217 protein-coding genes, 4 tRNA genes, 1 pseudogene and 1 other annotated feature (2 of these 223 cut by a window edge) are annotated in these 224,901 nt (G+C 62.2%); of the genes and pseudogenes, 123 read left to right on the forward strand and 99 right to left on the reverse strand.

The features are described from left to right. From fabF to gmk, 4 genes are all read left to right on the forward strand, one after another. On the forward strand, positions 1–197 hold the end of the coding sequence (gene fabF, locus C5J22_RS03975; protein ID WP_105437289.1) for a beta-ketoacyl-ACP synthase II. The gene continues 1,066 nt to the left of window position 1, outside the view; the window shows 197 of its 1,263 coding nt (coding positions 1,067–1,263); its start codon lies off the left edge, out of view; it ends in the stop codon at positions 195–197. Positions 198–370: 173 nt separating this feature from the next. Next, positions 371–1,564 carry an endolytic transglycosylase MltG gene (gene mltG / locus C5J22_RS03980; RefSeq protein ID WP_105437290.1) on the forward strand — a complete coding sequence of 398 codons (1,194 nt, stop codon included), beginning with the start codon at positions 371–373 and terminating at the stop codon, positions 1,562–1,564. Positions 1,565–1,596: 32 nt separating this feature from the next. After that, positions 1,597–2,484: a YicC/YloC family endoribonuclease gene (locus tag C5J22_RS03985; protein ID WP_105437291.1), complete on the forward strand. Its 888-nt coding sequence runs from the start codon at positions 1,597–1,599 to the stop codon at positions 2,482–2,484. Between the two features lie 3 nt (positions 2,485–2,487). Next, positions 2,488–3,168, forward strand: a complete 681-nt coding sequence (gene gmk, locus C5J22_RS03990; RefSeq protein ID WP_046636472.1) for a guanylate kinase — start codon at positions 2,488–2,490, stop codon at positions 3,166–3,168. A 149-nt stretch (positions 3,169–3,317) separates the two neighbouring features. Here gmk and C5J22_RS03995 read toward each other — a convergent pair whose 3' ends face one another. From C5J22_RS03995 to C5J22_RS04030, 8 genes are all read right to left on the reverse strand, one after another. Continuing rightward, a complete protein-coding gene (locus C5J22_RS03995; protein WP_105437292.1) occupies positions 3,318–3,554 on the reverse strand; it encodes a hypothetical protein in 237 nt (78 codons plus the stop codon). Positions 3,555–4,163: 609 nt separating this feature from the next. Then, on the reverse strand, positions 4,164–4,997 hold the full coding sequence (gene rsmA, locus C5J22_RS04000) for a 16S rRNA (adenine(1518)-N(6)/adenine(1519)-N(6))-dimethyltransferase RsmA (RefSeq protein WP_105437293.1): 834 nt from the start codon (positions 4,995–4,997) through the stop codon (positions 4,164–4,166). Continuing rightward, the gene (pdxA, locus tag C5J22_RS04005; RefSeq protein WP_105437294.1) at positions 4,997–6,013 is read right to left on the reverse strand and encodes a 4-hydroxythreonine-4-phosphate dehydrogenase PdxA; all 1,017 of its coding nucleotides are present in this window, start codon (positions 6,011–6,013) and stop codon (positions 4,997–4,999) included. Before pdxA ends, rsmA begins: the two co-directional genes overlap by 1 nt. Before the next feature lie 43 nt (positions 6,014–6,056). Next, a complete protein-coding gene (locus C5J22_RS04010) occupies positions 6,057–7,001 on the reverse strand; it encodes a molecular chaperone SurA (RefSeq protein WP_105437295.1) in 945 nt (314 codons plus the stop codon). 133 nt (positions 7,002–7,134) lie between these two features. Further along, positions 7,135–9,462 carry an LPS-assembly protein LptD gene (locus C5J22_RS04015; protein WP_105437296.1) on the reverse strand — a complete coding sequence of 776 codons (2,328 nt, stop codon included), beginning with the start codon at positions 9,460–9,462 and terminating at the stop codon, positions 7,135–7,137. After that, the gene (gene lptG / locus C5J22_RS04020) at positions 9,462–10,550 is read right to left on the reverse strand and encodes an LPS export ABC transporter permease LptG (protein ID WP_105437297.1); all 1,089 of its coding nucleotides are present in this window, start codon (positions 10,548–10,550) and stop codon (positions 9,462–9,464) included. The genes C5J22_RS04015 and lptG overlap by 1 nt, the downstream gene beginning before the upstream one ends. Then, positions 10,547–11,722: an LPS export ABC transporter permease LptF gene (lptF, locus tag C5J22_RS04025; protein ID WP_105402923.1), complete on the reverse strand. Its 1,176-nt coding sequence runs from the start codon at positions 11,720–11,722 to the stop codon at positions 10,547–10,549. Before lptF ends, lptG begins: the two co-directional genes overlap by 4 nt. Before the next feature lie 114 nt (positions 11,723–11,836). Beyond that, positions 11,837–12,628, reverse strand: a complete 792-nt coding sequence (locus C5J22_RS04030) for a phosphatase PAP2 family protein (RefSeq protein ID WP_105437298.1) — start codon at positions 12,626–12,628, stop codon at positions 11,837–11,839. Positions 12,629–12,859: 231 nt separating this feature from the next. On the opposite strand from C5J22_RS04030, the gene C5J22_RS04035 reads away from it, so the two are divergent. Together C5J22_RS04035 and C5J22_RS04040 are read left to right on the forward strand one after the other, a co-directional pair. Continuing rightward, entirely contained in the window at positions 12,860–14,350 is a 1,491-nt protein-coding gene (locus tag C5J22_RS04035; protein ID WP_105437299.1) for a leucyl aminopeptidase, read from the forward strand. Next, positions 14,350–14,799, forward strand: a complete 450-nt coding sequence (locus tag C5J22_RS04040) for a DNA polymerase III subunit chi (protein ID WP_105437300.1) — start codon at positions 14,350–14,352, stop codon at positions 14,797–14,799. The genes C5J22_RS04035 and C5J22_RS04040 overlap by 1 nt, the downstream gene beginning before the upstream one ends. An 18-nt stretch (positions 14,800–14,817) precedes the next feature. Here C5J22_RS04040 and C5J22_RS04045 read toward each other — a convergent pair whose 3' ends face one another. From C5J22_RS04045 to C5J22_RS04065, 5 genes are all read right to left on the reverse strand, one after another. Then, the gene (locus C5J22_RS04045) at positions 14,818–15,669 is read right to left on the reverse strand and encodes a polysaccharide deacetylase family protein (RefSeq protein ID WP_105437301.1); all 852 of its coding nucleotides are present in this window, start codon (positions 15,667–15,669) and stop codon (positions 14,818–14,820) included. Positions 15,670–15,742: 73 nt separating this feature from the next. After that, complete coding sequence (locus C5J22_RS04050; protein ID WP_105421328.1) at positions 15,743–16,042, reverse strand: type II toxin-antitoxin system RelE/ParE family toxin; 300 nt, start codon at positions 16,040–16,042, stop codon at positions 15,743–15,745. Positions 16,043–16,047: 5 nt separating this feature from the next. After that, positions 16,048–16,341 (reverse strand): CopG family ribbon-helix-helix protein, encoded by a 294-nt coding sequence (locus C5J22_RS04055; RefSeq protein WP_105437302.1) that lies wholly within the window; start codon positions 16,339–16,341, stop codon positions 16,048–16,050. A gap of 284 nt (positions 16,342–16,625) precedes the next feature. Next, positions 16,626–17,021 carry a hypothetical protein gene (locus C5J22_RS04060; protein WP_105437303.1) on the reverse strand — a complete coding sequence of 132 codons (396 nt, stop codon included), beginning with the start codon at positions 17,019–17,021 and terminating at the stop codon, positions 16,626–16,628. A 60-nt stretch (positions 17,022–17,081) separates the two neighbouring features. Then, the gene (locus C5J22_RS04065; protein WP_105437304.1) at positions 17,082–18,965 is read right to left on the reverse strand and encodes an ATP-binding cassette domain-containing protein; all 1,884 of its coding nucleotides are present in this window, start codon (positions 18,963–18,965) and stop codon (positions 17,082–17,084) included. A 168-nt stretch (positions 18,966–19,133) separates the two neighbouring features. Between C5J22_RS04065 and C5J22_RS04070 the strand changes: the two genes are divergently transcribed. After that, positions 19,134–20,018 carry a hypothetical protein gene (locus tag C5J22_RS04070; RefSeq protein ID WP_172746521.1) on the forward strand — a complete coding sequence of 295 codons (885 nt, stop codon included), beginning with the start codon at positions 19,134–19,136 and terminating at the stop codon, positions 20,016–20,018. 63 nt (positions 20,019–20,081) lie between these two features. Here the strand turns inward: C5J22_RS04070 and C5J22_RS04075 are convergent, their stop codons facing one another. Further along, entirely contained in the window at positions 20,082–20,795 is a 714-nt protein-coding gene (locus C5J22_RS04075) for a Crp/Fnr family transcriptional regulator (RefSeq protein WP_105437306.1), read from the reverse strand. 219 nt (positions 20,796–21,014) lie between these two features. Between C5J22_RS04075 and C5J22_RS04080 the strand changes: the two genes are divergently transcribed. After that, a complete protein-coding gene (locus C5J22_RS04080; protein ID WP_105437307.1) occupies positions 21,015–21,734 on the forward strand; it encodes a hypothetical protein in 720 nt (239 codons plus the stop codon). Between the two features lie 128 nt (positions 21,735–21,862). Here the strand turns inward: C5J22_RS04080 and C5J22_RS04085 are convergent, their stop codons facing one another. Next, a complete protein-coding gene (locus tag C5J22_RS04085; protein WP_172746522.1) occupies positions 21,863–22,897 on the reverse strand; it encodes a diguanylate cyclase in 1,035 nt (344 codons plus the stop codon). A gap of 206 nt (positions 22,898–23,103) precedes the next feature. Here C5J22_RS04085 and C5J22_RS04090 point away from each other — a divergent pair, with 206 nt between their 5' ends. Both C5J22_RS04090 and ndk read left to right on the forward strand, forming a co-directional pair. Further along, entirely contained in the window at positions 23,104–23,793 is a 690-nt protein-coding gene (locus C5J22_RS04090) for a glutathione S-transferase family protein (protein WP_105437309.1), read from the forward strand. Between the two features lie 96 nt (positions 23,794–23,889). Next, positions 23,890–24,312, forward strand: coding sequence for a nucleoside-diphosphate kinase (gene ndk / locus C5J22_RS04095; protein WP_007769585.1), 423 nt, complete (start codon positions 23,890–23,892; stop codon positions 24,310–24,312). 87 nt (positions 24,313–24,399) lie between these two features. Here the strand turns inward: ndk and C5J22_RS04100 are convergent, their stop codons facing one another. After that, the gene (locus tag C5J22_RS04100; RefSeq protein WP_371412560.1) at positions 24,400–24,903 is read right to left on the reverse strand and encodes a hypothetical protein; all 504 of its coding nucleotides are present in this window, start codon (positions 24,901–24,903) and stop codon (positions 24,400–24,402) included. Beyond that, on the reverse strand, positions 24,897–25,445 hold the full coding sequence (locus C5J22_RS04105) for a CGNR zinc finger domain-containing protein (RefSeq protein WP_105437311.1): 549 nt from the start codon (positions 25,443–25,445) through the stop codon (positions 24,897–24,899). Before C5J22_RS04105 ends, C5J22_RS04100 begins: the two co-directional genes overlap by 7 nt. Positions 25,446–25,508: 63 nt before the next feature. Between C5J22_RS04105 and C5J22_RS04110 the strand changes: the two genes are divergently transcribed. Beyond that, positions 25,509–26,405: a branched-chain amino acid ABC transporter permease gene (locus tag C5J22_RS04110; protein WP_105437312.1), complete on the forward strand. Its 897-nt coding sequence runs from the start codon at positions 25,509–25,511 to the stop codon at positions 26,403–26,405. Here C5J22_RS04110 and C5J22_RS04115 read toward each other — a convergent pair whose 3' ends face one another. The 4 genes from C5J22_RS04115 to uvrC all read right to left on the reverse strand — a co-directional run bounded on the left by C5J22_RS04115 (position 26,406) and on the right by uvrC (position 29,913). Then, positions 26,406–26,864 (reverse strand): molybdenum cofactor biosynthesis protein MoaE, encoded by a 459-nt coding sequence (locus C5J22_RS04115; protein WP_105437313.1) that lies wholly within the window; start codon positions 26,862–26,864, stop codon positions 26,406–26,408. It abuts the gene before it with no gap. A 70-nt stretch (positions 26,865–26,934) separates the two neighbouring features. Next, positions 26,935–27,192: a molybdopterin converting factor subunit 1 gene (gene moaD, locus C5J22_RS04120; RefSeq protein ID WP_105421356.1), complete on the reverse strand. Its 258-nt coding sequence runs from the start codon at positions 27,190–27,192 to the stop codon at positions 26,935–26,937. Then, complete coding sequence (gene pgsA, locus C5J22_RS04125) at positions 27,189–27,776, reverse strand: CDP-diacylglycerol--glycerol-3-phosphate 3-phosphatidyltransferase (RefSeq protein WP_046605600.1); 588 nt, start codon at positions 27,774–27,776, stop codon at positions 27,189–27,191. Before pgsA ends, moaD begins: the two co-directional genes overlap by 4 nt. Positions 27,777–27,873: 97 nt before the next feature. Then, positions 27,874–29,913 carry an excinuclease ABC subunit UvrC gene (gene uvrC / locus C5J22_RS04130; protein WP_172746523.1) on the reverse strand — a complete coding sequence of 680 codons (2,040 nt, stop codon included), beginning with the start codon at positions 29,911–29,913 and terminating at the stop codon, positions 27,874–27,876. Positions 29,914–30,595: 682 nt separating this feature from the next. On the opposite strand from uvrC, the gene C5J22_RS04135 reads away from it, so the two are divergent. Then, positions 30,596–31,231: an outer membrane protein gene (locus tag C5J22_RS04135; RefSeq protein ID WP_046667843.1), complete on the forward strand. Its 636-nt coding sequence runs from the start codon at positions 30,596–30,598 to the stop codon at positions 31,229–31,231. A 58-nt stretch (positions 31,232–31,289) separates the two neighbouring features. Here the strand turns inward: C5J22_RS04135 and C5J22_RS04140 are convergent, their stop codons facing one another. From C5J22_RS04140 to C5J22_RS04150, 3 genes are read right to left on the reverse strand one after another with little or no spacing between them, the layout of a single operon-like run. Beyond that, positions 31,290–31,886 (reverse strand): glutathione S-transferase, encoded by a 597-nt coding sequence (locus tag C5J22_RS04140; RefSeq protein ID WP_105437637.1) that lies wholly within the window; start codon positions 31,884–31,886, stop codon positions 31,290–31,292. A 23-nt stretch (positions 31,887–31,909) separates the two neighbouring features. Further along, positions 31,910–32,575 carry a ribonuclease gene (locus tag C5J22_RS04145; protein WP_105437638.1) on the reverse strand — a complete coding sequence of 222 codons (666 nt, stop codon included), beginning with the start codon at positions 32,573–32,575 and terminating at the stop codon, positions 31,910–31,912. A gap of 50 nt (positions 32,576–32,625) precedes the next feature. Beyond that, positions 32,626–33,504, reverse strand: coding sequence for a 23S rRNA (adenine(2030)-N(6))-methyltransferase RlmJ (locus C5J22_RS04150; RefSeq protein WP_105437314.1), 879 nt, complete (start codon positions 33,502–33,504; stop codon positions 32,626–32,628). Positions 33,505–33,587: 83 nt separating this feature from the next. Between C5J22_RS04150 and C5J22_RS04155 the strand changes: the two genes are divergently transcribed. From C5J22_RS04155 to C5J22_RS04165, 3 genes are all read left to right on the forward strand, one after another. After that, positions 33,588–35,741 carry a molybdopterin-dependent oxidoreductase gene (locus C5J22_RS04155; protein ID WP_105437315.1) on the forward strand — a complete coding sequence of 718 codons (2,154 nt, stop codon included), beginning with the start codon at positions 33,588–33,590 and terminating at the stop codon, positions 35,739–35,741. Then, on the forward strand, positions 35,738–36,331 hold the full coding sequence (locus C5J22_RS04160) for an NUDIX domain-containing protein (protein ID WP_105437316.1): 594 nt from the start codon (positions 35,738–35,740) through the stop codon (positions 36,329–36,331). Before C5J22_RS04155 ends, C5J22_RS04160 begins: the two co-directional genes overlap by 4 nt. A gap of 174 nt (positions 36,332–36,505) precedes the next feature. Next, positions 36,506–37,675, forward strand: a complete 1,170-nt coding sequence (locus C5J22_RS04165; protein WP_105437317.1) for an alpha-D-ribose 1-methylphosphonate 5-triphosphate diphosphatase — start codon at positions 36,506–36,508, stop codon at positions 37,673–37,675. Positions 37,676–37,677: 2 nt separating this feature from the next. Here the strand turns inward: C5J22_RS04165 and C5J22_RS04170 are convergent, their stop codons facing one another. Genes C5J22_RS04170 through purM form a run of 4 tightly spaced genes read right to left on the reverse strand, consistent with a single transcriptional unit; the run spans position 37,678 to position 40,127 of the window. Then, positions 37,678–38,082 (reverse strand): type II toxin-antitoxin system VapC family toxin, encoded by a 405-nt coding sequence (locus tag C5J22_RS04170; protein WP_172746524.1) that lies wholly within the window; start codon positions 38,080–38,082, stop codon positions 37,678–37,680. Beyond that, a complete protein-coding gene (locus C5J22_RS04175) occupies positions 38,082–38,321 on the reverse strand; it encodes a type II toxin-antitoxin system Phd/YefM family antitoxin (RefSeq protein ID WP_105437319.1) in 240 nt (79 codons plus the stop codon). Before C5J22_RS04175 ends, C5J22_RS04170 begins: the two co-directional genes overlap by 1 nt. 55 nt (positions 38,322–38,376) lie before the next feature. Further along, positions 38,377–39,057 carry a phosphoribosylglycinamide formyltransferase gene (gene purN / locus C5J22_RS04180; protein WP_105437320.1) on the reverse strand — a complete coding sequence of 227 codons (681 nt, stop codon included), beginning with the start codon at positions 39,055–39,057 and terminating at the stop codon, positions 38,377–38,379. After that, positions 39,054–40,127, reverse strand: a complete 1,074-nt coding sequence (gene purM, locus C5J22_RS04185) for a phosphoribosylformylglycinamidine cyclo-ligase (RefSeq protein ID WP_105437321.1) — start codon at positions 40,125–40,127, stop codon at positions 39,054–39,056. Before purM ends, purN begins: the two co-directional genes overlap by 4 nt. 178 nt (positions 40,128–40,305) lie before the next feature. Here purM and C5J22_RS04190 point away from each other — a divergent pair, with 178 nt between their 5' ends. The 6 genes from C5J22_RS04190 (at position 40,306) to C5J22_RS04215 (ending at position 47,908) form a co-directional block, all read left to right on the forward strand. Continuing rightward, positions 40,306–41,502 carry an AI-2E family transporter gene (locus C5J22_RS04190; RefSeq protein WP_105437322.1) on the forward strand — a complete coding sequence of 399 codons (1,197 nt, stop codon included), beginning with the start codon at positions 40,306–40,308 and terminating at the stop codon, positions 41,500–41,502. A gap of 7 nt (positions 41,503–41,509) precedes the next feature. Continuing rightward, positions 41,510–42,229 (forward strand): DnaA regulatory inactivator HdaA, encoded by a 720-nt coding sequence (hdaA, locus tag C5J22_RS04195; protein WP_105437323.1) that lies wholly within the window; start codon positions 41,510–41,512, stop codon positions 42,227–42,229. A gap of 68 nt (positions 42,230–42,297) precedes the next feature. Beyond that, complete coding sequence (locus C5J22_RS04200; RefSeq protein WP_371412542.1) at positions 42,298–44,499, forward strand: RNA degradosome polyphosphate kinase; 2,202 nt, start codon at positions 42,298–42,300, stop codon at positions 44,497–44,499. Between the two features lie 5 nt (positions 44,500–44,504). Next, the gene (gene ppx / locus C5J22_RS04205) at positions 44,505–46,025 is read left to right on the forward strand and encodes an exopolyphosphatase (RefSeq protein ID WP_105437325.1); all 1,521 of its coding nucleotides are present in this window, start codon (positions 44,505–44,507) and stop codon (positions 46,023–46,025) included. 136 nt (positions 46,026–46,161) lie between these two features. Then, on the forward strand, positions 46,162–46,869 hold the full coding sequence (locus C5J22_RS04210; protein WP_105437326.1) for a DJ-1/PfpI family protein: 708 nt from the start codon (positions 46,162–46,164) through the stop codon (positions 46,867–46,869). A gap of 118 nt (positions 46,870–46,987) precedes the next feature. Next, complete coding sequence (locus C5J22_RS04215) at positions 46,988–47,908, forward strand: LysR family transcriptional regulator (protein ID WP_105437327.1); 921 nt, start codon at positions 46,988–46,990, stop codon at positions 47,906–47,908. Between the two features lies 1 nt (position 47,909). Here C5J22_RS04215 and C5J22_RS04220 read toward each other — a convergent pair whose 3' ends face one another. The 3 genes from C5J22_RS04220 to C5J22_RS04230 all read right to left on the reverse strand — a co-directional run bounded on the left by C5J22_RS04220 (position 47,910) and on the right by C5J22_RS04230 (position 51,570). Beyond that, positions 47,910–48,863, reverse strand: coding sequence for an NmrA/HSCARG family protein (locus C5J22_RS04220; RefSeq protein WP_105437328.1), 954 nt, complete (start codon positions 48,861–48,863; stop codon positions 47,910–47,912). Between the two features lie 264 nt (positions 48,864–49,127). Next, positions 49,128–50,498, reverse strand: coding sequence for an esterase-like activity of phytase family protein (locus C5J22_RS04225; protein ID WP_105437329.1), 1,371 nt, complete (start codon positions 50,496–50,498; stop codon positions 49,128–49,130). A 127-nt stretch (positions 50,499–50,625) separates the two neighbouring features. After that, entirely contained in the window at positions 50,626–51,570 is a 945-nt protein-coding gene (locus C5J22_RS04230; protein ID WP_105437330.1) for an AraC family transcriptional regulator, read from the reverse strand. Here C5J22_RS04230 and C5J22_RS04235 point away from each other — a divergent pair. Then, positions 51,569–51,976 (forward strand): DUF2000 family protein, encoded by a 408-nt coding sequence (locus C5J22_RS04235; protein ID WP_105437331.1) that lies wholly within the window; start codon positions 51,569–51,571, stop codon positions 51,974–51,976. The two genes, C5J22_RS04230 and C5J22_RS04235, sit on opposite strands and share 2 nt — an antisense overlap. Here the strand turns inward: C5J22_RS04235 and C5J22_RS04240 are convergent. Next, positions 51,948–52,265, reverse strand: a complete 318-nt coding sequence (locus C5J22_RS04240; RefSeq protein WP_105437332.1) for a hypothetical protein — start codon at positions 52,263–52,265, stop codon at positions 51,948–51,950. The genes C5J22_RS04235 and C5J22_RS04240 overlap by 29 nt on opposite strands. 105 nt (positions 52,266–52,370) lie before the next feature. Between C5J22_RS04240 and C5J22_RS04245 the strand changes: the two genes are divergently transcribed. Both C5J22_RS04245 and C5J22_RS04250 read left to right on the forward strand, forming a co-directional pair. Beyond that, on the forward strand, positions 52,371–52,634 hold the full coding sequence (locus C5J22_RS04245) for a plasmid stability protein (protein ID WP_105437333.1): 264 nt from the start codon (positions 52,371–52,373) through the stop codon (positions 52,632–52,634). Then, positions 52,631–53,050 (forward strand): type II toxin-antitoxin system VapC family toxin, encoded by a 420-nt coding sequence (locus tag C5J22_RS04250; protein ID WP_105437334.1) that lies wholly within the window; start codon positions 52,631–52,633, stop codon positions 53,048–53,050. The genes C5J22_RS04245 and C5J22_RS04250 overlap by 4 nt, the downstream gene beginning before the upstream one ends. Here the strand turns inward: C5J22_RS04250 and rnd are convergent. Further along, complete coding sequence (gene rnd / locus C5J22_RS04255) at positions 53,047–54,192, reverse strand: ribonuclease D (protein WP_105437335.1); 1,146 nt, start codon at positions 54,190–54,192, stop codon at positions 53,047–53,049. The genes C5J22_RS04250 and rnd overlap by 4 nt on opposite strands. A gap of 77 nt (positions 54,193–54,269) precedes the next feature. Further along, positions 54,270–55,517 (reverse strand): MFS transporter, encoded by a 1,248-nt coding sequence (locus C5J22_RS04260; protein ID WP_105437336.1) that lies wholly within the window; start codon positions 55,515–55,517, stop codon positions 54,270–54,272. A 336-nt stretch (positions 55,518–55,853) separates the two neighbouring features. Here C5J22_RS04260 and aspS point away from each other — a divergent pair, with 336 nt between their 5' ends. Beyond that, complete coding sequence (aspS, locus tag C5J22_RS04265) at positions 55,854–57,644, forward strand: aspartate--tRNA ligase (protein WP_105437337.1); 1,791 nt, start codon at positions 55,854–55,856, stop codon at positions 57,642–57,644. A 67-nt stretch (positions 57,645–57,711) separates the two neighbouring features. Here the strand turns inward: aspS and C5J22_RS04270 are convergent, their stop codons facing one another. Further along, the gene (locus C5J22_RS04270) at positions 57,712–58,866 is read right to left on the reverse strand and encodes a serine hydrolase (protein WP_105437338.1); all 1,155 of its coding nucleotides are present in this window, start codon (positions 58,864–58,866) and stop codon (positions 57,712–57,714) included. Positions 58,867–59,109: 243 nt separating this feature from the next. Between C5J22_RS04270 and C5J22_RS04275 the strand changes: the two genes are divergently transcribed. Both C5J22_RS04275 and C5J22_RS04280 read left to right on the forward strand, forming a co-directional pair. After that, entirely contained in the window at positions 59,110–59,430 is a 321-nt protein-coding gene (locus tag C5J22_RS04275) for a DUF1236 domain-containing protein (RefSeq protein ID WP_105437339.1), read from the forward strand. 105 nt (positions 59,431–59,535) lie between these two features. Beyond that, positions 59,536–59,593: a sequence feature (sul1 is cis-regulatory element that is thought to sense ions involved in sulfur or methionine metabolism; They are found in Alphaproteobacteria), on the forward strand. Between the two features lie 80 nt (positions 59,594–59,673). After that, the gene (locus C5J22_RS04280; protein ID WP_105437639.1) at positions 59,674–61,161 is read left to right on the forward strand and encodes a SulP family inorganic anion transporter; all 1,488 of its coding nucleotides are present in this window, start codon (positions 59,674–59,676) and stop codon (positions 61,159–61,161) included. A 54-nt stretch (positions 61,162–61,215) separates the two neighbouring features. On the opposite strand, the gene C5J22_RS04285 is transcribed toward C5J22_RS04280, so the two are convergent. Then, the gene (locus C5J22_RS04285) at positions 61,216–62,406 is read right to left on the reverse strand and encodes a hypothetical protein (protein WP_105437340.1); all 1,191 of its coding nucleotides are present in this window, start codon (positions 62,404–62,406) and stop codon (positions 61,216–61,218) included. Between the two features lie 257 nt (positions 62,407–62,663). Between C5J22_RS04285 and parC the strand changes: the two genes are divergently transcribed. Beyond that, positions 62,664–64,946, forward strand: a complete 2,283-nt coding sequence (gene parC, locus C5J22_RS04290; protein WP_105437341.1) for a DNA topoisomerase IV subunit A — start codon at positions 62,664–62,666, stop codon at positions 64,944–64,946. Here parC and C5J22_RS04295 read toward each other — a convergent pair whose 3' ends face one another. From C5J22_RS04295 to C5J22_RS04315, 5 genes are all read right to left on the reverse strand, one after another. Further along, positions 64,947–65,852, reverse strand: coding sequence for a DMT family transporter (locus tag C5J22_RS04295; protein WP_105437342.1), 906 nt, complete (start codon positions 65,850–65,852; stop codon positions 64,947–64,949). Between the two features lie 9 nt (positions 65,853–65,861). Further along, complete coding sequence (locus C5J22_RS04300) at positions 65,862–66,623, reverse strand: arginyltransferase (RefSeq protein ID WP_046630036.1); 762 nt, start codon at positions 66,621–66,623, stop codon at positions 65,862–65,864. 127 nt (positions 66,624–66,750) lie between these two features. Continuing rightward, entirely contained in the window at positions 66,751–67,209 is a 459-nt protein-coding gene (locus C5J22_RS04305) for an RDD family protein (protein ID WP_037080674.1), read from the reverse strand. Between the two features lie 61 nt (positions 67,210–67,270). Beyond that, entirely contained in the window at positions 67,271–68,284 is a 1,014-nt protein-coding gene (gene hemB / locus C5J22_RS04310; RefSeq protein ID WP_105437343.1) for a porphobilinogen synthase, read from the reverse strand. A 92-nt stretch (positions 68,285–68,376) separates the two neighbouring features. Next, a complete protein-coding gene (locus tag C5J22_RS04315) occupies positions 68,377–68,757 on the reverse strand; it encodes a cupin domain-containing protein (protein WP_105437344.1) in 381 nt (126 codons plus the stop codon). A gap of 117 nt (positions 68,758–68,874) precedes the next feature. On the opposite strand from C5J22_RS04315, the gene C5J22_RS04320 reads away from it, so the two are divergent. Together C5J22_RS04320 and ldtR are read left to right on the forward strand one after the other, a co-directional pair. Then, positions 68,875–69,312 (forward strand): DUF6163 family protein, encoded by a 438-nt coding sequence (locus C5J22_RS04320; protein WP_046636524.1) that lies wholly within the window; start codon positions 68,875–68,877, stop codon positions 69,310–69,312. Positions 69,313–69,545: 233 nt separating this feature from the next. Further along, a complete protein-coding gene (gene ldtR / locus C5J22_RS04325) occupies positions 69,546–70,061 on the forward strand; it encodes a transcriptional regulator LdtR (protein ID WP_037081118.1) in 516 nt (171 codons plus the stop codon). Between the two features lie 132 nt (positions 70,062–70,193). Here ldtR and C5J22_RS04330 read toward each other — a convergent pair whose 3' ends face one another. Both C5J22_RS04330 and C5J22_RS04335 read right to left on the reverse strand, forming a co-directional pair. Beyond that, positions 70,194–70,430 (reverse strand): hypothetical protein, encoded by a 237-nt coding sequence (locus tag C5J22_RS04330; RefSeq protein WP_038541845.1) that lies wholly within the window; start codon positions 70,428–70,430, stop codon positions 70,194–70,196. Between the two features lie 122 nt (positions 70,431–70,552). Next, positions 70,553–70,774, reverse strand: coding sequence for a hypothetical protein (locus C5J22_RS04335; protein WP_105437345.1), 222 nt, complete (start codon positions 70,772–70,774; stop codon positions 70,553–70,555). Between the two features lie 422 nt (positions 70,775–71,196). On the opposite strand from C5J22_RS04335, the gene C5J22_RS04340 reads away from it, so the two are divergent. The 5 genes from C5J22_RS04340 to C5J22_RS04360 all read left to right on the forward strand — a co-directional run bounded on the left by C5J22_RS04340 (position 71,197) and on the right by C5J22_RS04360 (position 76,457). After that, positions 71,197–72,528: a murein L,D-transpeptidase gene (locus tag C5J22_RS04340; protein ID WP_105402968.1), complete on the forward strand. Its 1,332-nt coding sequence runs from the start codon at positions 71,197–71,199 to the stop codon at positions 72,526–72,528. Positions 72,529–72,706: 178 nt separating this feature from the next. Then, positions 72,707–73,996 carry a serine hydroxymethyltransferase gene (gene glyA / locus C5J22_RS04345; RefSeq protein WP_105426664.1) on the forward strand — a complete coding sequence of 430 codons (1,290 nt, stop codon included), beginning with the start codon at positions 72,707–72,709 and terminating at the stop codon, positions 73,994–73,996. Positions 73,997–74,047: 51 nt separating this feature from the next. Beyond that, complete coding sequence (gene nrdR / locus C5J22_RS04350; protein ID WP_007771094.1) at positions 74,048–74,527, forward strand: transcriptional regulator NrdR; 480 nt, start codon at positions 74,048–74,050, stop codon at positions 74,525–74,527. 2 nt (positions 74,528–74,529) lie between these two features. Further along, positions 74,530–75,843, forward strand: coding sequence for a bifunctional diaminohydroxyphosphoribosylaminopyrimidine deaminase/5-amino-6-(5-phosphoribosylamino)uracil reductase RibD (gene ribD, locus C5J22_RS04355; protein WP_105437346.1), 1,314 nt, complete (start codon positions 74,530–74,532; stop codon positions 75,841–75,843). Continuing rightward, positions 75,843–76,457: a riboflavin synthase gene (locus tag C5J22_RS04360; protein ID WP_046667814.1), complete on the forward strand. Its 615-nt coding sequence runs from the start codon at positions 75,843–75,845 to the stop codon at positions 76,455–76,457. The genes ribD and C5J22_RS04360 overlap by 1 nt, the downstream gene beginning before the upstream one ends. Before the next feature lie 15 nt (positions 76,458–76,472). Here the strand turns inward: C5J22_RS04360 and C5J22_RS04365 are convergent, their stop codons facing one another. Further along, the gene (locus C5J22_RS04365) at positions 76,473–76,994 is read right to left on the reverse strand and encodes a GNAT family N-acetyltransferase (protein WP_105437347.1); all 522 of its coding nucleotides are present in this window, start codon (positions 76,992–76,994) and stop codon (positions 76,473–76,475) included. Between the two features lie 206 nt (positions 76,995–77,200). On the opposite strand from C5J22_RS04365, the gene ribH reads away from it, so the two are divergent. From ribH to C5J22_RS04385, 4 genes are all read left to right on the forward strand, one after another. Beyond that, on the forward strand, positions 77,201–77,659 hold the full coding sequence (gene ribH, locus C5J22_RS04370) for a 6,7-dimethyl-8-ribityllumazine synthase (RefSeq protein ID WP_046636529.1): 459 nt from the start codon (positions 77,201–77,203) through the stop codon (positions 77,657–77,659). A 3-nt stretch (positions 77,660–77,662) separates the two neighbouring features. Further along, positions 77,663–78,142: a transcription antitermination factor NusB gene (gene nusB, locus C5J22_RS04375; protein WP_038549009.1), complete on the forward strand. Its 480-nt coding sequence runs from the start codon at positions 77,663–77,665 to the stop codon at positions 78,140–78,142. 30 nt (positions 78,143–78,172) lie between these two features. After that, the gene (locus C5J22_RS04380; RefSeq protein WP_105437348.1) at positions 78,173–79,396 is read left to right on the forward strand and encodes an MFS transporter; all 1,224 of its coding nucleotides are present in this window, start codon (positions 78,173–78,175) and stop codon (positions 79,394–79,396) included. Positions 79,397–79,615: 219 nt separating this feature from the next. Next, complete coding sequence (locus C5J22_RS04385) at positions 79,616–81,757, forward strand: sodium-translocating pyrophosphatase (protein WP_105402973.1); 2,142 nt, start codon at positions 79,616–79,618, stop codon at positions 81,755–81,757. Between the two features lie 73 nt (positions 81,758–81,830). Here C5J22_RS04385 and C5J22_RS04390 read toward each other — a convergent pair whose 3' ends face one another. Beyond that, positions 81,831–82,346 carry an outer membrane protein assembly factor BamE gene (locus C5J22_RS04390; protein WP_105426660.1) on the reverse strand — a complete coding sequence of 172 codons (516 nt, stop codon included), beginning with the start codon at positions 82,344–82,346 and terminating at the stop codon, positions 81,831–81,833. A gap of 223 nt (positions 82,347–82,569) precedes the next feature. On the opposite strand from C5J22_RS04390, the gene C5J22_RS04395 reads away from it, so the two are divergent. From C5J22_RS04395 to C5J22_RS04425, 7 genes are all read left to right on the forward strand, one after another. Continuing rightward, entirely contained in the window at positions 82,570–83,121 is a 552-nt protein-coding gene (locus C5J22_RS04395; protein ID WP_105437349.1) for a ubiquinol-cytochrome C chaperone family protein, read from the forward strand. 6 nt (positions 83,122–83,127) lie between these two features. Continuing rightward, entirely contained in the window at positions 83,128–83,694 is a 567-nt protein-coding gene (locus C5J22_RS04400) for a DUF177 domain-containing protein (protein ID WP_105402975.1), read from the forward strand. Between the two features lie 153 nt (positions 83,695–83,847). Further along, positions 83,848–84,894 carry a phosphate acyltransferase PlsX gene (gene plsX / locus C5J22_RS04405; RefSeq protein WP_105437350.1) on the forward strand — a complete coding sequence of 349 codons (1,047 nt, stop codon included), beginning with the start codon at positions 83,848–83,850 and terminating at the stop codon, positions 84,892–84,894. A gap of 20 nt (positions 84,895–84,914) precedes the next feature. Further along, on the forward strand, positions 84,915–85,886 hold the full coding sequence (locus C5J22_RS04410) for a beta-ketoacyl-ACP synthase III (RefSeq protein WP_037080647.1): 972 nt from the start codon (positions 84,915–84,917) through the stop codon (positions 85,884–85,886). Between the two features lie 121 nt (positions 85,887–86,007). Continuing rightward, entirely contained in the window at positions 86,008–86,346 is a 339-nt protein-coding gene (locus tag C5J22_RS04415; protein ID WP_007770264.1) for an integration host factor subunit alpha, read from the forward strand. 154 nt (positions 86,347–86,500) lie between these two features. Then, complete coding sequence (locus tag C5J22_RS04420) at positions 86,501–87,034, forward strand: MerR family transcriptional regulator (protein ID WP_046624314.1); 534 nt, start codon at positions 86,501–86,503, stop codon at positions 87,032–87,034. 99 nt (positions 87,035–87,133) lie between these two features. Next, the gene (locus C5J22_RS04425; RefSeq protein ID WP_105437351.1) at positions 87,134–87,607 is read left to right on the forward strand and encodes a BA14K family protein; all 474 of its coding nucleotides are present in this window, start codon (positions 87,134–87,136) and stop codon (positions 87,605–87,607) included. Between the two features lie 130 nt (positions 87,608–87,737). Here C5J22_RS04425 and C5J22_RS04430 read toward each other — a convergent pair. Further along, positions 87,738–87,814, reverse strand: a tRNA-Pro gene (locus tag C5J22_RS04430). A gap of 9 nt (positions 87,815–87,823) precedes the next feature. Here C5J22_RS04430 and C5J22_RS31020 point away from each other — a divergent pair. Continuing rightward, positions 87,824–88,162, forward strand: coding sequence for a hypothetical protein (locus tag C5J22_RS31020; protein ID WP_172746525.1), 339 nt, complete (start codon positions 87,824–87,826; stop codon positions 88,160–88,162). A 154-nt stretch (positions 88,163–88,316) separates the two neighbouring features. Here C5J22_RS31020 and C5J22_RS04440 read toward each other — a convergent pair whose 3' ends face one another. The 7 genes from C5J22_RS04440 to C5J22_RS04465 form a co-directional block, all read right to left on the reverse strand. Further along, a complete protein-coding gene (locus tag C5J22_RS04440) occupies positions 88,317–88,505 on the reverse strand; it encodes a hypothetical protein (RefSeq protein ID WP_105437353.1) in 189 nt (62 codons plus the stop codon). A gap of 104 nt (positions 88,506–88,609) precedes the next feature. Further along, entirely contained in the window at positions 88,610–88,759 is a 150-nt protein-coding gene (locus C5J22_RS31025; RefSeq protein ID WP_172746526.1) for a hypothetical protein, read from the reverse strand. A gap of 74 nt (positions 88,760–88,833) precedes the next feature. After that, a complete protein-coding gene (locus C5J22_RS04445; RefSeq protein WP_205837155.1) occupies positions 88,834–89,091 on the reverse strand; it encodes a DNA-binding protein in 258 nt (85 codons plus the stop codon). Positions 89,092–89,158: 67 nt separating this feature from the next. After that, positions 89,159–90,424 carry an O-antigen ligase gene (locus tag C5J22_RS04450; RefSeq protein ID WP_105437355.1) on the reverse strand — a complete coding sequence of 422 codons (1,266 nt, stop codon included), beginning with the start codon at positions 90,422–90,424 and terminating at the stop codon, positions 89,159–89,161. Then, positions 90,421–91,974 (reverse strand): undecaprenyl-phosphate glucose phosphotransferase, encoded by a 1,554-nt coding sequence (locus tag C5J22_RS04455; protein WP_105437356.1) that lies wholly within the window; start codon positions 91,972–91,974, stop codon positions 90,421–90,423. The genes C5J22_RS04450 and C5J22_RS04455 overlap by 4 nt, the downstream gene beginning before the upstream one ends. 99 nt (positions 91,975–92,073) lie before the next feature. Further along, the gene (locus C5J22_RS04460) at positions 92,074–93,234 is read right to left on the reverse strand and encodes a glycosyltransferase family 4 protein (RefSeq protein ID WP_105437357.1); all 1,161 of its coding nucleotides are present in this window, start codon (positions 93,232–93,234) and stop codon (positions 92,074–92,076) included. 7 nt (positions 93,235–93,241) lie between these two features. Then, positions 93,242–93,799, reverse strand: coding sequence for a polysaccharide biosynthesis/export family protein (locus C5J22_RS04465; RefSeq protein ID WP_172717254.1), 558 nt, complete (start codon positions 93,797–93,799; stop codon positions 93,242–93,244). A gap of 213 nt (positions 93,800–94,012) precedes the next feature. Here C5J22_RS04465 and C5J22_RS04470 point away from each other — a divergent pair, with 213 nt between their 5' ends. Continuing rightward, positions 94,013–96,244, forward strand: a complete 2,232-nt coding sequence (locus C5J22_RS04470; RefSeq protein ID WP_105437358.1) for an exopolysaccharide transport family protein — start codon at positions 94,013–94,015, stop codon at positions 96,242–96,244. On the opposite strand, the gene C5J22_RS04475 is transcribed toward C5J22_RS04470, so the two are convergent. Both C5J22_RS04475 and C5J22_RS04480 read right to left on the reverse strand, forming a co-directional pair. Beyond that, positions 96,245–97,504: a GNAT family N-acetyltransferase gene (locus C5J22_RS04475; protein ID WP_105437359.1), complete on the reverse strand. Its 1,260-nt coding sequence runs from the start codon at positions 97,502–97,504 to the stop codon at positions 96,245–96,247. It lies immediately after the preceding gene. A 119-nt stretch (positions 97,505–97,623) separates the two neighbouring features. Then, positions 97,624–97,836, reverse strand: a complete 213-nt coding sequence (locus tag C5J22_RS04480) for a DUF2842 domain-containing protein (protein WP_046605545.1) — start codon at positions 97,834–97,836, stop codon at positions 97,624–97,626. A gap of 144 nt (positions 97,837–97,980) precedes the next feature. On the opposite strand from C5J22_RS04480, the gene C5J22_RS04485 reads away from it, so the two are divergent. Continuing rightward, complete coding sequence (locus tag C5J22_RS04485; RefSeq protein WP_105437360.1) at positions 97,981–99,081, forward strand: COX15/CtaA family protein; 1,101 nt, start codon at positions 97,981–97,983, stop codon at positions 99,079–99,081. A 159-nt stretch (positions 99,082–99,240) separates the two neighbouring features. Then, positions 99,241–99,647, forward strand: a pseudogene (locus C5J22_RS04490) (DoxX family protein). Here the strand turns inward: C5J22_RS04490 and C5J22_RS04495 are convergent. The 4 genes from C5J22_RS04495 to C5J22_RS04510 form a co-directional block, all read right to left on the reverse strand. Further along, complete coding sequence (locus C5J22_RS04495) at positions 99,644–100,495, reverse strand: aminoglycoside phosphotransferase family protein (RefSeq protein WP_105437361.1); 852 nt, start codon at positions 100,493–100,495, stop codon at positions 99,644–99,646. The pseudogene C5J22_RS04490 and the gene C5J22_RS04495 overlap by 4 nt on opposite strands. Continuing rightward, a complete protein-coding gene (argC, locus tag C5J22_RS04500; protein ID WP_105437362.1) occupies positions 100,495–101,427 on the reverse strand; it encodes an N-acetyl-gamma-glutamyl-phosphate reductase in 933 nt (310 codons plus the stop codon). The genes C5J22_RS04495 and argC overlap by 1 nt, the downstream gene beginning before the upstream one ends. Before the next feature lie 64 nt (positions 101,428–101,491). After that, complete coding sequence (speB, locus tag C5J22_RS04505; RefSeq protein WP_105437363.1) at positions 101,492–102,451, reverse strand: agmatinase; 960 nt, start codon at positions 102,449–102,451, stop codon at positions 101,492–101,494. An 83-nt stretch (positions 102,452–102,534) separates the two neighbouring features. After that, positions 102,535–103,326, reverse strand: a complete 792-nt coding sequence (locus tag C5J22_RS04510; RefSeq protein ID WP_105437364.1) for a phenylalanine 4-monooxygenase — start codon at positions 103,324–103,326, stop codon at positions 102,535–102,537. Positions 103,327–103,475: 149 nt separating this feature from the next. Between C5J22_RS04510 and C5J22_RS04515 the strand changes: the two genes are divergently transcribed. Further along, on the forward strand, positions 103,476–103,937 hold the full coding sequence (locus C5J22_RS04515) for an Lrp/AsnC family transcriptional regulator (RefSeq protein ID WP_038541909.1): 462 nt from the start codon (positions 103,476–103,478) through the stop codon (positions 103,935–103,937). Between the two features lie 63 nt (positions 103,938–104,000). On the opposite strand, the gene rpsI is transcribed toward C5J22_RS04515, so the two are convergent. From rpsI to C5J22_RS04530, 3 genes are all read right to left on the reverse strand, one after another. After that, positions 104,001–104,468 (reverse strand): 30S ribosomal protein S9, encoded by a 468-nt coding sequence (gene rpsI, locus C5J22_RS04520; RefSeq protein ID WP_007759340.1) that lies wholly within the window; start codon positions 104,466–104,468, stop codon positions 104,001–104,003. Between the two features lie 2 nt (positions 104,469–104,470). Then, the gene (rplM, locus tag C5J22_RS04525; protein WP_037080613.1) at positions 104,471–104,935 is read right to left on the reverse strand and encodes a 50S ribosomal protein L13; all 465 of its coding nucleotides are present in this window, start codon (positions 104,933–104,935) and stop codon (positions 104,471–104,473) included. 802 nt (positions 104,936–105,737) lie between these two features. Then, the gene (locus tag C5J22_RS04530) at positions 105,738–106,088 is read right to left on the reverse strand and encodes a hypothetical protein (protein WP_105437365.1); all 351 of its coding nucleotides are present in this window, start codon (positions 106,086–106,088) and stop codon (positions 105,738–105,740) included. An 87-nt stretch (positions 106,089–106,175) separates the two neighbouring features. On the opposite strand from C5J22_RS04530, the gene C5J22_RS04535 reads away from it, so the two are divergent. Then, a complete protein-coding gene (locus tag C5J22_RS04535; protein ID WP_105437366.1) occupies positions 106,176–106,604 on the forward strand; it encodes a CoA-binding protein in 429 nt (142 codons plus the stop codon). A gap of 18 nt (positions 106,605–106,622) precedes the next feature. Here the strand turns inward: C5J22_RS04535 and C5J22_RS04540 are convergent, their stop codons facing one another. Continuing rightward, positions 106,623–107,060 (reverse strand): DUF6455 family protein, encoded by a 438-nt coding sequence (locus C5J22_RS04540; protein WP_105437367.1) that lies wholly within the window; start codon positions 107,058–107,060, stop codon positions 106,623–106,625. 123 nt (positions 107,061–107,183) lie between these two features. On the opposite strand from C5J22_RS04540, the gene C5J22_RS04545 reads away from it, so the two are divergent. Further along, positions 107,184–108,467, forward strand: a complete 1,284-nt coding sequence (locus C5J22_RS04545) for an O-acetylhomoserine aminocarboxypropyltransferase (RefSeq protein WP_105437368.1) — start codon at positions 107,184–107,186, stop codon at positions 108,465–108,467. An 85-nt stretch (positions 108,468–108,552) separates the two neighbouring features. Further along, a complete protein-coding gene (locus C5J22_RS04550) occupies positions 108,553–108,897 on the forward strand; it encodes a cupin domain-containing protein (protein ID WP_105437369.1) in 345 nt (114 codons plus the stop codon). A gap of 3 nt (positions 108,898–108,900) precedes the next feature. On the opposite strand, the gene C5J22_RS04555 is transcribed toward C5J22_RS04550, so the two are convergent. After that, the gene (locus tag C5J22_RS04555; protein WP_105437370.1) at positions 108,901–109,389 is read right to left on the reverse strand and encodes a MarR family winged helix-turn-helix transcriptional regulator; all 489 of its coding nucleotides are present in this window, start codon (positions 109,387–109,389) and stop codon (positions 108,901–108,903) included. 204 nt (positions 109,390–109,593) lie between these two features. Between C5J22_RS04555 and C5J22_RS04560 the strand changes: the two genes are divergently transcribed. Next, positions 109,594–110,403: an SDR family oxidoreductase gene (locus C5J22_RS04560; protein ID WP_105437371.1), complete on the forward strand. Its 810-nt coding sequence runs from the start codon at positions 109,594–109,596 to the stop codon at positions 110,401–110,403. Between the two features lie 51 nt (positions 110,404–110,454). On the opposite strand, the gene C5J22_RS04565 is transcribed toward C5J22_RS04560, so the two are convergent. Then, the gene (locus tag C5J22_RS04565; RefSeq protein WP_105437372.1) at positions 110,455–111,726 is read right to left on the reverse strand and encodes a cytochrome P450; all 1,272 of its coding nucleotides are present in this window, start codon (positions 111,724–111,726) and stop codon (positions 110,455–110,457) included. A 112-nt stretch (positions 111,727–111,838) separates the two neighbouring features. Here C5J22_RS04565 and C5J22_RS04570 point away from each other — a divergent pair, with 112 nt between their 5' ends. Beyond that, the gene (locus C5J22_RS04570; RefSeq protein ID WP_105437373.1) at positions 111,839–112,669 is read left to right on the forward strand and encodes a hypothetical protein; all 831 of its coding nucleotides are present in this window, start codon (positions 111,839–111,841) and stop codon (positions 112,667–112,669) included. On the opposite strand, the gene ggt is transcribed toward C5J22_RS04570, so the two are convergent. Further along, positions 112,670–114,457, reverse strand: coding sequence for a gamma-glutamyltransferase (ggt, locus tag C5J22_RS04575; protein ID WP_105437374.1), 1,788 nt, complete (start codon positions 114,455–114,457; stop codon positions 112,670–112,672). Positions 114,458–114,524: 67 nt separating this feature from the next. After that, entirely contained in the window at positions 114,525–115,775 is a 1,251-nt protein-coding gene (locus tag C5J22_RS04580; RefSeq protein ID WP_172724021.1) for a GGDEF domain-containing protein, read from the reverse strand. Positions 115,776–116,149: 374 nt separating this feature from the next. Here C5J22_RS04580 and clpP point away from each other — a divergent pair, with 374 nt between their 5' ends. The 5 genes from clpP (at position 116,150) to C5J22_RS04605 (ending at position 124,016) form a co-directional block, all read left to right on the forward strand. Continuing rightward, a complete protein-coding gene (clpP, locus tag C5J22_RS04585; RefSeq protein ID WP_105437375.1) occupies positions 116,150–116,782 on the forward strand; it encodes an ATP-dependent Clp endopeptidase proteolytic subunit ClpP in 633 nt (210 codons plus the stop codon). Between the two features lie 285 nt (positions 116,783–117,067). Then, positions 117,068–118,345, forward strand: coding sequence for an ATP-dependent Clp protease ATP-binding subunit ClpX (clpX, locus tag C5J22_RS04590; protein ID WP_046635404.1), 1,278 nt, complete (start codon positions 117,068–117,070; stop codon positions 118,343–118,345). A 406-nt stretch (positions 118,346–118,751) separates the two neighbouring features. Then, on the forward strand, positions 118,752–121,169 hold the full coding sequence (lon, locus tag C5J22_RS04595; protein ID WP_105401002.1) for an endopeptidase La: 2,418 nt from the start codon (positions 118,752–118,754) through the stop codon (positions 121,167–121,169). Between the two features lie 200 nt (positions 121,170–121,369). After that, on the forward strand, positions 121,370–121,645 hold the full coding sequence (hupB, locus tag C5J22_RS04600; RefSeq protein ID WP_007753405.1) for a DNA-binding protein HupB: 276 nt from the start codon (positions 121,370–121,372) through the stop codon (positions 121,643–121,645). A 181-nt stretch (positions 121,646–121,826) separates the two neighbouring features. After that, positions 121,827–124,016 (forward strand): esterase-like activity of phytase family protein, encoded by a 2,190-nt coding sequence (locus C5J22_RS04605; protein ID WP_105437376.1) that lies wholly within the window; start codon positions 121,827–121,829, stop codon positions 124,014–124,016. Between the two features lie 121 nt (positions 124,017–124,137). On the opposite strand, the gene C5J22_RS04610 is transcribed toward C5J22_RS04605, so the two are convergent. Then, positions 124,138–125,124 carry an aldo/keto reductase gene (locus C5J22_RS04610; protein ID WP_105437377.1) on the reverse strand — a complete coding sequence of 329 codons (987 nt, stop codon included), beginning with the start codon at positions 125,122–125,124 and terminating at the stop codon, positions 124,138–124,140. Positions 125,125–125,239: 115 nt separating this feature from the next. Here C5J22_RS04610 and C5J22_RS04615 point away from each other — a divergent pair, with 115 nt between their 5' ends. Next, on the forward strand, positions 125,240–126,475 hold the full coding sequence (locus C5J22_RS04615; protein WP_105437378.1) for a DNA repair exonuclease: 1,236 nt from the start codon (positions 125,240–125,242) through the stop codon (positions 126,473–126,475). 3 nt (positions 126,476–126,478) lie between these two features. Beyond that, positions 126,479–129,931: a YhaN family protein gene (locus tag C5J22_RS04620; protein ID WP_105437379.1), complete on the forward strand. Its 3,453-nt coding sequence runs from the start codon at positions 126,479–126,481 to the stop codon at positions 129,929–129,931. Here C5J22_RS04620 and C5J22_RS04625 read toward each other — a convergent pair. Together C5J22_RS04625 and C5J22_RS04630 are read right to left on the reverse strand one after the other, a co-directional pair. After that, positions 129,928–130,776, reverse strand: coding sequence for a DUF6030 family protein (locus C5J22_RS04625; RefSeq protein WP_105437380.1), 849 nt, complete (start codon positions 130,774–130,776; stop codon positions 129,928–129,930). The genes C5J22_RS04620 and C5J22_RS04625 overlap by 4 nt on opposite strands. Positions 130,777–130,907: 131 nt before the next feature. Beyond that, a complete protein-coding gene (locus C5J22_RS04630; protein WP_105437381.1) occupies positions 130,908–131,693 on the reverse strand; it encodes a metallophosphoesterase in 786 nt (261 codons plus the stop codon). 448 nt (positions 131,694–132,141) lie between these two features. Between C5J22_RS04630 and C5J22_RS04635 the strand changes: the two genes are divergently transcribed. The 13 genes from C5J22_RS04635 to C5J22_RS04695 all read left to right on the forward strand — a co-directional run bounded on the left by C5J22_RS04635 (position 132,142) and on the right by C5J22_RS04695 (position 148,073). After that, entirely contained in the window at positions 132,142–133,212 is a 1,071-nt protein-coding gene (locus C5J22_RS04635; RefSeq protein WP_245440292.1) for a polysaccharide biosynthesis/export family protein, read from the forward strand. Positions 133,213–133,350: 138 nt separating this feature from the next. Further along, positions 133,351–135,624 carry a polysaccharide biosynthesis tyrosine autokinase gene (locus C5J22_RS04640; RefSeq protein WP_245440311.1) on the forward strand — a complete coding sequence of 758 codons (2,274 nt, stop codon included), beginning with the start codon at positions 133,351–133,353 and terminating at the stop codon, positions 135,622–135,624. Between the two features lie 184 nt (positions 135,625–135,808). Continuing rightward, complete coding sequence (gene gmd / locus C5J22_RS04645) at positions 135,809–136,915, forward strand: GDP-mannose 4,6-dehydratase (protein WP_371412543.1); 1,107 nt, start codon at positions 135,809–135,811, stop codon at positions 136,913–136,915. Continuing rightward, complete coding sequence (locus C5J22_RS04650; RefSeq protein ID WP_105437383.1) at positions 136,908–137,879, forward strand: GDP-L-fucose synthase; 972 nt, start codon at positions 136,908–136,910, stop codon at positions 137,877–137,879. Before gmd ends, C5J22_RS04650 begins: the two co-directional genes overlap by 8 nt. Further along, positions 137,879–139,186, forward strand: coding sequence for a WcaI family glycosyltransferase (locus C5J22_RS04655; protein ID WP_105437384.1), 1,308 nt, complete (start codon positions 137,879–137,881; stop codon positions 139,184–139,186). The genes C5J22_RS04650 and C5J22_RS04655 overlap by 1 nt, the downstream gene beginning before the upstream one ends. Then, positions 139,183–140,085 carry a hypothetical protein gene (locus C5J22_RS04660; RefSeq protein ID WP_105437385.1) on the forward strand — a complete coding sequence of 301 codons (903 nt, stop codon included), beginning with the start codon at positions 139,183–139,185 and terminating at the stop codon, positions 140,083–140,085. The genes C5J22_RS04655 and C5J22_RS04660 overlap by 4 nt, the downstream gene beginning before the upstream one ends. An 18-nt stretch (positions 140,086–140,103) precedes the next feature. Continuing rightward, a complete protein-coding gene (locus C5J22_RS04665) occupies positions 140,104–141,639 on the forward strand; it encodes a lipopolysaccharide biosynthesis protein (protein WP_172746527.1) in 1,536 nt (511 codons plus the stop codon). Next, on the forward strand, positions 141,636–143,252 hold the full coding sequence (locus tag C5J22_RS04670) for a hypothetical protein (protein ID WP_172746528.1): 1,617 nt from the start codon (positions 141,636–141,638) through the stop codon (positions 143,250–143,252). Before C5J22_RS04665 ends, C5J22_RS04670 begins: the two co-directional genes overlap by 4 nt. Then, on the forward strand, positions 143,249–144,283 hold the full coding sequence (locus C5J22_RS04675) for a glycosyltransferase (RefSeq protein WP_105437388.1): 1,035 nt from the start codon (positions 143,249–143,251) through the stop codon (positions 144,281–144,283). Before C5J22_RS04670 ends, C5J22_RS04675 begins: the two co-directional genes overlap by 4 nt. Further along, a complete protein-coding gene (locus tag C5J22_RS04680) occupies positions 144,283–145,389 on the forward strand; it encodes a glycosyltransferase family 4 protein (RefSeq protein WP_105437389.1) in 1,107 nt (368 codons plus the stop codon). Before C5J22_RS04675 ends, C5J22_RS04680 begins: the two co-directional genes overlap by 1 nt. Next, entirely contained in the window at positions 145,386–146,561 is a 1,176-nt protein-coding gene (locus C5J22_RS04685) for a glycosyltransferase (protein ID WP_105437390.1), read from the forward strand. Before C5J22_RS04680 ends, C5J22_RS04685 begins: the two co-directional genes overlap by 4 nt. Continuing rightward, positions 146,548–147,144, forward strand: coding sequence for a putative colanic acid biosynthesis acetyltransferase (locus tag C5J22_RS04690; protein ID WP_105437391.1), 597 nt, complete (start codon positions 146,548–146,550; stop codon positions 147,142–147,144). The genes C5J22_RS04685 and C5J22_RS04690 overlap by 14 nt, the downstream gene beginning before the upstream one ends. A 17-nt stretch (positions 147,145–147,161) precedes the next feature. Next, positions 147,162–148,073, forward strand: a complete 912-nt coding sequence (locus tag C5J22_RS04695) for a glycosyltransferase family 2 protein (protein WP_105437392.1) — start codon at positions 147,162–147,164, stop codon at positions 148,071–148,073. Between the two features lie 26 nt (positions 148,074–148,099). On the opposite strand, the gene C5J22_RS04700 is transcribed toward C5J22_RS04695, so the two are convergent. From C5J22_RS04700 to C5J22_RS04710, 3 genes are all read right to left on the reverse strand, one after another. After that, a complete protein-coding gene (locus C5J22_RS04700) occupies positions 148,100–149,821 on the reverse strand; it encodes a hypothetical protein (RefSeq protein ID WP_105437393.1) in 1,722 nt (573 codons plus the stop codon). Between the two features lie 4 nt (positions 149,822–149,825). After that, positions 149,826–150,053: a hypothetical protein gene (locus C5J22_RS04705; protein WP_105437394.1), complete on the reverse strand. Its 228-nt coding sequence runs from the start codon at positions 150,051–150,053 to the stop codon at positions 149,826–149,828. 411 nt (positions 150,054–150,464) lie between these two features. After that, positions 150,465–150,540, reverse strand: a tRNA-Val gene (locus tag C5J22_RS04710). A 276-nt stretch (positions 150,541–150,816) separates the two neighbouring features. On the opposite strand from C5J22_RS04710, the gene C5J22_RS04715 reads away from it, so the two are divergent. From C5J22_RS04715 to dnaE, 26 genes are all read left to right on the forward strand, one after another. Then, positions 150,817–150,893, forward strand: a tRNA-Asp gene (locus C5J22_RS04715). Positions 150,894–150,964: 71 nt separating this feature from the next. Continuing rightward, positions 150,965–151,041 (forward strand) — tRNA-Asp (locus C5J22_RS04720). 264 nt (positions 151,042–151,305) lie between these two features. After that, complete coding sequence (locus tag C5J22_RS04725) at positions 151,306–151,671, forward strand: NADH-quinone oxidoreductase subunit A (protein WP_037080537.1); 366 nt, start codon at positions 151,306–151,308, stop codon at positions 151,669–151,671. Then, positions 151,662–152,243 carry an NADH-quinone oxidoreductase subunit B family protein gene (locus C5J22_RS04730; protein WP_037080534.1) on the forward strand — a complete coding sequence of 194 codons (582 nt, stop codon included), beginning with the start codon at positions 151,662–151,664 and terminating at the stop codon, positions 152,241–152,243. Before C5J22_RS04725 ends, C5J22_RS04730 begins: the two co-directional genes overlap by 10 nt. A gap of 31 nt (positions 152,244–152,274) precedes the next feature. Continuing rightward, a complete protein-coding gene (locus tag C5J22_RS04735) occupies positions 152,275–152,877 on the forward strand; it encodes an NADH-quinone oxidoreductase subunit C (protein WP_046636651.1) in 603 nt (200 codons plus the stop codon). 77 nt (positions 152,878–152,954) lie between these two features. Next, positions 152,955–154,145 carry an NADH-quinone oxidoreductase subunit D gene (locus tag C5J22_RS04740; RefSeq protein WP_105424859.1) on the forward strand — a complete coding sequence of 397 codons (1,191 nt, stop codon included), beginning with the start codon at positions 152,955–152,957 and terminating at the stop codon, positions 154,143–154,145. Continuing rightward, on the forward strand, positions 154,142–154,402 hold the full coding sequence (locus tag C5J22_RS31575) for a hypothetical protein (protein WP_371411959.1): 261 nt from the start codon (positions 154,142–154,144) through the stop codon (positions 154,400–154,402). The genes C5J22_RS04740 and C5J22_RS31575 overlap by 4 nt, the downstream gene beginning before the upstream one ends. A 16-nt stretch (positions 154,403–154,418) precedes the next feature. Continuing rightward, positions 154,419–155,360, forward strand: coding sequence for an NADH-quinone oxidoreductase subunit NuoE (gene nuoE / locus C5J22_RS04750; protein ID WP_245440293.1), 942 nt, complete (start codon positions 154,419–154,421; stop codon positions 155,358–155,360). Positions 155,361–155,449: 89 nt separating this feature from the next. After that, positions 155,450–156,754 carry an NADH-quinone oxidoreductase subunit NuoF gene (gene nuoF / locus C5J22_RS04755; RefSeq protein WP_105437395.1) on the forward strand — a complete coding sequence of 435 codons (1,305 nt, stop codon included), beginning with the start codon at positions 155,450–155,452 and terminating at the stop codon, positions 156,752–156,754. A gap of 4 nt (positions 156,755–156,758) precedes the next feature. Next, the gene (locus C5J22_RS31975) at positions 156,759–157,472 is read left to right on the forward strand and encodes a 5' DNA nuclease (RefSeq protein ID WP_305778775.1); all 714 of its coding nucleotides are present in this window, start codon (positions 156,759–156,761) and stop codon (positions 157,470–157,472) included. 70 nt (positions 157,473–157,542) lie between these two features. Next, positions 157,543–159,624, forward strand: a complete 2,082-nt coding sequence (gene nuoG, locus C5J22_RS04765) for an NADH-quinone oxidoreductase subunit NuoG (RefSeq protein ID WP_105437397.1) — start codon at positions 157,543–157,545, stop codon at positions 159,622–159,624. Between the two features lie 8 nt (positions 159,625–159,632). Next, complete coding sequence (nuoH, locus tag C5J22_RS04770; RefSeq protein ID WP_038593139.1) at positions 159,633–160,676, forward strand: NADH-quinone oxidoreductase subunit NuoH; 1,044 nt, start codon at positions 159,633–159,635, stop codon at positions 160,674–160,676. Positions 160,677–160,715: 39 nt separating this feature from the next. Further along, positions 160,716–161,207 (forward strand): NADH-quinone oxidoreductase subunit NuoI, encoded by a 492-nt coding sequence (gene nuoI / locus C5J22_RS04775; protein WP_037080524.1) that lies wholly within the window; start codon positions 160,716–160,718, stop codon positions 161,205–161,207. A 146-nt stretch (positions 161,208–161,353) separates the two neighbouring features. Next, entirely contained in the window at positions 161,354–161,968 is a 615-nt protein-coding gene (locus C5J22_RS04780; protein ID WP_046635483.1) for an NADH-quinone oxidoreductase subunit J, read from the forward strand. A gap of 22 nt (positions 161,969–161,990) precedes the next feature. After that, complete coding sequence (gene nuoK, locus C5J22_RS04785; protein ID WP_007772674.1) at positions 161,991–162,299, forward strand: NADH-quinone oxidoreductase subunit NuoK; 309 nt, start codon at positions 161,991–161,993, stop codon at positions 162,297–162,299. A gap of 7 nt (positions 162,300–162,306) precedes the next feature. Beyond that, positions 162,307–164,307: an NADH-quinone oxidoreductase subunit L gene (gene nuoL, locus C5J22_RS04790; RefSeq protein WP_105437398.1), complete on the forward strand. Its 2,001-nt coding sequence runs from the start codon at positions 162,307–162,309 to the stop codon at positions 164,305–164,307. Continuing rightward, a complete protein-coding gene (locus C5J22_RS04795; RefSeq protein ID WP_105437399.1) occupies positions 164,307–165,818 on the forward strand; it encodes an NADH-quinone oxidoreductase subunit M in 1,512 nt (503 codons plus the stop codon). The genes nuoL and C5J22_RS04795 overlap by 1 nt, the downstream gene beginning before the upstream one ends. Positions 165,819–165,836: 18 nt before the next feature. Beyond that, a complete protein-coding gene (gene nuoN, locus C5J22_RS04800; protein WP_105401029.1) occupies positions 165,837–167,279 on the forward strand; it encodes an NADH-quinone oxidoreductase subunit NuoN in 1,443 nt (480 codons plus the stop codon). A 2-nt stretch (positions 167,280–167,281) separates the two neighbouring features. Further along, entirely contained in the window at positions 167,282–168,052 is a 771-nt protein-coding gene (locus tag C5J22_RS04805; RefSeq protein ID WP_105437400.1) for a biotin--[acetyl-CoA-carboxylase] ligase, read from the forward strand. A gap of 9 nt (positions 168,053–168,061) precedes the next feature. Continuing rightward, the gene (locus C5J22_RS04810; protein ID WP_105401031.1) at positions 168,062–169,729 is read left to right on the forward strand and encodes a ribonuclease J; all 1,668 of its coding nucleotides are present in this window, start codon (positions 168,062–168,064) and stop codon (positions 169,727–169,729) included. Positions 169,730–169,960: 231 nt separating this feature from the next. Beyond that, on the forward strand, positions 169,961–170,365 hold the full coding sequence (mce, locus tag C5J22_RS04815; protein ID WP_105437401.1) for a methylmalonyl-CoA epimerase: 405 nt from the start codon (positions 169,961–169,963) through the stop codon (positions 170,363–170,365). Between the two features lie 101 nt (positions 170,366–170,466). Further along, positions 170,467–170,736, forward strand: a complete 270-nt coding sequence (locus C5J22_RS04820) for a DUF1467 family protein (protein ID WP_046605493.1) — start codon at positions 170,467–170,469, stop codon at positions 170,734–170,736. A gap of 542 nt (positions 170,737–171,278) precedes the next feature. After that, positions 171,279–172,604 carry a proline--tRNA ligase gene (gene proS / locus C5J22_RS04825; protein WP_105401033.1) on the forward strand — a complete coding sequence of 442 codons (1,326 nt, stop codon included), beginning with the start codon at positions 171,279–171,281 and terminating at the stop codon, positions 172,602–172,604. A gap of 55 nt (positions 172,605–172,659) precedes the next feature. Next, positions 172,660–173,967, forward strand: a complete 1,308-nt coding sequence (locus C5J22_RS04830) for a lipoprotein-releasing ABC transporter permease subunit (RefSeq protein WP_105437402.1) — start codon at positions 172,660–172,662, stop codon at positions 173,965–173,967. A gap of 14 nt (positions 173,968–173,981) precedes the next feature. After that, a complete protein-coding gene (locus C5J22_RS04835) occupies positions 173,982–174,665 on the forward strand; it encodes an ABC transporter ATP-binding protein (protein WP_046636587.1) in 684 nt (227 codons plus the stop codon). 735 nt (positions 174,666–175,400) lie between these two features. Then, complete coding sequence (gene dnaE, locus C5J22_RS04840; protein ID WP_172746547.1) at positions 175,401–178,886, forward strand: DNA polymerase III subunit alpha; 3,486 nt, start codon at positions 175,401–175,403, stop codon at positions 178,884–178,886. A gap of 6 nt (positions 178,887–178,892) precedes the next feature. Here the strand turns inward: dnaE and C5J22_RS04845 are convergent, their stop codons facing one another. Further along, positions 178,893–180,263, reverse strand: a complete 1,371-nt coding sequence (locus tag C5J22_RS04845) for a L,D-transpeptidase (RefSeq protein ID WP_105437641.1) — start codon at positions 180,261–180,263, stop codon at positions 178,893–178,895. 108 nt (positions 180,264–180,371) lie between these two features. Further along, on the reverse strand, positions 180,372–181,664 hold the full coding sequence (locus C5J22_RS04850) for a DNA polymerase IV (RefSeq protein WP_046667901.1): 1,293 nt from the start codon (positions 181,662–181,664) through the stop codon (positions 180,372–180,374). Positions 181,665–181,741: 77 nt separating this feature from the next. On the opposite strand from C5J22_RS04850, the gene C5J22_RS04855 reads away from it, so the two are divergent. Beyond that, positions 181,742–182,323: a GNAT family N-acetyltransferase gene (locus C5J22_RS04855; protein ID WP_105437404.1), complete on the forward strand. Its 582-nt coding sequence runs from the start codon at positions 181,742–181,744 to the stop codon at positions 182,321–182,323. A 3-nt stretch (positions 182,324–182,326) separates the two neighbouring features. Here C5J22_RS04855 and C5J22_RS04860 read toward each other — a convergent pair whose 3' ends face one another. Together C5J22_RS04860 and C5J22_RS04865 are read right to left on the reverse strand one after the other, a co-directional pair. Then, a complete protein-coding gene (locus tag C5J22_RS04860) occupies positions 182,327–182,977 on the reverse strand; it encodes a hypothetical protein (protein ID WP_105437405.1) in 651 nt (216 codons plus the stop codon). Position 182,978: 1 nt separating this feature from the next. Then, positions 182,979–183,287: a DUF3572 domain-containing protein gene (locus C5J22_RS04865; protein ID WP_105437406.1), complete on the reverse strand. Its 309-nt coding sequence runs from the start codon at positions 183,285–183,287 to the stop codon at positions 182,979–182,981. Between the two features lie 132 nt (positions 183,288–183,419). Here C5J22_RS04865 and C5J22_RS04870 point away from each other — a divergent pair, with 132 nt between their 5' ends. Beyond that, positions 183,420–183,791 carry a response regulator gene (locus C5J22_RS04870; protein WP_007765577.1) on the forward strand — a complete coding sequence of 124 codons (372 nt, stop codon included), beginning with the start codon at positions 183,420–183,422 and terminating at the stop codon, positions 183,789–183,791. 16 nt (positions 183,792–183,807) lie between these two features. Then, positions 183,808–185,178, forward strand: a complete 1,371-nt coding sequence (locus C5J22_RS04875) for a PleD family two-component system response regulator (protein ID WP_105437407.1) — start codon at positions 183,808–183,810, stop codon at positions 185,176–185,178. A gap of 834 nt (positions 185,179–186,012) precedes the next feature. Here C5J22_RS04875 and rpmG read toward each other — a convergent pair. The 6 genes from rpmG to topA form a co-directional block, all read right to left on the reverse strand. Beyond that, a complete protein-coding gene (gene rpmG / locus C5J22_RS04880; protein WP_003547442.1) occupies positions 186,013–186,180 on the reverse strand; it encodes a 50S ribosomal protein L33 in 168 nt (55 codons plus the stop codon). A 91-nt stretch (positions 186,181–186,271) separates the two neighbouring features. Beyond that, positions 186,272–187,456, reverse strand: coding sequence for an MFS transporter (locus C5J22_RS04885; RefSeq protein ID WP_105437408.1), 1,185 nt, complete (start codon positions 187,454–187,456; stop codon positions 186,272–186,274). Between the two features lie 10 nt (positions 187,457–187,466). Beyond that, positions 187,467–188,153, reverse strand: coding sequence for an NUDIX hydrolase (locus C5J22_RS04890; protein ID WP_105437409.1), 687 nt, complete (start codon positions 188,151–188,153; stop codon positions 187,467–187,469). Next, the gene (locus tag C5J22_RS04895) at positions 188,150–188,602 is read right to left on the reverse strand and encodes a DUF983 domain-containing protein (protein ID WP_105401042.1); all 453 of its coding nucleotides are present in this window, start codon (positions 188,600–188,602) and stop codon (positions 188,150–188,152) included. The genes C5J22_RS04890 and C5J22_RS04895 overlap by 4 nt, the downstream gene beginning before the upstream one ends. A gap of 1 nt (position 188,603) precedes the next feature. Further along, positions 188,604–190,958 carry a ribonuclease R gene (rnr, locus tag C5J22_RS04900; RefSeq protein WP_105437410.1) on the reverse strand — a complete coding sequence of 785 codons (2,355 nt, stop codon included), beginning with the start codon at positions 190,956–190,958 and terminating at the stop codon, positions 188,604–188,606. Further along, complete coding sequence (gene topA / locus C5J22_RS04905; protein WP_105437411.1) at positions 190,955–193,630, reverse strand: type I DNA topoisomerase; 2,676 nt, start codon at positions 193,628–193,630, stop codon at positions 190,955–190,957. The genes rnr and topA overlap by 4 nt, the downstream gene beginning before the upstream one ends. Positions 193,631–193,875: 245 nt before the next feature. On the opposite strand from topA, the gene C5J22_RS31585 reads away from it, so the two are divergent. Next, positions 193,876–194,082, forward strand: coding sequence for a hypothetical protein (locus C5J22_RS31585; RefSeq protein ID WP_105401045.1), 207 nt, complete (start codon positions 193,876–193,878; stop codon positions 194,080–194,082). On the opposite strand, the gene dprA is transcribed toward C5J22_RS31585, so the two are convergent. From dprA to C5J22_RS04940, 6 genes are all read right to left on the reverse strand, one after another. Continuing rightward, entirely contained in the window at positions 194,062–195,204 is a 1,143-nt protein-coding gene (dprA, locus tag C5J22_RS04915; RefSeq protein ID WP_105437412.1) for a DNA-processing protein DprA, read from the reverse strand. The genes C5J22_RS31585 and dprA overlap by 21 nt on opposite strands. Before the next feature lie 13 nt (positions 195,205–195,217). Continuing rightward, positions 195,218–195,835 carry a glycerol-3-phosphate 1-O-acyltransferase PlsY gene (gene plsY, locus C5J22_RS04920; protein WP_105437413.1) on the reverse strand — a complete coding sequence of 206 codons (618 nt, stop codon included), beginning with the start codon at positions 195,833–195,835 and terminating at the stop codon, positions 195,218–195,220. Between the two features lie 12 nt (positions 195,836–195,847). After that, positions 195,848–197,134 (reverse strand): dihydroorotase, encoded by a 1,287-nt coding sequence (locus tag C5J22_RS04925; RefSeq protein ID WP_105437414.1) that lies wholly within the window; start codon positions 197,132–197,134, stop codon positions 195,848–195,850. Then, positions 197,131–198,072 (reverse strand): aspartate carbamoyltransferase catalytic subunit, encoded by a 942-nt coding sequence (locus C5J22_RS04930; protein WP_105437415.1) that lies wholly within the window; start codon positions 198,070–198,072, stop codon positions 197,131–197,133. The genes C5J22_RS04925 and C5J22_RS04930 overlap by 4 nt, the downstream gene beginning before the upstream one ends. Before the next feature lie 74 nt (positions 198,073–198,146). Then, positions 198,147–198,461: a type II toxin-antitoxin system RelE/ParE family toxin gene (locus C5J22_RS04935; RefSeq protein ID WP_105437416.1), complete on the reverse strand. Its 315-nt coding sequence runs from the start codon at positions 198,459–198,461 to the stop codon at positions 198,147–198,149. A gap of 5 nt (positions 198,462–198,466) precedes the next feature. Next, complete coding sequence (locus C5J22_RS04940; protein ID WP_105419493.1) at positions 198,467–198,733, reverse strand: type II toxin-antitoxin system ParD family antitoxin; 267 nt, start codon at positions 198,731–198,733, stop codon at positions 198,467–198,469. Positions 198,734–198,893: 160 nt separating this feature from the next. On the opposite strand from C5J22_RS04940, the gene C5J22_RS04945 reads away from it, so the two are divergent. Next, on the forward strand, positions 198,894–200,546 hold the full coding sequence (locus tag C5J22_RS04945) for an acyl-CoA dehydrogenase family protein (protein ID WP_105424873.1): 1,653 nt from the start codon (positions 198,894–198,896) through the stop codon (positions 200,544–200,546). On the opposite strand, the gene C5J22_RS04950 is transcribed toward C5J22_RS04945, so the two are convergent. After that, positions 200,528–201,463 (reverse strand): AEC family transporter, encoded by a 936-nt coding sequence (locus tag C5J22_RS04950; protein WP_105437642.1) that lies wholly within the window; start codon positions 201,461–201,463, stop codon positions 200,528–200,530. The genes C5J22_RS04945 and C5J22_RS04950 overlap by 19 nt on opposite strands. A 182-nt stretch (positions 201,464–201,645) precedes the next feature. Between C5J22_RS04950 and C5J22_RS04955 the strand changes: the two genes are divergently transcribed. The 3 genes from C5J22_RS04955 to C5J22_RS04965 all read left to right on the forward strand — a co-directional run bounded on the left by C5J22_RS04955 (position 201,646) and on the right by C5J22_RS04965 (position 203,462). Then, on the forward strand, positions 201,646–202,290 hold the full coding sequence (locus C5J22_RS04955) for a TetR/AcrR family transcriptional regulator (protein WP_105437417.1): 645 nt from the start codon (positions 201,646–201,648) through the stop codon (positions 202,288–202,290). A gap of 65 nt (positions 202,291–202,355) precedes the next feature. Further along, positions 202,356–202,841, forward strand: a complete 486-nt coding sequence (locus C5J22_RS04960; RefSeq protein ID WP_105437418.1) for a group II truncated hemoglobin — start codon at positions 202,356–202,358, stop codon at positions 202,839–202,841. A gap of 294 nt (positions 202,842–203,135) precedes the next feature. Then, positions 203,136–203,462 carry a DUF6105 family protein gene (locus C5J22_RS04965; RefSeq protein WP_105437419.1) on the forward strand — a complete coding sequence of 109 codons (327 nt, stop codon included), beginning with the start codon at positions 203,136–203,138 and terminating at the stop codon, positions 203,460–203,462. Here the strand turns inward: C5J22_RS04965 and ruvX are convergent. Continuing rightward, complete coding sequence (ruvX, locus tag C5J22_RS04970; protein WP_046667735.1) at positions 203,405–203,893, reverse strand: Holliday junction resolvase RuvX; 489 nt, start codon at positions 203,891–203,893, stop codon at positions 203,405–203,407. The genes C5J22_RS04965 and ruvX overlap by 58 nt on opposite strands. A gap of 130 nt (positions 203,894–204,023) precedes the next feature. Here ruvX and C5J22_RS04975 point away from each other — a divergent pair, with 130 nt between their 5' ends. From C5J22_RS04975 to C5J22_RS04990, 4 genes are all read left to right on the forward strand, one after another. Beyond that, the gene (locus C5J22_RS04975) at positions 204,024–204,725 is read left to right on the forward strand and encodes a metal-dependent hydrolase (RefSeq protein WP_105437420.1); all 702 of its coding nucleotides are present in this window, start codon (positions 204,024–204,026) and stop codon (positions 204,723–204,725) included. Between the two features lie 109 nt (positions 204,726–204,834). Beyond that, entirely contained in the window at positions 204,835–205,122 is a 288-nt protein-coding gene (gene gatC / locus C5J22_RS04980) for an Asp-tRNA(Asn)/Glu-tRNA(Gln) amidotransferase subunit GatC (RefSeq protein WP_105437421.1), read from the forward strand. A gap of 57 nt (positions 205,123–205,179) precedes the next feature. After that, positions 205,180–206,661: an Asp-tRNA(Asn)/Glu-tRNA(Gln) amidotransferase subunit GatA gene (gene gatA, locus C5J22_RS04985; protein ID WP_105437422.1), complete on the forward strand. Its 1,482-nt coding sequence runs from the start codon at positions 205,180–205,182 to the stop codon at positions 206,659–206,661. 63 nt (positions 206,662–206,724) lie between these two features. Beyond that, positions 206,725–206,991, forward strand: a complete 267-nt coding sequence (locus tag C5J22_RS04990; protein WP_105437423.1) for a hypothetical protein — start codon at positions 206,725–206,727, stop codon at positions 206,989–206,991. A gap of 236 nt (positions 206,992–207,227) precedes the next feature. Here C5J22_RS04990 and C5J22_RS05000 read toward each other — a convergent pair whose 3' ends face one another. After that, complete coding sequence (locus C5J22_RS05000) at positions 207,228–208,088, reverse strand: NmrA family NAD(P)-binding protein (protein WP_105437424.1); 861 nt, start codon at positions 208,086–208,088, stop codon at positions 207,228–207,230. Between the two features lie 173 nt (positions 208,089–208,261). After that, positions 208,262–208,519, reverse strand: a complete 258-nt coding sequence (locus C5J22_RS05005) for a YjhX family toxin (protein WP_105425089.1) — start codon at positions 208,517–208,519, stop codon at positions 208,262–208,264. 283 nt (positions 208,520–208,802) lie between these two features. Between C5J22_RS05005 and C5J22_RS05010 the strand changes: the two genes are divergently transcribed. The 6 genes from C5J22_RS05010 (at position 208,803) to C5J22_RS05035 (ending at position 212,913) form a co-directional block, all read left to right on the forward strand. After that, positions 208,803–209,312, forward strand: a complete 510-nt coding sequence (locus C5J22_RS05010) for a GNAT family N-acetyltransferase (RefSeq protein WP_105437425.1) — start codon at positions 208,803–208,805, stop codon at positions 209,310–209,312. A 100-nt stretch (positions 209,313–209,412) separates the two neighbouring features. After that, entirely contained in the window at positions 209,413–210,918 is a 1,506-nt protein-coding gene (gene gatB / locus C5J22_RS05015; RefSeq protein ID WP_105419475.1) for an Asp-tRNA(Asn)/Glu-tRNA(Gln) amidotransferase subunit GatB, read from the forward strand. Between the two features lie 5 nt (positions 210,919–210,923). Further along, the gene (locus tag C5J22_RS05020) at positions 210,924–211,430 is read left to right on the forward strand and encodes a GNAT family N-acetyltransferase (protein ID WP_038542070.1); all 507 of its coding nucleotides are present in this window, start codon (positions 210,924–210,926) and stop codon (positions 211,428–211,430) included. A 23-nt stretch (positions 211,431–211,453) separates the two neighbouring features. Beyond that, positions 211,454–211,915 (forward strand): GNAT family N-acetyltransferase, encoded by a 462-nt coding sequence (locus C5J22_RS05025; protein ID WP_105437426.1) that lies wholly within the window; start codon positions 211,454–211,456, stop codon positions 211,913–211,915. Positions 211,916–212,018: 103 nt separating this feature from the next. Beyond that, complete coding sequence (locus C5J22_RS05030; protein ID WP_046636622.1) at positions 212,019–212,417, forward strand: NADH:ubiquinone oxidoreductase subunit NDUFA12; 399 nt, start codon at positions 212,019–212,021, stop codon at positions 212,415–212,417. Positions 212,418–212,493: 76 nt separating this feature from the next. Then, positions 212,494–212,913 carry a DUF2155 domain-containing protein gene (locus tag C5J22_RS05035; protein ID WP_105437643.1) on the forward strand — a complete coding sequence of 140 codons (420 nt, stop codon included), beginning with the start codon at positions 212,494–212,496 and terminating at the stop codon, positions 212,911–212,913. A gap of 7 nt (positions 212,914–212,920) precedes the next feature. Here the strand turns inward: C5J22_RS05035 and aat are convergent, their stop codons facing one another. From aat to C5J22_RS05065, 6 genes are all read right to left on the reverse strand, one after another. After that, positions 212,921–213,538, reverse strand: a complete 618-nt coding sequence (gene aat / locus C5J22_RS05040) for a leucyl/phenylalanyl-tRNA--protein transferase (RefSeq protein ID WP_105437427.1) — start codon at positions 213,536–213,538, stop codon at positions 212,921–212,923. An 8-nt stretch (positions 213,539–213,546) separates the two neighbouring features. Beyond that, positions 213,547–214,893, reverse strand: a complete 1,347-nt coding sequence (gene accC, locus C5J22_RS05045) for an acetyl-CoA carboxylase biotin carboxylase subunit (RefSeq protein WP_046636624.1) — start codon at positions 214,891–214,893, stop codon at positions 213,547–213,549. A gap of 9 nt (positions 214,894–214,902) precedes the next feature. Continuing rightward, positions 214,903–215,358, reverse strand: a complete 456-nt coding sequence (gene accB / locus C5J22_RS05050; RefSeq protein WP_046667723.1) for an acetyl-CoA carboxylase biotin carboxyl carrier protein — start codon at positions 215,356–215,358, stop codon at positions 214,903–214,905. A gap of 28 nt (positions 215,359–215,386) precedes the next feature. Then, positions 215,387–215,824: a type II 3-dehydroquinate dehydratase gene (gene aroQ, locus C5J22_RS05055; RefSeq protein WP_046605457.1), complete on the reverse strand. Its 438-nt coding sequence runs from the start codon at positions 215,822–215,824 to the stop codon at positions 215,387–215,389. A gap of 134 nt (positions 215,825–215,958) precedes the next feature. After that, positions 215,959–216,735, reverse strand: a complete 777-nt coding sequence (locus C5J22_RS05060; protein ID WP_105401416.1) for a DsbA family protein — start codon at positions 216,733–216,735, stop codon at positions 215,959–215,961. Positions 216,736–217,039: 304 nt separating this feature from the next. After that, entirely contained in the window at positions 217,040–220,009 is a 2,970-nt protein-coding gene (locus tag C5J22_RS05065) for a ribonuclease E/G (RefSeq protein ID WP_105437428.1), read from the reverse strand. 664 nt (positions 220,010–220,673) lie between these two features. Between C5J22_RS05065 and C5J22_RS05075 the strand changes: the two genes are divergently transcribed. From C5J22_RS05075 to prfB, 3 genes are all read left to right on the forward strand, one after another. Then, positions 220,674–221,885, forward strand: a complete 1,212-nt coding sequence (locus C5J22_RS05075) for an N-acetylmuramoyl-L-alanine amidase (RefSeq protein ID WP_371412561.1) — start codon at positions 220,674–220,676, stop codon at positions 221,883–221,885. A gap of 256 nt (positions 221,886–222,141) precedes the next feature. Further along, positions 222,142–224,598 (forward strand): penicillin-binding protein 1A, encoded by a 2,457-nt coding sequence (locus C5J22_RS05080; RefSeq protein WP_105437430.1) that lies wholly within the window; start codon positions 222,142–222,144, stop codon positions 224,596–224,598. A 112-nt stretch (positions 224,599–224,710) separates the two neighbouring features. After that, a protein-coding gene (gene prfB, locus C5J22_RS05085; protein ID WP_105401067.1) for a peptide chain release factor 2 occupies positions 224,711–224,901 on the forward strand; the annotation gives its coding sequence in 2 pieces (ribosomal slippage) (positions 224,711–224,779 and positions 224,781–224,901; 1,131 coding nt in all); it runs 941 nt beyond the window's last position.

Here is a 224,901-nt window from a genome sequence, read left to right on the forward strand (position 1 = left end):
AGGCGATCTTCTCGGCGCTCGCCATTCGCGACAACATCGCGCCGCCGACGCTCAACCTCGACAATCCCGATGTCGAGACGGCGATCGACCTCGTGCCTCACAAGGCGCGCAAGCGCGAGATCAACGTCGCGCTGTCGAACTCCTTTGGTTTCGGCGGCACCAACGCATCTCTCGTGCTGCGCCGCTACGACGCCTGATCTTTAGGGCTTGATATTTCGGGGGGACTGTTTCGAACCCTGAAACATATGCCGGCTGGACTCGCGGCTCGGCTCGTATCATCTTCTGGACCTGTTTTTCGCCGTATTGGTTGGCCAAAAGCAGGTCTAAAGTCTTTGAGTCTGTAGGGGGGCGTTAACCCCGGGGGGCGCGGTTGAACGATACGAATCATGTCAGTGAATTGCCGCCCGGCAATGGCAGAGGGCCGATTATTCCGAAATCGCCGAACGAGGCCTTGAAGCCTGAACGCGTTCCGGAACCGCCCCGTCGTTCCAAGAAGGCACGCAGCCAGGTCGTCATCTTCCTGAATTTCCTGATGACCATGGTCGTCGTTCTCTGCGTGATCGGTGTTGCCGGCTTCTACTACATGATCTCGGCCTTCCAGCAGCCGGGCCCGCTCGAAGCCAACACCCATTTCATGGTCCGCCCCGGCAACGGGCTTGCGGAAATCGCCACCAATCTCGAACGCAACGGCATCATCTCCGACGCACGCATCTTCCGCTACGTGACGGCGACCTACCTGCGCAAGGGCGAGACACTGAAGGCGGGCGAATACGAAATCAAGGCGCGGGCCTCCATGAAGGACATCATGGGCATCCTGGAATCGGGCAAGTCGATCCTCTATTCGGTCGTCATGCCGGAGGGCCTGACGGTGCGCCAGATGATGCTGCGCCTCGCCGAGGATGCGGTGCTCGAAGGCGACCTGCCGTCAGAACTGCCGACCGAGGGAAGCTTGAGGCCCGATACCTACAAGTTCTCGCGCGGCAGCAAGCGCGCCGACATCATCCAGCAGATGCGGGTTGCGCAGCAGAAGATGGTCGACCAAATCTGGGAGCGTCGCGACCCGGACCTGCCGATCAAGACCAAGGAAGAGTTCGTCGTGCTCGCCTCGATCGTCGAGAAGGAGACCGGCAAGGAAGACGAGCGCGCCCATGTGGCCTCCGTCTTCATCAACCGGCTGCAGCGCGGCATGCGCCTGCAATCGGACCCGACGATCGTCTACGGCATCTTCGGCGGCGAGGGAAAACCCTCAGACCGGCCGATCTTCAAGTCGGACCTCGCCAAGCAGACGCCCTATAACACCTACCAGATCAAGGGTCTGCCGCCGACGCCGATCTCCAACCCCGGCCGGGCCGCCCTCGAAGCCGTAGCCAATCCCTGGCGGACCAAGGACCTCTATTTCGTGGCCGACGGCACCGGCGGGCATGTGTTCGCCGCGACGCTCGAGGAACACAATGCCAACGTCCGTCGTTGGCGTAGAATGGAGTCCGAGCGCGCCGCCAACCCGGAAGTGGTGGATGGCCAGCCGGACGGCGACGAAGCGGAAAAGCCGCCGAAGAGCAACTGACCGCTTCCCGAAAGCATGATCTGGAGACACCGATGACATTGCAGTCCATGACCGGTTTTGCCCGCAGCGAAGGCACGAGCGGGCGCAACCGTTATGCATGGGAACTGCGCTCGGTGAACGGCAAGGGCCTCGATATAAGGCTGCGCCTGCCGCCGGGTCTCGAACGGCTGGAGCCGGACGTCCGCCGGCTGATCACGGAAAAATTTTCGCGCGGCAATCTGCAGGCGACCCTCACCCTCACCGTTGCCGAGACCAAGGTGGAAGCGGTGCTGAACCGCGATGCGCTGGCAGCCGTGATGGCGTTGCGCGCCGAACTCGGCGATCTCGTCGATCCGTCGCCGCTGAAGCTCGATACGCTGATGGGCATTCGTGGCCTGGTCGACATCCGCGAGGCGGAAGAGGACGAGGAGACGGTCGCAGCCCGCGATACTGCGATCCTCGCGAGCCTCGACGAGGCGATCGGCCGTCTGCAGCGGATGCGCGAGGGTGAGGGCACGGCGCTTGCAGCCGTCCTCAAAGGCCAGGTCGCCCGTATCGCCGAACTTGCCCAGGTCGTCGAAACCGACCCTTCCCGCACACCGGAAGAGATCGCCCGCAAGCTGTCCTTCCAGCTCGCAGCGCTCCTCCAGGAGGCGCCGACGCTCGACCGCGACCGGCTGCATGCGGAAGCGGCCCTGCTTGCCACCAAGGCCGATCTGCGCGAAGAGATCGACCGGCTGAAGGCGCATGTGGCGGCCGCGGGCGAGCTTATCGACAAGGGCGGCCCGGTGGGTCGCCGGCTCGATTTCCTTGCACAGGAATTTAACCGGGAATCGAATACTATCTGTTCGAAGTCCAATTCGGCCGCGGTCACCTCCGCCGGCATCGATTTGAAAGTCGTCATCGACCAGTTCCGCGAACAGGTCCAGAATCTGGAGTAAGACATGAGCCCGGCCCCATCGTCTCAGGGCAAAGCGTCCCCGGCCGTGAAGATCGCCCGGCGCGGACTGATGCTGGTTCTTTCCTCGCCGTCGGGGGCCGGCAAGTCGACGATCGCCCGCAATCTCCTGGATGCCGATCGCAGCCTCGAAATCTCGATCAGCGTCACAACCCGGGCCAAGCGGCCGAGCGAGATCGCCGACAAGCATTATCATTTCATCACCGTGCCGCAGTTCGAGAAGATGCGCGACGCCGGCGACCTGCTCGAATGGGCCGAAGTGCACGGCAATTTCTACGGCACCCCGCGCGAGCCGGTGGAACTGGCGATGAGCGAAGGCCGCGACATGCTGTTCGACATCGACTGGCAGGGCGCCCGCCAGCTGCAGGAAAAGATGGCCGCCGACGTCGTCTCGATCTTCGTGCTGCCGCCGACCATGACCGAACTGCAGTCGCGCCTGCACCGCCGCGCCGAGGACAGCGAAGAGGTGATCCGCACCAGGCTCCTGAACTCGCGCGCCGAAATCGAGCACTGGCGGGAATACGACTACGTCATCGTCAACGACGATCTCGACGAGGCTTTCGGGCATGTCAGCTGCATCGTCAACGCCGAACGCATCCGCCGCGACCGCCGCCATGGCCTGTTCGATTTCGTGAGCGAGTTGCTGACGGAAGAGCCGGAGCTTTAGGGGGGCGACCTCCGGCCGGTGATTGCCCGCGGCTGCGAATTTCATCGGTTCATTGCCGGAATTAACGGTCTTGCGCCGCCCACGTGAGCAATGACGGCGGTCACCTTGCGCCATCACCAGCCCCACCACCCCAGTCACAACCGGGCGGACTATTCGAGCTGAACTGCGGATCGGAACAGCACCTCCCGAAGCACAGTCCCGTCCTCGGCGGTGATTTCGAAACGGGTCACGTCAATAACGTCGTTGGCCAGACCCACCTCCGCAATTACCTCCCGCGCGGCCTTGACGGCATAATCGTAGGCGTCGTCGAGGTTGGCAAACTTAGTTCCCTTAGGATCTTTCCCGAGGACACCGCCCTCTCGGACATGGAAGTAGTACCTAGGCATTCGGCCTCCATAGAGCCAATGGACCATAACTCCAATATTCGATCCGGGTTCTCGCCATCGCCCCCACCAAATGTGGGGCTGGAAGGTGAAGCTTACTTAAGCGGTCACAAAGAGGACGGAGGTTTTGCAAGGGGTGCAGCGTCAGCCGTAATTCGCTCGAGGTATGCCGCTAGCTTGCGCGCCTCACTCAATTCAATCGGAACCCATACCGTGGCATCTCCACCCTTGGATTTGATCACCACGTACGTTTCCGACGAGGACTTGCGTCGCCTCAACTGGCACCAGCAAAGTCCTTTCCCTACTAATGACTCGATCTCGATTTCTGAAACTATCTCGTCAACCATCAACCCTTTTACGGCGTTGAATTGCGCGCTCAACCAAGAGATCACTGTTGCCCTATATCTTGCATTGGTGGTGGACGGCAATTTTGAGACTCAGATCTCGTCCTTTTACGAACATGAAGTCAAGCGGTCTTCCTATCAACACTACAGTTCAGGGGGCAGGACAGCGACAACCGCTCTGAGCCTAGGCCGCACACCAGCGCCCCAGATGAAGGTGATGGGGAGTCGACGACTGTCTCCTTCGGGCCAAAGGAGTTACTGCCGCCGCTCACAAACAGTTCGCCAGTCGCACAAACTCTTCCACCGACAGTGTCTCCGCCCGCCTCGCCGGGTCGATGCCGGCTTTCACCAATAGCGCTTCGCCGCCGAGCGATTTGACGCTCTGGCGCAGCATCTTGCGGCGCTGGCCGAAGGCGGCGTGGGTGACGCGCTCGAGTTTGGCGACGTCGCAGGGCAGGGGATTTGTCCGGGGCGTCAGGTGCACGACCGTCGAGGTGACCTTTGGCGGCGGCGAGAACGCCTGCGGCGGCACGTCGAAGACCATGTGCGCATCGGTGCGCCAGCCGGCGAGCACGCCGAGGCGACCGTAATGGTCGTCGTCCTCGTCGGCGACGATCCTTTGGCCGACTTCCTTCTGGAACATCAGCGTCAGGCTCTCCCAGAAGGGCGGCCATCGGTCCGGCGCGGGCAGCAGCCAGTTGATGAGAAGCTGGGTGCCGACATTATAGGGCAGGTTGGCGATGATCTTTACCGGGCCTTCAGGCGCGAGTGCCGCGAAGTCGGTCTTCAGCGCGTCGCCTTCGATCACCTCCAGCCGGCCGGGGTAATGCTCGCCGATTTCGGCGAGTGCCGGCAGGCAGCGGCTGTCCCGCTCGACGGCGATCACCTTCTTGGCGCCGAGCGACAGGATGGCTCGGGTCAGGCCGCCGGGTCCGGGGCCGACCTCGAAGACGGTCGCATCCTGAAGGGGCCCGGCGCTGCGGGCGATCTTCTGGGTGAGATTGAGGTCGAGAAGAAAGTTCTGGCCGAGCGCCTTCTTGGCGTCGAGCCCGTGACGCTGGATCACGTCCCGCAGCGGCGGCAAGCCGTCCAGAGTGGCCATCAGGCGGCTTTCGAAGTGAGAGCGAGATTGCCGGCCAGCTTGATCGCCTCGACGAGGCTGGTTTCGCGGGCCACACCCTGGCCTGCGATACCGAATGCCGTGCCATGGTCCGGCGAGGTGCGGATGAAGGGCAGGCCGAGCGTGACGTTGACGGAGGTGTCGAAACCGAGCGCCTTGGCAGGGATCAGCGCCTGATCGTGATACATGCAGATCGCCACATCATAACGGGCACGCGCCTCGTCATGGAACATCGTGTCGGCCGGCAGCGGCCCGAAGACGTGCAGGCCCTCGGCGCGCAGCTTGAAGATCGCCGGATGGATGATGTCCTGGTCCTCGCGGCCGATCGCGCCGTCCTCGCCCGCATGCGGATTGAGGCCGGCAACCGCAAGCCGGGGTTTATCGATGCCGAAGCGGGTCTTGAGATCGTGATGGGCGATGCGGCAGGTCTCGGCTATCAGGTCCGCATTGAGGGCTGCCGGAACGTCCTTGATCGGGATATGGATGGTGACCGGGATGGCCCGGAGTTTCGGCCCCGCCAGCATCATCACCGGCAGGACTTTCTTTCCAGTGGCGCGCTCGGCGAGGGAGGCCAGGAACTCCGTGTGACCGGGAAAACCGAAGCCGGCCTGGTAGAGAATGGATTTGGCGATCGGATTGGTGACCGTGCCGGCGGCCTTGCCTTCAAGCGAGAGCGAAACGGCGGTCTCGATCGCCTGGATGGTCCCCTTGGCGGTCGCCACATGCGGCTCGCCGGCGGCGATTTCCGCGCCGGCCGGGATCGGCAGCACGGGCAGGGCGTCCCCAAAGATCGACATCGCGCTTTCGCTATCCGCTTCGCGGATCGGCACGTCGAGGCCGAGCATCACGGCGCGGGCCCTGAGCACGGCCGGATCGCCGAGGAAGAGGAAAGGCGGCAGGTCGTATGCCTGGCGCGAGGCCCAGGCGACAAGCGTGATATCGGGGCCGATGCCGGCAGGATCGCCCTGGGTCAACGCAAGCGGACGGTCGAGAGGCATTACGGCTCCGAAAATGACTTAAGTGTCGAGATCAGCGATGTTCTTAGCGATACTCGATCTGGGCCTTGCTGCGCAGGTCATCGAGATATTTCTTGTCGTTGGGGTCGACGCCTTCCTTCTTCGCCTTGCCGAGATCCTCGGCCCGGAAGACGACTTCCGCCGCGAGGTCGTCCGACACCTGGCGCTGTTTGCAGATGGCCAGGAATTCGACGCCGCGTTCGGTGACACGGGTGCCGGTCGTGCCGCCATCGCTAGTCTTCTCGATCAGCGGCTTCCAATCGGCCGGCAGCTCGGGGGCGAGGACGCGGCCGAGGTCTCGGATCGACACGTCCAGCATGGTCGCGGCGAAATCCTTCGATTGCTCGCAGCCCGGGAATTTGGAGCGCGCGGCGTTGGCTTCCTTCTGGCGCTTGGCGAGAATGGCGTTACGCTTGGCCGGCGGCACGACAAAAATCACCTGCTGCAGGAAATATTCGGTCGTGACCGGCTTTTCCTTGTTCTCCATCATGCGCGTGACGAGTTCCTGGCTCGACATGCGGCCGCGCGAACCGCCGTAGCGGGCGTTGACCAGTCGCGGCCAGCTCATCTGCACGGCGATGTAGCTCTTGAAATGCTCGACTCCGACGCCGGCTTTGTCGAGGATCTGGCTCATCTGCGCCGCGCTCAGCTTGTTGCCGGCGGCAAACCGCTCGAAGGCCTTGTCGACGTCCTCGGTGCTGACCGACATCTTCACGCGGGAAATTTCCTGGCGCTTCAGCGCCTCATCCACCAGCGCCTCACGCGCCGCCTTGGCATCTGCCTTCTGGCGCTGAAGGCGAAGGAAGGCGACGCGTCGGCCGACGTCGGTGCTGGTGATCGCCGTCCTGTTGACGACGGCCGAAACTTCGCTGGCGGCCTGCGCCTGCTGGGCGGCGGGCTGAATGACGACCGAGGCGGCCAAAGCGGCCGCGGCCAGCACCAGCTTGCGCGTTGCGGTCATTGCGAACATGATACCAATCCCTTTTCCCGCCCCGGTGGGCACTTGAGCCCGACCGGCCTCGCATTTCATACTCTATTTGCGACCGCTTGCACAATTCTTGCGGCGAAACGATGACGTTCAGCCGATCGGACGAGCCGCTACGTCAGTAGCGGTAGTCCTGATCGAAACCTTCGGTCGAGCCGACGCTGATATCGCCGAGCGTGCGGAAGCTCAGGCGGGCGCTGACGGTCCAGTCGTTGGCGGCCGTGTCCGACGGCTTGTCGGAATAGGCAACCGTAAAGATCGTGCACTCGTCCGCATAGCTGATGCCGATGCCGCGCCGGACCAGTTCCTTGTCCGCGAGATCCCAGGTGGCCGTGCCGGCAAGCGCCCAGTTTTCGTTGATCCGGAAGCTCATCGAATGCTTCAGCACGTCTTGCGCGTCATCCGAACCGTATTCCGGCTGAGCATCGACCTGCGTGTAGACCAGCGAGCCGCTCACCCGCGGCGTCGTGTAGGAAAGCGAGGCATCGGTGCGCTTGATCGCGAATGTCTTCTCGTCGAAGCGGGCGTTTGCCCCGACCGTGAGGCCCAGCGGCAGATCGACGGCCGCCATCGCGACATAGTCGGACCGGCGCGTTTCGAGCCCGGAATTGGCGCCCGCCTGAACCAGGTCCTCGGTCGCGAACGAGTTCTGGCCGGCAATCTGGTAGGACTGGCCGACAATGCTGCGCACGCCGATGCCGTTGGCGAACGTGCCGGTATAACGGAGGCCGACATTGGCGCGCGTGCCGCCTTCGACACGGTCGAAGCCCGAGAACTTGTCGCGTTCGAAAAGGCTGGTGGCGTCGAAGACGAAGCTCTGGGCATCCTCGTTCGGCAATCCGCCGGCCATCTGCTCGTCGGGACGCGCGAAGATCTGCGCGATAGGCTCGATGATATGGCTGCTGTTTTCGGTGGTCAGCAGGATCGGATAACGCGCCTCGAGACCGGCAGTCAGCATGTAACGGCCGTTGGCGCCTTCAGACTCCATATCGCCGAAATAGGGACCCGGCGTGCCGGAACCGGTATGGCGGATTCCGTCGCCGCGGGCGGCGAGGATCGGCGTCAGCAGCAGGCCGTCGAGTGTGTTGAAGGTACGCTTCCATTCGGCTTCCACGGTCAGGCGGCTGTAGCTGCCTTCAAGACCCGGGAAACGATTGGTCGTGCCTTCCCTGTACCAGTCGTCTTCGCGACGGGACAGGTTGGTAATGTTGGAGGTAACCGAAAGCTCGCCGCCGAGAATCGGTTCCGGCGCGTAGTAGGTATAGTCGAGCGAGGGGTAGACGATCGCCTGTTCCTGCTCGGCCGTGTTGCTATAGGTGTCGTCCTGGATGTTGAAATAATAGTTGTGCAGGTCGAAATAGTTCCGCGTCCCCAACCCGGTGAGATAGATGTCATTGGTGAACGTGCCACCACCGACGCCGGTCAGCTTGTAGGTCCGCGAAAAATTGTTGTCGCTCTGGGTCATGACGTTCCAGCCGAACGTCCAGCGCGGATTGATCTTGAACTCGCCCTTGGAGGCGGCCATGAGGCGGTTATCCGCAGCCCGGTCGCTGGTATTCGGATCGAAGGCTTCCGGATCGTTCTGATGGATCCCGGCGAAGCGGAACGTATGTTCGCCTGTCTCGAACTTGTTGCGGATTTCGCCCTGAAGCAGCAGCCCCTGATTGGAATAATAGGTGGGGCTGAGCGTCGCATCCATGCTCGGCGAGAACACGTGATAGTAGGGTACCGTCACGCCGAAGCCGAGATTGTCGCTTGCGCTGTACTGCGGGAACAGAAGGCCCGACTTGCGCTCGACCGTTTCGTCCGGCACCTCGATTGCAAAAGGCAGGCGACCGATCGGCAAGCCGAACAGTTCGAACTGGGCGTTTTCAAGCCGAATCGTATGGGTCTGGCCATTGCGGACCACCCGTTGCGCCTTGACCTGCCAGAGTGGAGCCTTGCCCGGCGTCTGGGCGCAGGGAAGGCAGGCGGTGTAGACGGTATTGTTGAGCACCATCAGGTCGCCAGGCTGGCGCTCGGCGCTCTCGGCGGCAAGGCGGGTATTGTCGGTGGTCTCGACGCGGAGCGCGTTGATGAAACCCTCGCCGAAGCTGTCGGTGACGTCCATCTGCTCGGCATAGACACGGCTACCGCCCGGCTCGATCAGCTCGATATTGCCGGTCGCCATGACGCGGCCGCTCTTCTGATCGTACTGAACGCGCTGCGCCACCATCTTGTAGCGGTTGTAATAGATCTGCACGCCACCGGTCGCGGTGACCACCTCGGCGTCCTGATTGTAGACGAGCTCATTGGCGCGCAACAGCATCTTGGCGCCGTCCGCTGCCTGAGGCACCAGACCCTGAGCCTGCACAACCGTTGCGGATACGCCAAATACGCATACAGACACACCTGTCAGCAGGGCGGCGGCGAGCCGTCTTATATGTTTGCGGTTACTTACCGCCACTAGCCATCCTCCTGATGAAGCAGAATTGTCGTCCCCAGTGCCGTCGCGACGATCACTGGAATCCAGACCGCCACGAAAGGAGGAATTGCCCCGCTGCTTCCGAATGCCTTCACAAGCACCGTGACGACATAAAGCACGAAGCCAGAAACTATTCCACCCAGAATCACGGAGCGGGACTGGGCGAACCGACTGAATTTTAATGAGACTGTTGCAGCAATGAGAGTCATTGCCACGAGCAGGATCGGCAGGGAGAGCAGCGAGTGATACTGCGTCTCGAGCGCCTTTGTGGGAATGCCGAAAGATTTGCTGACCTCGATTTTTCTGGAAAGATCAAAAAACGCAACAGTATCAGGCTGCGCCAGGCTCTCTTGGATATATTCCTGCTTCAACTTGGTGCGAACCTGTGCTGTCTCGTGACGCACCGGAATTTCGCCCGGACGGTTTTCCAAAACGTCATTAAGCAGCCAGTAACCATCTTCCAATTTTGCGGTCTTGGCGTCCTGCCGCATGATCACGCGGCCGTCCTTGTCGAACTGGAAAGCCACCACGTCGATAAGCCGCGTTCCCTTCTCCTGATAGCTCTTGGCGCCTATGACCGTATCGTCGTCGCCGCTGATCTGGCGGATCCAGGGAATGAAGGTGGATGCCCGGGAGCGGTTGCTCGCTTCACGCCAGCTGGCCTCCATGGAAGCGGATTCGCGCTGGCCCCAGGCGGCGAGCGGATTGATCACAAGCAAGGTTGCGAGCCCGATCAGAAACGCTCCGATGACGAAGGGCGAGATGAACTGCCAGACGGAAATGCCGGCGGCACGCGTCACCACCAGTTCATAGCGGCGGTTGAGTGCGATCAGCACCGTCATGCCGATAAACAGGCTGAGCGTCGGGATGGTCTGCTGCAGGATGAGCGGCACGCGCATGGCAGTCATCGCCAGCCCGGTCGAGACAGTGTAGCCGCTGAAGCCCGACATGCGACGGCTGGTCTCGCTGAAGTCGGCGAGGAAGATGATGGCACCCACGCCGAGCAGGAACCAGAGTGCTGTTATGATATAACGACGGAAGAAATATCGGCCGAGCGTCGTGAAGATCATGCCGTACCTCCGCCCGAAGTCCGCGAGGCGGGTATGCGCCGCTGCACGCTGCCGGCCAGGCGCGACATGCCGCGAGCGATGAAGCGCGGCGCCGAGAACTGCCGGTTGGTGGCAAGCATGAAGATCGCAATCAGCGAGAAGACGATAGGCACGGCGTAGGGGAGCGGGGTGTAGAGCGGATGGCGTTCGACCATGTTGGTGGCCGAGAACCCGAGCCAGCGCACGCCGAAAGCAAGGAAAAGCGCAAACACCATCGGATGGACCCGGGTCTGCCGGTGCGAGCGGGTGCTGCCGGCGATAACCAGCGAGATCAGCGCGAAGGTGATCGGGAAAAGCCAGTCGGACAAGCGCCTGTGCAGTTCCGACCGATAGGCGTCCGGCGATTTCTGGTAGACCGGATCGTTCGGATCCGGGTTCAGAAGGAAGGCGAGGCTGCGGTCGGTCGAATATTGCGGCAGACCGCCTTCCGCCTTCGTCATCGCCGACAGATCGAAGGCGTAGGAGACGAACTTGATGATCGAGATGCGTCCGTCGGCGGATTTGCGGTGGACTTCGCCGTCACGCATGGTGAGCGACGTACCGCTTTCGTCGATCGATCCCTCGCGGGCGTAATAGATGAGGTCGAAATTCGGGTCGCGATAATCGACGACGAAGAGGCCCTTGAGCACCCGGCCGGAATGGCGCTCCGAGATCTGCACGTAGAGTCCCGGCTCGATGCTGCGGAAGGTCTTTTCCTCGATGACCGAGGAGAGCAGGTCGGCGTAAGCGGCGGCGACCATCTGGCGGGCCGCGACGCGAGACGGTGGCTCCACGAAATTCGTCACCAGGAACGAGAAGAGACTAAGCGCGAGCCCGAGCATCAGCACCGGCCGGTAAATGATACTGCGCGACGCGCCGGCCGCGTCGATGACCGGCAGTTCCGAATCGTTGTTCATCGCCGTCAGCGTCTGGGTGATACCGATGACGAGCGCGAAGGGCAGCACGACGGGGATGATGGTCGGCAGGATGAAGGTCGCAAGAGTCGCGAACGAGCCCATCGACTGGCCGGTATCGGTGACCAGGTTGATGCGTCCCAGCACCTGGATGGTCCAGATGATGGTGAGCACCGGCAGGAGCGTCACCAGGAACATCTGAAAAATCCGGCGCAATATGTAGACTTCGAGAAGCTTCATTCCGGCCTAGATACCTTGCACAACGTCACCCGGGGAATGGTGACAGCTGGTTACCCCGAGATGACGGTCGCGCCTATCTAAGCGATTGAGATCAGCTTTGCGACAGGGGCTGCGTCACAAATTTGTTTGCGAATTCCGTTTTCTTCTTCGCTGTGACATTTCGAAACAGGCAGCCACCGCTGCATAGACCACCAGCGACGACAACCAGCCGAGCGTCACGTCCGAAAAGTAATGGCCGCCGAAGGAGGTCCTGAGCGCCGGCGAGATCAGCGAGATGGCGATCAGCGGCGGCCCGAGCACCGGACGCAGCGGTTTCGGCAGCAAAACGATGAGGCAGGCCAGCCACCCGGCCCCTGCCGCCTCCCCGGAAATGAAGGAACAGTTGCCGACGCAGGCGCCGCCGAAATCGCCGGCCGGCGTGAACACGTCCTTGCCGCCGAAAAAGTCGGTCTCGTAGGGGCGGGGCCGGTTGGAGACCTGCTTCAGGATCAGATTGACCAGCACATACGGGCCGATCAGGAAGGAAACCAGGGCGATGGAATAATCCCGCGTCTTGCGCGGGCTGTAGGTCTCGCCGTGGTGCTGCAGGTTGGCGATCAGCCGGTAGAGGAGATAGATCGCGACCAGCGCCGGCAGGTAGAAGAGAACGCGCCGGATCAGGACGAACAGGGCTTCGGTACCATAGGGAAAACTGCCGCAGACCCGGCCTCGTTCGATAGCCTCGCCACAGGCGGCCTGGGCGAAGAAGGCGCGCGCCACGGCAAGGTCGATCTCGGGTACCAGGTAGAAGACCGCCAGCAGCACCCACCAGAGCGCCATCAGCGCGATAAACCAGCCCTTCGGCCTGGCAAAGAATCGTCGCATGGCGGCAAGCCATTCGGGGGCGGTTGGGGAAGGCGATGTCATGCGAAATGATCCGTTGGTCGTCGGGCGGCGCGACCCTAGAGCAAGACGCGTCGGATTTGAACAGGGGCCGGCTGCCGATAGAAGGGAATGTCCGCTCCCGAAATCAGGCTTTTTGACGCGTCGGAGAGGGGGCCCGCAACCGGGTTGACGCGGTTGTGACATCTCGCCCTTGCGCTCGCGGCCGAAACGGCGATGATCGCCGCGTTCTTTCGAAAGCCCCCTGGAGTCGCAATGTCCGTGAAATTCGATATCTCCTTCGCCAAGTCCGTCAAGATCGACGGCGGCCTTGCCATCCAGCTCAAGCTTGCCGGCAACGGGCCGGCAGCGGGAGCTGCTGATGCCGATCCGGCCGGCATCGTGAACCGGGCGGCGGAGATCGCGAAGTTTTCCGGCAAGTCGATGTCGACGCTGGACATTATCGCGCCTCAGGGCTCTCCCGCCGACCGGCTGGTCGTGCTCGGCCTCGGCAAGGCCGAGTCGCTGACCGCCTACGACTGGCTGAAGGCGGGTGGCATTGCCGCTTCCACGGTCAAGTCGATGACCAGGGTGGCGATCTTTACGGATGTCCCCGGCCTTGCGGTCGGCGCTGCCGAATTGGCCGGCTTCGCGCTCGGCATGCTGCTGCGGGCCTACAGTTTCGACACCTACAAGACGAAGAAGGGCGATGACGAGGAAAAGGCGCCGAAGACGGTGAAGGTAACGATCGTCACCGCCGAGCCTGCGGCCGCCAAGAAGGCTTTTGCCGAATCCGAGGCGATCGCTGGCGGCGTGCTTTTGGCCCGCGAACTGGTCAACCTGCCGCCGAACGTGCTCGGGCCGGTCGAATTCGCCGACAAGGCTAAGGAACTGGAGAAGCTCGGCGTCGAGGTGGAAATCCTCACCGAGAAGGAGATGAAGAAGCTTGGCATGGGTGCGCTGCTCGGTGTGGCGCAAGGTTCGGTCCGCCCGCCGCGGCTCGCCGTCATGCAATGGAAGGGCGGCAAACCGAAGGATGCTCCGGTCGCCTTCATCGGCAAGGGCGTCGTTTTCGATACCGGCGGCATTTCGATCAAGCCGGGTGCCGGCATGGAAGACATGAAGGGCGACATGGGCGGCGCCGCTGCCGTGATCGGCCTGATGCATACGCTTGGCGCCCGCAAGGCCAAGGTCAACGCGATCGGCATTCTCGGCCTCGTCGAGAACATGCCCGACGGCAACGCCCAGCGGCCGGGCGACATCGTCACCACAATGTCGGGCCAGACGATCGAGATCATCAACACCGATGCGGAAGGCCGGCTGGTGCTTGCCGACGCGCTTCACTATTGCAACGATCGCTTCAAACCGCGTTTCATGATCAATCTCGCCACCCTGACCGGCGCGATCCTGGTGGCGCTCGGCAATCTGCAGGCGGGCCTGTTTTCCAACGACGACACGCTGGCCGGCCAGTTGGCCGGCGTCGGGGAGGTCACCGGCGAGCGCCTGTGGCGCATGCCGCTCGGCAAGGAATACGACAAGCTGATCGATTCGAAATTCGCAGACATGAAGAATACCGGCGGCCGCAACGCCGGGTCGATCACCGCAGCGCAACTGCTGAAGCGCTTCGTCGGCGAAACGCCCTGGGCGCATCTCGACATCGCCGGCACCGCGATGAATTCCCCGTCGAGCGAGATCAACCAGTCCTGGGGATCTGGCTACGGCGTCCGGCTGCTGGACGAACTCGTGCGGGCGCATTACGAGAGCTAATGACTGAAGTCCTGTTCTACCACCTGACCGAATCGAAGCTTGAGGAGGCGCTGCCAGCGCTGCTCGAAAAGAGCGTCGAGCGCGGCTGGAAGGTGGCGGTGCAGATGAGCAGCGATGTGCGTCGGGATTTTCTCGACGCGCATCTCTGGACCTTCCGCGAGGACAGTTTTCTGCCGCATGGCACCGACGCCTCGCCGATGGCCGAAGCGCAACCGGTGCTGCTGACCTCCGCTGCCGAAAACGGCAACGGTGCGACGGTTCGTTTTCTGGTGGATGGTGCCGAGCCGCCGCCGATCGCCGACTATGACCGGATCGTCTTCATGTTCGACGGCTACGATACCGTCCAGCTCGACAATGCCCGTACGCAGTGGAAGAAGTTGAAGGGCGAGGGGCATGCGCTGACCTACTGGCAGCAGTCGGAAGAGGGGCGCTGGGTCAAGAAGGCCTGACCCCCGCGCATTCTTCCCTCAGTTCAGCCAGGCCATCATCATCGACGAATTGCTGTGGCGCAGGCGAACGACCTTGTAGCCTTCGGCGCTCAGCTGGGTAAGCAGCGCCGGCAGCATGGCGGCGGTGCGGGCATGGATGTCGTGCAGCAGGATGATGCCCTTGCCGTGGGCGCGTAGCGAATTCATCGTGCGGGTTGCGACGGCGGCCGGCGAGACGCCGAAATAATCCTTGGAATCGACCTGGACGTCCAGCACCACCATGCTGTTTGAGGCGACCCACTGGCGCAGGCGCCTGGTGTCGGCGAGATAGGGGAAGCGGAAGAAGCCGGCATCCTCATGGGTGACGCTGGTCACCGCATCGCGCCCCTTTTCGATTTCGGCCACGGCCGCATCGAAGGAAAGGTTCTGCAGGTCGGCATGGCGATAGGTATGGCTGCCGATCGTGTGGCCGGCATTGACCACCTTGCGGGCGATCTCCGGATGGGCCTTGGCCATCTGCCCGACCATCAGGAAGGTGGCCTTGACGTCGTATTCGTCGAGGATGGAGAGGATCTTCTCCGTTTTCTTCGGCATCGGGCCGTCATCGAAGGTCAGCACGACCTCCTTGTCGGCGAGCTTCAGGTCGGAAAGCGACGAGGCGGTGAGGGTGCGGCCGGAAAGGCTGCCCGGATTGTTGAAACGCCCCCAGGCGACTGGCGTCAGCGCCACCGGCGAATCCGCCTCCGCCTTTTTTAGCGATTTGGACGGTGAGAGCCCCTTGGCGGGTGCAAATGAAGTGGCAAGCGAGCCGCTCTCGGTCTGGCTGCGACCGGCGCAGGAGGAAAGAAGGCATGCGACGGCGGCGGCGACACAAAGGACGCGGACAAACATGGGAGCGACTCGGCTAAAAAGTGACTAAGGAGTTGAAGCGACGTCACATTCGCCGATTATGGTTAATGGCTGGTTATGATGGATCGCTGGCCGGGCTCAATTGGCGAAACGAGCGTCCGTCCCAGATACGGAGGATCTCGATCCTATCCGCCTGGATGCGGTAGAGAATGATGAAAGGGGTCCTCGCGATCACGAGTTCCCGTGTGCCCGACAGTGCCCCAGGGCGTCCCGCTTGCGGATTGTCTTTGAGAAGCTGCTCGGCGTTTTGAAACCGCAGCCGCGCATACCGAGCACCGTCTGGAAATACGTGCGTATAATACTCTTTCATCCATCGAAGATCGGCGCGCGTTCGCGGCAGATAGACGATCTTCATCAGGATCAGGCGCGTCTGGAAGGTTTTGTAAATATATCCGGTTCCGGTTCCGGGAGTTCGTTCTCCGAACCCCAGGAGGCAATCCAGTCTGCCATTTTTTCGCTGGAAACAAAGGTGCCTTCGTCGGCGGACGCAATCGCCTGCTCAAGCTGAAGGCGTTTTGCCGCCTGGCTTTCCAGGTAGGTCTCGATAGCCGTCACCGCGATTTCGGCCATCTTCTGTTCGCTGGCTTCAGCTTCTGCTTGAAGGCGCGCCTGGACGTCTGGCTTAAGGCGAAGTGACAGCGGATGGCTTTGCATTGGCAACCTGATGAGCTGTGTGTTGGCCGCGCAATAATAACCTGAAACTCCGGTTATCCCAAAGCAGAACTTCGTTCTGGGAGCGCGACTTCATATCTGCCGGGAGGATGAGGCGAATGGCAAACAGGCGAGGTCGGTGAAGGCGAAATTCTCGTTGGCGTAGAACCATGCGGCGCCGGCGGTCTTACTGTCAACGCCACCGAATCCGTCGCCGCAATCGGGGTTTGCGGATGCGATTCCTTTGCCGCGGCAGCTTTCGCGAGGACAACCTCTGTTGGACGGCTCTACTTCTTGGTGATTTTGTCGCCGACCCGCGGCCGGGAGATCGCCTTGCCGACGAAGCTGTACTCACCCGAGCCGGTGACTGCGGAAAACAGAGAGGTGAAAGGCGTCGCCATTGCATAATTCACCTGCACGACGACGAGCTGCACATTGCTTTCGATCAGGTCGGCGGGGATTTCGAAGGCGGGCGGATCCCCGGATGCCTGCGCGTTCGCTTGAAAGGCGGACGACCAATTGACCTTCGCGTTGCCGGCGGCGTCGAAGTCTACGAGGGCGACCTGGATTGCGAGTGCGCTGCTGTCGAAGTGTCGATGAGGTCTAGAACTTCTCGCGCGGCGTCCACCGAGACACCGCCCGCAGAGGTAGCGGGTTCCAAGCGATTTCCCGGCTAGGGCCACCGTGTCGAGGATTTCGCGGGTCTGGTCGGCAAGGGGGTAATCTTCACCGCTGGAGCAAACTCACCCCGCCATCGCCTCCTCGTACTCCGACGACAGCATCAGCCATTCCTCTTCGGCAGACGAGAGCTTTGCGGCCGCTTCTCCGCGTTCCTTGGCCTTCTGGGCTGCCTTGGCGGGAGTTTTTTCGTAGAGGGCGGGGTCGCCGAGTTCTTTGTCAAGAGCCTTGATCAGTTTCTCCAGCCTGGCGGTTACAGCCTCGATTTCGTTGATCTTTTTCTTGAGCGGTGCGAGCGATGCGCGCTTTTCCGCATTCGCCTTGCGCTGGTCCGCCTTCGAGGACAAATCTTCGGTCAGCTCAATTTTTTCGTCTTTTTTTTTGCCGGAGCTGACAATCAGGTTGCGGTATTCCTCCATGTCGCCTTCGAAGTTCGACACCGTGCCGTTGTTGACCAGCCACAGGCGGTCGACGGTGGCCTCGATCAGGTGACGATCGTGGCTGATCAGGATGACGGCCCCTTCGTAGTCGTTGAGCGCTTCGATGAGCGCGCGTCGGCTGTCGATGTCGAGATGGTTGGTCGGTTCGTCGAGGATCAGGAGGTTTGGCGCGTGGAAGGCGGCAAGGCCCATCAGCAGGCGCGCCTTTTCGCCGCCCGACAGGTCTTTTGCGGCCGTCGCCATCTTTTCCGTCGCAAGCCCCATCTGCGCCACGCGGGCGCGAACCTTGGCCTCGGGCGCATCCGGCATCAGCCGGCGCACATGGGCAACGGGCGAATCCGCCGGCACGAGATCGTCGAGCTGGTGCTGGGCGAAGAAGCCGATCTTCAGGCTCGGCGCCAGGCGGATATCGCCGCTTTCCGCCTTGAGGCGACTTGCGATGAACTTGGCGAAGGTCGACTTGCCGTTGCCGTTCGAGCCGAGCAGGGCGATGCGGTCGTCGTTGTCGATGCGCAGCGTGATGTTCTTGAGGATCGGCTTGCCCGGCTCATAACCGACGGCGGCGTTCTGGATCGCAACGATCGGCGATGCGGGCTGCTTTTCCGGCTCGGGAAAGGTAATCGGCTGCACGTGGTCCTCGATCACCGCGGCGACTGTGCCCATGCGCTCCAGCGCCTTGACGCGGCTCTGCGCCTGACGGGCTTTGGTGGCCTTGGCCTTGAAGCGGTCGATGAAGCTCTGCAGGTGCTTGCGGGCCGCCTCGTTCTTGGCCTTCGCCTTGGTCTGCAATTCGTCGGCCTCGGCCTTCTGCCGCTCGAACTGGTCGTAGCCGCCGCGGTAGAAGGTCAGCTTCTTCTGGTCGAGATGCACGATGGCGTTGACCGCGTTGTTGAGGAGGTCGCGATCATGGCTGATGATGATGACAGTGTGCGGATAACGCCGGATATAGTCTTCCAGCCATAACGTGCCTTCGAGATCGAGATAGTTGGTCGGTTCGTCGAGCAGCAGCAGGTCGGGCTCGGCAAACAGGACGGAGGCGAGCGCCACGCGCATCCGCCAGCCGCCGGAAAACGACGAGGCAGGGCGGGACTGGGCTTCCTGGGAGAAACCGAGACCGGCGAGAATGCTGGCCGCGCGCGCCTCTGCCGAATGCGCATCGATATCGACGAGCCGCATCTGGATGTCGGCGATGCGATGCGGATCGCTGGCGGTTTCCGCCTCCGCCAGAAGTGCGGCGCGCTCCTTGTCGGCGGAAAGCACGATTTCGATCAGCGAATCCTCCGTGCCCGGCGCTTCCTGCGCCACTTGGCCAAGCCGGGCGCTCTTTGGATAGGAGACCGAACCGGTCTCCGACCCCAGTTCACCGGTGATGACCTTGAACAGCGTGGATTTGCCGGCGCCGTTGCGGCCGACGAGCCCCGCCTTGGTGCCCGCGGGTAGCGTCACGCTGGCATTGTCGAGGAGGAGACGCCCAGCGATGCGGGCGGAAAGTTCGGTAATCGTGATCATGGCGGCGGTTTTGGCCGAAACACCGTTTGTTGGCAAGGGCGCCGATGGGCCGGTATTCCGCTGTGCCGGGGGAAACAGAAGGAAATTACACGCTCTGGTAGATCATTGAGGCGGCGCCGCCGCGGGTCGCGATGGTGCGATCGAACTTCGATCGGGAGAGCAAATGTCATGAGAGTAACGAGATTGACGTGGTCGATGCTGCTGTCGGCATCCGCACTGATGACGCCGCTCAGCGCCGGGGCGGTGGACTTTACCTGCTGGAGCCCCGGCGGTGCCCTGTTGGCGGGCGCCGCCGGCGGCTACTGGACTGCGGAACGGATCGCCAATGCGATTCCGTTTGGGGAGACGATCGGCCGGGGCGAGGGTGGTCTCTCCGAACAACGGCGCGGCCTCAAGGATACCGAGGCGGAGCGAGCGCCGATCAATGAAGCGCCCTATAAGTTCGGAGGCAAGCTGCTGTTTACGCTCGGCGGCATCGATTACGAGGCCAGCGCTCAGTTTGTCGCGGACGACCGGATCGTCATGGGTGCCGCCCATTCCGCCTGGGGCAACGGCAACCAGGCCACCAATATCCGCTTTTATCAAGGTTATGCGGGCGGTGGCGGAACTCTCTACCAAATCGACCGGGTGGCAGTGCTGTTGCGCTGGACCGAGGTGTCGGGCAACCCGCCGAGCATGGCGCGGTCGCAGTTCGACTATTCGGTGATGCGCACCACCCAGGCGTCCGCCGTTGGTAAGTATGAACTCGGCATCGCCGGGGCTGGGGCCGGCGACGATGTCACGATTACGGGTTATCCTGGAAGGCTCGATGGCGGCGAATACATGTATCGGGAAACGGCCCGCATCACCGTGCAGGCCGGCACCGCCTACGAAGCCGGCCCGCATCCCATGTATGGAGGTGGCGCAAGCGGCGGGGCGTGGTTCGTGACCGCCAACAACGTCCATAAGGCCGTCAGCGTTGTCTCCAGCGGAGCGCCCGATGGTGTCTATGGTCCGAGTTTCACCCAGGATACCGCCGACCTGATCGCAATCGTCAAGAACGGTTGCCCATGAACCGCAGCATACGGGCCGACGGCATTGCTGCATCGGCCTGGCGCTCGCAAGCATCCGCGTCATTCAGGCCGCAGGGTCTGAATGACGCGAGATGATCTGCAGCGATCGCTTGTTGAAAATGATGATGCGGTGCTGCCGCACGCCGATCAGCCGTTCGCTTTTCCAGGCTTGGAGTTGGGCGTTGATGCGCGGCCGACTGGCATTGATGAGCTGGCCCATGCGGCTCTGGGATATCGGTTTTTCGATGAGGATGCCGTCGCTGGTCGACCGCCCGTGCGAGGCGCCGAGATTGAGCAGCAGACGAGCAAGGCGGGTCTCCAGCGGGTAAAGCGCCATTCCCTCTGCGAACATGATGGTGCGGTGGAGCTTTCGGGCGATCGTCCGCATCAGGTATGAAGACACCTGCGGGATTGCCGAGAGTTCATTGAAGGTTTTCCGGTCGATTTCGAGCAGCCGCGTCGCCCCGCATATCACTGCGTTCGAGGAATGCCGGTAGTTGAGGGTGAACTCGATCTCGCCGACTGCGTCCCCCGGTTGAAGTTCGGAAAAAATTACTTCATTGCCTTCCTCGGATATAAAATAAAGATAAATGCCACCAGACAGTATAATATAAAGTGTATCGCAAATATCTCCACTAAGAAATAGTGTTTGCTGATCTATATATGAGTTTATATTTATTTTATTTGCGAAAGCCGAAATGACATCGTCATCAGCAGTGCTGAATAGCTCTGTTTTTCTTATCTCGTCCGATATCTTCATGTTTTTCATTGTTTTCATCTGCTCGCATCCACCCTGAGATCGGAAACATGGCTGCCGTCTGTAGGGTTGATAATTAGCAAAAATGCAAACCAGGGTTGTTACCTGTGTGACATATTTTCAGATTTAAATATCCTAGGTTGTGTTCGTGCAAATGATGCTCCGCGGAAGCCGGTGCCGTGAGCACAGATGCCGCCACCGCATGGTGTCGTGGCGGCAACCCAAATGAGGAGATGTATTATGACCATTTACATGGGGCAGAACGCGATCAAAGCCTTCAGCGCACAGGCAGGGGGCCAGCCCTACAGCCTCACGGTTCTCAACGAAAACGCGAAATGGCAGCAGTTTGCCCTGTTCCAGACGATCCCGAAGATTATCGGGCCGTCGGTCGACCCCCTGTCGCTGGCCTGGATGGTCGGCGGAGCCGCTGCGGGTACCCCCGACCAGCCGAGCACGTCGTCCTTCAACTGGACGATCGACTATTCCGTGACTGTTGGCTACGTTCAGCAACAGGGCACGCCCGGCTCGCCGCGTTCCTTCCAGACGGCGAGCTCGGTCGGCGTCATGATCAACAATCAGAATCAGGTGCCGGTGACCTATCAGGGGCCGTTCCCCTATGGCGCCCCCGGTTTTCCGGAGGGGCCATCCGACGCGACGAAAGGCCTTATCCTCGCCAAGGCGGACGACACCATTCCGACCGTGCCGGTGCAGGCCAGCAAGAGCGTCTACCTGAATGTCGGCATCGCCATGGCCGGCAAGCCGACGATCGCGGTCCAGCTCGAGCCCGGCCTCTTGTATCAGTTCACGCCGAAGCCGAAATATTACATTCTCGCCGGCTCTTTCGTCCAGGGACAGGTGATCGACACCTCCACGTCTTCGGCGGCCTACGAGGTGAGCTTCGCCGGTGTCACGGATGTCTCCGTTCGGTTCACGCAGAAGAACCAGTTCGTGCCGGCATAATTCCGCTGGCCTGCTGGTAGGACAAGAGGGCGGCCGCCGGACGTATCGCTATCGGCCGCCGATCTTCGCTCGCAGAACAGAGGCCGTGGGAAACCGCGGCCTCTTGTGTTTTGGAAATCCCGGCCGTCTCAGGATAACCGTTTCGGTGCCTCGCCGTGAAGCGCGACGATCATTCGCGGATTGGCCTTGGCCGTTTCAAGCGCCGTGCCGGCCTGGAGGCGGAGTTCCTGTGGTGAGAAGGCGTTGGCGGCGAGTGCTGCGCCGACCGACAGGCCGATGCCGCTCGTGCCATCGGAAGCGGCAAAGACGAGATTGTCGGTGATCGAGGCGATCAGCCGCTCGGCGATCGTCTGCACGCTGTCGCGGCCGACGTCGCGGAAGACGAAGGCGAAATCACCCTTGCCGATGCGCGCCAGGAAATCGTTCTTCTTGATCGCCTTGCGGAAGATCGAGGCGGCCTTCTTGACGATCCGGTTGACGGCGGGATCGCCATAGGTGCGGGCGAAATGCGGCAGATCGGTAACCGTCACCAGGAACAGCGCGGTATCGCGGTTGTCGGCATCGATGCCGTAAAGCGCCTCCAGCCGTTCGGCGAGCGCCGCATGGTTCGGCAGCGAGGTCAGCCGGTCGCGCAGCGTCACCGAGCGGGCAGCCGACGCTTCGCGTTCGGCCTTGACGAGACGATCGGCACCGGCGCGAAGAATGGCTTCCAGTTCGGTTTCGGCGACCACGGCATCGGACAGCGAGACGCTCAGATATTCGATCTCGGCCAGAATATCCTCAGGCCCCGCCGTGCTGTCCTGGCGCAGGCTGCGGGCGACGGTTTCCAGAACCCGGCTGAAACCCTTCTTTTGGGTGACGCCGCTTGCCATCTTGTCCCGGAGTTCCAGCAGCAGCTTTATTTCCTGATCGCGACCCCTGGCGGGCATGAGTGCCACGAAAGCCGAGAGTTGATGGCGCAGCCCCATCTCGTCGAGCACCGTCTGGGAAGGACCGGCGGGAAGTGCCAGGACTTCGCGCGAAAGGGCAGGGTCGCCGCCCAGCAGCGCCTCGTGGAAGAGCTCGTAATTGCGCGGCAGGCCGCTCACGTCCAGCTTCGCCATGAGCTGGACGACAGCCTGCAGGCCGCGATCCTGTCCCGTTCTGCTCGCTTCGCCCGCCATCTCTCGTCCCCACAGTTGCTCGATAGTGAAACAAGCCATGCGGGACCGGCTTTAACATTTGCTGAAACGGGCCGGATTGCCGGTAGTTACGGTTAAGGGACCATCGAAATGGTCGATCGAATGCGATTCATGAAATTTCCTGATTGGATTCAAAAGGCAATTTGCTTTCAATATCGCCAGCCGAATGTCCAGATCAGGAGCCTGCCGTGACCCGTATTCTCTACTCGCTCTGCGGCGCCGACGAGAGCCGCCCGTTTTCGCCCCATTGCTGGAAGGTCGTGCAGGCGCTCGCCCACAAGGGCCTCGACTTCATCGAGAAGCCGACGCCGTTTACCGAGATCCCCAGCCTCGAAGGCGGGTTTTCGAAGACGGTGCCGATCCTGAGGGACGGCAACGAACTGATCCGCGACAGTTTCGAGATCGCGCTTTATCTGGAGGAGGCCTATCCGGATCGGCCGACGCTGTTCGGCGGCCCGGCCGGCAAGGCGCTCGCCCGTTTCGTCGAGGGTTTTTCCCAGATGGTGGTGCATACCGCGATCACCAAGATCGCGGTCAAGAACATTCACGACATGCTCGGAGAGACGGACCAGGTCTATTTCCGCACCAGCCGCGAGGCCCGGCTCGGCAGGACGCTCGAAGAAATGGAAGCGAACCGCCAGGCGGAGATCGACGGTTTCGCGCCGAAGCTGGAGCCGATCCGCCACGCTCTGAAATATCATGACTTCATCGGCGGCGACGGCCCGCTTTTCGTCGACTACATCCTGTTCGGCGCGCTGCAGTGGATGCGCATCACCGCAGGCACCAAGGTGTTTTCCGATGACGACCCGGTCGGGTTGTGGTTCGAGCGCTGCCTCGACCTGCATAATGGCGTCGGACGCAGTGTGACAGCGGCGTGAAATTGCCCGAACCCCCTTGTTTCCAGCGAAAGGGGCGGGTAAAGACCGCCCACTTTCCCCCTAGTCACGGGGCCACAGGAAACGAAGGATAGAACAATGGCGATTGAACGCACGTTTTCGATGATCAAGCCGGATGCCACCAAGCGCAACCTCACGGGCGCCATCACCAAGGTGTTTGAAGACAATGGCCTGCGCGTCATCGCTTCCAAGCGCGTCTGGATGAGCAAGCGCGAGGCAGAAGGCTTCTACGCCGTTCACAAGGAACGTCCGTTCTTCGGCGAACTGGTTGAAGGCATGACCTCCGGCCCGACCATCGTTCAGGTTCTGGAAGGCGAAAACGCCATCCTGAAGAACCGCGAGATCATGGGCGCCACCAATCCGGCAAACGCCGACGAAGGTACCATCCGCAAGACCTTCGCGCTGTCGATCGGCGAGAACTCGGTTCACGGTTCCGACGCTCCGGAAACCGCCGCCCAGGAAATCGCCTACTGGTTCTCCGAAACCGAGATCGTCGGCTGATTTAAGCCCCGTCTCGACGGAAGACTTTGATGAAACCGGGGTTTTGGCCCCGGTTTTTTCGTTCTGGGATATTCGGCTGGCGTCGCTTCAGGCCGGGCAGTCGTCGTCCCGCCCGTAGTCTGCCGTCCCGTCCGGCTTGAAGACATCCGGGTTCCGCTCATAGCCGGCTCCGAGCACCAGCGGTTTGCTGGGAAGCACCGACTGGTCGACGTCGGAGACGAGCTGGGTCTTCAATTCCTGCAGCGTCCGGCCGCCCGCATCCACCAGCCGGATATCCACGGAATAGGGCTTGTCCTTGCGCACGCAGCGGACATTGGGGCTCTGCAGGGTGATCTTGTTCCAGGCGGGGAAGATTTTCTCACTGATGACGATCGGATCGCCGCCGGCGGGGTCGTCGAATTTGGCGATCGCCACGGTTCCCTCGGGTATCGGCCCGGTCTTGTTAAGCGTCACGAGGTAGGTGGCGCTGGCGACCCGGTAGTTGAACACGAAGATATGCCCGCTCACCTCGACCAGCTTTTCGGTTTCCCGCTGGCATGCGGCAAGGGCGAGGGCTGCAAGGCTGAGAACCATAAACCGGTGCGTCATGATGCGGCCTCCTTTTTCCTCCGATGATAATGGCGGCTGGCTTTGACCCGGTTGCCGCACACCGCCATGTCGCACCAGGTACGGCTTCGGTTGCGGCTTCGGTCGAGGAACAGCCAGCCGCAACTGCCGCAGATCTTCATCCGCAAAATCTCTTCGTCGGCAAGCAGCCTGAGTGCCGAATGGGCGGTCGCCGCCTCCAGCGAATTCCTCTCGGCACGGCGCAGGATGGCTGCCGTCGCTTCGAGGAAATCGGCAAGCAATGTCTGCGCGTCGTCGCCTCGAACACGGGCGCGAAAATAGCGGTCTATCGCTTCGCGCAGCGCGATGAACGGCGTGTGGTTCTCGGCCTGGACAGGTGCGAGATCCCCGAACAGCGCCCGCTCGGCCGAGAACTTTTCGGCTGCTTTCGGAAAGGCATGCATCTGCTGCGGCTCGGCGAACCGGTCGATCCTGCGCTCGGGATCGAAGCGCAGGATGACGCTGTTGGCGACATCCAGCGCCAGCGCGCCACCGGCAAAACGATGCGGAGTCCAGGAAAAGCTCATGCGATATTATAACTGGTAAAATGCGGTTGACCAGTTATATTCATCGCCGCTACCGGAGTGTCCATGGCCTATCTTTTGCAGCAACTGGCGAACGCGGTTCCGCTGGCGGCGCTCTACGCGACGCTCGCCTTCGGATATGCGATCGCCTTCGCCGTGACGCGAAGGGCCGACATCACCTATGGTGCGATCTTCGCCTTTTCCGGACACCTCTACCTGCTCTCCGCCCATTTCGGCTGGAACCGGCTCTGGCTGATCCTGCCGGCCGCATTGGGACTGGGCGCCGCGGCCGGGATCGCCGGCGGCATAGGGGTGGGGGTAACGATCGGGCAGGTGGTCATGCGCCCGCTTGCAAAGATCTCGCCGAATGCAGTGATAGTCGCCTCGCTCGGCGCGCTGATGGTGCTGATGGAAGGCGCCCGGATCGCCGCCGATACCCGCGAACTCTGGCTGCCGCCGTTCCTCAATGACGCGGTCGTCTTCTGGCACGCAGACGGCTTTCCGGTGACCCTGACGCTGATCCAACTTGCCAACGTTGCCGTCATGCTGGGGATCATCGGGGCGGGTTATCTGGTGCTGGCGCGCACCCATTGGGGCCGCGTGTGGCGGGCGGTCTCGGACGATCCGCTGGCGGCTGAGCTCTCCGGCACCAATTCCGCGCGGGTTTTCGTCACGGCCTACGCGGCGGCGGCATTCTACGCCGCCATCTGCGGCGTGCTCGCGACCTCCCACTACGGCACGATGGATTTTGGCGCCGGCCTGCTGTTCGGCCTGAAGGTTGTGCTGATCGCCGCGGCCGGCGGTCATTCCAATCCCCTGCGTGCCGCCGCGGGCGCGGCCGTCATCGGCTTTGCCGAAACGCTCTGGAGCGGCTACGGCCCGATCGTCTGGCGCGACCTGGTGATCGTCGCCTTGCTGGTCATGGTCTTGGTGATGAGCCGGCGGGAACGGGTGGTGCCGTAATCACCGCCACTTGTCGCGGGCAGTGTCGTCCGCGTCCTTGGCAGCGATCCAGTCGCCTTGGGCGCCGTCGGCGGCATGTTCCTTCTTCCAGAAGGGCGCTGAGGTCTTCAAAAAGTCCATAACGAAATTGGCGCCGTCGAAGGCCGCCTGCCGGTGGGGGGCGGTGGCGATGACCAGCACGATGTTCTCGCCGGGCATGATCTTGCCGAAGCGGTGGACGGCGGTGAGGCCGAGCAGCGAAAAACGCTCGATCGCCAGTTCGCCGATGCGAAACATTTCAGCCTCCGCCATGCCCGGATAGTGTTCGAGCTCCAGCGCTGACAATGCACCCTGTTCGTCGCGGCAGAGGCCGGTGAAGGTGACGACGGCGCCGATATTCTTGCGGCCGGCGGTGAGGGCGGCAATTTCGGCCTGCAGGTCGAAGTCGGCGGATTGGACGCGGATGGTGGGAGCGGTCATGGGCAACCTCTCCCTCTCCCCGCCGGGGAGGAATGGGTTGTTCCGCAACTGGCGCCGGCCCCAGCCATTATCACCCTCCGGTCATCGGCGGAAAGATGCCGATCTCGCGCGCGCCGGCGATCGGTTCGTCGTGTTCGGCATGTTCCTGGTTGATGGCGACGCGGATGACGTCGGGGAACTGCAGCGCGTTCTCGTATTCCTCGCCGAGCGTCGTCAGATGCGCGAGCAGATCGTTGACTGTGACGACGTCTGCCGGCAGGTCGAGATCCTCCTCGGATTTGCCGATCCGTTCGCGCACCCAGGCGAAATAGACGAGTTTGACGGTCATTCTTCGTCCACCAGATGTTTGACCCCGGCCTTGAAGTAATCATAGCCCGAGTAGAAGGTCAGGATCGCGGCGAGCCAGAGAAGCACGATGCCCATCTGGGTCGTATAGGGCAAGATTTTGTCGCCGGCAGGCCCGGCAAGCAGGAAGGCGATCGACACCATCTGGATCGTCGTCTTCCATTTGGCAATGCGCGTAACCGGCACGGAGACCTTCAGCGCAGCCAGATATTCGCGCAGGCCCGACACCAGGATTTCGCGGCAGAGGATGGTGATTGCCGCCCAGAGCGACCAGCCGGCGATCGTCTGGTCGGCGGCGAGCAACAGCAGCACGGCGGCGACCAGCAGCTTGTCGGCGATCGGATCGAGCATCCGGCCGATATTCGACGTCTGGTTCCAGATGCGGGCGAGATACCCGTCGAGATAGTCGGTGATCGACGCGACGGCGAAAAGCACCAGCGCTGTCCAGCGCGCGACATCCGAGCTTTCAAGCTGCCCCTCGATGAAGAAGCAGCCGACGATGATCGGCACCGCCACGATGCGCGCATAGGTCAAAAGATTGGGAATATTGTATGCGCGCGACGCCATGGAGAGCCTTCCGGATGTTTGCTCCTAGTTGATGCCTCAGGAGGAAGGCGTCAACATGTTCCCGCGGCTTTTTTACAGCCGATTGCGTCGGGCCGATTTAACCTGCCCGGTTCTCGTGAAAGTGATTGTAAATCTGCTTGGCGACGGCCTCCGAAATTCCCTCGACCGCCATGAGGTCGGTGAGGCCGGCGCGCGACACCGCCTTCGCCGTGCCGAAATGCTGCAGGAGCTTACGCTTGCGGCCAGGCCCGATCCCGGAAATCTCGTCGAGCGGGTTCTTGACCATCTCCTTCTTGCGCCGCGCCCGGTGGGAGCCGATCGCGAAACGATGGGCCTCGTCGCGCATGCGCTGGATGAAATAGAGGACCGGATCGCGCGGCGGCAGCGAAAAATCTGACCGCCCGTCGGCGAAGAACCGCTCGCGGCCGGCGTCGCGGTCGACGCCCTTGGCGACACCGATCGCGGTCACCAAGTCGCGGATGCCGAGTTCGTCGAGAATGGCGCGTACCGCGCTCATCTGCCCCTGGCCGCCGTCGATCAGGATCACGTCCGGCCAGGCCGGAAAGGCGGCATCTGCCGCATCCTCGGCGCTGGCAGCCGTCGCGGCGGTGCGGTCGGGAATGCCCTCTTCCTTGAGCAGGCGCGAGAAGCGGCGGGTCATCACCTCGCGCATCATGCCAAAGTCGTCGCCGGGGGTGATGTCGGTCGATTTGATGTTGAACTTGCGGTACTGGCTCTTCACGAAACCTTCCGGCCCGGCGACGACCATGCCGCCGACCGCATTGGTGCCCATGATGTGCGAGTTGTCGTAGATCTCGATCCGGCGCGGCACGAAGGAGAGCCCGAAAGTCTCCGCGAGCCCCTGCAACAGGCGCGCCTGCGACGAGGTTTCGGCAAGCCGGCGGCCATGCGCCTCGCGGGCATTGGCCAGAACGTGGTCGGTCAGGTCCTTTTTTTCGCCCCGCTGCGGCACGGAGATCGTCACCTTGTGGCCGGCTTTTTCGCAGAAGGCCTGGGCGAGCAGATCCTGCTCCTCGACGGTCTCGGACAGCAGGATCTGCTTCGGCACCGGCTTGTCGTCATAGAACTGCGCCAGGAAGGCGTTGAGCACTTCCGGGCCTGAAAGCTGCGGATCGGCCTTCGGGAAATAGGCGCGGTTGCCCCAGTTCTGGCCGGTTCTGAAGAAGAACACCTGGATGCAGGAGAGGCCACCCTCGTTGTAGATGGCGAAGACATCCGCCTCCTCGACGCCGGCCGGGTTGATGCCCTGATGGCTCTGGACGTGGCTGAGCGCTGCCAGGCGGTCGCGATAGACGGCGGCGCGCTCGAAATCCAGGTCCTCGGAAGCTTCCGCCATCTGGCGGGCGATCGCCGACTTGACGTTCTGGCTCTTGCCGGAGAGAAAATCCTTGGCTTCGCCGACCAGCGCCGCATAACCCTCGTCGCTGATCTCGTGGGTACAGGGCCCCGAACAGCGCTTGATCTGAAAGAGCAGACAGGGGCGGGTGCGGGTCTCGAACACGCTGTCGGTGCAGGTGCGCAGAAGGAAGGCGCGCTGCAGCGAGTTGATGGTGCGGCCGACGGCAGCAGCCGAGGCGAAAGGTCCGAAATAATCGCCTTTGCGCGCCCGCGCGCCGCGATGTTTGAAGATCGCCGGAGCCCGATGGTCGCCGGTGATCATGATATAGGGAAACGACTTGTCGTCGCGCAGAAGAACGTTGAAACGCGGCCGCAGGCGCTTGATGAGGTTGGCTTCAAGCAGCAGCGCCTCGGTCTCCGTCCGCGTCGTGACGAATTCCATATGCGTGGTTTCGCGCACCATCTTGGCGATGCGGTTGGAATGGACGCGGCCTTGCGCATAATTGCCGACGCGCTTCTTGAGGCTGCGCGCCTTGCCGACGTAAAGCACATCCTGCGCGTCGTTGAACATCCGGTAGACGCCCGGCGCATTCGGCAGGTGCTTGACGAATTCGGCGATCAGGTCGGCGCCCTTCAGCGCCGTCTCGTTCTTCCAGCCCTCGTTCCAGTCGATCGACGCGGCGGGGCCCTGGCTCGGTTCTGCCACGAGCACATCGTCGTCGTCTTCTTCCGTCTCGTCGTAGAGAACGCCGCCGTCGGGCAGCTTCGTTCCGTTCATTCCATAGTCTCCGCCGGATATCGACATCCGGCCATCACCGATTCGAACCGTGCGCCCATGACATGTGCCGGAGACCGGCAGCTTGTCAAAATATTGCGCTGAAGCGGCCCGATTCCCTGCACGAAGGCCGCTGCCGGAGAAATAGTGTGTCGAGGCAGATTTTGAAAGCGCTGGCAAGAATTCCGCCCCTTGCTCTTGACTAAGGCCCAAATGGGCGTTCCGGCGGTGGAATATTTAAGGCAGAAATCCGGCGGCAGGCGCCACCGGCTCCGGCGGCCCGCCTGCGGAGAGGGGAAATACGTGCGTGTTTCAGCTCAGATTTTTGTTTCTACAAGCGCCCGATCCGGTTTTGCTGCGAATACAAGTCGAACTTGGCGAGTGGCGCCCCCGCCGGTTCGCGCCGGCAGGTGTATTGACTGAGTTGTGCTTTGGATTTAAGAAGTAATTTATAAATGTAAAAATATTTATATTCAAAGTAAGCATTGCTTAAGGTTAATCAAACGTGTGTTGCGATACAGCAACATCAAATTTTGGCCTTCTGTGTGCCACAATCAATTCACATTTCGGCTCTTTCTATTCCTCAATTGACCTCCACATTCCGTTTCAGCGGGCAGGGAACAAATGTGTCGCCAACCATGTTGTCGCGGCGAATTCCCGGCGCAGCAGTAAAAGGAGAAAATGTATGCGTACTCTCATCGCAACTCTGATGGCCTCGGCAGTCAGCTTCATCGCCATCTCTGCGGCCAATGCCGCTGATGCCGTCGAACAAATTCCGCAGGCCCCGGTTGCAACCGAAGAGCCGGCCCCGGCTGCCAGCTGGCAGGGTTTCTATCTCGGTGGTTATGGTCAGTATGACTGGGGTCGCTTCGGTAGCGGCGACCGTGACGGCCAGTTCGGCGGCGGTGCTTATACCGGCTACAACTTCCAGAGCGGTTCGATCGTCTACGGTGTCGAAGCAGACGTCGGTTATAACGGCACGAAGAGCACCACGGATGACGGCTTTGAAGGCAAGGCTGGCTGGAACGGCTCGGTTCGCGGCCGCGTCGGTTACGACCTCAACCCCTTCCTGATCTACGGTACGGCCGGTGTCGCCCTGCAGGACAACGAACTGAGCGACGCGACTTCGTCCGAAAACAAGACCGCCGTCGGTTACACGGTCGGTGCCGGTGCCGAAGCCTTCGTCACCAACAACATCACCGCGCGTGTCGAATACCGTTACACGGATTTCGGTTCGGACAGCTACTCGCTCGATTCCGGTTCGGTTTCGAAGGGCTTCGACGATCACAGCGTCAAGGTCGGTATCGGCGTGAAGTTCTAAGTTCGATAGCCTTAACAGGCTGGGGAAAGCCCGGGCTTCGGCCCGGGCTTTTTTTGTTTCAGGCCGCCGATTTCATGGCGGTATAGGAGGCGAAGCGCTTGGTGAAGACGTCCGGCCAGGAGGCGAGCTCAGGCCGGCCTTCGGCCCATTGCCCGTTGAAGCGCAGATCGAGGTAACCGATCAACGCGGCCAGCGCGAAATGGCCGCCATGCAGCTTCTTGCCGGTTTTCGGCAGGTTGTTCTCCAGGTGATCGAGGCCGCGCACCACCTTGGCCCATTGTTTGTCGATCCACGGCTGGTGGACCTTGTCCTCGTCGCGCGAGCGACGCTCGTAGACGATCGCCAGCAAGCAATCCATCATGCCGTCGCAAAGCGCTTCCAGCACTTCCGCCTCGGTGCGCTTCGCGTCCTTCTTCGGATAGAGCTTGCCGCCCGACTGGCGATCGAGCCAGTGCATGATCGCGATGCTGTCGTAGATCGGCGGCTCGCCGTCACGGATCAGGACCGGGATCTTGCCGAGCGGGTTGTTGCTGACGAGTTCCGGCGGGGCCGCGTTGGTGTCGGTCTTCACTTCAGTGATCCCGATGCCGAGATGGCGCGCCGCCATGCGCACCTTGGCCGAATAGGGCGAGGCCGGGGAATACAGCAGCTTCATGGTCTTGTCCTTCTCAATAAATGTCATCTTGCCGGCGGCAGGGTGATCTGGCTGATCCGGCAGCCGTCACGATCGACTTCAGCGCAATCGCGGAATTGCAGGTCCTTGCTGAGGCAGATGCGCACTTCCTCCAGCTGCCGGCCCTCGCAACTCGTCGAAATGCCGCGCCGGCTCATGCCCGGATTGGCAGCGAGGAACTTCTCTTCGATCTGGTCGGCCGAGAGCGTCACGGCCGAGTCGCCGCGGGACAGGTCGGCGGGCAGTTTGATCCGCGAAAAGGCCTCACGCAGCTTGCCTAAATAATCACGCTGACTGAGCCCCGTGCAGCTTCCGTGCTTGCGCCACTGATGGCCGATCAGCCCCATCGACGGCATGATGTCGAAGAGTGGTTGGCCGAGCGACTGCGGCACGCGGCCCGGTTCCTTCGTTTCGCAGAAATCCGGATAGCCCTTTTCGTATTGCGGCCACAGCCCGTGGACGATGAAACGGAAATCCTTGTCCGTGCTGCATTGCTGGTCGTTCTTGCCGCCGCTCTGCGAAGCGCAGAAGGTCGGCGACCAGGAAAGCGACAGGACGTAGAAATCGAACTGCCCCGCATGATCCTGCCGATTGTCCGATCGGCGCTCCTGGGCGGAGGCAGTGGACGCGAAAAGCGCGAGAAAAAGGAAAGCGATAAATCGGTTGGTCATCGGCCGGCCCCCTGCAATGCGCGGCACCATGGGCGGGAAGCCCCGCCCGGTCAAGACTCCGAATCGACGTCGCTGTCGACGGTCTCGCCGGTCAGCCAGAAGGCGCGCTGCGAGGCGAACCGGTCCTGCGCCAGGATGGTTTTCAAGGTCGGCAGCAGCGCGTGCAGCTCCTCCTTCAGCGTGAAGGGCGGGTTGACGATGATGAGGCCGGAGCCGGACAGCCCGGTCGTCTCGCGGTCGCTTTGAACGGTCAATTCGGCGCAGAGCATCTTCGGGATTTCCAGCGCCTTCAATTCGTCGTGGAAGGCCCTGAGGGGCGCGCCCTTCTTGATCGGATACCAGAGGCAGAAGGTGCCGCCCTGAAACCGGCGCCAGCCGGTCGACAGGCCTTTCACCAGCCGCCTGTATTCGCCTTCCTCCTCGAAAGGCGGATCGACGAGCACGATTCCGCGCTTTTCCTTCGGCGGCAGATGGGCGCCGAGCGCCAGCCAGCCGTCGAGTTCGGTGGCGCGCACCTGGAAATCGCCTTCGAACAGATTGTGCAGGCGATTGAAGTCTTCCGGATGCAGCTCCATCGCCGACAGCCGGTCCTGCGGACGGAACAGCATGCGGGCAAGCTTCGGCGAGCCGGGATAGAGTTTCAGCGCACCGGTCGGGTTCAGTTCCCTGACCGCCGCCAGATAGGGCTCCAGCAGGTCAGCGACCTTTGCCGGCAGTTCCGCTTCCATCAGCCGGCCGATGCCGTCGCGCCATTCGCCGGTCTTCTGCGCCTCGTCCGAGGAAAGGTCGTAAAGCCCGATGCCGGCATGGGTATCCAGCATGCGAAACGCCTTGTCCTTGTTCTGGGCATAGCGGATCAGCCGCGCAAGGATTGCGTGTTTGAGAACATCGGCAAAATTGCCCGCGTGATAGATGTGCCGGTAGTTCATCGTTGCTGGTGTCTCGCTTGAATTAAATTGATGCGCTGCAAATCACGCTTTTTGCGGACGTCAGCTTGCAATATAGAAAAGCCATGAACGTTGCGACCCCGATTACCGCGAAAACCCCAATCGCCCCCGAAAAGTCCGGCCACAATTCCGTCGGACACACCGTCTGTCCGCACGACTGTCCGTCGGCCTGCGCACTGGACATAGATCTCACCGCCGACGGCAGGATCGGCCGCGTGCGCGGTGCTGCCGACAACAGCTATACGGCCGGCGTCATCTGCGCCAAGGTCGCACGATACTCCGAGCGGCTCTACCATCCCGGCCGGCTGATGCACCCGAAGCGCCGCATGGGCGCCAAGGGCGAGGGGAACTGGCAGGAGGTTTCCTGGGAGGCCGCACTCGACGAAATCGCCGACGCTTTCGTCAAGGCCGAGGCGAAACACGGGTCGGAGGCGATCTGGCCCTATTTCTATGCCGGCACGATGGGCCAGGTGCAGCGCGATTCGATCGAGCGCCTGCGCCATGCCAAAAAATACTCCGGCTTCTTCGGCACGATCTGCACCAACATGGCCTGGACAGGTTACGTGATGGGAACCGGCGCTCTGCGCGGTCCCGATCCGCGCGAGATGGCGAAGTCCGATTGCGTGGTGATCTGGGGCACCAACGCCGTCTCCACCCAGGTCAACGTCATGACCCACGCAGTGAAAGCCCGCAAGGAACGCGGCGCCAAGATCGTCGTCATCGACATCTACGACAACCCGACGATGAAACAGGCCGATATGGCGCTGACCGTGCGCCCCGGCACCGATGCGGCGCTTGCCTGCGCCGTCATGCATATCGCCTTTCGCGACGGATATGCCGACCGCGCCTACATGGCGCAATATGCCGACGACCCGGCCGGCCTCGAAGCGCATCTGAAGGCGAAGACGCCGGAATGGGCCTCCGCCATCACCGGCCTGTCGGTCGAAGAGATCGAGACCTTCGCCCGCCTCGTCGGCACGACCCAGAAAACCTTCTTCCGGCTGGGCTACGGTTTTGCCCGCCAGAGGAACGGCACGGTCGCCATGCACGCGGCGCTGTCGATCGCGACCGTGCTCGGCTGCTGGCAATACGAGGGCGGCGGCGCCTTCCACAACAACGGCGAGATCTTTAGGCTCAACAAGTCCGAGCTGATGGGCACGGCCTATGCCGATCCCGATATCCGTCAGCTCGATCAGTCGCAGATCGGCCGGGTGCTGACCGGCGATGCGGAGGCTCTGCGGAACGGCGGGCCGGTGACTGCGCTCTTGATTCAGAACACCAACCCGATGAACGTTGCGCCGGAACAGCGCCTCGTCCGTCAGGGCTTCTTGCGCGACGACCTGTTCGTCGCGGTGCACGAGCAGTTCATGACCGATACGGCCGAAGTCGCCGATATCGTGTTGCCGGCAACGATGTTCGTCGAGCATGACGACCTCTACCGCGCCGGCGGGCAGCAGCATATCCTGCTCGGGCCGAAGCTGGTCGAGCCGCCATCCACGGTGCGCACCAACCTCTTCGTCATCGAGGAACTGGCCAAGCGCCTCGGCGTCGATCATTTTCCCGGTTTCGGCCTCGACGAACGCCAGCATATCGACCGCATCCTGAAGGCCAGCCACTGGGGCACCTACGAGGATCTGGCGCGCGACAAATGGATCGACGCGCAGCCGGACTTCGAAACCGCCCATTACATCAAGGGGTTCGGTTATCCGGACGGCAAATTCCGCTTCAGGCCGGACTGGGCGAACGGCCCGTCGCCGGACAAGCCGCCGAAAAATGTCGGGCCGCTGGGACCGATCGCCGAACTGCCGGTCTTCCCCGACCAGGTCGACGTCATCGAGGTGGCGGACGAGGCGCATCCCTTCCGGCTGGCGACTTCGCCGGCCCGCAGCTTCCTCAACTCCTCCTTCTCCGAGACGAAAAGCTCCTACGAGCGGGAAGGGCGCCCCGAAGTGATGATCGAACCGACCGATGCGGAGCGCCTCGGCATCGTCGACGGCGATATCGTCCGGCTCGGCAACACCCGCGGCGAAATCCGCCTGCATGCAAGGCTCGTGGCCGGTGCAAGGCCGGGCGTGCTGATCGCCGAAGGTCTGTGGCCGAACCGCAAACATCTCGACGGCGAGGGCATCAACGTGCTGACCGGCGCCGATGCCGTGGCGCCCTATGGCGGGGCGGCTTTCCACGACAACAAGGTATGGCTCCGCAAGGACGCAGCATGACCGGGCGGAATGATCGGGTGAAGCTCGTCAGCGAGAAGACGTTGTCGGACGGCTGGACGCGGCTGTCGACCTACGAGCTCGACTACGTCGATCGCAACGGCGAGACGCACCGCCTGCATCGCGAAATCTACCATAAGTCCGAGGCCGCCTGCATCCTTCTCTACGACGCGAAGCGCGACATGGTCGTGCTGGTGAGGCAGTTCCGATTGCCCGCCTACCTCACCGGCAAGCCGGCATGGATGGTTGAAGTGCCGGCCGGGCTGCTCGACGAGGACCACCCGGAAGAGGCGATCCGGCGTGAAGCGATGGAGGAAACCGGCTACCGCCTGCGGGATGTGCGGTTTGTCTTCAAGGCATTCATGTCGCCCGGCGCGATCACCGAACTCGTGCATTTCTTCCACGCGCCAGTCGACCTCTCCGACCGGGTGAACGGTGGCGGCGGTCTTGCCGAGGAGCACGAGGATATCGAGGTTCTCGAACTGCCGCTCGACGAGGCGGTCGCGATGATCGGCAATGGCGAAATCATCGATGCGAAGACGATCATGATGCTGCAATGGGCGGTGATAAACCGGGCGTCATTCACCGTCTGATGTCCGGGCGATGCCGCCGCGCAGGCTTGAACGCCGATCAGCGCATTCGCCTGTTGTTTCAGACGCCGTATGATTGTGACTTGACCTTGTGCCGCGCCGATTTCACATGAATGTCACGAATGGCGGCTAAGCGCTGCCTCTTGATAATCATCCTTATATGGTCAGGAGAAAGCCATGTGGCTCGGCAATTTCACCCTCGTTCTGCCGAACGAGGTGGTGAACTCAGGTTCTGTGCGGGTTGAAGATGGCGTGATCGCCGAGATTCGCCCTGAACCGGTCGCCGGCGCCGTGATCGACGGCGGCGGGCGACTGCTGATGCCGGGCTTTGTCGATCTGCATGGCGACATGATCGAGCGCGAGATCGCGCCGCGGCCGAACGCCCAGATGCCGATCGACTTCGGCATCCATGAACTGGACAAGAAGCTCGCCGCCGCCGGCGTCACCACGGCTTATGCGGCCGTTTCCTTCGCCACCGAAAGCGTCTATGGCCATGTCCGCTCGCTGGAAACGACCTCGGCCGTCATCGAGGGTATCAACCGCCTGCGCGACAACCTGCTGATCGACCACCGCGTTCACGCGCGTTACGAGATCACCAATGTCGGCGCCGCGCCGGCGCTCGAACGGCTGCTGAAAGCCGACGAGATCGACATGGTATCGCTCACCGACCACACGCCGGGCCAGGGCCAGTACAACAACATCGTAGCCTATGTCGCCAGCATCTCCGAACGCCGGGCGATTTCCGAGGAAATGGCAGCCGAGATTGTCCGGAAGCGCATCGCCATGCGCAACAATCCGCAGATCGAGGTGAAGCTGAAGGAGATCGTCTCCCTCGCCCTCGAGCATCGCCTGTCGCTCGCTTCCCACGACGACGACAGCATCGAGAAGGTGGCCGAGATGTACGAGCTCGGCGTCACGATCAGCGAGTTCCCGGTGACGCTGCCGGCCGCCGAAGAGGCGCGCCGACGCGGGCTCTGGACGCTGATGGGCGCGCCGAACGCGCTGCGTGGCAAGTCCATGTCCGGCAATCTGAGTGCTCTCGATGCCGCCAAGGCCGGTCTGCTGACGGTGATTGCCGCCGACTACCATCCGGCCGCTTTCGTGCCGGGCGTCTTCAAGCTGGCGGACGTGGCGCAAGGTGGCCTGCCGGCGGCCGTTGCGATGGCGACCGGCAACGCCGCCCGCTCCGCTGGCCTGACGGATCGCGGCGAGATCGTCATCGGCCAGCGCGCCGATCTGGTGGTGGTGGAAAAGGGCGACGTGCACCGCATCCGAGCCACCTTCCGCGCCGGCCGCTTCGTCTACAGCGACGGCACGCTGCACCCGCTCCGGGCGCTGGCGGCGTAAGACTAGGCCAGCAACGGTACGCCTTCTTCTGCCGCTGCGTCGATCAACTGGCGGTCGAGCGTCGCCAGCGGCAATTTCATCTCGACAGCAAGCGCGAAATAGGCCGCATCGTAAGCGGTTAGCTTGTGGCGTTCTGCAAGGTCGAGGATGAGATCGTCGTCCGGCGACGGGCGTGTCACGATGTTGAGCTGACGCAACAGGCCGATGCCCTCGCGGACTGCCGCGAAATCGATGCGCTTGCGTCTTCGCGCCATCATGAGGACGTTGCGCACCTCGTGCCAGAGAATATCGGGAGCGATGGCGTTCGCGGTTTGCAGCTTCTCGAAGGCCGACGAGACGACTGGCGAATTTTCATCAGGCAGAACCCAGCCGCATACGACTGACGCATCGACGACAAAATCAGCCATCAGCGTCTGCCGATTGCCTTCCATTCGGCGATTTCTTCTTGGGTGATCTTCGGCATCCTCGCCCGAAAGGCGAGAATTTCCTCGATCGCCTTCTTGCGCCGCTCGGCATCACCGGCAGTGACCGGGGCAATTCTTGCCACCGGAACGTCGCCGCGTGCAAGGATGATCTCTTCGCCGGCTTCCACCTTTGCCAGCAGTTCGGCAAGATTGGCGTCGTTGATATTCACCGTGATCGTCATGTCCGGGCTCCCGTAGACCGACGGCAATGATGACCGCAGTTGCGGTTGCGGTCAATTACGGCAGATCGGGCGAGATCAGCCTTGCTTCGTCACCCGCCGAAAGGCCCTCGAAGACCGCTTTTCCGCCCTCCATCCGCACCTTGCCTTCCGCCAGCAGCTTCAGCGCCAGTGGGTAAAGCTTGTGTTCGACGGTCAGCACGCGGCCGGCCAGGGTCTCGGGGGTGTCGTCGGCAAGCACCGGAACGGCGCCCTGGGCGACGATCGGGCCTTCGTCCATGCCTTCGGTGACGAAATGCACGGTGCAGCCGGCGATCTTCACGCCGGCCTCGATGGCGCGTTCATGGGTGTGAAGGCCTGGGAAGAGCGGCAGAAGGGCAGGGTGGATGTTGAGGATGCTGCCTTCGTAGCGGCTGATGAACTCGGCCGAGAAGAGCCGCATGTAGCCGGCGAGGCAGAGGATGTCCGGCTGGACCTCGTCGAGGGACGCAAGGATCGCCGCCTCGTGTTCGGCCTTGCCGGCAAAACCCTTGCGTTCGAAGACGAAGGTTTTGATGCCGCGCGCCTGCGCCTTCTCGATGCCGCCCGCCGAGGGTTTGTCGGAGAAGACTGCGACAATTTCGGCAGGGAAATCCGGCGTGGCGCAGGCATCGGCAAGCGCCAGCATGTTGGAGCCGCCGCCGGAGATGAATACGGCGACGCGCTTTCTGCGCGCCGTTTCAGCCGCGGGTGCGCTCATAGGCCGAGCGTGCCCTGGTAGATCACGCCGGGGCCGCCTTCGGCGCGTTCGGCCATGCGGCCGAGCGGCACGACGATCTCGCCCTCACCGGTCAGGATATCGGCGACCGCCTGGGCGTTCTCGGGCGCGACCACGATGATCATGCCGATACCGCAGTTGAAGGTGCGCAGCATTTCCTTCGGTTCGACGCCGCCGGTTTTGGCGAGCCACGAGAAGACCGGCGGAACGGGAATGGAGTCGAGATCGATTTCGGCCGCAAGGTTTTTCGGCAGCACGCGCGGGATGTTTTCCGGGAAGCCGCCGCCGGTGATGTGGGCGAGCGCCTTCAGGGCGCCGGTCTCGCGGATCGCCTTCAGGAGTGGCTTCACGTAGATGCGGGTCGGCGTCAGAAGCGCCTCACCCAGAGTCATGCCCTCACGGAAGGGAGAGGCTGCGTCCCAGGCGAGGCCCGAAAGCGTCACGATCTTGCGGACCAGCGAAAAGCCGTTCGAATGAACGCCGGAGGAGGTGAGGCCAAGGATGACGTCGCCGGAAGCGATATCGCCGACCGGCAGCAGCTGGCCGCGCTCCGCGGCACCGACTGCAAAACCCGCCAGGTCGTAATCGCCGTCGGAATACATGCCGGGCATTTCGGCGGTCTCGCCGCCGATCAGCGCGCAGCCTGCCTCGCGGCAGCCGGCGGCAATGCCGGAGACGATTGCCGCACCCTGGTCCGGGTCGAGCTTGCCGGTGGCGAAATAGTCGAGGAAGAGCAGCGGCTCGGCGCCCTGGACCACCAGATCGTTGACGCACATGGCGACGAGGTCGATGCCGACCGTATCGTGGAAATCGGCGTCGATGGCAATCTTCAGCTTGGTGCCGACGCCGTCATTGGCGGCGACGAGGATCGGATCGGTAAAGCCCGCGGCCTTCAGATCGAAGAGGCCGCCGAAGCCGCCGATTTCGCCGTCTGCGCCGGGCCGGCGGGTCGAGCGCACTGCCGGCTTGATCTTCTCGACCATGAGGTTGCCCGCGTCGATATCGACGCCGGCATCGCTATAGGTGAGACCGTTCTTGCCCGCCTCGCTCATCGTTCATCTCCAATGATCGTTGTAGCGGCCCGCAATTGCACGACATCGCGCCGGATGCAAGCGTTGGACGCTGTTTTGAAGGCTTTTCACAGGTCTTGCTGCACTGCTTCCAAACCCTTGACCTGGGTTGCGGGCTTCCCTATCCCTTTTTTGCCCGGGCAATTCAGAGGAAGCGGCGATGGCATATCATATCAGCGGCGCGAGCCTGAAGCGCTACATCTTCTTCTGGGTCGGCGTTCTCATCGTCTTCGTGGTGTTTTTGTGGTTCTTCCGTTCGATCCTGCTGCCTTTCGTGGCCGGCATGGCGCTCGCCTACTTCCTCGATCCGGTGGCCGACTGGCTGGAAAGACGGGGCTTGAGCCGGCTGATGGCGACGGTGGTGATCCTCGTCTGTTTCGTGCTGGTCTTCGCGCTGTCGCTGATGCTGGTGATCCCGATCATCATCAACCAGTTCACCGAGTTCGCCGCCGCCCTGCCGGGCTATATTTCCCAGTTGCAGCAGATCATATCGAGTCCGGAAAGCTCGTTCCTGCCACATTGGATCAGCGCCCAGATCGAGACGGTCAAGCAGAATTTCTCCGAAGTGCTGAGCCAGGGTGCCGGTTTCGTCGGCTCGCTGCTCGCCCAGATCTGGAATTCCGGCAAGGCGATCATCGACGTCGTGTCGCTCTTGATCGTCACGCCCGTCGTCGCTTTCTATATCCTGCTCGACTGGGACCGGATGGTCGCCAAGGTGGATAGCTGGGTGCCGCGCGACCAGGTGGCGACGGTGCGCGAGATCGCCCGGGAGATGGATGAATCGGTCGCCGGTTTCATTCGCGGCCAGGGCTCGCTCTGCCTCATCCTCGGCATCTTCTACGCGGTCGGCCTGTCGGTTGTCGGGCTCAATTTCGGGCTTCTGATTGGCTTCGTCGCCGGCATGATCAGCTTCATTCCCTATATAGGTTCGCTGATCGGCCTGGTTCTCTCGGTCGGCGTGGCGCTGGTGCAGTTCTGGCCGGACTATCCGTGGATCCTCGCCGTCGCCGGCGTTTTCTTCGTCGGCCAGTTCATCGAGGGCAACATCCTGCAGCCGAAGCTGGTCGGCGAAAGCGTCGGCCTGCATCCGGTCTGGCTGATGTTCGCCCTGTTTGCCTTCGGCGCCATATTCGGCTTCGTCGGCTTGCTGATCGCGGTGCCGGCCGCCGCGGTGGTCGGCGTGCTTGTCCGTTTCGTGCTGTCGCGGTATCTTGACAGCGACATCTATTTCGGGCGAGCGGCGGAACTCCCCTGGGAAGAGGCCGAGCGGTCGCATGTGCTGGAACATGCCGAAAACGGCGCAGAGATAACCGCCCCGAATGACCCTCACACGAATGACTCTCAGAAGAGCATTTGAAAGATCAATGACCGAGACGAGCGAGCGCGAGCGGCGCAGACAAGAGCAGTTGCCGCTGCAATTCACCCATGATGCGGCGAGAACCCGGGACGACCTCCTGGTGTCCGAACGCCTGGCTGCGGCCGTGGCGATCGTCGACGAATGGCCGGCCTGGCCGTCGCCGGTCGTCGTGCTGGCAGGCCCGGTGGGGTCGGGAAAATCGCACCTGGCGCATATCTGGCGGGAAAAGGCGGGGGCGGCCGAGATCCATCCCGTCGCCGGCTCGAATGCCGCGGCGATCGCCGCAGCGGGTCCGGTCCTGTTCGAGGATGCCGAACGCCGTGGTTTCGACGAAACCGAACTTTTCCACGTCATCAACAGCGTGCGCGAGAACGGCCATAGCCTGCTGATGACCTCGCGCCTGTGGCCGGTCTCCTGGGGCGTTACCCTGCCGGACCTCAAATCCCGGCTGAAGGCGGCGACCGTGGTGGAAATCGGCGAACCGGATGAGGACCTGCTGGCCCAGGTGATCGTCAAGCTCTTCGCCGACCGCCAGCTTTATATCGACGACAAACTGGTGGGCTACATCGTCAACCGGATGGAACGGTCGCTCGGTGCGGCCCAGACGATCGTCGAGCGGCTGGACCGCCTGGCGCTGGCGCGCGGCACGCGGATAACCCGCCCGCTGGCCGCGGAAGTGCTGAACGATTTTGGGAATTCCGGAACCGGAGCGGGCGCCGACGATTGACTGTGACAATTCCCTCGTCAAACTGTAGTCGGCCCTGATGGTTGGCATGACCAAGGGTTAGCATTGGGATGGATGAGATGGATTCGATCACGACTGAAACGCGCGAACCCGGCCTGGAGGCGGCCAATACCGACTTCGACCTGATGACCAGTCCGGACCGGTTCATCAATCGTGAATTCTCCTGGCTGCAGTTCAACCGCCGCGTCCTCGAGGAAACGCTGAATACCGCCCACCCGCTTCTGGAGCGGGTCCGCTTCCTGTCGATCTCGGCGGCCAATCTCGATGAATTCTTCATGGTGCGCGTCGCCGGCCTCGAAGGGCAGGTGCGGCAGGGCATCGTCATCCGCAGCCCGGATGGCAAGACGCCGGCCGAACAACTCGACAATATCCTGCAGGAAATCGACAATCTGCAGATGGAGCAGCAGGCCTCGCTTGCCGTGCTGCAGCAGTATCTCGCCAAGGAAGACATCCTGATCGTCAGGCCCGCGGCACTGTCCGCCGAGGATCGCAACTGGCTGGCGAACTCCTTCGACGACGAACTTTTCCCGGTCCTGACGCCGCTGTCGATCGACCCGGCCCATCCGTTCCCGTTCATCCCCAACCTCGGCTTCTCGATGGGCCTGCAGCTGCACAGCAAGCACGGCAAGGAGCCGATGACCGGGCTCTTGCGTCTGCCGACCACGCTCGACCGCTTCATCCGCCTGCCGGACCTCAACAACGCGATCCGCTATATCACGCTGGAGGATGTGGTCGGCATGTTCACCGACCGGCTCTTCCCCGGTTACGAGGTGAAGGGCGCCGGTACGTTCCGCATCATCCGCGACAGTGATATCGAAGTCGAGGAAGAGGCCGAAGACCTGGTGCGCTTCTTCGAGACGGCGCTGAAGCGCCGCCGCCGAGGCAAGGTTATCCGCATCGAGACCGATTCGGAAATGCCGGCGTCGCTGCGCCAGTTCGTGGTGCAGGAACTGGGCGTGCCGGAAAATCGCGTCGCGGTCCTGCCGGGCCTCCTGGCGCTCAATACCATGTCGGAGATCACCAAGGCGCCGCGCGACGACCTGCGCTTCGAGACCCACAATGCCCGATTTCCCGAGCGGGTCCGCGAACACGCCGGCGACTGCCTCGCAGCCATCCGCGAAAAGGACATGGTGGTCCATCATCCGTACGAGTCCTTTGACGTGGTTGTGCAGTTTCTTCTGCAGGCGGCGCGCGACCCGGACGTGCTCGCCATCAAGCAGACGCTCTACCGCACCTCGAACGACAGCCCGATCGTCCGGGCGCTGATCGACGCGGCCGAAATGGGCAAATCGGTGACGGCCCTGGTCGAGCTCAAGGCCCGGTTCGACGAAGAGGCAAACATCCGCTGGGCGCGCGACCTGGAGCGCGCCGGCGTTCAGGTGGTCTTCGGTTTCATCGAATTGAAGACCCATGCCAAGATGTCGATGGTGGTGCGCCGCGAGGATGGCAAGCTCAGGACCTATTGCCATCTCGGCACCGGCAACTACCACCCGATCACCGCCAAGATCTATACGGACCTGTCCTTCTTCACCTGCAACCCGAAGATCGCCCACGACATGGCGAACATCTTCAACTTCATCACCGGCTACGGCGAGCCGGCCGAGAGCATGAAGCTGGCGGTCTCGCCCTATACGCTCCGGCCGCGCATCCTGCGCCATATCGAGGAGGAAATCTGCCACGCCCAGGAAGGCAAGCCGGCGGCAATCTGGATGAAGATGAACTCGCTGGTCGACCCGGAGATCATCGACGCGCTCTATCGCGCCAGCCGTGCCGGTGTCGAGATCGATCTCGTCGTGCGCGGCATCTGCTGCCTGCGCCCGCGGGTGGCCGGCCTCTCCGACAATATCCGCGTCAAGTCGATCGTCGGCCGCTTCCTGGAGCACAGCCGCATCTTCTGCTTCGGCAACGGTTTCGGCCTGCCGTCGGACAAGGCGCTCGTCTATATCGGCTCCGCCGACATGATGCCGCGCAACCTCGACCGCCGGGTCGAGACGCTGGTGCCGCTGCTCAATCCGACTGTGCACGAGCAGGTCTTATCCCAGATCATGCTCGGCAACCTGATTGACAACCAGCAGAGCTACGAGATATTGGCCGACGGCACGTCGCGGCGCATGGAAGTGCGCAAGGGCGAGGAACCTTTTAACGCGCAGCACTATTTCATGACCAATCCGAGCCTCTCGGGGCGCGGTGAAGCCCTGAAGTCGAGTGCTCCGAAACTTATCGCCGGCCTTGTGTCGGGACGCAAGAAATAGGCAATATGGTACGATCAGAAGCCCAGGGGCGCCTTCCGGGGATCGCTCCTGTCTCCGTCATCGACATCGGCTCGAACTCCGTCCGCGTCGTTATCTACGAAGGCCTGTCCCGCGCGCCGACCGTCCTCTTCAACGAGAAGGTGCTGTGCGGCCTCGGCAAGGGATTGGGCTCGAACGGCCGCATGGACGACGAGGGCGTCGCGCGCGCCCTGTTGTCGCTGAAGCGGTTTCGCGCGCTTTCCACCCAGGCCCGCGCCACCGAAGTCTATGTTCTGGCGACCGCTGCCGCCCGCGAAGCGTCCAACGGGCCGGATTTCATCCGCCAGGCGGAGGAGATCCTCGGCCAGCAGGTCCAGCTTCTGTCCGGCGAGGAGGAGGCGCGCTATTCGGCACTCGGCGTCATCAGCGGCTTCCATGATCCCGACGGCATTGCAGGCGACCTCGGCGGCGGCTCGCTGGAACTGATCGACATCAAGGGCACGGAGTCCGGCAAGGGCATCACCCTGCCGCTGGGGGGCCTGCGGTTGTCGGAATCCTCCGGCAATTCACTTTCCAAGGCGCGCACCTTCGCCCGCAAGCAGGTGAACACCGCGCGGTTCCTGGAAAACGGCGCGGGCCGCACCTTCTATGCCGTCGGCGGCACCTGGCGCAACATCGCCAAGCTGCACATGGAAATGAGCAAGTATCCGTTGCACATGATGCAGGGCTACGAGCTGTCTCTCGAGGACATGCAGAAATTCCTCGATGAGGTGATTGCGGCCAAGGACAGCAAAGACCCTGCCTGGCAGGCCGTCTCGAAGAGTCGCCGTTCGCTGCTGCCCTTCGGTGCCATCGCCATGCAGGAAGTCCTGGCGGTGATGAAGCCCGCCAGGGTGAGCTTTTCGGCGCAGGGCGTTCGCGAAGGTTATCTCTATTCGCTGCTTTCCGACGAAGAGAAGGCAGGCGATCCGCTGCTGGTTGCCGCCGACCAGCTCGCGATCCTGCGCGCCCGGTCGCCCGAACACGCCCGCGAGCTTGCCGGCTGGACCGGTCGCATGGTGCCGGCCTTCGGGATCGTCGAGACGGAAGAGGAAAGCCGCTATCGCCAGGCCGCCTGCCTGCTCGCCGATATCAGCTGGCGTGCCCATCCGGATTATCGCGGCCTGCAGGCGCTGAACCTGATCGCCCACTCGTCCTTCGTCGGCATCACCCATGCCGGCCGCGCTTATCTGGCGCTTGCCAACTACTACCGTTTCGAAGGCCTGCACGACGACGGCGAAACCGGCCCGCTTGCGACGATCGCGACGCCACGCCTGCTCGATCTCGCAAAGCTGCTCGGCGGACTGCTCCGGGTCGTCTATCTCTTCTCGGCCTCGATGCCGGGCCTCGTCCACCACCTGACCTTCCGCCCGTCCTCGGAACCGGATCTCGACCTCGAATTCGTCGTCCCCTCCGCCTACCGCGATTTCGCCGGCGAGCGCCTGGACGGCCGTCTGCAACAGCTGGCGAGGCTGACGGGCAAACGGCTGGCGTTCCGGTTCGAGTAGGGCGGGCTCGCGGGGAGGGCCGGAGAGCGGCTGGTTTGCGGCAGGGCAATGGAAATTGTCAGGTTGCGTCCAACAACATTTTCTCGTGTATGCTCGCGAACTGACATTACCTCTTTAATCGGCTGAGCAAGATTCGATGTCTCTGAACGCGCCTCCTCGTGAGATCGGCTTTGTCCTGTTTGGCGAGCTGACGCAGCTCGATTTGACGGGGCCTTGGGAAGTTCTGACGCGGCTGCCCAATACCCGTTGCCATCTGCTGGCCGAGGGACACGCTCCCGTTCGAAGTGCGAGCGGACTGAGCATTGTCCCAAACATGCTGCTTGAAGAATGCGGTCAGCTCGACATCGTGGTTGTTCCGGGCGGGCCCGGCCATCTGGATGCGATGCAGGACGAACGCCTTCTCTCGTTTCTACGGCGCCAGGAGCCCGGCTGCCAATTCCTGATGGCCGCCTGCACAGGCACGCTGGTGCTTGCTGCCGCCGGTCTGCTTCAGGGCTACGAGTGCACCACTCACTGGACGGCGCTGCATCGGCTCTCAGCTTTCGGAGCAATTCCCGTAAACCGGCGGGTCGTATTTGACCGGACGCGAGCCACCGGTGGCGGCGTGACGGCAGGTATCGACCTTGGCTTGATCATGGCCGCCAAGCTGGCAGGTGAAGAGGTTGCGCGGAAAATCCAGTTGATGATGGAATATGCGCCTGAACCTCCATTCGCAGGATCGCCCATGACCGCCGACCCTGCGACAGTTAGGGCGCTGGAACCGCCAGCCGATGTCGCGGATCAGATTAGAGCCATTGATGCCGGCGCGATATCCAGACTTCGGCGAGGCGCTCGGCCTGCCTAGCGATGAATGGAAGAGCTGGGAACGGGCTGTGTTCGAAAAGGCCGAGTTTTGCGCTTCGAACTAGGCACAGGCAAGATTATTCCCTATTGGGGCGGAATGAGGATTGCTGTGCTGAAAAATGGATAACGCGGGATTGTCTCTTGACCGAATGCGCACCTTTGTTCGCGTCGCCGAACGCGGCAACCTGTCGCAAGTCGCAAGAGAACTCGGTGTCGGTCAATCGACCGTGACACGGCACCTTAATGAACTTGAGGACGCAGTCGGCGTATCTCTGCTCAGCCGAACCACACGTCGCGTGACCCTTACGGACGAGGGTAGCCGCTATTATACGAATTGCCGTCAGATATTGCGCCTGGTCGAGCAGGCTGCCGAAGAAGTGAGAAATGCCCGTCAGGCCTCGGCGGGTACAGTTCGGCTTTCCTGTACTGCAGCACTCGGCGTGATGCACATCACCCGCCTTATCTTCGAATTCCAGGACAAGCATCCGGACATCAGGGTCGATCTCAACCTGACCGACGAGCGCATCGACCTGGTTCGCGAAGGCGTTGACATTGCGCTCCGTCTTGGGCCTCTCACTGACAGCTCGATGAAGCTTCATGCGCTCGGAGAAAGCCATCGGCTGCTGGTGGGTGCTCCGAATTATTTGTCCGTTCACGGACGGCCTGAGCACCCAGCCGATCTGTCACGGCTCGAAACGGTCGTGACGTCGAATGTTGCGGGGAGCGATCAGATCATTCTTTTCTCTCTCGACGGCACAAGCCTGATGATACCAGCCGGTGGGAAATTGCGCGTCGATCACGGGCTGGCGGCGCGCCAAGCCTTTGCCGCCGGACGCGGCATTGGTCCTGCACATCTCTGGCTGGTCCACGATCTTCTGGACGACGGTCAGCTCGAGATCGTGCTTGGAGACTATCGTCCTCCACCGGTCCCGGTAAGCTTGCTGATCGTTCCAGAGCGCGCAGCCATTGCACGCGTCCGGCTTCTCGCCGACTTTCTTGTCGCCAAGGTTTCTGAATTACCGGGAATCCGGCCATCGTGAATCAGGGGCCGAAAGATCGTCTATGGCCACGCCACCCTGTCGTCCGCAGATACTGCTCCCAGTTGAGCATGTCGGGGTTCAGACGACGGCTCCATTCGAGATCATGCTCTTTGCCGAAATAACCATATTCGACAGCATACTCGACCATCCCTAGAAGCTCTCGCACGAGAAGTTCGTTAGCGGCAAGCTCCGGAAAATATTGCAGAAGGCCATCCCTGGTGAACGCGTTTCGATACTCAGCTTTAAGGCCGGTCACGCGCTGAAAAGTTTCGATCATCTCGCGCGGAGAAATGATATCGCCGACGATCGGCAGAGTTTTCCCGTTGTAACGCTCGGGATTTGAAAAAATCTCGAGGACAACCGGCCCGGTCGCCGTGAGCGGATCGACAAAAGGCGCTCGGAAATCCTCAGGAAGATAAATCGGCAAGAGGAGAGTATCCCCCTCCATGCGCGGCACATAATACTCGAGAAGGTTCGTGTAAAAGAATGCCAGCATTATGAAGGAATGAGAGATCGGCAGGCCGCGAATGTAGTCTGCAACGCACGCTTTGTCGGTAAAGTGCGGGGCATACTTCGTCCCGCCCGAGATCTTGTCGACATTCTCGAGAGTGCTGAAAACAATATGCCCGACGCCTGCCTCAACTGCGGCATCCGCCAGTTCACGGCCGAGAGGAGCCTCGGTTGTCTGCGGCGGTGCGATGGGTGGCGTCATCAGAAATGCGCCATCCGCGCCCTTGAATGCAGCAATGAGATCCTTCCGAAAACCAGGTTCAAGTGGGACTGTCACGATTTCCGCACCGAGTTTTTCCAGGCTTAAAGCCTCGGTTGAATCCTTTTTCCGGGTTAAAGCACGGACACGGAAACGCTCGCTACGAAGAAGTGCCGCGGCTACGCTTCGCCCCTGTTTGCTGGTTGCCCCGACAATCGCGATAAGTGGCTTTTCTTTTTTGGACATCTTTGGGTTTAGACCTTTCCAGTCATTGGCTGCCGGCTAACCAGGCAAGCTCACGTTGCGGCAAGAGCTATCGGCCCATGCCGCCACCTCAATGATGGACACCCTAACTCAACACATTTTATTGCTGTAGATGTGCGAAATACATAACATAGTGCCATTTTATGGATGAATGGTCGCCGATGAGCCATTGCTCTATCCCCGTCTCCCAACGAAAAGAGCGCCCGGCTTTCACCGGACGCTCTTCGCTTTTGGGGCGTCTGCTGCTTACTTGGCAGCCAGGAATTCACCGACTTCGAGCACGCTGAACTCGTTGTTGTCGGCCTTGTCGACGGCACGGCCGGCGGAGAAGGGCAGGTTGTTGTCGTTGCCGATGATGATGTGGGTGGCGTCGATGACGTCGACATTCTCGATCGTCACGAACGGCATGTCGTAGACGCCGGCGACGCTGCCGGCCTTCTTCTTGTTGTCCGGGTCCTGGATGTTCATCAGGTCGATATAACCGATCTTGCGGACGGCCTTGCCGACATTGGCGTCGGTCATTTCGATCTTGTAGACGCGCTTGTGTTTGGCCGGCGCGTTGAAGCAGGTCGGCTCGGGCTTTGCCGGATCAGCGCAGGGCTTGTCGGCGGTGCCGGCACCGTTGTCGCGCTCGATGACGAGAGCGGTGGTCGCGTCGACCATGTTGAAATCGCCGATCGCCTCGCCGCCCTTGGAGAGCGGGTAGAGCCACGAGCGGCCGGTCCATTTCTTGGAGGCGACGTCGAACTCGATGACGCGCAGCGCCGTCAGCCCCTCTGCGTCTTCGACCTTGCCGTCTTCCTTGTAGCGCGGTCCTTCGAGCAGGCCGTAGAGCTTGCCGCCGTCCTTGGACATCGCAAGGCCTTCATAACCGCCGGAGCGCTTCACGTTGAAGGCCGGTGCCTTGGCGACCGGGTTCGCCTGCAGCTGGACGAGCGGGCTGTCGGGAGATGTGACCGGCTTGCCGTCGACCGTGGTGGCGATGACGTCCGTCAGGCGGCCCTGCATGTCGACCTTGATCAGGTAGGGGCCGAACTCCTCGCCGAGCCAGAAGCCGTCTGCGACCGGCTGGATCGATTCGATGTCGAAATCGGCGCCGGTGAGGTAACGGGTCTCCGAAGCTTCCGTGACGATCGGGAACGGCGCGATCTTGTTCGGGTCGGAGAGGAAGATGTTCTTGACGACTTCGGCCTTGTTGGCGGCCCAGTCGAATTTCATCTGGTGCAGGAACAGCATCGCGTCGGAGGAATTGCTCTTGCCGCCGAAACCGTTGTCGGACAGCGTCCAGAACGTGCCGTCGGCCATGGCCTTGATGCCGGAGAAACCCTGGATCGGCTGGCCGTCGAGCGGCAGCTTGACGTCCGTCACGCGAGCGCCGTCCTTGCCCGGCAGGGTGCCGAGGGCTTCGGTGCGCTTGCGGTCGGCGGTGGTGAACTTGCCGGAGGTCTTGAGGAACGCCGGTGCATCGGCCGGAGCCGGAACGACCGTGTTGGCGGCAAGGATCGCCTGGCCAGTGAGCTTGGCCGGGAATACCTTGTCGTCGGCAGAAGCGGAGCCGCCGATCAGCGCTGCGAGCGCGCCAATCACCACGGGGGTAGCAAGCAGAAATTTGGTCATGAGATCACCTGTTGGTTGGCGTGTCAAAGACGCCAATCGGTTAAGGTGGGTGCATGACGGTGAGGTGATGGAAGATTGACGCTTCGATGAAGCTTTGATGACTGTTATTTTACAAGGACGGACCGCCTCAGGCGCTCCTGCTGAGCGCCACCCAGCGCCCGGGCGTCATGCCGAATGTCTTCTTGAAATGACGGGTGAAATGCGCCTGATCGGCAAAGCCCGTACCGACTGCGACATCCGCCAGGCTGCCGCCTTCCGACAGCATGATCTTTGCCCGATCGAGCCGGCGCATGACGAGGTAGCGGTGCGGGCTCGTTCCCAGAAATTTCCGGAACTGCCTTGCGGTCGTGTAGCGGTCGAAGCCGCTCACCTCCTCGAGTTCCTCGGAAGAAACCGTGCGGTCCGAATTCGCCTGCAGGTAATCGCGGCAGCGCAGAACCGCCTGCTGCGCCCGCAGGGTGCCCGGCGCACCACCCTTGCCGTCCGCATGGCGCCAGAGGCTTGTTGCCATGCGGCCGATCAGATCGTCGAGCAGCAGGTCGTGCGGTTCGGCCGCGAGATTGTCCAGGGCTTCGACAAGACACTGCCGGAATTCCGCATCCGCTATGATGGGATCAGGCACGAAAGGCAGGCCGCGCGACCCGCCGGCCGCCTCGATCAACCGCTCCGGCGGCAGGTAGAGCATGCGGTAGCGCAGCCCGGCGTCGGTGCCGGCCGCCCCGTCATGCACCTCGTCCGGATGCAGCACGATGACATTGCCGGGCAGGCTGGCGCGGGCGGCACCGCGATACTGGAAGGTCTGCACGCCGGAAAGCGTCATCCCGATCGCGTAGGTGTCGTGGCGATGCGGCTCGAAACCAAGCCCGTGGAACCGTGCCTCGATCCGCTCGATGCCGCGCGAGGAGGGCGCCTGGACGATGCCATCAGGCGCGCCCCTTGCGCTGCCGTCCGGCGCGCCTCTTGCGCTGCCGCCGGATGTGCTTGCGGCGCTGCACGAACGTTCAAGACCCGCGGCATCGGCTGCCGCTATCTCGTCAGTTCTCGCATAACCTTCGACGGAGTTGTTTTTCATGTTCGATACCAAGATCGCGATCGTGCTTCGCGATGACCTCGCCCCCTGGCAGGAGCTCAACGTGACCGCGTTTCTGACGAGCGGCATCATCGCGCAAAATCCCGCGATCATTGGTGAAGCATATCGGGACGCGGCGGGTCATGTCTACAATCCGATGAGCATCCAGCCGATCGTGGTGCTGGCCGCCGACCAGGAGACGCTGCGGACCATCCACCGGCGCTCGCTGGAGCGGGAGGTGACGACATCGGCCTATATCGAGGAAATGTTCTCGACCGGGCATGACGTGGCCAACCGCGAAGTATTTGCGCAATTTGCGCCGGAGGATGCGAAACTGGTCGGCATCGCGCTCAGGGCCGAGAAGAAGATCGTCGACAAGATTACCAAAGGCTCGAAAATGCATAACTGACTGCGAAGAAAATAGTCTTCGGAATGACCCAGAGCGCGGCGATCGGCGTGGTCGAGGCCACGACATAGGCGGTGATGCTCAGCAGCAGGTAATTGATCCAGGCAATTGACCGCGAGGTTCCGAGACCAGCGAGGGCGACGAGCAGGTTGGCGGCGCAGATCACCCGGGTGATCGGGCGGATCCAGAGCGGCGAAAAGGCTCCAAGGCCCGCCGCTTCCATGAGTAGGACGAGCAACAGCGAGAGCGGGACGACGACGGCGATCAGGACATTCGGTGTCGGATAGCGCATTGGTCGCTCCGGACTTGGGGCATGGGCATGGTGGGCTCGCGTTGAAAAGCGTCTGCCAAATGGATATCATAGGAAAACAAGCAATATCTGATCGGAGGTGAGCTGATGAATGCAATCACCATACGAAACCTGTCCGACGAAGCCAGCCGTGCATTGGAAGCTCGCGCGGTTAGAAATGGAACGACTGCGGAAGCCGAAATCGAGCAGATTCTGGAGGAAGTGCTGGTGCCGGCAGAAGAGCTGGTTGACAAGGGGTCCCTGCCGCTGAAGCTCGGGACGGCGTTGTGGGAACTCGGCCAGGAATTCGGCGGGCTGGATTTGGACATTACCCGCGATCCTGCTCCGATCAGGCCGGCCTCCTTCGAATGATCGTTCTCGATACGAATGTGATTTCCGAGCCGGCAAAGCCGATTCCCAATCAATCCGTCGTCGCGTGGCTGAACGCCCAACCCACCAAAGCGCTTTATTTGACGGCAACAAGCTTGGCTGAACTGTTTGTCGGAATCGAAATATTGTCGGATGGCAAGAGGAAGGCGCAGGTCCATCAGAGAATGTCAGATTTGGTCGGATTGTTCTTCGGTCCGCGAATACTGTCCTTCGACAGAGATTCGGCCGCAGCCTATGCCTTGATTATGGCGCAGGCGACTCGGAAAGGTCGCGCGATTTCATTTGCAGACGGTCAGATCGCCGCGATAGCCCAAGTCCACAACTTCACCGTCGCCACTCGAGATACCGCACCGTTCGAAGCGGCAGGCATTCCCGTCATCAATCCCTGGAAGCTCTAAAGCTCCACGGCCTCGACCTTCTTGTTGACGAAGCGCAGGGCCACGCCGCCGCTGATCAGTTTCAAGGCGGTTTCGCCGAAGAGGTCGCGACGCCAGCCGGAAAGGGCGCCGACATTGGCTGCCTCGCCCTCGGCGGCGATCCTTTCGAGATCGTCGGTATTGGCGATGATCTTGGCAGCGACGCCCTGCTTGTCGGAGATCAGCTTCAGGAGGACCTTGAGCAGCTCGACGGCGGCCGCGGTGCCTTCCGGGACATGCACATGTTTCGGCGCATGCGGCATCTCGGTCTTCGGCAGGGCAAGTGCTGCATTGACCGCCTCGATAATGGCGGCGCCGGAGGCGGAGCGCTCCCAGCCTTTCGGAATGGTGCGAAGCCGCGACATGGCTTCCACATCCTTCGGCTGCTGCTGGGCGATCTCGTAGATCGCGTCATCCTTCAGCACGCGGGAACGCGGCACATTGCGGCTGCGCGCTTCGCGCTCGCGCCAGGCGGCGACGAATTTCAGGACGGCGAGCTCGGTCGGCTTGCGCAGGCGCGATTTGAGGCGGGCCCAGGCGTCGTCCGGATGCAGGTCATAGGTGCCGGGCGATTCCAGCACGGCCATTTCCTCGGTCAGCCACAGCGCCCGGCCTTCCCGTTCGAGCTGGGCCTTGAGGAACAGATAGACGTCGCGCAGATGGGTGACGTCGGCGAGCGCATATTCGAGCTGCTTGTCGGAAAGCGGCCGGCGGCTCCAGTCGGTGAAGCGCGACGACTTGTCGAGATTCTCGCCCTTGATGCGATTGACGAGCTGGTCATAGGAGACCGAGTCCCCGAAGCCGCAGACCATGGCGGCGACCTGGGTGTCGAAGATCGGATGCGGCACCAGATTGCCGAGATGGTGGATGATTTCGATATCCTGGCGGGCGGCGTGAAACACCTTGGTGACGGCGGGATTGGCCATCAGCTCGAAGAAGGGTTTCAGGCTCAGCCCCTTGGCGAGCGGATCGACGAGAACTTCCACGGTCGGGCTCGCCATCTGGATGAGGCACAGCTCGGGCCAGAAGGTCGTTTCCCTGAGGAACTCGGTGTCGATAGTGATGAAGTCCGATTGGGCCAGCTGGATGCAGGCTTCTTCGAGTGCGGCGGTCGTTAGGATCATCGTTTCATTCACGTGAGGGTGATCAACCTTCCTTCTCCTTCCGGCCGCATATGTCAATACGGAACGGTGCTTAACCTTTACTCCCGCTCGTCTTTATCGGGTCTGTCGGGCGGGCCGGCGAGCCGGTTGAAATAAGCCGACGTCCGGAGCAATGCCCGGAAGCGCCAGGAACGCTCCGCCGGGGGCACTGAAGGACGCGCCCGCATCCGCCTCAACGTGAAGATCATGAAGCCCAGGAAGATGAAAGAGGTGTAGGCGAAAAAGGCGCGTGGCCCGCAATACTGCAGCAGGACCGAGGCGAGCAGCGGCCCGATCGTCGCTCCGATCGACCAGTAGAACAGCAGGCCGGCCGAAACCAGCGCATGCTCGCCGGGCTTGGCGTAATCGTTGCCATGCGCCGAGCACAGCGAATAGAGCGGCATCGAGAAGGCGCCGAACAGGAAGACGCTGACGATATTGGCGGTCTCGCTGGTGCCGGCACCGAAGGAGAGGTAGGCGCCGGTGATGATCGAGCCGATCGTCGTCCACAGGATGACGCGGCGCCGGTCGAGCCTGTCGGAATAGATGCCGAGCGGATATTGCAGCACCACGCCGCCGACGATGCCGGCGCTCATGAAGGTGGCGATCGAGGTGATGCTCATGCCGATCTCTGCCGCATAGATCGGCCCGATATTGCGGAAGGCGGCCATCGACAGGCCGACCGAAATGACGCCCACGACGGCGAGCGGCGAGATACGCCAGACAGCCTTGAGATCGAAGGCGATCGTCTCCGGCGGCGCCGGGCTGGATTTGTCCGCGATCGAGATCGGCACCAGCGACAGGATCAGCGCGATGGTGATGATGTTGAAGATGATCGGGCCTTCGATGCCGACGGTCGGGATGATGTATTGCGCCACCGTCACCGAGCCGAGATCGACGAAACGGTAGACGGAGAGCGTGCGCGCCCGATTGGCATTGGTGACCTTGGCGTTGATCCAGCTCTCGACCGTCGCAAACAGGCTGGCGACCGCGATGCCGGTCACGAAGCGCATCGCGAACCAGAAAGTCGGGTCGACGATCATCGACATGCCGATCGAAGCGGACGCCGTCACTGCGGCCATCGCCGAGAAGGTGCGGATATGGCCGATCTGGCGCAAAAGCCGCGTCACGTACATGCAGCCGAAGGCGAAGCCGATACTGTAGCCCGCGCCGATCATTCCGATGGTCGAGGGCGAAAAGCCCTCAGCCGTGCCGCGCAGTGCGATATAGGTGCCCTGCAACCCGTTGCCGCCGATGAGGATGCCTGCGGTAACGAGGAGGGGGACCAGCGGACGGATATGGCTCATCGGGGAGGGCTTTGCAGGGGAATCGCGAGAGGTTTTGGACGGTTCTACCCGTTCTATATCCCGAACCATCGGCAAGGCCAGCGATAAGCGACACGCTTGGTCTTTCTGATGTGAGCGGTTCACGGAGAGAGCGATGAGCGGCCTGTTCGCGCCTGGCTCGACACGCTGACGGCCACAGGATATCCCGTCATTCCCGGCAGGCGTTTGGGCGGAACATCGGTTCTGCCTTGACAAAGCATGTCCATCATGCGCTTTTCCCGCCGATTTTCCATAAAGCCGGCAGGCCGTGCATCGCACGCCAAAAGACCGCAAAACCTACCAGTCCAGGATACTGAAATGCACCGTTACCGCAGCCATACCTGTGCCGCCCTCAAGAAGTCCGACGTCGGATCGACCGTCCGCCTGTCCGGCTGGGTGCATCGCGTGCGAGATCACGGCGGCGTGCTGTTCATCGACCTTCGCGACCATTACGGCATGACCCAGGTCGTCGCCGATCCGGACAGCCCCGCCTTCAAGACCGCCGAGATCGTCCGCGGCGAATGGGTCATCCGCATCGACGGCCTCGTCAAGGCGCGCTCGGAAGACACCGTCAACAAGGGCATGGCGACCGGCGAGATCGAACTCTACGCCCAGGAGATCGAAGTGCTCTCCGCCGCCAAGGAATTGCCGCTGCCGGTGTTCGGCGAGCCGGATTATCCGGAAGACGTGCGCCTCAAGTACCGCTTCCTCGACCTGCGCCGCGAAACCCTGCACCGGAACATCGTCAAGCGCACCCAGATCATTTCCGACATGCGCCGCCGCATGGGCGAGATCGGTTTCGCCGAATATTCGACGCCGATCCTGACCGCCTCCTCGCCGGAAGGCGCGCGCGACTTCCTGGTGCCGAGCCGCATCCATGAAGGTAAGTTCTTCGCGCTGCCGCAGGCGCCGCAGCAGTACAAGCAGCTCTTGATGGTCGCCGGCTTCGACCGTTATTTCCAGATCGCGCCCTGCTTCCGCGACGAGGACCCGCGCGCCGACCGGCTGCCGGGCGAGTTCTACCAGCTCGACCTGGAAATGAGCTTCGTCACCCAGGAAGACGTCTGGAACACGATGGGTCCGGTCATGACCGGCGTGTTCGAACAGTTCGCTGAAGGCAAGCCGGTCACCAAGGAATGGCCGCGCATTCCCTACGACGTGGCGATCCGCAAGTACGGCTCCGACAAGCCGGACCTGCGTAACCCGATCGAGATGCAGGCCGTTACCGAACATTTCGCCGGCTCCGGCTTCAAGGTGTTCGCGGGCATGATTGCCGCCAACCCCAAGGTCGAAGTCTGGGCCATCCCGGCCAAGACTGGCGGTAGCCGCGCATTCTGCGACCGCATGAACGCCTGGGCGCAGTCGACCGGCCAGCCGGGCCTCGGCTACATCTTCTGGCGCAAGGAAGGCGACAAGCTCGAAGGCGCCGGCCCGCTCGCCAAGAACATCGGCGAGGAGCGCACCGAAGCGATCCGCACCCAGCTCGGCCTGGATGACGGCGACGCCTGCTTCTTCGTCGCCGGCGACCCGGCCAAGTTCTACAAGTTCGCAGGCGAAGCCCGCACCCGCGCCGGCGAGGAACTGAACCTTGTCGACCGCGACCGTTTCGACATGTGCTGGATCGTCGACTTCCCGTTCTACGAATGGAGCGAGGAAGACAAGAAGCTCGATTTCGCCCATAACCCCTTCTCGATGCCGCAGGGCGGCATCGATGCGCTGGAAAACCAGGATCCGCTGACGATCAAGGCATTCCAATATGACGCGGTATGCAACGGCTTCGAAATCGCTTCGGGTTCGATCCGTAACCAGTCGCCGGAGCTGATGGTCAAGGCCTTTGAAAAGGTCGGTCTCAGCCAGGCGGATGTCGAGGATCGGTTCGGCGGCATGTACCGCGCGTTCCAGTACGGCGCGCCTCCGCATGGCGGTGCCGCCTTCGGCATCGACCGTATCGTCATGCTGCTCGTCGGCGCCAAGAACCTGCGCGAAGTGACGCTGTTCCCGATGAACCAGCAGGCCCAGGACCTGCTGATGGGCGCCCCGTCGCCGGCCACCCCACAGCAGCTGCGCGAACTCGCCATCCGCGTCATGCCGACGCCGAAGAAGGACTGAGTTTTCAAGCGAACAAAAAGCCCGGCCAAGCGCCGGGCTTTCTGATTCAATCTGCGAGGATGACTGGCTAAAGGTCGGCGGCGACGGCTTTTTTAAGGTTCAGCGTAAACTGGCCCCACATGCCTTCGAGCGTCGTGTTGGTCAGCCCCACCAGCGTGATTTTCTTCGCCAGGTCCATGAACCAGTGGTGGCCGTAGACGCCGCCCCATTGCAGCGAACCGGGCGAAACCGGCAGTCCTGCCTTTGCCGGATCGAGCACGATCGCCCAGCCAAAACCGAATCCGAAGCCCGGCCGCGTCGGCTCCAGCAGGTCGCCGATCTGGTTTGTCGTCATCTGCCGGACCGTCTTTTCCGAGAGCAGCGGCGCGCCGCCCTTGGCGATGGTTTCGAGCACGGTCAGCACCTCGGAGGCGGTCCCGGCCATGCCGCCGCCGCCGGAATGGAAGGAGGCGGGGTTGAAGATCCGGTCCGGCGCGAATGTCACCGATCCGTCGAGCGCACGGACCTTCTCCGTCTCGCCCATGCGCTTCGGCTCGGGTGAACCATCGACGTAAGGTGCCGCGAGCCGGCTGCGGTCGGTGACGGTGAAGCCGGTATCGGAAAGTCCGAGCGGCCGCATCACCAGCCCGGCGACGGCCTCGCCGAGGCGTTTGCCGGTCTCCTTTTCGATGATGCCGCCGAGCACGTCCATCGACACCGAATATCGCCAGCCGGTGCCGGGGGCGAAGAGCAGCGGCACCGAGGCGATGCGGTGGAGGTTCTCTTCCAGCGAGAGGCCCGGCTGATCGACGCCGTCAGAAACACCGGCTTGGACATAAGGTCCTTCTTCCAGGTGGAAACAATAGCTGAGGCCGGACGTGTGGGTGAGGAGATGCCGGATCAGGATCGCCGGTTCGGACCCGTCTTCGAGCCGCGGTCGGAAATCCGGCAGCCATTTCGTCACCGGATCGTCGAGGCCGATGCGGCCCTGTTCGATCAGCCGCATGGCGGTGATGGTGACGACCGGCTTGGTGATCGAGGCCAGGCGAAAGATCGTGTCCTCGCTGGTCTTCAGGCCCGCTTCCCGGTCCGCCAATCCGGCGGCGCGGCGGTAGACGATCTCGCCGTCCCTGGCGACCATCACCACGGTGCCGACGAGCCGTTTGGCGGCGAGGGCATCATCGATCGCCGCGTCGATGCTCGGGCAGAATATCCGGGTCGATGGTTGGACTGGCAAATTCATGGGGCAAAACCTCCGCTAAAGACCCCGTTATCTAGGGTCGCCTCGGGAGAGGGACGAACCTGCGAGCGATAAAAACATCTGCCTATGCCCCGGTTGCCGGTCCCTGCTCGTCACCGCAATGGTGCCGCTCGAGCCTGCCTGGGGTCAGGATGCCGTCCTGGCGTCCCGTGCGTCAAGCGAATACGGGAACCATATCCGCGCCCTTTTGTTGTTAGAACAGCAGAAGCACAGGGAGAAAAAGACATGCGCAAGACCCTACTGGCCGCGTCGGCGGTCCTGATCGCCCTCTCGGGCGCGGCTTACGCCCAGACGACGATCGTTACCCAGGATCCGGTCACGACTAATTCGACGGTCGTCCTGCCCGGCGAAGTCCGCACCTATGTCATGGAGCAGAGCGTTCCATCAATCTCCTACGAGGGAGAGATCGCTGTCGGCGCCGCGCTGCCGGAGACGGTAGAAGTGCGCAGGGTCGAGGGTTACGACGATTATGCCTACACGGTCGTCAACGATCGCCGCGTTATCGTCAATCCGCAGACCCGGACCGTCATCCAGGTTCTGGAATAATTTCCATCGGGCTCTCTTTCGAGCACAAGAACCCGGCGAGCGATCGCCGGGTTTTCTGTTCGTGACATTGCGCCGCAGCATCCGACCCTCTATGGTTCGCCATCACAAGGACTCGGGTGTGACTCCCGGGTGGCTCTTCCGGCCGCCGATCCGCCGGACAACGCAAAGCATCAGCCCCATTTACGTCGGGTCACACCTGGATAATCCTCCCGGCGGATGCGACTTTTTTGCGAACTTTTCCTCATGAACAGAATTTCAGCTTACCGCCGCGAATGGTTTTCCAATATTCGCGGCGACGTCCTCTCCGGCATCGTCGTGGCGCTGGCGCTCATTCCGGAAGCCGTCGGTTTTTCGGTCATCGCCGGCGTCGATCCCAAGGTTGGCCTGTTTGCCTCGGTGGCGATCGCCTGCGTCACCGCGCTGACCGGCGGCCGCCCGGCGATGATTTCGGCGGCGACCGCAGCGACTGCCGTGCTGATGGGGCCGCTGGTTCGCGACTACGGCATCCAGTATCTGTTTGCAGCGACAATCCTGATGGGACTGCTGCAGATCCTCGCCGGCTTCCTGAAGCTCGGACGGCTGATGCGTTTCGTGTCGCGCTCGGTGATGACCGGTTTCGTCAATTCGCTGGCGATCCTGATCTTCGTCGCTCAGATCCCGCAGCTCATCAACGTTCCGAACGTGACCTATGTGCTGATCGCCATGGCGCTTGCTGTCATCTACCTGTTCCCTTACGTGACGAAGGTGGTCCCGTCTCCGCTGGTCGCAATCGTCGTGGTGACGGTCGTGGCACTCGTCTTCGGCATTGACGTCCACACCGTCGCAGATCTCGGGGAAATGCCGACCGCGCTGCCTGCCTTCGGCTGGCCGCAGGTGCCGCTGACCTTCGAAACCCTGCGGATCATCTTTCCCTATTCGGTCGCGCTTGCCGCCGTCGGCCTCCTGGAATCCCTGCTGACGGCCCAGATCGTCGATGACATGACGGATACGACAAGCAGCAAGAGCCAGGAGTGTTTCGGCCAGGGCTCCGGCAATATCGTTGCGGCGCTGTTCGGCGGCATGGGCGGCTGCGCGATGATCGGCCAGTCTGTGATCAACGTTACGTCGGGCGGGCGAGGGCGGCTGTCGACCTTCGTCGCCGGCGCTTTCCTGCTGGTGCTATTGCTCGTGCTCGACGACGTGTTGAGGGTGGTGCCGGTGGCGGCACTCGTGGCGGTAATGATCATGGTCTCGATCGGCACTTTCTCGTGGAAGTCCGTGGTCGATCTCAAGCGCCATCCGGGAACCTCGTCGATCGTCATGCTCGCGACCGTCGCGACCGTTCTCGCCACACAGGACCTGTCGAAAGGCGTTCTGGTCGGCGTCCTGCTCTCCGGCATCTTCTTCGCCGGCAAGGTGGCACGGCTCTTCCGCGTCCGCTCGGAGCTCTCTTCGGACGGTCGTGTCCGGACCTATCGTGTGGAGGGCCAGATCTTCTTCGCCTCCGCCGAAAGCCTGCTGAAGTCCTTCGATTTCGAGGAGCCGGTGGCGACCGTGCTGATCGACGTCGGCGACGCGCACCTCTGGGATATTTCCGCGGTCGGCGCGCTGGACGACGTCGTCCTCAAATACCGTCGTCGAGGTGTGGACGTGACCGTGCGGGGGGCCAACGAGGCGAGCGCCGGCATGATCGACCGCTTCGCACTCCATGACAAGGACCATGCCTCGATGTCGAGTTCCCAGGCCCATTAAAGGAAAAGCCCCAGCGATTTCTCGCCGGGGCTTTTCGAATCAGTGTCGCCGGCCTCAGTCGTTGGCGGTGACCTTGACGCCGAGGACCTTCGGCAGCGTGTTCGGTGCGCCCATCGCGGCACCCATGATCATCGGGAAGGGGACGGCACTGGCTGGTTCCGCGGTGATCGTCAAGCTGCCAGGCTTGTCGAGATAGGTGTTGACCGCAGCGCTGACCATGTTCTGCAGTTCCGGCACGTTGTATTGCGCCAGCATCAGCGGCGTCATGCCCTTCAGCATCTGCGCCATGGCTTCGCCCGTCGTGCCTTGGCTCTTGCCGGCATAGTCGAGCGCCTTCTTGGTGATGCCGGCATCCTCGAAGCGGATTTCGGCGCTGTTGAAGGTGAGGCGCTGCATCAGGCCGAGCATGGCGAGGCCCGCGGCCTGCTGGGCTTCTTCCTTGTTCGGATTGGCTTCCATCGCCTTGGCGGTTTCGTTCGCCGACTTGATGAAGTCGAGCGTGTAGCCGGACATGCTGAAGGCGAGGTTGAGGCGGCCGACCTTGGCGAAATCGAGCGCGTATTCATCGATGTCGAGCGTGCCGTCCTTGAGGGTCCAGGCGCCGGACATGGCGACCTTGCCGTCAAGCGAGGTGATGCCGAGCTGCTGCAGCGTGTCCTTGGCCTGCGCGTCATCGACGAGGCTGAGGTCGCTCTTGATGCCGTTGGCCTGGAGGTCGAAGCCGATCGAGGAATTGTCGTCGGCGACCTCCGTGGTGACGTTCATCTCGTCGACCGAGAAGGCCGGCTTGCCGTCGACGGTGGCGGTCATCTTGCCGACATGGGCTTGATCATAGAGCAGGATCGCATCGAGGCTGTCGCCGCCCGGATTGCCCGGAACGGTGAGGCCGCTGATCGAGATGTCCGAGGCAGTGAAGACGGTCTTGTCCTGGGTGGCGTTGACGTTGTCGAACGTGACCGTCTCGACCGTGTAGCCGCCATTATCCTCTTCGACGCCCTCGAACTTGACGGTGCCGAGCGGCAGGCTCTGCTTGCCGGCCTGGATCAGGATTTTGGCATTGGTGAGCGTGACGTCCGAACCGCTGACGGTGGCCTTCTCCGCCGAGAAGCCGGCGCCGCCCTGGACCGAGAGCGCACTGTTGATCTTGGCGACGAGATCGTTGCCGTCGAGCGCAAACGCCGGGCCGGCGAAAGTCGAAAGCGCTGCGCCGGCGAGCAGAAGCCGGGCCTTGGTGGAGTATTGCATCGGATTTCCTCCTGGCGGGCAATGATCCGGCCCGCGTTTCGTTTTGGGTTTGTTGGTAGTTCGGCTACTGGTTCGCGGCACCTTATAGGCACGCCGGGTAAAAGGTTTATGGTTTTGTTCCACATTCCTTTCGTCAAAATTGCGGCTGGCGATTCAGGGTAAACCAAACGCTGATTTCGGCTTCGGAAAAGCCTTCATCCACAGGCTGTCGCCCGGTCTTTCTTGCCGAGAATCAGGCTTTCCGCTAGTCAAGGCCCATGGGAAAAAACCTGACACCACCCGGCGGCGACGGCGGCGACAATATCCTGCCGGTCGACCTGAAAGCAGCGCTCGAAGAGCGTTACCTCGCCTATGCGCTTTCCACAATCATGCATCGTGCATTGCCGGACGTGCGCGACGGCCTGAAACCCGTCCACCGCCGCATCGTCTATGCGATGAGCGAGATGGGCCTGCGTCCCAATGCAGCCTTCCGCAAATGCGCCAAGATCGTCGGCGAGGTGATGGGTAACTTCCATCCGCACGGCGACCAGTCGATCTACGATGCGCTGGCGCGCCTTGCACAGGATTTCTCCCAGCGCTATCCGCTCGTCAACGGCCAGGGCAATTTCGGCAATATCGACGGCGATAGCCCTGCCGCGATGCGTTACACCGAGAGTAAGATGACCGCGGTCTCCGAGCTGCTGCTCGAAGGCATCGACCAGGACGCGGTGGATTTCCGCGATACCTACGACGAATCGAATTCGGAACCGGTCGTATTGCCCGGCGCCTTCCCGAACCTGCTGGCCAACGGCACGTCGGGCATTGCGGTCGGCATGGCAACGTCGATACCGCCGCACAATGTCCACGAACTCTGCGATGCCGCGCTGCACCTGATCAAGAACCCGGCCGCGACCATCGAGGACCTGATGGCGGATCCGGCCGAGCCCGCCAAGGGCGGCATCGAAGGCCCCGATCTGCCGACCGGCGGCATCATCATCGACAGCCGACAGTCGATCGTCGAGGCCTACAAGACTGGTCGCGGCGGTTTTCGCGTCCGCGCCCGCTGGGTCATCGAGGATCTCGGCCGTGGCGGCTACCAGATAGTGGTCACCGAAATTCCGTTCCAGGTGCAGAAATCGCGCCTGATCGAAAAGATCGCCGAACTGCTGCTCGCCCGCAAGCTGCCGCTGCTTGAGGACGTGCGCGACGAATCGGCCGAAGACGTGCGCGTCGTTCTCGTGCCGAAGAGCCGCACGGTGGATGCGACCCTACTGATGGAATCGCTGTTCAAGCTTTCCGAGCTGGAAACCCGCCTGCCGCTCAACATGAACGTGCTCTCCATGGGCCGGGTGCCCAAGGTGATGGCGCTCAACGAAGTGCTGCTGGAATGGCTGGCGCATCGCCGCGACGTGCTGGTCCGCCGCTCTCGTTTCCGGCTGGCGGCGATCGACCGGCGCCTGGAAATCCTCGGCGGCCTCTTGATCGCCTACCTCAATATCGACGAGGTGATCCGCATCATCCGCGAGGAGGACGAACCGAAGCCCGTCATGATGGAGCGCTGGTCGCTCTCCGACATCCAGGTCGAGGCGATCCTCAACATGCGGCTGCGCGCCTTGCGCAAGCTCGAAGAATTCGAGATCCGCACCGAGCACGAGAACCTCACCAAGGAGAAGGCGGATATCGAATCGCTGCTGGCTTCCGAGGAGAAGCAGTGGCGGGTGATCGAGCACGAGATCCAGGACGTCCGCAAGAATTTCGCCAAGGGCCGCGGCAAGCCGTACGCGCGACTGACGACCTTCGCCGATGCGCCGGATGCCGATATCGAGGCGATCAACCAGTCGATGATCGAGAAGGAGCCGATCACCGTCGTCGTCTCGCAGAAGGGCTGGATCCGCGCCCTGAAGGGACACATGTCGGATACCTCGACGCTGACCTTCAAGGAAGGCGACGGGCCGAAGATCGCGTTTACGGCGCAGACGACCGACAAGCTGCTGCTCGTTACGACGGGCGGCAAGGTCTATACGCTCGGCGCCGACAAATTGCCGGGCGGCCGCGGCCATGGCGAGCCGATCCGCATCATCGTCGACATGGAGAACGATCAGGACATCCTGACCGCCTTCGTCCACGATCCACAGCGCAAGCTCATCGTCGCCTCGACCGCGGGCAACGGTTTTGTCGTGGCCGAAAGCGAGATGATCGCCAATACCCGCAAGGGCAAGCAGATCATGAACGTCGCCATGCCTGACGAGACGAAGCTGGTCGTGCCGGTGTCGGGCGATCATGTCGCGGTCGTCGGCGAAAACCGCAAGCTGCTGGTCTTCCCCTTGTCGCAGCTACCGGAAATGACCCGCGGCAAGGGCGTGCGCCTGCAGCGCTACAAGGACGGCGGCATTTCCGACATCCGCTGCTTTACCATGGCCGACGGCCTTTCCTGGGAAGACAGCGCCGGCCGCTCCTTCACCCGCAACAAGGACGAGCTGCTGGAATGGATCGCCGACCGCGCCACCGCCGGCCGAGCCGTTCCGAAGGGCTTTCCGCGAAGCGGGAAATTCGCGGGGTGATCAGGAGCTGATTGGGCGCGTTGCGAGATAATCGCGATGCGCCACCCGCCGCATCTGCCAGGCCGAATATCCGATCAGCGCCAGCACCAGGATCGAGCCGCCCAAGAGCGTGCGGCTTGATGGGATTTCGGCGAAGATCAACCAGACCCAAATCGGCGCGAGGATCGTTTCGAGCAGGTAGAACATGCCGACCTCGGGGCCGGAGAGATATTTCGGGCCGGTCGCAAGGCACCAGAAGGCGAGTGGCATCATGATCGCGCCGTCGAACAGCACCCAGACGGGGTCTGCGACTGAAAAGCCGCCCGTGCCGGCAAGGGAAGATGCAGCGACGAGGGAAAGCCCGATCGTTGCCGGAATGATGGTCGCGACCAGCGGCACGAAACCCATGTCGATACGCGCCACCCGGCTGAGCGTGATCGCCAAGGCCAGCAGGAACGAGGCTGTTGCCGCCAGGATGTCGCCGAGGAGATGGCCGCCCGTAAGGCCGCCCGAAACGATCAGGCCGACGCCGAAAAACATCACCAGCATGGTGACGAGCGTCGAAGGCGAGGGACGTTCCTTGAGGACCAGCCAGCCGAGAATGGCGGCATACATCGGTGTGAAGGCGACGATGAAGACGACGTTGGCGGTGGCCGTGTTGAAGACGGCGCCGAGGAAGGCGATCGTCGAAATGCCGTAGCAGAACCCGGCGGCAAGCCCCGCCTTGCCGGGGATCAGCACCGGGCGGGTCGCACCGAAGCGTCGGACGAGCAGCCACAGGATGATGGCGGCGGCGAAGGTCGCCGTGCTGCGCAGCGCAACCGTCGACCACATCTCGCCATGCCCGAGCCGCACGAGCGGCACGTCGAAGGAGAGCGCAAGGCCGCCGATTGCGGTGAGCACGAGGCCCTTTTTATGATCGTTCATGGGATGATTTCAGATGTCCGTGGCGGGATCGAAGATTTCCCAGCCGCGCGGGGTCAGGTGTTCCTGGGGCTGGAAGCGGGTCTTGTAACCCATCTTCGCCGAACCCTTCACCCAATAACCGAGATAGACATGCGGCAGGCCGAGCGTCCTGGTGCGGGCGATGTGGTCGAGGATCATGAACGTGCCGAGCGAGCGCTTTTCATACTCGGGATTGAAGAAGGAATAGACCATCGACAGGCCGTCGCTCATCATGTCGGTCAGTGCTACAGCGAGCAGCTCGCCCTTCGGTTCGGCGCTGATGCCCGAGCCAGGCTCGCGGCGGCGGTACTCGATGATGCGGGTATTGACATGCGTGTCCTCGACCATGATCGCATAGTCGAGCGCCGACATGTCCGACATGCCGCCCCGCTGATGACGGTCGTCGAGATAGCGGCGGAAGAGCGAGAACTGTTCCGTGGAGGGCTGCGCGGGATAGACCGTCGCGATCACGTCGCGATTGGTGGCGAGAACCCGTTTCATCGAGCGCACGGGCTCGAATTCGTGAGCGAGGATGCGCACGGAAATGCACGCGCGGCATGATTCGCAGGCCGGCCGGTAGGCGATGTTCTGCGAACGGCGAAAACCGCCCTGGGTCAGTAGGTCGTTCATCTCGGCCGCGCGCGGGCCAACCAGGTGAGTGAAGACCTTTCGCTCCATTTCACCCGGGAGATAGGGACAAACTGCCGGGGCCGTCAGGTAGAACTGCGGTGAGGGCGTTGCCTGGGTGTTCATTGCGTCGTGGCAGTCCGGTCTTTAGGATCGTAAATGTCATACCATGGCGCATAAAAGCGAAACGTCAACCATATGCTGCGACAGGCAGCCGGCTAGTGCCATAAACTTTCGGTCAGTAGCGTAATCGTTACGACGTACGCACCACGACGGTGCCGAGCAGCAGGTCGTGCACGAGGCGCGAACGCTCGATGAACAGGCCGGCGAGCAGAATCAGCGGCGTCAGCACCGAGTTGATGATCCAGAAGATCACCGTGTGGGCCATGGCGGTCAGGAAATCCATCCGCCGGCCGTCGAGCCGCACCATTGCGAGCCCCATGGCGCGCATGCCGGGCGAAGCTTGAGCCGAGCCGCCGAGCGTCATCCCGAAATAAAGAAGGGCGACGATCACGAACAGGGCCGGGTAGAGCATGAAGCCGAGACCGAGCGTGATGATGCCGAGGAAGAACACCACGACCGCGGCCGGGATGCACAAAAGCAGCACGATCACGTAGTCGATAATGAAGGCGAACACCCGCCGCGAAAGAACGCCACTATAGGCGCGCCAGTCGTCCGGTGCGGCATAGGTCGGGTTCGGGTCGAGGCTCATCGTTTCAACATCTCCTGTTTCTCGAACATTGATATGGGATGAAACCGCCTCGGCAACAAGGTCACCCGTTCTTCGCCAGTTTCTTCGCCACGTCCATCGCGAAATAGGAAAGAATGCCGTCACAGCCGGCGCGCTTGAAACAGAGCAGCGTCTCCATCATGACCCGTTCGCCGTCGATCCAGCCGTTCATCGCGGCGGCCTTGATCTGCGTGTATTCGCCGGAGACCTGGTAGGCGAAGACGGGAAGGCCGAACGCTTCCTTGATACGCCAGCAGATGTCGAGATAGGCGATGCCGGGTTTGACCATCAGCATGTCGGCGCCTTCCTCGACGTCGAGAGCCGCATCCCGCACCGCTTCGGTGCCGTTGGCCGGCGAGATGTAATAGCTGTTCTTGTCGCCCTTCAGGAGGCCGCTGGTATTGATCGCCTCGCGATAGGGACCGTAAAAACCGGACGAGAATTTCGTCGCGTAGGACATGATGCCGACATCCTGGTGGCCCGCGGCGTCCAGCCCGCGGCGAATGGCGCCGATGCGGCCGTCCATCATTTCCGACGGCGCGATGATGTCGGCGCCGGCATCCGCCTGCATGACGGCGGCGCGGACGATCTGGTCGACTGTCTCGTCGTTGACGATCACTCCGTCCCGGAGGATCCCGTCATGGCCGTGGCTGGTGAACGGATCGAGCGCCACGTCGGTGATGATACCGATATTCGGCACGGCTTTCTTGAAAGCGGCGGTCGCCTGGTTGATCAGGTTGTTGGCGACCAGACTGTTGGAGCCGGTCTCGTCGCGCAACGCCATCTCGATATCGGGGAAGGTGGCGATCGCCGGAATGCCGAGATCGGCCGCTTCCCTGACTGCCTCGACCGCCTTGTCGACGCTCATGCGGTTGACGCCGGGCATGGCGGCGATCGGATCGACGATGCCGGTGCCGGGAACGATGAAGATCGGCCAGATCAGGTCGTCCACCGTCAGACGGTTCTCCTGCACCAGCCTGCGCGTCCAGTCGGCCTTGCGGTTGCGCCGCATGCGGCGGTGGCCGGTGATCTCATCGACCAGATGCGTCTTGTCCATGGCAAAGTCTCCAACTTCTCTTCCCGTGCGCGCGTCATTATCATGCAGCACGCCGTTTGCGAATGGGAACGATCGCCGCAGTCGAGACCCGGCTAGATCCAGAGATCGTTTTGAGCCGTCCGTTCGCCGCCCTCGTTGCCGGTGTTCAGAACGCCGCGCGGCTCGATAACCATCATCTTCACCTCCTTTTCGGCGAACGGCTTGTGCTGCACGCCCTTCGGCACGACGAACATTTCGCCCGGCCCGATGTCAACGCTGCCGTCGCGGAAGTCGATCCGCAAATGGCCTTCGATAACCATGAAGGTTTCATCCGTCTCGGGGTGATCGTGCCATATGAAATCGCCTTCGATGCGGACGAGCTTGAACTGGTAGTCGTTCATTTCGGCGACGACGCGCTGCTGCCAGAGGTCGGGTATCCGTGCCAGCTTCTCGGCGAGGTTTATCGGCGTATGTGAAAAGGTCCGCTCGGTCATGTCTTCTCCTTTGATCGGCGGCAAACCCTATCAGGACAAGGCGCGGGGCTCTTGAACGATCGTGCAGGCGAGAGGCTGGTACTGGCGGTCGGCGACCGCGGCGGCTAGTGTAGTCCGATGGAACCCGATTCACTCACAGTGCCGAAGCGCACGCTGACCGAAATTCTCTACGTCGTCTTCCTCAGGCTGGTCGCGGTCGCCTGTTTCTGGTTCGGCCTGCAATATTGGGCGATGCTGGTCGGCTATTCGCTTAAGGGTATGGCCCGCTTCGATCTGCTGACGCTTCCCTGGAAGGTGGCGGCGTCTTCGCTTGCCGTGCTTTTTCCGGTTGCTTCGCTCGGCCTCTGGCTCACCGTGTCCTGGGGCCCCGTGCTCTGGGCGATTGCCGCAATCTCGCAGGTGTCGATGTATATCGTCTGGCCGGAGATCTTTGGACACAACCGTCTCGTCCCCCTCATGCACGGCCTCGTCGCCGCGCTTTACGTCGTATTTCGGCTCTCTTTATGGGTCGAGGCGCGCCGCAAGGCGGAGCGGGTAAGGATTGATTCACCTTGAAATTAAAGCTTTGACGGCCGGATTTGACAGGAAATTCGCCGCTAAGTGATTGATTTGTCTTAAATCTGAATGGCCCCATCCTGGGCTGGCGAGGGTGGGCCGGAATTCGAAGAAGCGCGTTAAGCACCTGTTAAGGCTATGTTTTAAGTCGAATTTTATGCGTATTGAATAGTGTCTGTCTCAAGGCGGGAAGAAACAAACACCGCCAAACAAAACAGGATGAGGCAGTCATGATGAACACGAAACTGAAGCCGCAGGCGGCACCGGCAGTAGCAGATCCGCATGAAGATACCATTCGCGCCCTGTACATGGAGTCGCTGCATCTGGTCGAGCGCCTGCATCGCCGCCTTCTCGATGTGATCAAGGACGAGTTCGACCGCCAGGGTCGCGACGACGTCAACGCCGTCCAGGCTCTCCTGCTGTTCAACATCGGCAATTCGGAACTGACGGCCGGCGAACTGCGCTCCCGCGGTTACTATCTCGGCTCGAACGTCTCCTACAACGTCAAGAAGCTGGTCGACCTCGGCTTCATCAACCACCAGCGCTCGCGCATCGACCGTCGCTCGGTCCGCATCAGCCTGACGCCGGAAGGCCAGGAGATCGCCGAGGCCGTCGGCAAGCTCTACGAGCGCCATATCGGCTCGATCGAAAAGGTCGGCGGCATCGGCGAGGGCGAGTTCTCTCAGATGAACAAGCTGCTCCAGCGCCTCGACCGCTTCTGGAACGACCAGATCCTTTACCGCCTTTAATCCACCGGGGGCTTGCGAAACACTCCATTACCTCCAGTCATGCGGTGCTACGCAAAAGCGTAACGGGGTGTCGGAAGACGCGCCGTTACGCTTGTTTGCGTGCAAGCTAGGCCGCCTTCTGTCAGATACAGCCTATCGCTGGGCCAGCAGGGCGCGGCCGGCGTTTCGGATGGTGAGGGCCGAGTCCGCCATCTGGGCAATCAAGCCGGCAGTCATCGCTGAGGCGAGGGTCTCCGTATAGTCTTCGCCCTGGAGACCGTGCTTTTTACAGTAGTTCTGTACGGCTCCGCGTGTGGAGGTCGGCGAGACGCCAAACTTGTTGTTCTGGAAAGCATTGACAATAATTTGGTATTTTTCGTCCAGGGTCACGGTAGCTCTCCAATGGGTGATGTTTGGGGTGCCTACCAGTATGGGAGCCGGGTTGATAGACGAATTCGGCTATGGGCGTCGGAAATACGTTCCGATAAGTCCGTTTGCGCCGGAATGCTCGCCTACATTGTAGCCGCGGCGGCCCGGCGAATCTCGGTCGTCATGCCCGCAAACATCGAGGAGAGGTCGAGCCAGCCGTCTGGTCTGCGGCCCGTCACCTTTTCCGGCCACCCGCAGACGCCGTCCTGTTCGACATAACCGACGCATTGCGGGGCGGTCTCATCGCGAAAATGCAGGATGACCAGCTTTCCAGGCTCAAGGGCTTCGATCGGGTACCAGTTCAATTCTCGTATTCCTCACTTTGACGGTCGACTTTTAGCCAATCCGCTTGTCCCAGGCTTACGGCTTTTACGTTTCCAAACGAGGGCTTGCTGTCCAGAATGCCGGGCCGGTTCCGTAAAGGAAGCAGGTCCCGGATCGACGATCCCGCAGCCCGTTCCGAGATCGCTTGCGTTCGCAGGGTGTGGCGCATTTGCCGCCTGAAAAAATCACGTGCCAACACGGCTTTGTGACGCGCAAGTACCTGACACGAATTGGCCATATTGCTATGGGACCGGCTGGATGCAACGGGCCGGCGGGAATTCGCGCTTTCACGACATTGCGATGACGACGAAGCCCCCGTGCGGCTGCGCTAACTTTTTGCGCGTTCTTAACCATATCCCTGTAGGCGTCCTTGATGCTGCTCGGGACCAGATGGGTATTATTGATGTCGAAGAAGATCGGATCTGAAGCTCTTTCCCGCCGTGCCCTGCTTCGCACGGCCTTCTCTGCCGGTGCCGCCGCACTCGCAGCGCCCGCATTCGCCCAGACGGCGATGGACGATCTGATCAATGCGCCTCGCCGAGGCACCTGGGACGACCAGTTCGACGCCAAGGCCGCATCCAGAACCGCCGTCAACGTCGTCTCCAACAATCCGGTGCTCGGCGCCGGCGGACCGGCGAACATCCAGCAGGCGATCATTGACTATCAGCAGATCGTTGCGAACGGCGGCTGGCCCGAGGTCAATCCCGGCCAGCAGCGCCTGCGCCTCGGCGTCGTCGATCCGTCCGTGCAGCAGTTGCGCCAGCGCCTGATGATTTCAGGCGACCTGCCGCGCGAGGCGGGCATGTCTTCCTCGTTCGACAGCTATGTCGACGGTGCTGTGAAGCGTTTTCAGGCCCGCCACGGCCTGCCTGCCGACGGCGTGATGGGCGAGTTTACCGTCAAGGCGATGAACATATCGGCCGACGTGCGCATGCGCCAGCTGGGCACCAATCTGGTGCGCCTGCAGTCCATGTCCGGTGATCTCGGCCCCCGCTACGTCATGGTCAATATTCCGGCAGCCTATATCGAGGCTGTGGAAAACGACCGCGTGGCGCTGCGCACCAATGCCGTCGTCGGGCGCATCGACCGTCCGACCCACGCCATCAACTCGAAGATCTACGAGGTCATCCTCAACCCCTATTGGACTGCGCCGCGCTCGATCGTCGAGAAGGACATCGTGCCGCTGATGCGCAAGGATCCGACCTATCTCACCCGCAATAACATCCGCCTGATCGATGGCAAGGGTAATGAAGTGGCGCCGGAAACGGTCGACTGGTTTGCGCCGAAGGCTCCGAACCTGATGTTCCGGCAGGATCCGGGCAAGATCAACGCCATGGCCTCGACGAAGATCAACTTCCACAACCCGAACAACGAATACATGCACGACACGCCCCAGCAGGGCCTGTTCAACAAGCTGATGCGCTTCGAATCCTCGGGCTGCATGCGCGTTCAGAACGTCCGCGACCTCATCAGCTGGCTGCTGCGCGACACCACGGGCTGGTCGCGCCAGGAGATCGAGCGGGTCATCTCGACGCGCCAGAACACCCCGATCAAGCTCACGACCGAAGTTCCGGTCTATATCGTCTACATCACCGCCTGGTCGGCGAAGGACCGCGTCGTGCAGTTCCGCGACGACATCTACGAGCGTGACGGCAACCAGGAACTGGCACTGCAGACGACCACCGGCATCGAAAAGCCGGCCGGCGCCGCCGACGACGATCTGCTGCCGCAATAAGATCTGCTTCTTTTTTTCCTCTACGGGAGGCCGCATCCGCCAAGGGTGCGGCTTTTTTGTTTTCCAGGAGCATCTCCGCGTCTTCGGGCGAGCAAATGTCGTTCCCCGTATTGCTCTGCGCAAGGCGTAAGGCTAAGACGCGACATTGCAATGCCCACCCCTTTGAGGAGCCTCGCACATGTCGAACACCGACGTCTTCTTCTCCCGCCCGCTTGCAGAATCCGATCCGGAAATCTTTGGCGCGATTGAGAAGGAACTGGGTCGCCAGCGCCACGAAATCGAGCTGATCGCTTCGGAGAACATCGTTTCCCGCGCTGTGCTTGAGGCGCAGGGTTCGATCATGACCAACAAGTATGCGGAAGGTTATCCGGGCAAGCGTTATTACGGCGGCTGCCAGTTCGTCGATATCGCCGAGGAACTCGCCATCGAGCGCGCCAAGAAGCTGTTCGGCGTCAATTTCGTCAACGTCCAGCCGAATTCCGGTAGCCAGATGAACCAGGCCGTGTTCCTGGCGCTGCTGCAGCCCGGCGATACCTTCATGGGCCTCGACCTCAACTCGGGCGGCCACCTGACGCACGGTTCGCCGGTCAACATGTCCGGCAAATGGTTCAACGTCGTCTCCTACGGCGTGCGCGAAGGCGACAACCTGCTCGACATGGACGAGGTGCAGCGCAAGGCCGAAGAAACCAAGCCGAAGCTGATCATCGCCGGCGGCACCGCCTATTCCCGCATCTGGGACTGGAAGCGTTTCCGCGAGATCGCCGATTCGGTCGGCGCCTATCTGATGGTCGACATGGCCCATATCGCCGGCCTGGTTGCCGGCGGCCAGCACCCGTCGCCGTTCCCGCATTGCCACGTCGCCACCACCACCACCCACAAGTCGCTGCGCGGCCCGCGCGGCGGCGTCATCCTCACCAATGACGAAGAACTGGCCAAGAAGTTCAATTCGGCCGTCTTCCCGGGCCTCCAGGGCGGTCCGCTGATGCACATCATCGCCGCCAAGGCGGTTGCCTTCGGCGAGGCGCTGCAGCCGGACTTCAAGGACTACGCCGCCCAAATCGTCAAGAATGCCAAGGCGCTGTCCGAAACCCTGATGGCTGGCGGCCTCGATATCGTTTCGGGCGGCACCGACAACCATCTGATGCTGGTCGACCTGCGCAAGAAGAACGCCACTGGCAAGCGCGCCGAGGCGGCCCTCGGCCGCGGCTATATCACCACCAACAAGAACGGCATTCCCTTCGACCCCGAAAAGCCCTTCGTCACCTCCGGTATCCGCCTCGGGACGCCGGCCGGCACGACGCGCGGCTTCAAGGAAGCGGAATTCAAGGAGATCGGCAATCTCATCATCGAGGTTCTCGACGGCCTGAAGATCGCCAATTCCGACGAAGGCAATGCGAGCGTCGAAGCCGCCGTGCGCGACAAGGTCGTGGCGCTCACCGGCCGCTTCCCCATGTACCCGTATATGTGATCCCAACGGGGACCGCATCCGCGGTCCCTCTTGCCCATCCAAGGAGAGCCGATGCGCTGCCCCTATTGCGGTTCGGAAGACACGCAGGTCAAGGATAGTCGTCCGGCGGAGGATTACACCTCCATCCGCCGGCGGCGTATCTGCCCGGATTGCGGCGGCCGCTTCACGACTTTCGAGCGCGTGCAGCTTCGCGAACTGATGGTCACCAAGAAGACCGGCCGCAAGGTGCCGTTCGACCGCAACAAGCTGGTACGGTCGTTCCAGATCGCGCTGCGCAAGCGCCCGGTCGACAATGACCGCATCGAGCGGGCGGTTTCCGGTATCGTGCGCCGGCTCGAAAGCTCGGGCGAGAACGAGATTTCGTCGGAAGAGATCGGCCTGCAGGTGCTCGAGGCCTTGAAGAGCCTCGATGACGTCGCCTTCGTGCGTTACGCCTCCGTCTATCGCGATTTCTCCCATGCGGAGGATTTCGAAAAGGTGATCCAGGAGATCAACGCCAAGATCGCCCGCGATCCCGGCATAGAGCCGTAGCCATGACGAGCGCTGCCGAAGATCGGTGGTTCATGGCGTCGGCGCTGCGTCTGTCGCGCCTTCATACCGGTCAGACGGGCACCAATCCTTCGGTCGGCTGCGTGGTCGTCAAGGACGGCGAAGTCGTCGGCTCCGCCGTCACCGCACCCGGCGGTCGACCGCATGCGGAAACCCAGGCGCTCGAGATCGCCGGCGAAAAGGCGAGGGGGGCGACCGTCTATGTCACGCTCGAACCCTGCTCGCATTACGGCCGCACGCCGCCTTGCGCCAACGCGCTCGTCGAGGCAGGCGTCGCCCGCGTCGTCATCTCATTGACCGATCCCGATCCGCGTGTCTCGGGGCGGGGGATTGCGATCCTGCGCGAGGCCGGCATTGTCGTAGAGACGGGCCTGATGGAGGAAGAGGGACGCCGGGCGCTCGCCGCCTACCTCACCCGCCAGACGAAGGGCCGCCCGCATGTGACTCTGAAGCTTGCCGTTTCCGCCGACGGCATGCTCGGCCGCCGCGGCGAGGAAGTGTCGATCACCGGACCCGAGGCGCGGGCGCAGGTGCACCGGCTGCGGGCCGAAGCCGACGCGATCCTGGTCGGCATCGGCACGGTGCTGTCGGATGATCCGGAGTTGACGGTGCGCATTTCGGGGCTGGAGAAACGGTCTCCGATCCGCATCGTGCTGGATCGTCGGCTTGAACTGCCGCTGGATTCCAAGCTGGTGAAGAGCGCGTCAGACGTGCCGGCGATCGTCGTGGCGGCGCCGGGTTCTGCTTTGTCGGTTGAGAGTGGGGCGACACCCCCCTCTGCCCTGCCGGGCATCTCCCCCTCAAGGGGGGAGATCGACCAGCAGCAGGCTCATCCGTCCCATTCAAGCTCCGATATAGGTGCGGCAGACGAGTCGGCTGGAGTTGCGCAGGGTGCAGGCTCCTTGCCGATCTCCCCCCTTGAGGGGGAGATGCCCGGCAGGGCAGAGGGGGGTGCCGCTCCGCGCTCCACCGCCAAAGGTGATCTGGCCCTGAAGGCCACCGCTCTCCAAGCCGCCGGCGTCGAGATCATGGACAGTACCGAACTTGACATCCTCCTGGCGATCCTCGCGGTTCGCGGCATGTCTTCGCTTCTGGTCGAAGGCGGCGCGACCATCGCGAAGGCCTTCCTCGACGCAGATCTCGTCGACCGCGTCCTCCTGTTCCAGGGCACCGGCATTGTCGGCGAGGGCGGGCTTGAATCGCCGCTGACGCCATCCGATATGCCGGCAGGGTTCAAGTTTGTCCGCGAGGAAAGCTTCGGGCCGGACCGCTGTTTCGAATACGAAAGAGGTTTCTGATGTTCACCGGAATTGTCACCGATGTCGGCACGGTCGCGGCAACGACGCCGATGGACGAAGGCGTCAAGCTCAGGATCGCCACCAATTACGACCCGAAAACCATCGACATGGGCGCCTCGATTTCCCATGGCGGCGTCTGCCTGACGGTGACAAACCTGCCGGACGAAGGCAGCAACGAGCGCTGGTTCGAGGTCGAGGCCTGGGAAGAGGCGCTGCGGCTGACGACGATTGCCGCCTGGACCGAGGGCACACGGGTCAATCTGGAGCGGGCACTGAAGATCGGCGACGAACTCGGCGGCCATATCGTCTCCGGCCATGTGGACGGCACGGCGGAAATTCTAGGCATCGAACATGAAGGCGAGGCGGTGCGCATCCGTCTTCGCGCACCCGAGGCGCTTGCCCGATTTGTGGCTCCGAAGGGCTCGGTCGCGCTGGACGGCACGTCGCTGACGGTCAACGCAGTCGAGGGCACCGATTTCGACGTGCTGCTGATCCGCCACACGCTCGCCGTCACCACCTGGGGCGATAGAAGGGCGGGCGATCTCGTCAATTTCGAAGTCGACACGATGGCGCGTTACGCGGCACGGCTTGCGGAATTTCCGGCGAAAAGCTGACGGCTTGTCGCGCAATCAGTTTTCGCGCGCCAGCACCACGATCGGGCCATGGTAGTCGGCACGGGCGAACTCGCGGAAGCCGAGTTTGGATGCGAGCCTGAGCGAGGCGGCATTTTCGGGGCTGATGATGCAGGTCATCCGGCGATCGGGGAAATGGGCTTCGCCCCAGGAGATCATTGCGCCCACCGCCTCGGTCGCATAACCGCGGCCGTGGACGGACGGGATGAGCGCCCAGCCGGTCTCGAGCGTCCCCTCGATGGAGGGTTGAAATTCCCGGCGCATGTCCTGGAAACCGGCTTCCCCGAGAAAGCGTCCCGTTTCCTTTTCCTCGATTGCCAAGAAGCCGAAACCCATGAGCTGCCACATGCCGTTGACGCGCAGCATGCGGCTCCAGCTGGTTTCGCGGGACGAGGGGATACCGGATATGTAGCGGACCACGTCCGGGTCGGCCCAGAATTCCGCATAGGTCTCGAACTCCTCCAGCCGGTGAGGGCGCAGGATCAGCCGTTCGGTTTCGAGGGTTGGAATGGTGGTCATGGAGGGCTCCATGGTCCGGTGTTGGCACTGATCTTATCGTCGCTCGCTTAGCTATTCCCGATTCGCATCGCTGCGTTCAGCGAAAATTGCTTGCCATTCCCCTCAGAGCATGTTTTGACCGCCACCTGCTCGAGACCCATATGACTATCGGCCCGCCTTGAGGCGATATCGATCTCATGCTGGGCCGATTTGAACAAAGGTGAATCATGTCACGCGAAACCGCTCCACACCTCCTCGTCGTCGAGGCGCGTTTCTACGACGATATGTCCGATGCACTGCTCGAAGGTGCGACCCATGCGCTGAAGGAGGCCGGGGCGACCTATGACGTGGTCACCGTTCCCGGTGCGCTTGAAGTCCCGCCGGCGATCGCCATGGCGCTCGATGCGTCGGAAGAGGGCGGCACCGATTACGACGGCTTCGTCGCGCTCGGTATGGTCATCCGTGGCGAAACCTATCATTTTGATATCGTCTCGAATGAATCCTCCCGTGCTCTGATGGACCTCGCCGTGTCGGAATCGCTTGCGATCGGCAACGGCATCCTCACCTGCGAGAACGACGAACAGGCTTGGGCACGCGCCCGCCGTTCGGACAAGGACAAGGGCGGCTTTGCCGCCCGTGCGGCGCTGACCATGATCGCGCTGCGTGACAAGCTGAACGGTGGTTGATTGATGGCCAAGGAAGGCGAACACCCGGTGAAGCCGGCAAACCAGCGCGGTGCTGCCCGCCTGGCGGCCGTGCAGGCGCTCTACCAGATGGATGTCGGCGGGACCGGCGTGCTGGAGGTCGTGGCCGAATATGAGGCCCATCGCCTCGGACAGGAACTTGACGGCGACACCTATCTGAAGGCTGACGCCTCATGGTTCCGCTCGATCGTTGCCGGCGTCGTGCGCGATCAGGTGAAGATCGACCCGCTGATCCGCGCCTCGCTGCAGGAAGATTGGCCGCTGTCGCGTCTCGATTCGACGCTGCGGGCCATCCTGCGCGCCGGTACGTTCGAAATCCTTGAGCGCAAGGACGTGCCGGTAGCCGTTATCGTCACCGAATATGTCGAGATCGCTCACGCCTTCTTCGGAGAGGAAGAGCCGCGCATCGTCAACGCTGTCCTCGATCGCATTGCCAAGCAGGTACGCGGCGAAGCCAAGAAATAAAAACTAAACGGCAAGACAGGGTGGGGCAGCATGGACGGCGCGGTAGACGGTCTTCAGACACAGATGAGCACCGCCCGGCGCAGTGTCGCTCTGCTTGCCGGCGCCCAGGCCGTCCTCGGTTCGGCGCCGCCTCTGGTGTTTGCGCTCGGCGGTCTCGTCGGCTATCAGCTGTTGGGCGATGACAAGTCGCTGGCGACCGCTCCGCTGACCGGCTTCAATATCGGCATGGCGGCCGGCGCTGTCGCCGTTGCCATCGCCTCCCGGTTCCTCGGCCGCAAGGCGAGCTTCATGCTCGGCTCGGTTCTCGGGGCGCTCGGCGCCGCCGTTGCCGCGATCGCGCTTTTCCATTCGAACTTCTGGCTTTTTGCGGTCGGCCTGCTGCTGATCGGCCTCTGCAACGGTTTCAGCCAGAAGATCCGTTTCGCCGCAGCCGATGCGTCGCCCTCGTTCTACAAGCCGAAGGCGATCTCCTGGATCCTCGCGGCCGGCATAGTTTCGGCGGTCCTCGGGCCACAGCTTGCGATCTGGACCAAGGACCTGCTGTCGCCCGTGCTGTTCGCCGGCGCCTTCGTGGCCGTCATTCCGCTCTACCTGATTGCGCTGGTGATGCTGGCGCCGCTGAAACTGCCGCAGATGAGCGGCAGTCACGCGGCTTCGGGGCCGGCGCGCCCGCTCGGCGAGATCGTCGTCACCCAGCGGTTCCTGACCGGCATGATCTGCGGCATCTCCTCCTACGCGCTGATGACCTTCATGATGACCGGCGCGCCGCTTGCCATGGTGATCGGCTGCGGTTTTCCGTCGGAAATGGCCACACTCGGCATCCAGTGGCACGTGCTCGCCATGTTCGCGCCGAGCTTTTTCACCGGCATGCTGATTTCACGCTTCGGCGTCGAGAAGATCGTCGCCGCCGGGCTGCTGATCCTGATGGGCTGCGCCGTGATCGCCCATATGGGCATCGAGCTCTGGAATTTCTGGGGCGCGCTGGTGCTGCTCGGCATCGGCTGGAACTTCGCTTTCATCGGCTCGACCGCCATCGTCGCCTCCAGTTATCGTCCGCACGAGGCCGACAAGGTGCAGGGTTTTCACGACATCATCCTGTTCACCACGGTGGCGCTGTCCTCCTTCTCCTCGGGCAAGGTGTTCACCGCCTACGGTTGGTCCTTCATGAACCTGATCATCTGGCCGGTGACGATCGTCTGCCTCGGCCTGGTGCTGGCGCTGATGTTCAAGCGCTCTTCCGCGAAATCCGCTTAGAGTCTTGTCCCTTCGGGGCTTGACGCCAATTCATCTCCACCGCAATCTCCCGTCCGCGTAGGCGATCCCGGATTCCTTGGGAGGGGAGCGGTCGTCTGCGCGGGAATGCGCACTATGGAGTATTGCGGCGGTCTTTGCTCATCTCGTGGATGTGCACCGCGGCAGGGGTGCACGGCCGGAGGGTATGGACCACCCGGCGCTAAGGGAGAGGAAAAGCGAATGACTGTAATTATGGGTGTGATCGTGTGCGGGTTGCTATCGATCATTTATGCCGTCTGGGCGACGCGTTCCGTGCTGGCTGCCGATCAGGGCAGTATCCGCATGCAGGAGATCGCCGGATATATCCGTGAAGGCGCACAGGCCTATCTGGCGCGCCAATACATGACCATTGCGATCGTCGGCGTCGTCGTAACCATTCTGGCCTGGGTGCTGCTGTCCGGTACCGCTGCGGTCGGATTCGTCATCGGTGCCGTACTTTCGGGTGCCGCCGGGTTCATCGGCATGCACGTCTCGGTCCGCGCCAACGTGCGCACCGCCCAGGCTTCTTCCCAAAGCCTTGCGGCCGGTCTCGACATTGCTTTCAAATCCGGCGCCATCACCGGCATGCTGGTGGCAGGCCTCGCTCTCCTCGGCGTCTCGATTTATTACTGGATTCTGACGGCCGGTCTCGGCCATCCGAGCGGCTCGCGTGAAGTCATCGACGCGCTCGTCTCGCTCGGCTTCGGCGCTTCGCTGATCTCGATCTTCGCCCGTCTCGGCGGCGGCATCTTCACCAAGGGTGCGGACGTCGGCGGCGACCTCGTCGGCAAGGTGGAGGCTGGCATTCCGGAAGACGATCCGCGCAACCCCGCGACGATCGCCGATAACGTCGGCGACAATGTCGGCGACTGCGCCGGCATGGCAGCCGACCTTTTCGAAACCTATGCGGTCTCCGTCGTCGCCACGATGGTGCTTGCGGCGATCTTCTTCGCCGGTGCGCCGATCCTCGCAACCGTCATGGTTTATCCGCTGGCGATCTGCGGCGCCTGCATCATCACCTCGATCATCGGCACCTTCTTCGTCAAGCTCGGCTCCAACGGCTCGATCATGGGCGCTCTCTACAAGGGCCTGATCGTCACCGGCCTGCTGTCGATCGTCGGTCTCGCCATTGCCACCTCCCTGACCATCGGCTGGGGCACGATCGGCACCGTTGCTGGCAAGCCGATCACCGGCGCGAACCTCTTCATCTGCGGGCTGCTCGGCCTCGTGGTGACGGCGCTGATCGTCGTCATCACCGAATACTACACCGGCACCAACAAGCGCCCGGTAAACTCGATTGCCCAGGCCTCGGTGACTGGCCACGGCACCAACGTCATCCAGGGCCTCGCAGTCTCGCTCGAATCGACCGCGCTTCCGGCGATCGTCATCGTCGGCGGCATCATCGCCACCTACCAGTTCGCCGGCCTGTTCGGCACCGGCATCGCCGTCACCACCATGCTCGGCCTGGCCGGCATGATCGTGGCACTCGATGCTTTCGGACCGGTCACCGACAATGCCGGCGGCATCGCCGAAATGGCCCACCTGCCGCCGGAAGTGCGCAAGTCGACAGATGCGCTCGACGCGGTCGGCAACACCACCAAGGCAGTCACCAAGGGTTATGCGATCGGTTCTGCCGGCCTCGGCGCGCTGGTTCTGTTCGCCGCCTATTCCAACGATCTCAAATATTTCGTGGCAAACAGTGCCCAGTATCCGTATTTCAACGGCGTCGGCGAAATCGATTTCGACCTCTCCAACCCTTACGTCGTCGCCGGCCTGATCTTCGGCGGCCTCATCCCTTACCTGTTCGGCGGCATCGCGATGACCGCCGTCGGCCGCGCTGCGGGCTCGATCGTCGAGGAAGTGCGCAAGCAGTTCCGCGAAAAGCCGGGCATCATGGCGGGAACCGAAAAGCCTGACTATGGCCGCGCCGTCGACATCCTGACCCGGGCTGCGATCCGCGAGATGATCATTCCGTCGCTTCTGCCGGTTCTCGCCCCCATCGTCGTCTATTTCGGTGTGCTTCTGATCTCCGGCGGCGACAAGGCTTCTGCCTTTGCAGCCCTTGGCGCATCGCTGCTCGGCGTCATCGTCAACGGCCTGTTCGTGGCGATCTCCATGACCTCGGGCGGCGGCGCCTGGGACAATGCCAAGAAGAGCTTCGAGGACGGTTTTGTCGACAAGGACGGCACCCGCCACATGAAGGGTTCCGAAGCCCACAAGGCATCGGTCACCGGCGATACCGTCGGCGATCCCTACAAGGATACGGCAGGCCCTGCCGTCAACCCGGCGATCAAGATCACCAATATCGTGGCGCTTCTACTGCTGGCGGTTCTTGCCGGCTGATATCCGGCCAAACGTGAAATTAAAAAGCCCGCGGGGAGCGATCCCCGCGGGCTTTTTGTTTCGTTCGAGGTGCTTACCTGCCGAAGTTCGACAGGATGCTGCGGGCTGCTGCCCCACCGGCACCGGAACCGCCGGAAAGCAGCTGCTGCAGGAAGGTGAGGTCGCGGCCGCCGGTCGGCGTCGTGCGCGAAATCGTGTCGAACACCTTGCCATCCTGCATCGCATAGTTGGCGCGGCGTGCGACGACGCCGTCCTTGTCGAAATAGATGGCGAGCACCGTCTGATCGACGATCTTCGGCTTCATGAAAGCCGCAGCGCGCGTGCGTTTCTGCGAGATGTAATAGAACACCTCGGTATCGAAGGTCGCCGTGGTCGAGGGCGTGCCCATCGTCAGCAGTACCTGCTCGCGGCTCGACCCGACCGGAATAAGCTCCAGCGACTTCTGGTCGACCACGTAGCCGTTATACATGGTGTCGCCGATCTGCATGGACGTGCAACCCGAGACAGCGATGGATGCGACGACCATTGCCATCGCGGTTTTACTCAAGAATGTCATCTCGTATCCGAAAACCCGCTTGTTCAACGGCATCCCCCAAACTCAACCTGCCCCTGCTGACCCTACCATTGTGGCTATTCAGGGACATAAGATCGATCCCGACCTGATGTTAAGGCCGCGAAGATCCCACCCCGTTCGCTGATCCGGCGGAACGGCATTGCAATTCGTGCATGCTTCGGTAAACCAGCTTTCGTTTCCATGCAACATGGCCGGTGGCAGGCTAGGGCGTTCCTGGAGGCAAATAACGGGAATTCAGATGATCTTCGGCCTTTTCAAGAAGAAAAACCAGAACCAGGCGATCGTTGACCGCCAGTATTCGACCTTGACGTCGTTGGCGCGCGTTCCGTTCTTCTATAGCGATCTTGACGTACCGGACACGGTCATGGGCCGTTTCGAGATGCTTTCGATCGTGATGATCCTGTTCTTCAGGCGGACGGCGAAATCCGATTCGAGCGGTCAGGAGCTGGCTCAGGAGATCGTTGACGCGTTTTTTCAGGATATCGACCATTCGATCCGCGAACTCGGCATTGGCGACCAGAGCGTGCCGAAACGCATGAAAAAACTGGCCGGCATGTTCTATGGCCGGGTGGAGACCTATGCTGCCGCTCTCGAAGACAAGGACAGCGAGGCGCTTGCCGCAGCCCTTAGCCGGAATATCTATCCGAAGACGGAGGATGGGCCTGGGATGCGAGGGCTGGCGGACTGGATGATTGTTGCGGAGACGGCGCTCGCCGGCATCCCCGAAGATGAGATTTCGCGCGGCCACGCGGTCCTGCCCCTGCCGGGCCCGCTGCCGCGAGAAGAGTGAGGTTTGATGAAGAACGATAGTGGCGCAGGCGAAAAGCCTCCCTTTTCCTATCCCGTCAAGGTCGGGAATATTTCCGCGAACGCGGTGACGGTGAAACTCGAAGCCGATGCGCGCGAACTCGAGGGCCTGGCAAAGCTGTGGCAGGTCGTTTCGGTCGGTTCGCTGAAAGCGGAACTGCAGATCGCCCGGTGGAAGAAGGACGGCGTGCGTCTCAAGGGGCGCGTGAAGGCCGATATCGTCCAGTCCTCGGTCGTCACGCTCGAACCTGTCGCATCGAAGATAGACGAAGAGTTCGAGCAGATCTTCGTGCCTGAAGGATCGAAGCTCGCGCGGATCGTCACCAGCGATACGGCGGAGATGGTGATCGATCCCGATGGGCCCGATCTTCCCGAAATGTTCATCGGCGACACGATCGATGTCGGCGAAGTGGTGGCCGAGTTCGCGGCACTCGCGATCGATGCCTATCCGCGCGAACCGGGCGCCGAGTTTGCCGATCACCTGGAAACCGATGCGGATGAAAAGTCCGGGCGTCCCAATCCCTTCGCCGTCCTCAAGGACTGGAAAAAGGATTGAGGACGGGTTGTAAGCGACAGCAAAAACTATATTTTGGCCACGAATTCGCCGGCACGGCCCCGCATGAGGAGCGAAGGGCCGTTGGAGACGTTAGGACTGGCGCATGGTCCCCCCACAGGGTATGCGTTCGGCGAAGATAAGGATCAGGGACGAGTGATCAGAATTTCTATCGATGCCATGGGCGGCGATTTTGGTCCCGAGGTCGTCATTGCCGGTGCTGCCAAGGCACTGGAACGCCACCCGGATGTGACCTTCCTCATCTATGGCCTAAAGGCTGAATGCGAGCCGGTTCTCGCGAAATATCCGAAGCTACGGGACAAATCCGTCTTCCACGAATGCGAACTTGCCGTCAGCATGGAGGAGAAGCCGAGTGCAGCGCTTCGCCGCGGCCGTTACATCTCCACCATGTGGCGTTCGATCGAGGCGGTAAAGCTCGGCGAGGCCGAGGTCGTGGTTTCCGCCGGCAATACCGGCGCCCTGATGGCGATGGCGAAATTCTGTCTGCGCACCATGGCCAACATCGAACGCCCGGCGATCGCCGGCATCTGGCCGACCCTCAAGGGCGAAAGCATCGTCCTCGATATCGGCGCGACGATCGGTGCCGACGCTCAGCAGCTCCTCGATTTCGGGATCATGGGCGGCGCCATGGCGCGCTCGCTTTTCGAGGTGGACCGGCCGACCGTCGGGCTTCTGAATGTCGGCGTCGAAGAGGTGAAGGGCCAGGAAGAGGTCAAGGAGGCCGGGCGGCTGATCCGCGAGGCAAACCTGCCGACGATCGCCTATCACGGTTTCGTCGAGGGCGACGACATCGGCAAGGGCACCGTCGATGTGGTGGTGACTGAAGGCTTTACCGGCAATATCGCGCTGAAGGCGGCGGAGGGCACGGCCCGGCAGATCGCCACGCTGCTGCGCGAATCGATGTCGCGCACGCTGCTGGCCAGGATCGGTTATCTTCTTGCCAAGCCCGCCTTCGACAGGCTGCGTGAGAAGATGGACCCGAACAAGGTCAATGGCGGCGTGTTCTTGGGCTTGAACGGCATCGTCATCAAGAGCCATGGCAGTGCCAATGCCGACGGTTTTGCTGCCGCGATCGATGTCGGTTATGACATGGCACGCAACGATCTCAACGCGAAGATCCGGCAGGATCTCGCAATTTACCATGCGCGTCGCCAGCCGCCGGCTGGCCCCGAAGCGGCATGACGACAGGATGTGAGTTAAGAATGATCCGTTCAGTGGTTCGCGGTTACGGGGCAGCGCTCCCGAAGCGGGTAGTGACCAATCGCGAGTTGGAAGACATCGTCGAGACTTCCGACGAATGGATCGTGCAGCGCACGGGCATTCGTCAGCGTTATCTCGCCGGCGAGGGCGAGACGACCGCGTCGCTCGGCGAGCAGGCGGCGCGTGCGGCGCTCGAAAACGCCGGACTGACGCCGGATGACATCGATCTCGTGCTGGTCGCGACCTCGACGCCCGACAACACCTTTCCCGCGACCGCCGTCAATATCCAGAACCGGCTGGGCATGACCCATGGCTACGCCTTCGACCTGCAGGCGGTCTGCACCGGCTTCGTTTATGCAATGGCGACCGCTGATCTGCACATTCGCGGCGGCATGGCCAAGCGTGTCCTGGTGATCGGCGCCGAGACCTTTTCCCGCATTCTCGACTGGAAGGACCGCACCACCTGCGTGCTTTTCGGCGACGGCGCAGGCGCGCTGGTGCTCGAAGCGGCGGAAGGCGAGGGGACGATCGCCGATCGCGGCGTGCTGACCGCGCATCTGCGTTCCGACGGTTCCCACAAGGACAAGCTCTACGTGGATGGCGGCCCGTCGAGCACGGGCACGGTCGGGCACCTGCGCATGGAGGGCCGCGAGGTCTTCAAACATGCAGTCGGCATGATCACCGACGTGATCGACAGCGCGTTCGCGGCGACCGGTACGACGGCGGACGATCTCGACTGGCTGGTGCCGCACCAGGCCAATCGCCGCATCATCGACGGATCGGCGAAGAAACTCGGCATTCCTTTGGAAAAGGTCGTCGTGACGGTCGACCTGCATGGTAATACCTCGGCTGCATCGATTCCTTTGGCACTTTCGGTTGCCGCCTCCGACGGGCGCATCAAGAAGGGTGATCTGGTGATGCTCGAAGCCATGGGCGGCGGATTTACGTGGGGCGCATTGCTGGTCCGCTGGTAGGGCGGCAATGATCGGCCGAAACGTAAATAAGCGATTGAGCACAGGTGCTTGACCCTCGCGCTCAAGCAAAATACTCTCTATCGGCTTTGATAAGATCAATTTCGAAAATTGGGCGGGGATCATGGCCGGCAAGACAGTAACACGCGCGGATCTGGCGGAATCGGTTTTCCGCAAGGTCGGACTTTCGCGGACGGAATCGGCCGAGCTCGTTGAGACGGTCATTGACGAAATATGCAATGCGATCGTCCGGGGCGAGGTGGTCAAGCTTTCCTCCTTCGCGACCTTCCAGGTGCGCTCCAAGAACGAGCGTATCGGCCGCAATCCGAAAACCGGCGAGGAAGTGCCGATCTCTCCGCGCCGGGTGATGACGTTCAAGGCCTCCAACGTGCTGAAGAGCCGTATCCTCAAGGCGCACACGGCGCGCAAGGCGAAACTGAAGCCGGCAAGCCCGGTGGCGTGAAGTCCGCGACCTTTTCCGCAATCCTGTGAACATGCTTGAATCTCTCGGCTTAAACCGTTGAGATATGTCCGATTCGGCGCATAATTCGCCCATGTATCGGAGGCTATGAGTCTGCCCTTGGGGCATGGGCAGCCTGCCGTTTGGAGTATGAACTTTGGAGAAGAGCCCGGACGCCTTTCGTACGATCAGCGAGGTCGCCGACGACCTCGACCTGCCGCAGCATGTGCTGCGCTTCTGGGAAACGCGTTTCCCGCAGATCCGGCCGATGAAGCGCGGCGGCGGGCGGCGTTATTATAGGCCCGAAGACGTCGATCTCCTGAAGGGCATCCGCCACCTGCTCTACGATCACGGCTACACCATTAAGGGCGTGCAGAAGCTTCTGAAGACGAACGGCAACAAGTTCGTCTCTGCGATTGCCTCAGGCGACCTCGCCACGATGGAAGCGATCATGGCGGCAAACAGCGAAAAACAGGCCGAGCCGAAGATCAGCACGGCCGAAGAGGATCAGATCGTCGGACGCCCCAAGGTGAAGCCGAGCGGGCGCTTTTTCGGGTTCGGCACCTCCCACGAGGACGACATGGAAGTGTCGATCGGCAAGTCCAGCATAGGCAAGGAAGACCGTGCCTTGCTGCAGGAAGCGCTCTTCGACCTCTTGGAATGCAAGCGCCTCTTGGATCAGGTTCGCTAACTCAACACACGCCAACGTTAAGCAAAATTTACCATTCACCTCTGGTTCAGGAGAAATGGAGGATCATTTCTTCATAAGGAAAATCAGAGGAGGTGAATTATGAAAAAAAAGCTCGCCGTCGCCGTTCTGGCGCTGATTACGGCTTTTAGCGGCGTCGCCCCCGCCCAGGCGTTTCCGTCGATCGGTGCCCCGCGCATCGAAAGATCCCAGGACATCCAGCAGGTGCAATATTACTGGCGCGACCGTGACCGCTGGGAAGGGCGTCGTTATTACCGCGACCGCTATTATGGCGACCGCTATTATGGCGACCGGCGTTACCGCCGCCACCGCCGTGGCCCGGATGCCGGTGCGATCATCGGGGGGCTTGCACTTGGCGCGATCATCGGCGGAGCGCTGGCCCAGCCGCGCTACACACCGAGATACGCACCGCGCTACTACCCGCCTCGGCGTTATATCCGCGGCGGTAATTCGCACGTGAACTGGTGCTACGCCCGCTACCGGTCCTACAGGGCCTATGACAACACGTTCCAGCCCTATTACGGCCCGCGCCAGCAGTGCTATTCGCCCTACTGATATCCGTCGTGGAACCCGATGAAAACCTCAAGCCCGCCCTGCCAATCCGGTGGGGTGGGTAGATCGCGTGGGGAAGTCCCGGTTTTCGGAAAAGGCTTTTGATCTGACTGAGATTTCAAGGGGATTTAATTGGTCGGGGCGGCCGGATTTGAACCGACGACCCCTTGACCCCCAGTCAAGTGCGCTACCGGGCTGCGCTACGCCCCGACCTGCTCAATGAGCATGTTTTCCCTAGTCGCTCCGCTATCGCGGCGCAAGCTCAAAATCCTTCGATCGGAAGAAAAAGAGGATGGCTGGCACAAGAATGCGCCGGTGAACATAAAAGCCGTGTCCCGAATCCGAACGCGGCTTCTTGTGGTGCCTGAGGCGATCAGCCTCGCCAATAGGTCAGATTTCCAGACAGCCGGGGCGGTCTGCAAAGGTGATGCGATCCGGTTCGTTGCGCGTGAAGCCCTCGACGGCGACGCTGCGGCTCGTCACGCGGACGACCTGGGCGTCGCGAAAGCCTTCGTCGCGGGCAGCGGCGAGCCTCGCAGGGGTTGCAGCAGCGGCTAACCGCTCGCCCGGCAATTGGTTCCTGGAGGCCAACTATAAGGGGATTGCAGGAGTTCCTGCGGAAGATAATTTAGGTGTAGAACGAAGTTACGCATGCTGGAAACTTCGGCTTGAAGGCGGGCTAAAAGCTTAGCTGCGGTATCTATGCGAATGCTTAGCGAAAACGCGGCGCGCGGCTTGCATTCATCAACAGTTCCTGCCGGGACGCAAAGGGTCCGAGAAGTTTCAGGAGGCGGGTTTCTTCCTGGTGATCAATACGATAGCGCTTTGCGAACTCGGCAACGCTCCAGACTTTCTTCAAGCTTTTACTGTCGATATCCTCGAGATTCATATGCGTAGACATAAGTATCCCCTTTTCTTGTTTGTCTGAACCTAAATCCGCCGAGCAAATTTTGTTCCGGACAACTCTGAGCTTCTATCGTTAATAATGTATCCTCTAACGAACCCTCACTTCTCTTGGGCTTTAATACCATTCTGGCCGATGCCGAGCTTGATGCTTTTCGGCTTGGTCTCCTCGCGATAGACGTAAAAACCGACGCCGACGAAGGCGACAGGTAAAGTGCCGTTAATGAGATAGAGATTGTTGGCGCGTGTCATGCCTGCCCCCTGCATATCGTCTGGTGGCGGAGAGACGCATGAGATCTCAAAGAGTTCCCGCGTCGCGGCAAATATCAGTCGTCGTTTGCGGCATTGAGGTTCTGGGGGCGGATTCCCTCGTCCTGGAACTGCTGGCGTAGCCTGAGACCCGGCCCGGCGCCGGCATCGTCCTGTCCGGCACCGAGGAACAACACACCCTTCGACTCGAAGATTGAACGGAGCCGATCGGTGACACCAGCGTTAGCGAAGACCTGGGAGGCTTCGGCCTCTTCGATGGCGGATTTGGAAAGCCCGGATGCGGCGGCGAGTTCCTCCACCGTCATTCCTGTCATCGCGCGTGCAGCGCGGAGTTGAGAGACCGTCAGCATTCTAGAAAATCTGGAGCGCCAGGCGGCAAAGTCAAGCGGTCCTGGGCGCGGGTGATCGCCGCTGCGACCGGATGAAGCGGTGTTCCAGCGCCATGCAGCCCCAGACGATGCCGAGCAGGAGGTAGAAATGCCGCCAGTGGTCGGTGTCGATGACGTTGCCGATGATTGCATGGCCCAATATCATCACCCAGGCGACCATCAGATAGGCCTGCCACGGGCGTTCGCGCAGCATGTAGCGGAAGCCGAACCACAGCGTCGACCAGATCATGATCTGATAGGTGATCGCGCCGAGCCAGCCATAGGTGGTCAGCGTCTTCAGCCAGATATTGTGCTCGTCCTCGCCAAAGATCTTGCCGAAGGCCATCGGGCCTAGCCCGAGCGGCCGTTCCATGGCCATCAGGAAGCCGATCTTGTGGCGCTCGAAGCGGCCAAGCCGGGCTCCGTCATAGTCCTGCACCAGCTTGGCGCGGTTCGTGAACAGGTCGGAGACTTGCGGGAACTGCAGCGCGATCGCCAGGGCAAGGACGAGGAAGATCGCGGCTCCGCCGGCGATCGCCAGGATCTTGAACCGGAAGGCGGTCGTGCGTTCCTTGAGGAGCATGACGATCACCAAAGCGATGCCGGCAAATATGAGAAGGCCCCAGGCGGCACGCGAGAAGGAGAGGAATATGCCGAGCGCCAGGACGAGGATGCCGGCGATCAGCAGCGGCGCCTTCATCAGCGGCCCGGTGAGCAACCGGTAGAGGAGGTAGAGGAGGGGGGCGACGAGATAGGGACCGAAGACGTTCGGATCCTGGAAGGCGCCCATGGCGCGATTGTAGCGGGTGAACACATGCGAGCCCGGAAAGGCGTTGAAATAGCCGAGAACGCCGAGCAGCGAGGTAATGATCGCGGCAATCACCCAGGCCTTGAAGATCAGGTTGAGGCGCCGGTGGTCGTTCTCGATGATCGCCGCGTAAAAGACCGAACTCAGGGCCAGGAAGGTGGAGACGGCGAAATACATCGGCGCCTCGCTCATGTCCTTCATGACGAACATGGAGAACAGGCCGCTCATGTTGAACGTCAGCAGCATCACGAGAAGCGGCGCGACCGTGCGCGATATCTTCAGGCCGAGCAGGAACCAGATGCCGATCTGGATCACCATGATCAGTTCGTAAGGCGCAGGCTCGGAAATGACGAAGCCGGACAGGAAGACGCCAAAGGCGATCAGGCCGGAGCCTGCCAGCTTCATAGCGGCAAGGCGGCTGTCGAAACCCGCTGGGTGGCTGCCTGGCCGGCTATAGTCGAGCGTGCTCAATAGGCGTTGTCCGTATTGAGCAGCCGGATCGGCGTCAGGAACAGGATCTTGAGATCGAAGAGCAGCGACCAGTTCTCGATATAGTCGAGGTCGTAGGCCGTGCGGGCACGGATCTTCTCGTCGCTGTCGAGTTCGCCGCGCAAGCCATTGATCTGCGCCCAGCCGGTGACGCCCGGCTTGACGCGGTGGCGGGCGAAGTAGCTCTCGACCACGTCGACATATTTGCGCGTTCCCGTCTGGGCGAGCACCGCATGCGGGCGGGGGCCAACGAGCGAAAGCTGGCCGCGCAGCACGTTGAACAGCTGCGGCAGTTCGTCGATCGAGGATTTGCGCAGGAAGCGGCCGACCGGGGTGACGCGCGGGTCACCCTTGGTGACGGCCTTGACCGCCGTCTGGTCACTGAGGTCGGTGTACATCGAACGGAACTTCAGGACGTCGATGATCTCGTTGTTGAAGCCGTGGCGCTTCTGGCGAAACAGGATCGGCCCCTTCGAGGTCGCCTTCACGGCAATTGCCGCGGCCAGCATGATCGGCCAGGTGAGAAGGAGGCCCACCACCGAGAAGACGATGTCGAAGACGCGCTTGGCGACCGAGTCCCAGTCGCGGATCGGCTTGTCGAAAATGTCGAACATCGGCACCGCGCCCACATGCGAATATGAGCGGGGGCGGAAACGAAGGCGGTTCGCATGGGCAGCAAGGCGGATGTCGACCGGCAGCACCCACAGCTTGCGAAGCAGCTGCAGGATGCGGGCCTCGGCGGTCGCCGGCAACGCGATGATCAGCATGTCGATGCGGGCGAGGCGGGCGAATTCGATGAGTTCAGCAAAGGTCCCGAGCTTCGGATAGCCGGCAACGACGGTCGGCGAACGTTCGCTGTTGCGGTCGTCGAAAATGCCGCAGATACGGATGTCGTTGTCGGGTTGCTGTTCGAGCTGGCGGACGAGCTGCTTGGCCGGTTCACCGCCGCCGACGATGATGGCGCGGCGTTCCATCACGCCATTGCGACCCCAGTGACGGATGGCGAAGGCCGTGAGCTGCCGTTCGAGGAAAAGGAAAGAGGCGCCGGTGACCAACCAGGCGAAAAGGCCGGCAAGCGGATAGGGCTTGGGTTCGACCAGATAGAGGGTCGATGCGGTCAGCAGGAAACCGATCGTCCAGCCGACGAAGACCCGCTTGGCGGTGCGCGAGGCGCCGCGCAGCGACGGGATCTGATAGGTATCGGCCACCTGCAGAAGCAGGACCGTGAGTGTCGAGCCCCAGGCGACAAGCGCGAAACGGGCGAGAAAGGCGGTAAGATCGATCGGCGCGAAAAGCGCCCCGACACCAAGTCCGATCGCGAGCATAGCAAGGAGCTCGAACAGCCGGAACAGGCCGATCAGCATCGTCGGCGAATAGCTGTCGTTGCGGAACTGCTCGGCGATCTGGCGGGCAAACGGATTGAGCACCGTGGCGTTCGCCGGATCGTGCTTTTCGTCGGCTGCGCGGAGTTCCGAAACCTTCTTGCGAAGGCTTTCGACATCGAACTGCTCGGACTTGTTCGGCTGGTTCATGGACCGATCCCTTTGGTCTTCCGGGCCCGGCGGCGTTGGAAGCCCCGGCGACACTGGAAGCAATGGGAAACGCTTACCAAAAAGAGGTGAAGGAAGCCTTTAGCCGCGCCCCGAATCCGGCCTCGAACCTGTCAGATCGTGATACAGGCCGAGCATCTCGCGGGCCATGACCGAGGCGGAAAACACCGCCTTGAAGGCTTCCGGTTTCGGCATCACCGCATCCTGCCAGCCAGGCGTCGTGACCGCTTGCGTCATGACGCGGGCGAGATCCGCGGCGTCACCGGGAATGGCAAGTGCTGCACTGGTGTCGCCGAGCACTTCGGGGATGCCGCCGACCCTCGAGGCGATGACCGGCTTGCCGGCCGCCAGCGCCTCGAGCACGATATAGGGCATCGCCTCGGCACGGGAGGGGACGACGACGATCTTCGCCATGGCGAACGCGTCGCGCGCCGGCATGGCCGGCTTCATCTGGATGCGCCGGCCAAGCCCACGCTCGGCCATCATCGCCTCGTAGCGGTCGCGATCCGGGCCATCGCCGACCATCAGGGCCGAAAGCGGATGACCGACCGCCCTTTCGGTGCGGGCGAAGGCGTCGATGAAGACGTCCGGTCCCTTGAGGTCGCGCAGCATGCCAATATAGAGGAAATGCGGTGCTGCCGGGTCGGTGGTGATAGGCTCGAACTCGGCATCCTTGATGCCGTTATAGATTACCCGCGACACCTTGCGCGGCTTGCCGACCTTGGCCTCGTAGGTGTGCCGCTCGTAGTCGCAGACGAAGACGAGAGCGTCGCCGAAATGCTCCTGGAAACGTTCCAGCCGCAGCACGGCCTGGCCGGAAAGGCTCGACCGGCTGAAATGCAGGCTGCCGCCATGCGGCGAATAGAGGCGGGCTACGCGATACCTGTTGACCCGCAGGGCTGAGCCGATCAGCCGGGCAATGGCGCCACCCTTGGCGCCGTGCCCGTGCAAAATGTCCGGCTGCAAGCTCTTGATATGTTTGTAACTCCTGTAGATAGCCGCGAAATCGGAAGGGGCGATCGCGCGGCGCATCGGAATGCGGGTGAGGCCGAGCGAAAGCAGCGGCCTTATGCTGTCGAACAGCCGGTCCTCATGCGCTCCACCGGTCGAACTGTCGCACAGGATGCCGACCTCGTGGCCGGCGGCCCGATGCTCCTCGACCAGATCGCGCACATGGCGGAAGATCCCGCCGACGGGCGACCTGAAGCAGTGGAGTATCCGCAAGGGAGGGCTCTCCGCCATGGACCGGTCAGAACAGCCGCTCGCGGACGTAGATCGTGTCGCCGGCAAGCACCGTGGAAGAGATGACGGTGCGGCCGGTGATCACCTGGCCGTTGATCTTGCGGGTGACGTCGACATCGCGCTGGTTGCCGCGGGAAGTGAAGCCGCCGGCGATCGCGATCGCGTTCTGGGCGGTCATCCCCGGCACGTAGGAATATTGCCCGGGCCGGCCGACTTCGCCCATGACGAAGACGGGACGATAGCGGTCGATCTCGGCGGTAACGTCCGGATCGCGCAGGTAACCCTGCTTCAGACGCGAGGCGATCGAGCCTTCCAGCGCCGGCAACGTCTGGCCGCGGGCGGCCACCTGGCCGATCAGCGGGAAGGCGATGTAACCGGCCTGGTCGACCGTATAGGTATTGGTGAGGCCGGGCTGCTCGAAGACGCTGACGCGCAGCCGGTCGCCGCTATCCAGCCTGTACGGCTGCATGGCTGCCTGCTGGAAGCTTTTCGGGGCGGGCGCGTAGCTCGTGCAGCCGGCAAGCGCCGTCGCAGCGAGGGCTAACGCCAGCACCTGTTTGGCCATCACGCGTTTGAAGGGGGCGAAGGACATTTCCGCGGTCGAGGCTCCGGCTGTTCATACCATCTGTCCCCGTTATCGATCCGTTAGGGTTAATGCCCGGTAAAGAGGCCGGGAATTTGGGGATTTTCTTGGGGTGCCACCGCTGTACTTGGCCATTAACCCTCGCGTTACCATGATCCTTTACTCTTCGCCGAAACCGATCAGTTGGAGCGTATCATGTCAGGCGTAAACGGTGGCAATCAGGACGTGGACATCGACCTCGGGCGGGTCATATCGGCGGTCTGGGAACGCAAGGGCAGGATATTGGGCGCGACGATCGTCGCGGCGGCGCTCGCCCTTGTCGGCACCACCCTTATGAAGCCAAGTTACAAGGGCGAGACGCGGCTCCTGATCGAATCCCGCTCCCCGAACCTGTCGGGAGGGGACGCGGCCGCACAGGCCAACGACCCGCTGCTGGACTCGCTCAACATCACCAGCCAGGCGCAGCTGCTGCAATCGTCCGATCTCATCAAGCGCGTTGCCCGCGACCTCAACCTCGCCAGGCTCAAGGAATTCGATCCGGCGGCGCAGTCCTTCCTGCCCGATCCGCTGGTCCTGATCGGCCTGAAGCAGGATCCGATGTCGCTCGACCCGGAAGACCGGGTGATCCAGGAGTTCCGCGAGAAGCTGGATGTCTATGCGGTCGAGAATTCGCGCGTCATCGCCATCGAGTTCTCCTCGCGCGATCCGAAGCTTGCCGCCGACATCCCGAACAGGATGGCGGAAGTCTATCTCCAGCTCCAGAGCGGCGCCAAGCTAGACACTCATTCCGAGACCGCCAAATGGCTGGAACCGGAAATCGCAAACCTGACCAGCAAGGTCAAGGAGGCCGAAAAGAAGGTGGCGGATTACCGCTCCTCCAACGGCCTGTTCCAGACCACCGAGACCAACAGTTTCTCGACCCAGCAGCTCAACGACATCTCGACCGAACTTGCCCGTATCCGCGGCGAGCGCGCGAATGCCGAAGCCCGCGCCGAAAACGTCCGCACCGCCCTGAAGGCCGGTCGCGCTTCCGACACGCTGAGCGATGTCGTCGGCTCGCAGGTCATCCAGCGGCTGAAGGAGGCAGAGGCCAACCTGCAGGCACAGATCTCCGACTCCTCGACCTCGCTGCTCGAAGGCCATCCGCGGCTGAAAGGCCTGCGCGGCCAGCTTTCCGGCATCCGCCAGCAGATCGAGAGCGAAACCAAGAAAATCCTCGCGAGCCTTCAGAACGAAGCCGAGATGTCGCGCATCCGCGAGCGCCAGTTGATGGGCCAGCTCAACGGCTTGAAGGCGGACTCCGCCAAGGCGGGCGAAGAGGAAGTGGGCCTGCGCGCGCTGGAACGCGAGGCCGCCGCCCAGCGCCAGCTGTTGGAAACCTATCTCGCCCGTTACCGCGAGGCGACCTCCCGCCTCGAGGGCAATTCGAGCCCGGCCGACGCGCGCGTCGTCTCGAAAGCCGTCGAACCGTCGGAACCCTATTTCCCGAAGATCATCCCGATCGTCATTGTCGTATCGCTCGCCACCTTCATTTTCGGCTGCCTGATCGTTATCGTCAGCGAGCTCTTCTCGGGTCGTGCCCTGCGCCCGTCCAGCGTTCGAGAGGCCGATGACGAGATTGTGCCGGCAGCTGGCGCATCCGCGCCCGCCGCTGCGGCCGCCCCCCTGCCGGTCCACCAGATGCAGGCCGAGGCCGCCCGTTTCGACCGCCCGGAACCGGCCCGCGAGAGCGCGAAGAACGCGGCAGCGCTCGCCTATGCCAAGATCGCCGAACAATCGCTGGCCGAAAAGGAGAGCGAAGCGGAGGAAGCCGTAGCGGAGGTCGATGATAGCGGCTTCACCATCGGCTCGGTCGCGCATTACCTGCAGCGCCACGATGTGCCTGTCGCGATCGCCATTTCACCGGGTGGTGACGAAGGTTCGACAGCGACCGTCTTGCTCGCCCGCGAGATTGCCGAGAGCGGCCGCACCGTCGTGCTGGTCGACATGACCGGTTCTGCCGCTCCGACGCAGATGATGGTGGAAAATCCGAAACTGCCCGGCATTACCGACCTTCTCTGCGGCGAAACCGCCTTCGGCGACGCGATCCATCCGGATCGGCTTTCCGATGCGCATATCATTCCGCACGGCGCTTCCGATCCGGCGCGTGCCATGCGCGGCGTGGACCGCCTGTCGATGGTCATCGACGCGCTGGCGGATGCCTATGACCTGGTGCTGATCGAATGCGGCCCGGCCGAGATCGCCGGCATTTCGCGCCTGACCCGCAACGCCATGGCGGAGATCGTCCTGTCGGTGCCGGGCTTCAAGGATGAGGAAGTCGCCGAACTGGTGACGGATTTCGAAGCGGCCGGTTACAGCAACCTGCTGGTCATGGCGCAGACCGCCGACCGGCATTCGCCACGTCCCGGCAAACGCCGCGCGGCCTGACTATTCGGCTGACGGTTCTGCGTCGGAGGCGGGGGCTTCCGACGTTTTCGGGCATCGGCGGGACCGCCAGCGTTGCACCATCGCGTAGAGATGCGGGCTGCGCTTGACTGCCGCCTTCGCCTTGGTCACTCCGATCAGGAACGGCCGCATCACCGAACCCTTCCAGGTCAGCGGCAACAACATATCGTGCTGCACCGTTTCCTGGGTGCACCAGTTGCGCTTGTAGGGCTGGTCGCCGACGCCGAAATCGAACACCGACGCGCCTTCCCGGCAGGACTGCTCGATCATCAGCCAGAACAGCAACTCGCCGGGGCTCGCCTCCGGGCAGATCGTCTCGTCGATCGAGCTGAACTGGCAGATGACATGATCGCCCTTGCGTGACAGGCCGGCAATCGCCGCGATATGCCCCTCGTGCTCGCCGCGCAGCCGGATGGCATGCAGCATCAGCGGTGTGTCTGTTCCCCTGGCCGGGACATCCATGAGGCGGTGGAAGAAGTCCTGGATGCCGGGCAGCTGGAAGACGTCCGGCAGACCGAACAGTCTCAGACGCTCGCCTTTCTGGCGGAAGAAGATATCGAGCAGGGCGTGTTTTTCGGCGGGGTCGGTCGGGATGAAGTGGTCATAACCGCCGATCGCCTCGATCTTGCGGCTCTGCGAGCGGAACTTCTTGCGGCGGCTTTTCGCGTTGAGCTGCGCCAGCGTCGCCTCGAAATTCTGAAAGAGCGGCAACTGGAAGGAATGGTTCTGGTTTTCGATCGAAGCAAACGCGGACAACGGATGCCGCATGCCCCGCCAGACGAGCGGGATATTGTCGAGAACGACCAGATCCGCCTTGTCGGATAGGGCGAGCCTCAGGCCATAGGCGAAGTTCTGCAATTCTTCCGCATCGGGTGCGGCGAGTTCGGCATCGAAGAGGCCGGTATTGACGTTGTTGAACCGGTGGCCGAGCAGGCGGGCGATCCGGGCGCGGCGTTCCGACACGATTTCGAGCGGCAGGATGAAAAGCGTGCGGCCATCGACAACGCCCTGAATGATCGCGAGTTCGCTGCGATGCGCATGAACCCAGGCGAGACACCAGTCGAAACCCTGATGCAGGGAGTTTTTGCCAAGCCCTTCGAGCCGCCGCCACTCGGCTTCCACGGAATGGAGATCGTCGGTCGAAACGAGCGATAGCTCGGCGAGCCGGACGGTTTTCTGACCCTTCGGCGCGTCGAGCATGTCCTCGACCTGATCCACGTGGTTGATCTTCCGCTGCTGCATGGCTTTGCCCGCTGATGCCGTTTGGCCGGCAACATAGGGGGAGGGCACCAAAATTCGGTTTACCGGCGGCCTCACGCCCCGCGAAACCGTTGCCGCTGGTTAACCGATGGTAAAGCCGGTTATCCCTTGGGCTTCGGTCCTGCCATCCATTTGATGATCAGCATGGCCGGCAGGATCCAGAGGAGGCCGCTGATCAGGAAGTAGAGGAAATGCACCCACCATGGCGAAGTGGCAAGCAGCAGCGTCGCGAAGGTCGTCGCGGCAAGCGCATAGAAGATCACCAGAATGATGATCAGGATGGTGCCGATGAAACTTCTCAAACGCGGGACCAAAACGTCTTCTCCTATCCGCGACCGCATGCCGCAAAGCGCCGGGGCTTGTTTTGCATGGGTTGATGGGGCAAAGCAACGCGAAATGCTTGATGGATGCTTGGCCGTGCGCCGCGTCCTTTTGGCTTGAGCGACAGGAGCATACCCATGTCGGCAACCGATGCTGTGATCATCGATGTCCTGAACCATACCAAGCGCCGCGAGCGCGACCGCAAGGCCGTGCGTATCTGGCTCGGCGTCGTGGTTTCCACGCTGCTCTGTCTGGTCCTGGTCGGCGGCGCGACGCGGCTTACCGACTCCGGCCTATCGATCACCGAATGGAAGCCGATCCACGGCGTCATCCCGCCGCTGTCGGCCGAAGAGTGGGACGAGGAATTCCGTCTCTACCAGCGCATTCCGCAATATCAGGAAATCAACAAGGACATGACGGTCGACCAGTTCAAGTCGATCTTCTGGTGGGAATGGGCGCACCGGTTCCTCGCCCGCTCGATCGGCCTGGTCTTTGCCCTGCCGCTGATGTTCTTCTGGCTCACCGGTCGCATCGAAAAGCGCCTGCGGGGTCCGCTGGTCGGTCTTCTCGCACTCGGCGGTTTCCAGGGGTTCATCGGCTGGTGGATGGTATCTTCCGGCTTGACCAAACTGGTCAGCGTCTCGCAATACCGGCTCGCGACACACCTCGTCATCGCCTGTCTGATCTTCGCCGCCTGCATCTGGATCATGCGCGGGCTGGCGCCGCATAGCCGCGACCTTCCGCCGACGGCAAGGTCCAAATGGGCAGCCGGCGGGATCGCCTTCCTGGTCCTCTTCCAGATCTATCTCGGTGCGCTGGTGGCGGGGCTCGATGCCGGCCTCTCCTACAATACCTGGCCACTGATGGATGGTGCGCTGATCCCGAGCGATCTTTTTGTCCAACAGCCCTGGTGGATCAATCTGTTCGAAAACCCGAAGACGGTACAGTTCATGCACCGCTGCGGCGCCTATGTTCTGTGGGCCGCCACTCTCGTGCACATGATCGTCTCTCTCCGGCTGGCCCCCGGCTCGACCCATGCCCGCCGCTCCGTCCTGCTGTTCGGGCTGGTGACGCTACAGGCCGTCATCGGCATCTCGACGCTTGTCATGCAGGTGCCGCTCGATCTGGCGCTGACGCATCAGGCCGTCGCTCTGATCGCACTCGGCTTTGCCGTCGCCCATTGGCGCGGTTTCGTCGGCGAATATCCGCCGGAGACGGCGATCGTCACGCGGAGCTGATCTGCCCGTACATTGACAAATATCCGCGAGAGGCGGGCGGATTGAATTCCGTCCGCCTTTTTACTGCGAAAAATCTGCAGTCCGATGTCGGCCACAGTGTCCGTCGCCCGTCCTTGGGACATAGGTCAATCGGCTTCGGCCACAGGAGAGGGTAGGGTTATGGCAAGGACAATCGCAATTCTCGTCGCAAGGCTGATTTTCGGCGGCCTGTTCGTCATGGCGACGACGTTCAAGTTTCTCGACATGCAGGCGACGGCCGTCTTCATCTCCGGCGCCGGATTTCCGTTTCCGCTGTTTCTCGCCTGAACGCGGCGATCTTCGAGGTGGGGCTGGCCCTCGCATTCCTGACCGGCGCCTTCTTCTCCGAAGCGGCGCTGCTTGCCGGCGTCTATGTCATCTTCCTAGCCTTCGCTTTCCATGGCCCCGGCTTGTGGCAAGCCAACCAGGCGGAGTTCGGCTTTTTCGTTGACCACTTCACCTTCCTGGCCGGGCTGCTGTTCGCCGCCGTGCACGGTCCGGGCGAGAAGCTCGCCGTCAATCTGGGTTTGAAGCGGACGCTCGCTTAAGCCTGTTGCAGCACACTGCGGACCGTGGCGGCGACGGCAAGCTCGTCATCGCGGTCTTTCGCATTGCCGTCCTCTTCATGCCAGGCGGCCGAGAGACAGCCATAGGCGAAGGCGTATTGCAGGATGGGGCGGACGTCGCGGCCAAGCGTTTCGGCGAAGATGGCGGCCATGGAGGCAATGCGTTCTTCATCGCGGGTGAGGTCGAAGCGGTCGAGCGGATTGGAAAACATGTTGGCGACGTCCAGCGCCGCATCGCCGATCAATCCGGCCGGATCGATGATCAGCCAGCCGCGCGGGCCGAGCATGATGTTCTCGTGGTGCAGGTCGCCATGCAGTGGCTTGATGTCCCGCTGATCGGCGATCAGCCTTTCCGCCAATTCCGCCGCCGCGATGAACGGGCTGGCAACACCGTCGCGGCGGTCTGCCTTGGCCTTCTTGAACAGGCTTTTGAAATAGCGGGAAAGCGGCATCAGGCTTGCCGGCGGAGCCATGTCGGACGGCCGGTGGTATTCCGCGAGGACTTGGGCGGCGATCCGGGTTGCGTTCAGGTCACCATGGGTTTCCATATGATCGCGCAGCGTCACCTTGCCTGCGTGTTCCATCAGCAGGAGATCGTCCGAACGCGCGATCAGCCGAATGCAGCCGACGCCATCCCGCCAGGCCATGAAATCGGCCCCGCGAAGACTGTCTTCCAATGCCTTCGGTTTCAGGATCTTGACGATATCGATCTCGCCGCCGGCACGCGTCACTTCAAGGACGATGCCGACGACGGTATCGGCGATCTGTCTGGCGGTTTCGATCCGCCATTCGTCAGGAAAGGAAAAAGGAAGGGGAATGCCTTCGGTCATCAGGCCGAAAGCATCAGGTCCATGTTCTGGACGGCCGCACCCGAGGCACCCTTGCCGAGGTTGTCGAGCAAGGCCACCAGGTTGACATAGGCGCCGCCCGGCGTGCCGAATACGAAGAGCTTCATCGTGTCGGTATTGACCAGCTCTTCCGCATCGACGCGGGCAAGTGCCTTGCTCTCTTCGAGCGGCACGACGGTGACGATGTCCTGGCCTGCATAATGCTCGACCAGCACCTTGTGGATGCTCTCCATCGTCGCGCCGTCCTTGAGGTCTTCGAGGAAGAGCGGCACCTGCACGATCATGCCTTGCGCGAAGCGGCCGACCGACGGCGAGAAGATCGGCGCACGGTCGAGCTGGCCGTGGATCTTCATCTCCGGCACGTGCTTGTGCTTGAGGTTCAGGCCGTAGAGAAAGTTGTTGGCCGAAATGGCGTCTTCCCTGGCCTGGTCTTCCATCTGCGCGATCATCTGCTTGCCGCCGCCGGTATAACCGGAGACCGCATTGACCGTGACTGGATAACCGTCGGGCAGGATGCCGGCCGCGCGCAGCGGCCGGATGAGGGCAATCGCGCCGGTCGGGTAGCAGCCCGGATTGGCGACATGCCGGGCGGCCTTGATCTTGTCTGCCTGCGCCTTGTCCATTTCCGCAAAGCCATAGGCCCAGGAGGGATCGACGCGGAAGGCGGTCGAGGTGTCGATCACCCGCACCTTGTTGTTGCCGGCAAGCATGGTCACGGCTTCCCGCGAGGCATCGTCCGGCAGGCAGAGGATGGCGACGTCGGCGCTGTTCAGGAGATCCTCGCGCATGGCGGCGTTGCGCCGCTCCGCTTCCGGGATCGACAGCAACTCGACGTCGCGGCGGCCGGCCATGCGGGTGCGGATCTGCAGTCCCGTGGTGCCGTGTTCGCCATCGATGAAGATTTTCGCTGTCATGGTCTTATCCTGCTAGATCAGTGCCTTGGATTGGATGCCGGATTCAGTTTACCAGCAAGTTGATTCAGAAATTTAACGCGCCCGCGCGGCGTTCCGCGCGAAGCCCGAGCATATACATCGCAACCGTCGCCCCCGCAATGGCAGTGATATCCGCATGGTCATAGGCCGGCGCCACCTCGACGACATCGGCGCCGCGGATATCGAGGCCCCCAAGCTGGCGCAGCACCGAGAGAATCTTGGCGCTCGAAGGCCCGCCGGCGACCGGCGTGCCGGTGCCCGGCGCGAAAGCCGGATCGAGGCAGTCGATGTCGAAGGTGAGGTAGGTCGGTGTTTCCCCGACGTGATTGACGATAACCCTGGCGATCTCGGCTGCCGTCATCTCCTCGACCTCCTGGCCATAGAGGAGGCGGATCCCGAAATCTTCCGGCGCGTGGGTGCGGATGCCGACCTGAATCGATCGGGCAGGATCGATGAGGCCGGCCCGCACCGCCCGCGCCACGAAGGAGCCGTGGTCGATGCGTCCCTCGTCGTCGAGCCACGTGTCCTGATGCGCGTCGAACTGCACCAGCGCCATCGGTCCGTGTTTGGCGGCATGCGCCTTGAGCAGCGGCCAGGTGACATAATGATCGCCGCCGAGCGTCAGCAAAAACGCGCCGCTGTCGAGGATGACGTTCGCCTGGGCCTCGATCGCAGCCGGCGTCTTCTGATGGTTGCCGTAGTCGAGCAGGCAGTCGCCGTAATCGACGACGGCCATGTCAGCGAAAAGGTCGCGCTGGAACGGATATTGCGGATCGTTGTCGAAGATCGCCGATGCCCGCCGGATCGCCTGCGGCCCGAACCGGGCGCCCGGCCGGTTGGAGGTCGCGGCATCAAAGGGGATGCCCCAGACGACCGTATCGACACCCGCCAGATCCTTGGTGAAGCGGCGGCGCATGAACGACAGCGCGCCGGCAAACGTCGGGTCCGACGCGGCCGAGGTCAGGCTTGTTGCAGTGAAGGCATGGTCGATCGACTTTTCTGCCACGGCGTCCCTCCATCGTTAAGGTGGCGGGACGTTGGACAATAAGGGCCGACAAGGCAAGCCTGAAGGAAACAAATGCCTCCCGTTCAGGAAGCCTTGGCTTCGAACACCGGCGGAAAGTCTCCCAGCGCCTTGGCCTCGCTGATGCGCGCCCCGATATCCTCCTCGATGATCGATTCCAGCTGCGCAAAGCTGTCGATGACATAGTAGATCGGCTGGACGATATCGATGCGGTAGGGGGTCCTGAGCACCGTCATCAGATCGAAGGGCCGGAATTCGGCCTCACGGCCTTCCATGGCGGCCCGCGTTTCGTTGGGAGAGGAGACGATGCCGGCGCCGAAGCAGCGGCGCCCCTGCGGCGTGTGGATCAGGCCGAACTCGACGGTGAACCAGAATATCCGGAACAGGTGCCAGGAATATTCCCGGCCGAGCCCGACGGCTTTTTCGCCGAAGCGGCGAACGAAATTGGCATAACTCTGGTTGGTGAGGAGCGGGCAGTGGCCGAAGACCTCATGGAAGATATCCGGTTCCTCGATATAGTCGATGTGCTCGCGGCGGCGGATGAAGGTCGCCAGCGGAAACTTGCCCTGCGACAGCAACTCGTAGAAGCGCGACGGCGGAATGAGGGCGGGCACGCCCTCCACGCCGAAGCCGGTGGTCTCGTTGAGGCGCCGGTCGACATCGCCAAGCTGCGGAACCTTGTCTGCCTTCAATCCGAGTGCCTGGACGCCGTCCAGATATTCCCGGCAGGCCTTGTCGGCCAGGAGCCGCATTTGGCGTTCGTAGAGCTCGCTCCAGATCCCGTGTTCTTCGCGTGTGTAGTGATAGATCCCGTCTGCGTCCGGCAGGTTTGCCGTGTAGGTGCTTTGTTTGGTCATCAGCGCCTCCCGTTGCGTGATGGAATGGCCGGGTGCTCCAGCCACCGGCCGTCAGATCACCATTATATCTCCGAAAATGCGGGTAATCATTTCAGCTTTGCCGAATTGAGCGTAAATAATGGGAGGATATTTCGGGAGGAGAGGCCATCATGAAAGAAAACCTGCAGGCGGCCCGCAAGCTTCTGCAACTCGTGCAGACGGGCGATGGTTCGTCGCTTGCCGAACTGGCGGAAAAGGCCGGCATGTCGCAAAGCACCGCCTGGCGCAAGATCCAGGAACTGGAGGCCGAGGGCGTCATCCGAAAGCGGGTAGCACTTCTCGATCCGGCAAAGCTCGACCTCAAGCTCTGCATCGTCGCCCATGTGACGCTGGAGGACCACCACGAGGAGGCGATCGAAGCCTTTGCCACGGTCGTGCGCGACCGGCCGGAGATCATGGAGTGTTATGCGCTGTCTGGAACCTTCGACTACATGCTGAAGATCCGGGCGCGCGACGTCGAAGCCTACGAGGCTTTCATGACCCGCCACCTGATGCGCAATCCGCATGTGCGCAACGTGGTCTCCAGCTTTGTCCTGCGCGAACTGAAATCGACCACCGAACTGCCGATCTGAGAGTATCAAATGAAAAAGGCGGAGCCGAAGCCCCGCCTTTTGAAAGTCCAAGTCCAGGAGCGATTAACGCTTGGAGAACTGGAAGGAGCGGCGGGCCTTGGCCTTACCGTACTTCTTACGCTCGACCACGCGGCTGTCGCGGGTCAGGAAGCCACCCTTCTTGAGCACGCCGCGAAGGCCGGGCTCGAAGTAGGTGAGTGCCTTGGAGACGCCGTGACGAACGGCGCCGGCCTGGCCGGAGAGACCGCCACCGGCGACGGTCGCGACGATGTCGAACTGGCCGGTGCGGGCAGCGGCGATAACCGGCTGCTGCAGGATCATCTGCAGGACGGGACGGGCGAAGTAGGTCGAGAAGTCACGGCCGTTGACCGTGATCTTGCCGGTGCCAGCCTTGACCCAGACGCGGGCGACGGCGTTCTTGCGCTTGCCGGTCGCGTAGGAGCGGCCGAGGCTGTCGACCTTGCGGACATAGACCGGAGCGGCAGCTTCGGAAGCCGGCGCGAGGTCCTTCAGGGAGGAAAGATCGGCCATTATCAGGCGCTCCTTACGTTCTTGCTGTTCAGCGATGCCACGTCGAGGGCGACCGGCTGCTGTGCTTCATGGGGATGGTTGGAACCGGCGTAGACGCGCAGGTTCTTCATCTGGCGACGGCCGAGCGGACCACGGGGAACCATGCGCTCGACAGCTTTCTCGATGACGCGCTCCGGAAAGCGGCCTTCGATGATCTGGCGCGCGGTGCGCTCCTTGATGCCACCCGGGTAACCGGTGTGCCAGTAATAGGTCTTGTCGGAATATTTCTTGCCGGTGAGGACGCACTTTTCCGCATTGATGATGATGACGTTGTCGCCATCATCGACGTGCGGAGTGAAGGTGGCCTTGTGCTTGCCGCGGAGACGGTTGGCGACGATGGTGGCGAGGCGACCGACAACGAGGCCTTCGGCATCGATGATCACCCACTTCTTCACCACCTCTGCAGGCTTCTGAACGAAGGTTGACATGTTTTTAACTCTTTCTTCTAGGACCCATGACATCCGAAACCTTCGAATGCAGGGCGTTTCTTGTTGCTTGGATTGCCTTGGCCGAGGCCGGCAAAAAGAAAGCGGGCCGAGACGGTCCGCGTTCTGGGGCGGCTTATAGCGAGGGAGGCCGAAAGCGTCAAGGTGACGGTTTTCTCGGGTCGAAAAATAGATGCAGCAAAATCAATGGTTTATCTATGTGGTTTCATGATACCACAATTTTCCGGGCAAAATACGAAGCCGTCAGCGCCAAATCGTTGGCTCGTCCCCGCCGCGGTTGCCAAACCCAGCCGTTCGGCCGCTGTCCGCTTGGCTCTCATGATGGGAAAGAAAACCCATCCTATGTCCGTGAGCCGGGATCCCGCCGCGCGGCAAACCGGGCTTGGCAACGGCTGTCGGAAGCGTGAAAAACCTGTTGGGATGGCAGAGTGGGTTGCGCCACCCATCGTGCTTATCGCTCGTTCGAGCTAAATCCAGAGTTGTGCAAACGGAAGGACGGCGGGTTGGGGCCGAATTGACAAAATCCATCCTTTTTTGAAGCTTTGAGGTCGATTCCGCCGCGGCGATAGCTGTCACCTGCTCACATTTCAATGGGATGCACGAAGGAAAAGAAAACCTGACAAATGTTCAGAGAACCAAGTTTGCCTCGGCAAAATCTAGTAGCAGTTTCTAATTCAACCATAAGATGGTGCTAATATGTGCAGGTACAAAGGAGGAATGTAGTCCGAACGTTCAGGGAACCTCGGCGTTCGGGCATTCTCGATTTTCTCACTCAAGAAGCTGCCTAAAATCTCAGGCATCCGGCCTGGAGAGGAAAACAATCTTCGGGATCGGGTCTTCTTTTGCACGCCCGAACCGGGCAACTCGGTGTGTCGGCCGTCGGCACGGTCACCCGGTCGGCGAACTCATGGCCGTCGCAGTAACCGCTGTCGATGACATAGCGGTCGTAGAGCGTCATCCGCGCCTTGTTGCGCGACGGGTAACGCAGGATCACCGCGCCCTCCCGGCCGATCGCCCGCTGTACAGCGGCACAGGACATGCCGGTTGAATTGTAACGCGATATCGCGGCCGCCGGCTCGCCCGAGAGGAGGGTGCCGCAGGCAGTGATCGCAAGGCAGCCGAGAAATTTTTTCATGATCCTTATCCCTTTTGACGAGACGCGGACTTACATAGCGCAGACGCACTGCGCCGCCAGAGGCGCACTATTGCAGGAGCCGCCGTCATGAATCATGACCATTACGACAACGCCTATATCGCCGATATCCTGAAGAGCACCAGGACGATTGCGCTCCTCGGCGCATCCCCCAATCCCGACAGGCCGAGCAACCGGGTCATGGGGTTTCTGCTTTCCAAGGGCTATACGGTATTTCCGGTCAATCCCGGCCAGGCCGGCAAGCAGATCCTCGGCCAGACGGTCTACAGGACACTTTCGGACGTGCCGCAGCCGGTCGATATGGTCGACGTTTTCAGGTCCGCCGAATATCTGGACGGCGTGGTCGACGAGGCGATCGGGCTCGAAACCAGGCCGACGGTGATCTGGGGTCAGCTGAGCGTGCGCGACGACAAGGCCGCCGAAAAGGCGGAAGCGGCCGGCATCAAGATCGTCATGGATCGCTGCCCGGCGATCGAATATCCCCGCCTCGTTGCCTGAGACGATCGGCTAAGCGAGCTACTTGGCGAGCAGTTCCGGCCGGTTGCGCATGTCGTCGAGCAGTTCGGCGTTGCCGCAATAGCTTGCGAAGTCGGCGGCGGCGCTGCCGTCGGTGAGTTCGCGCCGACAGCGGGTCTTCTCGCCGCAGTGGACGCAGGTGATGTGCATTTCCCGGAACTCGGCCGGCTCCTCCAGCCTGGCTTCTTCCGGATCGATGTTGAGCAGCTTCATCAGCGCCAACATTTCGTCGGCCGCATGCGGGCCTTTGGCGATCAGTTCACGCAGTTCCTGCTCCGACAAGGCGTTGTCCTGCGCCAGCAGCTTGACGGTTTCGTCGTCGAGGCTGGCGAGAAGCTTGGCTTCGTTGATCGCCGCCCATGTGACGGAACACCAGCGCTTCAGCCTGCCGGTGAGATTTTCCGGGGTGGGGTCAAGGGTGGGAATTGTGTTGTCCATTGCAAACTCCTCTCTATTTCTCCGGAGGATAGGTTCCGGAGAACGATATACCTTGATCGTGATCAACCGCCGGGGTCTGTTGGAGCGCTAATAACCGGGCGCCATTTAAGGGGAGGGACTAACATGCCGACACTCAATCCGGGGTTTTCGACGCTGGCCGTGCATGCGGGCGCGCAACCCGACCCGACGACCGGGGCGCGGGTGACGCCGATCTACCAGACGACCGCTTTCGTCTTCAACGATGCGGACCACGCCGCCGCCCTGTTCGGCCTGCAGCAGTTCGGCAATATCTACACCCGCATCATGAACCCGACCCAGGCGGTGCTGGAGGAGCGGGTGGCGGCACTCGAGGGCGGCACCGCGGCGCTCGCGGTCGCCTCCGGCCATGCGGCGCAGATGCTGACCTTCCACACGATCATGCAACCGGGCGACAATTTCATCGCGGCGCGAAAACTCTACGGCGGCTCCATCAACCAGTTCGGCAATGCGTTCAAGAGTTTCGACTGGCAGGTGCGCTGGGCCGATACCGACGATCCGGCAAGCTTCGAGGCCGGCATCGACGAGCGTACTCGCGCGATCTTCATCGAGAGCCTTGCCAATCCCGCCGGCACGTTCGTGGATATCGCGGCGATCGCCGAGGTGGCGCATCGGCGGGGCATTCCGCTGATCGTCGACAACACCATGGCGACCCCCTACCTCGTCCGGCCGCTGGAGCACGGCGCCGATATCGTCATCCACTCGCTGACCAAGTTCATGGGCGGCCACGGCAATTCCATGGGCGGCGTAATCGTCGACGGGGGCACCTTCAACTGGTCGAAATCGGGCAATTACCCGATGCTCTCGGAACCGCGCAGCGAATACGGCGGCATCGTCCTGTACCAGGCTTTCGGCAATATCGGCTTTGCCATCGCCTGCCGCGTGCTGGGCCTGCGCGACATGGGGCCGGCAATTTCACCCTTCAACGCGTTCATGATCCTGACAGGCATCGAGACGCTTCCGCTGAGGATGCAGAAACACTGCGACAACGCAGCGGCCGTCGCCAAATGGCTGAAGGCGCATCCGAAGGTCGCCTGGGTCAGCTATTCCGGCCTGGAGGACGACCCCAACCATGCCCTGCAGAGGCGGTATTCGCCGAAGGGCGCCGGCTCGGTGTTCACCTTCGGCGTTACCGGCGGCTACGAGGCGGGCAAGACGCTGGTGGAAGGCCTGCAGCTGTTCTCCCACCTTGCCAATATCGGCGACACCCGTTCGCTGGTCATCCATCCGGCCTCGACGACCCACCGGCAGCTGAGCGAAGAACAGCAGATCGCCGCCGGCGCCGGGCCTGACGTGGTGCGCCTGTCGATCGGCATCGAGGATGCCGCCGACATCATCGCCGACCTCGACCAGGCTTTGTCGAAGATCTGATGACCGGCGCCCGATCAGGCGTCTGCGGGCGATCGTCGCGATCGCGTCAAGCAGCTCGAAAACATGCACCCGAGAGGACCAAATAGTGAGCGCCTGGATAAAATATGACCTCTCGTCCATCGAACCGGAAGAGGGCGCGCCGGCACCGGACCGGCTGCTCTCCGGCACCCCGACTTTCCGCACCTGGAACTTCGAGGAAGCGGAGGGCGGCCTTTATGCCGGCATCTGGCAGGCGACCCCCGGCAAGTGGCGGATTGTTTATGACGAGTGGGAATATTTCCACATCCTCTCCGGCCACTCGATCGTCACAGAGGAGGGCGGCGAAGCGGTCCAGTTAAAGCCAGGCGACAGCATGATCCTCAGACCCGGGTTCAAGGGAACCTGGGAAGTGGTTGAAACGACTCGCAAGGATTACGTGATCAGGGTTTGAGGGTCAGGCTTCTTCATCCCGCCTGAAGGCCTTGGCGAATTCGCCCGACGAGATGAACGCCAGCGTCCGCCGCAATTCCTCCGACTTCCCCTTGCCGAATGCCTTGTCGAAACGGTCCTGGGCGACCTGCCAGCGGGTGGTGAGGTCGCGCTGGGTGGCCGCGCCTGTCTCCGTCAGGCGGACGCGCTTGGCGCGGCGGTCTTGGGCATCGGGCACCAGTTCCACCAGTCCGTCGCGGATCAGCGGCTTCAGCGTGTGGCCGAGCGCCGAGAGGTCCATGACCATCGCCTCCGCGAGGTTTTTCAACGTCGGCTGGTTGGATCCGGCGATCTGGGACATCAGGGAGAACTGCGTTCCCTTGAGGCCTGTATCGCCCATCGCATCCTCGTAGAGCTGGCCGAGATGCCGTGAGGCGCGGCGCACCGCGCTGTTGCTGCAGTGAAGCCAGATGCCGTCCTCGGTCTGCCCTTGCTTGTCCTGTTTGTCAGTCATGTCTCGTTCCGATCTTGCCGCGGGACAATGCCCGCTTTTGGCTGGCCCTTCCACTCCGATGAAAAATTTGCGGCCGCCCCTTGCAGGTCTCAATCTTCCTTTTCATATATAGTGGCATATACCAGTAAATTCCAGATGCCAAACCGCTGGCCGCGACACCACCCGAAAAACCTCTGCCCGAAAAACCTTTGAAGGAAATCGACCATGACCAACAATTCAAAACTCGGAACCGCACTCGTGACCGGCGCATCGTCGGGCATCGGCGCGACCTATGCGGAAAAGCTCGCCAAGCGCGGCTATGATCTCGTCCTCGTCGCCCGCGACGCGGATCGCCTGAAGGCGCTTGCCGGCCGGTTGACGAGCGAACATGGCATCAAGGCGGACGTACTGCGCGCCGACCTCAGCCAGCGTGCCGATGTGCTCGCTGTCGACAAGCGCCTGCGCGAAGACGGCTCGATCACCCTCTTCGTCAACAATGCCGGCATCGGCCCGAACGGTCCGCTGCTGAAAGCCGATCCGGATTACCTCGACCAGATGGTCGATCTCAACGTCACCGCCGCCAACCGTCTCGCAATCGCAGCCGCGCAGGCTTTCGTTGCCCGGGGTGAGGGCGCCATCGTCAACATCGCCTCCGCCGTGGCGCTCGCCGCGGAGTTCTTCAGCGGCACTTATGCCGCCAGCAAGGCCTTCGTTCTGGCCCTGACGGAAGCCCTCGCTGCAGAGCTGAAGGATACCGGCGTCAGGATCCAGGCAGTCCTGCCCGGTTATACCCGCACCGAAATCTTCGATCGCGTCGGCGGCTCGATGGACAGTCTCGACCCGAATTCGGTCATGGAAGTCGGCGACCTTGTCGATGCGGCGCTTGTGGGTCTCGACCGCGGCGAACTGGTCACCATGCCGTCGCTTGCCGATACGCAGCTTTATGAGACCTACACGACCGCCCGCGGCGGGCTGCGTCCCTATCTGTCGCTCAACAAGCCGGCAATCCGCTACGGCGTTGCCGCCGGCGCCTGATTGCGAAGAGCAACTGCGGCATAGTCCGCAGTTGCACACCGATTTCGGGAACTATTCAGGGAGCCGGCTTGCCTGTTCCCAAGCCAGGTCCAGCCGCTCAAGCCCATAGAAATGGTAGACGTCCTTCACCACTGGCGGCGTGGCGATACGCATGCCGGGCAGCCGCCGGAAGAGGATGGGCAGCACGGTATTGAGTTCCAGCCTTGCAAGCGGTGCGCCGATGCAGAAATGGATGCCGGCTCCGAAGGAGAGGTTTGCGGCTTCCTGCCGGTCGGGCTTGAAGGCGAGCGGATCGGAAAATTTCTTGGGGTCGAGATTGGCGGCGGCGAGGATGAGGCTCACCTTGTCGCCGCGCTTGAAGGAAAGCCCGTCGATCTCGACGTCCTCGAGCGCCCAGCGCTGGAAGATATGCACGGGCGCACAGATGCGCAGCGTTTCCTCGACCGTTCGCCCGGTCGCCGCCTCGTCGCGGAAAAGGTCTGCCGGGGACAGGCCGCTCTCCAGGATTACCCGCACCGAATTTCCGATCTGATGCACCGTCGCCTCGTGGCCGGCATTGAGCAGCACGATGGTGGTCGAGACCAGTTCGTCGTCGGTGAGATACTGGCCCTTGTGTTCCGTGTGGATCATGTGGGTGAGGAGGTCTTCGCGCGGCTCTCGGCGGCGCTCGGCGATCAGGCCTTTGACATAGTCGGAAAATTCTCTTGCTGCCCGGTCGGCGGCATGTTCGTCCTGCTGCGTCCGCTTGAACATGTACATGCCGACATAGGCATGTGACCATTTGAGAAGCTGCGGCCCTATCTCGTCCGGAATGCCGATCATCCGGGCGATCATCGTTACCGGAATGATGTCGGCGAAGGCGGAGAGCAGTTCCGTCTCGCCTTGGTCTTCGAACCCGTCGATCAGCCTTTCGGCAAGTTCTGCGATCTCCGGCCGGAGCCTTTCGATATGCCGCGACACGAAGGCGCGGTTGACGAGCGTGCGAAGCCGCGTGTGGTCAGGCGGCTCAAGCTCCAGCAGCGAATACCGCTCGGCGAGATCGAAATTTTCGAGATGAGCCAAGGGGTCGGGCAGGCCGAGTTCCTCCCGGCTGGCGATATGCAGGATCTGCCGGCCGAACCGCCGGTCACGCAACAGCCCGTTCACATGGTCGTAGCCGGTGAAGAACCATTGCCGCTGCTCTTCCCAGTAGAAGGTCGGACAATGTTCGTGGAGGAGGGCATAGACGCGGTTCGGGTCGCTGTAGAAAGCCGGGTTGCGGCCGTCGAGCGAGACGCGGCGGGTGTCGGGATCGATGCGGAGGAAATCGGGCAGAATGGTCATGCGAAAGACCTAGCGGATTTCGCGAGCGCGGAAAAGATTGAGTGATTGACGCAATTCAGGATTGCGATCATGTTTGGATGCAAGGGCGGCTGTCGAGCGGGGAGGGAAGCCTGTGTGCCTGTCATCGCGCGAATACAAGGTCATGCTGCATGCGAAGGAGTTCGCCGGTGACGAGGCTGCCCGCGGTAGAGCGGTGGCGCGCTTCTGGGAGCGTCTGCGTGCGGAACTGCAGGGCGTCGACATCGATACGCACGGCAGGCTTGATGTGCTAAAGGACAGCAAGCAGCGTGACCTCTTCTTTCTGGATACCGAGAAACGAGATCTCTACCTCCGTTCCGACATGGTTTTCCGCATGCGCCGCAAACTGGGTTCCAGCAAGGACTGGAAGGCGACGCTGAAGTTCCGGCATGGCGACCGCCTGCTTGCCGAAGCGCAGGATTTCGAACTGCGGAAGAAGGGCGACGAAGAGCCCAAGTTCGAGGAGGACGTGAAGGCGATGCCGCCTGCCGACACCCCCCGTTTCTGGGCACTGTTCAGCCGTTCGGTGGAAGCGGAATTCAATCCGAAGCACATGCCCCTAACCGTCGGCGAGTGCCTTGCGCCTTACACGGATGTTCGCAAGGCCTCGCTGCCAGACCCCGAGACCCCGGTGCAGACCGTCGCCGGCCTGCGTGTCGTCGAACATGTCTACGAGGAAGGGTGGATCAGGCTTTCGAATGAGATCGAGGCGGAATGCGCCACGATCCTCTGGTGGAGGGAGGAAAAGCTTCGTACGCCGATCGCCGCCGAATTCAGCTTCCGCTTTCCTCTCGAAAAAGGCGGAGCGGATATCAAGGTGGTGCGCAAGGCCTGGACGGTGATGAAGACGCTTCTCAAGTCGCCGCTGGTCGATCCGAAGGGGCCGACCAAGACGGCTCTGGCCTATGGCGACGCCGAAGTCTGATCATTCTCCAACAGCCACGCCCTCGCGACGCGGGTCCGCGCTGCCCACGAGACCGTTCGCGGTGATCTCGATCGCATGCAGTCCGGAATTCATCTCGCCCGGCTTCACCTCGTAACCCAGCGCCTTCAACGGTTCGGCAAGCTTTTCGGCCTCGGTACCGGCCTCGATCTCGTAAGTCCCGAACCGGTTGATGAAATGCGGCTGGGCGACGATCTGCTCCACCGGCATGCCCCAGTCGATATAGGCGATCAGGGCCTGAGCCACGTAGCCGATGATCTGGCTGCCGCCGGGTGAGCCGATCGCGAGCAGCGGCTTGCCGTCCTTCATCACGATCGTCGGCGCCATCGAGGACCGCGGCCGCTTGCCCGGCTCGACGCGGTTGGCGACGGGCAGGCTGCCGTCATGGGTCTTGAAGGAGAAGTCGGTGAGCTCGTTGTTGAGCAGGAAGCCGTTCGTCATCAGCCGCGAGCCGAAACCGCTTTCGATCGTCGTGGTCATCGAGACGACGTTGCCCTCTCTGTCGACGATGACGAAATGGCTGGTGGAGGGCATCTCGATCGCCGCGTCGCGGCCAAACAGCAGCGCATGGTCCCATTCCGGCTCGCCGGCCTTCACCTGGTCGGCGCTAAGAGCCTTGGTGCCGTCGAGCGGGGCGGCGCGCTTGCCGAGATAGTCCTTCTTCAACAGGCCCTTGATCGGCAAGGGCTGGAAATCCGGGTCGGCCAGGTAGCGCTCGCGGTCGGCAAAGGCGAGGCGCTGCGCGTCGCCGATGATCCGCCAGCTCTCGGCGTTCCGTGGGCCGAGGGCCTTGACGTCGAAATTCTCGATCACACCGAGCATCTGGGCGACCGCGACCGCGCCGGAGGAGGGCGGTCCCATGCCGCAGATGTCGAGCGCCCGGTAGGCGGCGCAGACCGGCTCGCGTTCCTTGACGCGGTAATTGGCGAGATCGGCGAGCGACAGGACGCCGGGATTGCCCGACGCCTCGCGCACGGTCTTGACGATCGCCTCGGCGATCGGCCCTTTGTAGAAGCCATCCGCGCCGCCGGTCGCAATCGCTTTCAGCGTCTCGGCATAGGCAGGGTTCTTGAGCACCGTGCCGGCCTTCAGCGGCGCGCCGGATGCGTCGTAGAAGTAACCCCTCGGACCATCGTGTTTCTTCAGCCGGTCGCCGTCGGCGGCGATCAGCGAAGCCAGGCGGGGCGAGACCTGGAAACCGTCGGCGGCGAGCTTCTCCGCCCGTTCGAACAGGCTCGCCCAATCGGCCTTGCCGTAACGCTTGTGGACGTCGGAGAGGAGGCGCACGGTACCTGGCGTGCCGACCGAACGGCCGCCGATAACCGCGTCCATGAATTTCAGCGGCTGGCCCTGCGCATCGAGGAAAAGTTTTGGCGTTGCCTCCATCGGCGCAGTCTCGCGGCCATCGAACGTGACGAGCTTGCTGGTGGCCGCATCGTAGTAGACGAGGAACGAGCCGCCGCCGAGGCCGGAGCTCTGCGGCTCGACGAGGCCGAGCACGGTTTGGACCGCGATCAATGCGTCGATCGCATTGCCGCCCCTGGCGATGACGTCGCGCCCGGCTTCGGCCGCCAGCGGATTGGCGGCGGCGACCATGAAGTTTTTCGTCTCGACGCGCTTGGCGGACGTGAACCCCGTTGCCCGTTCCGGCGCAACGGTATCGGACGCCTGCTGGGCAAACGTCGTACCGGCCGAAAACACCGAGACGGAAAGCACTGATGAAAGAAAAATGCCCGCGAAAAATCTGATCCCCGAAAATCCTGCCCGCATGACCCACTCTCCGCGTTTTATCCCTGCGGACGAATGTGGGTTTCAGGATGAAGAGGACAAGGGGATGTCAGCGCTTGCCAAGCGACGCCATGCGTTTGAGAGCTGCGACCTGGTGGCTGGCGCGTACGTCGGTTGGCGCCTCGTCCTCACCCTGCCGGTCGACGGCCGGGACGACCGAGGCGTCGGTGCCGGTATCGATCGCGGTACGATCGCGGCCGCTGTCCTTTGCGGTATAGAGCGCCCGGTCCGCGGCGCTGAGCAGAAGATCGAGGTCAGCGCTTTCGGCTGCCGCGATCGCGATGCCGGCGCTGACGGTGACCGTGATGTTGTGCTCGCCAGTGACGATGGTCTGGCGCTTGAGCGTCAGGCGGATCGCCTCGGCGATGCTCGCGGCCTCGATCATGTCGCCGACGCGCAGGATGGAGGCGAATTCCTCGCCGCCCATGCGGCCGAAGAAGCCGCGGCCGCGCATCGAGGTCTGGCCGACCTGCGAAAAGGCGACCAGCACCGAATCGCCCGCCTGGTGGCCGCAGCGGTCGTTGATCTGCTTGAAGTTGTCGAGGTCGAAATGCAGGAAAGCGATCAGCGGCTTTTCATCGTTCTCGATTTTTCTCAGGGCATGGAACTGGTCGATCAGGCCGCGTCGGTTGAGAACCCCGGTCAAAGGGTCGGTGACGGCAAGCGTCTTGAGTTTCTCCTCGGAGCGCTCAGTCAGCAGTTTGGCGCCGGTCATGACGATGGCGATGAGGCAGACTGCCGCCGGGAAGAGCAACCAGGCGGAGTGCGGCGACGCGCCGATGGTTTTCGCCTCGCCGACGACCACCAGAACTGCGACGACGCCGTTTGCGCAGAGTTGTACGGCGATGAAGGCCGCAAGCACCCGTCGCGTTATCTTCGACGCGCCCTGGTTCCTGAGGAGGATGGCGATCATGATCGCATGGCCAACCATGGTCGCGACGTTATGGAGAGCCACCCGGTTGGCGAAGTTCTCGCGCACCGGATAGAGGAACATGCCCGCCACCCAGAGAAGTGCCGGGATGGCGACGTAGGCTTCCACGGGCTTTCGGTCGAACTGCAGGAGACCGGCGATCCACAGGCCGACACCGGCGAGCACCAGCGTGTTGGCGATCTGGATGGAGACGAAATCGGGAATGTCGCCGCGCAACGCGACCAGGATGACGCCGATCCCGTGCAGCGCAAACCCGCCGCCCCAGCTCAGGTAGAAGCGGTCCCGCTCGTAATACCAGCGTGAGCACAGGAGGACGGCAAGCGTCAGCGCCTCCGCCGCCCAGATCATCAGGCCCGTTAAAATATCCACCCGAAACTCCCATACTCGATGTCGAGCGCGGCCAGAATGCCATGCAGTCTTTAAGACGACGTTGCACGGATCACGGAAAATCCGGGGCTCGGACCGGCGGTGGAGGGATTTTCGAGACAATGTTCACGCCTGCTTTACCCTGATTGGGCAAAAACCTGTGCTTGTCAGCGAAACCGGGCATCTGTCGGCTGTGGCCGGGCACGAATCGTAATAGCGGTCAGCCTCGCGCATCCCCGGGCAGTTAAGGATATCGGATGCTCCGTCTTGAAGTACCGGGCGTTGACACTCTATGTAGGGATGACCCATTCCATTTGATTCCGGAGCGCCTTTCTGCCTTCGGCCAGGGATCAAGAGAAGCTTGACAAAGGACGGACATGAAAAATCCAGTTGATACCGCAATGGCCTTGGTGCCAATGGTCGTCGAGCAGACCAATCGCGGTGAGCGCTCATACGACATCTATTCGCGTCTTCTGAAAGAGCGCATCATCTTCCTGACGGGCCCCGTCGAAGACTATATGGCGTCGCTGATCTGCGCCCAGCTTCTCTTCCTCGAAGCGGAAAACCCGAAGAAGGAAATCGCCCTCTACATCAATTCGCCCGGCGGCGTCGTCACCGCCGGCATGGCGATCTACGATACGATGCAGTTCATCAAGCCGGCGGTTTCGACGCTCTGCATCGGCCAGGCCGCCTCCATGGGCTCGCTGCTCCTGTGCGCCGGCGAGAAGGGCATGCGCTTTGCAACCCCGAACTCGCGCATCATGGTGCACCAGCCCTCCGGCGGCTTCCAGGGCCAGGCGTCCGATATCGAGCGCCATGCCCGTGACATATTGAAGATGAAAAGACGTCTGAACGAGGTCTATGTGAAGCATACGGGCCGCACGTTGGAGGAAGTCGAAAAGACCCTCGACCGCGACCATTTCATGACGGCCGACGAAGCCCAGGATTGGGGCGTCATCGACAAGATCCTGACATCGCGTCAGGAAATGGAAGGTGGCTCCGGAGACTGAGTCTGATGGCGCGACCCGTGCACCTCACCCCGAAGTGAGCAAAAAGGGGTTTCAAGTCGCACGGAAAGCGCTATTAGTACTTATTAATGCTGTGTTGAACTTTTATGACATAGCATTCGTTTCTTAGGGGTTTCGTTGCCGCTGATCCCGCATGATGTGCGCAGGATCGGTAGAGTACCCTTAAGGCAAGGCAGGCGCGCAAGGCCCGTCGGGCGCGCGCCGGCAAGCGGTAGAGTGGACCGCGCCCGTTTTGACGTGAGTGCGGAGTGCTGGAAGGAAAGTGATATGAGCAAAGTCAGCGGCAGCAACGGCGGCGACTCCAAGAATACCCTGTATTGCTCTTTCTGCGGAAAGAGCCAGCACGAAGTCCGGAAGCTGATCGCCGGACCGACCGTATTCATCTGCGATGAATGCGTCGAGTTGTGCATGGACATCATCCGCGAAGAGAACAAGACCTCGATGGTCAAGTCCCGCGACGGCGTGCCCACGCCTCAGGACATCATCAAGGTCCTCGACGAATACGTCATCGGCCAGAAGCAGGCCAAGCGCATCCTGTCGGTCGCGGTGCATAACCATTACAAGCGCCTGGCGCACGCCTCCAAGGGCGGCGACGTCGAGCTTGCGAAGTCGAACATCATGCTGGTCGGTCCGACCGGCTGCGGCAAGACCTATCTTGCCCAGACGCTCGCCCGCATCATCGACGTTCCCTTCACGATGGCCGATGCCACGACGCTGACCGAAGCCGGCTATGTCGGCGAGGACGTCGAAAACATCATCCTGAAGCTTCTGCAGTCTGCGGATTACAATGTCGAACGCGCCCAGCGCGGCATCGTCTATATCGACGAAGTCGACAAGATCTCCCGCAAATCCGACAACCCGTCCATCACCCGCGACGTGTCGGGCGAGGGCGTGCAGCAGGCGCTTCTGAAGATCATGGAAGGCACGGTTGCCTCGGTCCCGCCGCAGGGCGGCCGCAAGCATCCGCAGCAGGAATTCCTGCAGGTCGACACGACGAACATCCTGTTCATCTGCGGCGGCGCCTTTGCAGGCCTCGACAAGATCATCTCGGCTCGCGGCGAAAAGACTTCGATCGGCTTCGGCGCCTCCGTGAAGTCTGCGGAAGACCGTCGCGTCGGCGAAGTGCTGCGCGAACTGGAGCCGGAAGATCTGGTGAAGTTCGGTCTCATTCCGGAATTCATCGGCCGTCTGCCGGTTCTGGCGACCCTCGAAGACCTCGACGAGGACGCGCTGATCCAGATCCTGTCCGAGCCGAAGAATGCGCTGATCAAGCAGTACCAGCGCCTGTTCGAGATGGAAGACGTCGATCTGACCTTCCACGAGGATGCGCTGCGCGAGATCGCCAAGCGGGCGATCACCCGCAAGACCGGCGCCCGCGGCCTGCGCTCGATCATGGAGAAGATCCTTCTCGACACCATGTTCGAACTGCCGACGCTCGAAGGCGTGCGCGAAGTGGTCATCTCGGACGACGTCGTGCGTGGAAACGCCCGGCCGCTCTACATCTATGCCGACCGGCAGGATGAAAAGGCGAACGTTTCGGCCTGATCCGCCCGTTCCGAACCGCACAATGCAAGAGGCCCTGTCGGGGCCTCTTTTTTATGTTGGTGGACAGCCTTGCTTATTTTGATTTTTCCACCATTTTTGCCTCGCGAAGAATTGCACCATATTCGTCTTGCATTAGAGACGGTGCGGGAAGATCATCGATGTCCGGGCTGCTTCGCCTGCATGTGATCGCAGGTTGGCAGTTCCGGTGAGTCGCGTCCCGTGTCCTTAGGCGTTCCGCGCGGCGTAATGTGCGCACGCTTTGTAATACCCCTGTCACAATCCCAGCGGCGGCGGCCTTGCAAGGCTTGAAATCAAATTTCGAAAACTCCACTTTGGGCGAGAGTGAAGTGCCCGGGTGATTTGCCCGGGACGTATCCCGGAAACGGGACGATGGAAAGGAAATGAAATGACGAATTCAACGTCTGCGACTGGTAGCGAAACCTATCCGGTGCTGCCGCTGCGCGACATTGTGGTCTTTCCGCATATGATCGTGCCTTTGTTCGTCGGACGGGAGAAGTCTATTCGCGCGCTCGAAGAGGTGATGGGTTCCGACAAGCAGATCATGCTGGTCACCCAGATCAACGCCGGCGACGACGATCCCGAACCCTCGGCAATCTACAAGGTCGGCACCGTCGCCAACGTGCTGCAGCTCCTGAAGCTGCCCGACGGCACCGTCAAGGTTCTGGTCGAAGGCCGCTCGCGCGCCAAGATCGACGGCTATACCGACCGTGAAGAATTCTACGAGGCGACGGCGAGCGTTCTTGCCGAACCCGACGAGGATGCGGTCGAGGTCGAAGCCCTGTCGCGCTCCGTGGTTTCCGAGTTCGAAAACTACGTCAAGCTCAACAAGAAGATCTCGCCGGAAGTAGTGGGCGCCGCAAGCCAGATCGAGGATTATTCGAAGCTGGCCGATACGGTCGCTTCGCATCTGTCGATCAAGATCACCGAAAAGCAGGAAATGCTGGAAACGGTTTCCGTCAAGCTGCGCCTCGAAAAGGCGCTGGGCTTCATGGAAGGCGAGATTTCAGTCCTGCAGGTGGAAAAGCGTATCCGCTCGCGTGTAAAACGCCAGATGGAGAAGACCCAGCGCGAGTACTACCTCAACGAACAGATGAAGGCGATCCAGAAGGAGCTCGGCGACGGCGAGGAAGGCCGCGACGAGATGGCCGAACTGGAAGAGCGCATCGCCAAGACCAAGCTGTCCAAGGAAGCCAAGGAAAAGGCCGATGCCGAGCTGAAGAAGCTCAAGCAGATGAGCCCGATGTCGGCGGAAGCCACCGTCGTGCGCAACTATCTCGACTGGCTGCTTGGCATTCCGTGGGCCAAGAAGTCGAAGGTCAAGGCCGACCTCAACAATGCCGAGAAGATCCTTGAAGCGGATCACTTCGGCCTCGACAAGGTCAAGGAACGCATCGTCGAATATCTCGCCGTGCAGGCCCGTGCGACCAAGCTCAAGGGTCCGATCCTGTGCCTCGTCGGCCCTCCGGGCGTCGGCAAGACCTCGCTCGCCCAGTCGATCGCCAAGGCGACCGGCCGCGAATACGTGCGCATGGCTCTCGGTGGCGTCCGTGACGAAGCCGAAATCCGCGGTCACCGCCGCACCTATATCGGCTCGATGCCCGGCAAGGTCATTCAGTCGATGAAGAAGGCCAAGAAGTCCAACCCGCTCTTCCTGCTCGACGAGATCGACAAGATGGGCATGGATTTCCGCGGCGACCCGTCTTCGGCCCTGCTCGAAGTGCTGGATCCGGCGCAGAACTCGACCTTCATGGACCATTACCTGGAAGTCGAATACGACCTGTCCGACGTGATGTTCATCACCACGGCGAACACGCTGAACATCCCGGCACCGCTGATGGACCGTATGGAAATCATCCGCATCGCCGGTTACACCGAGGATGAGAAGCGCGAAATCGCCAAGCGTCACCTTCTGCCGAAGGCGATCAAGGAACATGCCCTGCAGCCGAACGAATTCTCGGTCACCGACGATGCCCTGATGGCGATCAGCCAGCAGTACACGCGGGAAGCCGGCGTTCGTAGCTACGAGCGCGAGCTGATGAAGCTCGCCCGCAAGGCGGTCACCGAGATCATCAAGGGCAAGACCAAGTCGGTTGCGATCACCGCGGCCAACATCTCCGACTACCTCGGCGTTCCGCGCTTCCGCCATGGCGAAGCCGAGGGCGAGGATCAGGTCGGCGTGGTCACGGGTCTCGCATGGACGGAAGTCGGCGGCGAGCTGCTGACGATCGAAGGCGTGATGATGCCGGGCAAGGGCCGCATGACGGTCACCGGCAACCTCAAGGAAGTCATGAAGGAATCCATCTCGGCGGCGGCATCCTATGTCCGCAGCAGGGCCGTGGATTTCGGCATCGAACCGCCGCGCTTCGACAAGTCGGACATCCACGTCCACGTTCCGGAAGGTGCCACCCCGAAGGACGGCCCGTCCGCCGGTGTCGGCATGGCAACCGCCATCGTCTCGATCATGACCGGCATTCCCGTTCGCAAGGACGTGGCGATGACGGGCGAGATCACCCTTCGCGGCCGCGTGCTGCCAATCGGCGGCCTCAAGGAAAAGCTGCTTGCCGCCCTTCGCGGCAACATCAAGACCGTTCTGATCCCGGAAGAAAACGCCAAGGATTTGGCCGAGATTCCGGACAACGTGAAGAACAACATGGAGATCATTCCGGTCTCCCGCATGGGCGAGGTGATCCGTCACGCGCTCGTCCGTCAGCCGGAAGCGATCGAATGGGATGGTACGGTGGAAACGCCGCTGATCACCACGGTCGAAGGCGTGGACGACGCAGGCGTTGCCGTCGCACACTGATCGATAGCCTTTTGGTTATGCCAAATTGGCACCAGCAATGAAAAAAGCCGGCAAAACGCCGGCTTTTTTTGTGAAAAATAACGCGGACCCCTTGTTTTTCAGGCGATTGCGGAGCTTTTGGGTTGCCACGGGCGGGCGCCTGACTATTGTCTGCCCCGATTACATGAGTCGTTCCAAAACCGTTTGAAAGGGGTGGAAACATGAATAAGAATGAGTTGGTATCCGCAGTGGCCGAGAAGGCCGGCCTCTCTAAGGCTGATGCCGCATCCGCTGTAGACGCCGTTTTTGAGACCGTACAGGCTGAACTGAAGAAGGGCGGCGATATCCGTCTTGCCGGTTTCGGCAGCTTCTCCGTTTCCCGTCGCGAAGCGTCCAAGGGTCGTAATCCTTCGACCGGCGCCGAAGTCGACATCCCGGCACGTAATGTGCCGAAGTTCTCGGCCGGCAAGGGCCTGAAGGACGCAGTCAACAGCTAACGCGCTGCCTTTAAGGCATCCTGTTACAGTCTCGCATTTGAAAAGGCCCGGGTTTTCCCGGGCCTTTTTTACGAATTGCTAATCTCCACCGGCCAGGACGCCGGATGCGAAAACTGTCATCTGCCTGTCACGACCGTGGCTCACAAGCCAGCTGTGTGTTTCATGGACAGGAGGGCTTCCCATGACGTTTTCACTTCGTGCCGCGTTGACCGCAGCACTTCTTGCTTCGGTCGCCGTGCCGGCGAGCGCCGAGCAGGTTTTCAACCGCATCGCATCTTTCCCCGTCGCCGCCAATCTTCCCGCCGACAAGGACAAGCTGAGCGTCAGCTCGGCCGAGATCGTCACCGCCAGCGAAGACGGCATGACGCTCATCTATACCGATAGCCCGCTCGGCGCGATCGGCTTCGTCGACATCACCGATCCGAAGGCCCCGAAGGCGCTCGGCGCGCTCACCTTCAAGGGCGAGCCGACCTCGGTTGCGTCGGTCGGCAAGAAGGTTCTCGCCGCCGTGAACACCGGCGAAAGCAAGCAGAAGCCGACCGGCTTCCTTGCCGTCGTCGACATTGCGACGAAGAAGGTCGACCTGACCTGCGATCTCGGCGGCCAGCCGGACTCGATCGCCGTCTCCAAGGACAAGACCTTTGCCGCGATCGCCATCGAGAACGAGCGCGACGAGGACGTCAACGAAGGCGCCCTCCCGCAGATGCCGGCCGGCGACCTGGTGATCGTCTCCCTGAAGGACGGCACCGCCGACTGCGCCTCGATCAAGCACGTGGCGCTGACCGGCCTTGCCGGTGTCGCGCCGGAAGATCCGGAGCCGGAATTCGTCGCCATCAACGACAATGGCGAAATTGCCCTGACAATGCAGGAGAACAACGAGATCGTCATCATCGACGGCAAGACCGGCCAGGTCACCGGCCACTTCTCCGCCGGCAAGGCCGATCTCGAAGGCATCGACAACAAGACCGACGGCCAGCTGTCCTTTACGGCCAAGGCTTCGGCGTTGCGCGAGCCTGACGCCGTCAAGTGGCTCGACAACAACCGCCTCGTGGTCGCCAACGAAGGCGACTGGAAAGGCGGCTCTCGCGGCTTCACCATCTTCGATCGCACCGGCAAGGTTCTCTACGAATCAGGCGCCTCGCTGGAGCGCGCGGTTGCCCGCCTCGGCCATTTCCCGGAAAAGCGCGCGCGCTCGAAGGGCATCGAGGTCGAAGGCATGGAAGCCGCGACCTTCAACGGCCAGAAGTATCTCTTCCTGCTCGCCGAACGCGCCTCTGTCGTCGCCGTCTACAAGGACACCGGCGCCGAGCCGCAGCTCATGCAGATCCTGCCCTCGGGCATCTCGCCGGAAGGCGCCGTCGCCATTCCGGGCCGCAACCTGTTTGCGACCGCCAATGAAGTCGATCTCGGCAAGGACGGCGGCGCCCGTTCGCATGTGATGATCTACGCTCTGGAAGAAGGCGTGGCCAACTATCCGAAGCTCGTCTCCAAGGACGTCGACGGCAACGTGCTCGGCTGGGGCGCGCTCTCGGGTCTCGTAGGCGACACCCAGAAGGACGGCATCCTCTATGCCGTCAGCGACTCGGTCTACACCATGCAGCCGTCGATCTTCACCATCGACACCACCAGGAAGCCCGCCGAAATCACCGGCGTCCTGCGCATCACCCGCGGCGGCCAGCCGGCCCAGAAACTCGACATCGAAGGCATCGCGCTCGACGGCAAGGGCGGTTTCTGGCTGGCGTCGGAAGGCGACTCCGCCAAGCTAACCGGCCATGGCCTCTACAACGTCGATGCCAAGGGCGAGATCAAGGCCGAGATCGGCCTGCCCGCTGACCTGCTCGCCGGCGAGACCCGCTTCGGTTTCGAAGGGGTGACGACGGTCGGGTCAGGCGACGACATGGTCCTGTGGATGGCGATGCAGCGCGAGTGGAAGGATGACCCGAAGGGCACCGTCAAGCTCGTCTCCTACAAGCCGAAGTCCAAGGAATGGGGCGCCGTGCGCTATCCGCTCGACAAGGCCGGGGCAGGTTGGGTCGGCCTTTCGGAAATCACTGCCCATGGCGACTATGTCTACATCATCGAGCGCGACAACCAGATCGGCGACGCCGCCAAGCTGAAGAAGCTCTATCGGGTAGCGATCGCCGACCTGAAGCCGGCCAAGATCGGCACCGAACTGCCGGTGGTGAAGAAGGAAGAAGCCCACGATTTCATCCCGGATCTGAAGGCTTCAAACGGCTACGTGGTCGACAAGCTCGAAGGCTTCACCTTCGACAAGTCCGGCAAGGCCTTCGCCGTCACCGACAACGACGGCGTCGATGACAGTTCTGGCGAGACCCTGTTCTTCCCGGTCGATCTCAAGGGCACTCACTGAGCCTCTCTATGGCGGAAACGAGAAAGGCCGGGTTTTGCCCGGCCTTTCTGTGTTTCTGGGGGGCGTAACCAGTAGCCCTCAGTGCTCGAGCTGCCATTTTTAAGGGGCAGGCTCGGCGTTCCTACCAGCGCTGATGCACATGCGGGGCAACCAGCCGGGCATAGATTTCCTTGGTCGCCGTCATCACGTCGGCCGAAAGTGCGGCAAGCTCTGCCGCCGCCGCATTGCCTCTGGCCTGCGCCTCGTTGCGGGCGCCGGGAATGACGACGGTGACCGCTTCGTTCATAAGGATCCATTTCAGCGCGAAAGCCGCCATCGACCCTCCCTGCGGCACCAGCTTGCGGACTTCCTCGACCGCCTGGAGGCCGACTTCGAACGGCACGCCGGCAAAGGTCTCGCCGACATCGAAGGCATCGCCATGACGGTTGAAGTTGCGATGGTCGTCCTTGGCAAACGCCGTATCGCGGGTGATCTTGCCGGACAGCAGCCCGCTTGCGAGCGGCACGCGGACGATGACTGCGACGTTCTTCCGCCTGGCCTCGTTGAAGAACAGGTCGGCCGGGCGCTGGCGAAAGATGTTGTAGATGATCTGGATACTGGTGACGTCGGGATATTCGATCGCCTTCAGCGCTTCCTCGACCTTCTCGACGCTGACCCCGTAATTCTTGATCTTGCCGGCGCGACGCAGATCGTCGAGCGCGCCAAAGACTTCCGGGCGGTAGAGGACTTCGGTCGGTGGGCAGTGGAGCTGCACGAGGTCGAGGCTGTCGATTTCGAGGTTCTTGAGGCTGCGGTCGATGAAGCCTTCGAGATTGGCCCTTGTATAGCCGTCGGCGACATGCGGGCTGAGGCGCCGGCCCGCCTTGGTCGCGACCATCGGGCGATCGCCGCCGCGCGACTTCAGGACGCCGGCAATGATCTTTTCCGAGCGGCCGTCGCCATAGACGTCGGCGGTGTCGATGAAGGTGACGCCCGCACCGAGCGCCGCTTCCAGCGCCTTGGCCCCGTCCGCTTCGGCGACGTCGCCCCAGGAGCCGCCGATCTGCCAGGCGCCGAAACCGATCTCGCTGACGGTGAAGGATGTGCGTCCGAACGCGTGGTTTCTCATGATGTCCTCCGAATAAGATTGGGCTATCCACAGGCTGCGGAACCCTGAGCTTCCTTCGTGCCCGGCATTTGCCTAAAACACCTGATCAGCTCCGGCAACCGAAACAAGCGATTCGATGACCTCCTTCCGATTCATTCACGCCGCCGACCTGCACCTCGGCAGTCCCTTCCAGGGGCTGGCGCTGAAGGATGCCACGATCGCCGAATTGTTCATCGAGGCGAGCCGCACGGCGTTTTCAGGCCTGGTCGACCAGGCGGTCGAACGCAAGGTGGACTTCTTCATCGTTGCCGGCGACGTCTATGACGGTGACTGGAAGGACAACAAGATTGGCCTGTTCTTCAACCGCGAAGTGGCGCGGCTGGAACGCGCCGGTATCCCCGTCTTCCTGCTGAAGGGCAATCACGACGCCGAAAGCGTCATCACCAGGACGATTACCCTGCCGAAGAATGTCAGCGAGTTCCCGGTCAACAAGCCGGGCAGCTTCAAGCTGGACCATTTGAAGGTGGCGCTGCACGGCCAGGGCTTTGCCGAACGTTCGGCGGTCGAAAACCTGTCGCTCGCCTATCCGAGGCCGGAACAGGGCTGGTTCAATATCGGCGTGCTGCACACCTCGCTCACCGGCCGCGAGCCGCACGCGCCCTATGCGCCGTGCTCGGTCGAGGACCTGCGCTCGCGCGGTTACGACTACTGGGCACTCGGCCATGTTCATGATTTCGAGATTGTCGCCGAAGACCCGCTGGTGGTCTTCCCCGGCAATCTCCAGGGCCGCTCGATCCGCGAGCAGGGGGCTAAGGGCGCGGTCTTGGTGACCGTCGAGGACGGTCGCATCACCCATGAGCGGATCATCACCGACAGCGCCCGCTTTGCCGAACTCGTGGTCGTGGTCGAACCGGACGACAACATCCCGGCGATCCTGCGCCGTATCGAGAATGCGTTGGAAGATGTCGTCGAACGGATGGAAGGCCGGCCGCTGGCGCTGCGCATCCGCCTGACGGGCAAAAGCCGCTTCCGCAACGAGGTCATGGCCCGCGCCGAGGATTTTCGCGACGAGGTCCAGGCCGCCTGCCATCGCTCCCATCAGGATATCTGGCTCGAAAAGCTGGAAGTGCGGCTGGAACCGGAAATGAACGGGACGCGCGTCGCGACCGACATGCTCGGCCTCGAAGGCCTCATCCCCATGGACGGCTTCCCGCCGGAACTGCTCGCCGACGCCAACGCCAAGATCGCCGAGATCACCGCCCGCCTGCCGGGCGGCATCGGCGCCGGCGACCTGGCGCTCGGCGATGACGCTGAAGCGCTGCTGGCCGAGGCCCGCGATCTCCTGCTCTCGCGTGCGGCGAGGGCTGGCTGATCCATGCGTTTCAACCGCCTCGACATTCTGCGCTATGGCGCATTGACAGACCGGACGTTGACCTTTCGTCCGGACGCCAGACTGCATGTGATCTACGGACCCAACGAGGCCGGAAAGTCCTCGGCGCTGTCGGCGATCTCCGACCTGCTGTTCGGTTTTCCGACTGCCGCCGAATACAGCTTCCTGCACGACGCGACCGCGCTTCGCGTCGGTGCCGCGATCACCGCGCGCGATGGGCAGGCACTCGAATTCCGACGCCGCCGTGGCCGCAAGAACACGCTGCTCGCCGCCAATGAGGCGGAGGAAGCCTTGGCCGAGGATGCCCTGGCGCCATTCCTCGGCACCCTGTCCCGCGACGTGTTCGAACGCGCCTTCGGCCTCGATTCCGCGTCGCTCAGGGCCGGTGGCGAGACGATGTTGAAAAGCGGCGGAGAGATCGGCAGCCTGCTGTTTTCCGCAGCCTCCGGCCTGACCGGTCTTTCGGACCTGCGCAAGTCGCTCGATGCGGAAGCCGACGGCATCTATGCGCCGCGTCGCTCCAAGGACCGCGCGTTCTATCAGGTCCTCGACAGCCATGACGAGGCGCGCAAGGCCGAACGCGACAACGAGCTGAAATCCGGTGACTGGAAAAAGCTGCTCGCCGAACAGGCCGAGATCGAAGCCGATCTTGCCGCCGTGCAGGCCGAGCGGCAGGAAACCAAGCGCGCCCTCGATCGCTTGCGGACACTGCTGCGGCTGGAACCGGTGCTGCGGGAGATCGACCGCGAGCGGCAATTGCTCACGCAATACGAAGCGCTGGCTGCGTTGCCTGCCGGCTTCGAGGAGCGACTGGCCGGGGCTCTGGAGGCAGAGCACAAGAATGCCGAAGCGCTCAAGGCGGCGGAGGCCGAGGTATCGCGCCTGCACGATGAAATCAGCGCCGTGCACGTCGATGAGGCACTGATCGCCGCGGCGCCCAGGATCCTTGCCGCCCATGCGGACAAGGGTGCCTATCTGAAGGCGCGGGAAGATATCGCCCGGGTGCGCGGCGAGGTCGACGATTTTGACCAACGTATCGCGCAGGCGGCCCGCCGGCTCGGTTTTGGCAAATTCGAGGAGCTTCAGCGCGCCCAGCCAGCCGATGCCGATCTTGTGCACCTCCGCAAGCTTGTCGAGGAGGGCAGCGAGCTCGACCGCAGCCTGAAGCAGCTTCGCCAGCAGATTGAGGACGCCCAGGATGTTCTGCGGCGGCTCGGAGACCACGGGCCGGATGGCCGGTTGATCGATCCGAAACCGTGGGCGGAACAGCTCGCCGTGCTGCGTCCGGACGTCAGCGAGCTCTCCGGCATCGAGGCCCTGCAGGTGCGCGTCACCCGTGCCGAAAGCGATCTTGCCGCCACCGCCGCGCGCCTCGACCCGCCGGTCAAGGATATCGGCCGTCTCCTCTCGGTGCCGCTGCCGGATATCGCGACGCTCACCCATCACCGCCGGCTGATCGATGCGGCCAAAGCGGAGAGCGCCCAGGCGGCCCAGAAGCTCGCCGGCATCCGCGACGAAGCCAAGGCGATCGCCGGCCAGCTTGCTGCGCTGGAAGGGCAGGGGCGGATCGTCTCCCGCGAGGATATCGCAGCGGCAAGAGCCGGCCGCGACGAAAAGGTCGACGCGTTCGGGACAAAACCTTCTGCCGAAAAACTGAGCGAACTGAAGATCGCCGTGGAGGATGCAGACCGGCTTGCCGATGCGGCGCTCGCCGATGCTGAACGTGTCTCGCGCCATGCCCACCTCACGCTGCGGCAGCGGGAACTGCTTGAGGCGATCGGCGCTGCCGAGACCGCGGCCAGGGAAAGCGACATTGTCGCCGCCGATGCGGTTACCGAATTCGAAGACCTTTTCCATGCAGCGCCTGTCGCGCCGTCGACGCCGGAGCGGATGATCGAATGGCGCCGTGCCGTCGACGGACTTTCCCTGCTGTCGGGCGCATTGGACGAGGCGCGCGACGAGCTGGAGACGCTTCGCCTCAGGGAGGAAAAACTCAAGCCGGCCTTGCTGGCGCTGGCGGATGCCATCGGCCTTGCCGCATCGGCGCTGCCGCCGCTGGCACTCGCCCGCGGGCTGGAACGCCGGATCGGGGAACTGACCGAGCGCTGGACCGAAAGCCGTTCGCTGGAAGGCAAGCGCCATTCCGCCGAGGAGACGCTGGAAAAGCTGGAGGAACGCGAAACCGGTCTGCGCCGGGATATCGAACGCTGGCGCTCGACGTTCTCCCATGCCGCGGTGCTGGCGGGACTTTCCGAAGACGCGACGGTCGACATGGCTCTCGCGGCGCTGGATGTCTGGCGCACCGTTCCCGATCTTCTCTCCGAACGCGAAAACCGGGATCGCCGCGTCAAGGGCATGGCGCGGGACATGGAGGATTTCGAAGCGGAGGTGAAGGCGCTTGCCAATGCGGTGGCGCCGGATCTGGTCTCGCTGCCTGCCGATGTTGCGGCAGGCATGCTGAATGACCGCGCAACAGACGCAAAGACCGCCGCAAACCAGCGGGCCACCCTCACCACAGCGCTGGAGCGCGCCGAGCTCGCGGTGGCCCGGCACGCCGCCGACGCGGAAAGACTTATGGCGGACCTGCGCGGGCTTGCCACCGCCGCATCCAAGGATATCGAGGAGGCCGACGGCCTTCTTCGTGATCTTCGCGAACGCAACCGCTTGGAAGCGAGCCTCGCGCAATGCCGCAGCCGCTTTGCCGAACAGGCGGACGGTGCGACCGAGGACGAGGCACGCGCCGCGCTCGTCGGTTTCGACAGGATCGCCGCCGGCCTGGAAATCGAGCGGTTGGATGCCGAGGATGCCCGGCAGGTCGAGCGGATGAAGACCCTCGGCATTGCCCAGGCCGATAGCGAGCGCCGCCGCCGGGAGCTGGAAACCGGCATCGGTGCCGAACGCGCAGTCTTCCAGAAGCTCGCGGCGGAGACGGAAGCCAAGGAACTGGCGCGGCGCTGGGTCGTTCTGAAGCTCGCCGCCGGCCTTCTGGCGAGCTCGATGGACGCCAATCGCGAACGTCAGGCGGATCCGGTCATGCAGCGGGCAGGGCAGGTCTTCGCCGATCTCACCGGTGGCCGCTTCTCGCGCCTCGTCCAGGTTTATGACGAGCGCGACGAGCTGCAGCTCGCGGTCGAACGGCAGACCGGCGAGCAGGTGAGGCTTGACGGCCTGAGCGAAGGTACCGGCGATCAGCTCTATCTGGCGCTGCGGCTTGCCTTCCTGGAGGACTATTGCAGCCGCAACGAGCCGGCACCGCTGATCCTCGACGACATCTTCCAGACCTTCGACGATGAACGGACTGCGGCCGGCATCCGGACGCTCGCCGCGGCCGGCGAAAAATTCCAGACGGTACTCTTTACCCACCAGATGAGCCTGGTCGAGACGGCGCGCCGCGAACTGGGGGACGGGCTGGACCTCGTCCAGCTGGAGCGAACCTAGGAGGCGGATTGCGGCTGAGACGGGCTGCGCAGCGCCAGGCAGCCGACCGGCATGCGATAGGTCGGCGTAGCCCAGCTGTCCGGCGGGGCCGACGGGCGTTCGCCGCAGCCGGCCGTCTGCCGGCGCGGCAGGATCAGCAGATTGTAGCGCCGTGCGTCGGTGATCTCCCGGCTGAACGTCATCCGGTAGTTTTCGACGATCGAGCTGAACTCGGTGCGTCCCGCCAGTTTCTCGACCAGATAGGTCCGCGTCTCCGGCGTCATCGGCAGCCCGAAACGCTCGGTTGCCGCGATTGCTTCGCTGAGCACCGCAAGCTCCGTGGTCAGATCCGTCAGGCTGACCTTGATGCGAAAGCTGCTGACAATGCCGGGCTCCGTGCCGCGCGCCTGGATGAACAGCGCAGCCGGTTCAGGCGCATTCCCGAATTCCTCGAAGAACAGGCATTCCCAATCGTCACCCGAAGGGGTGAAGGTGGGCGCCGTGCCTCTATCGTCCCGCAGCAGGTCGCAGCGCTCCTCGGCCGAAAGTGCCTCGGTCTTCTCGAACACCGCCATCCGCTCGAGGCCCGCCTTGAGAAGCCAGGGCGGGTAGTGTTTCTCCGGTGGCAGCGATCTATGCCTGCCGACCCGGAGGGGCGGCGCCGGTGGCGCGGGAAGTAGGTATTGCTCCAGCGCGAATTGCCGGACGAGCCGCTTGTAGTTTCGGCCATTGTTGACAAAGAACACGGTTGTCGCGAGGGCGGCCAGCACGACCGCAAGGAAAAAACCGAAAACCAAAACCGCCGAATGCTGCCTGCGGCGGCGGTCGGCTGGTGTCTGTATGTTTGCCTTACCCTCCTCCGGCATGGCTCCGCTTCCGATCGAGGATGGCCCGGCGTTGGGTCCCCGCCGACAACATAACACGCCTCTTCGGCCCGATGATCAAGCCTCTGCTGTTCCGGTGGTATCGGCGTCGGCTCGCCCGACATCCCTGTCGTTCAAAGGAACGAGAAGCGGCCGCCGTCGATCTTGAGGATCGTGAGCCTGCCGGAATAATAGGCGCCCGTATCGATGCCGATCCGGCCGGGTCCGAAATCCGGTTCCGGCTGCGGCGTATGTCCGTGGATGACGAGAAGCGGCAGCTGCGGTCCGGTCGCAAGAAAGGCGTCCCGGATCCAGAGCATGTCTTCATCGGTCTGCTGTTTGAGCGGTATGCCGGGCCTCAGGCCCGCATGGACAAAGACGAGCTTGCCGATCGTCAGGCTGGCCGGGAGACTGGCGAGGAATTTCCTGTGCGGCACCGGCACGGCTTCCATCAGCAGGTCGCCGAACCTGGTGCCGCGCTTCCTGCCGCGGGCGCCGAACTGGTAGGGGTCCAAGCCGTAGGATAGCAGCGTCTGTTCGCCGCCCATTCCCAACCATTCGGAATAACGTTCCGGATCGTCCACGAACCTCATGAAAATATCGTCATGATTGCCGCAGAGCGCTATCCGCCTCAACCCGTGCTCGCTGGGCCTGATCAGGTGTTCGAGGACGTGGCTCGAAGCCGGTCCCCGATCGACATAGTCGCCGAGCAGGATGACCATGCCGGGACGTCGGTTTTCTTCGATGTCGTGAGCGATGCGCGCCTCGGCATCCCGAAGCAGGTCGAGGCAGCCGTGCACATCGCCGATCGCATAGATCGGATAGGAGGGCGGGTTCTGACCGAGATCGATCCGGCGGCGGCGAGGCCGGATCGGTCTAGCCGACCGGCGTCCCCAAAACCAGTCCGTCAACTTTCGCATGCTTACCGCCATCCGCCTGATATGTACGATCCCGCCGCCAATGAGAAGTGGATGCCCCAAGGAGTGTTAACAACGTCCAAAGTGCTGGGCTTTCCATACGGGTGTCGGTAATTGCCGCCGCCATCTGTGGGACAATTCCGCAGGCAGACAAGGCCGTTCGACAGCGTTGGTAGCGGAGGAGCTGTATTCTGTGGATAGTAAATGATTAACCAACCATGTTGTTGATTTGCCACAGCATGCGGATTTTCGATTCGCCCGCGGTTTACCCCTCAGAATCACCGGGTCCCCCCGTCGGCTAAACCGATACCATACTTTGGGTTGTATGGCGGGGCGTATGTTTAGTTCCTTGGGTGCTGTTTTAACGCTTGCTACTATTGTGTTTCTGTCCGGCTGCACAGGACTTCCGAGGTCCGGTCCGGATCCGCACGCCGTTGAAGCCAATGCAACCGTGAAGGCATTTTCCGCCGCCGGCAACAGGGTCGGCATCGACTATGCGCTCGTCGACATCAATCATTCCGTCCTCGCCCATCTGCCGAAATCGGCCAGGTCTAGCCTGAGCGCCGGTTTCGGCTCTGGCAGCAGCGGTCCACCGCCGCTCACTCTCGGTGTTGGCGATGTCGTTCAGGTCTCCGTGTTCGAGGCGCAGAGCGGCGGCCTGTTCATTCCCGCCGATGCCGGCGCCCGTCCGGGCAATTACATCACCCTGCCGAACCAGACGATTGGTCGTGACGGCACATTGAGCGTCCCTTACGCGAACAGGGTGAAGGCCGCCGGCCGTCCGGTCGATGCCGTGCAAATCGATATTGCAGAGCGTCTGGCCAATCGCGCCATCGAGCCTCAGGTGGTCATCTCGACGGTGACGAGCCGTTCGATGGGCGCATCGGTCCTTGGCGACGTCAAGCAGGCGAAGAAGATCGAACTCAGCCCCGCCGGCGAACGCATCATCGACGTGATTTCCGAGGCAGGCGGTTTGAGTGTCCCCAAGGAAGAGGCGACGGTCACGCTCCAGCGCCGCGGCCGCAGCGTCACCGTCGCCTATCGAACGTTGAGCGAACATCCGCGGGAGAATATCTATGTGCAGCCGGGCGATACGATCTTCGTCGATCGCAACCGCCGGACTTTCCTGGCCTTCGGCCTGACCGGTGAAAGCGGACGCTTCGATTTCGACGATTCCAATCTGTCGCTCGGGGAGGCTTTGGCGAAGGCCGGCGGTTTGCTCGACGACAAGGCCGAGCCGCAATCGGTCCTGCTCTACCGCCTCGTGGAGCGTGATCTTCTGCGCAATATCGGCCTCGACGTCAGCCGGTTCAGAGCGCGGGACGTGCCGGTGATTTTCCGCGCCAATCTGCGCGATCCGGCCGCGTTCTTCGCCGTCCAGCAATTTCCCATGCAGGACAAGGACGTGATCTATGTATCGACGGCCGATGCGGTCGAGCTTGTAAAATTCCTTACCATCCTCAATTCGGTCACCGCCTCCACCCGGGATATCGCGAGTAGTCATGATGCCTGGCGCGACTGACATTCAGGCCGCATGCGGCCGCTCCGGGTCGGCTTCGGCCGCTACGCGCATCGGTCGGGTGGTGCGATGAACCAGCGGCCGGTTTTTCTCACTCGCCACCAGCCGGAGCCCCGCGACGAGGAAGCTCCGGAACTGGACATGGACGGCCTGATCGCCATCGTTCGGCGGCAGTGGCGGGTGGTCGCCCTCTGCATCGCGGTGTTTGTGGCGCTCGGCATCGGCTACCTCCTCACCGCCGTGCCTCGATATACCGCCAGAACCAGCGTGCTGATCGACCGCGGCAACCGGCAGGTCGTCGAGCAATTGTCGACGATCGGCGGGGTCATGGACGACGAGGCGTCTGTCCTCAGCCAAGTCGAGCTGCTGCGCTCCGAGACGATAGGCCTGTCGGCTGTCGACAAGCTGAAATTGTCGGATGATCCGGAATTCATGGTGGGCCGCCGAAGCCTGCTGCTCGCGGCAGTATCCGACATACGCTCGATACTCGATATCAGGCGATGGCTGGGCGGTGGCGAGGTTCGTTTCGATCAGATCGAGGCAAATCGCCGTCAGGCACTTGCCAACCTTCTCGGCAATATGAAGGTTTCGCGGGTCGGGCGTTCGTATGTCCTGCAAATCGCGTTCACGGCCACATCGCCGCGGCTTGCCGCAGCCGTCGCCGGCGCGATCGCGGATGCCTATCTGACCGACAAGCTGGACGCCAAATACGATGCCACAAGGCGAGCCGGCACCTGGCTGCAGGAGCGCATCGAGGAACTGCGACAGCGCTCGCTGGAGTCCGATTTGGCGGTCCAGAGATTTCGCGCCGCCAACGGCCTTGTTGTTGCCAATGACAAACTCGTTTCCGACCAGCAGCTTACGGAAATGAACAGCGCGCTGATCGTGGCGCGTGCCGATACCGCCAGAGCCCGGGCGCGTTCCGAGCGGATCGAAGCGATCATCGCGAGCGGCGAGAGGGACGCGATCGTCACCGACGCGCTGGACAGTTCGGTCATCAGCTCGCTGCGTGAAAAATACCTGGACTCGTCGAAGCGGGAAGCCGAGATATCGAGGCGGCTGGGGCTGGACCATGTCCAGGCGGCCCGCCTTCGCCAGGATATGGCGGAATATGACCGACTGATGTTCGACGAGATCAGGCGGATCGCCAGGAGCTACCAAAGCGAACTGGAGGTCGCCCGGTCGCGCGAGCGCCAGATTATGCAAGGGGTTCGCAACGCCACCGACATCAGCGTCACCGCAGGGGAAACGCAGGTGCAGTTGCGGGAACTGGAGCGGGCGGCCGAAACCTACCGGAACCTCTATCAGACGTTCCTGCAGCGATATCAGGAGGCCGTGCAGCAGCAGTCCTTTCCCGTCACGGAAGCGCGTATCATTTCCCGCGCCGTGCCGCCGGCGGGGGCGAGCGAGCCGCGGCCGTCCCTGGTGCTTGCGCTTTGCCTGGCGCTCGGCTGCGGCGTCGGCGGAGCGGTCGGGGCATTCCGCGAGTTCCGGGACCGGTTCTTCCGCACCGGTGAACAGGTGAGGGATGTTCTGGGCTTGGAATATCTCGGGTCGGTACCGCTGGTGGAACCGCAGCCGGGCATAGGCCCCCCGACGGAGCCCGTGAAGGGGGAGGTATCGAGGAAGAACGGCCTATCGGTCTTCGCGCTGGAGCATCCGTCCTCCGCCTTTGCCGAAACGCTGCGTAGCGCCCGGATCGCGGCGGATGTCCAGATCGACAGGCCCCACAAGGTCATCGGCATCGTTTCGATGCTGCCGGGTGAGGGTAAATCGACCATCGCCACGAATTTCGCCCAGGCGCTGGCCGGGAGTGCGAGGACACTGCTGATCGATGCGGATCTTCGCAATCCGGGTGCCACCAGGGCGCTGGGCCCGCATGCGGAAGAGGGGCTGCTCGAAGTGCTGCTGGAAGACCAGACGTCGGCCTCGGCGATGTTGATCGATCCGGAGACCGGCTTGAGGTTCCTGCCTGCGGTCGTAAAGCGGCGGACACCTCATTCATCGGAACTGCTGGCATCGGCCGCCATGGCCAGGCTGCTGGCGCAGATGGCCGGCGACTTCGATTATATCGTCCTCGACCTGCCGCCGCTCGGCCCCGTCGTCGATGCGAGGGCCATCGCCCCGCGTGTCGATGGCTTCATCATGGTCGTCGAGTGGGGCGAGACATCCCGAAAGGCCGTCAAGGATACCCTGAATGCGGAACCCCAGATCGCCGGCCGTTGTCTCGGCGTCATCCTCAACAAGGTCGATACCGCCAGGATGAAGCTTTATGAGGGATACGGTTCGCCGGACTATTATGCATCGCGTTACACGCAGTACTACCATGAAACGCATCCTGATCCGACGCCGGTTTCCATCGGCACCGCAACCAGGATCAAAACGGCAAGGGAGAAGCCTGACAACAGCCGATGATCTTTTCTGAAGCGTTTCACTGCAATGTTTGGCATAAGCCCGAGATGCTACGAATCACTGTATGTCTCGGATTCGCCGCATTCCGGGGGACATCACAATGATGTTCTCAGTGCTTGCGACTGGCACATTGCGCGGATAGACGTGCACGTTTCACTTAAAGACTGACGGGTTCCGTTAGGGGGATATGATGACTGGAAATGTGAAGAGCAACGGCAAGGTAGCATTGATCACCGGGGTAACGGGCCAAGACGGCGCTTACCTTGCGGAACTCTTGCTGTCCAAGGGCTATACCGTCCACGGCATCAAGCGGCGCTCTTCCTCGTTCAACACCAACCGCATCGAGCATCTCTACGAAGATCCACATGTGGCAGACCCACGTTTCATCCTGCATTTCGGCGACATGACGGATTCGACCAACCTGATCCGCGTCGTGCAGGAAGCCCAGCCGGACGAAATCTACAACCTGGCCGCCCAGAGCCACGTGCAGGTCTCGTTCGAGACGCCGGAATATACCGCCAATGCCGACGGCACCGGCACGCTGCGCCTGCTCGAGGCGATCAGGCTCCTCGGCCTTTCCAAGAAGACCCGCTTCTACCAGGCATCGACCTCGGAACTGTACGGCAAGGTGCAGGAAGTGCCGCAGAGCGAGACGACGCCTTTCTATCCGCGCTCGCCCTATGCGGTTGCCAAGCTCTACGCCTACTGGATCGTCGTCAACTACCGCGAGGCCTACGGCCTGCATGCCTCCAACGGCATCCTGTTCAACCACGAGAGCCCGATCCGCGGCGAAACCTTTGTCACCCGCAAGATCACCCGCGCCGCTGCCGCCATCCATCTCGGCCTGCAGGAACGCCTCTTTCTCGGCAATCTCGACGCCAAGCGCGACTGGGGCCATGCGCGTGAATATGTGCGCGGCATGTGGCTGATGACGCAGCAGGACGAACCGGACGACTACGTCCTGGCGACCGGCGAGACCCATACGGTGCGGTCCTTCGTCGAGAAATCCTTCGCCAAGGTAGGCATGCCGATCGAGTGGCGCGGCGAGGGCGTCGAGGAGAAGGGCTATGACACGACATCCGGCGAATGCGTCGTGGCGATCGACCCGCGCTATTTCCGCCCGACGGAAGTCGACCTTCTGATCGGCGACCCCACCAAGGCGCACCGGAAGCTCGGCTGGAAGCACGAGACCAATCTCGACCAGTTGATCGCCGAAATGGTCCGCGAAGACCTGAAGGTGATGGCGCGCAACGTGCCGACCGCGGGTGGCAACAAGGGTCTCTCCCATGCCTGAGACGATCTACAGCCTTGCGGGGAAGAAGGTCTATGTCGCGGGACATCGCGGCATGGTCGGCTCGGCGATCGTCCGCCGTCTGGCCTCGGAAGGCTGCGAGATCCTGACGGCGTCGCGCGGTGATGCCGATCTGACGCGCCAGGCGGAAGTCGAGGCCTGGATGGAGAAGAACCGCCCGGACGCGGTGTTCCTGGCGGCCGCCAAGGTCGGCGGCATCCTCGCGAACGACACCTATCCGGCCGATTTCCTCTACGACAATCTCATTCTCGAGGCGAATATCATCGAGGCCGCCCACAAGGTCGGCGTCGAAAAGCTGATGTTCCTCGGCTCGTCTTGCATCTACCCGAAATTCGCCGATCAGCCGATCGTCGAGGAGTCGCTGCTGACCGGTTCGCTGGAGCCGACCAACGAATGGTATGCGATCGCCAAGATCGCCGGCATCAAGCTCTGCCAGGCCTATCGCAAGCAGCATGGCAGCGACTTCATCTCGGCCATGCCCACTAACCTTTACGGCCCCGGCGACAATTTCGACCTGAAATCCAGCCATGTCATGCCGGCGCTGATCCGCAAGGCGCATGAGGCGAAGACCGGCCACCTTCCGGACATCACCGTATGGGGCACCGGCACGCCGCGCCGCGAATTCCTGCACGTCGACGATTGCGCCGACGCCTGCGTCCATCTGATGAAGACCTATTCGGCCGAGACCCATGTCAATGTCGGGTCGGGCGAGGACGTGACCATCCTGGAACTCGCGAAACTGGTGTCCAAGGTCGTCGGTTTCCAGGGGGATATCTCTCATGATCTCACCAAACCCGACGGGACGCCGCGCAAGTTGATGAGCGCGGCCAAGCTGCGGGCGCTCCGCTGGTCGCCGAGGATCGGGCTGGAGCAAGGTATAACCGATGCCTACCAGGCCTTCCTCAAGGGCGAATATCTTGAGCGCAAACGCGGAGATGCTGCCTGATGACAGCAGCCGCCCAGCCCCTCAGCGACGAATGCGAACAAACGTTCGACGCCGCACCGGGGCTGGCCACGGCAGCTGCCACATCGCCACGCAAAAGCGTGGTCGTCTATGCGATGAACTACGCGCCGGAAACCGCCGGCGTCGGCAAATATACCGGCGAAATCGCCGAATATCTCGCCGCGGAGGGCATAGACGTCACGGTGGTGACCACCCCGCCGCATTACCCCGGCTGGGCGGTCCAGCCTGGATATCGGAACCGCTACTCTTCAGGCATCGAAGGACGCATCAAGGTGCTGCGGACGCCGTTGCTGTTGCGTCGAAAGATGAGAGGTATCTGGCGGCTTCTGGCGCCGCTCTCCTTCGCCCTCACCTCGGCGCCTTTGGTCTTCTGGCAGATTCTGCGGCATCGCCCGGTCACGGTATTTTGCGTCGAGCCGACCCTGTTTGCGGCTCCCGCAGCCCAGCTTGCCGCCAAACTCGTTGGCGCGCGGACCGTGCTGCACGTCCACGACATGGAAGTGGATGCCGCATTCGCCGTCGGGCATCTGAGCTCCAAGGTCTGGCTGAAGAGGCTTGGTCATGCCTTCGAGCGTAGCGTGCTCGGCCGGTTCGACCAGCTGGTCACCATTTCCAACCGCATGGCGGAAGGCCTCGCCCTGAAAGACGTTCCGGCCACCAAAGTATCCGTTGTCCGCAACTGGGTGGATCTCGCGCAATTCCATCCCATGGAAGACGTCAGCCCCTACCGTGCGGAGCTCGGCTTTGGCCGCGACGACTTCGTCGTCCTCTATTCGGGCAGTATCGGCGCAAAACAAGGCCTGAACGTACTGCTCGACGCAGCCGAGCGTCTCAAGGACGAGCGGCGTATTCATTTCGTGATCTCCGGCGAGGGACCGCAGAAGCCGGAACTCGAAGCCCGTTTCGGCCATCTTGAAAATGTCCGTTTCCTGGCCTTCCAGCCCTATTCCCGGCTGAACGCGTTCCTCAACATGCCGGATCTGCATGTGCTGCCGCAGGACAGGAAGGCCGCCGACTTGACGCTGCCCTCCAAACTCGGTGGCATGCTTGCCTCCGGAAAGCCCGTCCTCGTGACCGCCGACGCGGGAACGGAACTGGCGCAATTCGTCGAGGACACGGTCTATCTGACCCCGCCGAACGATCCAGAGAAGCTGGCGGCCAACATCGTCCGTGCGATGTCGGAGCGGGACGAATGGCAGCCGTATTCCCAGACAGCTCTCGTGCAGAGCCTCTCAAAACGGCCGGCCATCATCGCCATCAAGCAGTTGATCGACGGCGGCAGTCCATGAAGGTCGCCGGTCACATCCTCGCCTACAACGTCGATCGTTTTCTGCCGCACGTTGTGGAGAACTGTGGCCGTTTCGTCGACAAGATCTTCATCGTCCGGCCCGAGCGTCCGTGGGCCTATCTGCCGGGCTCGCGCGCCACGAGGACAAACCCCACGACCAGGGAAAAGGTGGACGAGGCGATCGCCTTCGCCCGCGCAAAAGGCGTGAATTGCGAGATCGAGGTGATCTGCAGCGACTTCGAAACCGAGGAAGACACCCGCAACGACTGCCTCGACCGGGCGATTATCGAAGGTTTCGACTGGCTGGTCATCCAGGATGCCGACGAGTTCTATCCGGACAGCGGCTGGGAAACGCTGCTCGAATTCATGGCGGCGGACGGCAGGCATGACCGCATCCTGACGCCATGGCATAATTTCTGGAAAACGCCCGAGCTGGTGCTGACCAGCGGCGATGGCTCGATCAGGGATGTCAACGCGGGGTTTGCGATCCGCTGCAAAAGCGGCGTTCGCTTCGATACGGCCCGAAAGACGACCCCCGCTGCGACCATCCTTATCGATGCGCCCTGCTACCACTACGGCTACGTCATGAGCGACGCCGAGATGTGGGAAAAGATCACCAGCTGGGGACATGCGCATCAGGTGAACGCGCAAAAATGGTTCCGGCTGAAATGGCTGGGATGGACGCCCGCCCATTCATACCTCCATCCGGTCACGCCGCTGTTCTGGCCAAAGGCGGTCCGCTTTCCCGGCAGGCGACCCGCCTTCGCCTCTCCGTTCATGAACCTGGCCCAGGAAACCGCGCCGCTCGGTTTTGTCGATTTTTTGGAAAACATGCTTGCCGACCGTGCGACGGACGTCCGCATCGTCGCACGAAAATTATTGAGAAGGTCAACCGTGTAGCCGTAGGTCGCGTTTTCGATGAGTGTGTCAGTACGGCTAATCTCGGGCTCGATCGCCAATGGGGCGTTGCTTGCCGCCAATATCCTGATCCAGACGATCAGCGTGCCGATCATGCTCGGCTGGTGGTCGGCGCAGCAATTCGGGCTCTGGGTCCTGCTGCAGACGCTCTTTTCCCTCTCCGTCGTATTCGACCTCGGCCATCAGAACTACCTCGGTTACGAGTTCCAACGCCTCGGCACCAGGGATGCCGTAAGGCGGGACTTCGCCTCGTCCATCCCGACCGCCATTCTGCTGGGAACGATACTCCTGTGCTTCTGGGCGGCTGTCTCTGCTTTCGGATGGGCCGACGCGTTGTTCGGAGATTTCGTTCCTGCGGAGCTGATGGACGACCTATCAGGCTCGATGATCGTCTACGCGCTCACCTGGCTCGTCACAAGCTCGGTCGGCGGCATCCTCGGGAGGGCGCTCATCCCTTTCGGCTATTACGCGAGAATGGCGTGGTGGCGGTTTGCATTGCTGGTCGGCATCAACCTCGCGGCCCTCGCGGCAGTCCTTTCCGGCGGTGACGTCCTCGACGCAGTGATCGCCTCGTCGGTTGCCAACGTGGCCGTCAACATCGCCATTCATGTCGACTGTTTTCGTCTCTGGCGGCGCGAAGAAATCGGCTTTGCCGTCCCCGATCTGCGCAGGGGATGGTCCAACCTCACGAGGAGCCTGTTCCTGTCGCTTCGCGAACTGCTCGCTGTCGGAAACCAGCAGGGCATCCGGCTGCTGATCGCGCCGCTCGCCGGCGTTAGCCTTCTCGGTGCGTTCACCGCGACCCGGACGCTGTCGAATATGGCGATGCAGGGCATCAATGCGCTGGCAGGCCCGGTCGAGCCCGAGCTTCTGCGTTATCTGAGGGAAGGGAAGAGCGAGCCGGCGCAAGCCGCGGTCACTCTAAGCTGGATTTGCGTGCTGGGCGTCATCGGCCCGGGGTGCATTCTGCTCCAGTGGGTATCACCCGGCCTTTTCCTGTGGTGGACCCGTGGCAATTTTCACCTCGACCCACAGCTGTTCGGTTCGCTCTGCGCCTGCATCATCGTCTACGGTTTCGCCCAGCCGATGGTTTCGATTGTCCGGGGGAGCAACATCCTGCTGCCGCAGATCGTCGCGAACGGCATGTCTCTGCTGATCACGGCGATCGGTTGTTATCTGACGTTGACCTCATGGGGGCTGCCGGGCGCCGGCTTCTCGCTTCTGGCCGCCGAGATCGCCAGTTTCCTGATCTATGCCGGAGCGGCCCGCGCCGTGCTCCGAAAGCTGCGGTTGCGCATGCCAATCCATGCCTTCGCCGCATCCGTTTGCGGCGGCCTCTCGGTCATCGCCGGGCTGTTCGCCATGGCGGTCTGGCCCCAGTCGGCCGGCTGGTCATCCCTCCCGGCGATGATCGGCTCACCGCTGGCGGCGTGGATGGCCTATCGGTCCCTGCCAGCCAATATGCAGGCGATCCTTCAAAGGCGTCTTCCAAACCTCTCCCGCAAGCGGGCGGTTCTCACGGGGGATCGGCCATGATGGGGAGCGGAGGTCTGGCGAGCGGTGACGTGGTATTCGGCCGGCGTTCGGTACAAGGGCAACGTCGCCGCAATTCCCGTTACGTCACCCAGGCCCGCTCGGTCGTGGCGATTGCGATCCTGCTCTGCACGGCAATCCAGGTGGCCATATCGCCCGAGTTGGCCAACATGTTCTGTGCCGTTTCAGCCGGACTGATCGGTATCCTGGTATTTTCCTACTGCACCAAGCTGAGGCGGATAGAACGATTTACGATCTCGACGCTGGTGGTGCTCGGTTTTCAGGTCCATTCGAGCCTAGCCGCCCTGATCGTCCAGACACTCGCCTGGAAGCCGATCACCTTCAACCTCGAGGCGCCGGTAGCCACATTTTCTGTTCTTGCACTGCTGCAGCTATGGGCGGTGGCGCTGCACTGGTTCCATGCGCAGTCGCGGGTGATGCAGGCCGCAACGATGGCGATCCGCCAAAGGATTCTTGCGCCGCTCGGTCTCTATCGTTCGCCGACTAACCGGCAATTGTGGTGGATGGGGCTGCTCGGGTCGTTCGCCTCCTGGTACGCGCATGCCGACCGCTGGGGCGAGGACAATTTCGGCGATATCGCCTTCAAACTGCTCGCCGGTCTGTCGCAATTTTCCGTCGCGCCCTTCCTGATCCCGATCGCCGCCTACCTCATCGATCCGCCGAACGGCAAGCGGTCGATCAACTGGTTTGCGCTGACCGCCTACTGCGCCCTGACACTCTATATCGCGCTAGCGCGCAACAGCCGCGGCGTGTTCGCGGTCAACGTCCTGACCGTGCTGATCTGCCTCGTCATCGCAGTGGTGATAGGACGCTTCATCCTGACGAGGCGGCGGGTGATCTGGCTCGCGGTGGCGGTCCTGCTCAGCCCAGTTCCCGCCAGCATCCTCTCTGACCTCGCGACCGCCATGGTCATTGCCCGTGACGATCGCTCCGACATCTCGTCGCGGGATCTCGTCCTCTCGACCATCGGCACGTATTTCGATCGGGAGGCGCTGCAGTCCCGGCAGGAGATGGAGCGGATCCTGGCCGAGGGCAGCTATAACGAAATCTACATCGACAACCCGCTGCTGGCGCGCTTCGTCGCCACCAAATACATCGATCATAACGTCGCTCTCGGGCTTTCGCTGTCGCAGGCCGGAGAAGGGTTGGCGCGTGAAAATGCCGTCAACCAGCTGCTATTGCTGCTTCCGACGCCGGTTCTGAATTTTTTCGCACCCGAACTCGATAAATCCGGCAACGCCTTTTCGTCCGGCGATTATTACAACTTTCTCGTCACCGGCGATGAGCTGGGAAGTTACCGCACCGGCTCGTCGATCGCCGACGGCTTCGTCCTTCTCGGCGCGTTTTACGTGGTTGTGTTCGCCATCTTCGCCTTCGCGATTTTCATTGTCGGTGACGCGCTGGCGATCCGGATGCGGGACGGGCATGTGCTGTTTTCGGCTCTCGCCTGCATCTGCGTCGTCCGCTTCTTCATGAACGGCCTCATGGACGAATCGGTCGCGGTCCAGGCCGGCAACCTTGTCCGGGCACTGCCGCAGACGGTGCTGCTCTATGCGCTGATGTTCTGGCTGACGAGGGGCGTGAAGCTGAGATGAGGCTCCTCTATGTCGGCGCAGAATCAGGGACCAGCCTGCAGCGGGCGGCGGCATTCCGGCGTATCGGCTTCGATGTTCTGCACCTGTCTCCCTACGCTCTCCTGCCGCCCCATTGGGCGCCGTGGCTGAACAGGGCAGGCGGCCCGGGCATCGATCGCCTCGTGGCAAACGGGCTCGGCCGGCGGATCGGCGGGCAGCGCTTCGATTTTGCCCTGGTGGATTGCGGCGACGTGGTCGGACCGGCCGCCCTGCACGTCATCCGCAAGGCTGCTCCGATCATCGTCAACTACAACACCGACAACCCCTATCTGAACCCGGCTCCGGAACGCCTCCGCTGGAGCATTTTTCACCGCGCTCTCCCGCACTACGATCTGGTCGTCACTGTGCGCCGTGACGGCATCGAGGGGATGATGGCGGGGAGAGGCGCAAGGCGGATCGACACGATCTGGCAGTGCGCAGACGAGGTCGTGCATCGACCTCTGTCACCGACGCTGGAGGAGAAAAGCCGATGGTCGTCCGACGTCGTTTTCGTCGGCACATGGATGCCCGGCCGCGGCGCCTTCATGGCGCGGCTGATCGAGAAGGGCGTGCCGCTCGCGATCCACGGGTCCCGATGGAAAAGAGCGCCGGAATACCGGCTGCTGCAGCCCTTTATCCGCTCCGATCACCTTGAAGGTTTTGACTACACATGCGCAATTGCCGGCGCGAAAATCGGTCTGGTTCTGCTGAACGGCCAGAATGCCGACCTGCATACGACGCGCTCCGCCGAAATTCCCGCTATCGGCACCGCCATGTGCGCGCCCCGCACTCCGCATCATCAACAACTCTACAAGGAGGGCGAGGAGGCCATCTTTTTCGACGGAGCGGATGACTGCGCGGAGACTTGCAAACGCCTGCTGGCGGATGACGGCAGGCGCCAAGCGATCGCCGATGCCGGGCGCCGGCGCACGTTTGCGAACGGGACCTATAACGAGGTCCTGGCTCGGCGGATCGTCGACCAAGTCGCCGACATAAAATATGGCGGTGCCTGATGAGGAAGCCGGAGGCGCACAATCTCGGCATTCTGTTCCTGGCCCTGGACACCTATGGCCGGATAGGCGGCATCCAGCGCTTCAACCAACGGGTTATCGCTGCCCTGGCGGAAATCTCTGGCGACAACGGGTGGAAGCGGCCGGCCGTCCACGTCATGCGCGATGGCAAGGCTGACATTCCCGAAACCACGGCGGTCGCAATCCGCGCGTTTGGCAGTTGGCGCCTGGGCTTCATCGTCCACTCGGCTGTCGCTGCCCTCAACTGCAAAATCCTGTTTCTCGGGCATATCAACCTTCTGCCAGTGGGACTGTTGTGCAAGCTGCTGTCTCCGAGAATCAAACTCGTGCTCTTCGTCCATGGCGACGAGGTCTGGAACAATCCGGCCTACCGCCGCATGCGGTTTTATGAACCGCTTATGGCAAGAGCCCTCAGCCGGATCGCCTCCGTCAGCGCCTTCACCGCAAGCCGGATGCAGAAGGCGTTCAAGCTTTCCGCCGAGACGTTCACGCTCTTTCCGAACGCCGTCGACGACATCGACCGGCAGCCCCAAAAATGCGGCCGGAACATCCTGACGGTCGCCCGGCTAGATCGGCATGACCGCGGCAAGAATATCGACGCCCTGATCAAGGCGATGGCCCTTCTCAAGCGCCGGAACGTGGATTGCATCCTCCAGATCGTCGGCGACGGGCCGCTCAAATCGGAACTGGCGTCGCTGGCCCGAGAGTTTGCGGTCGAAGAGAGGGTCGAATTCCTGGGCCGCGTATCCGATGCGAGACTGGCCGAGGCCTATGCCCAGGCCTGCCTGTTCGCGATGCCCTCGTCCAAGGAGGGGTTCGGCATCGTTTTCCTGGAAGCCTGGCTGCACGGCCTGCCGGTGATCTGCGGCACCCAGGATGCAGCGGCGGAGATCATTACCGACGGGGTAGACGGCTATGCCGTGAACCCATGGGATATCGAAGCACTGGCCGCGAAAATCACGATGCTTCTCGCTCATCCGGACATGGCAGCGGCAATGGGAGAGGCGGGGGCAGACAAGGTCCGCTCCCGTTACCTCATGAAGCCCTTCAAGGGAAATCTCGAAAAACTGATCGCGGAGCTGCCATGAGAATCCTCCACATCATCGCCAGCGCCGATCCCGAAACCGGAGGCCCGATCGAGGCGTTGCGGCTGACTGGACTGCAGATGGCGCGTCTGGGCCATGCGGTGGAAGTGGCTACGCTGGACAAGCCATCGGCGCCCTACGTGAAAGAGTTTCCCTTGCCCGTTCATGCCTGCGGGCGATGGAGCCGGAGATACGGATATACGCCGGAACTGGCGCGCTGGATCGCCGCCAACGCCGGTCGTTTTGATGCCGCGATCATCCATGGCCTCTGGAACCATGCCTCTGTCGGCGGTTGGTCGGCCCTGAGGCGGGCAGGTCTGCCTTATGTCGTCTTCACCCACGGCATGATGGATCCATGGTTCCGTAAAACCTATCCGCTCAAGCACGTCACCAAGCAGGTGTTCTGGTTTGCCTGGCAGGGCAGGGTTCTCCGCGATGCAGCGGCGGTCCTGTTTACCTGGGAAGAAGAGCGCCGCCGGGCGCGCGGCGTCTTCCGGGGTTACAGTTACCCGGAGCGTATCGTTGCCTTCGGCACGGCCGATCCGCCGGCAGGGGTAGAGAACCAGCTTGCCGCATTCCACCGGCTTCTGCCGGAATTGAAGGACAAGCGGTTCCTGCTGTTCCTCAGCCGTTTCCACGCAAAGAAGGGCTGCGATCTTCTTATCGAAGCCTTTGCGAAAATCGCCGTGTCCAATCCCGATCTCGACCTGGTGATGGCGGGGCCGGATCAATCCGGGCTGAAATCGATACTGATTGCCCAAGCCACCAAGGCCGGCATCGCCGATCGCATCCATTGGCCGGGCATGCTGGCCGGCGACGCCAAATGGGGCGCCTTCCGCGCAGCCGAGGCCTTTGTCCTGCCGTCGCACCAGGAGAATTTCGGCATCGTCGTCGCGGAAGCCATGGCCTGCGCAACGCCGGTCCTGCTGACCGACAAGGTCAATATCTGGCGTGACGTGCAAATAAGCGGCGGCGGCCTCGTCGGGCCTGACACGTCGGAGGGCATCGAAAGCCTGCTTCGGTCATGGCTCTCGCTCTCCGACGATGGCAAAAGCGCCATGCGCGCCCGTGCCCGCGCGGGCTTCGAACGGCATTTCCGCATCGAGGCGGCCGCCCGCGATCTCATCGCCATTCTGCACTCCATCTCTCCACGAGGCCTTCATGAAGCCGCTTGACGCGAAGACCTCCAGTCCACGGCAGGGAGCTCCGAGTTTCCCGCTGGGGCACCGGTTGTTCCGGCTTGGATGGAACCTCGTCTGGAGCCTTTTCGGCCGCTGGACGCCGGTGCCGCTGTTTGCATGGCGCCGGTTCCTGCTGCGGTGCTTCGGAGCCCGGATTGACCGGACGGCGCGGATCTATCCCGGCGTCGAGGTCTGGTATCCGCCGAACCTCGCCATGGCCGCGTATTCCTGTCTCGGAAGCGGCGTGAACTGTTACTGCATGGATCGCATCGAGCTCGGCACCCACGCCATCGTCTCCCAGGGCGCCCATCTGTGCACCGGCACGCATGATGTCGACGATGCAAATTTCCAGCTGGTTACGAGACCCATCGTCGTCGGTGCGAATGCCTGGATCGCGGCGGAAGCGTTTGTTGGGCCGGGCGTCACTGTCGGGGAGGGCGCGGTGCTCGGCGCCCGCGCCGTCACCTTCCGCAACCTCGATCCCTGGACGATCTATGCCGGCAATCCGGCCAGGAAGTTGCGGCGGCGCTTTGAGCAGGACAAGCCCGGCATCTTTCCGGTGCGGTTGAACTCCTGATCGGGACACGTCGTCGAATGGCCAGCCTCGCCGTCCTCATCCTCACCTATAACGAAGAACGCCACATCGCCCGCGCGCTGCAAAGCGTCGCGCCCTTCGCGTCCGAGGTCTTCGTCATCGATTGTTTCTCGACCGACGGCACGGTCGAAATCGCGCGCTCGCTTGGTGCCACCGTGCTCAGCAACCCCTGGATCAATTATTCCAGGCAGTTCCAGTGGGGGCTCGACAATGCCCCGATCACGGCCGACTGGATCATGCGGCTCGACGCGGATGAGGTGATCGAACCCGAACTGGCGGTGGAGATCACTGAGGAGCTTCCCACTCTCGCTGCCGATGTCGCAGGCGTGAACCTCAAGAGAAGACACGTCTTCCTCGGACGCTGGATTCGCCATGGCGGACGGTATCCGCTCGTCCTCACCCGAATCTGGCGGCGGGGGCAGGGACATGTCGAGGACCGCTGGATGGACGAGCACATCGTCGTGAAGGGCGGCCGCATAGTCCTTTTCGACGCGCCGTTCTCGGATCACAATCTCAACGATCTCAGCTTCTTCACGGGGAAGCACAACAGCTATGCAACACGAGAGGCAGCCGACGTTCTCGGCCAGCGTTACGGGCTGTTTCCGGAAGGCTTGGGGCTATCGAGAGAAGCGTCCTCACGACAGGCTACCATCAAGCGGCGCATCAAAGAGCAGATTTATAACCGGCTCCCGTTCCCTCTCGCTGCGCTCGGTTATTTCCTGTTCCGCTATATCGGCCAGCTCGGCTTTCTCGATGGCCGCGAAGGGCTGATCTACCATGTCCTGCAGGGTTACTGGTACCGTTTCCTCGTCGGCGCGAAGGTCATGGAATTCGACCGGTCGCTCCGGTCGCTTAAAACACTTGAGGAAAAGCGCGCGGCGCTGGCGCGATTGACCGGACTGCCGCTCTGAAGCGACAGCCCTCGAAGCGCAGCGGTTCAGGCAACGCCCACACTCGGGAAGGCGGCCCAGAAGAGCGTCGAACCCGCCCCTTCGGCGGCGACCACCAGCAGGCTTTCGCCGGCATTCAACGTATGGCCGGTCTTGCCCGGGATCTTGTTGAAGAGCTGGGTGCCGTTGGTATTGATCGCCAAATCCGCCGATCCGGCATTGACGATATGAAACGGCAGTCCCACCAGCGAGGACGCATCCGACGAATTCGTGATCGCAGGCAGCGTGCAGACGAGCGCCGACGCGGCGTCGAAGGTGACGAGGCCGGCATCCAGCGGATGCAGCACGGTGTCTGCAGTCTTGAGCGTCGACTTCATTCCGATTCCGAAGCGGGGATAGATGAAGCTGTTGCCTCCCCTGACCTCCAGGTCCCCTTGATTCTCCCCTGCGTCGCCGCGAATGTTGAATGCCGCCAATCCGTTGCGGGTCTGATCGGTCCACAGACCTGATAGCATCGCGTGGCGGCCAATTCCGCGCGCGCCGTGAAACTGGCTGGTTGCTGAAGCCGTGTCGAAATCGGTAATCGTCGTGTTGCTGCTGTAGAACCGGCTGAAGCCGGTGGCGCGTCCGACGACGTCGGCATTCTTGTCGCCGGGCACTTCTGAGATGTTGAGATCGCAGCCCTGTGCGTTCTCCACGTAAATCCCGGCGCCGGAGCCGCCTTCCACATCCACGCCGAGGAAGCGCGAGTTGGAGACGAACGCGCCTTCATGGCGGGAGCTTAATTCGAAACAGGGCATGCCCCAGGACGAAAGCATCAGCGAGCCGCTGCCGGACGCTATTATGGCCGGGGAGGTGAAGGCCTTGCCGATCTGGATCGTATTGCCGCTCACCGACTTGACGACATGGACCCGCCCGGCGGTGATCCCGTAATCGCTGCTCGTGAACGCGACCGGCATGCGCGCCCGGAATTTGCTGCCGTCGGCAACGGCGATATTCGCCGAACCGTTGGAGAAAGTCGCGCTCACCGCAAGCTCGGTCCGGTTGAAGGCGTTGTTCTGGATGCGGTCGGCATACATCTCGTTCAGACGGGCGCCGTCTCCGCCGGCCTCGAATACGATACCCCGGCAGAGCCGATTGTCTCGTCCATCGGCGGGAATGATGTTGAAGAGCGAATCGAAGCGGCTGTTTCCGGGCATCAGGGTCGAACCGGGCAGCAACGAAGCATAATACTGGCCGTTTTCGCAAAGATGCGTCCAGACCCGGGAAACGTCCGTGTGCATGAAATTGGCAAGGAACATGCCCCAGTCGCTGCAGTCGCGGATGAAGAGGTCATGGATGGTGGAAAACTGCAGGCCGATATTGTTCACCGCGCCGATGCTGACGGCGCGTGTGAAGCCGGTAAAGCCGATATGCTCGCACCGCCAGCCGGTAATGCAGTCGGCGGTGATCGTCGCGGACGGCGAGCCAAGGTCTGCGTCATTGGCGGCAAAAGCCGGAAAGGAGCCGTCGCCGGCAAGCACGGTGCCGCCGACGAAATCCCATCCGCTGTCCGGCAGGGTGTCGTTGAGATAGGTCAGCACCGGCTGCACGCCCTGGTAACCGATGCCGGAGGCGACCGGGAGCGGTCCCGTAAGCGTGATCACCGCATCCGGCAGCAGGATGGTGCCGCCGCCGCCCGCCGCGACGGCTGCCGCATGTACGGCTCGGATTGCCGCTTCGGTGGCATCTGAGGGAATGTAGAGTTTCGGAATTTGGCGCGATGGCATCGTGTCAGTCCTCCAGGCCGATGAATCGGCTGATCGTGAGTTGGCTGATGGTGAGCTGATTGTTTTCTGCGTCGGCGAGCGCGTTGCCTTCGGCATCCATCAGGGTGAACCCGTCGTCTTCGGGCGACTCACCGCCGCCGATGGAAAAAGTGCCGGGACCAGTCAGGGAAAGTCCGAGATCCAGCATCATCTCCTCCCGCCGCGAACGCTCGCCGTCCGGCACCGAGCGCATCCGCCGGCGCCTCCCATGTTGATGCTGTGTCTGAAATGATGTTTCCCCATTCCTGTCTCCTCGTGCTCCAGACTGCGCCCGAGCGTCTATCCGCAGACGGGCAGCAGTTCGGAACCGATTTTAGGAACGGGTTGAGCAGCGGGGACGAAGTGGCGGAAAAGATTCGCTGAATGATGGATGGCACCCGGAAGCGTTCGGCGGCGAAACGCCTGATATGCCTCGCGGATCGGAGGCTGTGGGACGGCGGGAATGGAGCGAGCTGTCACGCTCACGGCGGCTGTTCTTCCCCGCGACAGCCAACAGAATCGAGTGGGATTGCGAGCGCTCGACCGAAACTGAAGCGCGAGACGTAGCGACACGATCTCCCGGAAGAGGGAAAACTCGAAGTAGAGGCAGGAAAGAGGGTGGGAATGGTGGGCGATGAGAGACTCGAACTCCCGACATCCTCGGTGTAAACGAGGCGCTCTACCAACTGAGCTAATCGCCCGTTCGCGATTGCGGAGCCTCAAGGCCCGCCGCGTCGGTGGCCGTGATCTATGCGGATCGCGGAAAAACCGCAAGGGCTTTCATGATGTTTTTTTGAAAATTTTGGGGAAGAGCCGACTGGACAGGGGCGTATATGGGACAGGAGAGGGCAAAGCGACGAGACGTCATCCTTTTGTCTTGAAACGCGCTTGACACCCGATCACGAACCTCTTAGTTAGCCGCTCAACCGAGCGATTGAGGTCGCCCGGCCAAGAGGTTTCGACCTCAAGAGAAATGCGCGGGTGTAGCTCAGTTGGTTAGAGTGCCGGCCTGTCACGCCGGAGGTCGCGGGTTCGAGCCCCGTCACTCGCGCCATTCTCTTCTTCGAACAACCCGCTTTTTACGCTTCTTGGGCGTAGGGGGCGAGCCGTCAGTCGGCATTATGCGCGGGTGTAGCTCAGTCGGTTAGAGTGCCGGCCTGTCACGCCGGAGGTCGCGGGTTCGAGCCCCGTCACTCGCGCCATTTACCATCCGAGAGGACGCCCTTCCCAATATGATTTGGCCATTGCCAGTCCCTGACGATCACGGCCGGAGGCTGTCGCCACGATGCGGCCGCTGATAATCGTTTGAACTGCTCCATTTTGGCGCAGGATGCGACATTCAAAAAGCTTGCGCCGGGGCTTCGGCTGCGCTAACCACGGCTTGTTGCAATGCACGTTCGCTTTGCCTGTGCATTGATATTCAGGCGTCGTCTCCCGACGCTTCAGGCAAGCTGGGATCGAATACAATGAGTGAACTCCTCACTTCCTATATCCCGATCGCGATTTTCATCGGCATTTCCCTGGTGATCGGCATCGCGCTTCTGGTTGCGCCGTTCGCCGTCGCCTACAAGGCGCCCGATTCGGAAAAGCTGTCGGCCTACGAATGCGGCTTCAACGCCTTCGACGATGCGCGCATGAAGTTCGACATTCGCTTCTACCTGGTCTCGATCCTCTTCATCATCTTCGACCTCGAAGTGGCCTTCCTTTTCCCGTGGGCGGTATCGTTCGGTGCGATTGGCTGGTTCGGCTTCTGGTCGATGATGGTATTCCTCGCCGTTCTGACGATCGGCTTCATATATGAATGGAAGAAAGGAGCGCTGGAATGGGAGTAGTCGACAACGGCAGCACTCTCGTCGCGCCACAGCCCAAGGGCATTATCGATCCGAATACGGGCAAGCCCATCGGCAGCGACGACGCGTTCTTCGGCGAGATCAACAATGAGCTCGCCGACAAGGGTTTTCTCGTCACCTCCACGGACGAGCTGATCACCTGGGCCCGCACGGGCTCGCTGATGTGGATGACCTTCGGCCTCGCCTGCTGCGCGGTCGAGATGATGCAGCTTTCGATGCCGCGTTATGACGTCGAGCGCTTCGGTTTTGCGCCGCGCGCCTCGCCACGTCAGTCGGACGTGATGATCGTCGCCGGCACGCTGACCAACAAGATGGCGCCCGCGCTCCGCAAGGTCTACGACCAGATGCCGGAGCCGCGTTACGTCATCTCCATGGGCTCCTGCGCCAATGGCGGCGGTTATTACCACTATTCTTACTCGGTGGTGCGCGGCTGCGACCGCATCGTACCGATCGATATCTATGTTCCGGGCTGTCCCCCCACGGCGGAGGCACTGCTCTACGGCGTGCTTCTGCTGCAGAAGAAGATCCGACGGACCGGCACGATCGAGCGCTGAGGCCAGAGGCTAAGGGTAATTGGACAAGATCATGAGTGAAGCCCTGAACGAGCTTTCGACCTACATCCGCGAAGCGCGTCCGTCCCTCGTGGCGGATGCGGAAATCGCCTATGGCGAGCTGACGCTGACCGCGACGGCGGAAAACCTGCTGCCGCTGCTGACCTTCCTGCGCGACGACGTGCAGTGCGGGTTCATCAGCTTCATCGACATCTGCGGTGTGGATTATCCGGCGCGCGAAAAGCGCTTCGACGTGGTCTATCACCTTCTGTCGCCCCGCCAGAACCAGCGTATCCGCATCAAGGTCGCGACCGCCGAGGACGAGCCGGTTCCGTCTGCCTGCCCGGTCTACCCGGGCGCCGACTGGTTCGAGCGCGAAGCCTGGGACATGTACGGCATCCTGTTCACCGGCCATCCGGACCTGCGCCGCATCCTGACGGACTACGGTTTTGAAGGCCATCCGCTGCGCAAGGACTTCCCGACCACCGGTTTCGTCGAGGTCCGTTACGACGACAACGCCAAGCGCGTCGTCTATGAGCCCGTCGAGCTGCGCCAGGAATTCCGCAGTTTCGATTTCCTCTCTCCTTGGGAAGGCACGGACTACGTGCTCCCCGGGGACGAAAAGGCCAAAGCCTAAGACCGGCGCATCCGCGCCAGCCGAATGCACGTCTTTCCCGCCCGGTGCGATCCGCCGCCCGGCATGGAGCAAGCAGTATGACCGAACACAACGTCCGCAACTTCAACATCAATTTCGGACCGCAGCATCCGGCGGCGCATGGCGTGTTGCGCCTTGTCCTGGAGCTTGATGGCGAAATCGTCGAGCGCGTCGATCCGCATATCGGTCTTTTGCACCGCGGCACCGAAAAGCTGATCGAGACCAAGACCTATCTGCAGGCGATCCCTTATTTCGACCGCCTCGACTACGTCGCGCCGATGAACCAGGAACATGCTTTCGCTCTCGCCGTCGAAAAGCTCCTGGATATCCAGATCCCGATCCGCGGCCAGCTGATCCGCGTGCTCTATTCGGAAATCGGCCGCATCCTATCGCATCTTCTCAACGTCACCACGCAGGCGATGGACGTCGGCGCGCTGACGCCGCCGCTCTGGGGTTTCGAAGAGCGCGAAAAGCTGATGGTGTTCTACGAGCGCGCCTCGGGCTCGCGCATGCATGCGGCCTATTTCCGTCCGGGCGGCGTCCATCAGGACCTGCCGCCGGAACTGGTCGAGGATATCGGCATCTGGTGCGATGAATTCCCGGCAAAGCTCGACGACATCGACGACCTGCTGACCGGCAACCGCATCTTCAAGCAGCGCAACGTCGACATCGGCGTCGTCAAGCTCGAAGACGCCTGGGCCTGGGGCTTTTCCGGCGTCATGGTCCGCGGTTCGGGCGCTGCCTGGGACCTGCGCCGCTCGCAGCCCTACGAGTGCTATTCCGACCTCGAATTCGACATCCCGATCGGCAAGAACGGCGATTGCTACGACCGTTACCTGATCCGGATGATCGAGATGCGTGAGTCCGTGAAGATCATGAAGCAGTGCGTCAATCGCCTGCTCGGCGATGCCAGGACCGGCCCGTTCTCGTCTACGGACGGCAAGGTCGTGCCGCCGAAGCGCGGCGAGATGAAGCGGTCGATGGAAGCGCTGATCCATCACTTCAAGCTCTATACCGAAGGTTACCACGTTCCGGCCGGCGAGGTTTATGCGGCGGTCGAAGCCCCGAAGGGCGAGTTCGGCGTCTTCCTGGTCGCCGACGGCACCAACAAGCCGTACCGCTGCAAGATTCGCGCGCCGGGTTACGCCCACCTCCAGGCGATGGATTTCATCTGTCGGGGTCACCAGCTGGCCGACGTCTCGGCGGTGCTCGGCTCGATCGACATCGTCTTCGGCGAGGTGGACCGCTGATGCTCCGCGCCGTCGTTTTCGCTGCCCTCGTCTCTGCTGCCCCGGTTGCGTTCGCGCAGCAGGCGCAGACGGATGGCGCGATTTCGACGCAAGGCGGCGGATCGAGGTCGATGAAGGATCTCCTGTCCGAAGGATATGAGATCAAGTCATCCGTTCCCAGTGGAACAAAGTTCATAGTGTTCATGCAGAAAGACAAGTCTGCCTATGCCTGCGAATTCGTGACGCTCACGAGATCGCGGTGTGGATCCATAAACTGATAAGGCGTGGAAAAGAATGTCCGTTCGTCGATTAGCCGAAGACCAGGTGCAGCCGGCAATTTTCGCCTTCAATGACGAGAATTCCGTCTGGGCCGAGGCAACGATCAGGAAATATCCGGCAGGCCGGCAGCAATCGGCTGTCATCCCGCTCCTGATGCGTGCGCAGGAACAGGATGGCTGGGTGACCCGTGCGGCGATCGAGTTCGTCGCAAACAAGCTCGACATGCCCTATATCCGTGTCCTCGAAGTCGCGACCTTCTACACCCAGTTCCAGCTGAAGCCGGTCGGTACCCGCGCCCATATCCAGGTTTGCGGCACCACGCCCTGCATGCTGCGCGGCGCCGAGGACCTGATGAAGGTCTGTCAGCACAAGATTCACCACGATCCGTTCGCGCTGAATGCCGATGGCACGCTGTCGTGGGAAGAAGTCGAATGTCAGGGCGCCTGCGTCAACGCACCGATGGTCATCATCTTCAAGGATGCCTATGAGGACCTGACGCCGCAGCGCCTGGAAGAGATCATCGACGCTTTCGAAGCCGGCAAGGGCCACGAAGTGAAGCCCGGCCCGCAGATCGACCGCATCTTCTCGGCCCCCGAGGGCGGCCCGCAGACGTTGAACGACGAGATCAAGCCGGTCCGCACCAATCTCGACCCACATCCGAGCGCCGAAGAGGCCGCGGCAGCTGCAAGCATTCCTCCGGCCGATGCCGGTCGTCCCAAGGACACGGCGCCGGAGACGGACCCGAAACTGAAGACCCCTGCCACCGCCCCGGCGGCCGCCGCCGCGAATGCCAAGGCCGCGGAGAAGCAGCCGCTCTCGGCGACTGCGAAGAGCAAACCGGCTCCGAAGACGCCCGGCAGTGCAGCGGAAGGCGCGCCGCCGGAACCGGGCGCGGTCTCCGGGGACTTGAAGCCGAAGCGCACGCGGCGCAAGACCACGACTGAAGGTGAGTCGTGACATTTGAGAATTTGTGTGCGGCCTTTGCAAAAGGCTGCAATATATCGACTGGCAACCGGCTTAATCGCGACGGACTTGTGGAATAGATCATGTTGAAAGATCAGGATCGCATCTTTACCAATATCTACGGCCTCAAGGACAAGTCCCTGAAAGGCGCGATGAGCCGTGGCCATTGGGACGGCACCAAGGAGATCATCGAGAAGGGCCGGGACTGGATCATCAACGAGATGAAGGCTTCGGGTCTTCGCGGCCGCGGCGGCGCAGGCTTCCCGACCGGGCTCAAATGGTCCTTCATGCCGAAGGAGAGCGACGGCCGCCCGCATTACCTCGTGGTCAATGCCGACGAATCCGAACCCGGCACCTGCAAGGACCGCGAAATCATGCGCCACGATCCGCATACGCTGATCGAAGGCTGCGTCATCGCCGGTTTCGCCATGGGCGCCAACACGGCCTATATCTATGTGCGCGGCGAATACATGCGCGAGCGCGAGGCGCTGCAGGCGGCGATCGACGAGTGCTATGATTTCGGCCTGCTCGGCGGCAACAACAAGCTCGGCTGGGATTTCGACATCTACGTCCACCACGGCGCCGGCGCCTATATCTGCGGCGAAGAAACCGCGCTGCTCGAAAGCCTCGAAGGCAAGAAGGGCCAGCCGCGCCTTAAACCCCCGTTCCCGGCAAATATGGGCCTCTACGGCTGCCCGACCACGGTCAACAACGTCGAATCGATCGCGGTTGCTCCGACCATCCTGCGCCGCGGCGCCGGCTGGTTCTCGTCCATGGGCCGTCCGAACAATGTCGGCACCAAGCTGTTCATGCTCTCCGGCCACGTCAACAAGCCGTGCACCGTCGAAGAAGTGATGGGCATCACCTTCCGCGAGCTGGTCGACAAGCATGCCGGCGGCATCCGCGGCGGCTGGGACAATCTGCTGGCGGTCATTCCGGGCGGCGCATCCTGCCCGATCGTGCCGGCCAAGGACATCATCGACTGCCAGATGGATTTCGACGGCCTGCGTGCCGTCGGCTCCTCCTTCGGCACCGCCGGCGCCATCGTCATGGACAAGTCCACCGACGTCATCAAGGCGATCGCCCGCATCTCGGCCTTCTTCAAGCACGAGAGCTGCGGCCAGTGCACGCCGTGCCGCGAAGGCACTGGCTGGATGTGGCGGGTGCTGGAGCGCATGGTCAAGGGCAATGCCCAGAAGCGCGAAATCGACATGCTGTTCCAGGTGACCAAGCAGATCGAAGGTCACACCATCTGCGCGCTCGGCGATGCGGCGGCCTGGCCTGTCCAGGGCCTGATCCGGCATTTCCGTCCGGAGATCGAAGCACGTATCGACCAGTATACCCGAAACGCGACGGCGCATGGTGCCGTCCTGGAAGCTGCGGAGTAGTCACGTGACGAAGTCGGGCAAAGAGCATGAACGGGAGGCGGCGGATCGTCCGGCGCTCGATCCAGCACGCATGCCCGATTTTTCCGAGGCGATGAAGCTCAATCCGCTGATGGCGAACATGGCTGCCGCAACCGCGATCGGTTTCGGTATTGCCACCCAGATGGCTGGCGTCTTCTTCGGCGCGCTGCAGGGCGCGATGGAAGCGGGCAACCGCCAAAAGGCCGCCGATCCAAATCCGGCTGAGGCCTCTCCGATTGCGGAAACGACAGCCCCTGCGGAAACGCCGGCGGCTGCGGAACCGGTCGTCGCAGCAGCGCCGGCGAAACCGGTCGCCGAAAAGCCGAAGGCGCCCCGCAAGGCAGCTGCTCCGGTTCTCAAGGCGGCACCCGTTGCCGAACCGGTCAGGAAGCCGGCCGCCAAGGCTGTGCCGGCGAAAGCTGCGCCCAAGGCCGCTCCTAAGGTTTCGTCCAGGCAGCCGGCCCCGGTAAAGCCGGCGAAGGCGAAGACGGCCAAGGCACCTGCGGGCGGCGACCTGAAGCAGATTTCGGGCATCGGTCCGAAGCTGGCGGAAGTGCTGAACGGCCTGGGCGTGACGAGCCTTGCGCAGGTCGCGGCCTGGAACGAGGCCGATATCGCCCGTTTCGACAAGGAATTGGGTTTCGAGGGACGCATCAGCCGCGACGACTGGGTCGGCCAGGCGAAAGCTCTGTTGAAATAAAAGAATATGTCCCCGAGTCGCCTGACCCCCAGGAGACCCAAAGGATGGAACTAAGGACGTAAGTGAGACGATGGTTAAGCTGAAGGTTGACGGCAAAGAGGTCGAAGTTCCGGATCATTTCACGCTGCTTCAGGCATGCGAGGAAGCCGGCGCCGAGGTCCCGCGCTTTTGTTTCCACGAACGTCTTTCGGTCGCCGGCAATTGCCGCATGTGCTTGATCGAAGTGAAGGGCGGACCGCCGAAGCCGGCAGCCTCCTGCGCCATGGGCGTGCGCGATGTCCGCGGCGGCCCGAACGGCGAGCTGCCGGAAATCTTCACCAATACGCCGATGGTCAAGAAGGCCCGCGAAGGCGTGATGGAATTCCTGCTGATCAACCATCCGCTGGATTGCCCGATCTGCGACCAGGGCGGTGAATGCGATCTGCAGGACCAGGCGATGGCCTTCGGCATCGACAGTTCCCGCTACACGGAAAACAAGCGCGCCGTCGAAGACAAGTATATCGGCCCGCTGGTCAAGACCGTGATGAACCGCTGCATCCACTGCACGCGCTGCGTCCGCTTCACCACCGAAGTCGGCGGCATTTCCGAACTCGGCCTGATTGGCCGCGGCGAGGATGCCGAGATCACCACCTATCTCGAAAGCGCGATGACATCGGAATTGCAGGGCAACGTCATCGACCTTTGCCCGGTCGGTGCGCTGACCTCGCGTCCCTTCGCCTTCACCGCCCGTCCGTGGGAACTCAACAAGACCGAATCGATCGACGTCATGGACGCCGTCGGCTCGGCGATCCGCGTCGATACCCGCGGCCGCGAAGTGATGCGCATCATGCCGCGCGTCAACGAGCAGGTGAACGAGGAGTGGATCTCCGACAAGACCCGTTTCATCTGGGACGGCCTGAAGACCCAGCGCCTCGACCGGCCTTACGTCCGCAAGGACGGCCGCCTTCAGGCTGCGTCCTGGGGCGAAGCCTTCGGCGCCATCAAGGCTGCCGTTTCCGCAACGTCCGCTGCAAAGATCGGCGCGATCGCCGGCGATCTGGCGTCGGTCGAGGAAATGTACGCCCTGAAGGAACTGATCCGGTCGCTCGGATCGGAAAACCTCGACTGTCGCCAGGACGGGACGGCGCTTGATCCGTCGCTCGGCCGTGCAAGCTACATCTTCAACCCGACCATCGAAGGCATCGAACAGGCCGGCGCTCTGCTCCTGGTCGGCGCCAATCCGCGCATCGAGGCCGCAGTCCTCAACGCCCGCATCCGCAAGCGCTTCCGCCGTGGCAACTTCCCGATCGGCGTGATCGGCGAAGTCAGCGAACTGCGTTACGTCTACGACTATCTCGGCGCAGGCGCCGAAACGCTCACCGACCTCGCGTCCGGCGCAAACAGCTTCGCCGACAAGCTGCGGGCTGCAAAGAACCCGATGATCATCGTAGGGCAGGGGGCTCTTTCCCGTGCCGACGGCGCGGCGATCCTTAGCTCGGCCGCCCAGCTTGCCGGCTCGGTCGGCGCGCTGACCGACGAGTGGAACGGCTTTGCCGTCCTCCACACTGCCGCTGCCCGCGTCGGTGGCCTCGACCTCGGCTTCGTGCCGGGTGCGAACGGCGCCAATGCCAGCGCCCAGCTGGCCGGCATGGATGTCCTCTTCCTGCTCGGCGCAGACGAGCTCGACTTCTCCAAGAAGGGCGCCAAGTTCACTGTCTATATCGGCAGCCATGGCGATGCCGGCGCGCACAATGCCGACGTCATCCTGCCGGGTGCGGCCTACACCGAAAAGTCGGGAACCTGGGTCAATACCGAAGGCCGCGTCCAGATGGGCAACCGCGCCGGCTTCGCGCCCGGCGAGGCTCGCGAAGACTGGGCGATCATCCGCGCGCTCTCCGACGTGCTCGGAAACAAGCTGCCTTTCGATTCGCTGAGCGCCCTGCGTGCGAAACTCTATGCGGATTACCCGCATTTCGCGGCTATCGACGAGATTGCGGCGGGCTCGGTGAACGAAATTGCCGCACTTGGCCAAAAAGCCGGTGGTATGACGAAGTCCGGGTTTGCGTCGCCGATCAAAGACTTCTATTTGACGAACCCGATCGCTCGCGCGTCTGCCGTCATGGCTGAATGCTCGGCATTGGCCCGCAACAATTTCCAGGCTGCGGCGGAGTAAGTTTGAACATGGACTCGTTCTTTTCCATCTACGTCTGGCCGGGCATCGTCATGGTCGCGCAGTCGCTGCTGCTGCTGGTCTGCCTGCTCGTCTTCATCGCCTATGTTCTGCTTGCCGACCGCAAGATCTGGGCGGCCGTGCAGCTGCGCCGCGGCCCGAACGTCGTTGGCCCCTTCGGCCTGTTCCAGTCCTTCGCCGACCTTTTGAAGTTCGTCTTCAAGGAGCCCGTCATTCCGGCTGGCGCCAACAAGGCCGTCTTCCTGCTCGCGCCGCTGGTTGCCGTGCTCCTGGCCCTGTCGACCTGGGCTGTGGTGCCGCTCGCGGACGGATGGGTCATCGCCAACATCAACGTCGGCATCCTCTATATCTTTGCGATCTCCTCGCTCGAAGTCTACGGCATCATCATGGGTGGCTGGGCTTCGAACTCGAAATATCCGTTCCTCGGCGCGCTCCGTTCGGCGGCGCAGATGGTCTCCTACGAAGTCTCGATCGGCTTCGTCATCGTCACCGTGCTCCTCTGCGTCGGCTCGCTGAACCTGACCGATATCGTCAATGCCCAGCATGACGGTCTTGGCACGAGGATGGGCCTGCCTGCCTCGTTCCTCGATTGGCACTGGCTGGCGCTGTTCCCGATGTTCGTGGTGTTCTTCATCTCGGCGCTCGCCGAAACGAACCGCCCGCCCTTCGATCTTCCCGAAGCGGAATCGGAACTGGTCGCCGGCTTCATGGTCGAGTACGGCTCCTCGCCTTACATGATGTTCATGCTCGGCGAATACGCAGCCGTCTGCCTGATGTGCGCGCTGACGACCATCCTGTTTCTCGGGGGCTGGCTGCCGCCGGTCGATATCTGGCTCCTCAACTGGGTACCGGGCATCGTCTGGTTCATGCTGAAGTCGATGCTCGTCTTCTTCATGTTCGCCATGGTGAAGGCCTTCGTACCGCGTTACCGCTATGACCAGCTCATGCGTCTTGGCTGGAAGATCTTCCTGCCGCTGTCGCTTGCCATGGTCGTCATTACCGCATTCGTGCTGAAGCTGGCTGGGTGGGCATGACCATGACCGTCCAGGCTTCCGGCATCATTGGAGAATAATATGGCAAGTCTCGGCCAAGCCGTGAATTCGCTGTTCCTGAAGGAGTTCGTCGGCGCGTTCTTCCTGTCGATGCGCTACTTCTTCAAGCAGAAGGCGACGATCAACTACCCGTTCGAAAAGGGTCCGGTCTCTCCGCGTTTCCGCGGCGAACATGCGTTGCGCCGTTATCCGAACGGCGAGGAACGCTGCATCGCCTGCAAGCTCTGCGAGGCGATCTGTCCTGCCCAGGCGATCACCATCGAGGCAGGTCCCCGCCGCAACGACGGCACCCGCCGCACGGTGCGTTACGATATCGACATGGTGAAGTGCATCTATTGCGGCTTCTGCCAGGAAGCCTGCCCGGTGGATGCGATCGTCGAGGGCCCGAATTTCGAATTCTCGACCGAGACGCGCGAAGAACTCTATTTCGACAAGGCGCGTCTCCTGGAAAACGGCGACCGCTGGGAGCGCGAAATCGCTCGCAACATGGCAATCGATGCGCCCTACCGCTAAGGCGGGGTGATTTGTCCGGTGCCGCCCATTCAGCGGGTAGTGCGCCGGTGACATCTGGATGAAATACCCGGCGCATATCACAAGGCCGGGTTTCGACGGGTAGGGGCATTCGCTCCGATCCCGGTGACGGACGAAAAGGCACCACGATGGGTCTGCAGGCAATCTTCTTCTATCTCTTCGCGTTCATCGCGGTGGCATCGGCGTTCATGGTCATTTCGGCCAAGAACCCGGTGCACTCGGTGCTGTTCCTCATTCTGGTCTTCTTCAACGCTGCCGGTCTCTTCCTGCTGACGGGCGCCGAGTTCCTGGCGATGATCCTGCTGGTCGTCTATATCGGCGCTGTCGCGGTGCTCTTCCTCTTCGTCGTCATGATGCTCGATATCGACTTTGCGGAATTGCGCTCGGGCGTGCTGCAATATGCGCCGATCGGCATGCTGGTCGGCCTCATCGTCGCCGCCGAACTGGTAGTCGTCATCGGCGGCAGCGTGCTGACGCCGGAAGCGGCCAAGGCTATCACCATGCCGATCCCGAATCCGGCCAGCCGCACCAACACGGCGGCGTTAGGCGACGTGCTCTATACGAACTACGTCTACTTCTTCCAGATCGCCGGTCTGGTGCTTCTGGTGGCGATGATCGGCGCGATCGTGCTGACCCTGCGTCACCGCACCAATATCAAGCGACAGGATGTTTCCAAGCAGGTGGCCCGCACGCCGGCGACAGCCGTCGAAGTGGTCAAGGTCAAGCCGGGCCAGGGCGTCTGAGGCGGGAAAAAGGAATAAAGACATGGAAATCGGACTTTCCCATTACCTCACGGTCAGCGCCATCCTCTTCACGCTCGGCGTTTTCGGCATCTTCCTGAACCGCAAGAACGTCATCATCATCCTGATGTCGGTGGAGCTCATCCTGCTCTCGGTCAACCTGAACATGGTGGCCTTCTCCTCCTTCCTGAACGACATCGTCGGCCAGGTCTTCGCATTGTTCATTCTGACCGTGGCGGCCGCCGAAGCGGCCATCGGTCTTGCAATTCTCGTCGTCTTCTACCGCAACCGCGGTTCGATCGCCGTCGAAGACGTCAATATGATGAAGGGCTGATCGGGTCATGATCTACAAGGCAATCGTCTTTCTTCCCCTGATCGGCTTCCTGATCGCCGGCCTGTTCGGCCGTTCGATCGGCGCAAAGGCATCCGAATACGTCACCAGCGGCCTGATGATCATAGCGGCCGTGCTCTCCTGGATCGTCTTCTTCAACGTCGCGCTCGCCCATGGCGAAGCAGGCGAGGTGATCAAGGTTCCGGTCATGCGCTGGATCCAGTCCGGCGGCATCGACGTCGAATGGGCTTTCCGCGTCGACACGCTGACGGCGGTCATGTTCGTCGTCGTCAACACCGTCTCGACGCTCGTGCATGTCTATTCGATCGGCTACATGCACCACGACCCGCATCGGCCGCGCTTCTTCGCCTACCTGTCGCTGTTCACCTTCGCAATGCTGATGCTGGTTACGGCCGACAACCTCGCCCAGATGTTCTTCGGCTGGGAAGGCGTCGGTCTCGCCTCCTACCTGCTCATCGGCTTCTGGTACAAGAAGCCGTCGGCCTCGGCTGCCGCGATGAAGGCCTTCATCGTCAACCGCGTCGGCGACTTCGGGTTCGTTCTCGGCATTGCCGGCGTCTTCGTGCTGTTCGGCTCGATCAGCTTCGAGACGATCTTTGCGGCTGCCGCCACCTATCTGCCGGCTGCGGGTGCTCCGGAAGCGTCTCAGGTCATCGCCAACATCTTCGGCATGGAACTGACCAAGAGCGGCGCGATCACCATCGTCTGCCTGCTGCTGTTCATGGGCGCGATGGGCAAGTCGGCGCAGTTCCTGCTGCACACCTGGCTTCCGGACGCCATGGAAGGCCCGACCCCGGTGTCTGCGCTCATTCATGCCGCGACCATGGTCACCGCCGGCGTCTTCCTCGTCGCCCGCATGTCGCCGATCTTCGAACTGTCGCCCAACGCCCTGCTGGTCGTGACGATCATCGGCGCGATCACCGCCTTCTTCGCGGCGACCGTCGGCCTCGTCCAGAACGACATCAAGCGCGTCATCGCCTATTCGACTTGCTCGCAGCTTGGCTACATGTTCGTGGCGCTCGGCCTTGGCGCCTATGGCGCGGCGATCTTCCACCTCTTCACCCACGCCTTCTTCAAGGCGCTGCTGTTCCTTGGCGCCGGCTCGGTCATCCATGCCGTCGATGGCGAGCAGGACATGCGCTACATGGGCGGCCTCAGGAAGCACATTCCGGTCACTTTCTGGATGATGACGATCGGCACGCTGGCGCTGACCGGCGTCGGCATCCCGGGAACCATGTTCGGCTTCGCCGGCTTCTTCTCCAAGGACGTGATCATCGAAAGCGCCTATTCGTCCCATTCGGCGGCGGCGGGTTTTGCCTTCACGCTTCTGGTCATCGCCGCGCTGTTCACCAGCTTCTATTCCTGGCGTCTCGCTTTCATGACCTTCTTCGGCAAGCCGCGCGCGTCGGCCGACGTCATGCACCATGTACACGAATCGCCGATGGTCATGCTGGCGCCGCTCTATATCCTCGCCGCCGGTGCGGTTCTCGCCGGCGTTCTGTTCGAAGGTTATTTCTTCGGCCACGAATATGCCGAGTTCTGGAAGGGTGCGCTGTTCACGCTTCCGGAAAACAAGATCCTCGAAGAGTTCCATCACGTGCCGGTCCTGGTCGCCTGGAGCCCCTTCATCGCCATGGCGGTCGGCTTCGTCACGGCCTGGTATTTCTACATCAAGTCGCCTTCGACGCCCCGTCGTCTCGCCGCTTCGCAGAAGGTCCTCTACGAGTTCCTGCTCAACAAGTGGTATTTCGACGAACTCTACGACTTCCTCTTCGTCCGCTCCGCCAAGGCGCTCGGCCGGTTCCTGTGGAAGAAGGGTGACATCGGCGTCATCGATACCTACGGCCCGAACGGCGTTGCCGCCCGCGTGGTCGACGTCACCAACCGGGTGGTCAAGCTGCAGTCCGGTTATCTTTATCACTATGCGTTCGCGATGCTGATCGGCATCGCCGCCCTCGTCACCTGGATGATGCTCGGGAGCTCGATCTAATGACCGACTGGCCAATTCTCTCGACGGTCACCTTTCTGCCGCTGGTCGGCGTACTGTTGCTGCTTCTGACACGGGAAGACGGCCCCTTCGGGCGCCGTAACATCCTCAACGTCTCGCTGTTCACGACGGTCTTCACCTTCATCGTCTCGCTGTTCATCTGGATCGGTTTCGACAATTCGAATGCCGGCTTCCAGATGGTCGAGAAGCACGACTGGCTCGGCAGCGGCATCTCCTATCATCTCGGCGTCGACGGCATTTCCATGCTGTTCGTCATCCTGACGACCGTCCTGATGCCCTTCTGCGTGCTCGCCAGCTGGAATACGATCGAGAAGCGCCTCAAGGAGTACATGATCGCCTTCCTGCTTCTGGAAGTGGTCATGACCGGCGTCTTCGTTTCGCTCGACGTCGTTCTCTTCTACGTCTTCTTCGAAGCGACCCTCATCCCGATGTTCGTCATCATCGGCGTGTGGGGCGGCAAGGATCGCGTCTACGCCTCCTACAAGTTCTTCCTCTATACGCTGCTCGGCTCGGTGCTGATGATGCTCGCCATCATGGCCATGTACTGGCAGGCCGGCACCACAGACATTACCGCGCTCCTGAAATACGGCTTCCCGGCCGGCATGCAGACCTGGCTCTGGCTCGCCTGCTTTGCGGCCTTCTCGGTCAAGATGCCGATGTGGCCGGTCCATACCTGGCTTCCGGACGCGCACGTCCAGGCTCCGACCGCTGGCTCGGTGATCCTGGCCGGTGTCATGCTGAAGCTCGGCGGTTACGGGATGATCCGTTTCTCGCTCGCCATGTTCCCGATCGCATCCGAACATTTCGCGCCGCTGGTCTTCTCGCTGTCGGTCATCGCCATCATCTACACCTCGCTGGTGGCGATGATGCAGGACGACATCAAGAAGCTGATCGCCTATTCGTCGGTCGCCCACATGGGTTACGTGACCATGGGGATCTTTGCCGCCAACGTGCAGGGCGTGCAGGGCGCGATCTTCCAGATGCTGTCGCACGGTATCGTGTCGGGCGCACTCTTCCTCTGCGTCGGCGTTGTCTACGACCGTCTCCACACCCGTGAGATCTCGGCTTATGGCGGTCTCGTCAACAACATGCCAAAATACGCCGTCGCCTTCATGATCTTCACCATGGCCAATGTCGGCCTGCCGGGCACGTCCGGCTTCGTCGGCGAATTCCTGACGATCATCGGCGTCTTCCGGGTCAACACCTGGGTCGCCCTGTTTGCGGCCACCGGCGTCATCCTCTCGGCCTCCTACGCGCTCTGGCTCTATCGCCGGGTGATCTTCGGGGCGCTCGAGAAGGAAAGCCTCAAAGGCCTGCTCGACCTTTCCGGCCGCGAAAAGCTGATCCTCTATCCGCTGATCGCGATCACCATCTTCTACGGCTTCTATCCGGCGCCGATCTTCGATGCGACGGCAGCATCGGTAGACCTGCTGGTGAACAATTATTCCGCAGCCCTGGCAGCAGCGAAAGACCTTGCACTCAACGTGCACTGAGACGGGACACGACTGGACATGACCGCTGAAATTCTCTCCCTAAGCCTGCAGCTCTCGATGCCGGAGATCATCCTGGCCGTGGGCGCGCTCGCTCTTCTGATGATCGGCGTCTTCTCCGGCGACAAGTCCGCGCCGACGGTGACGGGGCTTGCGGTAGCACTGCTGGCGGTCGCCGGCCTCTGGCTGATCTTCATGCCCGGAGAGGGCGTGGCCTATGGCGGCGCCTTCAAGCTGGATGCCTTCGGCCGCTTCATGAAGGTCCTGGCGCTCATCGGTTCGATCACCGCCATGGTCATGTCCGTCGGCCATGCGAAGTCGGATCAGCTCAACCGCTTCGAGTTCCCGGTGCTTCTGGTTCTGTCGACGCTGGGCATGCTGCTGCTGATCTCGGCGAACGACCTGATCGCGTTCTATCTCGCCCTCGAACTGATGTCGCTGGCGCTCTACGTCATCGCTGCCTTCAACCGGGACAGCCTGCGCTCGACCGAAGCCGGCCTCAAATATTTCGTCCTCGGCGCGCTCTCCTCCGGCATGATGCTTTACGGCATGTCGCTGGTCTACGGCTTCACCGGCAATACCGGCTTCGAAGGCATCGCCAAGGTTCTCTCCGCCGAAACCCGTGGCCTGGGCCTCATCTTCGGCATGGTCTTCGTGCTCGCCGGCGCCTGCTTCAAGATTTCCGCCGTGCCGTTCCACATGTGGACGCCGGACGTTTATGAAGGCGCGCCGACCCCGGTCACCGCCTTCTTCGCGGCGGGCCCGAAGGTTGCCGCCATGGCGATCCTGGTGCGCATCGTGTCCGACGCCTTCCTGCCGCTCGTTGCCGACTGGCGCCAGATCATCGTCTTCGTGTCGATCGCCTCCATGCTGCTCGGCTCGTTCGCCGCGATCGGCCAGCGCAACATCAAGCGACTGATGGCCTATTCCTCGATCGGCCACATGGGCTACGCGCTGGTCGGCCTTGCCGCCGGCTCCGAGACGGGCGTCTCCGGCGTCGTCCTCTACATGACCATCTATATGGTCATGACGCTGGGTACCTTCGCCTGCATCATGGCGATGCGCCGCAAGGAAGGTGGCAATGTCGAGAATGTCGACGATCTCGCCGGCCTGTCGTCCACCAAGCCTTTCATGGCGATCGTGCTGACTGCGCTGATGTTCTCGATGGCCGGCATTCCGCCGCTGGCAGGCTTCTTCGCAAAGTATTTCGTGTTCGTCGCGGCGATCGAAGCCAAGCTCTATGCGCTGGCCGTCATCGGCGTGCTCTCCTCGGTCGTCGGCGCCTACTACTACCTGCGCATCGTCAAGCTGATGTGGTTCGATGAAGCCAAGGGCGAGTTCGCCCGTATCTCCGGCGAGCTGCGCCTGGTCTTCGGTCTCTCCGGCCTGTTCGTCGTGGCCTATGTGCTGATCGGCGGACCGATCGGCACGGCGGCAAGTGCCGCCGCGAAGTCCTTCTTCTGAGAATGCCCGGAGCAAGGGGCCGTTTCTCGCTCGATGCGTTCCGTCACGAGGCGCTCGACGAGGTCGGATCCACCAATAGCGAATGTCTCGCCCGCGCTCGCGCGGGCGATTCCGGTTTGTTGTGGCTGACCGCAACGCGCCAGCTCGCCGGCCGCGGCCGCCGTGGCCGGGCCTGGACATCGGAACCCGGCAATCTCTATGCTTCGCTGCTGCTGATCGATCCTGCACCGCCGGAGAGGATCGGCTCGCTGCCGCTCGCGGTCGCGGTCGCCGTCCATGCCGCAGTCAGGTCGGTTCTGCCGCCGGGCGGCGAGCCGCTCGACGTCAAATGGCCGAACGATATCCTGATCGGCCGCAAGAAGACCTGTGGCATCCTTCTGGAGGGCGAGGGGCTGCCGGATGGCCGCCGCGCGCTCGTCATCGGTATCGGCATCAATATCCGGCACATGCCCGATAGTGCAGCCTACGCGGTCACGCGGCTTGCTGATCACGGCGCCAACGTCTCTCCGGAGGAGCTTTTCGCGCATCTTTTCAGAGAGATGGCTCAGGTTCTGGAATCCTGGGATGAGGGCCGGGGCACGCCGGAAATCAGCCGGCGCTGGCGCGAGGTCGCCTGCGGCATCGGCGAAAAAATCACCGTGAACCTGCCGGACCGCTCGCTTGTTGGTACATTCGCAGGTATCGATGACAAAGGATTTTTGCTGCTCGACACCGGACTGGGCGCGCTAACGTCGATCGCCGCCGGTGATGTATTTTTTCAAGGAATGGAATAGACAAAGAAAATGGCAAACCAAGAAGAACTGGTGTTTCTGCCGCTTGGCGGCGTCGGCGAGATCGGCATGAACCTCGCCCTCTACGGCTATGGAACGCCGGAGAAACGCCAGTGGATCATGGTCGATTGCGGCGTGACCTTTCCGGGACCGGACCTACCGGGCGTCGATCTAGTGCTGCCGGATATCCGCTTCCTCGCCAGCCAGCGCAGCCATCTCAAGGCGATGATCATCACTCATGCGCATGAGGATCACTACGGCGCCATGAACGACCTCTGGCCGGGTCTCAACGTGCCCGTCTACGCGTCGCCGTTCACCGCCGGCATGCTGGAAGCCAAACGCAACTACGAAGGTTCGCGCGCCGAAATCCCGGTGACGATCTTCAAGGCCGGCGACCGCATCAATATCGGCCCGTTCGAAATCGAGGCGATCGGCGTCAACCATTCGATCCCCGAGCCGATGTCGCTGGTGATCCGCACCCCGCTCGGCAACGTCGTCCATACCGGCGACTGGAAGATCGACCACGCGCCGTCGCTCGGGCCGTTCACAGACGAGGCTCGCTTCCGCAAGATTGGCGACGAAGGCGTGCTGGCGCTTATGTGCGACAGCACCAACTCCATGCGCGAGGGCGTTTCGCCCTCCGAGGAGGAAGTCTCCGAAGGCCTGCGCAAGATCATCGAGGCGGCCGAGGGCAGGGTGGCGATCACCACCTTCTCGTCGAATGTCGGCCGCATCCGGTCGATCGCCCAGGCCGCGGACGCTGCCGGCCGCGAAGTCCTGCTGCTCGGCTCGTCGCTGAAGCGCGTCGTCGGCGTCGCCCGCGATATCGGCATCATGGAGGGCCTGAAGCCCTTCATCGCCGAGGACGAGTACGGCTATATCCCGCGCGACAAGATCGTGGTGATCCTGACCGGTAGCCAGGGCGAGCCGCGCGCCGCACTCGCCAAGATCGCCCGCGACGAGATGCGCCACGTGGCGCTGACGTCAGGCGATACGGTGGTGTTTTCCTCGCGCACCATCCCCGGCAACGAGAAGGCGATCATCGAGATCAAGAACGGCCTGATCGAGCAGGGTATCAAGATCGTCACCGACAGCGATGCGCTCGTCCACGTCTCCGGCCACCCGCGCCGCAGCGAACTGGTTCAGATGTACGAGTGGACCCGCCCGCAGATCCTCGTGCCCGTCCACGGCGAGGCCGCGCATCTGACGGCCCAGGCCGAGCTCGGCGCATCCGTCGGCATCAACAGCATCCCGCGCGTCAGGAACGGCAATATTCTGCGTCTGGCGCCCGGCCCGGCCGAGGTGATCGGCGATGCGCCGCATGGGCGCATCTTCAAGGACGGCAAGCTGATCGGCGACTTCGAGGAAATGGGCATCGGCGACCGCCGCAAGCTCTCCTTCGTCGGCCATGTCTCCGTCAACGTCCTGCTCGATGCCCGCTATGACTTCGTGACCGATCCCGATCTCATCGCCTTCGGCCTGCCGGAATTCGACGATGAGGGCGAGGACATGGAGGACACGCTTTATGACGCGGTGCTCGGCGCCGTCGAAAGCATTCCGCGCGCCCGTCGCAAGGATCTCGACATGGTCCGCGAGGCGATCCGTCGCGCCGTCCGCTCCACCGCCAACGAGGCCTGGGGCAAGAAACCGATCGTGACGGTGTTCGTTACGCGTCTCTGAGGGGACGGGTTGTTTGCCCCTCACTTGCGATTTCTAACACTTAGCCTTTGGCTAAGATGTTGAAATCGCTATCTCTCCCGCAAGGGGAGAGATAAGAGTGCCGCGGCGCCGCAGTCCTACCTCCCCCATGGCGGGGGAGGAAGAAAAATCAGCATCTTAGCCGGAAGGCTAAGTGCTAGATTTTTCAGGTGAGGGGGCGGGAATGGATGCAGTTCCCGAAGGAGGACAGACATGCTCGGACGCGTCAATCACATCGCCATCGCCGTGCCGGATCTTGGCGTCGCGACCACGACCTATCGCGATACGCTCGGCGCACGCGTCTCCCAGGCCCAGGCCTTGCCGGAGCATGGCGTCACCGTGGTCTTCGTCGAACTCCCCAACACCAAGGTGGAGCTGCTCGAGCCGCTCGGACCCGATTCGCCGATTGCGGCCTTCCTCGAGAAGAACCCGTCCGGCGGCATGCACCATATCTGCTACGAGGTAGACGATATCATCGCCGTCCGCGACAAGCTGAAGGCGTCCGGTGCGCGGGTCCTCGGAGACGGCACTCCAAAGACCGGAGCCCATGGAAAACCTGTGCTTTTCCTGCATCCGAAGGACTTCAACGGCACCCTGGTCGAGCTCGAACAGGTGTGAGTCCCGCAGCTGTGACATCACGTCAGGCGATGCAGATTTGAGCTTGTGGGCCTTTAGGCCTATAAGGCGCCCATTCTTCGAACCGGAATCGAGTCGAGACCATGCCGCTTTTGACGGTCGCCGCCATCTACTTCATCATCTGGTGGACCGTGCTCTTCATCGTCCTTCCACTCGGCTATCGCAGCCAGCAGGAAGACGGCGAGGTGACCAACGGTACTGTGGAAAGCGCCCCGGCCCGGTTTCGCGGCGGCCGCGTCATCCTGCTGACGACGGTGATCTCGACAGTGCTCTATCTGGGCTACTACGTAGCATCCGCCTATTTCGGCGTCGGCATTGCCGATATCCCCGTCATTGTGCCGACCTTCGACTGAAGCGCACGAATAAGGCAGGATCGTCGGAAGCCTGTCATTCCTCTGTCATGATTTGCAGGCATAGGAGCGGCGGCGAAGGCACCCGCGTGACCCGTTCGACTGGCTAAAAAGCAAAAAAAAACAAGGCGGTTAAGCCTTGTTTCTAGTGTCGCGTGATCCTTAACCGTTACCGGGGCTGCGACAAGCGCGCCTAAGATCTGATCCTCCCAAGACTTGACCGCGAAATGGCAAGAATTTGAACTCCTTGCCTCTTTTGTGAGCTGAACCTAGCCCAAAGGATGTGCTTTGTCATCCGCTTTTTTTGTATTTTTGCTACACTTCGATAAAATTTTTCGGTTGACAAAAATGTCGCACACTTGCCACGAAATCCCCGCTTTTGGCAGGTCTGGAAGTGCCGGCGCAGATTCGTGAACAACGTGCGATTCATGCTGGGGCGGGTTCCCTTGGGCCTGAGGAACGGCTATGTACCCTCCCAATATTGTTGAAGAAAATGGCCGATTCCTCGCCTGCCGGGGGTAGGCCTGGCAACCTCGGAAATCGCGATGCGCCTGTCCCGCTATTTTATGCCCATCCTGAAGGAAAACCCCAAGGAAGCGGAAATCGCGTCCCATCGGCTGATGCTGCGTGCCGGCATGATCCGCCAGCAGAGCCAGGGCATCTATTCCTGGCTGCCGCTCGGCAAGCGGGTGCTCGACAAGGTCAACGCCATCATCCGCGAGGAGCAGAACCGTGCCGGCGCCATCGAGGTGCTGATGCCGACGCTGCAGTCCGCCGAACTCTGGCAGGAAAGCGGCCGCTACGATGCCTATGGCAAGGAAATGCTGCGCATCAAGGACCGCCAGGAGCGGCCGATGCTCTACGGCCCCACCAACGAGGAAATGATCACGGACATCTTCCGGTCCTACGTCAAATCCTACAAGAACCTGCCGCTCAACCTCTATCACATCCAGCTGAAGTTCCGTGACGAAATCCGTCCGCGCTTCGGCACCATGCGCTCGCGCGAGTTCCTGATGAAGGACGCCTATTCCTTCGATCTGACCAAGGAAGCCGCCGAGCATTCCTATCGCAAGATGTTCACCGCCTATCTGCGCACCTTCTCCAGGCTTGGCCTCAGGGCGATCCCGATGCGCGCCGACACCGGCCCGATCGGCGGCAACCTGTCCCACGAATTCATCATCCTGGCCGAGACGGGTGAGTCGGAAGTGTTTTCCCACAAGGATTTCGTCAACTTCGACATCCCCAGCACGGACACCAATTTCGATGACGTCGAGGCCATGCAGGCGGTCTTCGATAAGTGGACGTCCGTCTATGCCGCGACCTCGGAAATGCACGACGAGGAAGCCTTCAACGCCATTCCCGAGACCGACCGGCTTTCCGCCCGCGGCATCGAGGTCGGCCATATCTTCTATTTCGGCACCAAATATTCCGAGCCGATGGGCGCCAGGGTGCAGGGACCGGACGGCAAGGAACACCCTGTCCACATGGGTTCCTACGGCATCGGCCCGACACGCCTTGTTCCCGCCATCATCGAAGCATCGCATGACGACAACGGAATCATCTGGCCGGCATCGGTCGCGCCGTTCGACGTCGTGGTCATCAACATGAAGCCCGGCGACGAGGCCTGCGACCGGATCTGCGAAACGCTCTATGGCGGTCTCGCGACGGTCGGCAAGGACGTGCTCTACGACGACACGGACGAGCGTGCCGGCACCAAGTTCGCGACCGCCGACCTGATCGGCGTGCCGGTCCAGGTGATTGTCGGACCCCGCTCCGCCGCGTCAGGCGAAGTGGAGGTCAAAGACCGCAAGACCGGCGAGCGCGAAACGCTGACCGTCGAAGCGGCCATGAACAGGCTCGCCGGCCGATAAAGCCGGCAGGCGTATCACGGCGGATTTCCCGCCTTCGGCAGGTTGAGGAAATGGCATGGCGAGTGTCGCGGCGAATGGTGAAGCGGTAAAGGCGGGTGGTTCGCCTGCGGCCGGTCCTTTCTCGGCTTTCGAGCGGATGGTCGCCTGGCGCTACCTGCGCTCGCGCCGCCGCGAGGCCTTCATCTCGGTCATCGCCGGTTTTTCCTTCATCGGCATCATGCTCGGCGTCGCGACGCTGATCATCGTCATGGCCGTGATGAACGGTTTCCGCACCGAGCTGATCTCGCGCATTCTCGGCATCAACGGCCACATGATCGTCCAGCCGATCGACGGGCCGCTCACCGATTACGCCGAGCTCACCCAGAAATTTGCGGCCGTCCCGGGTGTCAGGATGGCGCTGCCGCTGGTCGAGGGCCAGACGCTGGCATCGGGCCGTGGCGGTGCAGGTTCCGGCGCTCTGGTGCGCGGCGTCCGCCCGGAAGATCTCGAAAAGCTGTCGGAGGTTGCCGGCAACGTCAAGTCCGGCGATATGGTCGGTTTTGCCTCGGGGCAGGGGGTTCTGGTCGGCTCCAGGCTCGCAGCCCAGCTCGGCCTCTCCGCAGGCGACCAGATCACGCTGATCTCGCCGGAAGGCGACGTGACGCCGATGGGCGTCAACCCGCGCGTCAAATCCTATCCGGTGTCCGGCATTTTCGAGATCGGCATGTCGGAATACGACGCGACGATCATCTATATGCCGCTCGAGGAATCGCAGCTCTATTTCAATGCCGACGGCATCGTTCAGTCGATCGAGCTGTTCATCGACAATCCCGACAATGTCGACGAACTGCGCCCGAAGATCGAGGCCGCGGCCGGCCGCCAGATCTTCATCACCGACTGGCGGCAGCGCAACCAGACCTTCTTCTCCGCGCTTCAGGTGGAGCGCAACGTCATGTTCATGATCCTGACCCTGATCGTGCTGGTGGCGGCGCTCAATATCATCTCCGGCCTGATCATGCTGGTGAAGGACAAGGGCAGCGATATCGCTATCCTGCGCACCATGGGTGCGGGTGCGGGCGCTATCATGCGCATCTTCTTCATGACCGGGGCGGCGATCGGCCTCGTCGGAACGTTCGCAGGCGTCCTGCTCGGCGTGGTCGTCTGTCTCAACGTCGAATCGATCCGCCAGTTCTTCTCCTGGATCTCGGGTACCATCCTCTTCGATCCGCAACTCTATTTCCTCAGCCAGCTGCCGGCGGAGATGAGCTTTGGCGAGACCTTCTCGGTGGTCATGATGGCGCTCGTCCTCTCCTTCATCGCCACCATCCTTCCGGCATGGCGGGCCTCCCGGCTCGATCCTGTCCAGGCCCTTCGATACGAATAGGACCCACATCCTTCATGGCACCCAAAACCGTCTTGCAGCTCTCGGGCGTCGAACGTCATTATGGCCAGGGCGAGACCACGCTTTCGATCCTGAAGGGGGCTGATTTCGACCTGAAGACCGGCGAGATCGTCGCGCTGGTCGCCCCGTCGGGCACCGGTAAGTCGACGCTGCTGCATCTCGCCGGACTGCTAGAACACCCCGACGCCGGCGAGGTCTTTCTCGCCGGGCGTGCCTGCAACGGACTTCCCGATGCGGAGCGCACCGCGATGCGCCGCAACCAGATCGGTTTCGTCTACCAGTTCCACCATCTCCTGCCGGAGTTTTCCGCGGTCGAGAACATCATGATGCCGCAGCTGATCGCCGGTCTTTCCAAGGCCGAGGCGAAGGAGCGGGCAAGCCAGCTTCTGGACTATATGCGCATCGGCCATCGCGCCGAGCACCGCCCTTCCGAACTGTCCGGCGGCGAGCAGCAGCGCGTGGCGATCGCCCGTGCCGTCGCCAACGCCCCGCGCGTGCTTCTTGCCGACGAACCGACCGGCAATCTCGACCCGAAGACCGCATCCTATGTCTTCGACGCGCTGGAAGCCCTGGTGCGCCAGTCGGGCCTCGCGGCCCTGATCGCCACCCACAACCACGACCTCGCCAGCCGCATGGACCGCCGTGTGACGATCGAGGGCGGCAAAGTCGTCGAGATGTGAGACGCGGACATCTGTGCGGATGGATCCTCGGGTCGAGCCCGAGGATGACGCCTCTGGTGGTGTACTCCGCCCCTTCCTCCGTCATCCTCGTCCTCGGGTTAAACCCGAGGATGGCCCGAGGATCCATCCTCCAGGCGCCGCCCTATCGGGCATATTCGAAACCTCCCCGCCAACCCCATCAAGCACTTAGCCTCCCTCTCATCCCCACCCTCTCGGCCCGTGCCTACAATCTCACCGTTTCGTCGCGGATACACCGGCAGGCGTGCCGGCGAGGCGGGACCGGCGCGGACGTCAAGGGTAAGACGCAAAACCTTGGCGTTCGGGTTCGCGGAAAATGGTCTCGCCTCCGGCGACGCGGGGATTCGGCCGAACCTCACCGTTAACGCCTTGTTTACCAGGTGAGGGAGGATATCGCGATATGTTTGTTTCCGGTCTGTTCTTTTATTGACTCTCAAACAAAATGAGAACAAATTAAAAACATAAGAGAACACGGGAGACGACGATGACTGACCTGCTTCGTGACATTGCCGCATTCGCTTCCATCGCCACCTTCGTGGCCAGCCTCTCCATGATCATGATGGCCATGTGATCGGACACCCAGCCGGTCCCTCTGGCGAAAGGCGTTGAGGAGGGAATTCCGAACTGGACTCTCAAAGCCCTGCGCCGGACAATAGCCTGATTCATGAGATGGTTCCCGCTTCATCAAACGGGCAAGGCGCAGACATGGCAGACAAAATGGACATAAAATCGGGATCGGAAGAGCTGGGAACCAGCCCTCAATTCGTTCACCTGCGCGTCCATTCCGCCTACTCGCTTCTCGAGGGCGCCTTGCCGCTCAAGAAGATCCTCTCGAAGGCGATCGCGGACAATCAGCCTGCGATCGCGATAACCGACACCAACAATCTCTTCGTCGCGCTGGAATTCGCCCAGAAGGCGATCGGAGACGGCCTGCAGCCGATCATCGGCTGTCAGCTGTCGATCGATATGGAAGACCAGTCGGACGAGCGGCGCAACAGCCACCAGCAGCTCGCCAAGCTGCCGGCGATCGTCGTGCTGGCGGCCAATGCCGTCGGTTACGAACGGCTCGTCGACCTGATCAGCCGCGCCTATCTCGGCGACGAGGGGCATCAGTCCATCCATATCAGCCGCTCCTGGCTGGAGGACGGCGGCACCGAGGGGTTGATCGCGCTGACCGGGGCCGGAAGCGGGCCGGTCGATATGGCTCTGAAGGAAGGCAATGCTACGCTTGCCGAAGCGAGGTTGCTGAAACTCAAGGAGATATTCGGCGATCGGCTTTACGTCGAACTGCAGCGCCACGGCGCCTACGATCGGCGCCACGAGCACAAGATCGTCACGCTCGCCTACGACCACGACCTGCCGCTGGTGGCGACCAACGAGGCCTTCTTTCCCACCAAGTCCGAGTTTGATGCCCATGACGCGCTGATGGCGGTGGCCCATAATGCGATCGTCTCGGACGACACCCGGTTCCGCCTGACGCCGGACCATTATCTGAAGAGCCGCGCCGAGATGGCAAAGCTGTTCGCCGACCTGCCGGAGGCGCTCGAAAACACCGTCGAGATCGCCCGGCGCTGCTCTTTCGTGCTGAAAACCCGCAATCCGATCCTGCCGCGCTTCACCGGCGCCACCGACGATCCGGCGGAAGCCGAACGCGCCGAGGCGGAGGAGCTGCGCCGCCAGTCCGTGGAAGGGCTCGAAGAGCGCATCGCGACGCTCGGCATGACGCGCGGTTATACAGAACAGGATTATCGCGACCGGCTGGATTTCGAGCTCAGCGTCATCGAGAAGATGAAGTTTCCGGGCTACTTCCTGATCGTTGCCGACTTCATCAAATGGGCCAAGCAGCAGGGCATCCCGGTCGGTCCCGGCCGTGGTTCGGGTGCGGGCTCGCTGGTCGCCTATGCGCTCACCATTACCGACGTCGATCCGCTGCGCTTCTCGCTGCTGTTCGAACGTTTCCTCAATCCCGACCGCGTCTCGATGCCGGACTTCGACATCGACTTCTGCCAGGATCGCCGTGAAGAGGTGATCCGCTACGTGCAGCAGAAATACGGCCGCGAGCAGGTGGCGCAGATCATCACCTTCGGCTCGCTGCAGGCGCGCGCCGCGCTTCGCGACGTCGGCCGCGTGCTCGAAATGCCCTATGGCCAGGTCGACAAGATCTGCAAGCTGGTGCCGAACAACCCGGCCAACCCGACGCCCCTGTCGAAGGCGATCGAGGAGGATCCGAAATTCCAAGAGGAGGCCGACAAGGAGCCCGTCGTCGCCCGCCTTCTCGATATCGCCCAGAAGATCGAAGGCCTCTATCGCCACGCCTCGACCCACGCCGCCGGCATCGTCATCGGTGACCGGCCGCTGTCGAAGCTCGTGCCGATGTATCGCGACCCGCGCTCGGACATGCCGGTCACCCAGTTCAACATGAAATGGGTGGAGCAGGCGGGCCTGGTGAAGTTCGACTTCCTCGGCCTGAAGACGCTGACCGTGCTGAAGACCGCGGTCGATTTCTGTCGCAAGCGCGGCATCGAGATCGATCTCGCCAAGATCCCGCTCGACGACACCAAGACCTACGAGATGCTGTCGCGCGGCGAGACGGTCGGCGTGTTTCAGGTGGAAAGTGCCGGCATGCGCAAGGCGCTGATCGGCATGCGGCCGGACTGTATCGAGGACATCATCGCGCTCGTGGCGCTTTATCGTCCGGGCCCGATGGAAAACATTCCGACCTACAATGCCCGCAAGCACGGCGAGGAGGAGATCGAATCGATCCATCCGACGATCGACCACCTCCTGAAGGAGACCCAAGGGGTCATCGTCTACCAGGAGCAGGTCATGCAGATCGCTCAGGTGCTGTCGGGCTATTCGCTCGGCGAGGCCGACCTGCTGCGCCGCGCCATGGGCAAGAAGATCAAGGCCGAGATGGACCAGCAGAGCGAACGCTTTGTCGATGGCGCCATCAAGAACGGCGTCTCCAAGCCGCAGGCCAACAACATCTTCGAACTGCTGGCAAAATTCGCCAACTACGGCTTCAACAAAAGCCATGCCGCGGCCTACGCGATCGTTTCCTACCAGACCGCCTTCATGAAGGCGCATTATCCGGTCGAGTTCCTCGCCGCCTCCATGACCTACGATATGTCGAACAGCGAGAAGCTGAACGATTTCCGGCAGGATGCCGGCCGCCTCGGCATCGCGGTCATTCCGCCGTCGGTGCAGACCTCGTTCCGGCATTTCGAGACCGGCGACAACCGGATCTATTATGCGCTGGCCGCCATCAAGGGCGTCGGCGAGTCTGCGGTCGATCACATTACCGAAGTGCGCGGCGATATGCCGTTTGCCAGCATCGAGGACTTCTGCCTGCGGATCGATCCGAAACAGGTCAACCGTCGCGTCATGGAAAGCCTGATCTCGGCGGGCGCCTTCGATTGTTTCGGTCGAGATCGCGCCGAATTGAGCGGCGGCCTCGATCGCATCATCGGTTATGCGCAGCGCGCGCAAGGGGAGAAGGTCAGCGGCCAGCACGACATGTTCGGCTCGTCCTCCGCCTCCGGGCCGGAAACGTTGATTTTTCCGTCGTTTACCCCCTGGATGCCGTCCGAAAAGCTGATGCGCGAATATCAGGTGCTCGGCTTCTATCTCTCCGCCCATCCGCTCGATGCCTATGCGAGCGTGCTTGCCAAGATGCGCGTCCAGAACTTTGCTGACTTTTCCGCCGCCGTGAAACAGGGCGCTACCGCCGGCCGGCTGGCCGGAACGGTGACCGGCAAGCAGGAGCGCAAGACCCGCACCGGCAACAAGATGGGAATCGTCACCTTCTCGGATGCCACCGGCCAGTTCGAGGCGGTGCTGTTCTCGGAAGGGTTGGCGCAATATCGAGACCTGCTCGAACCCGGCAAGTCGCTGGTCATCACCGTGCAGGCGGAAGAGCGGCCGGAAGGCATAGGCCTGCGCATCCAGACCGCCCAGTCGCTCGAGGAAAAGTCGGTGCAGATGCAGAAGGCGCTGCGCGTCTTCGTGCGCGATTCAGGCCCGATGCGCGCCGTCGCGCGGCACCTCAACGCCCGGGGCGACGGGCTGGTGTCCTTCGTGATCATCAAGGATGACGGCAAGCGGGAAATCGAGGTGGAGCTGACGGAAAAATACCGCATCTCGCCCGAAATCGCCGCGGCGCTGAGGACCGCGCCGGGCGTTCTCGATGTCGAGCTGGTCTAGAAGACTTTAATAGAGGCCGTAGGCGCGCGGCTTCGCCGCCGTCCGCCGCTGGTTGACCGGCTGCGGCCTGGTGATGGAGGCCTGCGCTTCAGCCACCCGCTGCACCGGCTGGGTGACGGTGATGAAATCGGTGCCGTCGCCGGTATCCTGGCCGATGCCCTGGTCGTTGATCGTCAGAGACGAGCCGTCGCTGATCAGCGTCTCGATCCGGTCGCGAATGTCGGCCGGCATTTCGATGCGGTTGAGAGCCTGCGCGGCGGCGCCCGGCGCGTAGGGATCGTCGGCGACGGTGATCCCGAGCCGCTGCTTCATCGCAGCGCTGAGGCCGTTGGGAACCGTGACGCTGTGCCATTCGGCCGTCTCTTCCTTGCGCTCGACCTTGTCGACGCTGAAGAAATGCGTGCCGAGCGCGATTTCGGGATCCTTGATGCCGACCGGAGCCTCGAACAGCGGCTGGAAATTCTGGCGCACCATGATCTGGCCCATCGGCGGACGCGGCTTGCCCGCGGTTTCGTAGAGAGACGCCAGGAATTCCGGCGTCACCAGCGCGCCCTTGGGCGACAGGTTCTTCCAGCGCTTGAAGCCGGCAATCGCGCTGCGGGTCATCGGACCGGCGAACCCGTCACCGCCGCCGGTGTCGAACCCGAGCTGCTGCAGCAGGATCTGGGCATCCATCAATGTCTCGCGCTCGCCGCGGCGGGTGATGAGGATGCGAAGCGGTGCGACATCCTCTTTCGCGGCCTCGACCGGTTGGGTCGGAGCCGGCCGCGCGTCGGTCGTCGGATGGACGATCGAGGGATTGTTCGGAACGACGTTCATCGCCACTTCGACCGGCTTCGAACTGCTGCCGATCGACGAGGTCCGCAGTTGGACATCGGAAAGCAGCGGTCCTGTCGGCAGCGGCTTGCGCGGCAGGAACAGGTTGGCGTTCTCGATCAATTGCGGCACGACCGGCGCATCCGTGATGATCACATGCGCGCCGCGCTCGGTCATCTGGAAGAGCGACTTGGCAAATGCGCCCGGCATGCGCACGCAGCCATGCGAGGCCGGATAGCTCGGCACGCTGTTCGACTCGTGAAGCGCGATGCCCGACCAGGTGAGGCGCTGCATCCACGGCATGGGCGCGTTCGAATAGAGGTTGGATTCGTGATATTTCTGTTTTTCGAGGATCGAGAAGATCCCGCTCGGCGTCGTGTGGCCTTGCTTGCCGGTCGACACCTTGGAGGTGGTGAGGACCGTTTCGCCGTCATAGACGACAAGCGACTGCTTGTCCTTGGAAACGATGATCTGCAGCGTGCGGGCACCTTCCGCAAAAGCCGCATGCGACAGCATGGTCGCAGACAAAAGACCTAACCCGAACACCAGGCGACGCAACATGACCGACCCCATACGCAATACAAGACCCGCATATTAGCGCATGAGGTTTAAGGAAGGTTATCCGCACCGCGAGTAGTTTTAACGTTATGGTTAATAACGGATCACATTTCATTGATCCCGTCGGCGGTTCCCGAAAGTATATCCGGTCTCGACCGCGGCCTTGCCGAATTTGTCGCGCAGCTTGTCCATCGCCGCTTCCGCAGCCGCCCGCCGGCCGGCCTGGCGGTCAACGAGGTCGGGCGGATCGGCAAGTGTCGGATCGCCGAGATCGGTGACGCCGATGCCCAGCAGGCGGAATTTGGTGCCGTCGGTCTCGCGCTCCATAAGTGACAGCCCGGTGCGAAAAATGCGGTCGGCGAGCTGGGTCGGGTCCTCCAGCCGCTTGTTGCGGGTGCGGCTCTTGAAGTCGGAGGTCTTCAGCTTGAGAACGACGGTCTGCCCGGCAATGCCGTGTTTCTTCAGCCGTGCCGAGACCTTTTCGGAAAGCCGCCGCAGGATCGGCACGAGGTCGTCATAGCTGGAGATATCGTCGAAAAAGGTGGTCTCGGCCGAAACGCTCTTGGCCGCGTCGTTTACATGCACTTCCCGGTCGTCGATGCCGCGCGAGAGGCGATAGAGCCGCTGGCCCATCGAGCCGTAGCGGCGCATCAGGTCGGCTTCCTGCATGGTCTGGAGCTGGCCGATGGTGCGGATCCCGTCTGCCTCCAGCGTTGCGTTGAACGCCTTGCCGACGCCCCAGATCGTGGTGACGGGCCGCGCTGCCAGGAATTCTAGCGCCTCTTCCTGCCCGATCACCGAAAAACCGCGCGGCTTCTGGAGATCCGAGGCGACCTTGGCGAGAAACTTGCAATAGGAGAGGCCGACCGAAACGCTGATGCCGATCTCGTCCTGCACTCGCTTGGCGAACTTGGCGAGAATTCGCGCCGGCGGGGCGTGGTGCAGCCGTTCGGTGCCGGCGAGTTCGAGGAAGGCCTCGTCGATCGACAGCGGCTGAACCAGCGGCGTCAGATCGTGCATCATGGCGCGCACCTGTCGCCCCACTGTCACATATTTTTCCATGTTCGGTGGAATCACGACCGCGTCGGGGCAGAGTTCCAGCGCCTTGAACATCGGCATCGCCGAGCGCACGCCGTTGATGCGAGCGATATAGCAGGCCGTCGAGACGACACCGCGTTTGCCGCCGCCGATGATCACCGGTTTGTCTGCAAGCTCCGGATTGTCGCGTTTTTCGATCGTCGCATAAAAGGCGTCGCAATCGATATGCGCCAGCGTCAGCGCGTAGAGTTCCTTGTGATAGACAAGACGCGGGCTGCCGCAGGCGCGGCAACGGCGCACTTCCGCCTTCTGCTCAGCAAGGCAGTCGCGACAGAAGCCGGGTGTCTTGTCAGGCGTGGGCGTCATGGCAGAGAACAAAGGTTGAACACCGCGACGTTAAAGCCTAAGCTCGTGAGTCACAAGGTACGGTGTGGAGGTTTGGCGTGGATATCGATCTTCGTTTCGAGCCCGTGACGGCAGAGCGCTGGGGGGATTTCGAAATGCTCTTCGGCCCGCAGGGTGCCTTCTACCACTGTTGGTGCGTCGCTCTGCGCCTGCCGCATGCGGTGCGCACCAGGATGCAGCCGCAGGAGCGGAAGGATCATATCCACGACCGTATAAATGCTGGTCCGCCGCCCGGCATTCTGGCCTACGCGGATGGCGGGCCGGTCGCCTGGGTACAGGTCGGACCGCGCCATGATGTGCCGCAGTTCAATTCGCCGCGCACCGTCTCGCGCCCGCTGGAGGAGGGGGATGCAACCGATCCCTCTGTCTGGGCGGTCAGCTGTTTTTTCCTGACGCCGAAGCTCAGGGGCAAAGGGCTGAGCCACCGCCTGCTGTCAGGCGCCATCGACTATGCACGCCAGATGGGAGCGCGGTTCGTCGATGCCTGTCCGATCGATCATGTGAAGCAGTCGAAATCGGTGACGCTGTGCATCGGCTCGACGGCGATCTTCGACGCCGCCGGCTTCCACGTGGTGGAGCGCCGCAAGGAGGGACGACCGCTGATGCGGCTGGAACTTTAGATGTCAGGCGGCTTTGGACTGGATATGGGTATAGATCAGCCCGGCGGCATGGGCCCAGTCCATCGCCCTGGCGATACCTTCGTCCGGTTTCGGCGCAAGCAGATGCAGGGGCGAGTCGGGCATCATGTGGAGGACGAGGCATTCGGCGACATGATCCCGCACCGAGTGGAGATTGTGTGCCATGTCGTCGATGAAGACCGAGGGCAGGGGACGTCCGGCATGCAGGCGCTGCATGATCGGACCCTTGGGCTCCTCGCTGGCGATCAGTGGGAAGGTGAGGCCGATCTGGTCGAGAAGCCGGCGGCGGTGGTCGCGATAGCGCGGAGGCATAGCGGTAAGGAACACCACGTCCGCATCCTCCGACAGCGTCTGCAGTGTCTGGACGACAAATTCGGTCGGGATCTGCCAGTTTTCCTGCGCCTCGAAAAAGGCTTCGATCAGCCCCCGCACCTGCACAGGCTCGAGCGCCGTCTGGGTCTCGACGGAGACGATATTGCCGGTAAGGCGGAAGGAACGTGGGCGCAGTTCGTGACCTTCACCGCGCAGAAAATCCTGAAAGGGGGCCACGAAGTGCAGCACCACATCGTCGATATCGCAAACGACGAGCGGCCGGTCGCCGAGGCGCACATGGGAAAGGTCGAGGATCTCGCTCATCTCAATAGTCGCCGGAACCGAGCCCTGGACCGGAATATTGCTGCCAGGCTGCTGCCACTGTCTCGGGCTTTGTACCCGTCGCCTCACAGAAGGCGAGCAGGGTCGGCTCGTGCCCCATCAGGAAATCGATCATGCCGGCGAGAAAGCCGGGATCGTTTACCGCATTGCGCAGCTGGTTGGGCTGTACGCCGGAAAGGGCGAGGAATCGGCCCAGCATGTCGGGTTCGTTGGCGAGCCATCCGAGAATGGCGCCTGCCGTCTCTTCCGCCTTGGCTTCGTTGCTTCGAGCATTACCGGGTTCGCGCCGCATTGTCCGCCGAGTTACCTCTTTTTCAACTAAATGGCTTTACCGTGCCTGATAGGCGCTCTGTGGAATCGGCCGTTCCGGGAGCTTATATACTGAAGGCACTCATGCAAGCCGGGATTTAAGGAACGGATCGCTATGCCCAAACGGGTCATGATCGTCGAGGACAACGAGCTGAACATGAAGCTCTTCCGCGACCTGATCGAAGCATCGGGATACGATACCATCCAGACCCGCAACGGTATGGAAGCGCTTGATCTTGCACGCAAACATCGCCCCGATCTGATTTTGATGGACATCCAGCTGCCCGAGGTTTCGGGGCTGGAAGTCACCAAATGGCTGAAGGAAGACGATGAATTGCACGTCATTCCGGTGATCGCAGTGACCGCCTTTGCGATGAAGGGCGACGAGGAACGCATTCGCCAGGGCGGTTGCGAGGCCTACGTCTCGAAACCCATCTCGGTGCCGAAGTTTATCGAGACGATTAAAACATATCTCGGCGACGCGTGAAAACGGGACGGACCTCATGACGGCGCGGATACTGGTAGTCGACGATATTCCAGCGAATGTGAAGCTGCTCGAAGCCAGGCTTCTGGCTGAATATTTCGACGTCCTGACCGCCGACGACGGCTACAAGGCGCTGGCAATCTGCGACAGCACGCATGTGGACCTGATCCTGCTCGACATCATGATGCCCGGCATCGACGGTTTCGAAGTCTGCGAGCGGCTGAAGGCCAATCCGCGCACCGCCCATATTCCGGTCGTCATGGTCACCGCGCTCGACCAGCCTTCGGACCGCGTGCGTGGCCTGAAAGCCGGTGCCGACGATTTCCTGACCAAACCGGTCAATGACCTGCAGCTCATTTCGCGCGTGAAAAGCCTGGTGCGGCTGAAGACGCTCAGCGACGAACTGCGCATCCGCGCCGACACTGCCAGCAATATCGGGCTGGAAGACATGCTGAAGGGTGCCGACGGCCGCGAAGAGACGGCCCAGGTCCTGCTCGTCGATGGCCGCGCGAGCTCGCAGGAGCGCATCATCAAGGCGTTGAAGCCGGTTGCCGGCGTCATTGCCATGTCCGATCCGCAGGCGGCACTTTTCGAGGCGGCGGAGAGCCCGGTCGATATGGTGATCGTCAACGCCAATTTCGACGAATACGATCCGCTGAGGCTCTGCTCGCAGCTGCGCTCGTTGGAGCGCACCCGCTTCCTGCCGTTGCTGCTGGTGACCGAGATGGGCGCCGACGATTTGATCGTGCGAGCGCTCGACCTCGGCGTCAACGACTATATCGTACGCCCGATCGATCCGAACGAACTCGTGGCCCGCGTGCTCACCCAGATCAAGCGCAAGCGCTACAACGATCGCCTGCGCATGAGCGTCCGCCAGACGATCGAGCTTGCCGTCACCGACGGGCTGACCGGCCTCAGCAACCGGCGTTATCTCGACAATCACCTCAAGGTTCTGTTCAATCGGGCTACCGCACGCTCCAAGCCGCTGTCCGTCTGCATCACCGATATCGACCGCTTCAAGTCGGTCAACGACGCCTACGGTCACGATGCCGGCGACGAGGTACTGAAGGAGTTCGCAGCCCGCGTCCGCTCGACCGTTCGGGGAGCCGATCTTGCCTGCCGTTACGGGGGTGAGGAGTTCGTGGTCGTCATGCCCGATACCGACGCTACGTCGGCCGGAGCGATTGCCGAGCGGCTGCGCAGCATCATCGAGAGCCAGCCGTTCCATTTGAAGACGGCGGGTATCATGCTCAATATCACCGCCTCGCTCGGCCTCGCCTGCAGCACGCAGGGCGCCGAAACGCCGGAACAGCTGCTGAAGCAGGCCGATCGCGCGTTGTATGAAGCGAAAAACGGCGGGCGCAACCGCGTGGTTGCCGCAGCCGCGTAGAGAATCAGCAGATCCTGAAATTCCTCTCCGCCTTCGCCGAACGGCGAAACACCGAGAAAAAAGCACCCGGTCCCCAGTTATTTTTGGGTGGAACCTAACTTTTTGCAGGTGCTAATTAATGGAAGAATTTCATGAACAGCTGTCAGTTAACGGGACTGCTGCAGCGCATTCAAGAAATTTCGTATGTATCCGCGCACTCTCAAATTTGCCTGCAGAGAATAGCTATTTGTATTGGCTTTGAGTTTTTTGCATGGCTGAGAAGATAGACAGTGCTCGCCAAGGATGTGCTTGAAACTGAGAAGGCATTTCTAAGAGCTAGATCAAAGTAAGCATACAAGGCGCCGGGAGTAACTTCGGATTTATGCCAGGAAAATCGAAAAAATGTGAGTAGCGGCCGCGGATTTTAACCAACAACAGTGAAGGATCCGGTTGGAGATTAAGATTGTGTTGATTTTCTTTTCGTTTTGCGCAATTTTGGCCCCGACCAGACAGTGTACCCGAAATGGTACATAGATACCCCATGATGCTCAGGTCCGCCGCATCTCCTGGGTCGTGGGGTCGGTCGACCGGCAGGCATACCAAAGCGGTTCCTCGTGCCGTGATTGCAGGCTGGTCGACCCCCATTTGAAAGCGCCGCTTCCAGTCTCTGGGGCGGCGCTTTTTCATTTCTACGCAGCTTGTCCCGCTCTGGATCACTCGTCTACCGCAACAGCCCGAAAATCGGTTCCGATTTCCGGAAAGCCCACGGCAATGGGAGAATGCTGGGTAAAGCCCAAAAGAAAAGGCGCCTGGCCCTATCGGCCGGCGCCCTTCGACAACCCTCGGATCAAGGCCTTACTTGATCTTGGTTTCCTTGAACTCGACGTGCTTCTTGGCGACCGGGTCGTACTTGGTCTTGGTCATCTTGTCGGTCATCGTGCGGCTGTTCTTCGTGGTGACGTAGAAGAAACCGGTGTCAGCCGTCGACAGCAGCTTAATCTTGATGGTCGTAGCTTTCGCCATGGTGTTCTGCCTCTAAGAAAAAATGAAGCCGCGGACGCGGGTTGGGTCCACGGCGAAATCTGGCGCGAAATTACAAATCGCGCCCGAAAAGTCAACTCCGTTTTGACCGGAAAAGCATTCGGCAGATGGAAACCAGCACATAGAAGCCAAAGAATCCCGCCAATGCCCAGGCAAAACCGTCATTGCCGGCGATATCGATGGCCGCGCCGATGCCCTGTGGGCCGGCAACCGTACCCACCGCATAGCAGAAGATGAAGGCTGCGTTGGCGGCGGCAAGGTCGGCTCCGCTGAGCCGCGATCCCAGATGCGCCAGGCCGACGGTATAGAGGCCGGAGACGCAACCGCCCCAGAAGAACAGCACCACGGCCATCATGATCCAGTTCTGGATCAGGAAGGGCAAGGCAAGCGATCCCGCGACGCCAAACACCGCCATGGCGGTCAAGAGTGGCCGCCGATCCCTCAGCTTGTCGGAATAGAGGCCGAGCGGGATCTGGAAGGCCATATTGCCGATGCCCATCACCGTCAGCAGCAGGGCGGCCTGCTGCTCGGTCAGAGCAGACCGAATCGCATAGATCGGGAACAGCGACAGTCCGCCCGCCGAAACCGCGCCGAAGGCGAATACCGCCGCCGTCGCTGTCGGCACAAGGAAGATGTAGTGGAAGAAGTGCCGGTCCGGCTTGGTATCCAACACGGGGCTTTCATTGCGGGCGATGAAGATCGGGATGATCGCCAGCATGATGATCGCCGCGCCGACCAGGAAGGGCAGGACGCCGTCGCTGCCGAGCGCAGAGAAGAGCAGGGGGCCGATCGCGAAGCCGATGGCCAGCACCGTGGCATAGATGCCGAGAACGAGCCCACGGCGCCGGGGAGGGGCCGCCTCGTTGATCCAGAATTCCGAGAGGATGAAGAGTGTCGTCGTCGCGCCGTGGAAGGTGAAGCGCAGCGGGAACCACATCCAGAAGGCATCCGCGTAGAAGAAGCCGATGGCGCTGACTGCGGCGACGAGCACCGCGAACATCATCGTCCGCGCGACGCCGTAGTCGTGAGCGATCTTGGTGGTGATCGGCGCGGCGGCCATGGAGGCGACGCCGGCCATGGCGGCGTTGAGGCCGATCAGTGTGGAGGAAATTCCGCGCTTTTCAAGAATGATGCTGAGGAGCGGCAGGCCGAGGCCGATGGCAATGCCCACTGCGCTGATGGCGGATATGGCGGCGATCAGCGACGGCCAGTGAATCTTGTCGACATGGCCGTTGGCGTCTGTCGTCGGCTGAGCCATTCAATATTCCTTACAGTCGGCTGCGGACGAATCGTCCATGACGCATGAAGTAGAAGGACACCGGGCTTCCAAACGGTAAAGACGGATCGGAGACCATCAGGTTTTTCACGTCCTCCAGAACCGCCTGCGTGATGCGCGGGAGTTTCAGACCCGAAAGCTCGGCAATGTCAAGCCAGCGCACGTCCTGAAGTTCGCTTGAGTCGCCCAGGCGCGTCATGTCGAAGGGAGTTTCGTCGGCGAAGGTGAGAAAGAAGCGCGTATCGTAGCGCCGGACATTGCCTGGCGGCGTGATGGCGCGGGCGACATAGCGCAGGCGGGAGAGGTCGGCAGCGCTGCCGCCGGCAAGCCCGGTCTCCTCCTGGAGTTCCCTGAGGGCCGCGAGCGCCAGTGCCCGGGCCCGGGCCGAGGTCATGCGGGCGGTGGTGCCTGCCGCCAGCTTTTCGAAGACGAGCGGATCGAGGTCGGCGCCGAAGGGAAGGGCATGGTCGCGAGGGTCGCGCTTGCCGCCCGGGAACACGTAGACATCAGGCATGAAGACATGGCCGCTGCCACGCCGGCCCATGAGGACGCGGGGAGCCACGTCCGAGCGATCGATCAGGATCAGGGAAGCTGCGTCCTTGGGCGTCACGCCGGGCACACGCGCATGCTTCGGCGCGTCCATAGCGAACGGAGCCTGTTCCTCGGCAGACGATGTCATGCGATCGGTCCGCCCCGGCCTGGATCGACGGCTTCGTCGTCCGTGCCATTGAAGCCGTGCATCTTCAGCGCCCATTGGAAGCCGATGACGCCGCCCTTGATCGGCTGGATAGTCAGAAGCGCCGCGAGGATCGCCAGCGGCACCCAGATGGCGAGATGCACCCAGGGCGAGACCCGCAGCGTCATGTCGGTCAGCATGTAGCCGGTCATCAGCACGTGGCCGACGACGACGATCACCAGATAGGCCGGCAGGTCGTCGGCGCGGTGATGATGGATTTCCTCGCCGCAGACGGCGCAGGTATCGACCGGTTTGAGGAACGCCCGGAACAGGCGGCCGGTGCCGCAGGCAGGACAGGTGCAGAGCAAGCCCCGCCTGATGGAGCGGCCGAGCGGCCTTTCGGCCTCCTGTGCGCCACCGTATCGGACCGTCTGTTCGTCCTGCTTCTGCATTCTATCTCCTTCGGCCGCTCCGCGGAGGCCGCGTGCCGGGTTGGGTCCGGCCACGCCGCCCCGATTTGTGGAAGGAGCGGATCGCGGTCGGCAATTTCTTGCCCTCGCTCAGCATCTCGAACTGCAGCGCGCCGGCAAGCGGGATGGCCTGTTTCAGCCGCACATCGACCGTATCGCCGATCTGGTAGCCCAGACCGGTCTTCTCTCCGGACAGCGCCTGATGCGCCTCGTCGTAGATGAAGTAGTCGTTGCCGAGCGTGGATATAGGTATGAATCCGTCCGCACCATAGGTCGGAAGCGAGACAAATAGTCCCGCCTTGGTGACGCCGGAGATCCGGCCGACGAATTCCTCGCCGATGCGCTCGGAGAGGTGATGGGCGATCAGCCGGTTGATCGTATCGCGCTCGGCCGCCATCGCCCGGCGCTCGAAGGTCGAGATCTCGGCGGCGATATCGTCGAGCTGAGCTTCTTCCTCCGGCCTGATGCCGCCTTCGCCCAAGCCCAGCGATCCGACCAGCGCGCGGTGCACGATCAGGTCGGCGTAACGGCGGATCGGCGAGGTGAAATGCGCGTATTTCATCAGGTTGAGGCCGAAATGGCCGATATTCTCGGGGCTGTAGATCGCCTGGCTCTGGGAGCGCAGCACCATCTCGTTGACCATCACCTGGTGGGCGGTGCCCTCGGCCTTGGCGAGAATGCCGTTGAACGAGTTGGCGCGCATCTGGCCGCCCTTGGCCATCGGAATTCCCAATGTCGCGAGGAACTCGCGCAGCGTCTCCTGCTTGGCAAGCGACGGCGTGTCGTGGATGCGGTAGATCAGCGCCTGGCGCTTCTTTTCCAGCGTCTCGGCGGCGGCGACGTTCGCCTGGATCATCATCTCTTCGATGAGTTTATGGGCATCGAGCCGGTCCGGCACGAAGACCCGGTCGACCGTGCCGTCGGGCTTCAGCAGGATCTTGCGCTCCGGCATGTCGAGCTCGAGCGGCTGGCGGCGGTCGCGACCGCGCTTCATCACCCCATAGGCATGCCAGAGCGGCTTCAGGATCGGATCGAGCAGCGGACCGGTCTTGTCGTCCGGCTTGCCGTCGATCGCCGCCTGCGCCTGTTGATAGGAGAGCTTGGCGGCACTCTTCATCATGATGCGGTGAAACGTGTGGCCTGCCTTGCGGCCTTCCCTGGAGAAGACCATGCGTACGGCAAGCGCCGGTCTGTCCTCGCCTTCGCGCAGCGAGCAGAGATCGTTGGAGATACGCTCGGGCAGCATCGGCACGACCCGGTCGGGGAAATAGACCGAGTTGCCGCGCTTCAGCGCCTCGCGGTCGAGCGGAGAGCCGGCGCGGATATACCAGGAGACATCGGCGATCGCGACGGTGACGATCACACCGTCCGGATTGTCGGGCGAGGGGTCGAGCTCGGCATAGACCGCGTCGTCATGGTCCTTGGCGTCGGCCGGGTCGATGGTGATGAGAGGCAGCGAACGCCAGTCCTCGCGTTGCGAAAGAGAAGCCGGTCTTGCCGCTTCCGCCTCGTCGAGCACCGCCTTCGGGAAGATGTGCGGAATGCCGTGCGAATAGACGGCGATCATCGAGATCGCCTTTTCCGAGCCGATCGTGCCGACGATCGACAGAACCCGGGCGCGGGGAAGCCCGAAACGCCCGGAGCGAACGACTTCCGTCTCGACGAGGTCGCCGTCCTTGGCCTCGCCGATATCGGCGGGCTCGATCACCATTTCCTCACCGCGCCGGTCGATCGGCAGCAGACGCAACTCGCCATCGGCGAGTTGATGGACGATGCCGAGCGAGGCGCCGCGGCGCTTGTCGATGATCTTGATGACCCGGGCGGTATAGGCAGGTCCGGTCCGGTCCTTGTTCGGGAAGATCTTTGCCAGCACCCGGTCGTTGAGACCTGCGGCAGTCACCCTGCCTTTGCCGCGACTGTCCGACGATTGGCGGATGAGCACCGCCGGGGCGGCGCCCAGTTCCTCCGGCCATTCGGCCGGGCGGGCGATCAGTTCGCCATCCTTGTCGCGGGTGGTGATGTCGAGAACGGTGACGGGCGGCAGCGCATCGGGACGGGTCAGCGACTTGCGGCTCTTCTTGAGAAGGCCTTCCTCCTCAAGCGTCCGCAGGAGATCCTTCAGTTCGACGCGGGTGTCGCCCTTCAGCCCGAAGGCCTTGGCGATCTCCCGCTTCGACCCCTTGTCCGGGTTTTCAGCGATGAATTCGAGCAGGACATCACGCGGCGGCACGGCACCGTGGATGATCACCGGCTTCTCCGTTGCAGAAGCGGCGTGACCGCGGGCAACCTTTTCGGGGCGTTTTCCCGGATGTCTCGATCTATCGCGTGGTTCTCTCACGTGCCTGTCTTCTTCGCCTTGGGTGCGGCCTTTTTCACCGGAGCTTTCGCCTTGGCGGCCGTCTTGGCTTTCGGTGCTGCCTTCTTGGTGTCGGTGGTCGCCTTGGCGGCGGCTTTCTTCGGCTTTGCCTTGGACGACGGTGCCTTGCCGCCCTTTTCGATGATGAAGGCCATCGCCTGCTCCATCGTCACCGATTGCGGGTCGAGCCCCTTCGGCAGTGTCGCGTTGACCTTGCCCCAATTGACGTAAGGGCCGTATTTGCCGTCGCGCACGGTGATCGGGCCGCCATCCGGATGGTCGCCGAGTTCCTTCAGTGCCGCCGGCGTGCCACGGCCGCGGCCACCGCCTGCGGCCACCTTGCTCTGCTTTTCGGCAAGCAAGGTCACAGCGCGGTTGAGGCCGATCGAGAACACGTCCTCGATGCTCTCCAGGTTGGCATAGCTGCCGTCATGCAGCAGGAACGGCCCGTAGCGGCCAAGCCCTGCCGAAATCATCTTGGCTGATTCCGGATGTTTGCCGACGTCGCGCGGCAGGTTGATCAACGCCAGCGCCTTTTCGTGGTCGATGTCCTCGGGCTTCCAGCCCTTGGGCAGCGACGAACGCTTGGCTTCCTTGCCTTCGCCGCGCTGGATATAGGGTCCGAACCGGCCCGAACGTAGCGTCAGTTCCTCGCCCGTATGCGGATCGGCACCGAGTGCCTTCGGTTCGTTGAGAGCGTTCGCTTCCGCATCCGCGCCGCCTTCCGAGGAAAGCTGGCGGGTGTAGTTACAGTCCGGATAGTTCGAGCAGCCGACGAAGGCGCCGTATTTGCCGAGCTTCAGCGACAGGTTGCCCGTGCCGCAGACCTGGCAGATGCGCGGATCGCTGCCGTCCTCCCGCTTCGGGAAGACCAGCGGCGCCAGCGTCTCGTTCAGCGCATCGAGCACGTTGGTGACGCGCAATTCCTTGGTGTCCTCGATCTGGGCGAAGAAATCCTGCCAGAATTCGCGCAGAACCTGCTTCCAGTCGAGCTCGCCGGCAGAAATCTTGTCGAGCTTTTCTTCCAGATCGGCGGTGAAGTCGTATTCCACGTATTTCGTGAAGAAGCTTTCGAGGAACGCCGTCACCAGCCGGCCCTTCGAATGCGGGATCAGCTTGCGCTTGTCCATCGTCACGTATTCGCGGTCGCTCAGCGTCTTCAGCGTCGCGGCATAGGTGGACGGCCGGCCGATGCCGAGCTCTTCCATCTTCTTGATCAGCGAGGCTTCCGAATAACGCGGCGGCGGCTCGGTGAAGTGCTGGCTGGCATTCACCTTGTTCTTATCGAGCTTTTCGCGGGCGTTGATCTCGGGCAGGCGACCATCTTCATCGTCATCCTCGCCCTTTTCGGCATCCTCGCGGTTGTCCACGTAGGCGCCGAGGAAGCCGTCGAAACGGATTACCGAGCCGACGGCGCGAAGGCCAGCCTTCTCGCCCTTGTTGTCGGCGAGGATCTCGACCGTGGTGCGCTCGATTTCGGCGGACGCCATCTGGCTGGCGATGCCGCGCTTCCAGATCAGCTCGTAGAGACGGGCCTGGTCGGCGTCGAGATAACGGCGCACCTGGTCCGGGGTGCGGGTGAATTCGGTCGGGCGGATCGCTTCGTGGGCTTCCTGGGCGTTTTTCGCCTTGGTGGAATAGAAGCGCGGCTTTTCCGGCAGGTAACGCTGTCCGAACTGGTCGACGATGGCGCTGCGGGCAGCATCGACCGCTTCAGGCGCCATCTGCACGCCATCGGTACGCATATAAGTAATGAGACCGACCGTCTCGCCGCCGATATCGACGCCTTCATAAAGCTTCTGCGCCACCTGCATGGTGCGCGAAGCGTTGAAGCCGATATTGGAGGAGGCGGCCTGCTGCAGCGTCGAGGTGGTGAAGGGCGGGCCGGGGTTGCGCTTGACGGGCTTGGCCTCGACCGTGTCGACCAGATAGGTCGCGCCGTCGAGCAGCGCTTTCAGGCGGTTGGCGTCCTCGCCGTTCTTGATCGAGCGGGCCTGCAGCCGCTTGCCGTCGGCCGAGACGAGGCGCCCCTCGAACTCGTCGCCGCGCGGGGTGCGCAACAGCGCCGACAGGTTCCAGTACTCTTCCGAGATGAAACGTTCGATCTCCGACTCGCGGTCGCAGACGAGCCGCAGCGCAACCGACTGCACGCGGCCGGCCGAGCGTGCGCCCGGCAGCTTGCGCCACAGCACCGGCGACAGATTGAAGCCGACCAGGTAGTCGAGGGCGCGGCGGGCGAGATAGGCGTCCACCAGCGGCACGTCGATATCGCGCGGATTGGCCATCGCATCGAGCACGGCCTTCTTGGTGATGGCGTTGAAGACGACGCGCTTGACCGGCTTGTCGCCGATCAGCTTCTTCTTCTTCAAAAGGTCGAGCACGTGCCAGGAAATGGCTTCACCTTCGCGATCCGGGTCGGTCGCGAGGAACAGGCCGTCCGAGCCTTTCAGGGCGTCGGCGATATCCTTCATGCGCTTCTGGGAGGCGCTATCGACTTCCCACAGCATTTCGAAGTCCTGGTCGGGAAGTACGGAACCGTCCTTGGCCGGGAGATCGCGCACATGGCCGAACGAGGCGAGAACCTTGTAGCCGGGGCCGAGATACTTGTTGATTGTCTTGGCCTTGGCGGGAGATTCTACGACGACAACATTCATTTTGCTTCTCTGCAATAGAGGCTTGGCCCGGAACCTTTGCAGTCCAGGCGGAAATCTGACCTCCCGACATGGAGGGCGTTTGCCTCGCGGTCAAGGGGCGTGTGCCAAATTATAGGGTACAACGAGATGCAACCACAGGAAGATTTACAATTGGTTGCAATCTTAAATAAATGCGATATGGTCCCTCGCATACCTCGAGGTGAATTTATTTGGACCGGTGGCCGACTTTTTTGACAGGATAGAATATGATTTCCCGAAGTGAGACAAACGGCCGGCGCGAGGACGATACCAGGGAGAGTATAGCCTATATAAGGCAGATGCTCGGAGAGCTCCGGCAGGTCGCCTTGGGAGAGGGGGCCGATATGCTCTGTTATCTCATCGAGATGGCCTATGTGGAGGCGGGGGACGTACAGGCGGGCCGGCGTCCCCGCTCAGTCTTCCATCGCGATTGAAACCAGACCGCCGACATGCCGATGCAGCCGGCCGGCGAGATCAAGTTCCAGCAGGATGAGATAGACGGAAGAGGCGGGCAGTTCCGTGTGGCGGATGATGTCGTCCACCTCGACCGGCGTCGGCCCCAGCGCCGAAACGATGATCGCCCGGTCGTCGTCATTGGGCGGCAGTATGTCGCTGAATTTCTTTGGCTCTTCCACCACAGAGCCGCTGAACAGGTCGAGTTGCGAGAGCGGCGCCAGGGCTTCGATGACGTCGGCCGACCCGGTTGTGACGATCGCGCCCTGTTTCAGAAGCTCGTTTGTGCCGTGGCAGCGCGGATCGAGCGGCGAGCCGGGAACGGCGAAGACAAGCCGTCCGAAATCGGTCGCCATCCTGGCGGTGATCAGCGAGCCGGAACGCTCCGCTGCCTCGACCACGACGACGCCGAGCGAAATGCCGGATATCAGCCGGTTGCGGCGGGGAAAGTCCCGTGCGCGGGGCTCCCAGCCGAAGGGCATTTCGCTGACTGCAAGGCCGGCGCCCTCGGTGATCTCGTCGAGCAGTGAAATGTTTTCCGGCGGGTAGGGCTGGTCGAGCCCGCCGGCCAGCACCGCGATCGTTCCGGTTTCCAGGCTGGCCCGATGGGCTGCGGTATCGACGCCGCGGGCAAGGCCTGACGTCACCGCATAACCGGCACGGCCGCAATCCCTTGCGATCATCGCTGCGAACTTGGCGCCCGATATCGAAGCGTTGCGCGATCCGACGACGCCGACCGACGGACGGGTCGCGGCGGAAAGGTCACCTTTCATGGCAAGAAGCGGTGGCGCGCCTTCGATCTGGCGCAGCGCCGGCGGATAGTCCGGTTCGCCGATCCCGACGAAGCGAGCCCCAAAGCGATGGGCGGCTTCGAGTTCGCGTTCGGCCTCCTGCACGCCGGCAATCCGGATCGCCCTGGTCGCTCCGCCACGGGCGGAGAGTTCGGGCAGCATGGCAAGAGCGTTTTCCGCCGAGCCGCAGTGGTTGATGAGATCTCGAAACGTGGCGGGGCCGACATTGTCCGAACGGATCAGCCTCAGCCAGGCGATCCTCTGCCTCTCCGTCAGCGCAATTCCTGTTCGTTTCGCGCTGCCGTCCGGCATTCTTTCCCCCGGTCTATCCCTTTTGGCCGATCCTGCTTTCGGTGCCGGCGATCAGCCGCTTGATATTTTCTTCGTGCTTCCACCAGGAAATCGCGGTCATGACGGCCAAGACGAGCGCGATCTTCGGCTCGTTTAAGAACCACAGCACAACCGGAATGACAAGAGTTGCAACCAGAGCGGAGAGCGACGAATATTTGCTGATCTTGGCGACGCCGAGCCAGATCACCGCAAACACCAGCACCATCCAGGGAGCGACGCCGAGCAGCGTGCCGATATAGGTGGCGACGCCCTTGCCGCCCTTGAAACCGAGCCAGACCGGGAAGAGATGACCCATGAAGGCCGCAAAGCCGGCAAGCAGGCCGGCTTCTTTTCCGAACAGATACCAGGCGATCAGCGCAGCGACGGTCGCCTTCAGCGCGTCGAGCAGCAGGGTGGCCGCGGCAAGCTTCTTGTTGCCGGTGCGCAGCACGTTGGTGGCGCCGATATTGCCCGATCCGATCGAGCGGATATCGCCGAGCCCGGCCGAACGCGTGAGGATCAGGCCGAAGGGAATGGAACCGAGCAGATAGCCGAACACCAGCGCGGCCAGTGCGATTGGCAGGGTGATCTGCCAGTTGAAGAGTTCACTCACGCCCGTGCTCCCTTAAAGCGTGTAGATGCACTTGCCGGCCACATAGGTGGCGACGGCGCGGCCCGAGAAACGCGCGTCTTCGAACGGCGTGTTCTTCGACCGCGACAAGATCATATCCTTCGAAACGATCCAAGGCTCGTCGAGATCTATCAGCGTGATATCGGCCTTGGCGCCGGGCTTCAGCGTGCCGGCATCGAGGCCGAAGATTTGCGCCGGCCGGGTCGACATCGCATCGATCAGCCGCATCAGCGGCACGCGACCGTCATGGTGCAGGCGGAGTGCGGCCGCGAGCAGGGTCTCGAGACCGATCGCCCCGTCCTCGGCATCGGCAAACGGCAGGCGCTTGGTATCGACGTCCTGCGGATCGTGCGAGGAGACGATGATGTCGATCGTGCCGTCCGCAAGCGCATCGGCCATCGCCACGCGGTCGTCTTCGGAGCGCAGCGGTGGCGAGAGCTTGAAGAAGGTGCGGTATTCGCCGATGTCATTCTCGTTGAGCGCCAGGTGATTGATCGAGACGCCGCAGGTGGCGTTGGCGCCGCGTGAACGGGCGACGCGCATGGCTTCGGCCGATTCCGCCACGGAGATCTTCGCCGCATGGTATTTCGCCCGCGTCAGCGCGGCGATCCTCAAATCCCGTTCGAGCGGGATGATCTCCGCTTCCTTCGGCACACCGGACAGCCCGAGCCAGCTCGCGAACAGGCCCTCGTTCATCACGCCGTTGCCGAGATATTTTTCGCGCAGCTCCAGCGAGATGACCGCATCGAACTCGCGCGCATAGGTCATCACCCGGCGCAGGAGCAGCGTGTCGGAAAGCCCGTGCCGGCCGTTGGTGAAGGCGACGGCGCCCGACTGCTGCAGCAGGCCGATCTCGGTCATCTCCTTGCCGGCCAGCCCCTTCGTGAGGGCGGCGGCCGGATGGACGTTGACGACCGCCTTGTCGCGCGCCGTCTTCTGCACGAATTCGACCAGCGCGATATCGTCGATCACCGGATCGGTGTCGGGCATCATGATGAAGGACGTGACGCCGCCGGCGGCTGCCGCCCGGCTTGCCGATTCGATCGTTTCGGTGTGTTCGGCGCCCGGTTCGCCGACATAGACGCGGGCATCGACGAGGCCCGGCGTCGCGACGAGGCCCTGGCAGTCCCGGACTGTCGCGCCTTCCGGTGCGCCCTGGTTCTGGGCATCCTTGCCCGATGCGAGGATACGGCCGTCGGCGCCGATGATGATCGTGCCGGTCTCGTCGAGATTGCGCGACGGGTCGATGATGCGGAGGTTCTTGAGGACGGTGGGGGTCATGCGCGTTCTCCCTGGTTCTGGGAGACGAGCAGGGCCTCCATCACGGCCATGCGGACCGCGACCCCCATTTCCACCTGTTGCTCGATGACGCTCTGCGGACCATCGGCCACTTCGGATGCAATCTCGACGCCGCGGTTCATCGGGCCGGGATGCATGACCAGCGCATCCGGCTTGGCAGCCTTCAGCTTTTCGGCATCGAGCCCGTAGAAGCGGAAATATTCGCGCACCGACGGCACGAAGGCGCCGGCCATCCGCTCGCGCTGCAGGCGCAGCATCATCACCACGTCGGCATCCTTGAGGCCTTCTTCCATCGAATGAAAGACCTCGACGCCCATGTCCCTGATGCCGGAGGGCAGCAGTGTCGAAGGCGCCACCACGCGAACCCGTGCGCCCATGGCGTTGAGCAGAAGAATATTGGAGCGCGCGACGCGCGAATGCAGCACGTCGCCGCAGATGGCGACGATGATGCGCGACAGCTTGCCCCTGGCGCGGCGGATGGTGAGTGCGTCGAGCAGCGCCTGGGTCGGATGCTCGTGCTGGCCGTCGCCGGCATTGATCACCGAGCAGGCGACCTTTTGCGCCAGAAGTGCTGCGGCACCGGCCGAGGAATGACGCAGCACCAGCACGTCCGGGCGCATGGCGTTCAGCGTCATCGCCGTGTCGATCAGCGTTTCGCCTTTTTTCACCGAGGAATTGCCGACCGACATGTTCATCACATCGGCGCCGAGGCGTTTGCCGGCGAGCTCGAAGGACGATTGTGTACGGGTGGAAGCTTCGAAGAACAGGTTGATCTGGGTGAGACCACGCAGCGTGGAGGTCTTTTTCTCCCGCTGCCTCGAGATCTTGACGGCCTCGTCGGCCTTGTCGAGAAGAAAGGTGATATCCTGTTCGGTAAGGCCCTTGATGCCAATCAGATGGCGGTGAGGGAAGAAGACCATGGACACGTCTCCGCTTGCGTTCGGCGGTCTATAAGGTCTGACGGCAGGAGCCGCAAGCGGGCGCGGGGTTTATCTCACTGCTTGTTTGAGAGTATGGCTTCGTAGTCCCGGCCACGATAGAAGATGTTGAGGACTTCCACCGTGTCTCCATTTAAGCGGTAGAGAATGACTGCGCTCCGCTCGAACGGCACGAGACGCACTCCCTCTCCAAGGTCGCCGCGGGAAATGCCGCCTCTCGGAACGTCGCCGATGCGCTCACAATGCTCGAAAATCCTGTCGGTAAAACTTTGGGCAGTCGCCAGGCTCTGGCTGATGTCGAGGACATAGAGAAATATTGAGTCAATATCGCGAAGAGCTTCCGGCCTATATGTTACCGGAAGGTGCTCCATCGCAGCTAACTTTTGTGCCGCGCATAAAGGGCATCGAGATGCTGGCGAACCTCGGCACCCGTCAAGCTGGGGCGCGGGTCGTCGATCGATTTTCGCACCCGCTGGCGAATCGCTTCGATCCGGCTTTCCTGGTCTTCGTCTTCTCGCAGCAGTGCGCCGACGGCAGCACGCATGGCGTCATCCGTAGAGCTGTAGCGCCCGGACTCAACCCACTCCTTGATGGCGTCAGCCATATCGTCAGGCAGCGTGATGCTCAGTTTTTGTTCGCCCATGACAAAGCCTTATCTCCGCCGTTTGAAAATACGATGAAAGGCTGTGTTTCGCAAATGCTACGACCGTTTCTCAATGTGGGTGCGGCCTTTTGTTGAGAACGCCAGAAATCCTGAGTGGGCGCCGTTCCCAGGCCCGGTAACTTCCGCTAGAACCCGTTTCATGAACCAGATGTCGCGCGCCGAAGAAAAATTTGCCGAACTGAACCAGCCAAAACCCTGGTCCGGCATCAATGCCTACCGATCCGATCCGCTGGTCGTCGACCTGACGAGCACGCTGAACCGCACCATCCGCGAGGAATACGACCAGCTCGGCCGTTACGTGACCTCGCCGGAGGCGCAGGAACTGGCGCGCATGGCGAACGAGAACCCGCCGAAGCTGAAGACCCATGGTCCGCGCGGCGAGCGGCTTGACGTCGTCGAGTTTCATCCGGCCTGGCACGCGCTGATGCGCCGTTCGATGCAGACCGGCCTGCATTCCTCGGTCTGGGAAAACATACCCGAAGCCAAGGGCCACGAGCACAAGGCGCGGGCGACGCGATTCTATCTGTCGGCGCAGCTCGAGTGCGGCCATCTCTGCCCGCTGACCATGACCAGCGCCTCGATTGCCGCGCTGATGGCCTCGCCGCGTGTACAGAAGGAATGGGCGCCAAAGATCCTGTCGCGCAAATACGATTCGACGAATCGCCCGGCCCTGCAGAAGAGTGCGGTCACCCTCGGCATGGGCATGACCGAAAAGCAGGGCGGCACGGACGTGCGCGCCAACCGCTCGACCGCCGAGCGGGTCGGCGAGGGCATCTACCGGCTCTCCGGCCACAAGTGGTTCATGTCGGCGCCGATGAGCGACGGTTTCGTGATGCTGGCAAAGACCGGCGACGGCATCGGCTGCTTCCTGGTGCCGCGGCTGCTCGAGGACGGATCTGCGAACGGCCTGCAGTTCCAGCGCCTGAAGGACAAGGTCGGCAACCGCTCGAACGCGTCCTCCGAAGTCGAATTCACCGATGCCTTCGGTTACCTGCTTGGCGAACCGGGCGGCGGCATCCGCACCATTCTCGACATGGTGACGCTGACGCGGCTCGATTGCGCGCTGGCATCCGCCGGCATCATGCGCGCGTCGCTTGCCGAGGCGGTCCACCATACCCGCGGCCGCAGCGTGTTCGGCAAGAAGCTGGTCGACCAGCCGCTGATGACACGGGTGCTCGCCGACATGGCGCTTGATGTTGCCGCGGCGACCGCGCTCGCTTTCAGGCTGGCCGACTCCTTCGATCGGGCGGCCAGCAACCCGGCCGACGCGGCTTTCGCCCGGGTCATGACGCCGGTCATCAAATACTGGAACTGCAAGATCGCGCCCGCGCTGATCTACGAGGCGATGGAGTGCATCGGCGGCAACGGTTATATCGAGGAACGGCCGATCGCCCGGCATTACCGCGAGGCTCCGGTCAATGCGATCTGGGAAGGCTCGGGCAATGTGATGGCGCTCGACGTGCTCCGTGTCCTGTCGCGCGGGCGGGACCTGTTCAACACGGTGCTCGCCGGTTTCGAACGGGATCTCGGTCCTGCGGGCCGCAAGACGGTCGAGGTTCTGCGCGCCGCCATGGCGCTCTGCGAGACCGACGAGGGAGCTGCTCGGCTTCTGGTGGAGCAGCTTGCACTTGCGGCTGCGGCCGCCGAACTGGTGCGGCTCGGTGCCGGCAAGATCGCCGACGCTTTCCTGGAAACGCGGCTCGCCGGCGGCTGGCGCTCGACCTACGGCATGCTCGATGCCCGGTTCGACGCGCGCTACATCGTCGACCTGCTTTATCCCGCAGCGACGTAGGCGACAGCCGTCATCACGACAGGAATGGTGAGGAACGAGGCGACGACCTGCAGGGTCGCCGCCGCCGCATACATGTCCGCATCGCCGTTCAGCTGTTTCGCCAGCAGATAGCCGTTCATCGCGGTCGGAACCGCGGCACTCAGTGCCAGAAGCACGAGGGCGCTGCCCTGGATGCCGCACAACATGCCGACGCCCACGGCGACGATCGGGAAAGCGATCAGCTTCAAGAACACGGCGAGGAGAGTGATCGGCCTCGGCTTGAGCGCGTCCATGACCCGCAGGCCGGCGCCGACCGTGATCAGACCGAGGCTGAGCGAAGCCTGCGACAGCAGGTCGACCGCCACCATCACCGGTTCGTAGATCGGAATGCCGGCGACGTTGACGACGATGCCGAGCGCCGTCGAGACGATCAGCGGATTGGTGCAGACTCTATAGAAGATGGCCTTGTAGTTCCGGTCGTGGCCGGAGAACCACAACAGCACGGTCACATTGATGAAGTTGAGCGGAATGATGATCGCCGCCATCACCAGGCCGACCATGGTCAGGCCCTGCTGGCCGTAGGTCTTTGCGGCGATCGCCAGCGCCATGAAGGCGTTCCAGCGCGTCGCCGTCTGGAACAGCGAGGTATAGGCCGGCCCGCCGACGCGCAGGTTCCGCAGCAGAGGCCATGCCAGCAGCAATCCGCCCGACATCACGAAAACGGAAATGATCGCCGCGAAACTGACCGTCAAGGTCTCGGTATTCGAAAAGTCGGCCTTGGCCATCGTCGAAAACAACAGGGCCGGAAACATCACCCAGTAGCTGCACTGTTCGAGCCCGTCCCAGAAATCGGCGTTGATGATCGGCGCACGTTTCAATCCCACGCCGAGGAGGACGAGAAGGAAGATCGGCAGAACGCTTTGGAAGACGATGAGCATGGAGGAGGGCACGTCGGTGGGAGGATAGAATGTCGTTAGTCCTCCCACGCCGCGAGCGCAATGCGCAGCCCCGCAAAATCAAGTGCTGCGCGCGCAATCCTGTGCATGGGCACCGAGACCGCTTGCGGCGGTTGACGGCTCGGACTATCGCGGTTGAGGATTGAAACCGAAACAGGCGGAAAATGCTCCAGATCCCTGAAGTCACAGCGCAACAAGGTTCGGTCGCCAAGGTGCGCAGCCGCGCCGGCACCGAGCGGGCGATCTTCCTGGCGGCCCGCGCGCTGCTCGCCGAACAGGGTTTTCAGGGTTTCGGCATCAACGCAGTGGCGCGCCGGGCCGGCTGCGACAAGCAGCTGATCTATCGATATTACGGCGGTCTCGACGGGCTGATCGAGGTGATCGGCGCCGATCTCGGCACCTGGGTCAAGGACCGCATCCCGGAAGATACCGGCGGCATGTTCCTGCTGACCTACGGCGATCTGATGGAGAAACTCTCCATCTATTTCATGGAAGCGCTGCGCGACGACCCGCTGGTCTGCAAGATCGTCGCCTGGGAGGTCTCGCAGGATACGCCGCAGGTCCGACGGCTGTCGGAAGCCCGCACCAAGGCGCTCGGCAAATGGCTCGAAAAGATGCGCGGCTCGCTGACGCCGCCCAAGGGCGTCGATGCCGCGACCACCAATGCGCTGCTGTTTGCGGCGATCCAGCACCTGGTGATCTCCGCCGCCGTCAGCGGCCAGTTCGCCGGCATGGCGCTCAAGACCGAGAAGGATTGGGATAAGGTCGGCAACGCGCTCCGCCGCCTGGTCCGCGCGATCTACGGCTGATCCGTGGCCAAGTCTTGAAGCCATGACGTCCGCCTCATATCTCTTCGGGAGACGGAGGGAACGCCATGACAGTGCCAACGCTTTATGAATGGATCGGCGGCTTCGATGCGCTCCTGCGTCTCACGACGGAGTTTTATCGGCGCGTTCCGACGGACGACCTGCTCGGTCCGGTCTTTTCCGGAATGGACCCGGAACATCCGCAGCATGTAGCCATGTTCATCGCCGAGGTCATCGGCGGACCGAAGCTCTATTCGGAGCAGCGTGGCGGTCATCCGGCGATGGTGCGCCATCATCTTGAAAGGCACCTGACCGAGCCGATGCGCCGGCGATGGATCAACATCCTCCTCGATACCTATACGGATCTCGAACTTCCGGCCGACCCGGAGTTCACGTCCGCGCTGGTCGGCTATCTCGAGTGGGGAACGCGGCTTGCGGTCGTCAATTCGCAGCCCGGAGCCAAGGTTTACGAGCACGCGCCGATGCCGACATGGGGATGGGGCGAAACCGGCGGTCCTTATGTTCCGAAGAAGCCGAAATCGCCGGTTGCCTGAGCTGCTTTATCCACAGGCGCCCTTGCGAAATTAACCATCTCCCCCGGTTTCCGTTGCGGCAAATCCGTGCGGGCTTAAGTTCCATGTTAACGCACTGTTAACTACGACGTTCGCCGAGTATCCGCGTATGGGAACTGCAATCCGGAATATAGCATTGCTGATCGTCATGACGACGGTCTTCGCGGCGCTGGCCATGGATATTGCCATTCCCGCATTGGCCCTGAGCCTTATGGCTCTATCGAGATGGCTCGTGTCTCTGGAACCGTATCCGGCAGAGTCGAGAGGGAGGACTGCATGAAGTGGTTCGTGATTTTGTGGGCCGGTCCGGTCCTGCTGCTGACCAGCTGGTACGGGTTTTCCTATTACGACATGAGCTTCGGCTTCTTCATGCTGACCCGACAGACGCATGATCTTGTCTTCCAGATCTACGGCAATGTTCTCGGCATTCCCCCGGAAACCATTCCGCCTTTGGTGGCGCGCGCCATCGCATTCGACAGCCTGGTCGTGTTTGCGATCATCGCCTTCCGCAAGCGCCGCGAGATCGCCGCTTGGTGGAGGAACCGTCAGCTTGCGAAATCGGTCTCCCTGCCGAGCGACGAGAGCCTGTCCAGAGCCCCCTGAAGAATGAAGCTTGCCGCGGCGGAATCGATCCGCTCGGCACGTTTGGCCCGCGACACGTCCATTTCCAGAAGCGCCCGCTCGGCGGCCACCGTCGACAGCCGCTCGTCCCAGAAGACGAAGGGCAGGGCGGTCTTTTCCGACATCGAGCGCACGAAGGCTCGCGTCGCCTGAACGCGCGGGCCAGCCGAGCCGTCCATGTTCGTGGGCAGGCCGATCACGAAGCCCGCCACTTTTTCCTTCTCGGCAAAGGCGAGCAGCACTTCGGCATCCTTGGTGAACTTCACTCGTTTGATGACCGGACGTGGCGTGGCAAACCGGCGGCCGAGATCCGACATGGCGAGCCCGATCGTCTTGGTGCCAAGGTCGAGCCCGGCAATCGCCTGTCCGGGTTTAAGAGCCTCAGCCAGTTCCTCGATGGTCATCACTGTCATGCGTTCTTCATCCCGGGGATCCAAATAGCGTGTCCAGAGCGGGTTTGTCCCACCCTCTGTCCCACTTCCCTTTAGCCTCATATCGGCTATGTGTCGTCATTATCTCACATCATTTCGAGGAGAGTTTTCCATGAAGATCACCTGGCTCGGCCATTCCGCATTCCGCATCGAGACCGCCAAGGCCAAGATCCTGGTCGACCCGTTCCTGACCTATAACCCCGCCTTTGCCGGCCAGGATATCAAGGCTGCTGCCGAAGGCCTGACCCATATCCTGCTCACCCACGGTCACGGCGACCATGTCGGCGACACAGTCCAGATCGCCAAGGAAACCGGTGCCGTCGTGCTCGCCAACTACGACCTCGGCGTCTGGCTGGCGAAGAAGGGCGTCGAGAAGCTCGAAATGGGCAATACCGGCGGCACGATCGGTTTCGAAGGGTTCACCGCCACCTTCACCAATGCGCTACATTCGTCCGCCTCACTCACCGAAGACGGCGTTTCGCATTGCCTCGGCAATGCCAACGGCCTGATGCTGCATTTCGACGACGAACTCTCCGTCCTCCACATGGGCGATACCGACATCTTCTCCGACATGGCCCTGATCAACGAACTGCACCAGCCGGATATCGGCATCGTGCCGATCGGCGACCGCTTCACCATGGGCGGCGCGGTGGCGGCGCTCGCCTGCCAGCGTTTCTTTGATTTCAAGCATGCGCTGCCCTGCCATTATGGGCTGCCGGGCGTCGACCAGACGCCGGAAAAGTTCGTCAAGGGCATGGAAGGCTCCCGCACCCGGGTCGAGACGCCGGCGCCGGGCGGCAGCCTGACCTTCTAAATCGCATCCTTTCAGGCGGCGCGCCTTCGCAAATTGAGGCGCGCTCCCTGTTGCGAAGGGCGGGCATGGCCATTATAGCGAAGGGGAAATTTCCCATCGGAGTTATGCCATGTCCGTCGATCTCGCCACCGTCAAGCGCGTCGCGCGCCTTGCCCGCATTGCGGTCACCGAGGAAGATGCCAATCGCATGGTCGGCGAGCTGAACGGCATCATCAATTTCGTCGAGCAGCTTTCCGAAGTCGATGTCACGGGCGTCGAGCCGATGACGTCGGTCACCCCGATGGACATGCGCAAGCGCACAGACGCCATCACCGACGGCGACAAGGCAGACGATATCGTCGCCAACGCGCCTTCGACCGACCATAATTTTTTCCTGGTGCCGAAGGTCGTCGAGTGAGCGCTGGATAGCGCCCCGCCGAACCTCCTCCTCGTATTCGAACCGTTTGAAGAGCCCATGACCGAACTCACCAGCCTCACCATTGCCGAAGCCCGCGAAAAGCTCGAAGCCAGGGAGTTCACCTCCGTTGAGCTGACGGAGGCTTATCTTTCCGCGATCGATGCCGCCAACTCGGTGTTCAACGCCTATGTGGCCGTGACGCCGGAAAAGGCGCTCGGCATGGCAAAGGCTTCTGACGCACGCCGTGCCGCAGGCACTGTCGGCGCCCTGGAAGGCATCCCGCTCGGCATCAAGGACCTGTTCGCCACCCGCGACGTCCATACCCAGGCCTGCAGCCATATTCTCGACGGCTTCCTGCCGAAATACGAATCGACGGTCACCCAGAACCTCTGGGACGACGGTGCGGTCATGCTCGGCAAGCTCAACATGGACGAGTTCGCGATGGGCTCCTCCAACGAGACCTCTCACTACGGCGCCGTGGTCAACCCGTGGCGGGCCAACGGTTCCAACCAGCAGCTCGTGCCGGGCGGTTCTTCCGGCGGTTCTGCCGCTGCGGTGTCCGCATTCCTCTGCGCCGGTGCGACCGCCACCGATACCGGCGGCTCCATCCGCCAGCCGGCCGCCTTCACCGGCACCGTCGGCATCAAGCCGACCTATGGCCGCTGCTCGCGCTGGGGTACGGTTGCCTTCGCATCCTCGCTCGACCAGGCCGGCCCGATCGCCCGCGACGTGCGCGATGCGGCGATCATGCTGAGGTCGATGGCGTCGGTCGATGCCAAGGACACGACCTCTGTCGATCTGCCGGTGCCGGATTATGAAGCCTCGCTCGGCCAGTCGCTGAAGGGCATGAAGATCGGCATTCCGAAGGAATACCGCGTCGAAGGCATGCCGGAAGAGATCGAAAAACTTTGGGCTCAGGGCATCGCCTGGCTGAAGGATGCCGGTGCCGAGATCGTCGACATCACCCTGCCGCACACCAAATACGCGCTGCCGGCCTATTACATCGTCGCTCCTGCCGAAGCTTCGTCGAACCTCGCCCGTTACGACGGCGTGCGTTACGGCTTGCGCGTCGACGGCAAGGACATCGTCGACATGTACGAAAAGACCCGCGCTGCCGGTTTCGGCACCGAGGTCAAGCGCCGCATCATGATCGGCACCTACGTTCTGTCGGCCGGTTATTACGACGCCTATTACCTGCAGGCGCAAAAAGTCCGCACGCTGATCAAGCGCGACTTCGAGATCGTCTTCGACGCCGGCGTCGATGCGATCCTGACGCCGGCCACCCCGTCGTCGGCCTTCGGCATCGCCGATGAGGACCTCGCCTCCGATCCGGTCAAGATGTATCTCAACGACATCTTCACGGTGACGGTCAACATGGCCGGCCTGCCGGGCATCGCCGTTCCCGCCGGCCTCGACGCCAAGGGCCTGCCGCTCGGCCTGCAGTTGATCGGCAAGCCGTTCGAGGAAGAAACTCTGTTCCGCACCGCCCATGTCATCGAACAGGCCGCCGGCCGGTTCACGCCGGCGAAGTGGTGGTAAGCGGACCGATCATCCGGAATATGACGGCCGCCGATCATCGGGCGGTCGCCGGGGAGGTGGTTCATGGCTAAGACGGATCTGGCAGGATTGATCGAGGCGTTCGATCGCCTCGCGGCCGATGGTTTCACCATGGGTGCGGACTGGCAGGCGGTGCACGAGATTTGCCAGGCTCATGAGGGCGAACAGCCCTTCGACTGGGGCCACGCTCTCTGTCACCGCATCGAAGGCGACGACTGGAACGCCGACTACTGGTACCGCCGCGCCGGTAAGCGACGTGCGAACTCGATCGCCGAGGACTGGACGGCGATGAGGGCTGAGCTTTCGGCTTAGAGCCCGTCCGAGAATGGGGTTGGAAGGACCCGGAAGCGACCATCAAGTCTGCCAAGGCATTTCTCTACGCCGCATCCATCATGACGCTTGCCCGAAGAATTGCACGCCGCTTATGAATCTCACTTCGCCTCTGCCTCTCATGCGAGGATTGCAAACAAGCGCCTTGGGTGGACGGCCGGCCTAGCATCCAAGCGGCCTTTGGCGGTCTCGCGTTCTTTTTCGTCCATCGGGACGCGTTAGGATGAGTCGCGAACAAGCTTACCTATGTAGGTCTGGAGCGAGATCGATCCTCGAATTGGATCCGCGGGGTATTCGGGGCCATCGGCGGTGAGAGCCGTCATCCTTGCATACGAGTGAGCCGCCGCGTCGGAGAAGCCCAGACTGCGATATGCGCCTTCCCAGTTTTCGCGCGGGATCACCTCGATGCGAACGGCCCGGCCGAGGGCAGCGGCGAAGGCTGCGGCGACATCAGTGGGAGAGTACCGTTTCGGCCCCTCAACGGGGTGTATGCCGATCTGTTCGATCGGCTCCTGCAGGAGCCGCGCCGCCACCCTTCCCAAATCCTCCGGCGCGACCATCGGGAGCGTGAGATCGGCAGGGAGCATGGTCGACAGCACCCCGTCCTTAGTGACAGGCCCCACCATCGTATCCCAGTTACTGTAGTAGTAGGCTGCGCGGATGACACTGGCAGGTATCGGCTGGTTCCTCAGGCCCGCTTCCAGTTCGTAAAGGATGTTGAGATCGCCGCATTCCTCGCCCGGCTGCGCGCCCATGGTTGATTCCGCCACTACCTTCTCCAGCCCGGACCCTTCGATCGCGTCGAGTAGGCAGCGGACGGTCTCGCGTTCCTCCCGGTCGGTATCGCTCGAGATGTCAGCGTTCGGGTTTAGGAGGAAGGCCCGCTTCCCGTTACGGAACACCTCACGCAGCGACGTCACGTCGTGGACGTCGGCGACGGCGACCTCCGCCCCCCGCAGTCGCCATGCACCGGCCTTATCGGAGTTTCGCGTGACGACCGTGACAGCTTTGCCTTCTTCGAGCAACGTCTGTGCCACGGCGGAGCCGACGTGCCCCGTCCCGCCAACAACGATGTACATTTGCCATGTCTCCAGCAGTGATGTGGCGCATAACCCTTCGCCCCGTTCAAAGGTTCCCTTTTGGCATTTGGCGGCTTCCCAAGCGTCTTCTTTCGGCGTCACCGAAAAAGCATATCGCTGGTAATCTTGATTTGACAGCCGCGCGCCGAGGACGACGCGCGGCCTTTCCGATTTCACCGATTGTCCTGCTCGGCCCTCACCAGCACCAATCCCCGTTCGGTAATTCGATAAGGCTTGCCGCCCTGGGATTTGATCGCTCGTTTCTGCTTGAGCTTGCGGAAGGTGGTGAGGTCTAAACCCGAAAAGACCCAGCCCTCGCGGGTGACCAGCTGGAGTTTTTCGATCTTGCGGTTCTGATCGCGGGTAATGTCGATCCTGCCGCCCTGGGCGAGCAGGTGGAGGATGCGCTGTTCGGCGCGGGAAATATCCATTGTCTTTTGATGTCCGGAGAAGCGCTGGCAAACGAGCGCACAAAAACGTTGCCGGCGTCGCGTGACGTCGGGGTTCTCGTTTTTGTCTGGGCCGGCGCGGCTTTAAGAGCGGGGCCGGCCCCTCAGCAGGTCTCTACGGAAGAGAACATCAAAACTCCATCGATACGAAATCCGCACTAGGCGTGTTTTCCCCAGCCGTCAAGCGCCTGACCGAAACGCCCTATATGTTGCACTGGTCAAAGCGCGGACTCAGTGGTCTACTGAGGCTGTAGCAGGGGAAACTATGGCCCATATTCGCAATGCGCGTGAGGACGAGGTGGATATCCTGGCGGAAATCGGCTTCCGCTCCTGGGAGAAGGCCATGATTTCGATCGGCGAGATGACCGATATGCGCTCCAGCGCCCGCACCGCCTTCCAGAATTTTACGCGCTCCTCCTGGCTCACCATTACCGTCGTCGAACATGCCGGCAATCTTGCCGGCTGGGCGGCGCGCGAAAAGCTGGACGAGCTGATTTCCGATTTCTGGATCGATCCGGCCTTCCAGGGCCACGGCTTCGGCCGGGCGCTTCTCGTCGAGATCGAGGCCGAAATCGTCCACCAGGGGTTCGAAGTCGCCCGCGTCGAGACCCACGCCCGCAATGCCGAGGCGGTCGGCTTCTTCGAGAAGCTGGGCTATTCGCTCAACTGGCTCTCGACCATCTATTCGCCGAAGATCGACCGGGACGTGCAGTCGGTCGGCCTGTCGAAGCGCCTCGTCGCGGAAGCGCCGGATACTTACGGGCCAAGCTTCTGACTGCGCCCAGGGCGCCCGCCGCTCGTCAGATAAGCTTGCACCGCAACGCCATTTGCTCTACCTCCAGAAAACGCAATAGAGACCATTTCACGAGCATCAGATGACCCTTGTCGACGTCCGCACGCCCGATCCGAAACGCTTCATTCCCGGCGCCACCGGCGACTGGGAAGTCATCATCGGTTTGGAGGTGCACGCCCAGGTCCTCTCCAATTCGAAGCTGTTTTCCGGCGCCTCGACCGAGTTCGGCAAGCCGGCGAATTCGAACGTCTCGCTCGTCGATGCGGCCATGCCAGGCATGCTGCCGGTCATCAACGAGGAATGCATCAAGCAGGCGGTACGCACCGGTCTCGGCCTGAAGGCGCAGATCAACAAGCGTTCATTGTTCGACCGCAAGAACTATTTCTATCCGGACCTGCCGCAGGGTTATCAGATTTCCCAGTACAAGGATCCGATCGTCGGCGAAGGCAAGATCGTCATCTCGCTCGGCCCCGACCGCCAGGGCCAGTTCGAGGACATCGAAATCGGCATCGAGCGGCTGCATCTCGAACAGGATGCCGGCAAGTCGATGCACGACCAGCATCCGACCATGTCCTATGTGGACTTGAACCGCTCCGGCGTGGCGCTGATGGAGATCGTCTCCAAGCCCGACATGCGCTCGTCCGACGAAGCCAAGGCCTACATGACCAAGCTGCGCTCGATCGTGCGTTACCTCGGCACCTGCGATGGCAACATGGACGAAGGCTCGATGCGCGCCGACGTCAACGTCTCGGTGCGCCGTCCGGGCACGGAATTCGGCACCCGCTGCGAGATCAAGAACGTCAATTCGATCCGCTTCATCGGCCAGGCGATCGAATACGAAGCGCGCCGCCAGATCGGCATTCTCGAGGACGGCGGCTCGATCGACCAGGAGACCCGCCTCTTCGACCCGAACAAGGGCGAGACGCGCTCGATGCGCTCCAAGGAAGACGCGCACGACTATCGCTATTTCCCGGATCCGGACCTGCTGCCGCTCGAATTCGACGATGCCTTCATCGCCGAGCTGGAACGCCACCTACCGGAACTGCCGGACGACAAGAAGGCTCGTCTCGTGCGCGAGCTCGGCCTGTCGATCTACGACGCCTCGGTTCTGGTGTCCGAAAAGGCGATCGCCGATTATTTCGAGGCGGTTGCCGAAGGCCGCGATGGCAAGATTGCCGCCAACTGGGTCATCAACGACCTGCTGGGCGCCTTGAACAGAACCGGCAAAGACATTGAAGAGACTCCGGTTTCTCCCGCCCAGCTCGGCGCCATCATCGACCTCATCAAGGCCGAGACGATTTCCGGCAAGATCGCCAAGGACCTGTTCGAGATCGTGCTCGCCGAGGGCGGTGACCCGGCCGAAATCGTCGAGAGCCGCGGCATGAAGCAGGTGACCGATACCGGCGCAATCGAGGCCGCTGTCGACGAGATCATCGCCGCCAATCCGGACCAGGTCGCCAAGGTCAAGGCCAAGCCCACGCTCGCCGGCTGGTTCGTCGGCCAGGTCATGAAGTCGACCGGCGGCAAGGCCAACCCACAGGCCGTCCAGGCGCTGGTCAAGGCGAAGCTCGGGATCGAAGAGGAGTAGGCCCGATGGTCTACTTCGTCCGCACCGCCGGAGAAGCTGACGTCGAGCAGATCCGCGCCCTGCTGGCGGCGACCTTTCACGATACCTACGATCCGTTCTACGGGGCCGACAAGGTGAGGAGAATGGTCGACGGCTGGCATTCTCCGGGCGCCGTCAAGGCGCGTATCCAGAAGCGCGGCGGCGAATTCCTGGTCGCCGACAACGGCAAGGATATCGGCGGCATCGGTTATGCCGCCATGTATCCGAAAATGGTGAAGACGGCGATGCTGCACCAGCTCTACGTCAAGCCGTCCTGCCAGAACGAGGGCATCGGCCGCGATATCTTCGCCGAGCTCGAAACCTGTTTTCCGGATGCCGAGATCATGCGGGTCGAGGTGGCGCTGCCGAACGTGCGCGCGATGTCCTTTTACGAGAGGCTCGGGTTTTCCGAGGTCGACAGGATGGAAGAGTGGGGTGCTCCCAATTCCGGCCTGCCGGCGATCATCATGGAGAAGCGGCTGGAGTTGCGCTGACCCACCCGAGAAGGACTTTTTGCATGGCCGATATCGTCATCCGCAGAGCGCGGCAAGCCGATCTCCCCGAACTCATCGCCCTGTTCGCGGCGGATGACGTCGGCGGCCATGGCGACACCACCGACGAGGCCGCCTTCGACGATTACCTGCGCGCCTTCAACGTCATCGAAGCCTCGCAGAACGAGCAGCTTTTCGTCGCCGACCTGGAAGGCGAGGTGGTCGGCACGTTTCAGATCCTCTTCAACCGCACGCTGACGGGGAGGGGATCGCTGTCGATGATCCTGGAGGCCGTTCAGACGCGCGGCGACATGCGCGGCAAGGGCATCGGCGCCCAGATGATCGGACATGCGATCGAGGAAGCCAGACGCCGCGATTGCCGCCAGGTCGCACTCACCTCCAACATGGCTCGCACGGACGCACACCGCTTCTATGAACGGCTCGGCTTCGCCAAAAGCCATTTCGGCTTCAAGATGAAGCTCAAATGACGGTGCGCGACATTTGGAATCACTGGACATCGAAGGCGTCAGGCGGCATAAGCGGATCAGCCAATTCGATCGTCATCCTGTTTGCCAAGCCGACGGAACATCCATGAAAAACCTCCTGCTGCAGATCTTCACCTGGTGGAACGGACAGACCATGGGCACCCGGTTCTTCACCTGGCGTTTCGGCAAGAAGGTCGGTGAAGACGAACTCGGCAATATCTATTATGAAGGCCCGATGACTTCCTGGGGCAAGCCGAAGCGTTGGGTGATCTACAAGGATTACGCCGAAGCCTCTGCGATTGGCCCCGGCTGGCATGGCTGGATGCATTATCGCACCGACGTTGCTCCGTCGCAGGAAGATTACAAGGCCCGCGAGTGGGAAAAGGCGCACAAGCCGAACGGCACCGGCACGCCGCTTGCCTATCGCCCGCAGGGCTCGCTTGCCGCGACCGGCGAACGCCCCCGCGTCACCGGCGACTACGACGCCTGGACGCCCGGCAACTGACACCTGTTTTGGCCACAATCGCACTCTAGGTCTCGACGCCGACGGGATCGCCGGGACGGGAAACATAATGGGATTGATGACGGTTTTTCCACGCAAGCAAATGATCGGCGCATTGACCGCGCTGGCATTCGTGCTCGCGGCGGATGGTGTATCTGCGGCGCGGCTGAACAACCCGGTCGCAGTCTTTGCCGGCATCGATAAGATCACCGGCCGCATCACCACGTTCGACGTCTATGTCAACGAGACGGTTCAATACGGCGCTCTGCAGGTGACGCCAAAGGTCTGTTATTCCCGCGACGAGACGGAAGCCCAGAAGATCGATGGTTTCGTGGAAGTCGACGAAATCACCCTCGACCGCAAGATCCGCCGGATATTCACCGGCTGGATGTTCGCCGACAGCCCCGGCCTCAATGCCGTCGAGCATCCGATCTACGACGTCTGGCTGACCGGCTGCAAGCAGAAGTCCGACGTGCCGCCGCCGAAGGCGACCAACTGATTTTCCTTTAGAATTTCAGATGCGGTGAATCGACCGCGGTTCTCAGGAGCTTGAGATAGTCGTCCTTGGGGATGTCGATTGCGCCGAACGTCTTCAGATGTTCGGTCGTGAACTGTGTGTCGAGTAGGGTAAAGCCGTTTTTGCGGAGCCGCTCGATAAGGTGCACGAGGCAGATCTTGGAGGCGTTCGTGCGCCTTGAAAACATGCTCTCGCCGAAAAAGGCCGATCCGAGCGAAACGCCATAGAGACCGCCAACCAGTTCATCGCCCTCGAAGGCCTCGACGCTGTGCGCGTGGCCCATGCGGTGCAATTCGTTGTAGAGCTTGCGGATCGTGGAGTTGATCCAGGTGCTCGGCCGGTCACCGGCCGGCTCGGCACAGAATGCTATCACCCGTTCGAAAGCCGTGTCGAAGCGGATGTCGAGCGGTGTCCTGCGAACCGCCTTGGCCAGGCTTTTGGAGAGATGGAAGGCATCGAGCGGCAGGATGCCGCGCATTTCCGGTTCGACCCAGAAGATTTCCGGGTCGTCGGCAGATTCGGCCATCGGAAAAAGTCCGATGGAATAGGCGCGCAACAGGATTTCCGGGGTTATCGCCGGGTAATATCTGCCGCGTCGCCCTGCCATCGATCTCCCTAATGCGTCTTGTCGCCGGCGAGATATTGCTCCAGCCAGTGTATGTCATAATCGCCGTTTGCGATATCCGGATTGTCGACCAGATCCTGGAAAAGCGGCAGCGTCGTCTTGATGCCGTCCACGACGAACTCGTCCAGCACACGCCGCAGACGCATCATGCATTCGACGCGGGTGCGTCCGTGCACGATCAGCTTGCCGATCAGGCTGTCGTAATAGGGCGGGATCTTATAGCCGGCATAGGCGCCCGAATCGACGCGTACGCCGAGGCCGCCTGGTGCGTGGAAATGCGTGATCGTGCCGGGCGACGGCACGAAGGTGCGCGGATCCTCGGCATTGATGCGGCATTCGATGGCATGGCCGGAGAATACGATGTCTTCCTGACGCACGGACAGGCCGCCGCCGGAGGCGACGCGAATCTGTTCGTGCACGAGGTCGATGCCGGTGATCGCTTCGGTGATCGGGTGTTCGACCTGAAGACGGGTGTTCATTTCGATGAAATAGAACTCGCCGTTTTCGTAGAGGAACTCGATCGTGCCGGCGCCGCGGTATTTCAGCTTGCGCATCGCGTCGGCGCAGACTTCGCCGATCTTCATGCGCTGCTCGACATTGAGGGCAGGGGAATTGGCTTCTTCCCAGACCTTCTGGTGGCGGCGCTGCAGCGAGCAGTCGCGCTCACCGAGATGGATGGCATTGCCTTCGCCGTCGCCGACGACCTGGATTTCGATATGGCGCGGTTTCCCGAGATATTTTTCCATGTAGACGGCGTCGTTGCCGAAAGCGGCGAGCGCTTCGGAACGGGCAGTCGACACGGCCTCGTCGAGGTCGGCTTCGGTCTTGGCGACCTTCATGCCGCGTCCGCCGCCGCCGGCCGTCGCCTTGATCAGCACCGGGAAACCGATCTGGCGGGCGATTTCCATGGCGTTCTCGGGCTTCACTTCGCCATCCGAACCGGGAACGACGGGGATGCCGAGTTCCTGCGCGGTCTGCTTGGCGGTGATCTTGTCGCCCATGATGCGGATATGGTCGGCGGTCGGGCCGATGAAGGTGATGCCGTGCGCGTCGAGGATATCCGCGAACTTGGCGTTTTCCGACAGGAAGCCGTAGCCCGGATGCACGGCGTCGGCGCCGGTGATTTCGCAGGCGGCGACGATCTGGTGGATGTTCAGATAGCTGTCGCGCGACGGCGGCGGGCCGATGCAAACGCTTTCGTCGGCAAGCCGGACATGCATGGCGTCGGCGTCCGCAGTGGAATGGACCGCGACGGTCGCGATGCCGAGTTCCTTGCAGGCGCGAAGCACGCGAAGCGCGATTTCACCGCGGTTGGCTATGAGGATCTTGGAAATCATGGACGCGCCTTACTCGATGACGACGAGCGGCTGGCCGTACTCGACGGGCTGAGAGTCGTTGACCAGGATTTCCGTGACCTTGCCGGAGCGCGGCGACGGGATCTGGTTCATCGTCTTCATGGCCTCGATGATCAGCAGCGTCTGGCCTTCCTTGACGGTGGCGCCGACTTCAACGAAGGCGCGCGAACCCGGGGCCGGGGAGAGGTAGATGGTGCCGACCATCGGCGCAGTGACCGCGTTCTTGTTGTCCTGGATTGCGGGCGCTGCTGCGGCTACGGGAGCTGCAGCCGGGGCATAGGCGGGCGCTGCGACCGGAGCCTGGACATATTGAGTGGTACCGACGCGCGATACACGAATACGCACATCGTCCTGTTCGACTTCGATCTCGGTGAGGTCGGTATCGTTGAGGATGTTCGCGAGGTCGCGGATCAGTCCCTTGTCGATACCGTTCTTCTTGTCAGACATGGCAAACCCTATTGTTCTGTTTATCTTGTCAGGCGGTAATGGATTTCAAGGCGTGCAGCGCCAGAATGTAGCTCGCGGTGCCAAAACCGCAGATCACGCCCTTTACCGCCGGTGCGATCATCGAATGATGGCGGAATTCCTCCCGCGCGTGGACATTCGAGATATGAAGCTCGATCACCGGCACGGAGATCGCCTTGATGGCGTCGTGCAATGCGATCGAGGTGTGGGTATAGGCGCCCGCGTTGATGGCGACGCCGACGGCCTTTTCATTGGCCTCGTGCATCCAGTCGATCAGCACGCCTTCATGATTGCTCTGGCGAAAATCGACATCGAAGCCGAGTTCCCTGCCGGCGGCGATACAGTCCTTCTCGACGTCCTTCAGCGTGGCCGCACCGTAGATGCCCGGCTCGCGCTTGCCCAGCATATTGAGATTGGGGCCATTGAGGACGAAGATCGTCTTGCTCATCACTGATCTATTGTTCCATGCAGAAATTCAGGGGCCACCTATAGACCGCCGACGCGGCAAGGGAAAGCCCCCGCCGCGCCGAAAGCCCGCGAGTCCACTGCGATGGAACATCTGTCGCTCGGGAGGTTGCCCTGTCAGCAGGTCGCCTTGCCGCAGGCACGCACGTTGGCGACCTTCTGTTCGATGGTTTCGAGGCCGACGGCGCCGAAGACGGCTTCGTCGCCGACCACATAGGTCGGCGTGCCGGTTATGCCGATCGCGTTGGCGAGCCGGTAGGCGTCGCGCACCAGGTCGTCGTTCGGCTGGTCGGCCATGGACTTGCGGATCGCCGCCTCCTTGACGCCGAGGGCGCTTGCGACCGCAATGGCGGTCGCTTCCGAAGCGTGCGGCTTACCGCTAAGCAGTTCGCGATGGAATTCCGCATATTTTTCCGGCGCGACCAGGCGCACGGCGTTGGCCACCCGGTGGGCGGCGACCGAGTCCGGCCCGAGGATCGGGAATTCCTTGAGGATGAAGCGGACGTTCTTATCCTTGGAAAGGATGTCGTCCATGTCAGAGAGCGCCCGCTTGCAGTAGCCGCAATTGTAATCGAAGAATTCGACGACCGTGACGTCGCCCTTCGGATTGCCAAGCGTAATGTCGGTCGGCGAGGAGAAGATCGCCTGCCTGTTGTCCGCGATCCCCTTGGTCGACTGCTCGACGCGCTGGGTCTGCTGCTTCGCCTCCAGCGCGTTCTGGACTTCGACCAGCACTTCCGGGTTCTGCAGCAGGTATTCACGGATGAACTGGCCCATTTCCTTCTTCTGCTGGTCGTCCAGGGCGAAAGCCGGGGCGGTCGCGGAAAGTGCCAGCGCCAGCATCGAGCCGGCGGCCAGTGTCTTGAAAACGGGCGTCTTGAACAGGCGGGTCATCCATATCCTCTTGGTCGGCACACGAATCCCGCGCACCATTGTTGCGGTTTGTGCCCAAAGTAAGCCAGTCGGGCTTTCCAAAAAACCTCAAAATCATGTCCAGGCGGTTTCCGCCAGTTCACAACTGCGTATGACGCCTGGCCGGACGGCGGACCCGATGCTGGAATGGAGTCTGATTTCAACAGGCTAGCCACGTTTTCGGAATCGCTTCGGCAGGCGGTTGATCCAGTTTCTGAGGCTCAGGGCAGGGCAGAAATAAAAACGGCCGCGTCTTGCGCGGCCGTTTCGTCGGTTCTCGTCAGGCTCAGAAGAAGCCGCGGCGCTGCCACCAGCCGGCTTTCTTCGGCTTCGACGGGTCGGCTTCGGTCTCGGGCGCTGCCACGGGATCGGAGCTCTTCACCACCGCCTCGACGGAGGAGGAGATGTTCGATGCGCGGTTGGCCCGTGCCGGCTTTGCTTCGCCGCTATCGGCCTGCTCGGCCTCTGCGACGGGAGCTTCTTCGGCAGCAGTGGCTTCAACCGGCGCGGCTTCGGGAGCCTGCGGCTCTTGGCCGAGTGCGGCTTCGACCTGCTCGACGACGGTTTCCACCGGAGCCGGAACAACCGCAGCCGCCTCTTCCGCAGCCGGTGCGTCGGCCGCAGTCGCCGCCTTGCCACGACGCGAACGGCGCGGTTTGGCTTCTGGCTTGCCGCCAGCTGCTGCTTCCGCCTCGGCGGGAGCCGGGACAGCCTCGACGGCTGCCTCTTCAGAGGCTTCCGCTACGGCTGCTGCCGGCACTGCAGCGACGTCTTCGCTGGATGCGTCTTCGTCGGCCGCTTCGCCGTCCTCCGAAGCGCTCAGCTCCTGCCCGTCCTCACCATTGCGATTGCGGCGACCACCGCGCTTGCCGCGGCGGCGGCGCTTGCGGCGGTTCTCCTCCGAGTCCGAATCGGCGGCAACCGTTGCGTCGGATGCTTCGCCGGCTTCGGAAACGTCGTCCTCGCCTTCATCGCCATCCTCGTCGCCATCGGCCATGTCGTCGTTGCCGCCCTGCGCGGTCTGGGCGTCACCGCCCTTTTCTCCACGGTTGCGACGACGCCGGCGGCGCTTGCGCTTGCGGCCGTTCTGGTCGTCGCCCTGCTGCTGCGCGCGCTCGGCACTGGCTGCTGCCGGCTGCGCCGCCGCTGCGACGGTCTCTTCTTCTTCCTCCTCGTCGGCCTCGATGACGATGTCGTCATCGTCTTCTTCGACGGGGATGGCCGCGAACTGCATCAGGCTTTCGATCTTGACCGGGTTTTCGACCGGCTCGCCACGATCGATCGCGAAGTGGCTGGAGCCGATGCTGACATCCGATTCGATGAAGATCGAGACGCCGAAGCGGTTCTCGTAATCGACGATGCTGGTGCGCTTGTGGTTCAGGAGATAGAGCGCGATCTCCGGCGTGGTGCGCACGGTGATGTCATGCGTGGTGTTCTTGAGCAGATATTCCTCGACGCCGCGCAGCACGTGCAGGGCGACCGACGACTGCGAGCGCACATGACCGGTACCGCCGCAATGGGTGCAGATCTGCGTCGTTGATTCGAGAACCGAGGCGCGGATGCGCTGGCGCGACATTTCGAGCAGGCCGAAATGCGAGATGCGGCCGACCTGGATGCGGGCGCGGTCGTTCTTCAGGCAATCCTTCAGCCGCTTCTCGACGGCGCGGTTGTTGCGCTTCTCTTCCATGTCGATGAAGTCGATGACGATCAGGCCGGCAAGGTCGCGCAGACGAAGCTGGCGGGCGACTTCTTCCGCCGCTTCCAGGTTGGTCTGGAGCGCCGTTTCCTCGATCGAGTGTTCGCGGGTCGAACGGCCGGAGTTGACGTCGATGGCGACGAGCGCTTCCGTCTGATTCATGATCAGGTAGCCGCCGGACTTCAGCGTCACCTGCGGCTGCAGCATGCGGTCAAGCTGCGCTTCGATGCCGGAGCGGGCGAAGATCGGATGCAGGTCGCGATAGGGCTGGACCACCTTGGCGTGGCTCGGCATCAGCATCTTCATGAAGTCTTTCGCTTCACGATAGCCTTCTTCGCCCGACACGATGATCTCGGAAATGTCCTTGTTATAAAGGTCGCGGATCGAACGCTTGATCAGCGAGCCTTCCTCGTAGACGAGGGTAGGGGCGGTCGAGCTCAGTGTCAGCGTGCGGACGTTTTCCCACAGGCGCATCAGGTATTCGAAGTCGCGCTTGACTTCGACGCGGGTGCGGTTCGCACCGGCTGTGCGCAGGATCACGCCCATGCCCTGCGGCACGTCGAGTTCGCGGGCGATTTCCTTCAGGCGCTTGCGGTCCTGCGGCTGGGTGATCTTGCGGGAAATGCCGCCGCCACGCGCCGTGTTGGGCATCAGCACCGAATAACGGCCGGCGAGCGAAAGATAGGTGGTGAGGGCAGCACCCTTGTTGCCGCGCTCTTCCTTGGCGACCTGCACGAGCAGGATCTGGCGGCGCTTAATGACTTCCTGGATACGGTACTGCTTGCGCGGCTTGCGCACGACGCGGTCCGGAACTTCTTCCATGGCGTCTTCGGCGCCGACCGATTCGATTACTTCCTTCTCGCCGTGGTCGTCATCGTCGTCGTCATCGAAATCGTCGTTGCGACCGCCGCGGCGGGCGTCGACGTCTTCCGAAATCGAATCGGTCTCGACCATCGCGGCCATTTCGCCAGGCGTCGAACCGTCGTCGTCATTGTTCTCGGAGGAAGGAGCGCCTTCGGATGCGCCGGCTTCGAGAGCGGCTGCTTCTTCCGCCGGCTTCTTGCGGGCGCGGCTGCGGCGCGGCTTGGCCTTCGGCTTTTCCGTCTCTTCGGTGGCGACAGCCTCGACCGGGCTTGCCTCGGCTGCTTCCGCATCAGTTTCGCTTGCGGGCTCGGCGGCGGGGGCAGGGGTGGAAATGCCGATATCCGGCTGTTCCTGGTGGGCTGGATCGACCACGGGATCAGCAGCTTCCGCCTCGGCGATCTTGCGCTGATCCTCGGCTTCCTGCTGCATCAGCGCCTGGCGGTCGGCAAGCGGGATCTGATAATAGTCGGGATGGATTTCGGCGAAGGCGAGGAAGCCGTGACGGTTCCCGCCGTAGTCGACGAAAGCGGCCTGTAGTGAGGGTTCGACCCTCGTCACCTTCGCCAGATAGATATTGCCGCGTATCTGTTTCTTATGCTGCGATTCGAAATCGAATTCCTCGATCCGGTTACCGCGAACGACGACTACGCGCGTCTCCTCTTCGTGAGACGCGTCGATAAGCATTTTGTCTGCCATTGAAATTCTGCTCCTCGGCGCCGCCGGGAGAATGCAGAAAAGCCTGCCACGAGGACAGGCCCGTCATGCAATGCGGTCGTTGCGCCGGATAAAGATGTTCCCGTCAGGCGCGGTTGTGACGGCAACCGGAAAGATGACGGGGAGCGTTGCTCCCTCGGTCTCTCCAGGTTCTGAAAATTGTGCCGCGACATCAAAAACCAAACGAGAATGACGATACCATAGGCCCGCATGGGCCCGATGAATGTGCTCCGCATGAGCGGTGGGTGGCACGCCACCCGGTATTATTCCGGCCACCGCCGGTTGGATCGTGTATCAGGAAAAAGTGTAGCGACGGCGGATGACTGTCGGTCTTCGGCGCCAGGTCCTGAAGAGGCTGGCCAGCCTATCGGCAGACTATCCCGTCAACACTTTAACCCTCACGGGCGTTGTATGGTTTATCTGTCACAATAGCAAGGGAAAAGCCAAGTTTGCCATATTCTCGATGGAATTAGACCCCTTATGGATGGCAGGGAACGGGCGGTTGATTCGCATCTTTTGACATGCAAATGCCTTCTAGAACGGGCACTTTGATGCGGGTTGCCCGACAGGCGGCGGGGCTTTGAATGCGAGTGGCGTTTTGAGGGCGGATCTAAAGGCAAGCGCAGCGACGGCCTGCGGCGGAAGCCTGCAGCGTTTTTTTGGGCGAATCGCTTGCGCGGTTCTTCTTTTGGCAGCCTTCGCCGCGACCCTTCCCCTGAGTTCCGCCCGCGCTACGCCGCAGCCGCCGCTTCTCGCCTTCAGCGCGCGGGTCGCCGGCGACGAGGCGCGCACCCGGATCGTCATCGAATTCGAGAAAAAGCCGGAATTCTCCGTCCATTACGTCGCCGCGCCGGAGCGGGTGATCGTCGACCTGCCGGCGACCGCCTTCGGGTTCCCCGCCGAGGATCTGGCCGCGCGTGGTCTCTTCAAGGATATCCGCTACGGCGCGATGGGTGAGTCGAGCGCCCGCATTGTGCTGACCGCCAAGAGGCCGGTGAAACTGTCGATCGCCGAGGTCCAATCGAACGACAACGGCAGCTACAGGCTGGTCCTGGATGCGGAAATGGCCTCCAAGGAGGTTTTTGCCGATCTGGTGAAGACCCAGAACTGGGCGACGCCGACGGCGGCGGTTCCGGACGCGCTGGCGATGGCCGAGAAGGACAACGTCTTTACGGTTGCTGTCGATGCCGGGCACGGCGGGATCGATGCCGGCGCGACGGGGGCGGGCACCAAGACGCCGGAAAAGACCATCACGCTTGCGTTCGCCAAGACGCTTGCCGAACGATTGAACAAGGTCGAGGGTATCAAGGCCGTCCTGACCCGCGACGACGACACGTTTCTTTCGCTCTCCGAGCGCGTGACGCTCGCCCGCCAGGGCCACGCCGATCTCTTCGTATCCCTGCATGCCGATACGCTCGGCCAGAAGGACATTCGCGGCGCGACCGTCTATACGCTGTCTGACAAGGCCTCCGACCGCATGGCCGAAAACCTCGCCGCCCGCGAAAACCTGTCCGACGAGCTTGCGGGCTATACGCTCCAGAGTGGCCCGCCGGAGGTCGCCGATATCCTGCTCGACCTGACCCGGCGCGAGACCCAGGCGTTTTCGACCGCGCTCGCCACCAATGTCGTCCAGTCCTTCGAAGGGCAGATCGGGCTCATCAACAATCCCCACCGTTATGCGGGCTTCCAGGTTCTGCGCGCGCCGGACATTCCCTCCGTGCTCCTCGAACTTGGCTTTCTGTCCAATGTCGAAGATGAAAAGCTGCTGCTGGATGAGTCGTGGCGGTCGAAGGTGATCGATCGCATGGTCGACGCCATCAAGCGCTATCGTACCCGTGCGATGGCGAACGGCGGCTGATTTCCTGCGCTCCGCGTGGCGCCGGTGCCACAGGCATCGGGGAATATCGCGCGGCGGAGGGCGGACGCCGGAAATCGCATCTAAGGGCCCTATTTTACTCACATTCAGGCGGTTATTCGATAATCTCTCAGATGCAACGGATGGCGGAGGATCGATCCGCTTTCGCCTTGCGCTGGTGCAATCACCGTGCAAAACGCCTCTAACCATGCGATGGTGTGTTTCACGCGCCGAATGAAAGCTGAACGGTAGCTCCGATATGGTAAGATTGATTGGTTATCTCTTTGGTTTGGCCTGCGTTCTGTTTCTGGTCGTGGCAGCCGGCGTGGGTATCTACCTCACCGGGATGACCAAGGACCTGCCGAACTACGAGGTGCTTGCCTCCTACGAACCGCCGGTCGCTACCCGCGTGCATGCAGGCAACGGTGCTCTGATGGCGGAATATGCCCGCGAGCGGCGCCTCTTCCTGCCCATTCAGGCGGTGCCGGACCGGGTCAAGGCGGCCTTCCTGTCTGCTGAAGACAAGAATTTCTACAGCCATCCCGGCATCGACATCACGGGTCTTGGGCGCGCCGTCCTCTCCAACCTCCAGAACCTGGGTTCCGGCCGTCGCCCCGAAGGTGCCTCGACGATCACCCAGCAGGTGGCGAAGAACTTCCTCCTCTCTGCCGACCAGACGATCGACCGCAAGGTCAAGGAAGCGATCCTCTCCTTCCGCATCGAGCAGACCTATTCGAAGGACAAGATCCTCGAACTTTATCTGAACGAGATTTTCTTCGGCCAGAACTCCTACGGCATCGCCGGCGCGGCACTCACCTATTTCGACAAGTCGGTGACCGAGCTGACGACGGCCGAGGCCGCCTATCTTGCGGCCCTTCCGAAAGGTCCGGCCAACTACCATCCCTTCCGCCGCGAAAAGGCAGCGCTCGAGCGCCGCAACTGGGTCGTCGACCGCATGGCCGAGAACGGCTACATCACCCAGGCCGATGCCGAGGAGGCCAAAAAGCAGCCGCTCGGCGTCAAGCAGCGCCGGACCGGCGCCCATGTTTTCGCATCGGATTATTTCTCGGAAGAAGTGCGACGCCAGATCATCGAGCGTTACGGCGACAAGTCGCTCTATGAAGGGGGGCTTTCGGTCCGCACCTCGCTCGATCCCGACCTTCAGGTCATCGCCCGCGCCGCGCTGCAAAACGGTCTGGTGGAATATGACGAGCGCCGCGGTTTCCACGGGCCAGTCGCTCAGATCGCCACGACGGGTGACTGGGGACCGGAGCTCGCCAAGCAGAAGTCGCTTTCGGACGTGCCGGAATGGAAGCTCGCGGTCGTCACCGAGGTTTCGGCAAAGTCCGCCACGATCGGCCTCCAGCCCTCGGCGGATGCGGCCGGCAAGGTCGACGCGGCTCGCGAGACGGGCACGATCAACGGCGACGACATGAAATGGGCCTATCGGGACTCGACCAATACCCGCAAGCCGGCAAAATCGCCGGACGGCGTGCTGAAGCCGGGCGACGTCGTTTACGTGGAGCCGATCGATCCACAGGCCAAGACCTACAGGCTGCGCCAGCCGCCGAAGGTCCAGGGCGGTTTGGTCGCCATGGACCCGAACACGGGCCGCGTTCTCGCGATGGCCGGCGGCTTCTCCTATTCTCAATCGGAATTCAACCGCGCCACCCAGGCAATGCGCCAGCCGGGTTCGTCGTTCAAGCCCTTCGTCTATTCGGCAGCGCTCGACAACGGCTATACGCCGGCCTCGGTCATCCTGGACGCCCCGATCGAGATCGTCTCCGGCGGTCAGGTCTGGCGGCCGGAAAACTACGGCGGCGATTCAGGCGGCCCGTCGACGCTGCGCATCGGCATCGAAAAATCCCGCAACCAGATGACCGTGCGCCTGGCGCAGGACATGGGCATGGAGCTGGTTGCCGAATATGCCGAGCGTTTCGGCATCTACGACAAGATGCTGCCGGTGCTGGCCATGTCGCTCGGTTCCGGCGAAACGACGGTCATGCGCATGGTTTCGGCCTATGCGGTCATCGCCAATGGCGGCAAGCAGATCAAGCCGACCGTCATTGACCGCATCCAGGACCGTTACGGCAAGACCATCTTCCGTCACGAGGAGCGCGCCTGCGACGGCTGCAACTTCAATGACTGGGCCAACCAGGAAGAACCAAGCATCGTCGACAACCGCGAGCAGGTTCTCGACCCGATGACCGCCTACCAGATCACTTCGATGATGCAGGGCGTGGTCCAGCGCGGTACGGCAGCTGGCAAGATCCCAGTCAAGGATCGCGACGTCGCCGGCAAGACCGGCACCACCAATGACGAAAAGGACGCCTGGTTCGTCGGCTTCACGCCGAACCTTGTCGCCGGTCTTTATGTCGGCTTCGACACGCCGGCACCGCTCGGCCGTGCCGGCACCGGCAGCGGCCTTGCCGCACCTATTTTCGGTGAGTTCCTCGCCCAGGCTGCCAAGCTGACGCCTGCCGAAAAGTTCCACGTGCCGGACGGCATGCAGCTCGTCGCCGTCAACCGCAAGACCGGCATGGCGGCCATGGAAGGCCAGCCCGACACGATCGTCGAGGCCTTCAAGCCTGGCACCGGCCCGGCAGACGTCTTCCAGGTCATCGGCGACGGCGAATACATGACCCAGGACCAGATCTTCACCAACTCGCCCCAGGCGCAGCAGGCTGTCACCTCCGGCATGCCGGGTCTGTTCTGATCGCTATCCGAGGGGGCAGCCTTGTCGGCAGGCCCGGGCTTTACATCCGGGCTTGCTGCAACTATGTCCACGGCACTTAAAACCCCAACACAAAGAGCGAAGAACAAGCGCCATGCGTGCGGAAATCATCAATGTAGTCGACGAAATCAAGCAGGCCATAAGCCTGCTGAGGAGGCATCTTTGACTGGGATCAGGCGGTAAGACGACTGGACTGGTTGAACAACAAGTCAGAGGACCCGAACCTCTGGAACGATGCCGCCGAGGCGCAGAAACTGATGCGCGAGCGCCAGCAGCTCGACGACG

Origin of the sequence: Neorhizobium sp. T25_13 (assembly GCF_002968675.1) — a bacterium.
In the GTDB taxonomy this organism is placed as follows: domain Bacteria; phylum Pseudomonadota; class Alphaproteobacteria; order Rhizobiales; family Rhizobiaceae; genus Neorhizobium; species Neorhizobium tomejilense.

Bases quoted from the DNA above. Each gene is read 5' to 3' on its own strand.
- C5J22_RS03985 (WP_105437291.1), top strand. From the start codon at position 1,597: ATGACATTGCAGTCCATGACCGGTTTTGCCCGCAGCGAAGGCACGAGC.
- gmk (WP_046636472.1), top strand. From the start codon at position 2,488: ATGAGCCCGGCCCCATCGTCTCAGGGCAAAGCGTCCCCGGCCGTGAAG.
- C5J22_RS03995 (WP_105437292.1), bottom strand. From the start codon at position 3,554: ATGCCTAGGTACTACTTCCATGTCCGAGAGGGCGGTGTCCTCGGGAAA.
- rsmA (WP_105437293.1), bottom strand. From the start codon at position 4,997: ATGGCCACTCTGGACGGCTTGCCGCCGCTGCGGGACGTGATCCAGCGT.
- pdxA (WP_105437294.1), bottom strand. From the start codon at position 6,013: ATGCCTCTCGACCGTCCGCTTGCGTTGACCCAGGGCGATCCTGCCGGC.
- C5J22_RS04010 (WP_105437295.1), bottom strand. From the start codon at position 7,001: ATGTTCGCAATGACCGCAACGCGCAAGCTGGTGCTGGCCGCGGCCGCT.
- lptG (WP_105437297.1), bottom strand. From the start codon at position 10,550: ATGATCTTCACGACGCTCGGCCGATATTTCTTCCGTCGTTATATCATA.
- lptF (WP_105402923.1), bottom strand. From the start codon at position 11,722: ATGAAGCTTCTCGAAGTCTACATATTGCGCCGGATTTTTCAGATGTTC.
- C5J22_RS04030 (WP_105437298.1), bottom strand. From the start codon at position 12,628: ATGACATCGCCTTCCCCAACCGCCCCCGAATGGCTTGCCGCCATGCGA.
- C5J22_RS04035 (WP_105437299.1), top strand. From the start codon at position 12,860: ATGTCCGTGAAATTCGATATCTCCTTCGCCAAGTCCGTCAAGATCGAC.
- C5J22_RS04040 (WP_105437300.1), top strand. From the start codon at position 14,350: ATGACTGAAGTCCTGTTCTACCACCTGACCGAATCGAAGCTTGAGGAG.
- C5J22_RS04045 (WP_105437301.1), bottom strand. From the start codon at position 15,669: ATGTTTGTCCGCGTCCTTTGTGTCGCCGCCGCCGTCGCATGCCTTCTT.
- C5J22_RS04050 (WP_105421328.1), bottom strand. From the start codon at position 16,042: ATGAAGATCGTCTATCTGCCGCGAACGCGCGCCGATCTTCGATGGATG.
- C5J22_RS04055 (WP_105437302.1), bottom strand. From the start codon at position 16,341: ATGCAAAGCCATCCGCTGTCACTTCGCCTTAAGCCAGACGTCCAGGCG.
- C5J22_RS04065 (WP_105437304.1), bottom strand. From the start codon at position 18,965: ATGATCACGATTACCGAACTTTCCGCCCGCATCGCTGGGCGTCTCCTC.
- C5J22_RS04070 (WP_172746521.1), top strand. From the start codon at position 19,134: ATGAGAGTAACGAGATTGACGTGGTCGATGCTGCTGTCGGCATCCGCA.
- C5J22_RS04075 (WP_105437306.1), bottom strand. From the start codon at position 20,795: ATGAAAACAATGAAAAACATGAAGATATCGGACGAGATAAGAAAAACA.
- C5J22_RS04080 (WP_105437307.1), top strand. From the start codon at position 21,015: ATGACCATTTACATGGGGCAGAACGCGATCAAAGCCTTCAGCGCACAG.
- C5J22_RS04085 (WP_172746522.1), bottom strand. From the start codon at position 22,897: ATGGCGGGCGAAGCGAGCAGAACGGGACAGGATCGCGGCCTGCAGGCT.
- ndk (WP_007769585.1), top strand. From the start codon at position 23,890: ATGGCGATTGAACGCACGTTTTCGATGATCAAGCCGGATGCCACCAAG.
- C5J22_RS04105 (WP_105437311.1), bottom strand. From the start codon at position 25,445: ATGAGCTTTTCCTGGACTCCGCATCGTTTTGCCGGTGGCGCGCTGGCG.
- C5J22_RS04110 (WP_105437312.1), top strand. From the start codon at position 25,509: ATGGCCTATCTTTTGCAGCAACTGGCGAACGCGGTTCCGCTGGCGGCG.
- C5J22_RS04115 (WP_105437313.1), bottom strand. From the start codon at position 26,864: ATGACCGCTCCCACCATCCGCGTCCAATCCGCCGACTTCGACCTGCAG.
- moaD (WP_105421356.1), bottom strand. From the start codon at position 27,192: ATGACCGTCAAACTCGTCTATTTCGCCTGGGTGCGCGAACGGATCGGC.
- pgsA (WP_046605600.1), bottom strand. From the start codon at position 27,776: ATGGCGTCGCGCGCATACAATATTCCCAATCTTTTGACCTATGCGCGC.
- uvrC (WP_172746523.1), bottom strand. From the start codon at position 29,913: ATGAACGGAACGAAGCTGCCCGACGGCGGCGTTCTCTACGACGAGACG.
- C5J22_RS04135 (WP_046667843.1), top strand. From the start codon at position 30,596: ATGCGTACTCTCATCGCAACTCTGATGGCCTCGGCAGTCAGCTTCATC.
- C5J22_RS04140 (WP_105437637.1), bottom strand. From the start codon at position 31,886: ATGAAGCTGCTGTATTCCCCGGCCTCGCCCTATTCGGCCAAGGTGCGC.
- C5J22_RS04145 (WP_105437638.1), bottom strand. From the start codon at position 32,575: ATGACCAACCGATTTATCGCTTTCCTTTTTCTCGCGCTTTTCGCGTCC.
- C5J22_RS04150 (WP_105437314.1), bottom strand. From the start codon at position 33,504: ATGAACTACCGGCACATCTATCACGCGGGCAATTTTGCCGATGTTCTC.
- C5J22_RS04155 (WP_105437315.1), top strand. From the start codon at position 33,588: ATGAACGTTGCGACCCCGATTACCGCGAAAACCCCAATCGCCCCCGAA.
- C5J22_RS04160 (WP_105437316.1), top strand. From the start codon at position 35,738: ATGACCGGGCGGAATGATCGGGTGAAGCTCGTCAGCGAGAAGACGTTG.
- C5J22_RS04165 (WP_105437317.1), top strand. From the start codon at position 36,506: ATGTGGCTCGGCAATTTCACCCTCGTTCTGCCGAACGAGGTGGTGAAC.
- C5J22_RS04170 (WP_172746524.1), bottom strand. From the start codon at position 38,082: ATGGCTGATTTTGTCGTCGATGCGTCAGTCGTATGCGGCTGGGTTCTG.
- C5J22_RS04175 (WP_105437319.1), bottom strand. From the start codon at position 38,321: ATGACGATCACGGTGAATATCAACGACGCCAATCTTGCCGAACTGCTG.
- purN (WP_105437320.1), bottom strand. From the start codon at position 39,057: ATGAGCGCACCCGCGGCTGAAACGGCGCGCAGAAAGCGCGTCGCCGTA.
- purM (WP_105437321.1), bottom strand. From the start codon at position 40,127: ATGAGCGAGGCGGGCAAGAACGGTCTCACCTATAGCGATGCCGGCGTC.
- C5J22_RS04190 (WP_105437322.1), top strand. From the start codon at position 40,306: ATGGCATATCATATCAGCGGCGCGAGCCTGAAGCGCTACATCTTCTTC.
- hdaA (WP_105437323.1), top strand. From the start codon at position 41,510: ATGACCGAGACGAGCGAGCGCGAGCGGCGCAGACAAGAGCAGTTGCCG.
- C5J22_RS04200 (WP_371412542.1), top strand. From the start codon at position 42,298: ATGGATGAGATGGATTCGATCACGACTGAAACGCGCGAACCCGGCCTG.
- ppx (WP_105437325.1), top strand. From the start codon at position 44,505: ATGGTACGATCAGAAGCCCAGGGGCGCCTTCCGGGGATCGCTCCTGTC.
- C5J22_RS04210 (WP_105437326.1), top strand. From the start codon at position 46,162: ATGTCTCTGAACGCGCCTCCTCGTGAGATCGGCTTTGTCCTGTTTGGC.
- C5J22_RS04215 (WP_105437327.1), top strand. From the start codon at position 46,988: ATGGATAACGCGGGATTGTCTCTTGACCGAATGCGCACCTTTGTTCGC.
- C5J22_RS04220 (WP_105437328.1), bottom strand. From the start codon at position 48,863: ATGTCCAAAAAAGAAAAGCCACTTATCGCGATTGTCGGGGCAACCAGC.
- C5J22_RS04225 (WP_105437329.1), bottom strand. From the start codon at position 50,498: ATGACCAAATTTCTGCTTGCTACCCCCGTGGTGATTGGCGCGCTCGCA.
- C5J22_RS04235 (WP_105437331.1), top strand. From the start codon at position 51,569: ATGTTCGATACCAAGATCGCGATCGTGCTTCGCGATGACCTCGCCCCC.
- C5J22_RS04230 (WP_105437330.1), bottom strand. From the start codon at position 51,570: ATGAAAAACAACTCCGTCGAAGGTTATGCGAGAACTGACGAGATAGCG.
- C5J22_RS04240 (WP_105437332.1), bottom strand. From the start codon at position 52,265: ATGCGCTATCCGACACCGAATGTCCTGATCGCCGTCGTCGTCCCGCTC.
- C5J22_RS04245 (WP_105437333.1), top strand. From the start codon at position 52,371: ATGAATGCAATCACCATACGAAACCTGTCCGACGAAGCCAGCCGTGCA.
- C5J22_RS04250 (WP_105437334.1), top strand. From the start codon at position 52,631: ATGATCGTTCTCGATACGAATGTGATTTCCGAGCCGGCAAAGCCGATT.
- rnd (WP_105437335.1), bottom strand. From the start codon at position 54,192: ATGATCCTAACGACCGCCGCACTCGAAGAAGCCTGCATCCAGCTGGCC.
- C5J22_RS04260 (WP_105437336.1), bottom strand. From the start codon at position 55,517: ATGAGCCATATCCGTCCGCTGGTCCCCCTCCTCGTTACCGCAGGCATC.
- aspS (WP_105437337.1), top strand. From the start codon at position 55,854: ATGCACCGTTACCGCAGCCATACCTGTGCCGCCCTCAAGAAGTCCGAC.
- C5J22_RS04270 (WP_105437338.1), bottom strand. From the start codon at position 58,866: ATGAATTTGCCAGTCCAACCATCGACCCGGATATTCTGCCCGAGCATC.
- C5J22_RS04275 (WP_105437339.1), top strand. From the start codon at position 59,110: ATGCGCAAGACCCTACTGGCCGCGTCGGCGGTCCTGATCGCCCTCTCG.
- C5J22_RS04280 (WP_105437639.1), top strand. From the start codon at position 59,674: ATGAACAGAATTTCAGCTTACCGCCGCGAATGGTTTTCCAATATTCGC.
- C5J22_RS04285 (WP_105437340.1), bottom strand. From the start codon at position 62,406: ATGCAATACTCCACCAAGGCCCGGCTTCTGCTCGCCGGCGCAGCGCTT.
- parC (WP_105437341.1), top strand. From the start codon at position 62,664: ATGGGAAAAAACCTGACACCACCCGGCGGCGACGGCGGCGACAATATC.
- C5J22_RS04295 (WP_105437342.1), bottom strand. From the start codon at position 65,852: ATGAACGATCATAAAAAGGGCCTCGTGCTCACCGCAATCGGCGGCCTT.
- C5J22_RS04300 (WP_046630036.1), bottom strand. From the start codon at position 66,623: ATGAACACCCAGGCAACGCCCTCACCGCAGTTCTACCTGACGGCCCCG.
- C5J22_RS04305 (WP_037080674.1), bottom strand. From the start codon at position 67,209: ATGAGCCTCGACCCGAACCCGACCTATGCCGCACCGGACGACTGGCGC.
- hemB (WP_105437343.1), bottom strand. From the start codon at position 68,284: ATGGACAAGACGCATCTGGTCGATGAGATCACCGGCCACCGCCGCATG.
- C5J22_RS04315 (WP_105437344.1), bottom strand. From the start codon at position 68,757: ATGACCGAGCGGACCTTTTCACATACGCCGATAAACCTCGCCGAGAAG.
- C5J22_RS04320 (WP_046636524.1), top strand. From the start codon at position 68,875: ATGGAACCCGATTCACTCACAGTGCCGAAGCGCACGCTGACCGAAATT.
- ldtR (WP_037081118.1), top strand. From the start codon at position 69,546: ATGAACACGAAACTGAAGCCGCAGGCGGCACCGGCAGTAGCAGATCCG.
- C5J22_RS04340 (WP_105402968.1), top strand. From the start codon at position 71,197: ATGTCGAAGAAGATCGGATCTGAAGCTCTTTCCCGCCGTGCCCTGCTT.
- glyA (WP_105426664.1), top strand. From the start codon at position 72,707: ATGTCGAACACCGACGTCTTCTTCTCCCGCCCGCTTGCAGAATCCGAT.
- nrdR (WP_007771094.1), top strand. From the start codon at position 74,048: ATGCGCTGCCCCTATTGCGGTTCGGAAGACACGCAGGTCAAGGATAGT.
- ribD (WP_105437346.1), top strand. From the start codon at position 74,530: ATGACGAGCGCTGCCGAAGATCGGTGGTTCATGGCGTCGGCGCTGCGT.
- C5J22_RS04360 (WP_046667814.1), top strand. From the start codon at position 75,843: ATGTTCACCGGAATTGTCACCGATGTCGGCACGGTCGCGGCAACGACG.
- C5J22_RS04365 (WP_105437347.1), bottom strand. From the start codon at position 76,994: ATGACCACCATTCCAACCCTCGAAACCGAACGGCTGATCCTGCGCCCT.
- ribH (WP_046636529.1), top strand. From the start codon at position 77,201: ATGTCACGCGAAACCGCTCCACACCTCCTCGTCGTCGAGGCGCGTTTC.
- nusB (WP_038549009.1), top strand. From the start codon at position 77,663: ATGGCCAAGGAAGGCGAACACCCGGTGAAGCCGGCAAACCAGCGCGGT.
- C5J22_RS04380 (WP_105437348.1), top strand. From the start codon at position 78,173: ATGGACGGCGCGGTAGACGGTCTTCAGACACAGATGAGCACCGCCCGG.
- C5J22_RS04385 (WP_105402973.1), top strand. From the start codon at position 79,616: ATGACTGTAATTATGGGTGTGATCGTGTGCGGGTTGCTATCGATCATT.
- C5J22_RS04390 (WP_105426660.1), bottom strand. From the start codon at position 82,346: ATGCCGTTGAACAAGCGGGTTTTCGGATACGAGATGACATTCTTGAGT.
- C5J22_RS04395 (WP_105437349.1), top strand. From the start codon at position 82,570: ATGATCTTCGGCCTTTTCAAGAAGAAAAACCAGAACCAGGCGATCGTT.
- C5J22_RS04400 (WP_105402975.1), top strand. From the start codon at position 83,128: ATGAAGAACGATAGTGGCGCAGGCGAAAAGCCTCCCTTTTCCTATCCC.
- C5J22_RS04410 (WP_037080647.1), top strand. From the start codon at position 84,915: ATGATCCGTTCAGTGGTTCGCGGTTACGGGGCAGCGCTCCCGAAGCGG.
- C5J22_RS04415 (WP_007770264.1), top strand. From the start codon at position 86,008: ATGGCCGGCAAGACAGTAACACGCGCGGATCTGGCGGAATCGGTTTTC.
- C5J22_RS04425 (WP_105437351.1), top strand. From the start codon at position 87,134: ATGAAAAAAAAGCTCGCCGTCGCCGTTCTGGCGCTGATTACGGCTTTT.
- C5J22_RS31020 (WP_172746525.1), top strand. From the start codon at position 87,824: ATGAGCATGTTTTCCCTAGTCGCTCCGCTATCGCGGCGCAAGCTCAAA.
- C5J22_RS04440 (WP_105437353.1), bottom strand. From the start codon at position 88,505: ATGTCTACGCATATGAATCTCGAGGATATCGACAGTAAAAGCTTGAAG.
- C5J22_RS31025 (WP_172746526.1), bottom strand. From the start codon at position 88,759: ATGACACGCGCCAACAATCTCTATCTCATTAACGGCACTTTACCTGTC.
- C5J22_RS04445 (WP_205837155.1), bottom strand. From the start codon at position 89,091: ATGACAGGAATGACGGTGGAGGAACTCGCCGCCGCATCCGGGCTTTCC.
- C5J22_RS04455 (WP_105437356.1), bottom strand. From the start codon at position 91,974: ATGAACCAGCCGAACAAGTCCGAGCAGTTCGATGTCGAAAGCCTTCGC.
- C5J22_RS04460 (WP_105437357.1), bottom strand. From the start codon at position 93,234: ATGGCGGAGAGCCCTCCCTTGCGGATACTCCACTGCTTCAGGTCGCCC.
- C5J22_RS04465 (WP_172717254.1), bottom strand. From the start codon at position 93,799: ATGGCCAAACAGGTGCTGGCGTTAGCCCTCGCTGCGACGGCGCTTGCC.
- C5J22_RS04470 (WP_105437358.1), top strand. From the start codon at position 94,013: ATGTCAGGCGTAAACGGTGGCAATCAGGACGTGGACATCGACCTCGGG.
- C5J22_RS04475 (WP_105437359.1), bottom strand. From the start codon at position 97,504: ATGCAGCAGCGGAAGATCAACCACGTGGATCAGGTCGAGGACATGCTC.
- C5J22_RS04485 (WP_105437360.1), top strand. From the start codon at position 97,981: ATGTCGGCAACCGATGCTGTGATCATCGATGTCCTGAACCATACCAAG.
- C5J22_RS04495 (WP_105437361.1), bottom strand. From the start codon at position 100,495: ATGACCGAAGGCATTCCCCTTCCTTTTTCCTTTCCTGACGAATGGCGG.
- argC (WP_105437362.1), bottom strand. From the start codon at position 101,427: ATGACAGCGAAAATCTTCATCGATGGCGAACACGGCACCACGGGACTG.
- C5J22_RS04510 (WP_105437364.1), bottom strand. From the start codon at position 103,326: ATGACCAAACAAAGCACCTACACGGCAAACCTGCCGGACGCAGACGGG.
- C5J22_RS04515 (WP_038541909.1), top strand. From the start codon at position 103,476: ATGAAAGAAAACCTGCAGGCGGCCCGCAAGCTTCTGCAACTCGTGCAG.
- rpsI (WP_007759340.1), bottom strand. From the start codon at position 104,468: ATGGCCGATCTTTCCTCCCTGAAGGACCTCGCGCCGGCTTCCGAAGCT.
- rplM (WP_037080613.1), bottom strand. From the start codon at position 104,935: ATGTCAACCTTCGTTCAGAAGCCTGCAGAGGTGGTGAAGAAGTGGGTG.
- C5J22_RS04530 (WP_105437365.1), bottom strand. From the start codon at position 106,088: ATGAAAAAATTTCTCGGCTGCCTTGCGATCACTGCCTGCGGCACCCTC.
- C5J22_RS04535 (WP_105437366.1), top strand. From the start codon at position 106,176: ATGAATCATGACCATTACGACAACGCCTATATCGCCGATATCCTGAAG.
- C5J22_RS04540 (WP_105437367.1), bottom strand. From the start codon at position 107,060: ATGGACAACACAATTCCCACCCTTGACCCCACCCCGGAAAATCTCACC.
- C5J22_RS04545 (WP_105437368.1), top strand. From the start codon at position 107,184: ATGCCGACACTCAATCCGGGGTTTTCGACGCTGGCCGTGCATGCGGGC.
- C5J22_RS04555 (WP_105437370.1), bottom strand. From the start codon at position 109,389: ATGACTGACAAACAGGACAAGCAAGGGCAGACCGAGGACGGCATCTGG.
- C5J22_RS04560 (WP_105437371.1), top strand. From the start codon at position 109,594: ATGACCAACAATTCAAAACTCGGAACCGCACTCGTGACCGGCGCATCG.
- C5J22_RS04565 (WP_105437372.1), bottom strand. From the start codon at position 111,726: ATGACCATTCTGCCCGATTTCCTCCGCATCGATCCCGACACCCGCCGC.
- ggt (WP_105437374.1), bottom strand. From the start codon at position 114,457: ATGCGGGCAGGATTTTCGGGGATCAGATTTTTCGCGGGCATTTTTCTT.
- clpP (WP_105437375.1), top strand. From the start codon at position 116,150: ATGAAAAATCCAGTTGATACCGCAATGGCCTTGGTGCCAATGGTCGTC.
- clpX (WP_046635404.1), top strand. From the start codon at position 117,068: ATGAGCAAAGTCAGCGGCAGCAACGGCGGCGACTCCAAGAATACCCTG.
- lon (WP_105401002.1), top strand. From the start codon at position 118,752: ATGACGAATTCAACGTCTGCGACTGGTAGCGAAACCTATCCGGTGCTG.
- hupB (WP_007753405.1), top strand. From the start codon at position 121,370: ATGAATAAGAATGAGTTGGTATCCGCAGTGGCCGAGAAGGCCGGCCTC.
- C5J22_RS04605 (WP_105437376.1), top strand. From the start codon at position 121,827: ATGACGTTTTCACTTCGTGCCGCGTTGACCGCAGCACTTCTTGCTTCG.
- C5J22_RS04610 (WP_105437377.1), bottom strand. From the start codon at position 125,124: ATGAGAAACCACGCGTTCGGACGCACATCCTTCACCGTCAGCGAGATC.
- C5J22_RS04615 (WP_105437378.1), top strand. From the start codon at position 125,240: ATGACCTCCTTCCGATTCATTCACGCCGCCGACCTGCACCTCGGCAGT.
- C5J22_RS04620 (WP_105437379.1), top strand. From the start codon at position 126,479: ATGCGTTTCAACCGCCTCGACATTCTGCGCTATGGCGCATTGACAGAC.
- C5J22_RS04625 (WP_105437380.1), bottom strand. From the start codon at position 130,776: ATGCCGGAGGAGGGTAAGGCAAACATACAGACACCAGCCGACCGCCGC.
- C5J22_RS04630 (WP_105437381.1), bottom strand. From the start codon at position 131,693: ATGCGAAAGTTGACGGACTGGTTTTGGGGACGCCGGTCGGCTAGACCG.
- C5J22_RS04640 (WP_245440311.1), top strand. From the start codon at position 133,351: ATGGACGGCCTGATCGCCATCGTTCGGCGGCAGTGGCGGGTGGTCGCC.
- gmd (WP_371412543.1), top strand. From the start codon at position 135,809: ATGATGACTGGAAATGTGAAGAGCAACGGCAAGGTAGCATTGATCACC.
- C5J22_RS04650 (WP_105437383.1), top strand. From the start codon at position 136,908: ATGCCTGAGACGATCTACAGCCTTGCGGGGAAGAAGGTCTATGTCGCG.
- C5J22_RS04655 (WP_105437384.1), top strand. From the start codon at position 137,879: ATGACAGCAGCCGCCCAGCCCCTCAGCGACGAATGCGAACAAACGTTC.
- C5J22_RS04660 (WP_105437385.1), top strand. From the start codon at position 139,183: ATGAAGGTCGCCGGTCACATCCTCGCCTACAACGTCGATCGTTTTCTG.
- C5J22_RS04665 (WP_172746527.1), top strand. From the start codon at position 140,104: ATGAGTGTGTCAGTACGGCTAATCTCGGGCTCGATCGCCAATGGGGCG.
- C5J22_RS04670 (WP_172746528.1), top strand. From the start codon at position 141,636: ATGATGGGGAGCGGAGGTCTGGCGAGCGGTGACGTGGTATTCGGCCGG.
- C5J22_RS04675 (WP_105437388.1), top strand. From the start codon at position 143,249: ATGAGGCTCCTCTATGTCGGCGCAGAATCAGGGACCAGCCTGCAGCGG.
- C5J22_RS04680 (WP_105437389.1), top strand. From the start codon at position 144,283: ATGAGGAAGCCGGAGGCGCACAATCTCGGCATTCTGTTCCTGGCCCTG.
- C5J22_RS04685 (WP_105437390.1), top strand. From the start codon at position 145,386: ATGAGAATCCTCCACATCATCGCCAGCGCCGATCCCGAAACCGGAGGC.
- C5J22_RS04690 (WP_105437391.1), top strand. From the start codon at position 146,548: ATGAAGCCGCTTGACGCGAAGACCTCCAGTCCACGGCAGGGAGCTCCG.
- C5J22_RS04695 (WP_105437392.1), top strand. From the start codon at position 147,162: ATGGCCAGCCTCGCCGTCCTCATCCTCACCTATAACGAAGAACGCCAC.
- C5J22_RS04700 (WP_105437393.1), bottom strand. From the start codon at position 149,821: ATGCCATCGCGCCAAATTCCGAAACTCTACATTCCCTCAGATGCCACC.
- C5J22_RS04705 (WP_105437394.1), bottom strand. From the start codon at position 150,053: ATGCGCTCGGTGCCGGACGGCGAGCGTTCGCGGCGGGAGGAGATGATG.
- C5J22_RS04725 (WP_037080537.1), top strand. From the start codon at position 151,306: ATGAGTGAACTCCTCACTTCCTATATCCCGATCGCGATTTTCATCGGC.
- C5J22_RS04730 (WP_037080534.1), top strand. From the start codon at position 151,662: ATGGGAGTAGTCGACAACGGCAGCACTCTCGTCGCGCCACAGCCCAAG.
- C5J22_RS04735 (WP_046636651.1), top strand. From the start codon at position 152,275: ATGAGTGAAGCCCTGAACGAGCTTTCGACCTACATCCGCGAAGCGCGT.
- C5J22_RS04740 (WP_105424859.1), top strand. From the start codon at position 152,955: ATGACCGAACACAACGTCCGCAACTTCAACATCAATTTCGGACCGCAG.
- nuoE (WP_245440293.1), top strand. From the start codon at position 154,419: ATGTCCGTTCGTCGATTAGCCGAAGACCAGGTGCAGCCGGCAATTTTC.
- nuoF (WP_105437395.1), top strand. From the start codon at position 155,450: ATGTTGAAAGATCAGGATCGCATCTTTACCAATATCTACGGCCTCAAG.
- nuoG (WP_105437397.1), top strand. From the start codon at position 157,543: ATGGTTAAGCTGAAGGTTGACGGCAAAGAGGTCGAAGTTCCGGATCAT.
- nuoH (WP_038593139.1), top strand. From the start codon at position 159,633: ATGGACTCGTTCTTTTCCATCTACGTCTGGCCGGGCATCGTCATGGTC.
- nuoI (WP_037080524.1), top strand. From the start codon at position 160,716: ATGGCAAGTCTCGGCCAAGCCGTGAATTCGCTGTTCCTGAAGGAGTTC.
- C5J22_RS04780 (WP_046635483.1), top strand. From the start codon at position 161,354: ATGGGTCTGCAGGCAATCTTCTTCTATCTCTTCGCGTTCATCGCGGTG.
- nuoK (WP_007772674.1), top strand. From the start codon at position 161,991: ATGGAAATCGGACTTTCCCATTACCTCACGGTCAGCGCCATCCTCTTC.
- nuoL (WP_105437398.1), top strand. From the start codon at position 162,307: ATGATCTACAAGGCAATCGTCTTTCTTCCCCTGATCGGCTTCCTGATC.
- C5J22_RS04795 (WP_105437399.1), top strand. From the start codon at position 164,307: ATGACCGACTGGCCAATTCTCTCGACGGTCACCTTTCTGCCGCTGGTC.
- nuoN (WP_105401029.1), top strand. From the start codon at position 165,837: ATGACCGCTGAAATTCTCTCCCTAAGCCTGCAGCTCTCGATGCCGGAG.
- C5J22_RS04805 (WP_105437400.1), top strand. From the start codon at position 167,282: ATGCCCGGAGCAAGGGGCCGTTTCTCGCTCGATGCGTTCCGTCACGAG.
- C5J22_RS04810 (WP_105401031.1), top strand. From the start codon at position 168,062: ATGGCAAACCAAGAAGAACTGGTGTTTCTGCCGCTTGGCGGCGTCGGC.
- mce (WP_105437401.1), top strand. From the start codon at position 169,961: ATGCTCGGACGCGTCAATCACATCGCCATCGCCGTGCCGGATCTTGGC.
- C5J22_RS04820 (WP_046605493.1), top strand. From the start codon at position 170,467: ATGCCGCTTTTGACGGTCGCCGCCATCTACTTCATCATCTGGTGGACC.
- proS (WP_105401033.1), top strand. From the start codon at position 171,279: ATGCGCCTGTCCCGCTATTTTATGCCCATCCTGAAGGAAAACCCCAAG.
- C5J22_RS04830 (WP_105437402.1), top strand. From the start codon at position 172,660: ATGGCGAGTGTCGCGGCGAATGGTGAAGCGGTAAAGGCGGGTGGTTCG.
- C5J22_RS04835 (WP_046636587.1), top strand. From the start codon at position 173,982: ATGGCACCCAAAACCGTCTTGCAGCTCTCGGGCGTCGAACGTCATTAT.
- dnaE (WP_172746547.1), top strand. From the start codon at position 175,401: ATGGACATAAAATCGGGATCGGAAGAGCTGGGAACCAGCCCTCAATTC.
- C5J22_RS04845 (WP_105437641.1), bottom strand. From the start codon at position 180,263: ATGTTGCGTCGCCTGGTGTTCGGGTTAGGTCTTTTGTCTGCGACCATG.
- C5J22_RS04850 (WP_046667901.1), bottom strand. From the start codon at position 181,664: ATGACGCCCACGCCTGACAAGACACCCGGCTTCTGTCGCGACTGCCTT.
- C5J22_RS04860 (WP_105437405.1), bottom strand. From the start codon at position 182,977: ATGAGCGAGATCCTCGACCTTTCCCATGTGCGCCTCGGCGACCGGCCG.
- C5J22_RS04865 (WP_105437406.1), bottom strand. From the start codon at position 183,287: ATGCGGCGCGAACCCGGTAATGCTCGAAGCAACGAAGCCAAGGCGGAA.
- C5J22_RS04870 (WP_007765577.1), top strand. From the start codon at position 183,420: ATGCCCAAACGGGTCATGATCGTCGAGGACAACGAGCTGAACATGAAG.
- C5J22_RS04875 (WP_105437407.1), top strand. From the start codon at position 183,808: ATGACGGCGCGGATACTGGTAGTCGACGATATTCCAGCGAATGTGAAG.
- rpmG (WP_003547442.1), bottom strand. From the start codon at position 186,180: ATGGCGAAAGCTACGACCATCAAGATTAAGCTGCTGTCGACGGCTGAC.
- C5J22_RS04885 (WP_105437408.1), bottom strand. From the start codon at position 187,456: ATGGCTCAGCCGACGACAGACGCCAACGGCCATGTCGACAAGATTCAC.
- C5J22_RS04890 (WP_105437409.1), bottom strand. From the start codon at position 188,153: ATGACATCGTCTGCCGAGGAACAGGCTCCGTTCGCTATGGACGCGCCG.
- C5J22_RS04895 (WP_105401042.1), bottom strand. From the start codon at position 188,602: ATGCAGAAGCAGGACGAACAGACGGTCCGATACGGTGGCGCACAGGAG.
- topA (WP_105437411.1), bottom strand. From the start codon at position 193,630: ATGAATGTTGTCGTCGTAGAATCTCCCGCCAAGGCCAAGACAATCAAC.
- C5J22_RS31585 (WP_105401045.1), top strand. From the start codon at position 193,876: ATGATTTCCCGAAGTGAGACAAACGGCCGGCGCGAGGACGATACCAGG.
- dprA (WP_105437412.1), bottom strand. From the start codon at position 195,204: ATGCCGGACGGCAGCGCGAAACGAACAGGAATTGCGCTGACGGAGAGG.
- C5J22_RS04925 (WP_105437414.1), bottom strand. From the start codon at position 197,134: ATGACCCCCACCGTCCTCAAGAACCTCCGCATCATCGACCCGTCGCGC.
- C5J22_RS04930 (WP_105437415.1), bottom strand. From the start codon at position 198,072: ATGGTCTTCTTCCCTCACCGCCATCTGATTGGCATCAAGGGCCTTACC.
- C5J22_RS04935 (WP_105437416.1), bottom strand. From the start codon at position 198,461: ATGGAGCACCTTCCGGTAACATATAGGCCGGAAGCTCTTCGCGATATT.
- C5J22_RS04940 (WP_105419493.1), bottom strand. From the start codon at position 198,733: ATGGGCGAACAAAAACTGAGCATCACGCTGCCTGACGATATGGCTGAC.
- C5J22_RS04945 (WP_105424873.1), top strand. From the start codon at position 198,894: ATGAACCAGATGTCGCGCGCCGAAGAAAAATTTGCCGAACTGAACCAG.
- C5J22_RS04950 (WP_105437642.1), bottom strand. From the start codon at position 201,463: ATGCTCATCGTCTTCCAAAGCGTTCTGCCGATCTTCCTTCTCGTCCTC.
- C5J22_RS04955 (WP_105437417.1), top strand. From the start codon at position 201,646: ATGCTCCAGATCCCTGAAGTCACAGCGCAACAAGGTTCGGTCGCCAAG.
- C5J22_RS04960 (WP_105437418.1), top strand. From the start codon at position 202,356: ATGACAGTGCCAACGCTTTATGAATGGATCGGCGGCTTCGATGCGCTC.
- C5J22_RS04965 (WP_105437419.1), top strand. From the start codon at position 203,136: ATGAAGTGGTTCGTGATTTTGTGGGCCGGTCCGGTCCTGCTGCTGACC.
- ruvX (WP_046667735.1), bottom strand. From the start codon at position 203,893: ATGACAGTGATGACCATCGAGGAACTGGCTGAGGCTCTTAAACCCGGA.
- C5J22_RS04975 (WP_105437420.1), top strand. From the start codon at position 204,024: ATGAAGATCACCTGGCTCGGCCATTCCGCATTCCGCATCGAGACCGCC.
- gatC (WP_105437421.1), top strand. From the start codon at position 204,835: ATGTCCGTCGATCTCGCCACCGTCAAGCGCGTCGCGCGCCTTGCCCGC.
- gatA (WP_105437422.1), top strand. From the start codon at position 205,180: ATGACCGAACTCACCAGCCTCACCATTGCCGAAGCCCGCGAAAAGCTC.
- C5J22_RS04990 (WP_105437423.1), top strand. From the start codon at position 206,725: ATGGCTAAGACGGATCTGGCAGGATTGATCGAGGCGTTCGATCGCCTC.
- C5J22_RS05000 (WP_105437424.1), bottom strand. From the start codon at position 208,088: ATGTACATCGTTGTTGGCGGGACGGGGCACGTCGGCTCCGCCGTGGCA.
- C5J22_RS05005 (WP_105425089.1), bottom strand. From the start codon at position 208,519: ATGGATATTTCCCGCGCCGAACAGCGCATCCTCCACCTGCTCGCCCAG.
- C5J22_RS05010 (WP_105437425.1), top strand. From the start codon at position 208,803: ATGGCCCATATTCGCAATGCGCGTGAGGACGAGGTGGATATCCTGGCG.
- gatB (WP_105419475.1), top strand. From the start codon at position 209,413: ATGACCCTTGTCGACGTCCGCACGCCCGATCCGAAACGCTTCATTCCC.
- C5J22_RS05020 (WP_038542070.1), top strand. From the start codon at position 210,924: ATGGTCTACTTCGTCCGCACCGCCGGAGAAGCTGACGTCGAGCAGATC.
- C5J22_RS05025 (WP_105437426.1), top strand. From the start codon at position 211,454: ATGGCCGATATCGTCATCCGCAGAGCGCGGCAAGCCGATCTCCCCGAA.
- C5J22_RS05030 (WP_046636622.1), top strand. From the start codon at position 212,019: ATGAAAAACCTCCTGCTGCAGATCTTCACCTGGTGGAACGGACAGACC.
- C5J22_RS05035 (WP_105437643.1), top strand. From the start codon at position 212,494: ATGACGGTTTTTCCACGCAAGCAAATGATCGGCGCATTGACCGCGCTG.
- aat (WP_105437427.1), bottom strand. From the start codon at position 213,538: ATGGCAGGGCGACGCGGCAGATATTACCCGGCGATAACCCCGGAAATC.
- accC (WP_046636624.1), bottom strand. From the start codon at position 214,893: ATGATTTCCAAGATCCTCATAGCCAACCGCGGTGAAATCGCGCTTCGC.
- accB (WP_046667723.1), bottom strand. From the start codon at position 215,358: ATGTCTGACAAGAAGAACGGTATCGACAAGGGACTGATCCGCGACCTC.
- aroQ (WP_046605457.1), bottom strand. From the start codon at position 215,824: ATGAGCAAGACGATCTTCGTCCTCAATGGCCCCAATCTCAATATGCTG.
- C5J22_RS05060 (WP_105401416.1), bottom strand. From the start codon at position 216,735: ATGACCCGCCTGTTCAAGACGCCCGTTTTCAAGACACTGGCCGCCGGC.
- C5J22_RS05065 (WP_105437428.1), bottom strand. From the start codon at position 220,009: ATGGCAGACAAAATGCTTATCGACGCGTCTCACGAAGAGGAGACGCGC.
- C5J22_RS05080 (WP_105437430.1), top strand. From the start codon at position 222,142: ATGGTAAGATTGATTGGTTATCTCTTTGGTTTGGCCTGCGTTCTGTTT.